We start from the raw sequence: 217,596 nt of genomic DNA on the forward strand, positions 1-217,596 counted from the left end.
TGCGTGATTAGCTCAGCGGTAGAGCACTGCCTTCACACGGCAGGGGTCACATGTTCGATCCATGTATCACGCACCATTTTTGCCAGTAGCGATACTGATCAGGGTGATTAGCTCAGAGGTAGAGCACTGCCTTCACACGGCAGGGGTCACATGTTCGATCCATGTATCACCCACCATTTTTAAGTCTGCAGCAATGCTGATTTGCGTGATTAGCTCAGCGGTAGAGCACTGCCTTCACACGGCAGGGGTCACATGTTCGATCCATGTATCACGCACCATCTCTTTGAAATAAAAAAGGGCTTAGCAAATTGCTAAGCCCTTTTTTGTTTTTGGAACAAAAATCTGACAAAGCGGCATTTTTGCAGCAGAACAATTTATATGTGGCGGTCAATGCTGCCCAGCTATTAGGGATGAATAGCTTGCGTTTGTCAGTGCGTCGTTCAAAGTCGCACCAATGGTGCCACTTCCCGCTAGAACGGGGGTGAGAGCGGGGCAAGTTTCATGCCTCAACTGAGCATGCAGGTACTTGCCCAGTAGGTGAACCATTAAAATGGGGCGCTGGCATGAGTTCTATGCCTCTTTTTTGCGGAATAACCGTTAAGGATTTGTTGTGCAGGTTGCGGCTTCTATTTTCAAGGCTTATGACATTCGTGGCGTGGTCCCTTCCACTTTGACGGATGAGGTGGCGCGCAGTATTGGCCGTGCTTTTGGAGTTGCAGTGCTGTCGGAGGGCGAGCGAACCGTGGCGGTTGGTCGTGATGGCCGTATCTCCGGACCCGCGCTGAGCCAAGCCTTGATGGCGGGGCTGTTGGATGTGGGTGTTGAGGTGATTGACATCGGCATGTGTACAACACCCATGCTGTATTTTGCAGCCAGTACGCTGTGTACCAGCGGCATCATGGTGACGGGTAGTCACAATCCCAAAGATTACAACGGCTTCAAGATGGTGCTCGCTGGCCGCGCCATTTATGGCGCAGAAATTCAAGCACTGAGACAGACCATCGAAGCCGAGAGCTGGGCGTTGCAAGAGGGTGGCAGCAGCCGTAGTGCGGATGTGCTGGGTGACTACACCGCACGCATTGTGGGTGATGTGAAGCTTTCGCGCCCTGTCAAAGTGGTGATTGATTGCGGCAATGGCGTGGCAGGGGCAACCGCACCTGGTATTTTTCGCGCACTGGGCTGTGAGGTGCTGGAGCTCTTTTCTGATGTTGATGGTAATTTTCCCAATCACCATCCGGACCCCAGCAAACCAGAAAACTTGCTCGATGTGGTCAAGGCCCTGCAAGAGACTGATGCTGAATTAGGCTTGGCATTTGATGGAGACGGCGACCGGCTGGGTATTGTGACCAAAGATGGGCAAACCATTTATCCCGATCGCCAGATGATGCTGTTTGCCAAGGATGTCCTGTCACGCGTTCCTGGCGGCACGATCTTGTTTGATGTGAAGTGCACCCAGCGTCTGGCGCCAGTCATTCGCCAAGCAGGGGGTGTCGCTGAGATGTATAAAACTGGGCACTCCTTGGTCAAAGCGCGGATGAAAGAGTTGAACTCTCCTCTCGGTGGCGAAATGAGTGGCCACATTTTCTTCAAAGAACGCTGGTATGGATTTGACGATGGAACTTATGCTGGCAGCCGCTTGCTGGAGATTTTGAGTCGTGAATCCAACCCCAGCGCAGTTCTTAATGCATTGCCTACCAGTTTTTCAACACCAGAGCTGAACGTTGCGTGTGCCGAAGGCGAGCCGCATGTCCTGACTGCGCAGTTGCAGGCGCTGGCACCAGATGTATTCGCCACGCCAGCACACATCAGCACAATTGATGGTTTGCGTGTGGATTGGCCCGACGGATTTGGTTTGATTCGCGCCAGCAACACGACGCCTGTGCTGGTGCTGCGCTTTGAAGGTCACACCGAAGAAGCGTTGGCGCGTATTCAGGCGCAAATGCTGGCACTGCTTGAACGGGTGAAGCCTGGTGCACAAGTCGGCAGTGCCGCGCATTGACTGATGGTGGGCTAGCAGCAATGGCGCAATACGTATGAACTGGAGTTTGGCCGCTTACTCGGTTTTGGCTTGGGCGGCGCAGCCGTTGCTTAAGCGCAAGCTGCGCAAACGTGCACAGGCCGAGCCTGGCTATGCTGAGGCTGTGCCTGAGCGATTTGGTCATTACACCCCGCCTCATTTTGGCGCGGATGGCAAGGGGCAATGGGTGTGGGTTCATGCCGTCTCGCTGGGCGAGACGCGTGCTGCGGCACTCTTGATCACAGAACTGCGTGCAGCACTGCCTGGCATGCGTTTGTTGCTGACGAATGGCACGGCCACAGGTCGTGCTCAAGGGCGCAAACTGCTGCAACCAGGCGATGTTCAAGTTTGGCAACCCTGGGACAGTCGCAAGGCCGTGCGCCGGTTTTTGAAACAATTTCAGCCCGCTATTGGTGTGCTGATGGAAACCGAGGTATGGCCCAATTTGGTGGCTGGCTGCCACCAAGCTGGAGTGCCCTTGGTGCTGGCCAATGCACGTCTCAATGCCAAGTCGCAGGCGGGTGCTCAGCGCTGGCCGTCCTTGTTCTTGCCTTGCTATGCGGCGTTGAAAGCGGTGTGGGCGCAGTCTGAGCAAGATGCACAGCGCTTGCGCAGTTTAGGGGCGCCTGTGCGCGCGGTACTGGGCAATCTCAAGTTTGATGTCCAACCTGATGCGGGTTTGCTGGCGCAAGGCACTGCATGGCGTGCTGCAAGCCCCAGGCCGGTTGTGATCATGGCCAGCTCGCGAGAGGGGGAAGAAGAGCAGTGGATTGCCCAGTGGGTCGGGCGAAAATTTCATGGTGTTGCCGGTCAATGCCAATGGCTGATCGTGCCACGCCACCCTCAGCGCTTTGAGGAGGTGCATGCGCTGCTGGAGAGCGCAGGCTTGAGTGTGGCGCGGCGCAGCCAGTGGGGCAGTAGCCTGCCTCCCATGGATGTCGACGTGTGGCTGGGCGACAGCCTGGGTGAAATGCCGCTGTACTACGCCGCCTCGCATGTGGGTTTGCTGGGTGGAAGTTTTGAGCCACTGGGCGGGCAAAACCTGATCGAGGCTGCAGCCTGTGCTTGCCCCATGGTACTGGGACCCCATACGTTTAATTTTGCGCAGGCTTCTCAAAATGCCTGTGAAGCGGGGGCGGCGTTTCGTGTGCTGGACATGGAGCAGGGCGTACAACTGGCCGCTGCGCTGGCACGCGATGCGCAAGGACTGGATCGTGCCCGGCATGCAGCCTTGGAGTTCGCACAATCACATCGAGGCGCTGCCAAGGCAACGGCACAGGCCATTGCCGCCATCGTGTGTTTGAAGCCTGCTCGCACTCCATAAATAATGTGAGCAGCTAGCGATTGCTGTATATATGTTTTCGGCCGATTTGGCTTAAAGCGCACACTTGCTTTTAATTGTTCATGCACAACACCCACGATCCCCGAGTTCTGCCTTTGCGCGAGGGCGTCAAGCCCAGTTGCATCGTCTTGCCGGGTACGGGAGCTGGCAGTTGCCTTGATTTTTTGGCGCAGCGGTTATCCGGTGTATCGCGCCAAGGCTGGCTGGACCGTATCGAGCGGGGGGAGGTTGTGGATGAGCTGGGGCGCTGCATTGAAGTGGCCACGCCTTTGCTGCACGGTCTGCGCGTGTATTACTACCGTGAGGTGGTGACTGAGCCAGAAGTGCCTTTTGAGGCTAGGGTGCTGTTTCAAGATGCACACATCCTGGTGGCGGACAAGCCCCATTTTTTACCGGTCACGCCCGGCGGCAGTTATTTGCAAAACACCTTGCTGATTCGCTTGAAAAATCAGCTGGGGCTGCCAGATTTATCGCCTGTGCATCGGATCGATCGCGATACTGCAGGCTTGGTGCTGTTTGCCATCAGGCGGCAGGACCGCGGCGCATATCAAGCCTTGTTCAGGCAGCGCACTGTGCATAAAGCCTATGAGGCGATTGCGCCCTGGAACCCGGCTGTTGCTTTTCCGCGCGAACATGCCAGCCGCATGCAAGAGAGTGAAAATTTCATTCGCATGCAGGAGGTCGACGGTGTTCCCAATAGCTTCACGCACATGGAGTTGCTGGAGCACAACGAGCGATGGGGGCGCTACGCGCTCAGTCCTGTCAGTGGCAAGCGGCATCAGTTGCGCGTGCATATGGCATCGCTGGGCTTGGGTCTCAAAGGTGATGGCCTGTACCCGGTTGTAGATGATGCTGCAGAGGGTGATTTTTCTCGGCCTTTGATGTTGCTGGCAAAAACACTAGAGTTTCAAGACCCCATGACCGGGCAGCAACACAAGTTTTCAACGCAGCAAAGCTTGGGTGCATTGCCCCGCGATTGACGTGTAGCAGCCAGCGCCAGTGGCTAGTGCGCATGTGCTGTATTGGTGGGCGGTAAGTCGCATACCGAAATGGCAGGATTTCTCAATCCTTTGCACGTCAAACAGCATGTATTTCTGGTGCTTGGCTTCATAAGCCTGCTGGGTTGTCGGTACGATGAAGACTCTCTCGTACGAAGCAGGGCATGAAACCTATAATCGCAGGTTGTCCCGTGCCGCAGGTTTGCGCACAACGAAAACACATATCCATGAGCACTCCCACTTTTTCCGTAGCTGACATTCGTAAGTCGTTTCTGGACTTCTTTGCATCCAAGGGCCACACCATTGTGGAATCAAGCCCTCTGGTGCCCGGCAATGACCCGACTTTGATGTTTACCAACTCCGGCATGGTCCAGTTCAAGGACGTGTTTTTGGGTACGGACAAACGCCCCTACACCCGCGCAACCTCGGTGCAGGCTTGCCTGCGTGCCGGCGGCAAGCACAACGATCTGGAAAACGTGGGTTACACCGCGCGCCACCACACTTTCTTTGAAATGCTGGGCAACTGGTCTTTTGGCGATTACTTCAAGCGCGAGTCGCTCAAGTGGGCCTGGGAGCTGCTGACCGAGGTGTACAAGCTGCCCAAAGAGCGCCTGCTGGCCACTGTGTACGCAGAAGATGATGAAGCGTATGACATCTGGACCAAGGAGATTGGCCTGCCCCCAGAGCGCGTGATTCGCATTGGTGACAACAAAGGTGGCCGTTACAAGTCCGACAACTTCTGGATGATGGCTGACACTGGCCCCTGTGGCCCCTGCTCGGAAATCTTCTATGACCACGGGGATCACATTGCCGGTGGCCCGCCAGGCAGCCCCGATGAAGACGGTGACCGTTTCATCGAAATCTGGAACAACGTGTTCATGCAGTTCGACATGGACGAAAACGGCAAGGTCACGCCACTGCCAGCGCCGTGCGTGGATACCGGCATGGGGCTGGAACGCCTGGCTGCCATCTTGCAGCATGTACACAGCAACTACGAGATCGATCTGTTTCAGAAATTGATCGCTGCTGCTGCCCGCGAAACGCACATTACGGATCTGGAAACACCGTCGCTGAAGGTCATTGCCGACCACATCCGCGCCACAGCGTTTTTGGTCAGCGATGGCGTGATTCCTTCCAACGAAGGTCGTGGCTATGTGCAGCGTCGCATCGTGCGCCGTGCCATTCGCCATGGCTACAAGCTGGGACAGAAGACACCGTTTTTCCACAAGCTGGTCAAAGACCTGGTGCAAGTGATGGGCGATGCTTACCCCAAGCTGCGCGAGCAGGAGGCTCGCATTACTGAAGTGCTGCGCGTGGAAGAGGAGCGCTTCTTTGAAACGCTGGCTCACGGCATGGAAATTTTGGACAGCGCACTGGCAGGCGATGTCAAGGTGCTGCCTGGCGACGTAGCCTTCAAGCTGCACGATACCTATGGTTTTCCGCTGGATCTTTCCAACGACGTGGCCCGTGAGCGTGGCTTGAGCGTGGATGAGGCCGGCTTCAAGATCGCCATGGAAGAGCAAAAGAACAAGGCCCGCGCGGCCGGCAAGTTCAAGATGGACCGTGCGCTGGAGTACACCGGTGCAGCCAACACTTTCACTGGCTACGACAAACTGGCTGAATCTGTAAATATCGTAGCGCTATACGCTGAAGGTACGCCAGTTTCCGTATTGAATGCTGGTCAAAACGGCGTCGTTGTTACCGATAGCACTCCTTTTTATGCTGAATCCGGTGGACAAGTGGGTGATCAGGGCGTGATCTTTGCACCCGCAGGGCGCTTTGTGGTGGAAGACACGCAAAAGATACGAGCAGATGTGTTTGGTCACCATGGTGTACTGGAGTCGGGTAGCCTGAAGGTGGGCGATGCGGTGCAGGCCCAAGTGGATACACAGTTGCGTGCGGCTACCATGCGCAACCACTCTGTCACGCACATCATGCACAAGGCCTTGCACGAAGTGCTGGGCAGCCATGTGCAGCAAAAAGGATCGCTGGTCAATGCAGACCGTACCCGTTTTGACTTTACCCACAACGCCCCAGTCACCGCCGCTGAAATCCGCGAAATTGAACGCCGCGTGAATGCCGAAATTTTGGCCAATACGGCAACCGATGCCCGAGTGATGGACATCGAAGCGGCCAAGGCCACCGGCGCCATGATGCTGTTCGGTGAAAAGTACGGTGAAACTGTGCGCGTGCTGGACATCGGCACCAGTCGTGAGCTGTGCGGTGGCACGCACGTGCATCGCACGGGTGACATTGGTATGTTCAAGATTGTGGGCGAAAGCGGTGTAGCCGCTGGCGTGCGTCGTATTGAGGCCGTGACAGGAGAGAACGCATTGGCGTACCTGCAGTCTTTGGAGTCCACCGTAGACCAAGCTGCCGCCGTGCTCAAAGCCCCTGTGGCCGAGCTGACCACCCGCATCGGTGGCACGCTGGAGCAGATCAAGGCATTGGAGAAAGAAGTCGCGGCGCTCAAGGGTAAGCTGGCTTCCAGCCAAGGCGATGAAATGCTGAGCCAAGCGGTAGAAATCAACGGCATCAAGGTGCTGGCCGCCAAGCTGGAAGGCGCTGATGCCAAGACGCTGCGCGACACCATGGATAAGCTCAAAGACAAGCTGGGCGCTGCTGTGATCGTGCTGGCGGCTGTGGATGGCGACAAGGTGCAGCTGGCTGCAGGCGTGACCAAGGCCGAGACTGCCAAGGTCAAGGCAGGTGAACTGGTGAACTTTGTGGCCCAGCAAGTGGGGGGCAAGGGCGGTGGCAAGCCCGATATGGCCATGGCTGGTGGCACAGATGCTGCGGCCGTGCCTGCGGCGCTGGCATCGGTGCAAGCCTGGGTGACTGAGCGTATCTAAACCGCAATCACTGTATGCAAAAAGCCAGAGTGCATGAATGTGCTCTGGCTTTTTTTATCGGCAGGTGGTGGTTGGCAATGGGGTGGGAGGCGTTGGCCGGAAGCCGAGTCGCTCAATCAGCAGTACAAGGTCTTGTCACAAAGAGAGTGGTGCTGCTTGCAGATTGATTGAAGCAGCTCTGCCCACACTGCGCTTGAGCCAGAACTTAGAAAAGTTCAACGTCGTCGTGAGAAACCTGAGAGTTTTGCAGCAAGCCCTGGTCTTGCAGACATTCGTAGTGGCATACACGGTTGCGCCCATTTTCTTTGGCGTAATACAGCGCTTGGTCTGCTTGGCCCAAGATTTCGACAGGCGAGGACAGCTTGGCGCCCGCAAAGCCGACGCTGACAGTGACACGGCCCACTTGCGGAAATTCATGTGCTGCCAGCAGGTTTCTGAATGCTTCCAGGGCGGCCCTCGCTGCCTCTTTGAGTGAAGGGGGCATGAGGACGACAAACTCTTCACCACCAAAACGGAAGATGCGGTGCTGTGAGCCAAAGGCTGTGCGCAGTAAATTGGCGACCAAAATTAGCACTTCGTCGCCAAACAGATGGCCAAAGCGGTCGTTCACCTGTTTGAAGTGGTCAATGTCAATGACTGCCAGCCAAGAAAACTCTTCCGATGCCGTGGTCTGCGCTGCAGCAGCAAATCGCAGCAGATGCTCATCGAAGGTCTTGCGGTTAAGCAATCCCGTTAAGGCATCACGCTCGCTGTAATCGAGCAAGCTTTGGTAGTTCTGGTAGACATTGAAAACACCCGTAATGACGTCCAGGCTGTGCGCAGAAATTGGCTCTGACTGCGTAATCTCCACGCAGGCGCGCACTTGATCGTGCATCCATACGGGCAGCCAGATAATGTGCTGGCCAATGCCGGGTGAATGCTGCGCTTGCTGCTGCTTGTTTGCAATGCAGGCGTGCAGGTACGGTAATTCGTGTAGCGCAAAGCGCTGCGGGTCGTTGGCAAAGTCTTGGGGCGCCGAGACCAGTTGCCCGGCTTGCTGCCAGGTGCGTGGGCGAACCCAGTATTCATCGTCCAGTTTGAGTAGTTCCAGCGCCCGAACATTCGTAATGCGAGGTAACTGCAAAAAAGTCGATAAAACGGAGAGTTCCAAGCGCAAGTGATCGCGCTGGCCGGTCATCTGAACCAAGTTTTGCAGGATATGCATGAAGTTCGGGTCTGTTGGGGCGATGGCAGTGACGGGTGCTAGCGCTTGGTAAATACCAAGTCCCAAACCCCATGACCGAGCCGCAAACCACGGTTTTCAAATTTGGTCAGTGGCCGGTAGTCTGGCTTGGCGGCATAGCCCTGTGCAGTGTTGACCAACTGGCTGTCAGCGCTCAGCACTTCCAGCATCTGGACAGCGTAAGGCTCCCAGTCTGTCGCGCAATGGAAATATCCACCCGTTTTCAAGCGCGAGGCCAGTTTGGCAACCAACGGGCTTTGAATCAAGCGGCGCTTATTGTGCTTTTTCTTGTGCCAGGGGTCTGGGAAGAAAATGTGCACGCCATCAATACTGCCTTCAGGCAGCATGTTGTCGATCACTTCCACTGCATCGTGTTGCAGGATGCGGATATTGTGAATGTCTTGTTCGCCAATGCGCTTGAGCAGCGCACCTACGCCGGGCTCGTGCACTTCGCAGCACAGAAAATTGTCTTCTGGTCGCACGCGTGCAATGTGCGCAGTGGCCTCGCCCATGCCAAAACCGATTTCTAGAATCAGTTTTCCTTCACGACCAAATGCAGCCAGCGCATCCAGAGGGGCGTTCGTGTAGGGCTGCAAAAATTGCGGGCCGATATCTTCGAATGCCTTGGCCTGGCCCGTGGTGACACGGCCAGTTCGGCGTACATAGCTGCGGATAGTTTTGGGAAATGCCACGTCCGCTGGAGGCTTGCCTTCAGCGGATTGGGAGGGAGAGGCTGCATTGGTGTCAGCCATGGGGTTGATTTGGTGCTCAGTCACGGGGCACATTGTAAATGCCTTGCCATATGTTGACCCATTGAGCTAGCGCATCAGTCATCGTAGTTTCAGGGCATACCGCAGGTAGCTCCAGGCAGATTGCTGCAGCGTTCAATGCTTGGAGTGGGCAACTGACATCCAGGGGCGGTGCGCCGTGCTGCTTGGAAAGTTTCTCGCCGTCAGGCATGCGTACCAGTGGGGTGTGCATATAGGTAGGGTGCGGCAGACCCAGAGCATGCTGAAGCAGCAGCTGGCGTGGGGTGTTGTCGGTCAAATCTTCGCCGCGTACCACGTGGGTGATGTCTTGCAAGGCATCGTCCACCACGACGGCCAGTTGGTAGGCGTACAAGCCATCAGCACGTTGCAGGACAAAGTCGCCTGCCACATCTGCGGGTCTTTGCTGCTCAGTGCCCAGACGGCGGTCTTGCCAGCACAGGAGGCCATCTTTTATGCAAAAAGGAGCAGTTTGAATTTGTCTATCTTCGGACTGAGGCCAGCTGGATATATATTTTTCTAAAGCAAAACGCCAGCTGCGTGCGGTTTTGCCATGCAAACCGTCCCGGCAGGTTCCAGGGTAAGGGCGTTCGATGTGGCGCGCATGCGTCAGCCCCATGTGTGTCCAGGCTGCTTCGATGTCTTTGCGGGTACAGCCGCAGGGGTAAGCCAGTTGCGCGTCTTGAAGCTGAGCCAAGGCTGTTGCGTAGTGGCTGTGTCGTTGTGACTGCCAGGTGGGTGGCTCGTCCGGGATCAGCCCGCATTGTGTGAGCTGCTGCAAGATCACCGTGTCGGCACCTGCAGGACAGCGCGGAGGATCGATGTCTTCAATGCGCACCAGCCATTTGCCGTGGTGGGCGCGTGCGTCCAGCCAGCTGGCCAGGGCAGCCACCAAAGAGCCTGCATGCAAAGGGCCCGTGGGAGAAGGGGCAAACCGCCCGCGATAAGCGCTAGAACGCATGGCCTGCAGTTTTAGCGCGCTGATGTGGTCAGCGACAGGTGGTGATTTTCAAGCAAGGCTTGCTGGGTCACGGGGCTTTGCAGCTGGGTCAACCACCAGTGCAAAGCTTTACCCAATCCACCATTGCCTGGTTTTTTCCATGCATAGCGCATGCGGATCTGGCGTGTAGGGCGGGTGACAGCCTTGGTGACCAGCAAACCTGCTTGCGCATAGGGCTGCACCATCGTCTCGGGCAGGAACCCGCAGCCCAGGCCACGCACCTGGGCATCAATCTTGGCTTGCACGGTATCGACCGTGAAGATGTCCTGCCCATTAAGCAGTCCCATGGAGACGCGTTCTTTTTGTGCCGAGTCAGCCACTACGACCAAACGGTGCTCGAGCAGCATTTCATCTGTGATCGGCGTTTGTATTTGTGCCAAGGGGTGAAAAGGTGCCACGGCAAAGGCGAAGGTGATATCGCCCAGATCGTCCAGTTGCAGTCCCGTCACGCTGGTGTTGGTGGTGCCAACGCCCAAGGCTAGATCGGCACGCCCTGTGGTCAGGCATTCCACGGGGCCGGTGAGCGTGCCCATGCCCAGCTTGAGCTTGGTGGGTGAGCCCAGTGCATAAAACGCCTCGACCAGATCAAACAAGGTGGCCTGAGAGATTACGCCATCTGCCACGATGGTCAGCTCTGGCTCCCACCCTGTTGCCACACGGCGAACGCGGTGTGCGACTGCATCAATGTCTTGCAGCAGGCGTATGCCTTCGGATAGCAGCGCCTGGCCTGCTTCCGTGGGCTGGGCCTGGCGTGCGCTGCGGTCAAACAAGAGCACGTCCAGTGCTTCTTCCATTTGCCGAACCCGGTAGGTCAAGGCGCTGGGCACCAGCCGCAATTGCCGCGCTGCAGCCGCAAAACTACCAGTGTCGGCAATGACTTGCAGCATGGCGAGGCTGTCTGGGGTTAAAACGTCACGAGGGCTTGGCATGCTGCGATACGTTCATTCAAAGAGTTTGAATGATGCCATCAAACTGGCTTGATCTGTAGCAAGGCTTTCACTTTTACAGTCGAGGTATTGCAGCAAACCGCTGCCGATATTAAGGAGCCACTCATGATTCATATTCGCAAATCTCAAGACCGTGGTTTTGCCAACCATGGCTGGCTCAAGTCATTCCACAGTTTTTCATTCGCAGGTTATTACGACCCCAAACATATGGGCTGGGGTAATTTGCGGGTGATCAACGAAGACCGTATTGCAGCAGGTACGGGCTTTGGCGCACATCCCCACAAAGACATGGAAATTGTCAGCTATGTGATGGATGGTGCGCTGTCTCACGAAGACAGCATGGGCAATGTGCAGACCATTCAGCCCGGGGAAGTGCAGCGCATGACGGCGGGCACTGGCGTGGTTCACAGTGAGCACAACCATGCCGAAGGCAAGGCCACCCATTTCCTGCAAATTTGGCTGCAGCCTAGTGGCACGGGCCTGGAGCCTGGTTATGAGCAAAAGCGTTTTACAGATGCAGAAAAAACCAATGTGCTGCGTTTGGTGGCCGATCCTCAGGGGTTGCAAGGTTCAGTGCATTTGAATGCGGATGCGCGTATCTATGCCAGCTTGCTGCGCCCCGCTGCAGGCCAGGTCGTGCAGTTGACCCATGAGATTGCTGTTGGCCGTAAATGCTATGTTTTTGTCATCGACGGTGAGGTGGTCGTTGCGGGCAAAAAGCTGACAAGCGGAGATGCCTTGCTTGCAGAAAATGAGCATGCGTTGCAGTTTGAAAGTGATCAGACCGCTGAATTACTGGTATTCGATTTGGCTGCATGAAAACTGCTCGGCATGGGGGAAGAGTTTTTATTCACAACACGGGCATTGCCCAAGGAAAGTACCGTATGAATCATTCAATGACTGCCACATTCGCACTGGTTGGTCGCATCTTGATGGCCTGGCTTTTCATTCCCGCTGGATTTGGAAAGCTGATGGGTTTTTCTGGTGCGGTCGGTTATGCCAGTGCCATGGGCCTGCCAATGCCAGAGGTCGGCGTTGCGGTGGGCCTGCTGATTGAACTGGTGTGCGGCATCATGATCTTGATTGGTTTTATGACGCGCCCTGCGGCTTTGCTGCTGGCTTTCTTTACGCTGGTTGCAAGTTTCTTCTTTCATGCTTACTGGTCGCTGCCGGCAGATCAGGCCATGGTGCAGCAACTCATGTTCAATAAGAACATTGCGGTCGTGGGTGGTTTGCTCGTGCTGGCCGCCTTTGGTGCAGGCACTTTCAGCGTGGATGCCAAGCGCAACCGTCTGTAATGCCAATCAAAGCCGCATTGCTGTGGCGTTGATTGCGGTGTAGACAAGCATTTGCACTGCTTTAAATGAAAAAAGAGCTACCTGTAGGTAGCTCTTTTGAGTGGGTGTTCTCTATGCTGGTGGCTTACACGGCCTGTGTGGGGGTCACCATGGTTTTGATGCGGTTGGCCAACTGGGCAATTGCCAAAGAGGCTGCGCAGCCTGGAGAGGCTTGAATCAGTAGCTGGCGACGCATGACGGCCTCACGAACTGCTTTGTCTGCAGGAATGTCACCCATATGAATCAGGCGCATAGGCAAGCCTGATTCAGAGTGAACAAAGCGATTGAGCACCTGCTGCAATTGACCGGTGATGGCGCGGCCATCGCCTGGACGCGCAGCTTGGTTGATCACCAAGCGCATGTTGTGGCGCTTTTGTTGCGTGGTCAGTACTTTGATGGCGGCGTAAGCGTCGGTCAGAGATGTGGGTTCCGGGGTTGCCACAATCAAAACTTCGTGGGCCAGAGAGACTGAAAACAGCACTACGTCCGAGATGCCAGCGCCTGTGTCCAGCAGCATGATGTCGTAGTTGGGAGCCAGGGTGTCAATGACATGAATGAGCTGGTTGCGCACTTCAGGGGTCAGGCGTGAATACTCCACCATGCCTGAGCCGGCAAGCAGCACATGAAAGCCGCCAGGGGCTGTGACAACCGCTTCCTGCAGCGAGGCCTTGCCGGTGAATACGTCATGCAGTGTGACTTTGGGGTACAGGTTGAGTACCACGTCCAAGTTGGCCAGACCCAAATCCGCGTCCAGCACCAGAACGCGCAAGCCATGGCGTGTCAGAGCCGCAGCCAGGTTGGCGGAAACAAAGGTTTTACCCACACCGCCTTTACCGCTGGTGACAGCAATGATGTGGGCGCTGGATGCGTTGCGCGGGCGCGGGCCGTAGGAGGTGGTAGCCACTTTGGTCGGAGAGAGGGGGGACAGCACGTCGCTCATTTCAATGCATGCCTTCAGTTGACGCCATCAGCCGAATCCGTAGACGCGGCCAACACTTCGATCCAATCACCAGACCACGTGGACGTGTCGGCGCTTAACTCAGGGATGAAGAGCAAGTTTTTTTCCTCTGCAGTCACGGTGCTGTCAGGTTGTTGTTCGATTTCAATGCGGTTGCGGCCAGCGCCTTTGGCCACGTAGAGCTGCTGGTCTGCACGCTCTACCCAAAGTTTGCGTGTGCTGCGAATCCATTGCAGGGCATAAGCGCCGCCGATGCTGACGGTCACCTTGATTTCGTGGCCTGAGGCAATGCGAATGTGCAATGCTTCTACAGCACGGCGCACTCGATCTGCCACGTTTTGGCCGTAAGCCGGCTGGCAGGCGGGCAGCACAATGGCGAATTCTTCACCGCCATAGCGGGCCAGTGTGTCCATGGGCCGCACACATCCGGTCAGCGCATGCGCAACTTGCTGGAGTACAGCATCACCCACGTTGTGCCCATATTGATCGTTCACTTGCTTGAAGTGATCGATGTCAATCATGAGCAGCAAGGCCACATCCCCAGAGCGCGCGACGCGATCAAGTTCCCGGTCCAGTACTGAGTCAAAATGGCGTCGGTTGGCGGTGCCTGTTAAGGGGTCTCGCAAGGACAAGTCACACAAACCGTCAATGATGGTTTGCAGCCGGGCGACTGCATCGATTTGCGCGTGGGGCAGTGCGACACTTTCTTCTTCTCCAAGCAATGCCAAAGCTCCGTCCAAGCGGAGTTGCTGAAAAGCGGTCAGTGATAAGAAGTTAGTGCCAGTCACAAAACGATGGTTTAGCGCCATTAATGCGGTCAAGTGTAGCAGTCTGTGCAGTAACGATGCGGGCTTTCAGCCTATTTGGTTGTGCAAGATACACGCATTGTTAGCAACGCTTGCGCGTTGGTGCGTGACAGTTGCAAATCAGGCCCTGACGCCAGAGCGCCAGCCTTGTCCAGTATGGCCTGTACTGGCAACTTTAAACCGCCAATATGCAGGCAAATACCCTGCTTTCTCAAGCTTTGGCGCAGTCGCATGAAACTTTCTACCCCAGTCACATCAATGCGGTTAATGGGTTGCGCATCCAGGTACACGATTTGAATATGTGGCTGCTGCTGGAGTACTTGGGTGACGTAGCGCTCCAGAGCGGCTGATGAAGCGAAGTCCCACTCTGCATCCATGCGCAGTGCCAAGACGTGCGGAGCAATGGCAGGCAGGTCCCAAATGCCACGCGAACGCAAGCTGCCATCGGCGTGTTCCCCAATTTCGAGAATGCGAGGGTGCAGCCGCTGGTAGAGAAAATGGCACAGACTGAGCAGCACACCTGTTAAAACGCCCCAGTACAGGCGCGGAGCAGTGGCCAGAGTGAGTACAAATGTTGTCAGTGCAATGCCGCCTTCAATGGGCGAGATGCGGAACAGGGCGCGCAAGCTGCGTGGCTGAATCAGGTTGATCACGGCAGACACTACCACTGCAGCCAATGCCGCCTGTGGTACGTGGTAGAGCACAGGGGTGAGCCACAGCACAGTCACCAGCACCATGGCAATTGCAAAGACAGTTGCCCAGCCTGTTTTTGCGCCCGAGTGCAAGGTGACTGCGGAGCGCGAAAAAGATGCGCTGATGGCAAAACTGCCACTCAAACCAGCGACAACTTTGGCCATGCCCTGTGCAATCAGGTCCTGGTTTTCATTCCAGCGCGTTCCGGTGTGGCGGTGTTCCACCTGCGCGCTGGATGCAACCTCCAAAAAGCTCACCAGGCTGATCATGAGCACCGGCAAAAGTAGCCGGCTAAACTGATCCATGGTGATGGCGGCAGGAATCGCCAGGCCAGGCAGGCCTGCAGGTAAGTGGCCTACGATGTTGCCATCGTGTTCGGCATAGCCCACTGCAGCGCTGATGATGCCGCACAAGGCAACCACCATGACGGCAGCCGGCAGTTTTGGGGCCAGCTTTTTGAGCAAGAGCAGGGCGGCCAGCCCACCGGCACCAAAGCAAAAGGCCAATCCATCAAAATGGTGAAGACTGGGGTCGTGAAACAAGGCGCTCCAGGAGCTGCGCAAACCCAGCAAGTCAGGCAACTGGGACAGGAAGATCAAAATGCCTGCAGCCTGGGTGAAACCGTTGAGGACAGGCGAAGTCACCAGATTCACCAGCCAGCCACTGCGCAGCGCACCCAGCAGCCACTGCACTGCACCCGCCATGATGGCCATCCATGCCGCCAATGTGACCCACTGGGCACTGCCGGGCTCGGCCATGCCGACCAATGAAGTGCCGATGAGCAAACTGGTCAACGCCGTAGGGCCAACACCCAGACGTGGAGATGCGCCCCACAGAACTGCCACCAGCGAAGGCAGCAAAGCGGCATAAATGCCTGTAACCAGTGGCATGCCTGCCAGTGCTGCATACGCCACGCCCTGTGGCAGCAGCATGAGGCCAATGGTGACCCCGGCCAGCACCTCATCGCGCGCCATGGCGGGACTGAGTCTGGGCCATGACAAAAAGGGGAACCACTGTTTCAATTGCATAGGTTCGCAATTGTGGATGCTTTTTAGGCCTCGTTACATGATCGCGATTGTCCTACGGATGCTTAGGAGCCATCCCACCAGTTGTAACAAGCAGAGAATCTACATTGCATCCACGTGGTCATGATGCGCAGTCTTGACCTTTTTTCATTACGACCAAGGATGAGGAGCTTTCACACTATGTCTATTACTCAAAAGAATTTGCTGCAGGTATTGGCTGTTTCTGCTTTGGCACTGGGTTTGACCGCTTGTGGCCCTAACGATGGTCAAACAACTGGCCAGAAGCTGGATAACGCTGTAGATCGCACGGAGCAGGCGGCTGAAAAAGCCAAGAGTGAAGTCGAAAAGGCAGCAGAGACCACAGGCCAGAAGCTGGAAAATGCGATGGATGCCACCAAGGATGCTGCCAGCAACGCAACCGCAGCCATGGGTGAGGCCGGTGTGACTGCCAAGGTGAAGGCAGCGCTGGTCGGGGATTCTGAACTGAGTGCACTGAAGATCGAAGTAGACACCAACGGCGGTGCGGTCACCCTCAGCGGTGAAGCGCCCAATCAAGCTGCCAAAGACCGTGCCGAACAATTGGCCAAGGGTGTAGAAGGCGTCACGTCGGTCAACAACTTGCTGGCCGTGAAGTCCTGAACCCATTCGCCAGAGCATCTCTAAACAGCAAGGCTGCCTTCGGGCAGCTTTTGTTTTGGAGAGCCAGCGCAACTTGCCGCTTAACATGTCACCATGACTGAACAAGCACGCCACATCTCGACCGACTTGGTGCATCACAGCTACCAAGCCCCGCAAGCATTTTCTGCGCCACAGCCCGCAGTGCACAAAGCATCGACTGTCATTTTTGACAATGTGCAAGACATGCGTACACGCCGGTGGCTGGATAAAAGCGGCTACACCTACGGCCTGCATGGCACACCGACGACGTACCAGCTCGAAGAGCGCCTGTGCAGCCTGGAAGGCGGCAAGCAATGTCTTTTGGTGCCCAGTGGGCTGAGCGCCATCAGCACGGTGTCGCTGGCGCTGCTGTCGGCAGGCGATGAGGTTTTGATGCCTGATAACGCTTACGGGCCGAACAAGGACTTCGCCGCGCATGAGCTGTCACGCTGGGGCATTCGCCATGTGCTGTATGACCCCATGAATGTGGCCGATCTGGAGGGCAAGATCACACCCGCAACCAAGCTGGTCTGGCTGGAGGCACCGGGCAGCGTGAGCATGGAGTTCCCGAACCTGATCGCCATGGTGCAGACATGCCGTGCACGAGGGGTCACCTCGGTGCTGGATAACACCTGGGGCGCTGGGCTGGCCTTCAAACCTTTTGATTTGCTGGCGGATGGCGGAAGTCTGGCAACCGATGTGTCAGTCCACGCACTGACCAAGTACCCCAGCGGTGGTGGTGATGTGCTGATGGGCAGCATCATGACAGTCAGCCCGTCGCTGCACATGCGCATCAAGCTGACGCACATGCGCCTGGGAATCGGTGTGGGCGCCAATGATGCGGAGATGGTATTGCGTTCGCTATCGAGCATCGCGTTGCGCTACCACGCACACGATGTCAGCGCCCGCGTTCTGGCCGCTGGCCTGCAGCGCCAGCCTGCGGTGGTCCAGTTGCTGCACCCGGCATTCGAAGGGGCGCCGGGGCATGCGCACTGGAAAGCACTGTGTGGCAGCGCACACCAGGGGCAAGGGGCTGCTGCAGGTTTGTTCAGCGTGGTCATTGATGCACAGTTTGGTCAGGATGCGATTGACCGTTTCTGCGACAGCTTGCAGTACTTCAAGCTGGGCTACAGCTGGGGTGGGCCCATGAGTCTGGTGGTGCCTTACCAGATTGAAAGCATGCGCGGCTGCGGCGGCGGGGCCCTGAAGGCAGGCACAGTGGTGCGCTTTTGTGTGGGGCTTGAGGACACGCAAGACTTGCTGCGCGATCTGGCGCAAGCCTGGGAAAAGGCGTTTAGCCAAGCCTGGCAAGCATAGATATCATTGAAAATGAGAGCTGCAATCGCTTGTATTAAGGTGCTTTAAATATGAAAACTATCTGAAAGTGCCGGCTGTACAGCGAAAGCAACTTCTTTTTTTGTGCACGTGTTTCTCTGATTGACGCCCGAACGAGGCTGTGGTCTTCTGTCTTCATACAGGAGGCAAGGCTATGGCGACACCTGATTCCCAGACGATGGCTGCATCTTCCACTGTGGGGGCTGCGATTCATCTGCGGCCAGTGAGCTTGGCTGCGCCACTGCACTGGCTGGCGGCAGGCTGGCGCGACATGCAGCGTGCATGGAGTGTGTCGCTGTTTTATGGGCTGTGTTTCTGGGCAATGGCGCTGGTGCTGGGCTGGGTATTTAATGCCAGCCCGCAATACACCATGTCGATTGCCAGTGGTTGCCTGCTGGTAGGGCCTTTTCTGGCGATGGGCCTGTACGACACCAGCCGCAGACTGGAGCAAGGGCTGCAGCCTGACCTTGGTCAGTCCATTACCTGCTGGGACAAGCAACTGGGCAGCATGGGCATGCTGGTGTTTGTTCTGATTGTGCTGGAGCTGCTGTGGGGACGCGCTTCTCTGGTGGTGTTTGCCGTGTTCTTCAATACCGGCATGCCATCGACCACAGGGGTGCTGCAGGCGGTCTTTAACCCTGAAAACTGGCAGTTCTTGCTGGCCTACGCCGTGGTTGGTGGTGTTTTTGCCGCCGTCGTCTTTGGCAGTACCGTAGTGGCTTTGCCGCTGATGCTCGATCGCGGCACCGATGCGCTGACCGCTGCCATCACCAGCTTTCGGGTGGTGTTCAGCCAGACAGGGGTTATGCTGCTGTGGGCAGTGCTGATCGTGACTCTGGTGGCTGGGGCGCTGGTAGTGCCCTGGCAACTGCCGTTGATTGTGGTTGGCCCCTGGCTGGGCTGTGCCACCTGGCATGCATACCGCGCCTGCATAGCGCCTGCAACTGGCTTGTCAGCAACATCTGAAGATGGGTGTTAGAGTGGCCGCATTCACTGCAAGCCCTTCAACGAAAGCAAACATTGGCTACACCCAACTACGGATACGAAAAGCGTCAACGCGAACTGGCTAAGAAAAACAAAAAAGCAGACAAGTTGCGTGAAAAATCGGAGCGCAAGACTAACCCAGAGCAAGCGCCTGAAGGCGAGCCGTACCAACCGCAAAACTCGCTGCCCACACCGCCTGCAGCGGAGTAATGCCTCAACCAGCCTCGGGCTGGTTTTTTTATGGTTTCAGCAGCGGTTGCAGCAGCGGCCAGACGTTGTTGAGCATGAGGGGCTGCGCGGCCGCGGTGGGGTGAATGCGGTCAGTCTGGAAAAGGGCCGTAGGGTTGGGGGCATCAGCCACCCCCTTCAAAAAGAACGGCAGCAATGTGGCCTTTTGCTCTTTGGCCACTTGAGCGAACAGCTGCTCAAAGTCTTGCGCGTATTTTTTTCCATAGTTTGGGGGCATTTGCATGCCAAGCAACAGCACCTTCGCCCCTGCGTTTTGTGCAGCCTGCGTCATGGCGCGCAGATTGTCCAAAGTGCCAGTCAATGGCAAACCGCGCAGCGCATCGTTGCCGCCCAACTCAATCACCACCACACTGGGCTGGTGCTGCTTGAGCAAGGCTGGCAAGCGTGTACGGCCGCCAAAAGTGGTTTCACCGCTGATACTGGCATTGGCCACCTTGGCAGGGCGTTGCTCGTGAGCCAGTTTTTGTTCCAAAAGTGCCACCCAGCCAGTGCCTCGTGCCAGACCATATTCCGCGCTCAGTGAGTCGCCCAGAACCAGAATGTGCGGCGTATTGGCCGCGTAAGCCAGTGGCCAAACTCCGAGTGCGGTCACAGACGCGATAAAGTGACGGCGGTTTCCCCATGTGTATGCGTTGTGCATGCCTGCTACAAGGTCTTTCATGTCTAAGAATGCTCCCCTTTTGCCCGTGATTGAGGTTGATCACCTGTCCAAAGCAGTATCTGACTCCACTGGCACTCTGGAGATTTTGCGCGATATTCACTTTAGCCTGCAGCCGCAGCAAACGGCAGCCATTGTCGGCGCGTCGGGCTCTGGAAAAAGCACTTTGCTGTCGATGCTGGCGGGGCTGGATACGCCCAGCCAAGGCACTGTGCGTCTGCAAGGACAAGATATTTTTGCTTTGAGTGAAGATGCCCGTGCTGCGTTGCGTGGGCAAAAGATCGGTTTTGTTTTCCAGAGTTTTCAACTGCTGCCCAATCTGACTGCGCTGGAGAACGCCATGCTGCCTTTGGAGCTGGCAGGTGTGCGTGGCGCGCGGCAGATGGCCTCTGAGATGCTGCAGCGCGTGGGTCTGGGGCAACGCCTGGGGCATTACCCCAAATTGCTATCCGGTGGCGAGCAGCAGCGCGTAGCGCTGGCGCGGGCTTTTGTGGTGCAGCCTGCAGTGCTACTGGCCGATGAGCCTACGGGCAGCCTGGACCATGCCACCGGAGCGTCCGTGATGGACTTGATGCTTGAGCTGAACCGCGAGCAAGGGACAACCCTGGTGCTGGTCACGCACGATAGAAGCATTGCAGCGCAGTGTGAACGTACGCTGACCATTGAAGCGGGCTGTTTGGTTTAACTGCCAGGATGTTCCAAATGCTGGACAATCGCCGCATTCGTGAATTGGGGGCTTGATCCCCGCTGACTTGGAAAAACTATGACTGAAGCTACTGCGCGCCCAGAACTGCCTGATCACCTGTCGATCGACCCTTCCAGCAAATTTTTCAATGCTGCCGTGTTTGAACACGATATTGGTATTCGCCTCAACGGCAAAGACCGCAATGATGTGGAAGAGTACTGTGTGAGTGAAGGCTGGGTCAAGGTACCTGCCAGCAAGACGCTGGACCGCAAGGGCCGCCCTTTGCTGATCAAAATTAAAGGTGTTGTGGAAGCCTACTACCGTTAAGTCGTGTCGGCTTTGGCCCGCCAGGCAGCCCCTTGAGGCTGCTTTTTATGCCTGCTGCGCATGCGCAGGAAAGAAAAAAGCTCCTTCATGGGAGCCTTTTTCTTTGAGCGCACCAGCCAGTTACATCAGCTGTTGCGCTCTTCCTCAGCCATACATACCGCAGCGGTAAAGATGACATCGGTGGAAGAGTTGAGCGCTGTTTCTGCAGAATCCTGCAGCACCCCAATGATGAACCCAATGGCAACCACCTGCATGGCAATGTCGTTGGAGATGCCAAACAACGAGCACGCCAAAGGGATGAGCAGCAGCGATCCGCCGGCGACGCCGGATGCACCGCAAGCGCACACCGATGCCACTACGCACAGCAAAATGGCGGTGGGAATGTCTACCACGATGCCCAGTGTGTTGGCCGCAGCCAGCGACAGCACGCTGATAGTGATTGCCGCACCCGCCATATTGATGGTGGCCCCCAAAGGAATGGCGACGCTGTAAGTGTCTGCATCCAGATTCAAACGCTTTGCGATCGCAAGATTGATCGGAATGTTGGCTGCAGAACTGCGTGTAAAGAAAGCAGTGACACCACTTTCACGCAGGCACATCAGTACCAGTGGATAAGGGTTGCGACGAATTTTGCACCACACGATCAGCGGATTGATGATCAAGGCAACGACCAGCATTGAACCCAGCAGCACGGCCAGCAAATGGGCATAGCCTGTCAGCGCCTGGGTGCCGGTAGAGGCAACGGTCGAAGCCACCAGGCCAAAAATACCGATGGGTGCCACACGGATTACGGCCTGAATGATCAAGGTAATTCCGTTAGAAAAATCGGCCATGGCCTGGCGGGTGCTTTCAGCGCCCCGACGCAGGGCGATACCGATGGCAATGGCCCACACCAAAATGCCGATGTAATTGGCGTGCATCAAGGCGTTGACGGGATTGTCGACCGCATTTTTAAACAGTTGCATCAGCACTTCAGCAATGCCGCCTGGTGCGGCCATGCCTGTTGCGGCATCCTTGAGCATCAGCGTCGTAGGGAACAGCATGCTGGCAAAAACGCCCACAATGGCAGCACTTAAAGTGCCAATCGCATACAGCCACAAAATAGGCTTGAGGTGGCTGGTCTGGTCAGGCCGCTGGTTGCTGATGGCCGCAATCACCAGCACGAAGACCAAAATGGGGGCCACAGCCTTTAGTGCGGAAATAAACAACGTGCCGAGAAACTCAACGCGCAGGGCCGCCTGTGGCCAGAAGATGGCCAGCGCAATGCCCAAAACGAGTCCAATGACAATTTGCGTGACGATGCTGGTTCGCTTTGACCAGCTCAGCAAAGGTTGAAAGATCATGGAAAAACTTGCACCACTTACATTGAAAGACGGCGAGTTTAGGTGCTCAAGCTTCAATGCTGATGGATATACCCTCATAACTGCATGGCATGAAGTGATGCTTTGGAACAAAAGATTTATCTAAGTCAACACAAGGTATCTTGAAGCGGCTGTTCTGCAATGTGCGCTTCGCTGGATAATCCCTTCCCTATGTCGTCCCCCAAAGTTCTTTTCGGCTTTCATGCCGTCGGCGTGCGCCTCAAGACCGCGCCCCAATCCATTATTGAAATTTATTACGAGTCCACGCGCCGTGATGCCCGCATGCGCCAGTTTTTGGAAAGAGCCAAAGAAGCTGGTGCACGACTGATTGAGGCCGATGCCATGCGCATTGCCAAGCTGGCTGGCAGCCATGGTCACCAGGGTGTGGCAGCGCGTGTGCAAGAGGTTCAAGATACCCGTACGCTGGACGAGTTGCTGGATGATCTGGAGGAAGCCGGAGTCAAAAATCCTCTGCTGCTGGTGCTCGATGGCGTGACCGATCCCCACAATCTGGGTGCTTGCCTGCGTGTGGCCGATGGCGCCGGCGTGCATGCGGTCATTGCGCCCAAGGACCATTCCTCGGGCATCAATGCCACTGTGGCGAAAGTGGCCAGTGGGGCTGCCGAAACCGTGCCGTATTTCATGGTGACCAATCTGGCGCGCACGCTCAAAGAGCTGCAAGCGCGCAATATCTGGATCATTGGCACCAGCGGCGACGCAGACAAGCATCTGTATCAGGTGGACTTGAAGGGGCCTGTGGCTCTGGTGCTGGGTGCCGAGGGCGATGGCATGCGCCAGTTGACCCGCAAGACCTGTGATGAACTGATCAGTATTCCGATGCAAGGCGCAGTAGAAAGTCTGAATGTGTCTGTGGCCAGTGGCGTCTGTCTATACGAAGCGGTGCGCCAGCGTCAGGCCCACTGAGCTTTTAAAACTGTAGTTGCGAGCCAGCGTCATGCCAGACTTAGAGGTCGAAAGCGCGAAGAGCCTTGAGCTGGCGCGCCAATGGGTGCATGCGGCGCAGCACTTGGTGGTTCTGAGCGGGGCTGGCGTCAGTGCGGAATCGGGTGTGCCTACGTTTCGTGATACGCACACGGGCTACTGGGCGCAGTTTGACCCGCAGGAGATGGCTTCTGAGGCTGGCTTTCGTGCGCATCCACAGCGGGTATGGCAGTGGTACAGCTACCGGCGCGAGCTGGTGGCTGCTGTGCAGCCCAATGCGGCGCACCTGGCTTTGGCAGCTTTTACAAAAGCTCATCCCGGTAAGCTAAGTGTGATTACGCAGAATGTGGATGGTTTGCACCAGCGTGCAGGCAGCCACGATGTAATTAGCTTGCATGGCGATGTAATGCGCAACCAGTGGCTCGATGCCTGTGGCCCGTGCTGCGAGATGGCCAAGACAGTGGCGCTGGGTGGACAGCCGCCACGCTGCAGCACCTGCGGCAATATGCTGCGCCCTGGTGTGGTCTGGTTTGGAGAGCATTTGCCAGTTGATGCGCTGGCGCACGCAGAAGCGGTCGTGAATGCCTGTGATGTGATGCTGGTGGTGGGTACATCGGGCGTGGTTTATCCTGCTGCGGGTCTGGTATTTCAAGCCCACCAGCAAGGTGCCAAGGTTGTGATCGTGAATCCGCAGGCCACTGAGCTGGATATGCTAGCAGATGCTCTGCTGCGAGCCCCCGCAGCGAAGGTGTTGCCAATGATGCTGGACGGCGTTGTTTAATGCGGCTCTAAATCCAGCCCAAAGCACCGAGCAGTGCACCGGCAGCGAGCATCCAGAGCAAGTGCAGTCTTGTTTTCCAGACGAAAAGTGTCGCTGTGGCAGTCAGCAGCCATGGTGCCCAGGCATGGGCTGCGCCGGTATCACGAGCCGCCAGAATCCAGCCCGTGGCGAGCACCATGCCAACCACCAGAGGCATCATCCCCCAGCGAAAAGCGCGCACGCTGCGTAAAGCGTGGTTGCGGCGCATCCAGCGGGTACTGCTCCATGTGAGCAAAGAGCTTGGTAGCAGCATGCCACCCATGCAGGCCAAGCAAGCGGCCAAAGCCGCCAGCCAAGCAGACCAGCCGGTGTAGGGTGCCATGGCGTTCAGGCCAATGTTCCAGCCCAGCAGGGCCACGTACATGATGTTGGGGCCCGGGGCGGCTTGGGCAATGGCAATCGAGTCGGAAAATTGCTGCGCAGACAACCAGCCTTGCTGTTCTACGGTATGTCGGTACATCTCGGGTGCAGTGGCCATGGCACCCCCAACAGACAGCAACGAAAGCGACAAAAAATACGCAATCAAATGCAGCCAAGCAGAGGTATCCAGGGCCAGTGGCGTCAGCGTAGAAGTCATGGTGTTGTTCGCAGCCAGGTTAATCCACAGCCAATGCCGCCAATAATGGGCAGCACCCACCATAAGGGCCACTGCAGAAAGACCACCATGGAAAATGCAAGCATGGCCAGGAGCCAGCCCAGCCACAAGGGCAGTGGGTGTTTGTGCAGCGCCACTGAAAGTTTCAGGCCCGTGCCAATGACCAGTCCTGCAGCAACTGCACCCATGCCGCGCAGCGCACCACTGACTGCCGGGTGGCTGGCCCACTGAAGGTACAAGCTGCCTACAGCCAGTACCAGCAGCGTAGGCGCAATCAGCATGCCTGCTGTGGCTGCAAAAGCCCCACGCCAGCCAAAATGCCGCTCGCCAAACATGATGGAAAGGTTGACCACGTTAGGGCCCGGGAGAATCTGTGCCACAGCCCAGTCCTGCGCGAACTGTTCTTGCGTCATCCAGCGTCTGCGGTCCACCAGTTCGCGTTGAACAACAGCCATGACGCCGCCAAAGCCTTGAAGTGCCAAGCTTGCAAAAGCCCAAAAAAGAGCACGGGGTGAAGCTGGGCTGGCAGTGGGCGCAGGGGAGGTCATGGGTATCTAGAAAAGGACTGCGCCGATGCTAGCGCAGGAATCCGCGCTCGGCATGGTTCGTGGGTTGCTGCAGTCAGTCTGTGTCAGGTGAGTGAGATGGCCCTGCTTACACCGCAGTGCGTTCTTGTAGCCATTGCTCGTGCGCCTCATGCAGTTGAGCCGGAATGACAACCAGTTCCTGGCCCAGCACCCGGGCCATCTCTTGCAAGGTGGATAGGCGTGGGTCTAAGCCGTTGCTCTCCAGGCGCTGTACGGTCATGCGCGACAAGCCGGCCTGGCTGGCAAGATCGGCCTGCGTCATCTGGCGTGACTTGCGTACGGCAGTCAGTGCAGCAACCAAAGGGTGGGAAGGCTTGTCAGCTAGTTCTGGCGTTGGCGTGGTGTGGTTCATCCCCGCAATGTAATGCGATTTACCTCTGCCCAAGGCGTGGCTCACGCCTTAAGCGAACAGATTAAGTTTGGTGCCCAGGTTGCCATAGCGCGCCAACTCGGGTTGCAAAATGCCCATCTGTGTAGCGTTGAGTGTGGTTGCTGTCTCTTGCGCAGAATTTTTTTGTTCTGTGTGCGCGCGCCTTTTGAGGTCCTGCATGGTGGTAGTGTCGGTCACACGGTTGTGAGACCAAGCATTGGTCGCGTTGCGCAAGGCATTGGTGTAGCGAAGATCCATGATGTTGAGCCCATGCAGTCAGAAAGTCAGAATGGACTGACTCTAAAACTGCACCGCCACAGCCAAAGGCGCAATAAAAAGTGCAATCGCCGCCTTCATCCGGCATTGGTGTTTTCAATTGGGCCAGAACTTCAGCCAGTCGATGCGCCCCTGACCGCCTTCGTTCAGGCGCTGTATGAGGGGGGCGCTTTGCGATTCAGCGAGGCTCCACTGCATGTGCACCGCAGTTTGGTGGCGCACGTTCAGCAGCGTGGCCTGGGCCAGCTCCAGTTCACGCCGCAGCCATCCTTCCATGGAATAGGGGATGCTGCATTGCAGAGTGATCACGCGTTGCAATGTGATTTTTTCGGCGAGGAGCAATGTTTGTGCAACGCTGTCTGTATAAGCCCGCACCAGCCCTCCAGCACCCAGCTTGATGCCTCCAAAGTAGCGCACCACGGTGGCCAGAACACCTTCTAGCTCTTGATGTCGCAGCACTTCCAGCATGGGGCGGCCCGCAGTGCCGCTGGGCTCGCCATCATCAACCGCTGCTGATTGCCCGCCCGCCAGCAGTGCCCAGCAGACATGGGCTGCACCGGGGTACTCTTTGCGCAGCGCATCGACAACAGCCTGGGCTGTGGGGCGATTTTGCATGGGTTGCACGCAGCAAATGAAACGGCTTTTTTTGATGATGAGTTCGTGGTGTGTAGCACGGGAAATGGTTTGCGGCATAGCCCGGCGAGCTTAAACCAAGGGAGTGGGCCCGCAGCGCAGGGCTTTGGAATCTCCGTGCGCGACAGTGTATTGAGCGACACGCCAAAAGCAAGCTGTCCTACGGGCTGCTGGGCGGTATCTTTTTAAAGTGTGCACAAGGAGATAACTGCCATGACCACGCTACCTTCTACGCCCAGCCTGCTTGCCAGTCATACTTTTGGTCGCGAGCATCTGGAGCCACCGCCGCTGCCATCGTCGACGCAGCTTGGTCAAGGTTTGGGCGCTGGATCAATGGGTGTTGCCAGCTCTCCAGCTGTTGCTGGTGCAAGCCTGCCGCAAGATTTTGATCACATAGTTCGCAGCGTGGGCGAATGGTGATCAGCGAATTACCGCGAACTCAGAAACAAATAATCCGCCAGTTGGCGGATTATTTGTTGAAGCCTCAGTTCACCCTTTTTCGGGCAGTTGCTGCGGGCTAAAAATGTCCCAGCATGCAATAAATAGGGCGGCAATAGCAGGGCCAATGACAAAGCCTGTGAGTCCGAAAATGGACATGCCGCCTAATGTTGAGATCAAGACAATGTAGTCGGGCATCTTGGTGTCCTTTCCGACCAGGATAGGACGAAGTACGTTGTCAACCAAGCCGATGACGAGGACACCATAAGCTGCAAGGACCAGTCCTTGTGTGGGGTTGCCAGTGGCGAGGAAATAAATGGAGACAGGGCCCCATATCAAGCTGGCGCCTACGGCAGGCAGCAGCGACAGGAACGCCATCAAAACACCCCACAGCACTGGGCCTTGAATATCCAGAATCCAGAAAATCAAGCCACCCAGTGCGCCTTGTGCGGTAGCCACTGCAAGATTGCCTTTGATCGTGGCGCGAATCACCGTAGCGAACTTTTCTATCAAACTTTGCTTGTGCTCTTTTTCCATGGGAATGGCATCGCGGATGCGAGTGGCCAGCCTGGTTCCGTCGCGCAGCAGGAAAAACAGCAAATAAAGCATGACACCAAAGCTCACGACAAATCCCAGTGTGTTTTGTCCAACCTCCATGGCTTTGCCGGCAATCAATTTTCCGGCTTCTGCGGCAACGCCAGAGAGTTTTTCTTGAATTTCTCGGGCAGATGCCAGGTCGATACGCTCTAAAAATTGCAAAAGCCAGCCGGGCATGGCGGCATTGATTTGCTGAAAGTAATTGCCAAAGTCCAGTTGGCCAGAAGACATGCGGTTGTAGATAAGCACTGTCTCATTGACGACCGATGTTCCAATAAGGACCAGTGGCAAGATGACCACCAGCAAACACAGGACAAGAGTGACCAGTGCCGTTAAATTGGGCTTGTTGGGAAATCTGTGTAAAAGCTTTTTGTTGAGGGGATGAAACAAAATCGCTAAGACCAGTGCCCAAAATACTGCGCCGATGAATGGCCACAAAATCATGGCAAAACCAGCGCTTACTGCCGCAAGCAGCAGTAGGAAAGTTTTATTGGTAGTGTTTTGAGAAGGCATGAGCCAAAAGTGCAGGGCACCAAGAGCAGGGAATATCCGGAATGTACGCGAGTTGCCTGTGTCTCAACAGATGGGCAGCGTCTGTGTGCAGCAACTTGGGCGATGAGGCCGGGGTTTCTGAACGGGGCAAGCCAGCCAGGCCATAACAGGGATCTGCATGACTAGCATTGGTAAATTGAACATTAATGATCTGACACCGGGTGCGTTTTGGCCTTACGGCTGGATGCTGGGTAAACCCATGCCCGATGGCAATGGCGTGCCGCTGTTTTCGAACCCTGCCACCGATTTCTGGCAGGAACACCTGTTCAATACAGGCGAGGGCGGTGATGCAGAACTGTTGTGGGTCAACTACCGCAACCGCTCTCCAGAGTTCTCCAATCTGGAAAAACACCTGCTGACGCAGCAAGCTATCGTGCCGCTGACGGGGGAAGTCATCCAGGTTGTTGCGCAAAGCGCTGTGGATGGCAGCCCCGATCTGGACACCTTGGCCGCATTCCGTGTGCTGCAAGGGCAGGGTGTATGCATGGCGCCGGGGTGCTGGCACACCACGCGTGTCGCAGGTGCAGAGGTTACATGTTTGATGATGACCCGTTGTTCGACCACGGCGGACCTGATTCAGCACTTGACGACGTCTGTTCGCGCTGCGGAAAGCGCCATCGTGGATATCCCTGTGCAGCGGTTGCAAGGCCTGACAGCACGTGCAGAAATATCGGAATAAGCAGCGCAATAGTGTGGCATCGGCCTGAGTGCGCACTTGTGGATGCGATTTTTGCTGCAGTGCAAGAACAATTTACTTCAGTCTTACATAAGACCTTCGCCGCTAACTATTGCTTTCAATGGCACAATACTGTGCAGCAACATCAGGCCCTTCCTTAGCCACAGTCGCATCCGCAAATCGGTATAGCCGTGTCGCGGGAGGTTTACCAACCAGCTAATGCTTTCTCAAGGAAAGCTGAGGTCAGCGGAATATGAGCGATCAGCCCACTGTCTACCAAGCCTATCAAGGCAACACGTATCTCTTCGGCGGCAATGCCCCTTATGTCGAAGAAATGTATGAGAACTATCTGTCTAACCCAGGTAGCGTCCCAGATTCTTGGCGCGAGTATTTCGACGCCCTGCAGCACGTTCCTGCTGTAGATGGCTCAGATGCCAAAGACGTTCCCCACCTCCCTGTCATCAATGCTTTCGCTGAACGCGCCAAGCAAGGTGGTACCAAGGTGGTGGTGGCTTCGGGCGCAGATTCTGAGCTGGGTCGCAAGCGCACCGCAGTTCAGCAGCTGATTGCGGCATACCGCAACGTGGGTCAGCGTTGGGCGGATCTGGATCCCCTCAAGCGCACCGAGCGCCCCGATATTCCTGAACTCGATCCTGCTTTCTACGGCTTCTCTGATGCCGACCAGGAAACCGTGTTCAACGTTGGCAACACATTCTTTGGCAAGGAAACGATGTCCTTGCGCGAGTTGCTGAACGCACTGCGCGAAACTTACTGCGGCACCATTGGTGTCGAGTACATGTATGCCACAGACCAGGTGCAAAAGCGCTGGTGGCAGCAGCGCCTGGAAACCATTCGTTCCAAACCCGTACTCAATGCAGACCAAAAGAAGCGCATTCTTGACCGTCTGACTGCTGCTGAAGGCCTTGAGCGTTATCTGCACACGAAGTACGTGGGCCAGAAGCGCTTCTCGCTGGAAGGTGGCGAGTCGTTCATCGTTGCGATGGACGAGCTGATCAGCGCCAGTGGCAAGCAAGGCGTGCAAGAAGTTGTGATGGGCATGGCCCACCGCGGCCGTCTGAACGTGCTGGTGAATACCCTGGGCAAGATGCCCAAGGACTTGTTTGCCGAGTTTGACCACACTGCACCTGAAGATCTGCCTGCTGGTGACGTGAAGTACCACCAAGGTTTCAGCTCTGATGTCTCGACCGCAGGCGGTCCAGTTCACCTGTCACTGGCGTTCAACCCTTCTCACCTGGAAATTGTGAACCCGGTGGTTGAAGGCTCTGTGCGCTCGCGCATGGATCGTCGCAATGACCCTCACGGCAAGCAAGTACTGCCTGTGCTGGTGCATGGTGATGCAGCTTTTGCTGGCCAAGGCGTGAACCAAGAGACTTTGGCGCTGATGCAAACCCGTGGTTACTCCACCGGCGGCACAGTGCACATCATCATCAATAACCAGATTGGTTTCACCACCTCTGACCCTCGCGACAAGGGATCGACCACATACTGCACGGACATCGTGAAGATGGTGGAGTCGCCCGTGCTGCACGTCAACGGTGACGACCCAGAAGCCGTGGCGCTGTGTATGCAGCTGGCACTGGACTACCGCATGGAGTTCCAGCAAGACGTGGTGGTGGACATTGTGTGCTTCCGCAAGCTGGGCCACAACGAACAGGACACCCCTGCGCTGACACAGCCGCTGATGTACAAGACCATCGCTGCCCACCCCGGTACGCGCAAGCTGTACGCAGACAAACTGGCGGCCCAAGGTCTGGGTGACACGCTGGGCGAAGACATGGCCAAGGCATACCGCGCGGCCATGGACGAAGGCCGTCACACGCAAGAAGTGGTGCTGACCAACTTCAAGAGCCAATACGCTGTGGACTGGAGCCCCTTCCTGGGCAAGAAGTGGACCGATGCCGGTGATACCGCCATCCCGCTGGCCGAGTGGAAGCGTTTGGCTGAAAAGATCACTACGCTGCCTGAATCTGTCAACCCGCACTCGCTGGTCAAGAAGGTTTATGACGACCGTGCAGCCATGGGCCGTGGTGAAGTGAATGTGGACTGGGGCATGGGCGAGCACATGGCTTTCGCATCGTTGGTGGCTTCTGGCTATCCCGTGCGTCTGTCTGGTGAAGACTGTGGCCGTGGCACCTTTACCCACCGTCACTCGGTGGTTCACGATCAAAAGCGTGAAAAATGGAGCGAAGGCACCTACATTCCGCTGCAGAACGTGGCTGAAAATCAGGCTCCGTTCGTTGTCATTGACTCCATCCTGTCTGAAGAAGCAGTGCTGGGCTTTGAATACGGCTATGCCTCGAACGATCCCAACACACTGGTGATCTGGGAAGCGCAGTTCGGTGACTTCGCCAATGGCGCACAAGTGGTGATTGACCAGTTCATCGCCTCGGGTGAAGTCAAGTGGGGTCGTATCAATGGTCTGACATTGATGCTGCCGCACGGCTATGAAGGCCAGGGTCCTGAGCACAGCTCGGCCCGTCTGGAGCGCTTCCTGCAATTGGCAGCAGACACCAACATGCAGATCGTGCAGCCCACTACGGCCAGCCAGATCTTCCACGTGTTGCGTCGTCAGATGGTGCGCAACCTGCGCAAGCCTCTGGTCATCATGACACCCAAGTCGCTGTTGCGTAACAAGGATGCAACTTCGCCATTGTCTGAATTCACCAAGGGTGCGTTCCAGACCGTGATTGGTGAGCGTGATGAGTCGATTGTTGCCAAGGGCGACAAGGTCAAGCGCGTGATTGCCTGTTCTGGCAAGGTCTACTACGACCTCGTCAAGAAGCGTGCAGAGAAGGAAGTTGACGACGTGGCCATCGTGCGCGTTGAGCAGGTTTACCCCTTCCCGCACAAGGCTTTTGAGACTGAACTCAAGAAGTTCCCCAACGCCAAGGACCTGGTGTGGTGCCAGGACGAACCGCAAAACCAAGGTGCGTGGTTCTTCATTCAGCACAACATCTACGAAAACATGCAAGAAGGCCAAAAGCTGGGTTACGCTGGTCGTGCTGCCTCTGCATCTCCAGCCGTCGGTTATGCACACCTGCACCAAGAGCAGCAAAAGAACCTGGTCGAAGCCGCGTTCTCCAAGCTCAAGGGTTTTGTCCTGACCAAGTAATCAAAGCTGACAGACCCTGCGCATGACGCAGGGTGTCAAACACTTTTTGGAAAGAATTCAAAATGGCAATCGTAGAAGTTAAAGTTCCCCAGCTGTCCGAGTCCATCGCTGAAGCGACCATGCTCACTTGGAAGAAAAAGGTCGGCGAGGCCGTCGCAGTGGACGAAATCCTGATCGAAATTGAAACCGACAAGGTCGTGCTGGAAGTGCCTGCCCCTTCGGCTGGCGTGATCACAGAGATTTTGCAAGGTGACGGCGCTACCGTGACGGCAGAGCAGTTGATCGCCAAGATCGACTCTGAAGCTGTTGCCGGCGCTGCCGCGCCTGCTGCAGCCCCCGCTGCTGCTGCACCTGTGGCTGCTGCGCCTGCCGCTGCTGCCAACAAGGGTGATGTGGCGATGCCCGCTGCAGCCAAAATTTTGGCTGAGAACAACCTGTCGGCTGCCAATGTGGCTGGTTCCGGCAAGGATGGCCGCGTGACCAAGGGTGATGCACTGTCCGCCATCAAGGCAGGTGCAAGCATTCCTACAGGCGCACCCAAGGCTGCGCTGCCCCAAGTGGCCGCTCCTGCAGTCAAGGAAGACCTGTCGGGTCGCCCAGAGCAGCGCGTGCCCATGACACGTCTGCGTGCACGTGTGGCTGAGCGTCTGCTGCAATCGCAATCGACCAACGCCATCTTGACCACGTTCAACGAAGTGAACATGGCGCCCGTGATGGCCCTGCGCAAGAAGTTCCAGGACGACTTCACCAAAGAACACGGTGTGAAGCTGGGCTTCATGTCCTTCTTTGTGAAGGCCGCAGTGCATGCTCTGAAGAAATACCCCGTGCTGAACGCATCGGTGGACGGCAACGACATCGTCTACCACGGCTACTTTGACATCGGTATTGCGGTGGGCTCGCCCCGTGGTCTGGTTGTACCGATCTTGCGCAATGCTGACCAGATGAGCTTTGCCGACATCGAAAAGAAGATTGCTGAATTTGGCAAGAAGGCTGCTGACGGCAAGCTGGGTCTGGAAGAAATGACTGGCGGTACCTTCTCCATCTCCAATGGCGGCACTTTCGGCTCCATGATGTCCACCCCCATCATCAACCCCCCACAGTCCGCTATTTTGGGCGTGCACGCCACCAAGGACCGTGCTGTGGTGGAAAACGGCCAGGTTGTGGTTCGCCCCATGAACTACTTTGCCATGTCGTATGACCACCGCATCATTGACGGCCGCGAAGCTGTGCTGGGCCTGGTTGCCATGAAGGATGCGCTGGAAGACCCATCGCGCCTGCTGTTTGACCTGTAATTGCTACGGGTTCACAGATCGATAAAACCCACCCTCGGCCACGCCCAGCGGTGGGTTTTTTCCAAGCACTTCAGACAAGAGATTTTGAGTTATGAGCAAGCAATTTGACGTTATCGTGATTGGCGCAGGCCCCGGCGGCTACATCGCAGCCATTCGTGCTGCCCAGCTGGGCAAGAGCGTGGCCTGTATTGATGCATGGTCCACCAAGGCCGGCACACCAGCACCCGGTGGCACCTGCACCAACGTGGGCTGCATTCCTTCCAAGGCGCTGCTGCAGTCGTCCGAGCACTTTGAACACGCCAAGCTGCACTTTGCTGACCACGGTATCAGCACAGGCGACGTGGCCATGGATGTGAGCAAGATGATCGCCCGCAAGGACGCCATCGTGAAGCAAAACAACGACGGTATCCTGTACCTGTTCAAGAAGAACAAGGTCACCTTCTTCCACGGCACGGCTTCGTTTTCCAAGGCCGTCGAAGGTGGCTACGAGATCAAGGTGGCAGGCAAGGCTGAAGAGACCTTGTTGGCACCGCAGGTGGTGGTTGCAACTGGCTCCAATGCCCGTGCATTGCCAGGACTGCCTTTTGATGAGCAAAAAGTGCTGTCCAACGACGGCGCGCTGGACATCGGTGCTGCGCCCAAGAAGCTGGTGCTGATTGGCGCTGGCGTGATCGGTCTGGAAATGGGCTCCGTATGGCGCCGTCTGGGTACCGAAGTGATCGTGCTGGAAGGTATGGACAAGTTCCTGCCTGCCGTGGACGAGCAAATCGCCAAGGAAGCCAAGAAGGCCTTTGACAAGCAAGGTCTGAAGATTGAGCTGGGCGTGAAGATTGGCAATGTTGACACTTCAGGCAAGGGCGTGAAGCTGGAATACACCAACGCCAAGGGCGAAGCACAGACGCTGGAAGCCGACAAGCTGATCGTCTCGATTGGCCGTACTGCCAACACCAACGGCCTGAACGCTGAAGCGGTGGGCCTGGCGCTGGACGAGCGTGGTCAGATCGTGGTGGACGACAACTGCAAGACCAACCTGCCTGGCGTGTGGGCGGTGGGTGACGTGGTGCGCGGCCCCATGCTGGCACACAAGGCTGAAGAAGAGGCCGTGGCCGTGGCCGAACGCATCGCTGGTCAGCATGGTCATGTGAATTTTGCGACACTGCCTTCTGTGATTTACACCAGCCCTGAAGTGGCATGGGTGGGCCGCAATGAGCAGCAGCTCAAGGCTGAAGGCGTGAAGTACAAGGCGGGCTCTTTCCCCTTCCTGGCCAATGGCCGTGCCCGTGCGCTGGGTGACACCACCGGTATGGTGAAGTTCATTGCCGATGCTGAGACTGACGAAATTCTGGGCGTGCACATGGTGGGCCCGATGGTGTCGGAGCTGATCTCTGAAGCCGTGGTAGCCATGGAGTTCAAGGCCTCGGCCGAAGACATCGCCCGTATCTGCCACGCACACCCCTCGCTGTCGGAGTCGACCAAGGAAGCCGCTTTGGCGGTGGACAAGCGTACGCTGAACTTCTAATCTTTTTTTAGAAGCCACATAGCCGCCAAGCCCAGGTTTAGCCTGCGCTTGGCGCTATCGTTTTAAAGGTTTGTGTTTCACCGCCTGCGGGTTGGGTGGCACAACGAGAAAGCTGGATGAGCATGAGTCTGTCTGTCCGTGCGGCCTACGAGGCCGAACTCGCCGCTAAAGGTTTTACCGCCGACCCCGCCCAGCTGCGCGCCGTAGATGCGCTGCAGCGCTGTGCCGACGACTGGGCGGCGTACAAATCCAAGCGATCGAACGCGATCAAGAAGATTTTTCAGAAACCAGAGATTCCGCGTGGCGTGTACATGTACGGCGGGGTAGGGCGTGGAAAAAGTTTTCTGATGGACTGTTTTTTCAATGCAGTGCCTATCAAACGCAAAGTGCGCTTGCACTTTCACGAATTCATGCGCGAGGTGCACCGTGAGCTGCACCTGCTGCAAGGTACGCAAAACCCGCTGGATGCCCTGGGGTTGAAGATTTCCAAGCGCTACAAGCTGATCTGTTTTGACGAATTTCACGTGGCGGACATCACCGACGCCATGATCTTGTACCGCCTGCTGGTGTCGCTGTTTGATAACGGCGTGGGTTTTGTGACCACTTCCAATTTCACGCCAGATGGCCTGTACCCGGATGGCCTGCACCGCGACCGTATCCTGCCAGCGATTGACCTGCTCAATACCCGCATGGATGTGGTGAATGTTGACAACGGCACAGACTACCGTCGCCGCACGCTGGAGTTGGTGCAGCTTTACCATTGCCCGCTGGGGCCTGAGGCCGATGCCTCCATGCAGGAGGCTTTTGAGCAACTGGCCGATGTGCCGGACGAAAAGCCCATGTTCAAGATCGAGTCACGTGAAATTGCAGCAGTGCGCCGTGCTGGTGGCGTGATCTGGTTTGACTTCCGTGAGCTGTGCGGGGGCCCGCGCTCGCAAAATGATTACCTTGAAATTGCCTCGCAATTTCACACGGTGCTGCTGTCCAACGTGCCCTTCATGCCTGTGAACATGGCTTCACCTGCACGCCGGTTTACCTGGCTGATTGATGTGATGTATGACCGCCGTGTCAAGCTGGTCATGTCTGCCGCAGTACCGCCCGAGCAGCTGTACACCGAAGGGCCACTGGCCCACGAATTTCCGCGTACAGTGTCACGCTTGAACGAAATGCAATCTCAGGAATTCCTTGCCCTCGAACGTCGGGTGGTAGATACAGGACTGACCTGAACTTAGGCACTATGAAATCTTCTTGCTTGCTCTCCCGTACTCTGAGTGTGCTTGCCTTGGGCACGCTGACCTTGACTGCTTTCGCACAGCCTGCAAATGCCGTGAACGAGCAGTCGCACCAGGCCGAGCTGCAGCACGGTGCGCAACAGCGTGCGAAAGAGCGCCAAGAAATTGCGACCCAGCGTGCCCAGATTCAGCAGCGCAAGCTGGAAGCGGAAAAAGAGTGCTGGCAGCGCTTTGCGGTTGAAAGCTGCTTGCGCCAGGTGCGCAGCAAGGCGCGTGAGCAAGACACGGTGCTGCATGAGCGCGAACTGCAGCTCAACAGCGCAGAGCGGCAGGAAAAAGCGGCAGAGCGCTTGCGCACCATTGAGCAAAAGCGCAACGAAAAGCGCGTTCCTGCCCCTGTCAACGCTACATCTCGCTCGCAGGAGTCGGGGGCGCATCCGGCAAAATCACAGGCGGATGTGGAGCAGGCGCTGTCTGAGCGTGACACGGTAGCCGGGGAGCGTGCGGCGGCGCAAGCTGCGCGGGTGCAAAAGCACCAGGCAGACACGGCCAGCCGTGAATTGACTGAGGCTGAGCGAAGTGCCAAGGCTCAAAAAGACACGCAAGACAAGCAAAAAGCCGCACAAGCGCGCCGTGCCAACAAAGCCAATGACATCGCCAATCGCAAGGGCGTGCCGTTGCCAATTCCATCAGAATTGCCCAAGCCTTAAAGAAATAGGAGCTGCCAGCGCTGTGTTTGCAAGGGTTTCAAATAGAAAACTATTTGAAAACCCCGTCAATAAAGCGCTTTAAGCTACTCTTTTAATACCTTTGCCCAACAGCCCATGAGTTTGCACGACCAAGTGGCCGCCGCTTTTGCACAAGACGGCTGGCTTTCGCGTGCAGAACCCCACTTTCGTCCCCGCGCCGGGCAAACCGAGATGGCAATGGCGGTGGCACAGACGATTGAAGATGGTGGCGTGCTGGTGGTGGAGGCGGGCACCGGGGTGGGCAAAACCTTCTCTTACCTGGTGCCTGCGCTTTTGAGTGGGCAGCGCGTGCTGGTTTCCACGGCCACCAAGGCATTGCAAGACCAGCTGTATCTGCGCGACTTGCCTCGGTTGGTACAGGCGCTGGGCCTGCCACTGCGTGTGGCCCGCTTGAAAGGGCGCTCCAGCTATGTCTGCCTGCACCGTCTGGGGCTGGTGCACCAGAGCAAAGTGCCGCTGGATCCGCAAGTGCTGCGGGCTGTGGCACGGGTACAGGACTGGTCGCGTGGCACGCGCTCAGGAGATCTGGCCGAGCTGCCCGGGCTGGCAGAAAACTCTACGGTGGCGGCCTTGGTCACATCCACCAAAGACAACTGCGTGGGCAGCAGCTGTGCGCACTGGGAACAGTGCCACGTCAACACGGCACGTGCGCAGGCCCTGCAGGCTGATGTCTGCGTGGTCAACCATCACCTGTTTTTTGCCGACATGGAAGTGCGTGACTCTGGCGTGGCGCAGTTGCTGCCAACGGCTGGCGTAGTGGTCATTGACGAGGCGCACCAGCTCAATGAAACAGGCATTCAGTTTGCCGGCTGGGTGCTGGGAACGCGCCAGCTGCAAAGCTATATCAAGGATGTGCTGGCCGATGTAACGTTGCATGCACGCGGTCTGGCAGACTGGATGCAACTGTTGGGGCAGCTTGAGCACGCGCTCAACGAATGGCGTGCTGTAGGGGCCGGCATTGCCCCCGGCAGCCGCCTGCGGTGGCTGGGGGCCGCGCCAGAAGGGGTGTCAGACAAAGCCTGGCGCGGTGGCCTGCATGCAGTGGGGCAATCCTTGCGCGCCTTGCTGCTGGTTTTGGCCAAGGTGGCAGAAACCGCCCATGCCTTGGTGGCTCTGTATGAGCGCGGCGCACGTCTGCTTTCGCAACTGGCCAGTTTTGCGCAGCCGGTGCCCGATGATGCCGTGCGCTGGCTGGAAGTAACGCGCCTCCACCTGCGCTTGATGGAGTCACCGCTGACCATTGCGCATTTAATGCGTGCGCACATGCAGCCGCAAGAAGCGGACGATCCGGCACCGCAGCCCAGCAAAGCGTGGGTGTTTACCTCTGCCACGCTGGGAGATGACGAGGATTTGCGCTGGTTTACTGAAACCTGTGGTCTGCGCCAGGCCCAGGTGCTCAGAGTAGACAGCCCCTTTGATTACGCAAGCCAGGCCGTGCTGTATGTGCCCGAGGACATTCCAGAGCCCGCGCAGCAGGTGGCACACAGCGCTGCTGTGGCTCAGCTGGCGGGCGATGGTGCTGCCGCCTTGGGAGGGCGCACCTTGGTGCTGACCACAACGCTTAAAGCGCTGGGTGCCATTGGACAACAGCTGCAGCAGCGCTTTGGTTTGCTGGAACCCATGGACGTACTGGTGCAGGGCCAGGGGCCAAAACATGTACTGATGGAGCGCTTTCGCGCAGGCACGCTCCATGGCCGTGGCTGCATTCTGGTGGCGTCTTCCACGTTCTGGGAGGGGGTCGACATTCCCGGCGATGCGCTCCAGCTGGTGGTCATCGACAAGCTGCCTTTTCCGCCGCCCGATGATCCACTGGTAGAGGCGCGTTCACGGCAAATGGAAATGCTGGGACGCAGCCCCTTTGCCGATTACATGCTGCCCGAGGCTTGCATGGCCCTCAAGCAGGGAGCAGGGCGCCTGATCCGCCGTGAGACGGACCAGGGTATTTTGGTGGTGGCAGATGCGCGGCTGCGCACCAAGGCCTATGGCAAACGCCTGGTTGCCGCGTTGCCGCCCATGCAGCGCATTGGTACCCAGGAAGCCTGGCAACAAGCCTTGCTGCAACTGGTGCAGGGCAGCGCGCCCGTGCTCAGCATTCCTGCCAGCACACGCAACGAAGATGACACGTCCAAAGACCTGGGCTGAATATGGCGCAACTGCAGGGTTGGCCAGTCTGACGCAACGAGGAGGCGGGCTTGAACGCCCTCAAGTCGCAGTTCGTGCAGCGCAAAGAGCGAATGAGCGGATAGATCCTCCAACCCTCAAGCTGCCCCCGTATGCCTAGTGTTTGCTGAGTTCTCTCGCCGCCTCGTCAATCAGCGCCGAGACCTCGGCCGCCCTCGAAGCCAGGGACGCATGGCTTGCTGCCAAGGTGAGCACCTTGCGCGGATTCATTCGGGCCGACATCATCTTTTGGTTTTCCGGATGAATCATTCGGTCTTCGCTGGAAATCTGGTACCAGCAGGGCTTGTTCTTCCATGCAGGTGCTGTGACGTTGTCGCCAAAGGTGCTAGCCAGTGGCGCTTTCTGCGTCACCGCCATGACCAGTGATTCATCTGCGGTCAAGTCCTGACAGAAACTCTCGTGAAACTTGTCATACCGGGCCCACAGGTAGCCATCACTGTCGGGTGCAAGATTGGCAATCGCGGCAGGTGGGTGGGCTTGGCTGATACTGGCCGGGCTTTCGCCGGCGTCGGGTGCAAAAGCGGCGATGTAGACCAGGCCGACCACATTGTTCATGTCGCCTGCTTCAGTGATGACCGCGCCGCCGTACGAATGTCCAACCAGCAGCACCGGGCCCGGCTGCTGCGCCACCATCTTGCGCGTGCGCTCAGCATCTTCGGCCAGCGAGGTCAGCGGCATCTCAACCGCGCGCAGCTTGGTATAGCCCTTGCTCGAAAGTTCAACGATAACCTTGCTCCAATGTGCCGCCCCTCCCCAGAAGCCATGCACCAGGACGATTGTGGGTTTGTCGCTCATGATTTAACTCCGTAGTATGGAAAAGTTGCCCTTGTGCTTGCACATTCCATCGGATTTCGACGGGAGGGGCCTACGCATCCTACGCGCAGAGCAAGTGCTGGCTCAAGTTCTATCCACCATGAGCAGCGAGAGGTTGCCGCCTTGCCATGCTGGCCAACGCGCGCAGGGCGCAGGGCGCAGGCTCTGATGTGATTGACATTCGCGGGCTGAAGGTGGCCGTTGCATCCACATTCGAGCACAGCCAGCCCTCATGGGTGAAAGCATTTTGAGCCGGCTTAATCACGCGTTCAGCTCAGGAATTTCTACCTTGGCGTAGACCCAGTTTCATAAAACTGTATAAATGCACAGTAGACTTTGGATTTGTTAGCTGCAAAAAAGGCCCAGCATGTCAGTACAACTCGAACAAGAAGACCTCTCCATCTTCGAAGACCGCCTTTGGCATCACAAGGGCTGGGAAGCCCGCGTAATCAAGAATGAAGACGACGATGGCTGGGCTGTATCAATGACCCAAGACGGCCAAGCGGAACCCGCCTTGGTCGGCCCATGGACCATGGGCCGTGACAAGAAAAGTCCCAAGCCACTCGACGTGTCGGCCTTCAATACGCTGGTGAAAACTGCCAACGAAATAATACGTCGGCATGAACAGCACCAGGCAGCGCTGCTGCACAAAACGATTGAGATTGAAGTTCGCGGATTGCGCGTGACGGTGGCCCTTGATATTGAGCCTGATGAGGAGAACCCCACCGCCACTCTTACGGCCACTGCTGCAGACGGCAGCCAGCTGGCCAAGGTACAAGCCCGCCCTGATCACAGCCTCACCCGCACATCTGCGCAGCGCTGGGCAGATGCAGGCTACCCGCGCGCCAGTGAGGACTAAACCTCAGGGCAGGGCCCTTGCCCTGACCATATGAATGATTAGAAAACGATGAGACCCTCATCGCTCAGGTCTGTGGACGATTGCAACGAGTCGTTTGCCGCAGTCGTAAAACGTCACCAAGCAGCCACTCAGGAATCTTTGGCTTTACGAACTGGCGACGCTATCGGCTCTCACGTTGCCTAGAGATGGCTGCACGCATCAAGCGCTGAAATGTTGGGCACTCCAGATGATTTTGTTCAGGGCAATTGGCCGCATGTCTCAAGCCATCTCTGACTGCTTTTAGCCTTTTGATGTCGCTGTCCACCTGCTCGGCCTTGGCGAGAAGCGTGTCGCGCGACACCTGAATTTTCTCGTTCACAGGCAGCATCGAGTGAATTTCTGCGAGCGAAAACCCCGCCGACCGACCTAAGGCTATGACTGACAAACGCTCCAGCACCTTAGCGTCAAACAAGCGCCTTTGCCCTTGTCGGCCCACAGACTTGATCAATCCCTTCTCTTCGTAGAAGCGAAGGGTAGATGGGGGCAGCCCTGTTTGTTTTACTACTTCAGAAATATCCATATTTAGAGTTTGCGCTCAAGTGCACTTGAGCTTTTACAGTAGTTCTCCTTACTGTAACCACTCTGACTAGGGACAAAAAATGATGAACCAAACAAGCCTCTTGGCGATGTCGTTGGGCATTGGCATAGGCGCCACATTGATCATGGATTTATGGTCTGCAATCATGCGCCGCATAGGCATTGCTACCCTGAACTATGGATGGCTTGGGCGCTGGTGCCTGCACTGGAAAAACGGCATCTGGTTTCACTCGTCCATCAAGGATGCTGCTCCAGTAAGAGGCGAAAACATCATTGGCTGGGCGCTGCACTACCTAACAGGAATTGTCTTTGCTTTTGCACTGCTGACTACCGTATCTCCTGCATGGATACACAGCCCAACAGTTGCACCCGCTTTACTATTTGGTGGAGTCACGGTTTTGATTCCTTGGCTGGTGTTGCAACCCGCCTTAGGAGCAGGTTTGGCAGGCACAAAGATGCCTCACCCATGGAAGAGTCGTGCAGCAGGATTTGCAACACATCTGATTTTTGGATTGGGTTTGTATCTCTCTGCTAAAGCCATTTCTCTGACCTGAGACTCATCGGTACAAATGGCTGCTTCTGGCCGCTTCTGATCGATTTGCGATTACCGCTATCGACCCAGAGCACCAATTCAAGCACATTGCTCAACGTGATCTATGGCAGCCATGGCAATCAAATCGAGCCTCTGCTGGCGAAGGCCATTTTCACCTCACACATTCGGCCAAAAGCTGCCATTTGATGTGTCGCGCATGGTGTCAGGCCGAAAGCGAACATTCCATAGGCCTGGAGTAGTCATGAGGCTGCTTGGTCATTCTGGCAATTATTCAACAATAGTTGTATTATTGAATGATGCAAGAAGCCCAAGTTATCCGTTCTCTTTGCGCTTTGGCCCATGAGGCACGGCTGCGCATTTTTCGTGCATTGGTCGTTGCCGGGCCAGAAGGCCTAATACCCAGTGCATTGGCAGAGCAGCTGGGTATTGCACCCAATGCACTGTCGTTTCACCTCAAGGAGCTCACCCATGCGGAGCTCGTGAGTCAGGAAAGGCAGGGGCGCAACGTGCTGTATCGAGCGGCGTTTCCTGTCATGAACAGGCTGCTGGCCTACCTCACCGAGAACTGCTGTCAGGGCGCAGCCTGCCCTCAAGACACTGCGGCTTTGTGCAAGTGCTGATCACCAGCAGTCTTAGTTGCTAGGAACACTTCATCGTGCTGACGGCCATCCTGATTTTCATCTTCACGCTGACGCTGGTCATCTGGCAGCCACGCGGCCTTGGCATTGGCTGGAGCGCCTCGATGGGGGCGACTGCTGCGCTGCTGCTGGGGGTCGTGCATTTGGCTGATATCGCCGTGGTCTGGAATATCGTCTGGAATGCCACGGCGACTTTTGTCGCGGTCATCGTCATCAGTCTTTTGCTGGACGAAGCCGGATTCTTTGAGTGGGCCGCATTGCACTTTGCCCGCTGGGGGGGCGGCAGCGGAGTCAGGCTATTTGCTTTCATCGTGCTGCTGGGTGCCGCCGTATCGGCCGTGTTTGCCAATGACGGGGCTGCCCTGATTCTCACGCCCATCGTGATGGCCATGCTGGTGGCATTGGGTTTTTCTGCGGCAGCAACGCTGGCGTTTGTCATGGCTGCCGGGTTTATTGCAGACACAGCAAGCCTGCCATTGATTGTCTCCAATCTGGTGAATATCGTGTCCGCCGACTTTTTCAAGATCGGCTTCAACGACTACGCGTCGGTAATGGTGCCTGTCAGCATTGTCTCGGTCCTGGCCAGCCTCGGTGTGCTGCTGCTGTTTTTCCGGCGCGATATTCCAGCCACCTACGATGTGGCCCAGCTCAAGCAGCCGTCGGCTGCGATCAAGGATGTGGCCACCTTTCGGGCTGGCTGGGTCGTACTGGTCTTGCTGCTGGCCGGCTTTTTCGCGCTGGAGCCGCTGGGCGTCCCTGTCAGTGCGGTGGCAGCCGTGGGTGCCGCCATCTTGCTGGCTGTCGCGGCGCGAGGCCGTCTCATCAACACCAGGAAAGTGCTTCATGGCGCTCCATGGCAGATCGTGGTGTTCTCGCTGGGGATGTATCTGGTGGTCTACGGGCTGCGCAACGCGGGTCTGACGGATTACATCGCCATGTTGCTCAATCAATTCGCAGCTGGTGGTGTGTGGACCGCATCACTGGGTACAGGCGTGCTGTCTGCGGTGCTGTCTTCCATCATGAACAACATGCCCACAGTGCTGATCGGAGCCTTGTCCATCGATGCATCCACGGCAAGCGGGGCGGTCAAGGAGGCCATGGTCTACGCCAATGTGATTGGCTGTGATCTCGGTCCAAAAATCACCCCGATTGGCAGCCTGGCCACGTTGTTGTGGCTGCATGTGCTCGCCAAGAAAGGTACAAGGATTGGCTGGGGCTACTACTTCAGAGTGGGGGCCGTGCTGACCATGCCTGTGCTTGTCATCACCCTCGCAGCGCTGGCCTTGCGGCTCAGTGTGGGTTCATGAACCTTTGCAACGTAAATCTAGCGCTATGAGTGACATCACGATTTATCACAACCCAGCCTGCGGCACCTCCCGCAATGTTCTGGCCCTGATCCGCAACAGCGGGGAAGAGCCCACGGTCATCGAATACCTCAAGACGCCACCTGATCGCGCCACGCTAGTGGGCCTGATCCAGGCCATGGGCATGCCAGTGCGCGATGTGCTGCGTCAAAAAGGCACGCCGTATGAAGAGCTGGGCCTTGGCGATCCCAAATGGACGGACGAGCAATTGATTGATTTCATGCTCCAGCATCCCATCCTGATCAATCGTCCGATCGTGGTCACCCCTCTGGGAGCCCGCCTGTGCCGTCCCTCGGAGGCCGTGCTGGACATCCTTGCGCAGCCTCAACAGAACGCATTCTCCAAAGAAGACGGGCAAGCCGTCATTGACTCCAAAGGAAATCGAATTGGCAAGCTCTGATCTACCGAACCTCGATGAACAAGTCTTTGAAAAGCCCAGCCTGGAAGGTCTGTTGCCCGCACAGCGTGCTGCACACGCGCCACGCATTTTGCTGCTGTACGGCTCGGTTCGCGACCGCTCCTACAGCCGGCTGCTGACCGAAGAGGCGGCGCGACTGCTGCGCAAGATGGGGGCAGAGACGAGGGTCTTTGACCCACGCGGACTGCCGCAGCCCGATGGCGCACCTGACGATCACCCCAAGGTCAAAGAGCTGCGCGAGCTGGCTGTTTGGGCCGAGGGCATGGTCTGGACGTCTCCGGAGCGCCATGGTGCAATGAGCAGTATTCTCAAAGCGCAGATTGACTGGATTCCTTTGTCCGTTGGCGCGTTGCGTCCAACACAAGGCAAGACGCTGGCGGTGATGCAAGTCTCGGGCGGCTCTCAGTCCTTCAACGCAGTCAACCAGATGCGGGTGTTAGGCCGCTGGATGCGCATGATCACCATCCCCAACCAGTCCTCGGTTGCCAAGGCATTCATGGAGTTTGATGAGGCTGGCCGGATGAAGCCCTCTTCGTATTACGAACGGGTGGTGGACGTGATGGAAGAGCTTGTCAAGTTCACGCTGATGACGCGAGACTGTGCGGGCTATCTGGTGGATCGCTACAGCGAGCGCCGTGAAAGCGCTCAAGAGATGTCCAAGCGGGTCAATCAACGCAGCATCTAAGTGATATGGGCAAATAGCCCCCCGCATTTTGACGAAATTCTGTGGCTGCCTACCTTCTTTTAAAAGTGCAGCAATGGGTCAGTTGCTCTACTTCAACGTATGCGAAAGCGGCTACTTGCTCTGTGTCACTCTCCAATGAGCGCTTTAGGGGGTGGCAGACATGCCAGTGCCGCAGGTAGTGCCCCAGCTAGTGCCCCAAGCAAAAAGCCCAGCAACAGATGTGCTGGGCTTTTTGTTTAGGAGCCAAATTTCTCCAGCGCTGAGCTGGCAGCGCTGGCAGTTATGCATGCATTATTGAATGCTGGCACCAGAAGCTTCAACCACTGCTTTGGAGTTGGTGAAGTCAGCGCGGTACATTTTGTCGAATTCGGCAACGCTCATGGCTTTAGGCTCGGCACCCTGGGCCAAAATGGCTTGCTGCACTTCGGGCTGGGCCAGCAGCTTGTTGATCTCGGCGTTCATCTTGGCAGCAATGTCGGCAGGGGTGCCCGCTGGCATGAACAGGCCGTACCAGGTGCTGACGTCAAAGCCCTTCATGCCTTGCTCTTGCATGGTGGGCACATCGGGCAGCGATGTAGAGCGCTGGGCCGATGTAACGGCCAATGGGCGCAGCTTGCCAGCTTTGATCTGACCAATAGCAGATGGGATGGAGGACACCAGCAGATCGACATTGCCCGCGATGGCATCCATCAGTGCCGGGTTGGAGCCTTTGTAGGGTACGTGCGTGAGCTGCACGCCAGCGGCTTTTTCAAACTGGTGGCCAGCAATGTGAATGCTGGTGCCGTTGCCTGGCGAGCCGTAGGTCACCTTGCTGGGGTGGGCCTTGGCGGCGGCAACCACGTCAGCAATTGTTTTGTACGGGGAGTTCACGCTGGTGGCGATGATGACGGGCGTGTAGGCCACGTGTGCCACGGGCGTCAGATCCTTGAGCGGGTTCCAGGGCAGATTCTTGTAGAGGTAGGGGCCCAGAATCAGGTTGTCTTTCTGGCCCATCACCATGTCGTAGCCTGTGGCCGGTGCTTTGACCGCTTCAGAGATACCAATGGTGCCGCCAGCGCCGGCTTTGTTCTCGGGAACCACGGTCCACTTGGTGGCTTCTGTCAGCTTGTTGGCCATCACGCGCGAGAGGATGTCGGTACCGCCACCTGGAGGAAATGGAATCACCAGGCGAATGGGCTTGCTGGGGTACTGGTCTGCCGACTGGGCAAAAGCGGGTGCTGCGGCACCAGCAGCCAAAGCCAATGTGGTGCAGGTGATCAGTTTGCGGTACATGAAGGTCTCCAAAAACACAGACATCTAAAACAGCGGTTGGTTCTGACATTGCAATGCAGAACAAAAACCATTTTCAAGCGAATTTGTGGGCCCTTAGATGGCACAAGGGTGGGGGCCATCGACATGGAGTACCTGTATGAACCTAGTCTGCGCACAGCCTGCCGGGGTTTGTGGCAGGTTGATCACGGGCTGCTACCACCGATCGGGTGGTGCAGCGCTGTGTGGCCCACTTGGCGCAAACAGGTTCTTGGGAATCGTCGATATTAGCGCTGGAATGCTCAAAGAGAATTCAAAACGCACAAAAAATGCATTCCGTTTGGGCATCAAGACTTGGGCTCAAGCCTGCCGGACATCGGCCACTACAGGCTGGCCAAAGTCAGCACGATCGAGCCATGCCAGAACGCGAGTGCCAGCATCTTCAGCCGAGGTCAGTGCACCGCTTTGCTTGAGGTTGGTAAACCGATCCACATCTGGAAAAGCCTGCGCACTGGCGCTGCGCAATTGCAGCTGCATGTCGGTGTCGATCACGCCGGGTGCGAGTGAGCAGATCCTGGCCCCATTAGGTTTGACGGCTTCATCCAGTGCCACGGAGACAGAAAAATGGTCCATGCCCGCTTTGGCTGCGCAGTAGGTTGCTTGTGAGGCAATCGCACGGCGGCCTAAACCCGAGGAGATGTTGAGCACCTGGCGTGGAATGTCCCATGCCTGCGTGGCTTGCAGGAATGCGGAAGTCAGGATCATGGGCGCTTCCAGACCTACGCGCAGGGCCTGACTGATAGCGGCCCAGTCGGTGTGGGACAGTGGGGCAATGGGCGGAATGACGCCGGCATTGTTGATGAGCACCACGCGGTCAAAGTTTTGTGCATGGTGCTTGCCCAGCCACTGCTGCAATTGCTCGGCGGCAGCGTATGGCTCGGCCAGATCATGCTGCCATTGACTGAGCTGGGCCTGATGCTGCTGGGCGAGCAAATCCAAATCTTCATTGCGCTGGCGTGCAATGGTCAGCAGGTGGTGGCCCTGGCTGAGAATTTGGCGGGCCATGGCCAGACCCATGCCGCGTGAGCCACCAGTGAGGATGTAGAGCTGAGGTTTCATGGCTGCCATCGTACTGCCTGCAGCTTTGCGTTTTGCCTTTACAGCAAACCTTCGCTCGACAGCGCTGACAGCGCGGGTCGGGTGGTGGGTGAAGTGATATTCGTAAAAGAAGAGCTACCAGCAAGCGCTGGTAGCTCTTTTTATTGAATGACCTTTACCCGCCCAGATAGGCTTTGCGCACCGCGTCGTTCTTGAGCAGGTTGGCGCCGGTGTCTTCCAGCACCAGCTTGCCGGTCTCCAGCACGTAGCCGCGGTCTGCAATTTGCAAGGCGCGGTTGGCATTTTGTTCGACCAGGAAAACGGTCACGCCTTCACTGCGAATGGTTTGAATGATGTCAAAAATCTGCGCAATGATCAGCGGCGCCAGGCCCAGTGTGGGCTCATCCATCAGCAGCAAGCGGGGTTTGGACATCAGGGCGCGGCCAATGGCCAGCATCTGCTGCTCGCCACCGGACATGGTGCCTGCCCGCTGGGGCGCGCGCTCTTTGAGGCGCGGGAACAGGTGAAACACATGCTCAATGCCTGCCTCAATGTCTTGCTTGCTCAGGAAGAAAGCACCCATCTGCAAGTTCTCCACGACCGTGAGGTCCGGAAAAATACGGCGACCTTCCGGAGAGACGGCAATGCCGCGCTGCATGATGTGGTGCGTGGCCAGGTTGGTGATGTCTTCGCCTTCAAAGTGAATACTGCCACCGGTGGCGCGCGGGTTGCCGCAGACGGTCATCAGCAGCGAGGTTTTACCCGCACCGTTGGAGCCGATCAGGCTGACAATCTCACCCTGGTTCACATGCAAAGACACCTTGTCTACCGCACAGATAGAGCCGTAGTGGGTGCTGATGTGCTCAAGCTTGAGCATGGGGTTGGATTGCGTCATCAGGCTTCTCCCAGATAGGCCTTGATGACCCGCTCATTGTTTCTCACTTCTTGCGGCGTGCCATGGGCAATGGGCTTGCCATATTCCATGACGGTAATGCGCTCAGACACGCCCATCACCAGACCCATATCGTGTTCGATCAGCAAAATGGCCACGCCATACTGGTCACGCAACTGGCGGATCAGGGCTTGCAGGTCGAGCTTTTCCTGGGGGTTCAGGCCCGCTGCTGGCTCGTCCAGCATCAACACCTTGGGCTCGGTGATCATGCAGCGTGCAATTTCCAGACGGCGCTGGTGGCCATAGGCCAGGTTGCCGGCCTCACGGTTGGCAAATTCACGCAGGCCCATGTAGTCCAGCCAGTGCAGGCTGCGTTCCATGGCTTCTGACTCCTGGCGGCGAAAGCTGGGGGTGTTGAACAGTCCGGCCAAAACCGATGCCCGGTTCTTCTGGTGCTGTGCAACCAGCAGGTTTTCCAGGGCCGTCATTCTTTTGAATAAACGCACGTTCTGGAACGTTCTGACGACACCTTTGCGCGCCACCGTGTGACTGCCTAAACCGGCAATGCTCTGGCCCTGCAAAAGCACGCTGCCGCTGGTGGGCGTGTAGAAGCCGCTGATGCAGTTAAAGACCGTGGTTTTACCGGCCCCATTGGGGCCAATGATGGCGAGAATTTGCTTCTCGCTAAGTTCGAGGTTGACGCTATCGACCGCAAGCAATCCGCCAAAGCGCATGCTCAGATCCTTGACGTCCAACAAATGGCTGCTATGCATGTTGGAGTTTCTTCTTCAATGTGTGCATGGGATGGAAGGTATTAAGAGGCCGTTTTCTGCGGCACTTGCACCTGAGGTCGCGTCACGGGGAACAGCCCCTGTGGACGCCACACCATCATCAAGATCATGACCAGACCAAAAATCAGCATGCGGTATTCCGAGAACTCACGCGCCAGTTCCGGCAGCACGGTAATCAAGATGGCAGCCACGATCACACCCAGTTGAGAGCCCATGCCACCGAGCACCACAATGGCCAAGATCAGTGCTGACTCGATAAAAGTGAAGGATTCGGGGTTCACAATGCCCTGGCGGGCGGCAAAAAACGCGCCCCCAAAGCCGGCAAACATGGCTCCCAGGGTGAAGGCTGACAGCTTGATGCGCATAGGGCTCAGGCCCAGTGAGCGGCAGGCAATCTCATCTTCACGCAAAGCTTCCCAGGCACGGCCAATGGGCATGCGGATCAAGCGGTTGGAGATCCACAGCGTGACCAGGGCCAGCAACAGTGCCATCAGGTACAGGAAAATGACCATGTGCACAGAGCTGAACTCCCAGCCCATCAGCTGGTGGAATGTGGTGCCGCCTTCCACGCTGGCGTTGCGGCTCATCTCAAAGCCCATGACCGTAGGCTTGGGGATGCCGGAGATGCCGTCAGGGCCGCCCGTCCAGTCGTTCAAATTGATCAGCAGCAGGCGAATGATTTCGCCAAAGCCCAAGGTCACAATCGCCAGATAGTCACCGCGCAGGCGCAATACCGGAAAGCCCAGCACAAAACCAAACAGGGCAGCTACGGCGCCCGCCAGCGGCAGCGCTTCCCAGAAGCTCCAGCCCGCCCAGTGAAACAGCAGGGCGTAGGTATAGGCACCGACGGCATAAAAACCGACAAAGCCCAGATCCAGCAAGCCAGCAAAGCCCACCACAATGTTCAGACCCAGCCCCAGCATGACGTAAATCATGGCCAGCGTGGCAATGTCCACTGCGTTGCGGCCTGCAAAGAACGGCCAGGATACGGCCATGAGCAGGGTGGCAAAAATCAAGGCATTGCGCACACCGGGCGACAGGCTGGGCACGCGGGGCAAGACAATACTTTTGGTGGCACCTTTGATTGCCGGCTTGAGCAGTTGCACGACAAAAACGATCAGCGCCGCCCACAGCACGTAGCTCCAGTGGGGCTCCAGGCTCATCTGACCGCCTACGCGTTGCAGCTGCAGGCCAAAAATCGGGGTAACCACCAAAGCCGTAATGACCGCAGCCATCAGCGCTGGGCCCAGGTTCAAGAGAAGACGCTGCATCAAACTTTCTCCACTTCAGGTTTACCCAGCAAGCCTGTGGGGCGGAAAAGCAAAATGAGCACGAGCAGGCTGAACGCCACGATGTCTTTGTATTCCGAGGAAATGTAGGCGGCGGCCAGCGTCTCGGCGACGCCCAAAATGACACCCCCCAGCATGGCGCCAGGAATGCTGCCGATACCGCCCAGAACAGCGGCAGTAAAGGCTTTGATGCCAGCAATAAAGCCAATGAATGGATTGAGCTTGCCCACAGCCAGGGCAATCAGGACGCCACCCACGGCGGCGAGCATGGCACCCAAGATGAAGGTGAACGAGATCACGCGGTTGGTATTGATGCCCAGCAGGCTGGCCATGTGCATGTCTTGCGAGCATGCACGTGAAGCGCGGCCCATGCGTGAGTGCTTGATGTAGATCGTCAGCAAGATCATCAGCACCACTGCCACGGCAATGATCAAGATACGGGTGTAGGGGATAAAGACTTCAAAGCCATTTCCCATCTCAAACTGCAATGCGCCCGGCAGCAAGGAAGGCACGGCCATGTCACGCGCGCCCTGGCCCAGAGCGACCCAGTTTTGCAGAAAAATGGACATACCGATGGCCGAAATCAACGCCACCAGTCTGGGGCTGTTGCGTACAGGCTTATAGGCGACTTGCTCAACAGCAAAACCATAGATGCCGGTGAGGATGACGGCAACGATCAGCATCAGGCCAATCACCATCCAGATGGGTACGGTGCCCTGAATGCCCACGGCAGACAGCGTGACCAGACCCACATAGGCGCCGATCATGTAGATGTCGCCATGCGCAAAATTAATCATGCCGATGATGCCGTAGACCATGGTGTAGCCAATGGCGATCAGGGCGTAAATGGCTCCCAGAGAGAGGCCATTGAAAAGCTGCTGTAGCAGCTGGGGGAGAAATTCGTTCATGTGCGCGGAGGTCTAACAAAAAGGGGGGGGCGCAGCAAAGCAAGCGGTGAACTGAAAAGCCCACAGGCTTAGAGGCAAGCGCTGTGGGCTATTTCTTTGGCTACGGTTTACTTGGCTGCAATGGATTTGCTGCCGTCCTTGTGCCATTGGAAAATTTGGAAATCAAATGCGCTCAGGTCGCCTTGCTTGTTCCAGGAAACGGGGCCAATCACGGTGTCAATCGTTGCCTTGTGCAGGTGGTCAGCTACTTTTTGTGGGTTGTCGCCCACGGCCTTGATGCCTTCAGCAATTGCTTGTGTTGCGGCATAAGCGGTCAGCTGGAAAGCGCCGGAAGGATTGCGCTTCTTGCTTTCGAACGCTTTGACAATGGCTGCGTTCTTGGGGTTGGATGCAAAGTCAGCAGGCAGTGTCACCAGCATGCCTTCGACAGAGTTGCCAGCAATGGCATTGACTTCAGGGTTGCCCACACCTTCAGGGCCCATCATGCGTACTTTCAGGCCTTGCTCAGAAGCTTGGCGCAGCAGCAGACCCATTTCGGGGTGATAGCCACCGTAGTACACAAAGTCAACGCCAGCGCCCTTGAGCTTGGTGATGATGGCGGAGTAATCGCTGTCGCCGGCATTGATGCCTTCAAACAAGGCGACGTTGACCTTGGCCTTTTGCAGTTCATCGCGAACGGAAGAGGCAATGCCTTGCCCGTACGACTGCTTGTCGTGCAAGACAGCAACTTTGCTTGGCTTGGCTTTTTCGATGATGAACTTGGCTGCTGCAGGCCCTTGCTGGTCATCGCGGCCAATGGTGCGGAAGATGAAGTGGAAGTTCTTGCCTTCAGTCAGTGCTGGCGATGTGGCAGAGGGCGTAACAACGACAACGCCTTCGTTGTTATAGATAGGTGCTGCGGCAATCGAAGCGCCCGAGCAGACGGGGCCAATGACGTAGCCGATTTTGCTGTTAACCACGCGGTTGGCCGCTACAGGACCTTGCTTGGGCTCGCATGCATCATCGACAGCCGTCAATTCGATTTTCTTGCCATTGATGCCACCCGCTGCATTGATTTGCTCAACGGCTGTGGAAACACCTTCCTTGACCATGTCCCCGTACTGTGTCAGAGGGCCAGTGGTGGGAATCACCATGGCAAATTTGATATTTTGTGCGTGGACTTGGCCAGTCACGGCTGCGCCAAGCAGACCCAAAGTAGCCACAACAGTTTTCAAACGAAACGAAGCACGCATGGTTCAATGTCCTCTTAGTTAGTTTTACATCAGGCAGTTTCAGAAAAGATGACTGCAAATTGCATGCCTGATGCTAAGGGTGCAAGCTTAAAAATTAGCCCATAGAGGACGCAACCGGGTTTGTATCTATAGCGAGAAGGCGCGCAGGAAAGTTTGCATTTGGCTGCGAAAAATCAAAATAAATGCGTAGTTATGGTTGCAGTAAAACTGCATTTTTGTGGTGTTGCACCATTGCACCAGACCAGCACCGCTGCAGTGCAATGCCTTAAAACGGTGCAGGGCTTTCGATGTGCAGCGGGTTGCCATGCACGGGATGCGTGAACTTCAGCTCCATGGCGTGCAAAAAGAGTCGAGGGCTCAGCGCTGCAACCGGCGCGGGCGCGTACAAAGCATCGCCCAGCATCGGGTGGCCGATGTGCATCATGTGCACCCTGAGCTGGTGTGATCGCCCTGTCACAGGCTCCAGGCACAGCCGGGTGCAGCCACCGGGAACACCTGCTTGATCGGGGGCGGGCCGGTATTGCGTCAAACTGGGTTTGCCTGTTACAGGGTCAACCATTTGCAGCGGCCTGCGCTCCCAGTCGCAGATCAGGGGGGCATCCACAAGACTCCAGGCATTGTCAGCATTTGCAGCAACATGGCCATGCACGATGGCTGTGTAGCGCTTGTACACCTGCCGGGCAGCAAACGCGTCACCCAGAATGCGTTGAACCTCTTTGCTGCGGGCAAAAATAAGCAAGCCAGAGGTTGCCATGTCCAGCCGGTGCACGACCAGAGCATCCGGCCAGTCTTGCAGTGCGCGGTGAATCAGACAATCTTGCTTGTCTGATCCTCGCCCGGGTACGGACAGCAAGCCTGCGGGTTTCTCGAGCACAAGCAGGTGCTCGTCTTCATAAAGACAAGTGGGGCGGGGCGCAGTGAACAAAATACTCAGAGTTTGGGGTGAATGAGGCGATCCACTGTTTCACACAGTTCATCGACATCATTGGGCTTGTAAATCAAGGCCATCGCGCCCGCAGCAATAGCCTGGGCTTCAATTTCTGCGGTGATATAGCCAGAGGCCAGCGCGACAGGCAGATCGGGTCGAATGATTTTGGAGTCGCGCACCAAATCGACACCGCAGTACCCGGGCATGTTGTAGTCAGTGACCACCAGATCGTAGAAAAACGGGTTTTTGCGCAGTGCCTCAGTGGCTTCTCGCGGGTCCAGAAAGCCAGTCACCTGATAGCCGCGGCGGCGCAGCAGTCTTTGCACCAAGGAAACCAGGGCTTGGTCATCATCGACATACATGACATGTTTGGGGGCATCCACCTGGGGGGTGGCGCTGGCAGGCGGGACGGCACTAATGGCAGAGTTGGCCGGCGGCGCAGGCGGGCGATCAGCCAGAATGTCCGGGTCCACGGTCGTGGGGAAATACAGCGTGAAGCTGCTGCCTATGCCCATCTGGCTGTGAACATCCACAGCACCACCGTGGGTGCGCATGACCCCGTGAACCACCGCCAGACCGAGCCCTGTGCCTTGCCCTACGGGTTTGGTTGTAAAGAAGGGCTCAAAAATGCGCTGCAGGGTTTCAGGGGGGATGCCCGGGCCATTGTCCTGTACGGAAATGACGATGTAGTCGCCCAGCGCAAGGCCCAGGCGATCGCAGATGCGCTGCTCGGACATGCTCAGCGTGGCTTCCATGCGAATCAGGCCGCGTGTCTCTCCCAGTGCATGTACGGCATTGGTCGTGAGATTGAAAAGAGCCTGTTCCACCTGGGTGGGGTCTGCCAGCATGCAAGGCAGCTCATGCGGTGCATTCACATGCAATTCAATCGCTGGGGGCAGGGTAACCCGCAGCAAGCGCTCTGTATCGCGCATGACTTCGTGGGCCTGAACGGCATAGCGTTTCGGCGGTTCATTGCGGCTGAACGTCAAAATCTGTCGAACCAGATCGCGTGCGCGGCGACCTGCTTTTTCAATTTCCAGCAGGCTTTCGAGTGCTTGCGGGTTGTGGCCGCAATCAGCCTTGGCCAGCTCCACATTGCCCAGGATGGCGCCGACGATGTTATTGAAGTCGTGTGCAATACCGCCAGCCATGGTGCCCAGGGCTTGCATTTTGTGGGATTCACGCAGTTGCAGCTCCAGCTCGCTGCGCTGTGCTTCTGCACGCTTGCGACTGGTGAGATCACGTGCAAAGACCGTGGTGACTTCGCCATCTGACAGTCGCTCAAACGACATGCCCACTTCAACCGGCAAAGTTTTGCCCATGGCAGTGCGTGCCGTCATTTCGCCCAGCATGGCTTGCGTAGTCAGGGGCGCAAAGTCCAGTGCGTGAACGGCGCCGGGCAAAAAGCGCTCCAGCTTGCTGCCCAGTGCATCGGCGGCCGGGCAGAGAAACAGTGCTGCAGCGGTGGGGTTAAACACCGTAATGCGCTGATCCTTGTCGACGCAAATGATGGCGTCGAGCGAAGAGTTGATGACGGATTCAAGCCGTCGTTCGCTGGCATACAGCTGGTCATTGCGCTCTTGCAATTGATGGCGTTCTGCCAGCAGGGGGCCTTGGTCAACCACGGCGCACATGAACTGTGCGATGGCTGGCCCCTCGCGCTGCGGAATCTGGATGCACGCAATGTGCAGGTCACCTTGAATTTGCTCGCCGCTGCCCAGCGTGAAAACGACCTCGTGGGCTTCACTGCTGCCTTGCACCCGGGCGCTCAGAAAGGCCTGGGCCACCCGATCGGTGTCTGTGGGGCAGACAAAGGGCATAAAAGAAACCAGCAGCCGGTCATGCCCTTCCGCCTGGAATGCGTTGTGTGCCATGGCATTGGCCTGAATGACCATGTCATGCTCATCCAGCACCAGCAAAGGCAGGGGCACGCTGGAGAACAGCGCCTCAAAGCGCTCAGAAGCACTTTCCGCTACGGCCTGGCTGTAATCCAGTACTTTGTTCTGGATTTCCAGCTCATTTTGGTAATTGCGCAGCTCTGCAATGAGCGCGGCCAGCGGATCATCGCCCGGCAGCTCATCCGGGAAATCGAATGACGGCAATGCATCCAGTGGTGCCACATCCAGTTCAGGAGGCAATGGGGGCTGTGATGGGGCGTCTTCGCGGTTGATCAGGAAAGAAAGGTCTGGACGACTCATAAATGGCAGCGCGCGGCTGGAGCAAGAGCCGCAGTGTAAGTGCTTGACTGATCAGAGAACAATGTGGCGGCAGATGGTCCGGGGCTTAACTCAGGTAAGTCTCCAGCGGGGGGCAGGTGCATACCAGATGACGGTCGCCATGCACATTGTCGATGCGTGCAACGGGGGGCCAGTATTTGGTAGCCAGCGTTGCGGTGCCCGCTGCCTCTGCGCGGCTGTATGGGTGCGCCCATGTCTCTTGCAGCAGCGCAGAGGCCGTATGGGGCGCATTTTTGAGCGGGTTGTCATCACGCGGCCACGTGCCGTTTTCAACTTGCTCAATTTCTGCACGGATGGCCAGCATGGCATCAATGAAGCGATCCAGCTCTTGCAGAGGTTCGCTCTCGGTGGGCTCAACCATCAGGGTGCCGGGCACAGGAAAGGACAGTGTCGGGGCGTGAAAGCCGTAGTCCACCAGGCGTTTGGCAACGTCTTCGGCCGTGACCCCGCTGGTTTCCTTGAGAGGGCGCAGATCCAGAATGCATTCGTGGGCAACAAGCCCACCAGGGCCGGCATACAGCGTAGGGAAGTGCTCCTGCAGGCGTGCGCTGATGTAGTTGGCGTTCAAAATGGCCGTTTCAGTGGCGTGGCGCAGGCCCTGGGGGCCCATCATGCGGATATACATCCAGCTGATGGGTAAAACGGCTGCATTGCCATAAGGAGCGGCAGATACGGCGCCTACCAGCGCGGCCTTGCCAGCGGTGGCATGCCCGGGCAGGAACGGCACCAGGTCTTGCGCCACACACACCGGGCCGACGCCGGGGCCCCCACCTCCGTGCGGGATGCAGAAGGTTTTGTGCAGATTGAGGTGGCTGACATCGCCGCCAAAATTGCCGGGTGCGGCCAGGCCTACCAGGGCATTCATGTTGGCGCCGTCTACATACACACGGCCGCCGTGCTGGTGTACGAGTTCGCACAGCGGGCGCACTGAATCTTCAAATACGCCGTGCGTGCTGGGGTAGGTGATCATGATGCAGGCCAGCTTGTCGCTGTGCGCCTCGCACTTGGTGCGCAGATCGTTCATGTCCACATTGCCTTGCGCATCGCAAGCTACCACCACCACCTGCATGCCGCACATTTGCGCGCTGGCAGGGTTGGTGCCGTGCGCGCTGGATGGAATCAGGCAGACCGTGCGCTCGGGCTGGCCGCGCGATGCGTGCCAGGCGCGAATGGCCAGCAGGCCCGCGTATTCGCCTTGCGAGCCAGCGTTGGGTTGCAGGCTCACCCCGGCGTAGCCGGTGATGGTGCACAGCCAGTCGCGCAGCTGCTGGTCAAGCAGGGCGTAGCCTTGCTGCTGATCGGCGGGGGCAAAAGGGTGAATCTGTGCAAACTCTGGCCAGGTAATGGGCAGCATTTCGCTGGTGGCGTTGAGTTTCATGGTGCACGAGCCCAGCGGGATCATGCAGCGGTCCAGCGCCAGGTCTTTGTCCGACAGGCTGCGTATGTAGCGCAGCATGGCCGTTTCGCTGTGGTGGCTGTGAAAGACCGGGTGTGACAGATAGCCTGAGCTGCGTTGCAAGGCGGCTGGAATGCGCGGTGCTGCAGATGTCTCAATGACTGCAGGGCTGCTTGCCCCGAACAAGCGCAGCAGCAAGCCAACATCGGCTGGGGTACTGGTTTCGTCCAGCGATATGCCCAGGGAGGATTCAGAGACTTTTCGCAGATTAACGCCTGCCAGCAAAGCGCGGGTAGCGATGTTTAATGCATTCTTTGGCGCAATGACAGTCAGTGTGTCAAACGCGGTGGCGTGCTCAAGTGTCAGCCCCAGCTCCTCCAGCCCTTGTGCCAGGGCAGCAGTCAGTCCGGCAATGCGCAGCGCAATATCTCGCAGGCCTTGGGGGCCGTGATAGACCGCGTACATGCTGGCTATTACTGCGGGCAGGACTTGCGCTGTACAGATATTAGAGGTGGCTTTTTCCCGGCGGATGTGCTGCTCGCGCGTTTGAAGTGCCAAGCGCAAGGCGGGTGCACCCTGCACATCGACACTGACACCGACCAGACGGCCTGGCAAGGAGCGCTTGTGCGCGTCTTGGCACGCCATGAATGCCGCATGCGGGCCACCCGCTCCCATGGGCATGCCCAGGCGCTGGCTGTTACCAACGACGATGTCTGCCCCCCATTCACCGGGAGGTGTCAGCAAGGTCAGCGCCAGCAAATCCGTGGCGGCAATCAGCAAGGCTTTGTGGCTGTGGCAGTGCGTGGCGGCTTCGCGCCAGTCATCGATGGAGCCGGTGCTGCTGGGGTACTGCACCAGTGCGCCAAAGTGCGGGCTGAGCAATGCGGTGGTAAAGGCGGCATGGTCTTGCGGGCAAGCAATGCTCCAGGCCATGGGTTCTGCACGGGTGCGCAGCACTTCCAGTGTCTGTGGGTGCACGTCGGGATGCACCAGAAAAACGTTGCTGCTGGCGCTGGAGCAGCGGCGTGCCAAAGCCATGGCCTCTGCTGCTGCGGTGGCTTCATCGAGCATGGAGGCGTTGGCAATGGGCATGCCGGTAAGGTCGCACACCATGGTTTGAAAATTCAGCAAGGCCTCCAGCCGGCCTTGTGAAATTTCCGCCTGATAAGGCGTGTAGGCGGTGTACCAGGCCGGGTTTTCCAAGATGTTGCGCTGGATAACGCCAGGGGTGTGCGTGCCGTAATAGCCTTGGCCAATAAAACTTTTGAGGATGCGATTGCGACCGGCAATGGCTTTGAGTTCTTGCAGCGCTTCGTATTCAGTGGCCGATGGCGGCAAGTCCATGGGCGTATGGCGCGCAATATTGGCGGGAACCAGGGCGTCAACCAGTGCCTGGCGTGATGGCAGGTCAATGGTGTGCAGCATGTGCGCTTCGTCCGGCGCACTGGGGCCAATGTGGCGTCGCGCAAAAGCGTCGCCCTCGTGCAGTTGAGACAAGGGTGCTTGCAGTCGCTGATTCATCATCCAACCTCCCTCATTGCCGTGCGCGGGAAGGGGTCGCCAAAGCGGCGTGCCCCATGGACCTGACAATGCGCCATCAGGCCACTTTAGGTGAACGGCAGACCCATCGAAATGTGAGACGGTGGATCTGGCCGTTGGGTCGCTTAGCTGTTGGCTGCGAAGTCGCCGTATGCAGTTTCATCCATCAGGCCATCGAGCTGGCTGGGGTCGCTGAGCTTGACCTTGAAGAACCAGCCGGCGTTCAGCGGCTCGGAATTGGCCAGCGAAGGATCGGCGCGCAGGGCTTCATTCACTTCCACAATTTCGCCCGTCACGGGCATGTAGACGTCGGCGGCGGCTTTGACAGACTCCACCACGCCAGTGATATCGCCTTGCTGGAAGGTGGTGCCCACGGCGGGTAGGTCTACAAACACCACATCACCCAGCGCGTCCTGGGCGTGGACAGTGATGCCCACAACAGCCGCCTGCGGGTTGGCGGCGTTGATCCATTCGTGTTCTTTGGAAAACTTGATGCTCATGAGGTAGAACTCCGGTACTCAATTAACGGTGGCGGGTCATGACATGCATGGGCATGTCTGAATGGCTGACACTTTAGCGGTTTGCAATGACTGTGGCGCGCTAGAGCACCAATACGGCCTAGTTTTTGCGATAGCGTGTGCCTACAAAAGGCAGTGGAACCACTTCCATGGCAACCGGTTTGCCGCGCACCAAAGCGTCAATGCGCGTGCCGATCTGTGCATGTGCCGGCGGTACATAGCCCATGGCGATGGGGCGATCTAAAGTGGGGGCCAATGAGCCGCTGGTGACATAGCCGATGGCCGCGCCATCAGGAATGTGCAAGGGCGTGCCATCGCGCACGGGCACCCGCTCCATGGCGTGCAGGCCGACGCGCACGGTATCTACCGGGGCGCTGCCTTCAATTTGTGGCAGCACCACATCGGCTCCGATAAAACCTGCGGCACGCTGGCCGCCTGTGCGACGTACTTTGGGAATGCTCCAGTTAAGCGCAGCCTGGGTTGGTGTGGTGGTGGCGTCCATGTCGGTGCCGTACAGGCACAGACCTGCTTCCAGCCGCAGGGTGTTGCGTGCGCCCAAACCTGCGGGCTGTACGCCGGGCTGTTTGAGCACCCAGCGCGCAAAGGCTTCAATATGGCTGGCGGGCAGCGAGATTTCAAAGCCGTCTTCGCCGGTGTAGCCGCTGCGTGTGATGTAGCCGCGTGCGTCCTTGAAATCAAAGGGTGTGCCCTGCATGAAGCTGAGCAGACTGGTGGCTGGCACTGGACGCTGAAGCACCGCCCCCGCTTGCGGGCCTTGCAGCGCAAGCAAGGCCATGTCTGGCAGGGCTTGCACCGTACATTCATGGCCGATGTGTGACTGAATCCAGTCCAGATCTTCGTGCTTGCAGTTGGCATTGACGATGAGCAGGTAGTCCTGGCCGCGGTTGACCACCATCAGGTCATCCAGGATGCCGCCGTTTTCGGCCAGCAGCAAAGCGTAGCGCTGGCGGTTAAGACCGAGATCCATGACGTCAATGGGCAGAATTTGCTCCAAAGCCGCAGCGGCAGAAGGGCCGCTGACACTGATCTGCCCCATGTGCGAGACATCAAACAGGCTGGCCTGCTCACGCGTATGACGGTGCTCTGCTACCAGGCCTTGCGGGTATTGCACGGGCATTCGGTAGCCTGCAAAGCGCACCATGCGTGCGCCGAGTTCTTCGTGCAGTGCATGCAGGGGGGTGTCGAGCGTGTCAGGGTCAGCCGGGGGAATACTGGTCATAGCCTCGTCCTCGTTCAATCGTTGGAACGATTCTAGGTGCGAGGCTGGCGCTTGTCGCTGCGCATTGTTGCTTGGATGCAGCGCTGGCCTCAACGCCCATGGACGATGCAGTCAGACAGCCTGCACAACATGTTGAATATAAATAAAAAGGAGCTACCAACGCTTGTGTTTAAAAGGTTTTAGATACAAAAGTATTTGAAACTGTTTATTTGTAAGCGTTGGCAGCTCTCTTTTTAATAAATCAGTCAATCCGTCAATCAGACTGCGGACGCACTTCAAAGTAGCAGCCGTCTTCACCGCCCAGGCCTTGCATACCGGCCTCAGCGGCTGCGCGTGCAGCTTTCATCCAGCGGTAGTAAATGGCTTTGACTTCTTCGGTGATCTCTTCTGGGGGCGCGTCTTCCAGGCTTTCAATAGTGCGCAGCGCGTGGGCCACTTGGGGCTCTCCGCCGAGCTGGCGCGCCAGTGTGCGGGCGTAGCGCGCTTCAGCACGCTGGCGCTCGTTGTCGGGCAGGCTGGGGTAGTCGCACAGGGCAACGGTAAAGCAGGGCAGGTCTTGGGGAGTAGAGGTTGCAAACATAGGTATGTATAAAACAACAGTGACTGTATGAATGTACAGTTTTTTGATGGTGCTGTGTAAATTTTTTCTTGGTGCATTCACTAGGCTTTGGCTTCGCCATGGCGACAGGCCGCAGGCGCGTTGCCCACGCACAATGAAATCGAGACCTGTTCCGTGACTTTTTCCTTCACTTTTCAAGCTATCGCAGGAGATACAAGCTATGACACGCAGCGTGCAACAACTGTTTGACCTCAAAGGCAAAACCGCTTTGGTAACCGGGGGCTCACGCGGTTTGGGGTTGCAGATGGCGCAGGCGCTGGGCGAGGCGGGTGCGCGCGTGGTGCTTACGTCGCGCAAGGCGGGGGATCTGGAGCAGGCGGCAGACATGTTGAAAGCCCAGGGCATCAACGCGCAGTGGATTGCCGCCGATTGCGCCAATGAGGCAGACATTCATCGTCTGGTGCACGAGACCACGCAACTTGTGGGGCAGATAGATATTTTGGTCAACAACGCGGGTGCCAGCTGGGGTGCGCCTGCAGAAGACCACCCCACGGCGGCGTGGGACAAGGTGATGAACCTGAATATTCGCGGCTACTTTTTGCTCAGTCAGGCGGTGGCAAAAGCAGGGATGCTCGAGCACGGCGGGCGCATTATCAATCTGGCATCGATTGCTGGCCTGGGCGGCAACCCGGTGGAGATGAAAACCATTGCCTACAACACCTCCAAGGGTGCGGTGCTGAACTTCACCCGTGCACTGGCTGCCGAGTGGGGGCCGCGCAATATCAATGTGAATGCGATTTGCCCCGGTTTCTTTCGCACCAAGATGGCTGAGGTGCTGATTGACACCATGGGCGAAGATGTGATGACCAGCCGTGCACCGCTGCGCCGCCTGGGTGACGATGAAGGCTTGAAGGGACTGACCGTGCTGCTGGCCAGCGATGCAGGCAAGCACATTACCGGCCAGTGGGTCGCAGTGGATGGTGGCGTGAGTGCGGTGCTGGGGTGAGCCATCGCGCAATGAGAATGTCGCCATCACCGCAATGTGACATCTTTGTGTCTCGCGCACAGGCTGCACGCCGCTATGCTTGCGGCGATTTCTTAAGCGCCCACGGAGACAACCTATGCTGAGTTTTGGCAACCATCCCATTCCCTTTGTGAACCATTTGGGCTTTACGCTGCACAAGATGGAGAACGGTGAATCGGAACTGCGCTACACCGCCCAACCTGAGCACCTGAACACTTTTGATGTGACCCACGGTGGTGCCAGCATGACGCTGCTGGACGTGACCATGGCAGTGGCTGCACGCAGCCTGGAAAGTGACGACTTTGGCTGCGTCACCATTGAAATGAAAACCAGCTTCATGCAAGCTGCACGGGGCCCGCTGGTGGCCAAGGGGCTGGTGCTGCACCGCACCAAGACCATGGCTTACTGCGACGGCAAGGTGTATGACAGTGAAGGCCGTCTGTGCACCCATGCAACGGGCACCTTCAAGTACATGCCGCGCACCGTGAAACCCGGCCAAAAGCCGGGTGACGCACAAACGGTGATTGCAACGGATTGACCCTCAGGCCAGCGGGGCTGGCATGAGTTTTTGAATGAAATTGGCCGCTAACGCCGATCTATCAAGCGCTTTTAGCCATTGAAAAGGAGACGAAACCATGCCACGTAATCAACAAATCCTGCTGGACAACCGCCCGCAAGGCGAAGCCACGGTCAGCAACTTCAAGCTCGTTGCGGTCGATACGCCGGCGCTGCAAGAGGGGCAGGTGCTGGTGCGCCACCATTACCTGAGCCTTGACCCCTACATGCGCGGCCGCATGAATGACTCCAAAAGCTACGCAGCCAGCCAGCCTTTGGGCGAAGTCATGATTGGTGGCACCGTCGGTGAGGTGGTGGAAAGCCGCCACGCCAAGTTCGCCCCGGGCGACAAGGTGGTGGGCATGGGCGGCTGGCAGGAGTACAGCGTGGTTGATGGCGATGCCCCCGGCATGCTGCGCAAGGTAGATACCAAGCACGTCCCGCTGTCTTATTACCTGGGCACTGTGGGCATGCCCGGCGTCACGGCCTGGTATGGCCTGGTAAAAATCATCAACCCCAAGGCGGGTGAGACCGTGGTGGTCAGTGCCGCCACCGGCGCTGTCGGCAGTGCTTTTGCCGCCTTGGCCAAGGCGCGCGGCTGTCGTGTCGTTGGTATTGCCGGTGGCCCAGAAAAATGTGCCTACGCAACCAACGAGCTGGGCTTTGACGAGTGCATTGACTACAAGCTGCACCCAGATGTGAAGTCCATGAGCAAGGCGCTCAAAGACGCCTGCCCCAACGGTATTGATGGCTATTTTGAAAACGTAGGCGGCCACATTCTGGACGCTGTGCTGCTGCGCGCCAATGCGTTTTCGCGCATTGCCATGTGCGGCATGATTGCTGGCTACGACGGCCAGAGCCTGCCTTTGCAAAACCCGGCTCTGATTTTGGTCAACCGCATGAAGATAGAGGGTTTCATCGTCAGCGAGCACATGCAAGTGTGGCCCGAGGCGCTGACCGAGCTGGCCACCCTGGTGGCGCAAGGCAAGTTGCGCCCACGCGAGACCATTGCGCAAGGTATTGAAAGCGCACCACAAGCATTCCTGGGCTTGCTCAAGGGCAAGAACTTCGGCAAGCAACTGGTCAAACTGGTCTAAGCAACCGCGCAAAGGCAGCCATGTGCTGCCTTTTTTACGTGCCACCCCTTCGTCATAAAAAAACCTAGGTCATAAAAGGAGACAAACATGCTCAATGGATTGGCGGGCAAGACCGCCGTGCTGACTGGCGCAGGTTCAGGCTTTGGTCTGGAGTGCATGCGCATAGGTGCCAAAGCAGGCATGCGCCTGGTGCTGGTGGATGTGCAGGCCGATGCATTGGCCAAAGCCGCTGAGCAAGCGCGCAGCCTGGGTGCCAAGCAGGTGATGGCCTGCAAGGTGGATGTCAGTGATGCCCAAGCCATGGAAAAACTGGCCGCAGAGGTGCAAGCCACCTTGGGCGCTCCCCACTTTGTATTCAACAACGCTGGTGTTGGCGGTGGTGGTTTGCTGTGGGAGCAATCCGTGCGCGACTGGGAATGGGTGCTGGGCGTGAACCTGTGGGGCGTCATTCATGGTGTGCGCCTTTTCACACCCATGATGCTGGAGGCAGCACGGCAAGACCCCAACTGGCAGGGCCACATCGTCAACACCGCCAGCATGGCCGGTTTGCTGGCGCCGCCCAATATGGGTGTGTACAACGTCAGCAAGCATGCCGTGGTCAGCCTGACGGAGACGCTTTACCAGGACCTGCGCCTGGTGACGGACCAGGTGCACTGCAGCGTGCTGTGCCCCTACTTTGTGCCCACTGGCATTGCCCACAGCGAGCGCAACCGCCCTGATGTGGTCAACCCGCAGGGCATCACCACCAGCCAGAAGATTGCGCGTGCCATGTCGCAAAAGGCGGTCAGCTCAGGCAAGGTGACGGCGCAAGACATTGCCAGCAAAGTGTTTGCAGCCATGGCTGATAACCAGTTCTACATCTTCAGCCACCCGCATGCGCTGGGGAATGTCAAGGCGCGCATGGATGACATTCTGGAGATGAACAATCCCACCGATGCTTTTGCCGATCGCCCGGAAGTGGGCGAGCAATTGCGCGCAGCGTTGCGGGCCAGTCCTACTGCCTGACCGGGCTTGAAGCATGCAACAGCCCCGCTGAGCGGGGCTGTTTTTGTATGCAGGCTGTGAATTGCTGACGACTTCACCAATAAGTTGGTGTGAACGGTGCCAAGCGGTGTTACAAATCTGTTCGCTCCATCGACTGGGAAACATTCGTGCGTGAATGCTAAACAGAGGTGAGTGCGCATTCAATCTACGCGTGTTGCTATGCATTTCCCCTATTTTTCGCCCAATGCTTTACACAAGCGCAACATTGCGGGCTGAGAATGGCATCGTTTTCCGAATCTTTGATTGCTCTCATGACGTTTGCTTCTGCCTTTTTACGTGCCGCTGACCGTTTGCCGGATCATTTTTTACCTGCGCACCAGCAGTTGCAACGCACAGCAGGCATGGTCGCCGTGATGTTGGCAGTCGCCTTGCTCAGTGCTTGTGGCAACAAGTCCGATGCACCCGAGGCACAGGCAGCATTTGCCAAGGTGGGCGTGGTCGTTTTGCAAAAGCAAAGCCAGGTGCTGGATACCGATCTGCCCGGACGCACCAACGCATTCTTGAGCGCTGAAGTGCGGCCTCAGGTCAGCGGGATCGTGCAAAAGCGGCTGTTTACAGAAGGCGGCATGGTCAAGCAGGGGCAGCCCCTGTACCAGCTGGATGCATCCAGCCTGCGTGCAGCAGAGGCCAGCGCAGTGGCCGCGTTGGCCAAGGCAGAAGCCAGCCAGCAAACCCTGGAAGCAACGGCACGCCGCAATGCCCAGCTGGTCAAGATTACTGCCATCAGTCAGCAGGCATTTGACGAAAGCCAGGCCGCTGCCAAACAGGCGCGCGCTGATGTGGCAGTGGCCAAGGCCAATGTCGAAACGGCCCGCATCAACCTCAAGTACAGCCGCATTGAAGCGCCGATTAGCGGGCGCATCAGTCTGTCTAGCGTCACGCCTGGAGCGCTGGTCACGGCCAACCAGACCACACCGCTGACTTCCATTGTGCAGATGGACCCCATGTACGTGGACTTCACCCAGTCCACCGCAGATTTGCTGCAATTGCGCAATGACTGGGCCGCAGGCCGCTATCAAAAAGTGGAAGGTGACCGGGTTCCCGTGCGCATCCGGCTGGAAGATGGCAGCACTTACGGGCATGAAGGCAAGCTGGAGTTCTCTGGCCTGATCGTCAACACCACCATGGGTACGGTCACGCTGCGTGCAGTGGTGCCTAACCCCGATGGCATCTTGATGCCCGGCATGTTCGTGCAGGCACAGCTGCCCACGGGTCTGGCCCCCGAAGCTATCTTGGTGCCCCAGCGTTCGGTCACGCGGGACTTGACAGGGCGCCCCAGTGTGCTGGTGGTCAAGAGCGATGACATCGTCGAAAAGCGCACGGTGGAGCTGGGGCGTGCAATAGGCGTGAACTGGCTGCTGGACAGCGGCCTGCAGGCCGGAGAGCGCGTGGTGGTTGATGGCTTTCAGCGCATCAAGCCAGGCGATCAGGTCAATGCCGTGGAGATTGATCTGAGCAAGCGGGCGGCTGATAAGCCAGTGGACCCCAAAGCCGCCGCCGCTGCACTGCGTGCTGCCAACTCCTCGAAGTAATAGCTAAGGTCGCAGTTCATGGCGCAGTTTTTTATCAACCGGCCCATTTTTGCGTGGGTCATTGCCATCGTCATCATGCTGGCGGGGGCGTTGTCCATCTTTACGCTGCCGCTGGAGCAGTACCCCGACATTGCTCCGCCGCGCGTGACGATCGGCGCGCAGTACACCGGGGCCTCGGCAGAGACGGTCGAAAACTCGGTCACCCAGATCATTGAGCAGCAGCTCAAAGGTATCGACAACATGCTCTATATGAGCTCCACGTCTGATGCCTCAGGCCGTGCGCGTACCACGCTGACCTTTGCCCCGGGCACCGACATTGACGTGGCCCAGGTGCAGGTGCAAAACAAGCTGCAGGCAGCCATGAACCGCCTGCCAGATGCCGTGAAAAGCCGCGGCGTGTTTGTCAACAAGGGCGGGCAGGATTTTCTGGTTACCTATAGCTTTTACTCCACCGATCCTTCCATGGACCAGGTGGACATTGGTGACTACCTGAACTCCAACCTGGTGGATGTGATTGGCCGCATCGACGGTGTGGGCGATATCAACGTCTTTGGTACCAACTACGCAATGCGCATGTGGATGGACCCGGCCTTGATGCAAAAGTATGCATTGATGCCTTCGGACCTGATCAGTGCGCTGAATGCCCAGAACGCGCAGGTCTCAGCCGGTCAGCTGGGGGCTTTGCCTGCGGTGCCAGGCCAGCAGCTCAACGCAACCATTACGGCGCGCACCAAGCTGCAGACGGTAGAGCAGTTTGAAAACATTGTGCTCAAAGCGGCACCGGATGGCTCCGTGGTCACCATGAAAGATGTGGCGCGCGTAGAGCTGGGGGCCGATGGCCTGACCGTCAAGGCCAAGCTCAACGGTATGGTCGGTGCCGGTTTGGGTATTGTGCTGGCCGATGGTGCCAACGCCATGCAGGTGTCAGACGCGGTGAACGCAAAGCTGGCCGAGCTCAAGCCTTTCTTTCCCAATGAGATCGATTATTTCGTCAGCTCAGACTCCACGCCTTTTGTGCGTGCCTCCATCTATGAAGTGGTGAAGGCGCTGGCAGAGGCCATGCTGCTGGTGGTGATCGTGATGTTCATCTTCCTGCAGAACTTCCGGGCCACGCTGATTCCGGCGATTGCCGTGCCTGTTGTGCTGCTGGGTACCTTGGGCGTGCTGTCGGTAGCGGGTTATTCCATCAACACCTTGACGATGTTTGCCATGGTGCTGGCCATTGGCTTGCTGGTGGACGATGCGATTGTGGTGGTGGAGAACGTTGAGCGCGTCATGCACGAGACGGGTCTGTCTGCCAAAGAAGCGACCAAGCAGTCGATGAAAGAAATCACCTCAGCGCTGATTGGCATTGGTGTCACGCTGTCGGCAGTGTTTGTGCCCATGGCTTTTTTTGGTGGATCCACGGGTGTGATTTATCGCCAGTTCTCCATCACGATCGTGGCGGCCATGGCTTTCTCGGTATTCGTTGCGCTGACTCTGACGCCCGCGCTGTGCGCCACCATCTTGAAGCCCCCATCACAGCATGGCAATGAAAAGCACATTCGCCGTGGCTTGCTGGGCTGGAATGACAGGTTCTTTCGCTGGTTCAACCACCACTTTGACGCTACCGCAGCGCGTTATCAGCGCACGGTGGCATGGAGCCTGCAACGCGCCAAGCGCATGATGCTGATTTTCCTGGTGGTTCTGGCTGCTGTATGGCTGCTGATGAGCCGCCTACCCACATCTTTTCTGCCTGATGAAGACCAGGGCTTTGTCAGCGTGAGCGTCAATTTGCCTGCTGGCGCTGCCGATGCACGCTTGCAAGAGGTACTCGATCAGGTGCGTGAGTACTTTGCACAGCAGCCCGATGTGATCAGCTTTAACCAGGTCTCGGGCCTGAGCGGTGACCAAAGTTCAGCCCGTGGTTTTGTGCGCCTCAAACCTTGGGATGATCGTCCTTTGAGTTCGCAATCCGCTGCAGCGATTGCACACCGCGCGACCGAGGATCTGGCCGCCATTCGTGATGCCCGCATCTTTGTGCTGCTGCCGCCTGCCGTGCGGGGGCTGGGGTCTAACTCTGGCTTTAATTTTGTTTTGAAAGACATCAATGGACTGGGGCACACAGCCTTGCTGGATGCCAAAAACCTGTTCATTGCCGAGTCGCGCAAGCACCCGGAGCTAACGCGCGTGCGCTCCACCAATCTGGATGACGCCACCGAGCTGCGGCTAGATATTGATGACCGCAAAGCGGCGGCCTTGAATCTGTCGTACAGCGACATCAACAGCGTGCTCTCCAGCGCCATGGGCGGCACCTATGTGAATGACTTTTTGAACAATGGCCGCGTCAAGCGTGTGTACATCCAGGGTGACGCGCAATACCGCATGCTGCCGCAAGACATTGCCAAATGGAGCGTACGCAACAAGAACGGAGAGATGGTGCCTTTCAGCGCGTTCTCCAGCACGTATTGGGCCTATGGCTCGCCCCAGCTCATGCGCTACAACGGTGCGCCGGCCTATGAACTTGAGGGAAGTGCCGCACCGGGTGTCAGCTCGGGCGTGTCGATGAAAGTGGTCGAAGACATACTCAAGACCATGCCCAACGGCATTGGCTATGAATGGACCGGGGCTTCCCTGCAAGAGCGCCAGTCTGGCGCGCAGGCACCACTGCTGTATGCCATCTCCATCTTGTTCGTGTTCTTGTGTCTGGCAGCCCTGTATGAAAGCTGGACGGTGCCGCTGTCAGTCATGCTGGCGGTGCCACTGGGGGTGGTGGGCGCGCTGCTGGCCACTTACACCCGCGGCTTGACCAACGACGTGTACTTTCAGGTCGGGCTGCTGACAACAGTGGGCCTGGCCTCCAAAAATGCCATCTTGATTGTGGAGTTTGCGGTGCAGCTGCAAGAGCAGGGCAAGAACCTGTTTGATGCCACCGTAGAGGCTGTGCGCATGCGCTTGCGTCCCATTTTGATGACGTCGCTGGCCTTCGGTTTTGGCGTGGTGCCTCTGGCCATTGGCTCGGGCGCTGGTGCAGGTGGGCGCAACGCCATTGGTACCGCGGTACTGGGGGGGACGGTGGCCTCAACCGTGCTGGGCCTGTTCCTGGTGCCTGTCTTCTTCTTGCTGGTGCGCAGCTGGTTCAAGAGCCGATCGCGCATTGAAGACGCACCCACCAACCCACAGGAACCTGTCGCATGAAGACGTATTTGACCTTGCGGCCTGTGGTGGCCGCAGCGATGGCTGCAGTTGCACTGTCTGGCTGTAACTTGGCACCAAAGTTTGTACAACCTGCACTGAGCGTGCCGGATGCCGTGTCGGCACAGGCGGGCACGCCTGCTGTAGCGAATGCGCCAGCGCTGAGCTATGCCCAGGCGCAGGCCTGGATTCAGAGCAGCCAGTTGCGCGAAGTGGTGGCACTGGCGCTGACGCACAACCGCGACCTGCGCATTGTCGTAGAAAACATCGAAAAAGCACGTGCCCAGTACGGCATCACACGGGCTGATTTATTGCCCAGCATTACGGCGCAAGGGCAGGGCACGCGCAGCCGTACCAGTGCAGATCTCAACAGTAATGGGCAGTCCAGCATCAGCGAGCAATTTACGGCGCAGCTGGGTTTTACCAGCTACGAAATTGATTTCTGGGGGCGAGTGCGCAATTTGAGCGAAGCTGGATTACAGGCTTTTTTGCAGTCTGAAGAAAACCAGCGCAACGTTCAAATTGGCCTGGTAGCTGATGTCAGCAACGCCTGGCTGAGCTTGGCGGGCGACATGGCACGCCTGCAACTGGCCAAAGACACTTTGGCCAGCCGCGAGAAAGCCTATGCACTGACCAAACGCATGTTTGAGATTGGCTCTACCTCTGGGTTGGTGCTGGCGCAAAACCTTTCTACGGTAGAGACTGCGCGCGCCGATGTGGCCGCCTTTACCTCGCAGGTGGCGCGAGATCGCAATGCGCTGCAACTGCTGGTGGGCGGTGTAGTGGCCGCTGATTTACTGCCCACTGCACAGACATTGGCCGTGTCAGATGACAACAACCTGGCCTTGCTGCCGGTGCCAGAGCAATTGCCGTCCAGCGTATTGCTCAAGCGCCCCGATGTGCAGGCGGCAGAGCACAACCTGCGCGCCATGAACGCCAACATTGGCGCTGCGCGCGCGGCCATGTTCCCCACCATCTCGCTCACGGGCAGTGTGGGCTCTGGCAGCCGCGAGCTCGATACCCTGTTTGGCAGCGGCAATGGCACGTGGAGCTTTATGCCGCAAATCAGGCTGCCTATTTTTGATGGCGGGCGCTTGCGTGCAGGCGTCGACGTGGCCAACGCAAACCAGCGTATTGCAGTGGCGCAGTACGAAAAAACCGTGCAGACCGCTTTCAAGGAAGTGGCCGATGCGCTGGCAGACCGTGCGCAGTGGGGAGAGCGGCTGGGTGCCCAGACGGGCATGGTGCAGGCCACGCAAAAGGCGTTTGACTTGTCTGAAGCACGGTTTCAGGCCGGTGTTGACAACTACCTGACCGTGCTGGATGCCCAGCGCAGCCTGTATGCCGCACAGCAAACACTGATCACGCTGCGCCTGGCAGAGCAAACCAACCGCACCACTTTGTGGAAAGTGCTGGGCGGGCAGGAAGTGCCGCTGCAGTAATGCGGTGCTGGCAGACGCTGCATGCTGCAGCGCGCCCTGCAAAATAAAAAGGCCGATTTGCGCGGGTGTGCAAATCGGCCTTTTTACGTCAAGCACTGGGTGCTAAGGTCACATGGCAGCGGGCAAACGGTAAATTGCTGTAGCGATGAAATGGCGTTGAACATCGCCGGTGGGCGCTGCTTCCATACCTTGTAGTGTGCGTACATTGCTACAGAAAATGATGCTGCATTTTCTTGAAAACTGCGCTGCTACAGAAAAAATAAAAGAAATAACTAAAAATGCAGCAAAATTTACTGCATGGACAAAATTGATCGAAAAATTCTTTATGAATTGCAGCGCAATGCGCGCGCCAGCCTGCAAGAGATTGGGCAGGCGGTGGGCTTGAGCCCTTCACCCTGCTGGACGCGCATCAAGCGGATGGAAGACGAGGGGGTGATCGAGGGCTACACCGTGCGTCTGAACCCCCAGGCGCTGGGGCTGAGCGATACGGTGCTGCTCATGGTGACGCTCAACAGCCACAGCGACAACACGCTGGAAAAATTTGGCGAGCAACTGGCCACCATTCCCGAAGTGGTGGAGGCGCACCTGGTCTCAGGCACTTATGATTATTTGCTGCGCGTCATGGTCAAAGACACGCGCGACTATGAGCGGCTGCTGCGCGAGAAGCTCTACAAGATCAAAGGCATTCAACACAGCCAGTCCATGTTTGTGCTGCGCACGCTGAAACGCTCGGAGATGCCGCTGGGGCAGTGAAGCGAGTTTTTGGTAATGTGAATCTTTGCGCTGCGAATCTTTACGTTGCCAAGGGCGGGCGGCGATACAGGCCCTTGATGTTCTAGATGCCCGTTATGCGTTGTGCACAAGCTGCATGATTCAAACGGCTCGATTCAAGCGGCTTGTTCAGGTTGCGAAAAATGGTTTTTTCAAGAACTCGCAATCATGAGCTATTTATAAGATAGCTGCTTGCGCTTATGTAGTAACGTTTTCAGATATAAAAGTATCTGAAAACATCACTCAGTAAGCGCTGATAGCTCTTTTAAACTGAGCAGTCAAGCAAAACAGCCTGTTTTCTGGCGATTCTTAGCGCGCTTGCTGCGTTCATTGTGTGTAGCGATGAACGCCTTGGGGATATATGCCATCGCCTTATCGCTCTGTCGCTCTATCGCTCTGTCGCTCTATCGCTCTATCGCTCTATCGCTCTATCGCGCAGGCACAGGGTTGCTTCAAGGCTGATGCCAGCTCTTTACTGGCAATCCCCAAAGCGCCCCCACCACTTTTGCCTCATGCGCGTTATGCCTTGACGCTGCGTTGCCCCATGGCCAGCAAGGCTGCAATGTTGCGTGCTGCACAGCGCACGTTGTGCTCGGCTTCTGCTACAGCTTCCTGGATAGAGCAAGGGCGGCTCAGTACGCTGAAGATGGCATCAATGCCATGCGCATGCACCACCTGGGCGTTGGTGCCCAGACTGCCCGCAATACCAATCACGGGCACACCGTGCTTGCGTGCCACAGTGGCCACACCAAATGGTGTTTTGCCAAAGATGGTTTGCTGGTCAATGCGGCCCTCGCCGGTGATCACCAGATCAGCGTTGTGCACCGCGGCATCCAGACCAACCGCTTTGGCAATGATCTCGCAGCCGGGGCGCAACTGTCCTTTCAAGAACGCCAGCATGGCAGCGCCCATGCCACCTGCAGCACCAGCACCGGCTACGTCGGCCACATCCACACCCACATCCCGCAAGATGACTTGTGCAAAGTGCTGCAGGTTGGCATCCAGCGTTTGCACCATGGCTGGGGTGGCACCTTTTTGTGGCCCAAAAATGGCTGATGCACCGCGCTCGCCGGTCAAGGGGTTGTCTACGTCGCAAGCCACTTCAATGGTGCATTCCAGCAGGCGTGCATCCATGGCTGAGGCATCAATGCTGGCCAGCAGCGCCAGTGGGGCGCCACCGGGGCCAATGCTCAGGCCCGCCTTGTCCAGCAGCCTGACGCCCAGCGCTTGCAGCATGCCTGCGCCGCCGTCATTGGTGGCGCTGCCACCAATGCCCAAAATGAGGTGGCGTGCGCCGGCATTCATGGCGGCGGTGATCAGCTCGCCGGTGCCGTAGCTGGTGGTTACCTCGGGATTGCGCTGCGCCGGGGGCACCAGTGCCAGACCGCTGGCGGCCGCCATTTCAATCATGGCGATGCCGCCATCACCTGTCAGGGCAAAGAAGCTGCGAATGGTCTGGCCCAGCGGGTCCGTCACATCCACATCCACGCGGCGGCCTTGCGTGGCCTCAATCATGGCCTGCACAGTGCCTTCGCCGCCATCGGCCATGGGTACTTTGACGTAGTCGGCATCTGGAAAAATTTCCTTGAAACCCAGCTCAATCTGCGTAGCCACTTCGAGTGCAGACAGGCTTTCTTTATAGGAGTCCGGGGCGATGACGATTTTCAGTTGGCGTTTGTTTTCGTGAGTCACTGATTTATTTGCTTAAGTCGTTGCAGATATTGAGGTGCTCACGAAGTGAACACAGAACTTACGCCTAAAGCTACGTCACCTCACAGACAAATCGTCGCACCCAATTTGCAGTGCAGTGCACGCTTCGGCGTAGCTTTAAAGCGCAGAGTATGTATGTCTTTTGATGCGCGATCAGTCACAGAGATGATTCGCAGCAAATCGTTCAGGCGCTCGCACAAAAAAACCGCCACCGACTCGCTGGCCAAACTTGCCAGCGTTTTGCATGCAATACCGCCACTTTGAGTGTCATGAAGCCACGCAGAGCTTCTCTACCCGCTCAAACTAGTAGTGGCGCAATGTCGCAAATCGACGCAGAGGAGACCGTCAGCGATGGTGCTATCAGAGAAGACTGCCGTCACATCAGTTTGATGAAAACAGAGCGCCAAAACACAGCCAAGCTAGACGTGAATTCTTGGCATGAGCAATTCAAATTAGATGAGAATGAAAATAAGTATCGTTCTGACTGATTTGCCATGCCACCCATATTGCGCCTCCTCTTCGCCGTCGTTATGACATCTTTGGTCTCAGCTTGTGCTACTTCTGGAGAGCCAGCATCTGCTTCATGCGAGAGTCAATGCCAGATAACTAAAAAGGAACTTTTACTCGCTTTAGGTGCTAAGCCAGACTATCCGGTTGAAGCGCGCTGGCTTGGTCAAGAAGGGCGGGTAATCATCCGAGTTTTGGTGGGCTCAGATGGAGCCTTCTCTAAGGCATCAGTGAAGAAGTCCAGTGGATACGCTCTCTTGGATCAAGCTGCGCTTGAAGCAGTATCTAAGATGAAAACGGTCCGAAAAGGTGAAGCAAAACCTCGGTGGTATCTAGTTCCAATTACCTTCTCATTGAAGAAGTGAATGCAGTGCTGTCCACTAATTGATCAACAGGGCAGCCTTGCTTACCAGTTAACTGGAGGTGTTCTAATCAGAAAATGACATCCATTCGAATTTCCCGCCCTGACGATGGTGAACGTGCTATTGAAATTTGGCGCCATGCGATTGATGCCACGCATCACTTTCTGACCCCAGAGGACCGGCAAGCTATTGATGCGATGGTGTGCGACTTTCTACCCCAAGTCCCGCTTTGGCTAGCTGTGGATGCCAACGATTACCCATTGGCGTTCATGTTCATAGATAACGGGCATATGGATGCCTTGTTCGTGGATTCTGCATACCGGGGAATGGGTATTGGTGCCATGCTGGTACGGCACGGTCTTGCACTTCACCCCAGCATGACAACCGACGTTAATGAACAGAATTTGCAAGCATCAGACTTCTACGAAAAAATGGGTTTTAAGCGCACGGGGTGTTCAGCGCTTGATGGACAAGGTCGTCCTTACCCCCTGATTCATTTGAAATACGGCAGCTTTTAAATCGTTGCTCCTGGCCGAAAGCAGCGGTGGCACATGACACATTGCGTGTTTATCAATTCCTGAAAAATTAGAACGTCACTTCACCACTAGGAATTGCAACAATCTTGTGACCAAAGCTCGATATTGCGGAAAGCGTTGCGTTGTGATGTTGTCTGATAAGGGCTCCAGAAGCGTGTGCCTTATCGTGGGTAGTGTGTGCATCCGAAGCAATAACAACTGTGGATTCAACTGGTCAATGCAACACAATGATCGCCTCTGGCGCAAGGAGTGTTTGCATGAAGCGAAGACCGCGGATTTACTACTCAGCAGCCCAGAAGGCATTGATGTGGGATCGCTGGAAAGCTGGCGATACCTTGCATGAGATCGGCAAGTTGTTTGATCGCCCACACACCTCCATTCACACCATACTGAGTGCAACAGGCGGCATTAGGCCGCCGCAGAGGCATCGTTCTCGCTTGGCTTTGTCGATTGCCGAGCGAGAAGAAATCTCCAGAGCATTGGCTGCGGGTGAATCGATACGCTGCATAGCCAAACGCTTGAAACGATCGGCATCCACCGTCAGTCGTGAACTTCAGCGCAATGGTGGTAGGGCTTGCTACCGCGCAGCGAAGGCGGACGAGGCCGCTTGGCAAAGAGCCTGCCGCCCAAAGATGTGCAAGCTAGACAACAATCTTGCACTGGCTGAGATCGTGTCAGTTAAATTGCAGAGCCTGTGGTCACCCGAGCAAATAGCGGGATGGCTCACACGGACCTATCCGGACGACAAGGATTTACAGGTGTCGCACGAAGCCATTTACCGCACGCTATTCGTCCAAACACGTGGAGCCTTGAAGAAGGAGCTTCTGGCACATCTGCGCCGCACCCGAGGGATGCGCCGCCCACGCCACTACACCCAGAAGACGCCCACTCACGGCCGAATCGTTGATGCAGTAACGATCAGCGAGCGCCCAGCATGCATCGAAGATCGGGCAGTGCCAGGTCATTGGGAAGGCGATCTGTTGTTTGGCGATGCTTACAGCCAGATCGCAACGCTGGTAGAGCGGCACACGCGCTATGTGATGCTGGTTAAAGTGGTAGACAAGGACTCACACACTGTTGTCGCAGCGCTGGCCAGACATGCACAGACATTGCCGAAAGAGCTGTATCGCTCATTAACTTGGGATCGCGGATCGGAAATGGCAGGGCATAAGCGATTCACCGTGGCTACCGATATCCAGGCCTACTTCTGCGATCCGCACAATCCATGGCAGCGAGGGACGAACGAGAACACCAACGGGTTGCTGCGGCAGTACCTGCCCAAGGGCATCGATATCTCTGGTTACTCGCAAGACGAGTTGGATGCAATTGCCAGAAAATTAAATGAACGCCCGAGGAAAACCTTGGGGTACAAGACACCGGCTGAAGTGTTCAACGAGTGTGTTGCATCGATCGGTTGAATCCACACTGCACAGCAGACCCCCTGCTGGTGAATCACGAATGAAAGCAACGGGCCTATTGCGGCATTGCGCCGCTATTAGCTTTGACATGCCAGATAAGTTCTGCGCAGCTTCATTACACTAAACGAGGCGGTATTGAATGCAAATCGCTGGCGGGTTTAGCAGCAAATCGGTGGTGGTCTTGCGGACTTGAGGCAAATACTCACCGCATGGCCCCGACAGAAAAATTCACTCGTAGAACAGGGTGAAGAATGCTGTGGTCGACACAAGGCCCGAGCCCATTGCAGAAGGGCTTGCCGCAGTACGGAAATAACGTGCCGTCAACGGAATCTTGACCCGTGTGGAGCCGGGAGATGTCTTCTTGCCATGGACCACTTTCGAGCCCAGCTGCAGTTGGGTGGTGCTGCTCAGATCGCCCTCGAAAAGCATGACACCCACCCCGCTTGCCATGCCCTCGCCACTGCTATTGGCTAGAACGTTACTGCCATCGGAGGTCTGCGTGCCGTCAACCTGGTAGCTGACCTTCACACCACTGTCGCAGAGCAGGTTGATATTGAAGGTTTTCGCCTTGTCGTTGGACCGTGGGATGGGGGCATCAAAATCAGTCTTGGCAATCGTCGGCAGGCGCACGTCGATAGAGCGGCTGTCGGCATTCATCTCACAACCGAGGCCGGTGATTTGCGAGCTACTGGTGATGGAGAGCTTCGTTACAACCAAATTGTTGTAGCGCACTTCGGAAGAGCCTCCAATAGTGACCACTCCCGCAGAAACATCGATGTCATCGGTCTTGATCAGGAGCACTCGCCAGTTGGTACTCAACGGGTATATCGTTGGCGCGTCCACCGGCCAGTTCAGACTAGGCAGCGGGGTAATTCGGGTTGGGTTGGGGTTGCAACTCATCTGGTTGCACCAGAACACCGAAACACCGATGCCCGGCACATTGGTGCCGAACACATAGGGCAAGCCGTTGTTGTTTGCAAGCCCAGGAACTTCCGCTCCAATACCGCCAGCATGGGTGCCTGTCACCCAACCACGAACGTCACAGTCGATGGTGGTGTCAGAAAATCTCTTCCAGCCACTGTCCCACAGCGCGGTGCCGTTGAGGGCGTTACGCGGGATGCTCAAGGTTGACGGCAGGGCCACCGTTGCCCGCACGTTTTGACTGCCCGGTCGGAAAGTACACCCCTCCGCCGCCAGCGCTGAAGACCCCCACAATAGGGCAATGAGTAGAAGAAAAATTCTCATGATGACTCCTCGTGAACTGAGCGCGGCTGGGACGCACCGGATGGTTTGCTGCACAGCGCCTGCGCCTTGATGAAGGGCGACTCGCGCTTGTGCTCCAGCGACGGCAAGCTGTAATGCACCAGGCACTGGCGATCACTGCCTTGCCCCCAACGCACGGTCAGTTGGCCCTGTGGCTCGGTGGCGCGGAAGAACACTCGACTGCCTTGCCCCACTAGCGTCAAGCTGTTGCCCTGTGCATCGAGCACCTCAGCGCCCATCGGCAGCGCTTGGCGCTGCTCGTTGTGCAGAGTCAGCAACACGGGCTCGCCCGTCACGGTGGGGTAGTTCAGCATCACCACTGCGCCATAACGCGGGGCGATGCTCTGCGAAGTAAGTTGCAGCTCGACGTCGTCGGCGATGCCCTTGGGGTCGAGCGCCACTTCGTTTTGCCGGTACGGCATCAGGCTGGCCACTACACCGTAGCCACTACCGCTCAATTGGTCTCCGTTGTTGTTGAGCAGCCGCGCGCCCTTGGCGTTCTTTGCTTCGACGATGGCACGCGTTTCGCCCTGGCTCTGACTGAAGGTGATGCCCTCAGGATGCGCCACCACACTTCCCGACAGCCCCAGGCCAACCTGGCGATAGCCGTCGCCCTGGCTGTAGCTGCCAGACAGATTGCTGCTGGCCGCGCGGTATTGCACATTAACGCCGCCCGAGTTGCTGGTATCGCCTTCTGCGCGTGAGCGCGAACCATAGACGCCGTAGTTGAACTGGTTGAATTCGCCGAGCACGCCGGAAACGTTCAGTTGGTTATTCAAGTCGCCCTTGTCCGAATAGGTGCTCGAGCTGCTCAGGTAAGGGGCGCGGCTGGATCGGCCCAGCGGAAATGACAGCATGAGCATGTACTGCGTGATTTTTTTGCCGCGATTGGACTCAACGCGACTGGCTGACAAGCTCATGCTGCCCCAGCGATAACTGTTGGAGTAGCCAGCCTGGTAATTCGTGTCTCTGGACTGGCCTGCCTGCCAGTAGCTTTGCGAGGAACCACTAATAAAGAGGCTGCCGTAGCCTTTGGCCAAGGGCTGATTGATGTTCATCTGGAAGCGGTTACGCTGACGACGTGCAGGCGCAGCGCTGGGATCGCGGGCTCGGGCAAAGTCGCCAAAACTCAGGTAGCCCTCGCTGGAGAACCGATACGCCGACACCACAAAGTTAGTTCGCGTGCTCTCCAGCAACTTGCTGTAACTGAGGCGAGAACTCAGGCCTTTTGCCGAACTGTTTAAGCCACCACGCTCTTGCAGCCCCGAGGCTCTGGAGTGGGTGGTATCAAAGGCGAAGGCTCCCAGCGATGTACTCAGCGCAACACCGCCCTGCACCGCCAGGTATTGGTCTGCGAAGATGCCGCCGATGTAGCCGGTCCACCTGTTGGAGATGCCGCGTTGGTAAGTGCCCTGGGCGAAGCGTGGCTTGCTCTTGAGCCAGTCATCGCGGTACTTGCCGGCGGTGATGCTGTAGCGTGAAGTGCCCGGTCGCAGCAACTGGGCCACCGAAGCGAAGGGAACGGTGAAGCTGCGTACGCGTCCATCGGCCTCGGTCACTGTCACTTTCAGGTCGCCTGAGTAGCCGGTGTTGTACAAATCGTCGATGACGAAGGGGCCGGGCGCCACGCTGGTTTCGTAGAGCACAGTGCCGCCCTGGCGTACAGTCACCCGCGCGTTACTCTCGGCGGTTCCGTGAATGGTTGGAGCGAAGCCGCGCTGCGAATCGGGCAGCATGCGATCATCCGAGGACAGTTGGACGCCCGTGTACGGCACACTGTCGAAGAGGCCCGATGGCGTGTAGTACTCACCCAGCGTCAGCTGAGACTTAAGGCCGGTCAGGTCCCGCTGCGCATAGCTGCTTACCGCGTCATAGTGGCTGGTCGTTGGGCCGCTGCCACTGCTTTGGCTGTAGCTGCCGTTATGGCGCAGTCGCCAGTTGCCGATGTTCAGTCCGACATTGAGGCCGGTGTAGAGCTGGGTACTTTCCTGGCCGCGCCCATCGTTGCGATAGGCGTTGGCGTTGTAGTCGACAAACCCGGCTGTGACACCGCGATCCCACTCGCGTGGATCGACATAACCGCGGCGGGGGAGCTTGAGGAACGCCTGCGGAATGCTTAGATCCAGACGCAGGGTGGCCAAATCCAGCTCGGCTTGGGCACCCGGCAGTTGCTGGGTGATATCTACACAGTCGACTTCCAGCGCCGCAGCATCCGACACCCGCGCCACATCCAGCCCCAGGCTTGCCAGTTGATTGTGCTTGAAGCAGTAGCGTGATGCCCGACCATCCTGCGCATCCTGCACGATGACGTCCTGCTGCCCGATCCCGTTCTGATTCACGTAAACATCCAGCTGATAGCTACCTGGCGTCACCGGGTTGCCACGTTCGAAACGCGAGATATCCACCCTGTCGCTCGCTGGCCCCTGGAGAAAAGCTGGATTGAAGGACGCCTGCTGGGCTCCCGTTTGCGCGAGCACCTGATTGATACCCCCAGTCAAAGCAACACTAACGATAGCGGCCCGAAATGCGTCACGAAGCGACAAGCGAGCATCGATGAACATGCACCAACGGGGAAATATACAAATGAGCAGACGCACCCCAGCTCCTTGAGGCTCAGTGCAGACTGGCGGACTGCTCGGGGGCAGCACCGAAGTCGCTCATCCAGCGGAAACGCACCTTGCCTCCATCGACCCCACCGCTGTAGCCCGGCAATGGGAAGTCTTGGCTGCTAAACGGCACGATCATGCCGCCGCCGGTATCCGTGGTACGACCACCCTGATCCAGTGACAACGCACTGAACGACAGGTGATAAGGGCTGGAATTTTCGCCACGCAGTACATAGCCATCGCCATCGCCTTGACGCTGTACCCGCCAGACCACCTGCGCGATAGCCTTGTGCAGATCACCCGACAGGCCACTGGGGCGGTAGAACAGTTTCAGGCGTGACCGCACAGCGATCTGCATCATGTTGCCTGCGGAGTCCTGCGGCAGCGGCGGGATCTCCAGCGCATTGAACCAGAACAGGCTCTCGCGATCCTGCGGCAGGTTCTCGCCGGTAAATGCCAGGCGCACGCTCTGACCTTTCAGCGGGTCGAGCCTGAAGATGGGTGGCGTTGCCAGGAAGGGCGCGTCTGCATCCTGCGGCTTGCTTTGGGTATCACCACGATCAACCCAGATCTGCATCAAAGCGGGGTCTGATCCCTTGTTGGTGAGTTTGATGGTGACTTCGCGTTCCTTGGCGGGGTAGACGATTCGCGTTCCATCGATCGATACGCCGGCGTGGGCGACGGATAGGGTGGACAGGCAAAGCAGTACGCTGCAGAACACGTCCCGTAACCAATAAGCGGACATTGCTGGTTTCTCTTGACTACCCGGGACTTGCGCCCCGGGCTATGCGGATTACTCGTAGGTCAGTTGGAAGTTCGCCGTGGCTGCGACAGCACCGGCGCCAGCGCCACCCGTTTGCGAGTAATACTGCACGTAGTACTGCAGATTGGCCGGCGTCGTGCCGCTCACAGTTTCCGCACGAGCCAACTGCGTGGTGGCGTCGTCGGTATTGATGTTGATCACATCGTGGTTTTTATCGAGCACTTGCACCTGTACGCTGCTAGCCGGATCGGTAGCAGCTTGGTTTTTCAGGTTGCCATGGGCATCGACGTTGGTGTCTGGAACGAAACCAGCAGAGACTTTCACCCCATCGCCGCAGCCGGTCACCTTCAAGGAAAAGCCACCACGACCGGCACTGCTCTGCGCGGCAGAGAGCAAATCCTTGTCGACAGGAGGCAGATTCACACTGACAGTTGTGGCAGAGGTACCAAGTACACAACTGGTTTCAGTGACCTTGCCAGTAATGTTGACCACACCGGTCTGAGGGGTGGCCGCATAAGCTTGGGCACCAAGACCGACGCCCGCTATACAGATCAATATAGTGCGCAATTTAGATGACATATCGCTCTTTCGAATAATTGAAGACACCAAAGTTAATCTGTCGATCAAAGCCATTCTTAGAGCGTAATCCGCAGAACTAGCTTGTTTGCGGGATTAGTAACTTCGAAATAAATCTATGCTCCGACAGGAGTTGCGGATGATGAAATATATTCACAAAAAACTCAATAAGAACATTCTTGTAAGCACGCAAGAATATTCTTGGATACAAAATATTTAATTGAATCTCGAAGAGATTTTTAATTGAAAGTTTCTAGTGATTGTCAAAGATTTTGAAACAAACTGCGCCGTGCAGAAATCCATATTCGGTACGAGCTGAATTGCTGCGGATTATCTGGATGCCCTGAATTTTTATTGCATAAGGTTTTTTGAAATTTATCAGTGACTGCTGATTGTTGAAACCATCGCATCTTTCCATGAGCTGTTTATTTCTTTAGAGAAAATCACATGATTGACACAGTCGTGGACCTGAAGTGTTAATTCATTCAGGAAAGCTGGTAGTTTTGCCGATGGAGTAACTCATATAATTGACTATTGAATTAAGGCCTGCTAACACCACACCCTGGATAAGTCATTGCTTGACCATACCGTACGCATGTACTGCCTGTGGCTTGGCGCCTCGTCTCCAGCGCAAATCAAAGATTTGCTGAATGGTGTTAGCCACTAGCAGGTGATACCTATTGTCAGAATTAAAGAATTTTGACGAGAACTACATAATGCCAGCAGGCGCCATGTGACTAGCTTGCAATCGCACTGGCGTTACTGTTGCGACAGCCGGGTATCGGGCCTATGACCACCGGTTTAAACATTTCTCGTTGCCCGAAAAAAACCTGTTGAGATCACGCGCTTATATGTTGATCCTGAATATCGAAAACTGGGGCTTGCCACCCAGCTTGTCAAGCAGCTAAAGCTGCACGCAATAGAAAATCACGCAGATACCCTGTATCTGCACACGCATTCATTTCTTTCGGGGGGTTTGATTTTTTGGAATATCAAGGGTTTCGAGTTATTGAGAAAGTTAATGATTTAACGTGGAAAACCATACATATGGTGCTTCAGTGAGAGAATTGAATATTCATAATTAATATTATTAAAGTGATAATTCAATCCCCGAAGAATATATGTCACCCGTGGAGTTTTAGATATTAGGCCAATCGTGACTATGGCAAGGCCAGCATTAAGCGTCGAGCGTGTGTGCGAGGCCCTTTGGGTGGCCAATGCTGGTGCAACCCAAACGCTGCAGACATGGCGCTTGTAGCGATCTATCTGGTTGCAGCGCAGCTGTTGATGTGGCCGGGCCGTTAAAGCGTTGTTCAGGCGGTTGTTTTTGATTTGATAGCTGCAAGCGCTTGCCCAGCAATAACCTTAGATATAAAACACTTTGAAAACAAGAAAGGGAGCGCGCTAGCAGCTCCCTTTTTATATATTTGAAAATTCAGATGCGCTGATTACAGCTTGCGCAGTCGCTCCAGTGCGGCCTGCAGGGTTTCATCTTTCTTGGCAAAGCAAAAACGAATCACTTTCTGATCAAAGCCATTGCCATAGAACGCTGACAGCGGAATCGCCGCCACGCCCACTTCTTTGACCAGCCACTGGCAAAAGTCGGATTCATTGAGCTCGGTGACCGCAGAGATGCCCACGCATTGGAAATAGGTGCCGGTGGTGGGCAAAAGCTTAAAGCGAGTGTCGCGCAGGCCCAGTGCAAACAAATCGCGCTTGCGCTGGTAGAAGGCTGAAAGCTCCAGATAGGGCGCGGGGTCAGCCATGTAGGTGGCCAGTCCCACCTGCATGGGTGTATTGACCGTGAACACATTGAACTGGTGCACTTTGCGAAATTCAGCCATCAATGCGGCAGGCGCTGCCACGGTACCCACTTTCCAGCCGGTCACGTGGTAGGTCTTGCCAAAACTGGAAACGATGAATGCGCGTGCGGCCAAGCCGGCAAAGCGGGCGGCGCTTTCGTGCTGTGCGCCATCAAACACCATGTGCTCGTACACCTCATCGCTGATCAGCAGCACATTGGTAGGCGCCAGCAAGGCCTCTAGCTGGCGCATCTCATCGGCGCTCCAGATGGTGGCGCTGGGGTTGTGCGGGGTGTTGACGATGAGCAGGCGCGTTTGAGGCGTGATGGCCGCAGCAATCTTGGCAAAGTCAGGGCGGAACGTGCCCGGCGTCAGGGGCACGCGTACGCAGGTGCCACCTGCCAGCTCAATATTGGGCGCGTAGCTGTCGTAGCAGGGGTCCAGCACGATGACTTCATCACCGGCATGTACGGTGGCCAAAATGACAGTCAAGATGGCCTGCGTGGCACCTGCCGTGATGGTGATTTCGCTGTTGGCGTCATAGCGGCATCCGTGCAAGGCTTGCATCTTGCTTGCCACGGCTTCGCGCAGCTGTGGCATGCCGGGCATGGGTGGGTACTGGTTGTGGCCCGCCTGCATGGCTGCCGTGACGGCATCCACCAGCTTTGGGTCGCAGCCAAAATCTGGAAAGCCTTGACCCAGATTGACGGCCTGGTGCTGGTTGGCCAGCGCAGACATGACAGAAAAAATAGTGGTGCCCACATTGGGCAGCTTGCTGGGAAATGCTGGAGTCACAACAGTCATGGCAGGAAACACGCCCTGGCGGGGCAAAAAAAGGGTGCCCTTTCGGCACCCGGATCAAAAAGTGCTTACAGCTCGTAATCGTTCACATGGCCGCTCATGGCCCGCAAGATGAGATCGCGCGAGAGGCGGTCACTCAGCGTCTCGGCAAACTTGTAAACAAAATTGCGCAGATAAGCACCGCGTTTGAAGGCAACGCGCGCCACGCTCTGACCAAACAGATGGCCCACAGGGCGAGACACCAGGTCTTGCCCGTGGTCATCGCGCATGGCCATCTCGGCCACAATGCCGATGCCCAGGCCCAGTCGCACATAGGTTTTGATCACGTCGGAGTCAATGGCCTCCAGCACGATGCGCGGCTCGATTTTGCGCGTTGCAAAAGCGGCATCCAGTTTTCCGCGGCCCGTGAATGAGGGGTGGTAGGTGATCAGTGGCTCGCCAGCCAGATCGTCCAGCCCAATGCGCTCCTTGGTGGACAGGGGGTGCCCGCTGGGTACAACCAGCACGTGCTGCCATTCATAGCAGGGCAGGGTGACCAGCTCAGGGTAGTCGGCCAGCGACTCAGTGGCCATGCCGACCTCAGCGACTTCATCGAGCACCATGCGTGCCACTTCGTGCGGGGTGGCCTGGTGCAGACTGATGTTGACTTTGGGGTAGCTGTTGCGCAGCTTTGCCACTGCCTGTGGCAGCACGTAGCGAGCCTGCGTGTGGGTGGTGGCAATGCTCAAGGTGCCGCTGTCCTGTGCGCTGAACTGCTCGCCAATGCGCTTGAGATTGCCCACCTCACGCATGATCACTTCAATGCTCTTGAGTACGTGCTGCCCGGGCTCTGTAATGCGTTTGAGGCGCTTGCCGTGCCGGGCAAAGATATCCACCCCCAATTCCTCCTCCAGCTCAATGATGGCTTTGGAGACACCGGGCTGCGAGGTGTGCAGGGCTTTGGCCGCTTCTGTCAGGTTCAGATTGCGGCGGGAAGCTTCTTGGACGAAACGGAATTGATGGAGATTCATAAGAGGATGACAGCAAGGATGCTTTCATCATTATGAATCAAATATCTAAAGAAGTGTTGTTTTATGCAAGATGCTCGGCCGCAATGCTGGCCAGCAGTGCCGTCACGCGGGGGTCTTCACCCACTGGGGTGGCGATGTGAAAAAGAACCTGCGGGTAGGTTTGTGCCAGTTGTGTCACCAGTTTGGGCAGGTCGTTGCGTGCGTGGCGACCAGTCCCCAGGAACATGGGCACAACAGTGATCTGGGTGCAGGCTTGCGCCACAAGGCTTTGACACGCTGCAGGCAAATCTGGCTCAGTCAGCTCCAGGTATGCGCAAGCGCACAGTGCTTGAGGGTGCTGGGCTTTCAAGGCTTGTGCAGCAGCCTCAATGGGCGCGCTCCACAGCGGATCGCGTGAGCCGTGGGCAAAGAAAATGACGCCGCGCAACGGTGGCGTCATGTTTAGCGGCGAATCACCAGCCATGCAAAAGCACCCAGTGAAAGTATGGAATAGATCAACCCCGGTGCTGCTGCCGTGAGCATAGGGGACCAGTTTTGCAGGTTGCCTGCATAGCCAAAGACGTTGTTCAGCAAGAAAAAGCTGATACCGGCCATTACGCCGCCAAACACGTAGCCGGCAATACCACCGGAGCGAAAGTGCAGGTAGGCGAATGGCAGTGCCAGCACCACCATGACCAGGCAGCTCAGGGGGTAGAAGACCTTGCGCCAAAACTCGATTTCGTACTTTTGGGCCGACTGATCGTTGGCCTTCAAATGCTGAATGAACTGAAACAGCTCCAGCGTGGGCATCCGGTCTGGTTTGTGCACAGCGGCCACCAGCATTTCGCTGCTGATGGTGCTGGGCCATTGCAGCGTGCTGCTGTTTTCGCGCGTGAGCTGTGCCGCCTCTGTGCCGCCAGTGTCGGTGTACTGAAAGCGCGTCAGCTGGGCATTGTTGAGCATCCAGATGTCCGCATCTTCCAGCACCTGACCGCTGTCAGCGTGAATTTGCAGCACCATGCGCCCTTGTGTATCAAATTCGAAGATTCGCACCTTCGTCAATGCACCGTCGGCACGCACAGCGCGGACATTCACGGCCAAGGTATTGCCCTTGTTTCTTTCCTTCAGCCAAGCGCCAGTGGAGCCTACGGTAGAAGTCTTTCCTAGGTACTTGGCTTTGGCAGTCAGCGCAATGCGCTCGGCTGCTGGTGCAATGTAGTCCCCCACAGCCACGGTGAGGATGACAAAACAGGCACCCAAGGTGAGCATGGTGCGCAATGCAAGCCATGGACCCAGGCCGCTGGTGCGCATGATGGTGAACTCAGAGCTCTGGGCAAACCGCGCCATGACAAAAATGCTGCCAATCAGTACGGCAATAGGCAGCAACTCATAGAGGTGGTTGGGCAGCCCCAGGCTGACAGACAGCAAAGCGTGCCAAATGTTGTAGGTGACATCGCCAAACTGGCGGCCTACATCACTCATTTCATCGAGCAGATCGAAGAAAAAGAACATGGCAAGAAAGGCCAGAACGACAAACCCAATCGCACTGATGGTGTCGCGGTAGATAAGCTTGCGCAGTGTTTTCATGCGGTCACCTCACGACGCTGCCAGAGGTCTTTGAGGTGCCAGCGGTTGTGCCGGATGGTCAGCCCTATGGCGGCAATGGCAAAAATACCGCCGTGCATACCCAGCAGATAGGTTGGCAAGGAAATGCGCCCGGAGGCAACCCAGCTTTGTCCCATGCTCATTAAATTGTAGTAAACCACAAAGGCCAGAAGCGCGACCACCAAGCTGGTGCTTTGGCCTGCCCGGGGATTGACGATAGTGATTGCCAAGGCAAGCACCAGTAGATTGAGCGCTGCCAACGGCAGGCCAGCACGCCAGCCAGCTTCAGCCAGATTGACTGCGGTGGGTGCTTGGAGCAACGCAGTTGTTGACAGCGCCCGCGCTGTCAGGTTGGTTTGCGCCGCAGAGGCAGGCTCTAAAAGCAGGGTGTATTTGTCGAAATGAGTCAGCTTGATCTGGCCTGTGGCCTGATCTGTTTCCACGCGCTGGCCTTCAGTCAGCACAACGTTGCGCTGGTCTTCAATGGTCTGCAGCTGGGCCGTTTTGGACGATGTCACATATTCGCGGCCCTGGCGCTGCTCGACCAAGAAAATATTGCTGGCCGATTCATCAGAAACACTGTCTTTATCGATGAAGATCACGCGTGTGCCATCGGAAGATTCCTGAAACTCGCCCGGAGCAATCCGGTCAATGTCGCTGCGTTGTTCAAATTGACTGCGCAATTCCTGAATCTGCTGGTTGCTCCACGGCCAGACCAGCAAACCCAGCACTGCAATCGTGACCACGATGGGCCATGCAAATCGCAAAATGGGCTTGAGCTGGCTGGCAAGACCCTGGCCGCTGGCGAACCAGATAGCCATCTCGCTGTCGCGGTACATGCGAGACAGTGTGCCAACGACAGCGACAAAGAGGCTGAGCGTCAAAATGGTAGACATCTGCCCCAGGACCGTAAAACCCATAACGAGCATCACATCGGAGGGGCTGACAGTGCCTTTGGTGGCTTGACCCAAAGTGCGGATCAGCATCATGGTCATAACCACGGTGATAAGTACCACCAGCGTGGCACCGAAGCTGCGGCCCAGCTCCTTGCGTATGGATGAATCGAATAACATTGGCAGAAAAGGAAAACGCCGATTATGAACTTTGAACTGAAGACTTTGAACCTGTCCAGCGCCGCTGCAGCAAAGTGCGATCTTCTTTTATTGTTGGTGCCTGAGTCATTCAAGCCTCAACAAGACCCCTTGTCTGCCTTGGTGCAAAACGCTGTCAGTCATGGTGACTGGTCTGCAGCGACCTCCAAGCAACTGCACTTGTACCAAACTCAGGGCGTGCAAGCACGCCGTGTTTTGTTGCTGGGTGTGGGCAAAGGAACTGTACGCGATCTGCGCAGCGCATTATCGAGTGCAGCCTCTGTTTTCAAGGCTGAAGGTGTCAAACACGCCATTGTGTGCCTGAGCGCGCTCGATGATGTGAACGAAGCCGTGCGCACTGTGGTGCAATCTGCTGCCGATACCACCTACGCTTATACGCTGACCAAATCGCAGAGCAAAGTTGCAGAACTTACCAATATCAGCATTGGTGTTCTGGACAAACGCTCGGCCACCAGCAGTTTTGATCAGGCTGTAGCTGTTGCGCTGGGTCAGGCGCTGGCCAAGGAATGGGGAAACCGGCCCGCTAACCATGCAACGCCCACACTGCTGTCCAAGGCAGCCAAGGAGCTGGCCAAGCACCCATCTATCCAGTGCAAGGTGCATGGCCCCAAGGAAGTGGCCAAGCTGGGGATGGGCGCATTCTTAGCCGTTGCGCAAGGTTCTATAGAGCCACTGCAGTTTATTGAGCTGACATACAGCGGGGCCGCCAAATCTCAGGCCCCAGTGGTGCTGGTAGGCAAGGGCATTACGTTTGATACCGGTGGCATTTCGCTCAAGCCAGCAGCCGCAATGGATGAGATGAAATTTGACATGTGCGGAGCCGCCAGCGTTTTGGGCGTGTTTCGTGCATTGGCACAGCTCAAGCCTGCGATCAATGTGGTGGGCTTGATCCCTGCCTGCGAAAACATGCCCGATGGCGCTGCGATCAAGCCTGGCGATGTGGTGACCAGCATGAATGGGCTCACCATCGAAATTCTGAACACGGATGCCGAGGGGCGTTTGGTACTGTGCGACGCTTTGACCTATGCCGAGCGCTTTAAGCCTTCGGCAGTCGTTGACATTGCCACATTGACGGGTGCATGCGTCATCGCTTTGGGTGGCGTGCGCTCTGGCTTGTACGCCAACCAGGACTCTTTGGGCGAGGCACTGCAGCAAGCTGGCGAAAAGAGCCAGGATCTTTGCTGGCGCATGCCTTTGGATGATGACTATGCCGAAGGCTTAAAGAGTAATTTTGCAGACATGGGCAACGTTGCCGGCCGTGCGGGTGGATCCATTACAGCAGCAAAATTCCTGCAGCGTTTTGTGGGTAGCATGCCCTGGGCACACCTGGATATTGCGGGCACTGCCTGGAAAGAAGGCGCGGCCAAGGGTGCAACCGGCCGCCCGGTGCCTTTGCTGATGCAATACCTGCTTGATGCGGCGCAACAACCGGCACCCAAAGCCAAGAAGGCGGTAGCAGCTGTCAAGCGCGCTAGCAAGCCAGCCACGGTGCTGGCAGGTGCGCAAGCCAAGTCTTCAGGCAAGGCTGCCAAAGTTTGATGACAGAAACACCCATGCCCCAAGTGTCTTTTCACTTTAATGCGCCAGACAAACTGGAATATGCGTGCCGCTTCATTCGCAAAGCCATGCGCCATGATGCACGCGTCACTGTGGTGGCTCCCATGGAGCGGCTGCGCCAGTTGTCTGCGCGTTTATGGAAGTTCGCGGGGCATGAGTTTCTGGCACATGCTGTGCAAGGCGAGGATGCTGAAATTTTCACCTTGGCACCCGTGGTGCTTGTTGAATCTGCAGCCGCCAGCACGCACCAGGAGGTGCTGCTTAATCTGGGGGGCGAAATGCCTCAGGGCTTTGAGGCGTTCGCTAAAGTTGTCGAGGTTGTCTCGAGCTTTGACGAACAGGACCGCGCTCAGGCCCGTGTTCGCTGGCGTGCCTATCAAGAGGCGGGCCATGCCATCGAGCGCTTTGACTTGGTACTGAAGGAGGGTTGAGCGATGTTCAATTCAGATGCTCGCCAGCCTCCGCGCTTTGTACCGACGCTGACCGACGTCGTGCAGGAGCAGGCAGCACCGGCGCCACAGGAGCCAACGCCAGACAGGCTCAGTACCGTTACACCAGAGCCACCTTTAGAGGAGAACTGCGCAGAACCCGTAGCAGAGCTGGTTGAGGTGGCAGAGGTGGCAGCAGTATCACTGCCAATGTCACCGCCGATCCAAGCGCCTGTTGCCGCGCAAGACTGGTCATTGATGGCACAGGCCATGCAGGTCAGCGTGATGGCTCGACTGGATGGTGCGCTGCAAGAGCGCCTGCGCTATGCGTTGTCTGACTTGGTGCAGATGCACACGCAAAGCCTCTACCAAGCCATTCGGCAAGATGTGGAGCAACTGGTCAGCGTGTCGGTGCACGAAGCCATTGCTCAAGAACTAGCGCACCTGCAAAAAACTCAGGAAGACTGAGCAGGTGGCAGGGCGCTTTATGTGCGCAAGGCTTCAGGGTTCAGAATATTGCTGGGCTGGCCTTGTGCAAAGTGCAAAATATTTTCAAACGCTGCACCAAAGTAAAGCTCATAACTGTCTTGCTCCACATAGCCAATGTGGGGTGTGCATATGCAGTTTTCCATTCGCAGCAATGCATGCCCTTGCAAAATAGGTTCGCTTTCAAATACATCGACAGCAGCCAGGCCGGGTCTTCCTTGCTGCAGCCCTGCAGCCAGTGCATCAGGCTCGATCAGTTCTGCGCGTGAGGTGTTGACCAGCAAGGCGGTGGGCTTCATCCACGCCAGATCAGTGCGTTGCACGATGTGCGTCGTCTGTGCAGTCAGACGCAGGTGCAGGGAAAGAACGTCACTGTTAGCGAAAAATTCCTCTTTGCTGCTGCAAGCGTGATAGCCATCTTGCTGCGCTAATGCACAGGACGAGGCGCTACCCCAGACCATGACATTCATCCCAAAAGCTCTGCCGTAGCCAGCCACAATGCGGCCGATGCGCCCATAACCCCAGATGCCCAAAGTGCGTCCACGTAACGCGCTGCCAATTGCAAAATTGGGCGGCATGGAGGCTGCTCTGAAACCGGATTGCTGCCAGGCACCGTGCTTGAGGTTGGAGATGTACTGCGGCAATCTGCGCATTGCGGCCATGATGAGCGCCCATGTGAGCTCGGCAGGAGCTACCGGTGAGCCAACGCCTTCAGCAATAGCAACGCCGTGCTCGGTGCAGGCTTGCACATCAATGTGCGGGCCAGCTTTGCCCACTTGCGCAATGAGTTTGAGTTTCGGGAGTTTTTCAATCAACTGGCGAGTAATGGGGGTGCGCTCGCGAATGAGCACAATGACATCTGCATCACGCAATCGAACAGCCAGCTGACCAACACCTTTGACCGTATTAGTAAAAACTTTGGCGTTAAAGCCGTCCAGGCGTGTGGCGCATTGCAGTTTGCGCACCGCGTCCTGGTAGTCGTCCAAAATGACAATGTTTAGTGACATGCTTTAACTGTAAGTTGTTGGTTTGTTTAGTTAAGTGGCTGTTGTGGATGACGTTTTTTTTCGAATGTCGGGACAAAAGCTTACGCCAAGACTACGCCAGTACATACCCGGTAGTCTGACTTTACACTCCCCGCTTTGGCGCAAGTTTTGGCACAGGCTTTCAGTATTCAAACCATGCCGCCGCACCCACTCGGTGAATGTATTTTGATGCAAGAGCCGCTAAAGTCTTCGCAGCCAAAGGCTACATTGTCACCGAAGGTTGCCTGACACTTGTGCTGGTGGCGATGACACCCCGCGCTTGAGCCGCACCTGGATTGCCCCGGATCTGCACCAGCCAAGCGCCAGACGCACACACTACCGTGCTCAGGTGCTTGGTGAATTTGGCGGCATGCTGAGCTGCAGAACGCTTCAATGCAGTCCAGTACATCGGGATGGGCAATGCCCCAGCTGACACGTTGCACGATGAAGCAGCAGACACCAGCAAAGGTATTCAAGCCGCTTGAATGCAGCCGACAAGCGCTATTGTGTGAAACACAATGCGCCCACTGCCGGCGTCATCCACCGGACGAAGGCTCCGCGTGGTCAGCGCTGATGACAGATCTTTGCTGGCGCATGCACAGTGCCTGCGCTCATGGTCAGGTGGGTTGCTGGGGCTTGTCTTTGCCCTCGCTCTGCAGTGGTGTGATTGCCAAGTCTGCACCTACGGCTCGGCGTTCATCAAACACAAAGCAACCACCGTCGTAGAAAGCACCATCAGTTTCCTCAAAGTATTTGAGAATGCCGCCTTCGAGCTGGTAGACGTGCTCAAGCCCCTCGTTGCGCATGAGGATGGCGGCTTTTTCACAGCGAATGCCGCCGGTGCAGTAGCTCACCACAGTTTTGTCGGCCAGACTGGCCTTGTGAGTACGCAAAGCCGGAGGGAATTCGGTGAACTTGGTCAGGCGCCAGTCCACTGTATTGCGAAAGGCGCCTTCATCCACTTCGTAGTCGTTGCGAGTGTCCAGCGTGATGACCTCGCGCCCCTCGTCGTCATGGCCTTGTTCCAGCCAGCGGCGCAGTGTGGCGGGAGCCACAGAGGGCGCGCGACTTGCTGCGGGGCGAATAGTGGGATGGTCCATGCGGATGATTTCACGCTTGACCTTGACCAGCATCTTTCGAAACGGCACGGTATCTGACCAGCTTTCCTTGGGGTCCAGGTCTGCAAAGCGGGGATCTTCACGCAGGGCGTTGACAAAGGTGTAAATGGCTGCGGGCGGGGCGGCCAGAAAGAAGTTGATACCTTCTTCGGCCAGAAGCACTGTGCCCTTGAGGTTCAGTGCACTGGCACGCTCTGCCAGGGTGGTGCACAGGATGTCGGCATCCGGCAAGGGGGTGAACTTGTAGCAGGAAATATTCAGAATATCGGGCACGTTGTATATCTGGTTGTGCGCTGAGGCCACACATGCCCCCTGCAGGGTTTACAGGGTCGTGGCGTGTGCAATTGGACTTGGGGATTTGATACCCAGTTTAAAACAAGCATCGCCATCCAAGCGGCAGCCGTGCGGCAGCGGCTGCGGGGGCATTGCTTTGCAAGCCGGCGCGCGTGAAGAAGGTGCAAGCCAGAAGCGAACTCGAAGCTTGCACTGGCTGCTGACCATAATTTTATTGGACCGTGGCGAAGTCAGTGGTTCAGCGGGTTGTAACGGGACTGCCGCAGAACTGTCCTTACTTGGGCTTGAACGGGTTGCCTGCCTGTAATTCCTGTACATAGCCTTCAACAGCCATGGTTTCCTGCTCCAGAAAGTCGCCGATGGCTTGCGCAAACTGAGGGTGGGCCACGTAATGCGCGGAATAGGTGCTCACGGGCAGCAGGCCTCGCGCCATTTTGTGTTCACCTTGGGCGCCGCCTTCAAAGATCTGTAGCTGATGGGCAATGCAGTAGGCAATCGACTGCATATAGCAAGTTTCAAAATGCAGGCCACGAACAAACTCCTGGCTTCCCCAATACCGGCCATACAAGGTGTCTGCGGCACGTACATTCAGTGCACAGGCCACCGGCTGCTTGTCGCGCTCAGCCAGTACAAGCACAAAATGCAGCACGCCCTGTGCATGGGCCTGCTGGAAAAAATCTTCGCTCAGATAAGGCTGTGAATGGTGCTCCACATAGGTTTGCACATAGCAGCGGTAGAAAAAGGACAGGTGCTCAGCCGTGAGCTGCTCGCCTTCCAGCCAGCGATAGCTGATGCCAGCGGCGGCCACATACTTGCTGTCCTGGCGCATCTTTTTGCGTTTGTCCTGGGATAGCTGAGCTAAAAAGCTTTCTGTGCTGTCATAAGCCTCGTTGCGCCAGTGAAACTGCACACCTTCACGCACCATAAATCCGGCGCGCTGCAGGGCGTGGCGATCTTCGGGGTTCACAAACAAGCTGTGTACGGATGAAGCCTGTGACTGCTCACAGAACTGACGAAGCCCTTGGGCCAGCGCCAATCGCGCCTGGGCATCCACGGCCAGCAGGCGCGGGCCTTGCACTGGTGTGAAGGGTGATGCGATGACCAGCTTGGGGTAGTAAGGCAAGCCATGCGCTGCAAAAGCCTGTGCCCAGCCTTGATCAAATACAAACTCGCCGCGTGAATGTGTTTTCAAAAAGCACGGGGCTGCGCCGACCAGAACACCCCCTTGGTGCAGCAGCGCGTACTGTGGATACCAGCCTTGGCGAGCATGTACGCAGCCGGTCGCTTGCAGCAGACGCAAGAAGTGGTAGCCCACGAAGGGACTGCCCTGGGCCATGGCTTGCCAGACGGCAGGGTCTACCTCATCCAAGGTATCGGTGACAGTGAGCGTATAGGCAGTGTTCATTCAAATGACAGGGCAGAAGCCTGTGCGTGCTGATGCAATGGGCGTGGGGCGGATTGTCAGCAATATGCTCGCTTGCTGCTGACAAGCTTGCACAGCAAGTGCGATAGCCATCAAAAAACGAATGGCTCCATGCCAGTGGCATGCTCAGTAGCCTGCCGCTCTCAGGTCGATGTCGCAGCAAGAGTTGTTGCCAGAGTGTGTAGGGGCGATTGTCTGAGATTTGGCCGATGCAATCCGTATCTCTTTGAGCACCGTTTTCCGTGAACGGTTTTCATGGGGCACAAACAAGAATGCCCGCTTGCTAGCGGGCATTTGTGCTGCAAGCCTTGGTTGAGCTTGCTAAATTTGGTAGGCGCGATTGGATTCGAACCAACGACCCCCACCATGTCAAGGTGGTGCTCTAACCAACTGAGCTACGCGCCTGTGTCTGTCCGAAGCTGTAACTATAGCAGTGTTTGTATGCCTCAAAAGAGAAAAGCGACAATTGCATTAAACAATTGCCGCTTCTAAGCCTGGCAGTACAGAAATCGGGATGCGAGTTCTGACTTAAACGAACGCAATTACCAAATTTTCCACCATGGGCCTTTGGCTGCTGGTGTTTTTGTCGCATCAGCTGCATTGGCAAAATTTCCATCGCGAACGCGTTTGGCGTCATCTCGCAGGTCGTTCATGCCCAGCTTGTCGTAGGAATTGATCAAAATATCCAAAGCTTCCAGGCTTGCAGGGACGCCCTGGTAATCAGACAGTGCGGTTTGCGCGCGTGCAATCGCCGCAACGTAGGCGCCGCGCGAGTAGTAGTAGCGTGCTACGTGTACTTCGTACTGAGCCAGCGAATTGACAATGTAAGTCATGCGCTGGCGTGCATCAGGGGCGTAGCGAGAAGCGGGAAAGCGCGTCACCAGTTCGCTGAATGCCTGGTAAGAGTCTTTGGCGGCTTTTTGATCGCGTTCAGACAAATCCTGGCGCGACAGCCATGCAAACATGCCCAGATTGTCATTGAAGTTCACCAGACCCTTGAGGTAAAGCGCGTAATCAATGGCTGGGCTGGCAGGGTGCAGACGGATAAATCGATCCAGCGTTGCGTGTGCTTGCTCTTTTTCACCGGCCTTGTACTGGGCGTAGGCTTTTTCGATCTGAGCTTGTTGTGCCAAGGGCGTGCCTGCTGCACGGCCTTCCAGCTTTTCAAACAAAGGCACAGCTTTGTCAAAGCCGCCAGCCTGGACTTCATCGCGTGCCTCGGTGTAGATCCGGTCAGTCGACCAGTTTGCTGTGGGATCTTCTTTGGTTGAGGAGCATCCGGACAACAGGCCTGCTGTGAAAATAATAGCAAGAGCAGGTCGTGAAATACGCGGCATAGCGAACAGCTTTCGGACAGAGGTTGTCATAAATTCTAGTAAGGCGGCTGCTCTAAATGAGCTGGGTGCAGTCTGCAATATGTGCTGCATTGTATAGGGCTAAATCTTTCACTTCGCAAGCCTTGTGCTGCCACTTATTGCTACGGACATGCAACGAAGTTCAGGCATGGGCGGCTGGGTGTTTCTACAATGGCGGCTATGTTTGTTCACTTGCGCCTGCACACCGAGTTTTCCGTCATCGATGGAACTTGCCGAATCAATGATGCCATCAGTGCTGCTGCGGCAGATGGCCAACCCGCACTGGCTATTACAGACCTGAACAATTTGTTTGGGGCACTCAAATTTTACAAGGCAGGCAGAGGCAAAGGGGTAAAACCCATTTTGGGCGCAGAGCTCAATATGGAAGGTTTTGCCACGGGCACGACTTGCCGTGTACTGGTCTTGGTGCAGAGCCAGCAGGGTTATCACAACCTTTCGGAGATACTGGCCCGAGGCTGGACAGGCAATGTCTCCAAAGTCCAGGCACAACCGTTTTTCAAATGGGAGTGGCTGCAGGAGCTCAATGAAGGGCTGCTGCTGCTTTCTGGCGCAAATGCGGGGCCAGTGGGGCAACTCTTGCTGCGCGGCGACTCTCAGGGGGCAGCAGATGTTGCATTGCAGCTGGCCAGTACGTTTACACACAGATTTTATTTAGAGCTGCAACGCGCCGGGCGCAGTGAAGATGAAAAGCTGGTGGTGCAGACTGCACAACTGGCTTCGCGGCTTAACTTGCCTGTGGTTGCCACGCACCCCATTCAATTTTCCAAGCCAGACGACTTTGAGTCGCATGAGACGCGGGTCTGCATTGCCGAGGGCGAAATTCTTGGCAATGCCAAGCGTGTGCGCCGTTTTACGCGCGAGCAATACTTCAAAAGCAGCGCGGACATGGAGCAGCTGTTTGCGGACATTCCTTCCGCCATCGAGAACACGCTGGAAATTGCGCGCAGATGCAGTGTGTCGTTGAAGCTGGGGACCTATTTCCTGCCAGATTTTCCGGCCCCGGGCGGTATGACCATGGCGGATTACTTTCGCAAGGCTTCGTTCGAGGGGCTGGAGGACCGGCTTCAGCTGCTGTTCCCAGACGCCAAACTGCGCAGTAGCAAGCGTCCAGAGTACGTAGAGCGACTGGAGTTTGAGCTGGGCATCATCTTGAAGATGGGCTTTCCGGGCTACTTCCTGATCGTGGCTGACTTTATTAACTGGGCCAAGAACAATGGATGTCCAGTAGGGCCGGGGCGTGGTTCTGGCGCTGGTTCGCTGGTGGCTTATGTGCTCAAGATTACCGACCTTGACCCTATTCACTACAACCTGCTGTTCGAACGTTTCTTGAATCCAGAGCGTGTTTCCATGCCTGACTTTGACGTGGACTTTTGTCAGGCTAACCGTGATCGGGTGATTGACTACGTCAAGGACCGTTACGGGCGCAACGCGGTGAGCCAGATCGCCACCTTCGGCACCATGGCCGCTCGTGCGGTGATCCGCGATGTGGGCCGGGCCATGGACATGAGCTATGGCTTTTGTGACGGTATCTCCAAGCTCATTCCAAACAAGCCGGGCTTGCATGTCACGCTGAAGTACCCGCCCAACCCCAAGAAAGACGGTGACAAGTACACCTATGCGATTGAAGCCGAGCCTGTCCTGGCGCAGCGCATTGAGCAGGAAGAAGACGTCAAAAACCTCATCGAGCTGGCGCAAAAACTGGAAGGGATGACCCGCAATATCGGCATGCACGCGGGCGGCGTGGTGATTGCGCCCGGCAAGTTGACCGATTTTTGTCCCTTGTACCAGCAACCCGGCAGTGACTCTGCGGTCGCGATGTTCGACAAAGATGACGTGGAACAGATCGGCTTGGTGAAGTTCGACTTCTTGGGCCTGGCCACGCTGACTATTTTGGAGATCGCGCGCGAATTCATCATGAAGCGCCACAAGGGGCAGGAAGACTTCAGGTTTGAGGAAATCCCGCTGGATGATCACCCAACTTACAAGTTGTTCCAGGAAGGCAAGACCGAAGCCGTCTTCCAGTTTGAATCACGCGGTATGCAAGGCATGCTGCGCGATGCCAAGCCTTCCCGTCTGGAAGACTTGATTGCCTTGAATGCGCTGTACCGGCCAGGTCCAATGGATCTGATTCCTTCTTTCGTGGCGCGCAAGCATGGCCGTGAAGAGATTGAGTATCCCCACCCTCTGGTAGAGAAGGTGCTCTCGGAAACTTACGGGATCATGGTCTACCAAGAGCAGGTGATGCAGACTGCGCAGATTCTGGGCGGGTATTCACTGGGTGGCGCTGACTTGCTGCGGCGGGCCATGGGTAAGAAGAAAGTGGAAGAGATGGTCATGCATCGCGCCACTTTCTGTGAAGGTGCTAGCAAGCAAGGCATTAGTGAAGACAAGGCGGGCGAAGTTTTCGACCTGATGGAAAAATTCGCCGGCTATGGCTTCAATAAGTCGCACGCAGCCGCGTATTCTTTGCTTGCCTACCACACGGCCTGGCTCAAGGTGCACTACACGGCGGAGTTCTTTTGCGGGAATATGACCGTGGAAATGGACAACACCGACAAGCTGAAGGTGCTGTACGAAGATGCCTTGAAGATGGGCATGACGTTTGAGATGCCTGACGTGAACCGTGGGGGCTATCGCTTTGAGCCTGTGACAGACAAGGTGATTCGCTACGGTCTGGGTGCCATTAAGGGCACCGGCCAGCAGGCCATTGAAGCCATCATCGCCGCCCGTGAGGGCAATGGTGTCGGGCCAGATGCGCATGTCAAAGGCCCATTCAAGAGTCTCTTTGACTTTTGTACCCGCGTGGATCGCAGTAAGTTGAATAAACGCACCTTGGAGGCGCTGATCAAAGCCGGTGGGTTCGACAGCATCCACCTCGATCGTGCATCGTTGGTAGCCTCGGTGGATACCGCGTTTGAGTATTCCAGCGCACAGCTGGCCAATGCGAACCAGGGCGGGCTGTTTGACATGATGGGCGCCGACGCCCAGGGCTCAAGTGCGCAGGAGCCGCCCCTGGCAGATACCTTGCCCTGGGGTATCAAAACACGGCTGACGCAGGAAAAGCTGGCGGTGGGCTTTTATATCTCCGGCCACCTGTTTGACGAAGTAGAGCAGGAGGTGCGCAACTTCATACGCACCCCCTTGAGCGAGTTGAGCGACAGCCGTGAGCCTCAGTTGCTGGCAGGCATTGTCAGCGACCTTCGGGTAATCAACGGCCAGCGCGGCAAGCTGTGTCTGTTCAAGCTCGACGATAAGAGCGCGGTGCTGGAAGCCTCTATTGACGAGGCAACGCTGAACGCCAATAGCGACCTCTTGAAGGACGATGAGTTTGTCGTCATCAGTGGCCGTGTGCAAAACGACCATTTCAGCGGTGGTTTACGCCTGAAGGCCCAGAAGGTTTTCAGCTTGGGCGATGCCCGCTGCCGTTTCGCACGCTATCTGCAGATCGATGCTGCGCACAAGATGCCCGACGTCACGCGTATTTTGCGAGAGTTCCCTGCCTTGGTGGACTCAAGCGAAGAGGGCGAGGTGGTGCGTGGCTTGAAGATTCGACTGGGGGTGCGCTGCCAAGATGGTGATACTGCAGCCTTGGCGGAACTGGACATGGGGGAGCGAAACAAGTTTTACCCCAGTGATGCAGCCCTGGCAGCATGGCGTGCTGAAACCGGCAATGTCGGCTGCCAGATTGTGTGGCGTAACGCTTGACCGCAGCATGTAGTCCATCAACTTACGGTGTCCTACATGATGTTTCTTGAAATGACCCTTTTCGAGCCCAAATAAAAGCATGAAAAATGAATGCGGGCTGATCGCTAGAATGAAATTCATGGCTACCCAACAACCTCCGCATCGCCCTACATTGCCAGACCAGATCCATAGGGAGGATGATGGCAACTCAGTGGTGCTGGAAAGGCGCAAGCAAAAGGTTGCGCCGCCCCCGATGTACCAAGTGGTCATGCTCAATGATGACTTCACTCCTATGGAGTTTGTGATTGAAGTGCTGCAAGAATTCTTTAGCAAAGATAAGGAGCAGGCTACGCAAATCATGCTCAAAATTCATCTGGACGGACGCGGCGTATGTGGTGTCTATTCCCGCGATATTGCTGCCACCAAAGTGGAGCAAGTGCTTCAAGCTGCCCAGCAAGCTGGTCATCCGCTGCAAGCTGTAAGCGAGCCTATTGAATAAATGGTGTTCGCCCTGACCTATACACACAGTCTCATAAACCGCAAGCACAAAGGAGTTCGTACATGATTGCCCAAGAACTGGAAGTCAGCTTGCACATGGCATTCGTGGAAGCCCGTCAACAGCGCCACGAATTCATTACCGTAGAACATTTATTGCAAGCGCTGCTGGATAACCCCAGCGCTTCCGACGTGCTGCGCGCCTGCTCCGCCAACGTGGATGATCTGCGCGCCTCGCTGAGCAACTTCATCAAAGACAACACGCCTCAGGTGTCTGGCTCTGAAGAGGTCGATACACAGCCTACGCTGGGTTTTCAGCGCGTGATTCAGCGCGCCATCATGCATGTGCAGTCCACAGGCAATGGCAAAAAAGAAGTCACTGGCGCCAATGTGCTGGTAGCTATCTTTGGCGAGAAAGACTCGCACGCCGTGTATTACCTGCACCAGCAGGGGGTGACGCGTCTGGACGTGGTCAACTACATTGCCCACGGCATTCGCAAGAGCGATCCACCAGAGCCCGCCAAGTCTGATACAGGCATGGAAGGCGAAGATACCGGCGGCATGGGCAGTGAGCGTGCAGAAAAAGCTTCTCCTCTGGAGCAATTCACGCAGAACCTGAACCAGGCGGCCAAAGACGGCAAGATTGATCCGTTGATTGGTCGTGACTACGAGGTAGAGCGCACCATCCAGATCCTGTGCCGCCGTCGCAAAAACAACCCGTTGCTCGTGGGTGAGGCAGGTGTGGGTAAAACCGCCATTGCCGAAGGCCTGGCCTGGCGCATTACGGAAGGCACGGTGCCAGAGGTGCTGTCCGAAGCGGTGGTCTATTCTCTGGACATGGGCGCCTTGCTGGCCGGAACCAAGTACCGGGGCGATTTTGAGCAGCGCTTGAAGGGCGTGCTCAAAACGCTCAAAGAAAAGCCCAACGCGATTTTGTTTATCGACGAAATCCACACCCTGATCGGTGCCGGTGCGGCCTCTGGCGGCACTTTGGATGCCTCCAATTTGCTCAAGCCTGCGCTGTCCAGCGGTCAGCTCAAGTGCATTGGTGCGACCACCTTTACGGAATACCGCGGTATTTTCGAAAAAGACTCGGCCCTGTCACGCCGCTTCCAGAAAGTGGATGTGGTGGAGCCTACCGTGGTTGAGACCATTGAAATTCTCAAGGGGCTCAAGTCACGGTTTGAAGAGCACCATGGTGTGCAGTACACCACCGAGGCACTGCAAGCTGCGGCGGAGCTGTCTGCCAAGTACATCAATGACCGTCACTTGCCTGACAAGGCCATTGATGTCATTGACGAAGCTGGCGCTGCCCAGCGTGTCAAGCAGCCCGCTGCGCGCAAAGACACCGTCACCCGCACCGAGATTGAAGAAATCGTTGCCAAGATTGCCCGCATTCCGCCTGCCAACGTCTCCAACGACGACCGCAGCAAGCTGCAAACCCTGGAGCGTGACCTCAAGAGTGTGGTGTTTGGCCAGGACAAGGCTCTGGAAGTTCTGGCCAGTGCCGTCAAGATGGCGCGCTCTGGTCTGGGCAAGCCAGAAAAGCCGATTGGCTCGTTCCTGTTCAGTGGCCCCACCGGTGTGGGCAAGACAGAAGCGGCCAAGCAGCTGGCCTACATTCTGGGCGTGGACCTGATTCGCTTTGACATGTCTGAATACATGGAGCGCCATGCAGTCAGTCGCCTCATCGGTGCGCCTCCCGGGTATGTCGGCTACGACCAAGGTGGCCTGCTGACAGAGGCAGTGACCAAGAAGCCGCACTCCGTGCTGCTGCTCGATGAAATTGAGAAGGCACACCCTGACATCTTCAACGTGCTGCTGCAGGTGATGGACCACGGCACGCTGACGGACAACAACGGGCGCAAGGCAGATTTTCGCAACGTGATCGTCATCATGACGACCAATGCGGGCGCTGAAGCCATGCAAAAGTCGGTGATGGGCTTTACCACCCAGCGCCAGGTGGGCGATGAAATGGTGGACATCAAACGCCTGTTCACCCCTGAGTTCCGCAACCGTCTGGATGCCATCGTCAGCTTCAAGCCGCTGGATGAACAGATCATCTTGCGTGTGGTTGACAAGTTCTTGCTGCAACTGGAGCAGCAGCTGGCCGAGAAGAAGGTGGAAGTTTCTTTCAGCGACAAGCTGCGCAAGCATCTGGCCGCCAAGGGCTTCGATCCTTCCATGGGTGCACGCCCCATGCAGCGCCTGATTCAGGACACCATCCGCCGCTCGCTGGCTGATGAGCTGCTGTTTGGCCAGCTGGTCAACGGTGGACGCCTGGAAGTGGAATGGGATGCGCAGGCCAACGAAGGCAAGGGCGATGTGGTGCTGGACATCACGCCGTTGCCGGACAAGGAAAGCAAGTCCGAACCTGCAGAACCTCAGCAGGCCACTGCGGCAGATTAAAAGCGCCGCATGCTGCAAAAAGCCGACAGCTTTCAAGCTGCCGGCTTTTTTTATGGCTGCACGCTTTTAGCCGCACTTCACAGGCTACAGTCAGCCCCAAACAATTAAGCAAATCAGGAGCAGATGTGGGCACTATGTTGCAGTGGTTCACCCGTGAACATGTCATGTTGACGCTGTCCATCTTGTGGTCGGTGTACGTGGTCATTGTTGGCGTCTGGATTTTGTTGCAGCGTCGCGCTCCGGTGGCAACGCTCAGCTGGCTGCTGTCGATGGCGGTGATCCCCATCATCGGCCTTGGGGTGTACTACTTTCTGGGCCCCAGGCGATTAAAGCGCCAGCGTTTTCGCCGTTTGCGCAGCCGCCGCCGCTCACGCGTGCGCGGCAGCATTGCCCGTTTGAAAGAGAAGGTGCCCCAGGCCCCAGAGCGGCTGCACCAGGTGGCCAAGCTGGTGACGGCATCCACCAATTTCCCGGTCAGCACTGCAGACAATGTGGAGCTGCTGGTAGGTGGTGCGGCCACGTTTGACAGCATCATGGCTGCCGTGCGCAACGCCCAGCACTCCATCCACATGGAGTACTACATTTTTGAGCCCGACCAAACGGGCCTGGGCTTGCTGGAGGCCCTGTGCGAGAAAGCACGGCAAGGCGTGGCCGTGCGTTTGCTGGTTGACGCCCTGGGCTCCAAAAAACTCATGAGCAAGCACTACCAGCGTCTGGAAGAGGCCGGTGGTGAATTTGCACTGTTTCACCCCACCAAGTTTGGCCGCCGCGTGCGGCCGGTCATCAACTTTCGCAGCCACCGCAAGATTGTGGTGATTGATGGGCGCATTGGTTACACCGGCGGCGTCAACATCACTGATGAAGAAGACAAGCGCATCTTGCACAATGCCTACCACGACGTACACGTGCGGCTGGAAGGCCCGGTCGTGAACTGGCTGCAGACGGTGTTTTTGGAAGACTGGAGCTATGCGCTCGATTACAACCGCAAAAACGAGCCCAGCGATATTGAGGCCTTGCTGCCTGACCTGCCGGATGGCGATCAGGTGGTGCAGATCATGGCCTCTGGGCCAGACAGCAGCATGGAAGCCATTCACCGCGTGCACATCTCAGCGATTCATGCCGCACACAAGCGCCTGTGGCTGACCACGCCATACTTTGTGCCCACTGAGGCCGCCATGCTGGCGCTGACCAATGCGGCTTTGCGCGGTGTGGATGTGTGCTTGCTGGTGCCGGAAAAGTCAGACTCCAAAATCGTGACCGCTGCGGCACGCTCATACTTTGATGAGCTGATCAGCTGTGGCGTCAAAGTGTTTGAATACCACGCCCGCATGCTGCATTCCAAAACCATGGTGGTGGACGACATGGTGGGCATTATTGGAACGGCCAATTTTGACAACCGCAGCTTTCGCCTGAACTACGAAGTGTGTGCCGTAGTTTATGGCGAGAGTTTTGCCGCCAAGCTCGATCAGCAGTTCCAGGAAGACCTGACCCACGCCCGGCGCGTAGGCTATGCGCGCCCTCAAAGCTTTCTGCAGCGCTTGGGTGATTCGCTGGCGCGGCTGTTTTCGCCTTTGCTTTAGTTGCAGTTGGTGCGCGAAAGGTGCAACAGGGTAAAGCAGTGTTTATATTGTTTTAATAGCTGCTAAGGCTTATCAGTAAAGGTTTTCAGATATAAAACTATCTAAAAACCTTTGTTGATAAGCGCTGGTAGCTCTTCTTTTAATATATTTGAATCATGGCGCCCAGGCAGCTTGAGCGCTGTGCACGCTGCGCCAGCCAGCCAAAGTATGGCGGTAGAGGCCAGGTGCAAAACCGCCATGCAGTGTTCGATGGCGCGGTGTTGGGCCCAAAAAAAAGCGCCTTGCGGCGCTTGGGGGTTCAGTCGGCGGTGATGCCGGCCGATTTGATGAGGGCTGTCCAGCGGTCGGTTTCAGTCTTCAGGTGCTGGCCCAGCGCCTGCGGGGTGCTGCCAATGGGCTCTGCGCCAATAAAGTCCAGACGCTTTTTGACCTCCGGGTCGGTCATGGCTTCGTTGAGCGTTTTGCCCAGCTTTTCCACAATGGCCGGTGGCGTGCCTGCAGGCATGAAGGCGGCAAACCATGGCGAGACTTCGTAGCCGGTGATGCCCGCTTCTGCCAGCGTGGGCACGTCAGGAAGGCTGGTGGAGCGCGTTTTGGTGGTCACGCCCAGTGCTTTGAGTTTGCCAGCCTGAATGTGCGGGCGCGCCGAGGTGATGCTGTCAAACATCACATCGACCTGGCCACCCAGCAAATCGGTGATTGCAGGGCCGCTACCACGGTAGGGAATGTGCAGCATTTTGACGCCGGTCAGCGCGGTGAAATTGGCGCCCGCCAGGTGAATGGATGTGCCATTGCCTGCCGACGCGTAGGTCAGCTTGTCGGGGTTTTGCTGCGCCTTGGCGACCAGATCCCTGGCGCTCTTGATGTCTTTTTGATGGGGGCTGACCACCAGCACATTGGGCACCACTGCCAGCAGGCTGACAGGGGCAAAGTCTTTGATGGGGTTGTAGCTCAGCTTGTTGTAGAGCGCGCCATTGGTGGCCATGCCGATGGAGGTGATCATCAGCGTGTAGCCGTCAGCAGGCTGCTTGGCCACGTAGTCAGCGCCAATATTGCCGCCAGCACCGGCTTTGTTTTCTACGATGAAGGGCTGGCCCAGCTTGCGGCTGGCCACCTCGCCCAGCGTGCGGGCAATGGCATCCATGGCACCGCCGGGTGGAAAGGGCACCACCCATTTCACGGGCTTTGAAGGCCAGTTGCTGGCGTCGTCCTGCGCCCATGCGGGGCTGCCCACGGCTGCCAGTACGGCCAGTGCAAGTGTTTGCTGAATAAAAGTGCGCTTCATGGTTTGTCTCCCCGTTCGGGTTTTGTTTGTGGTGGTGAATGTGGCGTCTGAGGCTGGCGCTTAGCTGGCGATAGCCGATGGGTGGCACGCCAAAGGTGTGACATGGATATCCATGTAATCAAACAGTGGCAGGCCTTGCAGCAACTGGTGCAGCTCGTCGTTGGAGCTGACGTTGAAGATGCTGTAGTTGGCGTACTCGCCCACTACGCGCCAGATGGACTGCCAGCGGCCATCGTGCTGCAGCGCTTGCGAGTAGGCCTTTTCACGGGCTTTGATGTCTTGGACTTGTACGGCGGGCAGGTCATGGGGAATGCGGACATCCATTCTGACGAGAAATAGCATGGTGAATCTTTTAAAGGAGGGATGAAAGAAGGGGCGAAAACTCAGGCAGTGGCACTGCGCCCCAAGTCGATATGCACAGGCGTTTGTCCGCTGCGCTGGCGGTCAAACCTGTCTAGCTGCTGCAAAGACACCTGCACCCCATAACCGGGCCCGTCGGGCAGTTGCAGGCAGAAATCGCGAATCGGCATGGGGTTTTCAACAATGTCGTCTACCAGCAGCTGCGGGCCGAACAGCTCGCAGCCGTGGTGCTCGCCGCTCAGGGTGGAGAACACATGCGCAGAGGCGGCGCTGCCAATCGATGTCTCCAGCATGGTGCCGCCATACCAGCCGATGTCAGCGGCCTGCGCCACGGCGGCGACCTGGCGCGTGCGCAGCAGGCCACCGTGCTTGGCCACCTTCAGTGAAAACACATGAGAAGCGCTGGCGCGCGCCAGCATCATGGCGTCCTGGGGGGTGCAGACGGTCTCATCGGCCATCACCAAGGCACCGCGCAGCTCCTGGCACAGCTGTGCCATTGCGGGCACATTCCATTTGGCAACGGGCTGCTCAATCAGGCTCACGCCTGCGTCGATAAGCTCGGGCAGGTAGCGGCGGGCGGTATTGCCGTCCCAGGCCTGGTTGACGTCAACGGTCAGCGTGGCGCTGTCAGGCAAGCCGCGCGCAATCTGCGTGACATGAGCGACGTCGGCCTGCGGCGTGCGCGCACCAATTTTCATCTTGAAAATGCGGTGGCGGCCTTGCTCCAGCCGCAGTTGCGCCTCTTGCAGATCGCGCTGCACATCACCGCTTGCCAGCGTCCATGCCAGGGGCAGGCTGTCATGGACTTTGCCCCCCAGCAATTGCCAGGCTGGAATGTCCAAGGTGCGTGCCAGCGCATCAATCAAGGCCATCTCCACAGCCGATTTGGCAAAGGCGTTGCCTTTGCAGGCCTGATCCATGCGGGTGAGCACGTGTTCAATACAGCCAGCCTTTTGCTGCACCACGGCAGGAGCCAGATAGTGCGCAATCGCATGGGCAATGCTCTCGGGGGACTCTTCGTTCCACGAAGGCCCGCCAATGGTGGCAGCCTCGCCAAACCCGCATGCCCCGTTGTTCAGCCATAGCTGAACAATCACCGGGCTTTGGCGCTGAATCGCGCCAAACGACAGCTTGTGCGGGCGAATGGTGGGAATGTCGAGGATGCGCGCTTCAATGCGCTCAATGGTGAAGGCGTTGGTCATCAACTGGCTCAAGCAAAACGGGGCAAAGGTGCCGCAATGAAAGCAAGCTTAGTGAAGCCAGAGTCAAGAATCTAATGATTTATTTAGCTCGTATTCATCGATAATTTCGAACGATTGAAGGGGCGAGCATGGAAATACGGCAACTGAAGTACTTTTTGGAAATCACGAAAACAGGGCACTTGACCACCGCTGCCAAGCAGCTGTTCGTGACCCAGTCCACGCTCTCGCATGGGTTGCGCCAGATTGAAGAGGAACTGGGCGTGCCGCTGTTTGACCGTGTTGGTCGGGGCTTGAAGCTGTCTGAGGCCGGGGAGATATTCCGGGTGTATGCAGCCCGCGCACTGCAGGAGCTGGAGGCGGGGCGCATGGCGCTGGAGGGGCTTGCCAACATGCAGTCGGGCACGCTGACGGTGGGCATCATTCCCACTTTTTTGCATACCCTGGTGCCTGCTGTGGTGGCGGAATTTAACCGCCTCTATCCCAAGATTCAGCTGGTGTTCCGTGAATTACTGGCACCAGAGATCGAGGCCTTGCTGCTCAGTGGTGACTTGAATCTGGGGCTGGCCTTTGACCGGCGAGGCGTTGAGGGCATGGATTCAGAGCCCGTGTTTGAGGAGGAAATGCTGTTTGTGGCCCACCAGGGCCACAGCCTGGCGCAGGCTAAGTCACTGCATCTGAAGCAATTGCAGGATGTGCCACTGGTGCTGCTGTCGCAGCGCTTTGCCACGCGGCGCATTGTGGAGCAGCACTTTCAGGCACAGGGGGTAAAGCTGCGCGTCAGCGTCGAGATGGAGTCTGTGTACGCCTTGATTGAAGCCTGCCGCTACAGCCAGGAGCTGGCCTGCATCGTGCCAGACCGGGCCGCGCACCAGCATGCGCAGGGCATGTGCCAGATACCCGTGCACCCCCGCATACGGCGCACGGCCAGCTTGCTGTGGAACTCCAATACCTCCAGAAGCCCTGCGGCGCAAGCTTTTGCCAGCCTGCTGCAGCAGCGCTGTGGCGTCTTGCAGGCGCAACACTGAGTTTGCGGGTGCAGATGGTGGCGTATCGGGCTGAACGGGTGGTAAGCAATGCATACTTCAGGCCATGGCTGAACACACTTTTCTCTGGCACGACTACGAAACCTTTGGTGTCAATCCCCGCTATGACCGGCCCGCACAGTTTGCGGCCATTCGCACTGATATGGAGCTCAACGAGATCGGCGAGCCCCTCATGCTGTACTGCCAGCCAGCGCCGGACTACTTGCCCAGCCCCCAAGCCTGCTTGCTCACGGGCATTACCCCCCAGCAGTGTCTGGAGCAGGGCATACCTGAAGACCAGTTTGCACGCACGCTCGAGGCTGCTTTCAGCCAGCCGGGCACAGTCGGTGTGGGTTACAACACCATCCGTTTTGATGACGAAGTCACGCGCTTTCTGTTTTGGCGCAACCTGATCGATCCCTACGCCCGCGAGTGGCAAAACGAATGTGGCCGCTGGGATTTGCTGGACGTAGTGCGCATGGTCTATGCGCTGCGCCCTGACGGCATTCAATGGCCGCGCAAGGAAGACGGCAGCGTCTCCTTCAAGCTCGAAGATCTGGCCCGCGCCAACGGCTTGCTGCACGAAAGCGCCCACGATGCGCTGAGCGACGTGCGCGCCACCATTGCCCTGGCGCGGCTGATCCGCCAGCACCAGCCCAAGCTGTTTGAATTTGCACTGGGCCTGCGTAAGAAAGACAGGGTGCTGCACGAAATGGGCTTGCCAGCCGAGCAGGCGGATGCACGGCCGTTCTTGCACGTCTCCGGCATGATCAGCCCAGAACGCGGCTGCATTGCCATGATGTGGCCGCTGGCGCAGCACCCCACCAACAAAAATGAAATGATTTGCTGGGATTTGAATGCGGACCCCAGCGAACTGGCCAGCATGGATGCCGACACCTTGCGTCTGCGCATGTTTACCAAGGCAGCAGATTTGCCCGAAGGCATGACGCGCTTGCCCATCAAGGGCATTCACATCAACAAATCGCCCATGGTGGTGCGCAACCTCAAAACGCTCAGCCCAGAGATGGCTGCGCGCTGGGGCATGGACATGCAGGCGTGCATTGACAACGCAGTCAAAGCCCGCGCCCTGCCTGATATGAGTGCATTGTGGAAGCAAGTGTACGCCAGGCTGGACGCCCACGGCGCACACGATGTTGACCAAGACCTGTACAACGGTTTTGTGGGCCCGGCAGACCGCCGCCGCCTGACGCAATTGCGTGAGCTTTCACCGCAGGAGCTGGCAGTCGATAAAACCGGTTTTGACGATGCACGCCTGAAAGAGCTGGTGTTTCGCTGGCGGGCACGCAACTGGGCAGACAGCTTGACAGAGCAAGAGCAAGCACGCTGGCAGCAGCGCTGTGCGGCGGCGTTGATTGACGGCGAGGGCGGGGCGCGCACGGCAGCGCAGATGTTTGCCGAGATTGATGCACTGTCTGAAACCGTCGAAGACGAGCGCGCCGAAGAAATTCTGGGTGCGCTGTATGACTATGCGGAGGCGATTGTTCCCGAGCAGTAATGGCCAGCCCGGTGTAGCACGCAACAAAAAAGGAGGCATGGGCCTCCTTTTTTACTGACTGAGCAACCTGTCTGGGTGACCAGTCAGGGTGCCTTGAATCAGGCCGCCAAAGGCTCTGCCATGCCTTGGTGGCGCAGCAGGGCATCCAGCTGTGGCTCGCGCCCACGGAAGGCCTTGAAGTTGTCCATGGCGCTGCGGCTGCCACCCATCTCCAAAATGCTGTGCAGGTATTGCTTGCCGGTCTGGGCGCTGTGGCTGCCATCTGCAGCTTGCGTTTCTTCAAACGCAGCGTAGGCATCAGCGCTCAGCACTTCGGCCCACTTGTAGCTGTAGTAGCCCGCAGCGTAGCCACCCGCAAAGATGTGGCTGAAGGTGTTGGTCGAGCGGTTGTAATCGGTCGTGGGCAGCACAGACACTTCATCGCGCACTTGCTTGAGCAGCGCCATGTAGTCGCCATCCTTGGCAGCGCCGGTGTGCAGCAGCATGTCAAACAGCGAAAACTCAATCTGGCGCAGCGTGCCCATGCCTGCCTGGAAGTTCTTGGCCGCAATCATTTTGTCGTACAGCGCGCGGGGCAGCGGCTCGCCGGTCTCGACATGCGATGTCATGTGGCGCAGTACCTCCCACTCCCAGCAGAAGTTTTCCATGAACTGGCTGGGCAGCTCTACCGCATCCCATTCCACGCCGTTGATGCCCGAGACATCTTTCTCGCTCACTTGCGTGAGCATGTGGTGCAGCGCGTGGCCGGACTCGTGGAACAGGGTGATCACGTCGTCGTGCGTCAGCAGCGCGGGCTTGCCATCCACGCCTTCGGCAAAGTTGCAGACCATGTGCGCCACGGGCGTTTGCAGCAAGCCGGTGTCGGGGCGCTGCCAGCGGCTGCGCACATCGTCCATCCATGCGCCACCACGCTTGCCCTTGCGGGCGGGCTGATCCAGGTAGAACTGTCCGATGACCTGGCCGTTGCGCTCCAGGCGGTAAAACAGCACATCCTTGTTCCAGACGGCGGCTAGATCTTTGGTGATCTTGACGTCAAACAGGTTCTCAATGATCTTGAACAGCCCCGCCAGCACCTTGGGGGCCGTGAAGTATTGCTTGACCTCTTGTTCGCTGAAGGAATAGCGCGCTTCCTTCAGTTTTTCGGAGATGTACGTCCAGTCCCAAGGCTGCGGGTCTGTAATGCCCAGCTCCTTGGCGGCAAACTCGCGCAGATCGGCCACGTCTTTTTCTGCATAGGGGCGGGCACGCCGGGCCAGATCACGCAGAAAGTCGATGACTTGCTGGGGCGAGTTGGCCATCTTGGGCACCAGCGAAACCTCGGCAAAGTTGGCGTAGCCCAGCAACTGGGCTTCTTCCTGGCGCAGAGCCAGCATTTCTTTGATGATGGGGGCGTTGTCGTACTTGGTCAGATCGCCTTCGGCCTGATCGGATGCGCGGGTGACGTAGGCGCGGTACACCTTTTCGCGCAGCACACAGCTGTGCGCAAACTGCATCACCGGCAGATACGACGGAATCTTCAGGGTCAGCTTGTAGCCTTCCTTGCCATCGGCTTGCGCAGCGGCCCTGGCGGCCTGCTGCACGTCGGCGGGCACACCATCGAGCTCTTGCTGCGTGGCGTAGTAGGCCCAGCCGTCGGTAGCGTCCAGCGTGTTCTCGCTGAATTTCTGGCCCAGCTCGGCAGAGCGTTCCTGAATTTTGGCAAAGCGCTCGCGGTCAGCGCCTTGCAGCTCCGCACCCGAGAGCACAAAGCTGCGCAGCGCATTGGCGTGGGCCTTCTTTTGCTCGGCTGTGAGGGTGTTCACATCAATGGCCTTGTACTTGGCGTACAGGCGCTCATCGGCACCCAGATTGGTCCAGAACTCAGTGATGGTGGGCAATGCTTCGTTGTAGGCAGCGCGCAGCTCGGGGCTGTCGGCCACGCTGGACAGGTGGCTGACCGCGCTCCACGCGGTGCCCAGCTTTTCGGTAGCCACATCCAGCACCTTGGCAATGGCATTCCACTCAGCCGGGAAGTCCGGTGCGGTGACCGTCTCCAATGCCGCTTGTGCGCGTTCAATCAAGGTGTTGATGGCAGGGCCGACATCTGCAGGCGTAATGCGGTCAAACTGCGGCAGGCTGGAGGATTCAAGCAAAGCATTGGTCATAGGTGGCATTTTGCGCCAAAAGCCATTGTTTCAAGGCGTGCGGGTAACTATTAAGTTGATAGCTTCTTACGCTTTCCCTATAAGAGTTTTGAAGTGACAAGAGTCTTAAACGTAGAGTTGACACGCGCAGGCAGCTATAAAAAAACCCTGCGGCACCAGAGCGCTCGCAGGGTTGGGGCAGGGCCTTGTGCAGAGATTACTGGCCTGCTGCGCGTTCTGCCGCTTCCATGGTGTTGACCAGCAGCATGGTGATGGTCATGGGGCCAACGCCACCGGGCACGGGGGTGATGTAACCGGCAACTTCCTTGCAGCCGTCAAAGTCCACATCGCCGCACAGCTTGCCTTCGTCGTCGCGGTTCATGCCCACGTCAATCACCACGGCACCGGGCTTGAGCATGTCAGCGGTCAGCACGTTGCGCTTGCCCACGGCAGCCACCACCACATCGGCCTGGCGTGTCATGGCGGCCAGATCAGCCGTGCCGCTGTGCGTGATGGTGACCGTGGCGTTGGCTGCCAGCAGCATCATCGCCATGGGCTTGCCCACAATGTTGGAGCGGCCAATCACCACGGCGTGCTTGCCGCGCAAATCCTTCATGCCAATCGATTCCAGCATCTTCATGCAGCCGTAAGGGGTGCAGGCCTTGAAGCCGACTTCACCAACCATCAGCGCGCCTGCGCTGGCCACGTGAAAGCCGTCCACATCTTTCAAAGGCGAGATGGCTTCAATGACCTTGTGGTCATCAATGTGCTTGGGCAAAGGCAGTTGCACCAAAATGCCGTGAATGCTGGGGTCATTGTTCAGCGCATCCACGCGGGCCAGCAGCTCGGCTTCGGTCATGGATGCATCGTACTTTTCCAGCACCGAATGAAAGCCTGCGTCTTCACACGCCTTGACCTTGTTGCGCACATAGACTTGCGATGCCTGATTGTCACCAACCAGCACAACGGCCAGACCGGGCTTGGTGCCCTTGGCCGTCAAAGCTGCAGCACGCTGGGCAACTTCGGTACGCAATTGGGCGGAGAGGGCTTTGCCGTCGATGATTTGGGCTGTCATGGTGCTCGGTGGTGGTGGAGTACGTCAGAAATAAAAAAGCTGCCAGACCTGTAAGGGCGCTGGCAGCCTTTGGGGTTAGCCCCTGATTTTATGCCGGGACTTTGCCGCTTGCAGCGTTGGAGCCCAATGCAATCTTGAGCAGGTCGGCCACTGTGTTGGCGCCCAGCTTTTCCATGATGTTGGCGCGGTGCGCTTCCACCGTCTTGATGCTGATGCCTAGATCGTCAGCAATTTGCTTGTTCAAGCGGCCTGCGACGATGCGCTCCAGCACTTGCGATTCGCGGCCCGTCAGCTTGGACAGCAGCGCTTCACGGCTGGCAGCTTGCTGGTGGCCAGCAAAAGCTTCGCGTGCGTGGTCCAGCATGCGCTCTACCACGTTGAGCAAGTCTTCTTCTACAAAAGGCTTCTGGATGAAATCCAGTGCGCCTTTTTTCATGGTGCCCACTGCCATGGGGACATCGCCGTGACCGGTAATGAACACAATGGGCAGAGGCGACTTGCGCTCCAGCAATTTGTCTTGCAATTCAAGGCCAGTCATGCCGCCCATGCGAATGTCGGCAATCAGGCAGGCGACTTCGCGCTGATCGTAGCGGGCGAGAAAAGACTCGGCAGAGTCAAAACAGCGCACGCGGTAATCTTTGCCTTCCAGCAGCCACTGCAGGGAGTCACGCACGCCCTCGTCGTCATCGACTACGTAGACTGTCCCTTTTTTAGGTGTCAAGCTCATGCAGGATTCCTTGTATTTGGATTAATAACCGTAGAAAGGTTGTCTCCCTTTTCCTGAGTGGCGGCCAACGGTATCCAGAAGGAGAACCGGCAGCCCACCACCTCTGAACCATTGTAGAGGTTCTCAGCGGACATCCGCCCCTGGTGAGACTCAACAATGGAACGGCACAGGTTCAAACCAATGCCCATGCCTTCGTTTTTCGTAGAAAAGAAAGCTTCAAACAAACGCTCTTGTACCTCTGGAGGCAAGCCTTTTCCAGAGTCTTGCACAGAAAATTCTACGCCAGCCTGTCCTTCTGTCTCTTTTGGGACCACACGCAATTCAACATAACGCTGCGTGGCCGGACGTTGTGCCTGATCAATGGATTCGCCTGCATTTTTGATCAGGTTGATGAGCACCTGTTCAATCAAGATGGCATCGGCCATCACGGGCGGCAGGCGCTTGGCCACAAAATGATTCAGGCGCACGTTGCGCCGGCGCATTTCAATGTTGGCCAGCTCCAGCGCCTCGTCCACCATGGTCTGTACCTGCGACAGCGTGCGGTTGGGTTCGCTGCGCTTAACAAAGGAGCGGATGCGCTGAATGATTTGCCCGGCGCGCTGGGCCTGGTGTGCGGTTTTCTCCAACGCAAACCGCATTTGCTCCTCGGTCAGCGAGCCTTTTTCCAGGCGCGAGAGCATGCCGCTGCTGTAGTTGCTGATGGCCGTTAAAGGCTGGTTCAGCTCATGGGCCACGCTGGAGGCCATCTCTCCCATGGTGATCAGGCGGCTGGCTGTCTGCGCTTGCTCAGTCTGGCGCGCGGACAGCTCCTCGGCCATGCGGCGCTGGGTGATGTCGGTGGCAATCACCATTTGCGCCAAGCGCCCATCTACCCAGCTCAGATAGCGCGAGCGCACTTCCAGCCACTTGCCCAGTTCGGCCACGTAAATTTCTGCATTGTTGCTCGATGCGCTGGTCAGTGAATCGGTGGGCAGGCCCATCAAGCCATCTTCATCATCCACAGACTCGCTGCGCTCAGCCGGCAAGCCACCTTGCTGAACCAGCTGCAGGTGGCCCGTCGTCTGAGAGCCAAACCACTGTCGGTAAAGCTTGTTGGCAAACAGCAGCTCTGCACTGCCCAGCGGTGCCACAGAGACCGAAGCATCCAGCGCCTCCAGCACAATCGTGAAACGATCATGCGAGGCAGCCAGCTGGTCACGAATGCGCTTGGACTCGGTGATATCGGTCATGGACGACATCCAGCCTGTCTGCTGCCCACGGGCATCAATCAGCGGGGAGATATACAGGCGCGCATCAAACATGGAACCGTTCTTGCGGCGCACACGTACCTGAAAACCACCTTGTGCAGTTTTGCCGCTTAGCTCGTCTTTCAGTTTGCTGTGCAGGTACTCGTAGTCGTGCTCGGCCCAGTAGGAATAGGGGGGCATCTGGCCCACCAGGTCTTTTTCGTCCCAGCCTGTCATCTGGCAAAACGCAGCATTGACATAGGTGATGCGGCCCTGCAGATCCAGCGCACGCATGCCGGTCAGCACCGAGTTTTCCATCGCGCGGCGGAAATTGGTTTCCGCAATCAACGCGTCTTGCGCCCGCAATCGCTTGCGGGTGTGTCGCCATGTACCCATGAGCAGCCATGCGGTCAGTAAGCTCATGGCCGCCACCAGCCAGAACATGCCGTTGCCCACCATGCTCAACGATGTGCGGTAAGCCTGCGCCTTGAGCGTCAGGTCAGAGCCCACGGGCGAGACTGCAATCTGGTACTCCGTCGCTTCTGGCTGGGCCAGTGTGTGCCAGTTGGTTTTGATGCGCGCAGGCGTCAGCGGTGTGCCTGCAAGCAGCTTGCCCTGTCCATCTGAAAGCGTGATGGCGTAACGCGCCAGCAAGTCGCTGGGGATGGCGTAGCGCATCAAATTGTCCAGAGAAAACTCAGCCATGACGGTGCCGCCAAAGCTGCTGGTACCCATGACGGGCGAGTGAAACTGCAGCAATGGCGGGTTGTAGCCAGCGCGCACCGGCGGCTGTGTGTACACCAGGTGGTTGCTCTCTTTCACGGACTGAAAGCTTTGCGCAGCCTCGTCGTGTTGCAGCTTTTCACCCGGCATGCGCAATTGCTCACTGGGCACGGTAGGCGCTGCATAGCTGGTGATGATGCGGCCATCGCGGTCCACCCAGGTCAAAACCTGCATTTCTGGGTACTGCGTGACCAGCACCTCGGCGCGGTTCACAAATTCAGCTGTACCGATGTCGCCGTATGCCAGGTCGCGCGCAATGCGCATGACTTGTTCCTGGCGCTCCAAAAGGCGCAAACGTACGCGCTGTTGCGCATATTCCACATCGCGCTTGAGGGCTTGCTGATCGCGATCGACTTCCTCCGCGCGCAAGTACCAGAAAGCCGCAATGATTGCTGCCATGAAAAATGCGACGGAAACCAGCGGTGCCAATGCGGCCAGACGGTCTTGTCGAGTGGGCGACAGACTGCGCCACCACATGCGCCACCAGCGGGTGGGGTCAGCGCTGGTGAAGGAGGCAGGGGCAGTTGTCTCGGAGTTGTTTTTTTGTGGTGAAACCATACGGGAAGTGTAGGGGGATTCCCTTGCTTTGCGCGTGCTCAAAGTGACGTCAGAAACATCTTCTCCTGTATGTGCAGTTGCAGCAATATTTCACATTATGGGAGTTGGGTGCATCATTTGAAATATGAAGAAAATATGCGAAACTGCGCGCTGAAATGGTCGCCAAATTGGGCGTATTTGTCTCTCAAGTAAGGTGTGAGCCTGCAGCTAAGCTCGGGTTCAATCACTGCTTATCGTTGAGTAGGGAACTACGTTCGATACAAATTCGACTTCCTACCTGCAGCCTCTTGAACAGGAGACAACCATGACAGCTCAGACCGACCCTCAGGCCGGCGCTAACGCAAAGCCTAGCCTCGACCCCCAAGAATCCCGCGAGTGGATGGACGCGCTGAGCGCCGTCATCGACCGCGAAGGTGCGCAGTACGCGCACCAGTTGATTGAAGAGGTGCTGGAGCACGCACGCCAAAACAGCGTGGATTTGCCCTTCTCAGCCACCACTGGCTATGTCAACACCATTGAAGCCAGCCAGGAAGCCCGCTGCCCCGGCAACCTGGAGCTGGAAGGCCGTCTGCGCGCCTACATGCGCTGGAACGCCATGGCCATGGTCGTCAAGGCCAACCGCCATCACCCACCAGAAGGTGGCGATCTGGGCGGTCACATTGGTTCGTTCGCCTCGCTGGCCAACATGTTTGCAGCGGGCTTTAACCATTTCTGGCACGCCGAAAATGAAAACCACGGTGGTGACTGCCTGTACATCCAGGGTCACGTCTCGCCCGGCATCTACGCCCGTGCGTTCCTGGAAGGCCGCATCACTGAAGAGCAGTTGCTCAACTTCCGCCAGGAAGTAGACGGCAAGGGCCTGTCCAGCTACCCGCATCCCAAGCTGATGCCCGAGTTCTGGCAGTTCCCCACCGTCTCGATGGGTCTGGGCCCATTGATGGCGATCTATCAGGCACGTTTCCTCAAGTACCTGCACGCCCGTGGCATTGCCAACACCGAAAACCGCAAGGTCTGGGTGTTCTGCGGCGACGGTGAAATGGACGAAGTTGAATCGCTGGGCGCAATCGGCCTGGCTGCCCGTGAAAACCTCGACAACCTGGTCTTCGTCATCAACTGCAACTTGCAGCGTCTGGACGGCCCCGTGCGCGGTAACGGCAAGATCATTCAGGAGCTGGAAGGCGAATTCCGTGGCTCTGGCTGGAACGTCATCAAGCTGATCTGGGGCAAGGGCTGGGACGAGCTGCTGGCCAAGGACAAGGACGGCGTTCTCAAGAAAATCATGATGGAGTGCAACGACGGCGACTATCAGGCCATGAAGGCCAACGATGGTGCTTTCGTGCGCAAGAACTTCTTCGGTCGCGACCCCCGCGCGCTGAAGATGGTCGAGCACATGTCCGACGACGAAATCTGGAACCTGCGCCGCGGTGGCCACGACTCGCAAAAAGTCTATGCCGCCTTCCACGCAGCCAACACCACCAAGGGGCAGCCGACCGTGCTGCTGGTCAAGACCGTCAAGGGCTTTGGCATGGGCAAGGTCGGTGAAGGCAAGAACAACGTTCACCAGACCAAGAAACTGAGCGACGAAGACATCAAGTCCTTCCGCGACCGTTTCAACATTCCAATCCCAGACAGCCAGATTGCGGACATCCCTTTCTTCAAGCCTGCGGACGACACCCCAGAGATGAAGTACCTGCACGAGCGCCGCAAGGCCTTGGGCGGCTACCTGCCACACCGCCGTGTGAAGGCCGAAGAGTCTTTCACCGCCCCGGCGCTCGATACCTTCAAGGCCATTTTGGAGCCCACGCCAGAAGGCCGTGAAATCTCGACCACTCAGGCCTATGTGCGCTTCCTGACGCAACTGCTGCGTGACAAGAACATTGGCCCCCGTGTGGTGCCTATCCTGGTGGACGAAGCCCGTACCTTTGGTATGGAAGGCCTGTTCCGCCAGATCGGTATCTACAACCCCCACGGTCAGCAGTACACCCCGGTCGACAAAGACCAGGTCATGTACTACCGCGAAGACAAGGCCGGCCAGATTCTGCAGGAAGGCATCAACGAAGCCGGCGGTATGGCTTCGTGGATTGCTGCGGCTACCAGCTACAGCACGTCCAACCGGATCATGATTCCGTTCTACGTCTACTACTCCATGTTCGGCTTCCAGCGCATTGGCGATCTGGCATGGGCAGCAGGCGACATGCAGGCACGCGGCTTCTTGCTGGGCGGCACTTCGGGCCGCACCACGCTCAACGGCGAAGGCCTGCAGCACGAAGACGGCCACAGCCACATCCTGGCCAACACCGTGCCTAACTGCATCAGCTACGACCCCACCTTCGCGCACGAAGTGGCCGTGATCATGCAAGACGGCTTGCGCCGCATGGTGCAAAACCAGGAAAACGTCTTCTACTACATCACCTTGCTCAATGAAAACTACCCCATGCCCGGTCTGACCGAAGGCACGGAGCAGCAAATCATCAAGGGCATGTACCTGTGCAAGCCCGGCCAGAAAGTGCCGCAATCGGGCCAGCGCGTTCAGCTGCTGGGCTCGGGCACCATCCTGCGCGAATCGTTCTTTGCGCAAGAGCTGCTGGAAAAAGACTGGGGCATTGCCGCCGACGTGTGGAGCTGCCCATCGTTCAACGAACTGACCCGCGACGGTCAGGACTGCGAACGCCACAACATGCTGCACCCGCTGGAAACCGCCAAGCAAGCCTTTGTAACGCAGCAGTTGCAAGCCACCCAGGGCCCTGTGGTCGCGTCTACCGACTACATGAAGGCCTACGCCGAGCAAATTCGCCCCTACATGCCCAAGGGCCGTACTTACAAGGTACTGGGCACTGATGGCTTTGGCCGCTCGGACTTCCGCCGCAAGCTGCGCGAGCACTTCGAGATCGACCGCCACTACATCGTGGTGGCCGCGCTCAAGTCGCTGGCCGACGAAGGCAAGCTGCCAATCACCAAGGTGGCAGAAGCAATTGCCAAGTACGGCATCCAAGCCGACAAGATCAACCCCCTGTACGCTTGATAAAGCCCGGAGACACAGATATGGCATTGACAGAAATCAAGGTCCCGGACATCGGGGATTTCGACAGCGTTGGCGTGATCGAAGTGCTGGTCAACGTGGGCGACACCATCAAGGTTGAGCAGTCGCTGATTACCGTGGAGTCCGACAAGGCCTCCATGGAAATTCCTTCCAGCCACGCCGGTGTGCTCAAGGAGCTGCGCGTCAAGCTGGGTGACCAGGTGGCGCAGGGCGGCGTGATTGCAGTGATTGAAACTGCAGACGCGGCTTCCGCCCCTGCACAGGCACCTGCAGCAGAAGCTGTAGCGCCTAGCGTAGCAGCTGCGCCTGTTTCAGATACAAAACAAGCTGAAACTGCCGCAGCGCCTGCGCCAGCTGCTCCTGCAGCTGCAGCAAGCTCTATGAATATCGTCATTCCTGACATTGGTGATTTCAAGGACGTGGCCGTCATTGAAATGCTGGTCAAGGTGGGTGATGTGGTTACCGCTGAGCAATCACTGTTCACCGTGGAGTCTGACAAGGCCTCGATGGAAATTCCATCGCCTGCCGCAGGCACCATCACCGCGCTGGGCATCAAGCTGGGCGATGTGGTCAACGTGGGTGACGCAGTGGGCACTATGAGCGTGCAGGGCGCAGCCCCCGCAGCGTCGGCGTCGGCACCTGCCGCAGCGCCAGCTGCTGCAACACCAGCTCCTGCAGCACAAGCAGCACCTGTTGCACAAGTCAGTACAGCGCCAGCAGCTACTGCCGCTGTAGCTGCACCTGCTGCGGCCCCAGCCCACAACCCCACGGTGGCCCCTTCGGGCAAGCTGCCGCATGCATCGCCTTCCGTGCGCAAATTTGCGCGTGAACTGGGCGTGCCGCTGGAAGAAGTGCAAGGCTCGGGCCAGAAGGGCCGCATCACCTCCGAAGACGTGATGGGCTTTACCAAGTCCGTCATGGCGGGCGCGGTGCAAACCCTGGCGCAAGCTGCCAAGGCCCCCGCCAAATCGGCAGGCGCTGGCAACGTGGGCGGTCTGGAAGTGCTGGCATGGCCCAAGGTGGACTTTGCCAAGTTCGGCCCGGTCGAGCGCAAAGATCTGTCGCGCATCAAGAAGATCTCGGGCGCCAACCTGCACCGCAACTGGGTGATGATTCCCCACGTCACCAACAATGACCTGGCAGACATTACCGATCTGGAAGCCTTCCGCGTCTCTACCAACGCTGAAAACGCCAAGGCCAAGAGCGATGTGAAGGTCACCATGCTGGCTTTCGTCATCAAGGCCGTGGTGGCTGCGCTCAAGAAGTTCCCTGAGTTCAACGCCTCGCTGGACGGCGATACGCTGGTCTACAAGCAGTACTTCAACATCGGCTTTGCGGCAGACACGCCCAACGGCCTGGTGGTGCCTGTGCTCAAAGATGCCGACAAGAAGGGCATCATGCAGATCAGCCAGGAAATGGGCGAGCTGGCCAAAAAGGCCCGCGACGGCAAGCTGGGCGCAGCAGACATGCAAGGCGGCTGCTTCTCCATCTCGTCGCTGGGTGGCATTGGTGGCACCAACTTCACGCCCATCGTGAATGCGCCTGAAGTGGCCATCCTTGGCCTGTCGCGTGGTGCCATGCAGCCGGTGTGGAACGAAGAGAAAGAAAAGTTCGTGCCCCGCCTGATGCTGCCCCTGAGCCTGTCGTACGACCACCGCGTCATCGACGGTGCCTCTGCTGCGCGCTTTAACGCCTATCTGGGCGCTGTGCTGGCGGACTACCGCCGCATCTTGCTGTAAGGAGCGCTGCACATGGCAATCATCGATATCAAAGTGCCCGACATTGGCGACTTCGCCGAAGTCGGCGTGATCGAGCTGCTGGTGCAGCCCGGTGACACCGTCACCGTGGACCAGTCGCTCATCACCGTGGAGTCTGACAAGGCCTCCATGGAAATCCCCTCCAGCCACGCTGGCGTGGTCAAGTCCATTGCGGTCAAGATCGGCGACAAAATCGCTGAAGGCTCCGTGGTGCTGTCGCTGGAAGCCGCAGAGGGCGCAGCGCAAGCCGCGGCCCCTGCAGCCGCACCAGCGCCAGCCGCTGCGGCCAGCGCACCCGTTGCAGCGCCTGCTGCACAAGCGCCAGCAGCGCCTGTTGTTGCACCTGCCGGCTCCAGCTACAGCGGCTCTGTGGATCTGGACGCTGATGTGGTCGTGCTCGGCGGTGGCCCCGGTGGCTACTCCGCAGCCTTCCGCGCAGCTGATCTGGGCCTGAAGGTGGTACTGGTTGAGCGTTACAAAACGCTGGGCGGCGTGTGCCTGAATGTGGGCTGCATCCCCTCCAAGGCGCTGCTGCACGTGGCTGCCGTGATCGACGAGGTCAAGCACCTTGAAGTTGCGGGCGTCAAGTTTGGCGCGCCTGAGGTGTCGATTGACACCCTGCGTGGCCACAAAGACAAGGTCATTAGCAAGCTGACTGGCGGCTTGGCCCAGATGGCCAAGATGCGCAAGGTCACCGTCGTGCGCGGTGTCGGCACTTTTGTGGGCTCGCACCACATTGAAGTGGCCGAAACCGAAGGCGACAAGCAAGCGCAAACCGGCAGCAAGAAGGTCATTCAATTCAAGAACGCCATCATTGCTGCAGGCTCGCAAGCCGTGCATCTGCCTTTCATGCCCAAGGACGAACGCGTGGTTGATTCCACCGGCGCACTGGCCCTGAAAGAAGTGCCCAAGCGCATGCTGATCTTGGGTGGCGGCATCATCGGTCTGGAGATGGGCACCGTCTACAGCACGCTGGGCGCACGCCTGGACGTGGTGGAAATGATGGACGGCCTCATGCAAGGCGCTGACCGCGATCTGGTCAAGGTCTGGCAAAAGATGAACGCGCCACGCTTTGACAACATCATGGTCAACACCAAGACCGTGGGTGCCGAAGCCACGCCCGAAGGCATCAAGGTGTCGTTCGCGCCCGCCAAAGACGGCATCACCGTGCCTGAGCCACAAACCTACGACCTCGTCTTGCAAGCCGTGGGCCGCACACCCAATGGCAAGAAGATTGGCGCAGACGCTGCCGGCGTAGCCGTCACCGACCGTGGCTTTATCGACGTTGACATCCAGATGCGCACCAACGTGCCGCACATCTTTGCCATTGGCGACATCGTGGGCCAGCCCATGCTGGCGCACAAGGCCGTGCACGAAGCGCACGTGGCCGCTGAAGTCATCGCCGGTGAATTGCAGGGCAACAAAGAGCTGGCAGCCGCCGCTTTCAATGCCCGCGTGATTCCTTCCGTTGCGTACACCGACCCCGAAGTGGCATGGGTGGGTCTGACCGAAGACCAGGCCAAGGCGCAAGGCATCAAGGTTAAAAAGGGCCTGTTCCCTTGGGCCGCATCTGGCCGCGCCATTGCCAATGGCCGCGACGAAGGCTTCACCAAGCTGCTGTTTGACGATTCACCCGAAGCCCACGGCCATGGCCGCATTTTGGGCGGCGGCATGGTCGGCACGCACGCAGGCGACATGATTGGCGAGATTGCTCTGGCCATTGAAATGGGCGCTGACACCGTCGATATTGGCAAGACCATTCACCCACACCCCACGCTGGGCGAAAGCATTGGCATGGCGGCAGAAGTGGCGCATGGCTCTTGTACCGATGTACCACCCGCACGCAAGTAATTAGCGCTTTCTAAAAAGTGCTTGCAAAGCAAAAAGGCAACCTTCGGGTTGCCTTTTTTATTGTTTAAGAGCTGCTAACACCACCCAGTAAAACGAAGGTTAACGGTTGAGACGCACGCGTGAAGCCGAAAGCAGTACTTAAGTACTGCAAGCAAAACAACGACGTATCAAAGCTTGTGTTTGCTGCTCTAAACCGATGGGGTGATTACAGATGCTTGGAGCTAAGTGCAGGCTGCGATTACTGCCAATGTGAGTTGAAAATCTGACCCACAGCTACGGCGGTGTAGTCGATTAATTTTTCTGAGTTTGAAAGCATTAATCGCAGATTATGTGCAAGAGCGTTGGGTTGTGCTGCCCAGACCAGCTACTGCTGCGGGGCGGGCATAGGTCACTTTTCAGTCAGTCTCTATGGCTTAAAAAAGCAGATACTTGTCCGTTAATATGTAAATATTTTCATATTACGTAACTAATAATAATAGTAAATAATTTTACTTTTAGAAGCCATAGTAAAGAATATGCAATGCGCAGCAATGTCTGGAAACATGTATTACATATAATTTATGTGCGTTTTGACTTAAATCATACGTAAATAATATTAAAGGCATATCGCTTTGATAAATGTTGTCTGGAATTTCAGATGAAAGCGATAAATGAGGAGGTGAGTTTATGGCTATTTTAAATTGGGTTCCTGCCCTCAATATTGGTATTGAAGAAATTGATAGACAGCACAGGCGTATTGCTGATTACATCAATCGACTCTACGCATTGCGCGAAACACCTGACCGAAAATTGCTGGGAGTCGTGATTGCAGAGACCGTGGACTACACCCTTTCACATTTTGCTTTTGAAGAGGCCATGATTGAAGAAGCGGGGTACATGTTTTCAGGGCCTCACAAGCGCGTGCATGAGCTGTTTATACGCCGGGTTACTGAAATACAGCAGCGCTTCGAAGCGGGCGAAGATGTCGCCAACGAACTGCACGGCATGCTGTCGCGCTGGTTGTTCAACCACATTCGCAACGAAGACCGTGGCTATGTGGATACCGTCAAGGCGTACCAGCGCATGCGAAACAAGAACACTAAAACGACCGAGCAGAAAATGAAAGAGGAGATAGTGAAAGAGTTGGAAGAGAAGCACAAACGCAAAGGTTTCTTTGCAAGACTATTTTCTTGAGCCAAGTTATTAAATAATTAAGGCTTGTTAAGTACCATTGCAACTTCATAGCAATATTATTGAAATGATATCTAAATCTTTTTGATATAAAAATGCAGTGGTGATTTATTTGACCTCAATGGTTTGAATCTATTGTTAATTATTCTTCTGGATAATATTGATTATTCAAAAATACATTTTTTGATGTTTGGCAGCTTGGATGCTTGTGGGAAAACGGTGTAGCCGTAGGCTGGCTATTTGCAGTCAATCGATCAGCACATCCTACGCACGCACATTGCAGGCGCAACCGACCCCGAAGTGGCATGGGTGAGCCTGGCCGATGACCAGGCCAAGGTGCAAGGTATCAAGGTCAAGAAGGGGGGGGGCCGCCTCGGGCCTGGGGGCTGACTTTTTCATTGCGTTTTTGATAGCTGAGTGCGCTGCTCGGTTTAGGTCTAAAGAGTGATTCGGCTCTTAATTATTTTTGTGATTGGCTACAGGGTGAAGGAGATGATTTCGCTCACCGCAGGTGAATTATTTTCTGGTTGCGTCAAGAAAGTAACCAAAGATATAACTCTGGCGACGGCTTTCCGGCGGAACTCGCGGCGTTCCTTCGTCACTCTGCTCAAACAGCCACCGAAAATATGATGGACTTCCTAAAACAATCCGCGTCGCTTGCGCGCGCATTGTTCTTGTCCCGGTGTGCCTTTTAGGTGAGTGAATTAATACTTGGTTTTAAGTGTTTTAAAATTAAACAATATTTAGGCTGATTACTTTTAATTGTTTTTATCAATTTTAATAAATCCAGAGAACCAAGCAATAATTATCAAACTAGAAAGCCATCCAAATAGGATTTGTATCCATTGAAACCATCTAATTATGTTTCCAATTTCCATTGTGGAAATTGATTCATAAAAATCTTTCTTATTCGAATTTGTTTTAATACTCCAACTTTTTTCTTGGCCCAAATCAACGAATGGTAGCATTGTATCAATCGAGTAAATTAAAGGGTTGAAGCTTGGATATTCATTTGGTAATTCTTTGCAATAAATCCAATTTTCCTTTGAGCAAATCTTTATATCATTATCTGTGTATACTATTGCTTGATTTGGTGTAATTATTGATCTCTCAGCGGCAAAATAATAGATTAAAGATCCGAAAAATATAAAGAATAAAATGTAGTTAATTAGAAGATTGGGTTTGTATCCATACCCAATAAGATTTTTGTATGCACTAAGAATTAATCTGTTATATCCTGTTGAAATTTCCCTCTTATGATCGCTTATATTAAAAGATAATTCTTTGAATTGATGCTGCAAATTCATTTCTTTATATGACTTTAAAAGTATTGCATAGCAGTCGTCGTGGTTTTTTCTAGTATGACTTATATTTTTGATCCACTTTACTCTTTCTTTTAAATCAATGATTGAGTTTTCAGAAATTAAGCAGTAATTAAAATTTATAAAAATATTATTGCATTTCCAGCTCGTTATTTCATCTTCAAGTATTTTGCAATATGAATTTTTAAAAATGCAATTACTAATTTCATTTACTGTACTCAAGATTAATCTATTGCTAATATCGCAATCTATAATGGCAATAGATTTTTTCGATGAAAAATAATTTATTTTCTCTAAGATAAGATCTTTATGAAAATTAGAGTTTGTAAAAGATATTGATGGATTTTTAGATGAAATTAATTCGATGGTTAAGTTTTTTTGAAATTCACTGTGCGATATTTCTATTAAGTATTCTTCATTTTTTTTGTTAAGGGCAGATGAGTGTGAAATATCCTTTATTTTTAAAATGTCTTGAAATTTACTCGATGCAATTAGCAATCCGCCAGTTAAATGCAGTGAGTTTAATACGGATGGTGAGTTTACTTGACAGTCAAATATTTCAAGTCTTCCGTCGTTTAATATGTAAGAATTTTGTAGATCTAGTATTCTGGAGAAGCTGTTCGAACTTAAATTTATAGATCCATAAATGTTGTTTTTGTGAAATATAAAATTGCATATTTTAGACCTTTGTATCGTTAAAGCTGATTCGCTCTTTCGTAATGAGTGAATTTTACATTTTTCAATAAAAAAGCTATCCTCAATATTTGAGTTAATAAGTTGTATTTGACTTGATATTGTGGATTTTTTTACGTTTATAAATGATTTACACTGTGTTCCATTTAAGTTTATTGAAAACTTATCCTCTGAATTAATTGTAACGGATTCAAAAACTAATGCTTTGAAGCTAGAGTGCTGGAAACTTATTCCACTTTGAAAGCTACTGTCTTTAATGTTTATCGTATCATTGCTTTTAATATCTGTGAAATATAAAATTTTGTTTTTCTTTGTGAATGTATTGTCAATTATGTTTATTTGATTTTTTGTTTCTATTCTTTTTAATTCGAAGTTACCTATTAGATTGTTTTTTAAGAAAATCGCACCATGAAATTTTGAATTTCTAATTACTAAATCTAGTATTCTGCAAGATTTAAATTGCAGTGAGTTTTTAAAGGATGATTGATTAATTTCAAACCTTTTGGGGAAGAAGCAATTTTCAAAAATAAGGTGACTATTAATTTCTTGAGATTCTATACTTATGAGTTCATCTATAAAAAAATTTTTAAAAATAAATGTATGTGATTTTATTTTTTCTTCTATCTCTTTTTTGGTAATTTTTTTTAAATTTTGAAATTCAACGGGCCAAGCATTGTATTCTTTAAATGATTCCGAGTTCATGTTATTTGTTTTTAATTAAAGATAGATGGTGTTATTTAATTTGCTGATGAATGTAGGTATGAAATTTTACTTTTTCAAAAAATTCAGTATTTTATAATTTTTATATCGCTAATTGGTAAATGAAGTGAAAATCGATTTTTAACTGAGTAGAAGTGAAATCTATCACAAGCTTACAAGCACGAGAGTTTTTTATGAATGCGGTTGAGACAAGCTGATATGCCCGGTGCTCATTATTATCGCGTACAAAAGGGTTAATCTTTAAAATTTGATAGCTGCTAGCGCAGGCTGCATAAGAGATATCGGATATTTAGCTATGAACCCCTATAGCTTGTTTGCGGTACGCAGCGTAAGTTGTTACGGGCAGCTGCTTCCAGTATTTCGCGGAAGTGGGCGGTGCTGTAGATGCGCGCACGATCTAAAAAGCCCTGCAGCACAGCACGCCGCTTTTCCACAAAAACTTCCTCCGGCACCCACGCATATTCCTGCCGAATCTGCCGCTCATACTCGGCAAAGCGTGCGACGGCAGCTCCCAGAATGGCCAGGTCAATATCGACCAGCAAAGCTGCATCGCCCGCCAAGGGCACGGCAGTGTGTTCGGTGGCCATGATCAGCGCATGCACACGGGTTTGCACTTCGACGCTCACGCCTGCGGCTTGCAAGGTGGCAACCGCCCAGTCAGCGCTGCGCGCTTCGTTGTCATGTGCTTTGACGTCATACACCGCATCGTGGAACCACAGGGCAATGGCAATTTCCGCAGGGTGCTGCGCCAGATGGGCACTGTCGCTTTGCAGTTGCAGGCATTCAGCCAGATGCTGCAGCGTGTGGTAGTGGCGTTGTGGCTCGCTGTAAGCCTGCAATAACTGCTCGTACAGGCCCAGCGGCGGGGTGTGTTGCAGCTCATTCCAAGCGCGGAGCCAGTGGTGGTGCAGGTGCTGCAAGTCGGGCATGGTACAGAGCAGGGTGAGGTGTGATGGCGAAGCCTAGCGCAGTGGTGGTGAAACGAAAAGTGCGCAAGCCAGAGCGTCTGAGTAAGCGCCACTAACAATTACACTCGATGTGTTGGTGCTCTGCCTTACTGAGGCGAGGCATATGACCGCATACAGTCTGCGGCTTCATGCCTGTCTAGAGTGCTAATTTCAATTACCGCAGCCGTATGTGCGGCTCCAAGACCCGCTTTAAAGCAAATATCTACCTCCCATGAACCAGCCATCGTCGTCCCCCTCTCTTTTTGGTCTGAGCTTTGGCTGGGCGTATGCATTGGCGGCGTTTACCTTGACCATTACCAGTTGCCTGCCGCTGGCCTTGCTGGCCACCATGGCGGGCGGTGGCACGGGGGCAGAGCGGGCCAATGCCTTGATGGCGTGGTTGCCCATCATGGCGGCTCTGGTGGCTATTGCTTGCGCGGTGTTCTTTTTCACCACCTTGCGCCAGCGCGTGGGCTGGCAGCGGCATGTGCTGATGGCGATGTGGGCCTTGTCGGCGCTGGGCATGGTGGGGTGGTGGAAGCTGTAAAGTTCGCGACTCTTTAGGCGCGCATTCGCAAACAAGGCAGCCGTTGGCTGCTTTTTGTTTTAATAGTTTTCATAGCTGCTTGCGCTTATTGTGTAAGGGTTAAGGGTTGATTTGGCTTCAATTCCGCAGCGACCAATGAAGGGTGCTGTGCAAGCTGCAGCGATTGCGTGAACGGCGCTCTTGAACTCTTTGGCTCCAGCACCATTTGTGACTGACAGCGCGGCGGGTGCCGCGTTCTCAATTTTTTCTGGCGCTTGGCGGCGCTGGATTTTTCACTGTCTGATTGCTCCCATGTCCCAACTCCAAACGCCTTTCCAGATTGGTTCTGTCACTTTGCCTAACCGCGTGGTTCTGGCTCCGCTGACGCGTATGCGCGCCTTTGAAGGCCGTGCGCCGGGGGATTTGCAGGTGACGTATTACCGTCAGCGTGCGGGTGCCGGGCTGATCTTGACCGAGGCCACTTCCGTATCACCCATGGGTGTTGGCTACCCCAACACGCCCGGTATCTGGTCGGCTGAGCAAGTAGCAGGCTGGAAGCGCGTGAACGACGCAGTGCACGCTGAAGGCGGCCATATTGCCCTGCAACTGTGGCACGTAGGCCGTATTTCTGACCCCGAGCTGCTCGATGGCCAGCTGCCCGTAGCCCCCAGTGCGATTGCTGCCGAGGGTGATGTGAATGTGCTGCGCCCCAAGCGCCCCTACGCCGTGCCGCGCGCGCTGGAGACCGAAGAGGTGGCAGCGGTGGTGCAGGACTTTGTGCAGGCCGCACGCAACGCCAAAGAAGCGGGCTTTGACTTTATTGAAGTGCATGCCGCCAACGGCTATCTGTTTGACCAGTTCTTGCACGACGGCAGCAACCAGCGCACCGACCAGTACGGCGGCAGCATTGAAAACCGTGCCCGCTTCTTGATGGAAACGCTGGATGGTCTGCTGCAAGTGTGGCCCGCCGAGCGCATTGGCGTGCACCTGAACCCCATGAGCAACACGCACAGCATGAGCGACAGCAACCCTGTGGCCTTGTTCACCTACGTGGCAGAGCAGATTGCGGCGCGCAAGCTGGGCTTTATCTTCTCGCGTGAAGAGCTCAAAGACGGCGTGCTGCCTATTGGCCAGCACATGCGCAAGGTGTACCAGGGCACGTTCATTGCCAATGACGGTTTTACCGCCGAGCAGGCCGAAGCCGTGATTGCCAACGGCGCTGCCGATGCCGTGGCCTTTGGCCGCGTCTTTATTGCCAACCCCGATCTGCCCGAGCGCTTTGCGCGTGGGGCGGAGCTCAATGCACTGAACCCCAGCACGATCTACAGCGCTGATGCCACGGGCTACACCGACTACCCCGTACTGGAAAGCAGCGCGGCGTAAACCCAAGGCGCTAACCCTCTGCGCGGTTGTGAAGTGCAGAAGGTTCAGACATTAAGGCCAGCGTGTTCGCTGGCCTTTTTTGTTGCTGTGATGATTTGGGTAGCAGCCTGTGCATGCGAGCACCGTGCACAGCCTGCCGAAATGATGGTGGTCATGCGCGCTGCGGTTGCCGGGTTAGCGCTCGTTCAAGCATGTTCGTTTGAGTTTTAGAACATCAACGTGTTTTGTATTTGAGAGTTTTTATATATAAACAAAGTCTGTTTGTGAAGGCAATTTGTATAGAAAAATACTTAAATAGATGACGATTAAGGTGCTGCAAGGCACTGATGGTAATTAACCACAAACAGGCATTTCAGTATTTTTCTATACATACTGTGCACGTTGATGCATCTAACTTGTATAGAAAACCTCCAATGAATACTTGTACATTGCAAATTCATGCGCAAGGCCAGTGGCACGATGTGGCGTCGGTGTCGCTGTGGGGTGATGCCGCGCAGGGCTGGCGTGCCAAGACCTATGCGGGCTATGCGGTGGATTGGTCGGTCGATCAGTTTGGTCAACGTGATGCGCATGCGCTGAGCGTGAACTACCCCGTGGGGTTGGAGCCGCTGGAGTGCGCGCACTGGCCGGTGTGGCTGATGGACATGCTGCCACAGGGCTTTGGCCGGGCCGAGCTGCTGCGCCGCCTGGGCCTGCCCACTACGCTGGAGCAGGCGGGCGACTGGCCCTTGCTATTGGCTGGCGCTGGCAACCCGATTGGCCATATGCGGGTGAAAGAGGCTGCCCAGTGGCTGCATGCACAGTCTGCGCAGTGGGCGACGCAGCCCGGAGCCATGGTGCGGGGCTTTGCGGTGGATGAGGTGTCTGCCCGCGTGGAAGAGTTCAGCGAGCATCTGGCGCAGCACGGGCTGTTTGTGGCGGGCTCTTCGGGGGTGCAGGGCGAGTGGCCCAAGCTGCTGCTGACGCTGGACGACGCAGGCTTGCTGCATCTGGACCACACCTTGCCCGATGCGCAGGCGGCCAGACACTACGTCGTCAAGTTCAGCCGGGGCAGTGATGCGGCACTGGCGCAAATTTTGCGGCACGAGCCGGTGTACATGGAGCTGGCGCGCCTGCTGGGCCTGCGTGTGCACGGACCGCTGCGGCTGGAGGGCGGGCGTGTGCTGTTCATTCCGCGCTTTGACCGCCGCGTGCAACTGACGGCACAAGGCCGCCGCGTCAAGCGCCTGGCGCAAGAGAGCATTGCCTCGCTGACAGGGCACAACGGTTTTGACAGCGTGCCCAGCCATGATGCGGTGTGCCGCGCACTGGTGGCGCACTGTACAGACCCACAGGCCGAGGTGCTGGAGTACCTGCGCCGCGATGTGGCCAACCTGGCACTGGGTAACAAGGACAACCACGCGCGCAACACCGCCATTCAGCGCGATTTTGAGGGCCATGTGGCGCTGACACCGCTGTTTGACTTTGCCCCCATGTACCTGCACCCCGACGGTATTGCCCGACGCATTCGCTGGGAGGGCAACGACAACGGCCAGCCAGACTGGCCGCTGGTACTGGATGCCGTGTGCAGTCCAGACAACGACCCGCAAGGCAAACTCAACCGCACGGCGCTGGCGCAGGGCCTGGCCGCCATGGCTGCCCCGCTGGCGCAGCTGGCCGAGCAGGGCGTGGCGCTGGGGCTACAAGCCGATGTTCACGCCCATCTGCAGCGCGGATTGGGTGCAATGGCCGAGCGCATGCACGCGCTTGCAGCGGTGCAAGGAGATGAATGATGGACAAGCGCTACAACACCCTCAGCCTGCCCGAGCAGCTCATGCTGCGCAAACAGGCCATTGACGATGTGCTGGCCCACCCGGAATGGACGCTGCAGCAGTCCGTGCGCCACCTCAAGCGCACCATGCGCCTGACCAGTGCAGAGCTGGCCAAGATGGCGGGCATCAATGCCAAAACCCTGCTGGACATTGAACAGGGCCGCAGTCTGGGCACGGTGCAGACGCTCAACAAGGTGCTGGGCGTGCTGGGGCTGAAACTGGGGGTGGTGTCCAGGAGCACTTCCCCGCTCAAAGATGCTGCTGGCGGGTGATTGATGCGTTTGCGTGCGCACCAAACCCCCTGCAGCACATTCACCGCCGTTGTTGCAATCAGCGGCTGCCCATCCCCAGAGCGCAGGTGCCATTGCGCTTTGAATATGTACAGAGGCTTTCGTGCAGATGAATACTGAACTGGATGTTTTGAGACGCCCCCTGAAGGCTGTGCTGGCGGAGGCGTTTGCATGAACCGTTTGCTGGTGTCGGTCAAGTGGCTGTCTTTGGCGGCGTGGTGCGTTGCCTTAGTGGCGCATGTCTGGGTACTGCTGCACTGGCCTGTGCCTTCTGCCGTGGTGCAGCACCTGCACAGGGTGCAAGTGGGCATGACCGCAGGCATCTTTGTGGTGTGGTGGCCCACGGCCTGGGTGGCGCAACGCATGACAGAGCGCCATGGCGGCAGAGCTGGTCAGGGTGTTGTTCAGTTTTCGTGGTCGGAGGCGCTGCAGGGGTGCCCGCCATGGATGCGCAATACGGCTTACGGCCTGTTCATCTACACGTTCATCAATTTCTTTGTGAGCTTTGGCATGGGTCTGACGGGGGCTGGTACGGGAGACGCACTGGGCCGTATGCGCATGTTTTCGGGGCTGTGGCTGCTGTTTTATGGTCTGGCCTTTGCCATGATGTATTCCACGCTTCGCACACCCAGCTTGATAGGCCAGCGCAGTTGCAGTGCAGGCCATGCTGTCAGGCGGGGCGACAACTTTTGCGGCCAGTGTGGGCAGCCCATGCCGCCGCAGTAGCCTGCCCAAATGGTGCAACCCACCAATCAAGGTGGTGCGGTTTTTGGTGAGTGGTGAGTGGTAAGTGGTGAGTGGTGAGTGGTGAGTCAAAAAAGTATAAAAAAATAGCTGTCAGCGCTTGTTGCATAAGCGCTGACAGCCAATTGGGTTGAGATGCGTGGAGCCGCTGTGTCTTTTGCGCAGCCTGTACAAGCTTTACAGAGGCAAGTCACCCGCAGGCTGGCCCAGCCATTTTTTGGACAGGCGATCCAGTTCACCGTTTTGCTTGGCCTCCAGCACGATGGCGTTGATGCGCTCCAGCAAGGCAGCTTCGCCCTTGGCGACGCCAATAAAGTTGGGGCTGACCTTCAGGATCAGCTTGAGTTCGCTGTCCAGCTTGGCGGCCTGTTTTTTGATGGCGTCGCCTTCACCTGCGCTGGTGGCAATGGCTTGCACCTGCCCGGTGACAAAGGCCGAGACAGTGGCAATGTGGTCTTCAAAGCGGCGGATTTGCGCGCCTGCAGGGGCCACCTTGGTCAGTTCTGCATCGGCCATGGCCCCGCGCGTGACCGAGATGGTTTTGCCGCTCAGGTCATTCCAGTCCTTGATAGCCAGAGCTTTTGGAGCGAACAAGGCCTGAAAGAATGGTGAGTAGCTGTGCGAAAAGTCCACCACCTTGGCGCGTTCTTCGGTCTTGCCCAGCGTAGAGATAACGATATCGACCTTGCCGGTCTGCAGGTAGGGCACGCGGTTGGCGCTGACCACGGGGATCAGCTCTGCCTTGGCGCCCAGCTTGCCTGCCACGTAGCGGGCCATGTCGATATCCAGCCCTTGCGGTTTCATGTCAATGCCCACCATGCCGTAGGGCGGGTAGTCGGTCGGGATGGCAATACGCACTTTCTTGGTGCGTTCAATCTGTTCAAGCACACCGCTGGCATGGGTGGCACCGCTGACCAGGGCGGTCAGGCTCAAGAGGCTCAAGGCAAGTTTGCGCAATGTAAGAGTCATGGCTGTGAAGGCGAGGGTGGATAAACAGGGTGTATCAAAAGGGCGGAGGAATAAGCCGGTGCTGGCTCCAAGGGTGGCCAAGGCGTGCCAAAGTGGGCCGTCAGTGCATCTGCGCCGACAGTGCGTTGTGCAGCCATTGCGCGGCGGCGTCGAGCGGGGCAATCAGGGGCACATCCATGCTGTGGGCCAGCGCATGCGCAGTCTGACCCAAGGGGCCTCCGCCAATGACGACACTGCGCGCACCGTCAACGTCTACGCATTGGTGCACGGCGTGGCGCAGTTGCTGCTGCAGTGCGCTGGCGTGTGCGACCAGTTGCAGCGGGTTGCCCTGGGTGTAACGCGCGCCGGTGTAAAGCTGGCCCAGCCCCAATTGCTGGGCCTGGGCATGCATGACGGCCTCCAGATCGGGGGTGGTGGTGGCTATGCCAAAGGGTTGCCTGCTATGGCTGGCCGCGCGCATGGCAGCTTCGCCAATGCCGACGGTGGGCACGCCGGTGGCGCTGCGCAGCCAGTGCAGTGCCGGATCGGCAAAGCAGGCCAGCACTACGCCGTGCCACGGGCCTTTTTGCTGGGCACGCAGCCAGCAGTCGGCCACCTGCTGGGCGGCTACTGCCAGTTGCGCTTCGTTGGTAATCATGGGCACACCCTGCGTGGCGGTCATGCCGTGGACCGTAAAGCCTGCGGGCAATTGCGCCTGCACCAGTTGCACCATCATCTGGGTGGTCTGCGTACTGGTGTTGGGGTTGAGCAAGAGCACAGAGGGCATAAATCAGCGCATGGGGTTGGTGTACCAAAGCTGTATGCAATTTCTAAGCCAGTGTGAGTGCGGCCACGCAAAAAGGCGAGGGGAGCACCAGTTGCGCAGCGCTTATTTCGCTTCGCGAAAAGCCTGCATGCCTTGCAGGCAAAACTCCAGAAACCGGTTGGCTGCCGGAGAGAGCTGGCGGCCTGTGCGCGTGATGAGCTGCATCTCTGCGTGTGTGAATGCAGGGTTGTTAACGGGAATGGCGCGCACCGTGCCCTGGGCCAGTTCGGTGGTGACGGCGCACTGGGGCAGCAAAGTTACGCCCTGGCTGCTGGTGATAAAGCGCAGCAGCACGCTGATGAGGTTGCTGGTGAGCGCTGGGCTGAGTCGGATTTTCTCTGTCTGCTCGGCATATTCCACCAGTTGCCGAATGCCGTAAACGCCTTGCAGCAGGGCAACCGGCCAGTCGGTGAGCGCCTGCAGTGTGGTGCTGGTGGCGCTGCTCAATGGGTGATTGGCCGCCACAATCGCGTGCATGGGCTGGCGCACAGTGCTGCGCGCGGTGATGTGGCTGTCGGCAGGCGCGTAGTAGACCAAGCCAATTTCTGCATCGTCTTCGCGCACGCGGCGCATGATGTCGTTGGTGCCATAAATCTCCAGTGCAATCGACACTTGAGGGTACTGCGTGCGAAAAGCGCGAATCGGCCCTTCAATCAACTCCTGCGCAAAGCCTTCGCCGCTGACTACGCTGACCGTGCCACTGTGCAGGCCACGCAGGGCGTCAACCTTGGCCAGCATGTCGTGCTGGTGGGCAATGTGCTGGCGGTAGTAATCCAAAATGAGCTGTCCCGCCTGTGTGGGCACCACACCGCTGCGATGGCGCTCCAGCAAAATCAAACTGAGCTCTTCTTCCAGCAGGCTGATCTGCCGGCTGACGGCAGAAGGCACGATGCCCAGCTTCTCGGCGGCATGGCGCACGCTGCCGCAGGTGACGGCTTCATACAGGTAACGCGCTCGGGAGTCTTGAAATGCAGGCATGGGTATGCACTCAACGTGAATGGCAGATGGGCAAGATTGTGTTCTTTTTTTTAGAACAGAAAACAAAATTTAACGCAATCGAGGCACGGATATAGTCTTTGCCAGTTGCGCGGGAGGGGTGTTTGCGCTCTGACTAAGCTGTCCCACTATTCATATCAACCGCGGCACGCAGGCGTTTGCGTGTCCGCAAAAAAGGTCTTCCGATGTCTAAAACCTTTCAGCCCGACAAGTCGGCCGTGAAAATGGGTAGCGTTGTGCAGGTGTTTGCACTGGCGCTGGTAATTGCTGCTTTGTCTGAGTGGATGGGACCGCTGCCCATTGAACTGGGTATTGGCAAGGTGGTGTTGCTGCCCATGATCTGGGCACTGCTGATTGGTTTGGTGCTGGGCTTGCTGCACCAGCGCTTGCCACGGCCTGTGAAGCTGGACCTGCATGGCCAGCACTTTGCTGCAGCCGTGCTGTCGTGCGCGCTGTTCCTGTTCATTGCCAAGCTGGGTCTGCTGGTGGGTGGCTCTTTGCCACAGTTGAGCAAGGTGGGCTGGGCGCTGGCGCTGCAAGAGCTGGGCAATCTGATTGGCTGTATTTTGCTGGGCATGCCGGTGGCATTGCTGCTGGGTATCAAGCGCGAGGCCATTGGTGCCACGTTCTCGATTGGCCGTGAACCCGGTCTGGCCATTGTGGGTGAGCGTTTTGGCATGGATTCACCCGAAGGCCGTGGCGTGCTGGCCGAGTACATCACCGGGACGCTGATTGGCGCCATTTTTATCTCGCTGCTGGCGGGGCTGGTGACCAGCCTGAATATCTTTCACCCGTTCGCACTGGCCATGGGCGCTGGTGTGGGTTCGGGTTCGATGACTGCCGCTGCAGTAGGCGCGGTGGCCGCGCAGCACCCTGAAATGGCAGACCAGATCGCTACTTACGCAGCGGCGGCCAACCTGATCGCTACGACGCTGGGCACATATCTGACGCTGTTTATCTCGCTGCCTTTGGCTGTGCGCGCCTATCGCTGGCTGGAGCCGATCCTGGGCCGCAACCGCAAAGCAGTGGCCATTGACAATGGTGCAGCGCAGCAACCTGTGGATGAAGTGCACACCCCGTACCTGAAGCTGGGCATGCGCTTGCTGTCTTGGGTGATGGGTGGCCTGACGGTGCTGATCGCCAACCGTGTAGGCCATGGCATTCCCATGCTGGATGCGCTGCCCGGCGTGGCCATCATGATTGGTGTGGTGCTGGTGGGTGACCTGATTTATCTGGGCACCCGCCGCAAGCTGCCTGCTGTGTGCTGGATCTCTTTTGTGGCCATGGCCATGACCTTTCCCAGCACGCCTTATGCCGCAGAAGTGGCTGCGTTGACTGGCAAGGTCAACTTCTTTGCCATGATTACCACCATGCTGACCTTTGCCGGCCTGTCGCTGGCCAAGGACATTCCGGCTTTCCGTCGTCTGGGCTGGCGCATTGTGGTGGTCTCGCTGCTGGCCAATGCGGGCGTGTTCCTGGCTGCTGCTGCCATCGCCCAGTTCTTTGTGGGCAGTCTGTAAAGCGCGATACAAGAAGGTCGAAGCCATGAACCATGCTGACAACGATTTGAACTGGCCCTTGCAGGAGACCCTGCAGGCCTGGCGCCATGATTTTCACCGCCACCCTGAAACTGCGTTTCAGGAGCACCGTACCAGCGCACGTGTGGCAGAGCTGCTCAAGGGCTGGGGGCTGGAAGTGCATACCGGACTGGCTGGCACTGGCGTGGTGGCCGTGCTGCGTGGTGCACGCGGACAAGGCCCATCGATTGGGCTGCGCGCCGACATGGATGCGCTGCATGTGCACGAGCTCAACAGTTGCGAGCACAAGTCAGTCAACGAAGGCCGCATGCATGCCTGTGGCCACGATGGTCACACCACCATGCTGCTCGGTGCTGCCCAGACACTGGCGGCGCACCCGGACTTTGCTGGCGTGGTGCACTTTATCTTTCAGCCTGCTGAAGAAAACGAAGGTGGCGCTCGCGCCATGATTGAAGCGGGGCTGTTCGATCGCTTTCCCATGCAGGCCGTCTACAGCATGCACAACTGGCCGGGCCTGCCTGCGGGGACTGCCGCGGTGCATGACGAAGCGGTGATGGCAGCGTTTGATATTTTTGACCTGAGCCTGACGGGCAAGGGCTGCCATGCGGCCATGCCGCATCTGGGTAAAGACGCTTTGCTGGCTGCATGCCAGCTGGTGACACATTTGCCAGCGCTGATTGCACGTGAGCAAGAGGTGCACAAGCCTGCCGTGCTGAGTGTGACCAGCTTTAACGCGGGGGACACTTACAACGTGATGCCCGAAGTGATCAAGCTGCGCGGCACGGTGCGCTGTTTTGACATGCAGCAGCGCGCACGCATTGAGCAGCGCTTTCGCGATGCCATCAACGCCACCTGCACTTTGCATGGACTGCATGCCGAGCTGGACTACCGCGTGAGCTACCCCGCCACCATCAACAACCCGGTGCATGCGCAGGTGTGCGCCGATGTGCTTGAGCAGGTACTGGGTCAAGGCCATGTGCGCCGCGACTTGAAGCCCAGCATGGCGTCAGAGGATTTTTCGTTCATGGCGCAGGCATGCCCGGGCGTGTACATCTGGCTGGGCAACGGGGAAGACAGCGCCTCGCTGCACAACCCCAAGTACGACTTCAATGACAGTGTTCTGCCATTGGGAGTGCAGTACTTGGTGAAACTGGTGCACGTCATGCTGCGTGACGGCAAGTTGCCTGCGTCAAGCTGAAAGGCGTGGCCGCAGCGCCAGGGCCTGCCCGCAAAAAAGCCAGTTCTGTGACTGGCTTTTTTTGTGGTCAGCGGATTGAATTTAATAGCTTTTAGCGCCCATTTGCTAAATGGAGTGCAAGGGTTTTGAGTGCTTAAACCTTGTGGTTCAAGCGCTGCACCTGATGCACCAGCTGCTACGCAAGGGTTTTAGAAGCTTTCCCATTCGTCGTTGGAATGGCTGGCAGCCGCAGTTGCTGGTGCTGGGGCTGGGGCTTTAGACGTGGCGGGTGTTGGCAAGCCGGGTGCCGCTGATTTTCTGGCCGCTGCGGCGGCAGGGGCAGGGCGTGCCACGCTTGCGGTGGCAGGTGCCATGACAGGGCGCGCATTTGCGCTGGTGCTGCGCTGGGGTTGTGGCTGTGGCTGAACGCTCAGGCTGCCAGTGTGTGCCAGCTTGAATACAGCGACAGCCTGCACCAAATCCTGAGCTTGGCCGTTCAAGCTGGTGGCGGCGGCAGACATCTCTTCGACCAAGGCCGCGTTTTGCTGGGTGGCCTGATCCATTTGGGTCACTGCTTCGCCCACCTGGGCCACACCCGCGCTTTGTTCTGAGCTGGCTGCGCTGATTTCGCCCATGATGTCAGTCACGCGGCGAATGCTGTTGACCACCTCGTTCATGGTGGTGCCAGCCTGATCGACCAAGGCGGTGCCTTGCTCTACGCGCTGGACGCTGGCCGTGATGAGGTTTTTGATTTCCTTGGCGGCTTCTGCAGAGCGGCCTGCCAGGCTGCGCACTTCACCGGCCACCACCGCAAAGCCACGGCCTTGCTCACCAGCGCGTGCGGCTTCCACGGCCGCATTCAGCGCCAGAATGTTGGTCTGAAAGGCAATGCCGTCAATCACGCTGATGATGTCGGCAATCTTGGTGCTGGATTCGCTGATGCCCTTCATGGTGTCCACTACCTGGGCCACGACCTGACCGCCTTGCACCGCCACATTGGAGGCATTTTGTGCAAGCTGGTTGGCTTGCCTGGCGTTGTCGGCGTTTTGCTTGACGGTGGAGCCGAGCTGCTCCATTGAGGCAGAAGTTTCTTCCAGTGCGGAGGCCTGGCTTTCGGTGCGGGCGGACAGATCTTGGTTGCCCTGTGCGATTTCCGAGCTGGCGGTGGCCACATTGTCCGAGCCCTGGCGTACGGTGCGCACCACCTGAGAAAGGTTGTTTTGCATGTCACGCAAGGCGCTGCGCAGCTGGCCAATCTCATCACCACTGTGGATTTGTACTTCCTGGCTCAAATCGCCTGCACCAATGCGCTGGGCAATGGCACGGGCACCTTCCACGCCCTTGGCAATGCCGCGTGACAAGCGCCAGCTGATGAGGGCAGCCAGCGCCACGGCCAGCAAGCACAGTACGAAAGCCATCTGGTAGAGCTGACTGAACATGGATTTGACCTCATGCTCGGCGGTAGCCACGGCATTGGCTTCACCATCTACCATCTCTTGTGTGGCCTCGATATAGGCTTGCGTGGCAGGGATAAATTTAGTCTGCACAAAGTTCTGCACGGTCTGGTTATCCGAAGCGATGCGCATCTGGTTGACCTCTTCGCGGGTGCTCAGCCAGACCTTGCGCAGATCACCCACTTTCTGGGCGCGCTGCAGCGATGCGGGGCTGTCCTGCGCGGCGCTCAAGAAGGCTTTTTGCTTTTCGTCGGTCGAGCGCGAGGTGGATGCCATGGCTTCTTTGAAGAAATCCAGCATGGCATTGCCATCAGAAAAACCCACGGCCAAAGAGCGGGCCGAGTTTTGACGCACATCACCTTGCCAGGCGCTGGCAATTTTGAGCAGTTCCGAAGATCGCTCCATCACGCTCGTGGCTTGGGATACTTTTTCTACCTGCCAAGCTGCTGTTGCGGCAGTAATCAAGAAAACCAGAATTACCAGGGCAAAGCCCAAATTTAATTTGTGCGATATTTTTAAATTATTCATGACTGTCTCAGTATTTTTTGCAAAATCTAATTTTTGATTTGTTATTCAGAAATAGCGGTAGAAGATTGGGCGATGACACCGATTTCAGCGCTGGTCATAAATTGCTCAATATCCATCAAAATCAGCATGCGGGTGATGTCAGCCTGGGCGATGGTGGCGATCCCGACAATATGCTGTGAGGCAACCGCATTGCCAAAATCGGGTGCAGCCTTGATTTCTTCGGCTTTCAGGGCCACCACGTCTTGCACGGCGTCCACCACCATGCCCACCACGTTATTTGCCACATTGAGCACAATCGTGACAGTCTGGTTGTCATACGCGGGAGTGCAAATGCCCATCTTGATGCGCAAGTCCACAATCGGGACAATCGTTCCGCGTAAATTCAAAACGCCCAGTATATAGGCCGGGGCATTGGCGATACGGGTGCAAGTTTCATACCCTCGAATTTCCTGAACTTTCAGAATATCGATGCCATATTGCTCACCACCGAGTTGAAAGCTTAGATACTCGCCTGCGTGCTGTTTCATAGTGTTTGATTTTCTTTGTGGTTTGAGAGCAAGCATTGGGAATGCATACAACCATGTGCTTGCGTTTATCAGCAAAAATCAAGGCCACGAATTCGCAGGATCACCACTGTCGCTCCAGTATTGCCCGGAGTGTCTCAGCACCGTGTAGTGCGCATTCCTGAAAATTGCAACCCCGCTATCTTTTTCTGCTGAATGCAGAAGGAGGACCGGAGGCTTTGCGACCTTAGCTTTCGCTCAAGTGTGCCAAACCTGCCATCTTAAGAAGAATTAAAGTGAGGCTGTGTGAGCACTTTTTTTCAGGCTTATGTAATTTATTTCAAGTGACTTTTATAGATCTGCTGCACTGAAACAGTTTTCGCAGAACATTGCAGAGAAAGAAAAAGCGGCACTGGTCAAGCTTTCTTTCTGCTAAAGAAAGACGGCTGTGCATCCAGCATCGCTTGATACCTTCTTTGAAAACACCGACAGGCTCAACTGCTTGCCGGTGTTTTTTATGGCAGGGCGAGCGCTAGGATGCTCGCTTGCGCTGCTGAAGCCAGTGGCCAAGGCCCAGTACAAAGGCCGCACCACAGGCTGCGGCGATATAGCGCAGGGCAGGGTATTGCTGGCTGACGGAGGTGAGCAGGTGGTCGTTGACGATGGTCTCGCCTGCAACCCAGCCAATCAGGCCGGCCCCCAGCATGACGATCCAGGGGAAGCGTTCCATCAGCTTGATCATCAGGGTCGAGCCAAACAGCACCAGCGGAATGCTCAGGGCCAGACCAAAGATCAGCAAGCGCATATCGCCTTGCGCTGTGGCCGCGACAGCGATCACGTTGTCCAGACACATGACCAGATCGGCCAGCAAGATGGTGCGAATGGCCACAAAGATGCTGCCCCTGGGCTTGCCGTTGCCGGATGTGGCGTCGGCGGCTTCTTCGCCCTTGAGCAGGCCCACACCAATCCACAGCAGCAGGGCGCCTCCCAGAATTTCCAGCAAGGGCAGCTGCATCAGCTTGGCGGCGACCACCGTCAGCGAAATGCGCATCACGATGGCAAAGCCACACCCCCACAAGATGGCCTTGCGCTGCTGCTCCGGCGGCAGCGCCCGGGCTGCCAGGGCGATGACGACGGCATTGTCGCCAGACAGGATGACGTCGATCCAGATGATCTTGAAGATGCCGAACCAGAAATCGGCCGTCAGCAAAGTTTCCATGGCCACCAGTTTAGACAGAGGGTGTCAGCAAGTGTTGCAGGCCAGCGCCATGTATTCGTGCCCGTTATGGGCATGCTTGCGGCGCTTTACAAGCGCTGTGCGAAAGCGCATAGGCGCGTAGGCTTGTAACTGCGTGCACAGTTCGCTTGTGATGCGTCTGACCGGTGCGAAAACTGCGGGAATGCGGGCTAAACAGCCTGGTGTGCGTAAAAATTGTGCACCGCAGGTGCGGGCTTGCTGAAAAGTGAGCAAGCGAGTGCGGTTTCTGTGCAAATTTTGCTGTTTTTCATTTTTTCTCCCAAAAAGTAACGGCATAATCGCTGCTTCTCAAGGGGAGTCGCCAAGTTGGTTAAGGCACCGGATTTTGATTCCGGCATGCGAGGGTTCGAGTCCTTCCTCCCCTGCCAGATTCGTGCAGGTATGTTCATTCAGGCCCGCACACCGTAGGGGAGTCGCCAAGTTGGTTAAGGCACCGGATTTTGATTCCGGCATGCGAGGGTTCGAGTCCTTCCTCCCCTGCCAAAATTTCAAGCCCAGTTCGTGAAAACGTACTGGGCTTTTTCTTTGGCCGTGCACGCAGCAGTACAGTGCCAAATGCATTGCAGTGCCGGTGACGGTTTACGCGGTGGCTTCAAACGCTGCGTGGTACTGCACCGTGCCCTGGGGTAATGCAGGCCCAAAAGACAGGGCCTGAAAATATTCAGGGGGAACGCCGGGCAGCTCAAGCCCCGGGTGAACGGCAAAGCCGAAGCGGCTGTAGTAGCCGGGTTCGCCCAGCACTACGCAACCCATTGCACACAGCTGCTGTAACTCTGTCAGCGCAGCCTGCATCAAGGCCGAGCCAATGCCTTGACCTTGGTGCTTGGGCGACACCGAGATGGGGCCGATCCCGAACCAGCCCTGAGCGCCAGAAGAAATTGTGACCGGTGAGGCAGCCACATGGCCAACGATGTCTTCATTGAGCACGGCGACCAGCGAAACGCTCAGCTGCTGGCTGCGGCGCAATGCGTTGACGATGCAATGCTCGGTGTGGCTGGAGTGTGCTGCGCTTGCAAAAGCTGCCACTGTCAGCGCTGTGATGGTGGCAATGTCCTGGGGCTGTTCGTTGCGAATGTGCAGGTGCATGGTGTTTGTCTTGAACGCAGCACTCAACGCTGTGGCGTTGAACGGAGCGCCTTCAGGCGCAAGTTACGTAATCCGCCTGACTCGCCCCTGCACCGGATGCGGTGACTGGTGATGCAGTGCCAAGGCATGCGGCTTCACCAGCCACTGTATGGGCAGGGGGGGCTTGTTCAGCGGGCAATCAGTTTGACGTCGTAGGTCTGGCCAGAGGCAATGACTTGCAGCAGGCGGTCAATATTGGGGTGGCTGCCCGGGTGCTGGCGTGCGGACTCGGTGTGTTCCGCAAAAAGCTCCAGCCCTTCCTGGGCTGCCGCTACGTTGATACGGCCATGCTTGGCAGCCAATGCTGCATACAGGCGCACGGAGCCAGCTTTGCCCGGCACATTGGCAATGGTGGCGGCAACGTTGCCTTGTGCATCTATCAGTTGCAGCTCAGCCAGATGGTCGATGGGTGGCAGTTGTTGCAGGTTGTCGGCGAAGGCCATGGGGAACACTTTCTGTCAAAAAAAAAATCTGGGGAAAAACTCAGTTTACGCAGCCTGGCAGTGACTGTGCAGGGCTGGTGCACGGCTTGAGCACGGCGTCAATGGTCAAACGCTTGAATGCGGCGAGTGGCATGCTCCAAAAGCCACAGCCGGTGTTTGGCACGTGTCATGGCGACATAGAGGCGGTTGCGCTCCAGAAAAGCAATTTCTCTGGGCGCGGGTGCCGGAAAGCGGCCGGGCTCCAAAAATGGCAGGGCCACGCATTCAAACTCTTGTCCCTTGGCTTGCTCAATGCTGAGCAGCTGGAAATCAAAGCCTGGGCCATAGCGTAGCGTTTTTTGATAGCGCTGCGCCATACCAGCTACTTGCTCAAGCACTTGCGATACAGACATGCCTGTGATGGCCTGCATAAAGCTCTGGATGCCTGCTTGCAGGCGCTCTTTTTCATCATGAGGCATGGGGGTGGCGGCGAACAGGCCCCAGATATCTGCCTGCTCCAGCAGGGCCTTGGCATTGTTTTGCAGGGCCAGCGGCAAGGCGAGAAAGCTGCCAAACGCAGCAAAGTTGCGCTGGCCGCCCTGCAAACTGGTTTGCCCAATCAAGAAACGCCAGATGCCTTGCGGGTGGGCGTGCATTTGCTCTGCCATGGTGGTCAGTTCACTGTCTTGCTGGCGTGCATCGACGCTGCCTTTGCCAAAGTACAGGGCTCCATCGATAAATGCCGAAAGAATGTCTGTGCCCAGGATGCAGGTACTGCTTTTCCAGTCGCTCGCCTGCATGCCATGGGCATACAGCAAGCCCAGCAGCAGTGCCACCTCGCGTTGCAGATAAAACGGTTGAAAACCATGGACGCTGACTGTTTTGCCTGCGGCATGCACCGCCCATTCCAGCGCTGTGGCTTCATGGGGGTGGCGCAAGATGACAGTCAGTGGCAGGCGCTGCGCACCAGCGGGCTGCACGATGGAGGCTTGCGCCTGCAGCAGCTGGCTGATGCATTGCGCATCGCTCTCGTAGGTCCAGCTGGTGACTGTGCTGCGACGGCTGCTGGTGGCTTTCATGTCCACATCAAACCAGCGGTTCACGGCTTGCGCGATTTGCGGGCCAAAGCGGCGTGAATGGGTCAGGGGCAGGCTTTCGGTGGCCTGGGGTAGAAAGTCAGCCAGCTGGTGCAGCTTGTCCTGAAAGACAGACCATGCCTGGGCTTCAATGTGCTGGTTAAAGTCACCCGCGCCCAAGAATCTGGCGTTGCTGGCACTCAAAATCTGGCGCAGCACTGTCAGCGAGGTCAGATCCAGGTCGTGCATTTCATCAAACAGCACGAGGTCGTAGGGGGCGGGCAAAGTGTCGCCATCTTCCTGCGCCAGCGCGTAGGTGCAGTCGCCCTCGGCGTAGTAGCTGATATCGCCGCAGTGGTCGATACGCAAACGCTCATAGGCCATGAACAGCCGCGCCTGGGTGTAGTCGAGCAGGTGCGTTTCACAAAACTCCACCAGTTCACAGCCTTCCTGGCGCAGTTGCTGCAGCAGCATTGATTTTTTGGCCGCGCGATTGAACGCCAAAAATGCCTGCATGTCGACTTCGCTGGGCATGCTGATGAGCTCATCAGGCTGGCGCTGCAGTTGTTCTTCGAGCAGTTGCAGCGCCTTTTTGGCTTGCTGGCGCAGCTCGACAGGCTCGGTCACAAAGCGTACGGCGGGATCGCGCTGGCGCAGAAGGCGGGCGCACCAGCGCTCCAGCGTGGTGACATGGATCTGGGGGGGCATGTCGCGCACCAGCATGTGCAGCCGGTGCTTGAATGCCTGCACCCCAGACTTGGAACAGGCCAGCACCAGAATGCGGGTATCTGGGCGCGTACGCAGTGCTTGCACAGCGCTGCATGCCAGCGTGGTGGTCTTACCGGTGCCAGCCAGTGCCGCCATGATGGCCGAGGGCGCTTTACTGGACACAATGGCCTGCTGTTCTGTGGTGAGCAGAAGCGTCTGGCCATGGTCGGTTGGAAAAGCGTTAGGGCGTTGCATAGGCTAAAAATAAAGAAACTGTATAAATGTACAGTTTCTGTGGAATTGACACTCCAAGCCTACTGCATAGCGGCTGTCTGGCTATGTGTTTGCTTGGGGCAAGGTGATTTTTACAGTCAGCACAGTGGCGGTTTGCGGCACGGATGCCCGCTCAGCCATAGGTTGAGTGCAGCTATGGCTACTACCGCCTATTGAGCCCCAGTTTGGAGTGGAGGCGACGCACGAAACACGACGTAAAAACACGGCGCAAAAAACACGACGCACAGAACACGAAATCGCAGTCAAGTACCAAAGACCGGGAAAAGGCGCAGTCAGGGCGTACAAAGGAGGGCTCAAAGGGGGCGCTCAGAGGGTGTCTTCGTTGCGGCGTGTACCCATGCCCATTCCAAACCCCATACCTCCGCCACCACCGCCACCGCCACCCGAACCTGCGCGCTGGCCACCGCCTGCGCTGCCTTCGGCATTGCCACCGCGCCGGCCACCAGCGCTGCCGGAGGTGCTGGGGCGCACAGGGCCTTGATTGGGAATGCTGACGTCTGGCGGAATGGGCTCCAGATACAGCGCGGCGCGGATGAACTGGCGCAGCGATGCCACCAGGGCTGCCGTTTGCACGGGGCGACCGGTCACCATGTCTTGCGCCGCTTGCGCGGCCATGCGCACCTGGTCTTCGGTGCCGAGCAAGATGATGTCGGACAGCGCAGCTTCTACCGCATCGCGTGTGCGCCGCTGGCGTTCAGAGCTGCCGCTGATGGTGGCGCTGTCATCGTCCTCATCAGGTTCGAGCGCATCTGTCAGGCTGTCTTCTGCTCGGTCACTGGCTTGCGCCGTGGCACGTGCTTCGCGCAAATGCAAGGGGCTGACGGTGAGGTTGCCGGTGAACGAGCCTCCCAGCGTCTTGTAGGCGGCCATCAGCGAGCGCAGGCGTTCGTTGATCTGGCGATTTTCACGTTCACGGCGTTTCTGGATGGTTTGCATGAACAGCAGGCGCACGCCCATCATCATCAACGTCATCAGCAGCAGCCCCAGTACCGTGGTGGCAAGCGATGACCAGGAGCTGAAATCAAACATGCCGCGCATAGCTGGAGCCTGCTTTCTTTTATTTAAGGAGCGTGTCCATGATGTAGTGCCATTCTTCGGGTGTCACCGGGGTGATGGACAGGCGATTGCCGCGCTGCAGCACGCGCATGTTCTCCAGCGCCTTGTGTTCACGCAGCTCGGCGATGGAGACATAGCGCGTTTTTTTGACTGCCTGCACGTCCACCAGAAGCCAGCGTGGTTTGTCGGGAGGCGATTTGGGGTCGTAGTAGGGATCGGCCGGGTCAAACTGCGTAGGGTCCACACGCAGGTTGCCTGCAATGCGTGCAATGCCGTGGATGCCAGGCTCTGCACAGCTGGAGTGCCAGTACAGCACACCGTCGCCCACCTGCATCTGGTCGCGCATGAAATTGCGGGCCTGGTAGTTGCGCACGCCCGTCCATGCAATGCATTGATCAGGGGCGTTGAGTGCGTGGTCTATGGAGTATTCATCGGGCTCATTTTTCATGAGCCAGTATTGGGTGCTGGGCATTGCGTTATTTAAGCATTGAGCGGCGCAGTGTGCATGCAAAGTTCTGCCAAAAATACCTCAGGCAGGACTTTGGCTCAGTCATGCAGGCGCTGCTTGCCGTGCACCGTCAAGCGTTGACAGGCGTGACGATGCCCGCTTGCAGGCTTTGGGCATGCTCGACCACGCGCACGCAGTCGTTGATGTGGCGTTGGCCCAGATAGCGCAAGGTGCCATAACCGACGGTGGCGGCAATGGCCTGGCCTGCGAAGGGGATGAACTTGGCAAACTGCTTGGTGCCCATGCGTGCCCCCACCGTGCGCGCCAGGCGCAAGACCATTTGTCGCGTGAGCAGTTTGCCGATAAAGACCGAGCCGACCATGGCGACCGCTTTTTGCACCTGATCGCGCATGTGGGGGTCAAGGGCGTCGATCTGTTGCGGGGTCAGGCCAAATTCTTTGCTGATATCGGGCAGCAGCTTGGACAAAATGGCTGCATCCACCGCCCAGTCCAGACCGGGGATGGGTACGGCACTGGCTGCGCCCGCCAGCAAGGCGCGTTGATGCAGCTTGGCGCGGCTGCGCTCAACGGCCTGACTGAGTGCCTGTGCAGTGCTGGGCATGTGCCCCAGCGAAGGGGCGCTGTGCATGTCGCGAATTTTCATTGGCGATACGGGTTAATTGCGGGGGGACTTAGCGGCTGGTTTTGCTGCGCACGAGGTTGTAGAGAAACAGGACGACGATGGCGCCAATGATGGAAGCAATCCAGCCGGCGGTGCTTCCTTCGGGGTAAAAGCCCATGGCAACGCCTGCGTAGCTGGCCAGGAAAGAACCGACGATACCCAGCACGATGGTCATGAGCCAGCCCATGTTGTCATCGCCTGGTTTCAGGGCGCGTGCAATCAGGCCGACGATCAAACCGACAAACAAAGTACCCAGTATGGACATCATGTGCGTAGCTCCATTGCATTGAATGCACTGACTCTAGAAGCAAGGCCTTGCCGTGCGCGTCAGACAGATGCTTGCATTGGTGCCACGCAGAAAAAATAACGGTCAAACCACTGGCTGAAAAGCGACTGGCTGGCGTGCGAAATTTTGCGCATGCCGCGCAAAGTGGTTGAGCAGCTGTGCGGCATCGGGTGTCTCGGAGCAGCGCAGGTTTTGCGCAGGCAAGCGGGAGCCGTTTTTGGCCAGATCCTGCTGCACATGGTCGATGTAGCCTTGCATGGCGCCGGTGCTGAACTCGGGGTGAAACTGCACGCCCCATACGTTGCTACGCCAGCGGAACGCGTGATGGGGCTCATGACAATTGCCTGCCAGCACGCATGCGCCTTCAGGCAAGCGGCGCACACTTTGGTAGTGCACCGCATGGGCTTCAAAACAAATGGGCATGTGCTGCCAGATGGGGTCCAGTGAGACATCGGCCTGAATCGACACAGGTACGGTGCCCAGCTCCAGCCCTGCCGGGTGCATGCCCACCTGACCGCCCAGCGTTTTGGCCAGCAACTGGTGGCCAAAGCAAATGCCCAGTACCGGCACGCCTGCATGGCAGATCTGCAGGAGCCAGTGCGCGAGCCGCTGCATCCATGGGGCATCGTCGGTCACCATGTTGTGAGAGCCACTGATGACGATGCCTGCGCATGCATGCGGTTCGGGGTAGCAAAGCGGGCCATGACCACTGGCTGCGGCATCAATGACTGCCATGGCAGGGCGCTCGGTTGGCAGCACGTGTTTGGGGTGCAGGCCTGCCTGCATCCACTGTTCAAAGTCACCGTGCTGCTGGCGAATGGCAGGGAACGTACTGCCCGTTTTGATGATGTACAGCGTGCGCATTCCTGCCCTCCGATTGCAAGTTTATGCACGAAAAGCTAGCAAGTTATGCGCCAGAGCAAAGTGTCACAGAGGGGAAAAGGTAGTCACTCACTGCACAAGTTGCATCACAGGCGGAGAATGTCGCCCTTGTCTTTTGCGACGGCGTCATTTCAGCATGCTCTCGCAGATGCATCAAATTGAAGAATAACGGTATGCAACAACTCACACAATGGCTCCACACGCTCAATGGCATGGTTTGGGGCGTTCCCATGATCGTGCTGATTTTGGGCACAGGTTTTTATCTGCAGCTGCGTCTGGGCTTTATGCCATTGCGCAATATTGGCTACGGCTTTCGCATGATCTGGAAGAGCCGCACGGTCGAAGACAAATCCAGCGGTGATATCTCTCCCTATGCTGCGCTGATGACTGCGCTGTCTGCCACGGTAGGTACGGGCAATATTGCAGGCGTGGCTACGGCAATTGCCGTGGGTGGGCCGGGTGCCTTGTTCTGGATGTGGATGACCGCCATTGTGGGCATGGCCACCAAGTACGCGGAAGTGGTGGTGGCGGTGAAGTTTCGCGAAAAAAATGCCAACGGCCAGTGGGTGGGCGGCCCTATGTACGCCATCAAAAACGGTCTGGGCCCCAAGTGGCGCTGGCTGGCAACGGCGTTTGCGGTGTTTGGCGGTCTGGCTGGATTTGGCATTGGAGCCATGGTGCAGGCCAACGGTATCTCCTCGGCCATGCAAGGTGCGTTTGGTCTGCAGACGTGGATCACCGGTCTGGCCGTTGCAGCCCTGACTGCTGCTGTGGTGCTGGGCGGCATCAAGCGCATCGGTGCTGTAGCTGAAAAGCTGGTGCCTTCCATGTGCATCGTCTACATCATCTGCGTGCTGTGGGTGCTGGGTACTTATTACGCGCAGATTCCTGCTGCGTTTGCGCTGATCATTGAGCAGGCCTTCAATCCTACGGCAGCGGTGGGTGGTTTTGCGGGATCGACCGTGCTGATGGCCATCCGCATGGGTGTGGCGCGCGGTATCTTCTCGAATGAGGCGGGTCTGGGTACGGCGGGTATTGCGCAGGCGGCAGGCCAGAGCAAGGACCCGGTGTTCTCCGGCATTGTGGGCATGATGGGCACCTTCATTGACACCATCATCGTGTGCACCATGACGGGTCTGGCCATTGTGGTGAGCGGTGTCTGGAACAGCGGTGCCAGCGGCGCGCTGCTGAGCACGCAGAGCTTTGAAGCGGCCATGCCCGGTATTGGTAAATATTTGCTGGCAATTTCGCTGGCGCTGTTTGCCTTCACCACCATTTTGGGCTGGGCGTACTACGGCGAAAAATGCTGGACATATCTGGTTGGCCCCGTGTGCGAAAAGCCATTTCGCATTCTGTGGGTGGTGGGCGTATTTGTGGGTGCCGTGGTGACGCTGGATGTGGCGTGGCTGGTGGCCGATACCTTGAACGCGCTGATGGCGATTCCCAATCTGATCTCGCTGCTCATGCTGTCGCCCGTGATTGCCAAGCTGACCAGGGATTACTTTGACGGCAGACAGGCTGGTGTGAAGTAAGGCTTGCAGTTGCTAAAAAGAGAGCTGTCAGCGCTTGTGTGTGCTTGTTTTCAGATATAAAAGTATCTGAAACGTAATGTGCATATGCGCTGGCAGCTCTCTTTTTTATTTGGTCTGGAAATTACAACTGCGCCGTGTCATCTCCAAAGTAGGCACGCAGGTGCAGCAAGGCGTTGGGGCTTTTCATGCCTGAGCGTGCCAGCACCTCATCGACACTGCAGCCGCTATCGAGCCACTGCACCAGCACGGTATTGCGCACGACCTGTGGCCCCATGCGCGCGGGCTCGGGCAGCTGGCTGGCATGGGCTGCTTGTTTGAGCGTTTTGGTGACCAGATGCAGCAAGGTGTGGTTGGACAGCTGGGGGGCTTTGCGTGTGCAAAACAGCGCCGCCTGCCCCTGCATGGCGTGGTAGCCCGCGCGGACCTGCAGCCAGTGCCGCAGGGCGGCGTACAGCTTGTCGGACACGGGCAGGGCGCGCGTTTGCTTGTCGCGCTCGCCAATGATCTGGATGGCTTCAACCTTGTGGGGCTCTTGCTGTGACCAGCGCAGGCTGCCCATCTCCAGAAATCGCACTTCCTCGGGCGTCAGGCCCAGCTCCATCAGCAAGATCAGGATGGCGCGGTCGCGGCTGCTGATCAGATCATCGGGCTGCGGAATCTGCCGCTCCAAAGCACGCCACATGCGCGGCGAAAGTATGGCGCCCTTGGGGTCCTCGCTGGGCGGCATGTCCTGCTCTGTCAGGCCCTGGGCCGGATTGTCCGGTGCCCAGCGGTGCAGCACGGCGTGGTCATACACCCGGTCCAGCACACGCCAGTAACGCCGGCGCGTGATGTCGCTGGGCTTGGAGCGCTTGGGGCTTTGCGGCCCGTGGTTGATGAACTCGAGCACCTGTACCGGCGTGGCGCTGGCCCAGATGTGCGGATCGCCCGCTTCACCACCACCGGCCAAAAAGCGCAGCCAGGAGTGCCAGATAAAGCCATAAGGTCTGGCAGCATCAGGGCTCAAAGGCTCCCAGGGGTCTTGCCCGCAAGTGAGCAGCCAATGGTCAAACGCATTGTCGCCGCGCATGGCTGTCAGGGGCAGGCTATCGAGGGTGTTCAGGCAGGCAGACATTCAGGCAATCAGGGGCAAGAGAAATCGAGCAAATATTTTGCTTGATACCCAGTGCTCACCAGTGCACTTGCGCATTGGGATTGCTCCACAGCGGGGCCATATTCTCAAGTGTGGTCTCCATAAGCTCAGTGGCAGTCAAAGAAGACTGCAGCGTCGAGCCAGAGCCCAGCAATATTTCCTGCACCCCGTATTTGCTATAACTGGCACTGGCCTCGTGCAGGGTGTGGCCCAGGCGCTGAATCAGGGCTTTGAATGCCTGCTGCTCCTTGAAGCCAGGCAGCAGCAAGGCCAGATGGTCCTCTCCAAAGCGAGCCAGTGTGTCGGTACTGCGCAGCTGCTGCTGCAACAGCTGCGCCAGCACGCGCAATGCACCCGTGAAGTCTGTGTTGCCGGGCTGCATGGCTGGGCCTTGGGCCGGCAATATCTTGACGACCATGATTCCCACGTGGGTGGCCTTGCGCCGCGCTGTCAGCACCGCGCTGCTCAATCGATCCATGAACAGCTTCTGGCCAGGCAGGCCTGTGACGCTGTCGTGCAAGTCGGCGTAGGGCAGCGTGCCTTCAAGGCCCGGGCGCTCACTCACGTCGCTGACCACGGCAATGAAGTGCTGCGGGCGCTGCAGCTCGCTGAGCACAGGAGAGATTGACAGGCGCTGCATCCACACTGAGCCATTACTGCGCGTGAACATGATTTCACTTTGCCAGTACTGCTGGGTGGCCACCACTTGCCACAGCTTGCTCATATCGGGTGGGATGTCTGTGTCCTCATACAGTGATTCCAGCGACCGGCCCACGCAGCTTTCACGCGTTTTTTCCATCAGGCGCAAAAAGGCGGGGTTGACATCGGAGATGTTGTGATTGGCATCCACAATCGCCACACCTTCGCGCACGTGGTGGAACACGCTGGCTGCAATACGCAGCTGTGCATCGGTGCGCTTGCGTTCTGAAATATCTTGCAGGTAGCCCACAAAAATAGTGCCATCAGGCGTTAGCGCTTTGCCGATGGCCAGCTGCAAAGGAACGTGGCGTCCATCCTTGCGTTTGCCCAGGACTTCTCGGCCATTGATGGAAATGGCCCGGTTGGGCTGGCCCACGTGCCGCTCGAGGTGTCCATCGTGCTGCTCGGACAAAGGCGAGGGCATGAGGGTGGACACATTGCGGCCCGCAATTTCGTCCTTGCTATAGCCAAAAATACGTTCCGCTGCGGGATTGAAATCTTGGATATGCCCTTTGGCATCGATGGTGATAAAGCCGTCTTCTGCCGTGTCAATCATGGCGTTCAAGCGCGCATCGCGCACCGCAACGGCCTGCCACAGATCGCGGTAACGCAGCAGTGCATTGGCCAGCCCCAAAATCAGGAACACAACAAAGGACATGGCTGCAATCAGCAACGGCAGCGATTCGCTGTGCTCCATCTGTGCCTGCGCCCCAGGCTGCTGTGGTGCTTGCACTGCAACGCGCAGCGCCAGCATGGAGATGTAGTGCATGCTGGCAATTGCAAGGCTCATCAGCAATGGGGGCAGCAAGCGCCATGACCAGTGAAGGCGGTCAACCCCGTAGCTGTAAATAATGCGCTGGCACACAAATGCCACAACAGAACACATCAAGCCCGCCAGAAGAGACAGCACTGACAGCGGTAAATCAAAAAGCATGCGGCCATCAAGGCGCATGGCGGCAATGCCGCTGTAATGCATGGCCCCAATGCCCAGGGCGGCCATGGTGGCGCTGACCAAGATACGTGTATTTGAGGGATTGACTGACTGCAAGGACCACAGGGCCAGCCATGCAGCGACCATGCCTGGAATGATGGACAGCCCCGTGCCTAAAGGGTCGTAATGCACGGCAGTGGGCAAGCGCATGGCCAGCATGCCAATAAAGTGCATGGCCCAGATGCCCAGACCCAGCACCATGCTGGCGCACAGCAACGACACTCGGCGGTGACTGAGCGCTGCAGCCTGGCGGTTGGCATGTGCCATGTAGAAGGCGGCACAGCTGCTGATGAATACAACCAGCAGCGAAAGTACCACCAGCCCTAGATTGTGGCTTGCATGCACCAGCGCCATGGTGTGGTGGCTACTCGCAGAATCTGTAACGAATGGGCCAAGCACGTTCTTCCTTTGAAAACGAGAGTCGATAAATTGAAGATGAAATTCAATTTGTATCTACATTACATGAGCTGGCTAACAACGTACAACGATTGAAACAGATGGTGCAATTTCAATACATAGTCACAGACTAATGTTACTTAATGTGTCGCTATGTAGGATAAATGCTATAGGGACTTCTTCTCGATAGTTACTGCCGCCATCAATCCGTTTTGAAAGTGCGTCAGCATGGCCGCTCTGGTTGCGTCAGCGTTGCGCTCAACCAGTGAGCGCATCACATCACTGTGCTCTTTGAGGCTGTCTTCAATACGGCCTTGCTTGAACAGTGACTGGTGGCGATTGAGCTTCATTACCTTGCGCAGATCCGCCACAGACTGGCTCAGAAAGCGGTTGCCGCACAGGGTCAGCAATGCCATGTGAAATTGCTCGTTGATCTGAAAAAACCTGTTGGCGTCGTGTACTGCGCGCTCCAGTTGACGGTGCAGGTCGTGCAATTGCTGCAGCTCAGCAGCAGTGGCGGTTTGCGCCACGGCTGCGGCGGCATCGCTTTCCAGCAGCGCAAGCAGGTGGTAGACATCGCGCAGGTCTTTTTCTGAGACTTCTGTCACATAGGCACCACGGCGTACCTTCATGGTGACCAGGCCTTCGGCGGCCAGTACCTTCAAAGCTTCGCGCAAAGGCGTGCGACTGATGCCGAATTCTTCAACCATCTTCATCTCATCAATCCAGCTGCCGGGCTCGAGCTCGCGGCTGTAGATGCGTTGGCGCACCAGTTCAGCCACTTCGATATACAGCGGTTTGGGTGTGAGCAGGGCGGTGGTTTCCGTCATCGATTTCCTAGGGCTAACCCCATGGGGTGTGCAGTAGTTATGAATCAATAATTATGAATCACAAAAAGTTTGGAAGACTTCTCGTTTTCCAGCACACGACCAAACGGAGACGGTTGTAACCATGGGTATTGACGCAAAGCTGGGCCAGACGGCGGCCAAAGTAGCACCGGAATTTCAAGCACCAAGCTTGGCCGATTGGGAAAAGGCTTCAGCCAAAGCATCACCGGGGGGAGATGTTCACAACCTCAACTGGGTCACCCCAGACGGCATCACAGTCAAGCCGCTGTACACCGCACAAGATATCGAAGGCTTGCCGCACGCCAATACCTTGCCTGGTTTTGCACCCTATATCCGTGGCCCGCAAACCACCATGTACGCGGGTCGCCCCTGGACCATTCGCCAGTACGCAGGCTTTTCTACCGCAGAAGAATCCAACGCTTTCTATCGCAAGGCGCTGGCAGCGGGAGGGCAAGGTGTGTCGGTGGCATTTGACCTGGCCACGCACCGGGGCTATGACTCAGACCACCCCCGGGTAACGGGTGATGTGGGCAAGGCCGGGGTCGCCATTGACTCGGTGGAAGACATGAAAATCCTCTTTGACCAGATCCCGCTGGACAAAGTCTCAGTTTCCATGACCATGAACGGGGCGGTGCTGCCGGTGCTGGCTGGCTATGTGGTTGCCGCCGAAGAGCAGGGCGTATCGCAGGATCAGTTGTCCGGAACCATTCAGAACGACATTCTGAAAGAGTTCATGGTGCGCAACACCTATATCTACCCGCCCCAGCCTTCAATGAAGATCATTGGCGACATCATCGAGTACACGAGCAAGAACATGCCCAAGTTCAACTCGATCTCGATCTCGGGCTATCACATGCAGGAAGCAGGTGCCAATCAGGCGCTGGAGCTGGCTTTCACGCTGGCCGATGGCAAGGAATACGTCAAAACAGCCACCGCAAAGGGCATGGATGTGGACGATTTTGCAGGCCGCCTGTCGTTCTTCTGGGCGATTGGCATGAATTTCTATCTCGAAATCGCCAAGATGCGAGCTGCGCGCCTGCTGTGGTGCCGGATCATGCAGGACTTTGGTGCCAAGAAACCCAAAAGCCTGATGCTGCGCACGCACTGCCAGACCTCTGGCTGGAGCCTGACCGAGCAAGACCCGTACAACAACGTGGTGCGCACCACGATTGAGGCCATGGCCGCCGTGTTTGGTGGCACGCAAAGCCTGCACACCAACAGTTTTGATGAGGCCATTGCACTGCCCACCGAGTTCTCGGCGCGCATTGCCCGCAATACCCAGCTCATCATTCAGGAAGAGACGCACATCACCAATGTGATTGATCCGTGGGCGGGCTCCTACATGATGGAGACGCTTACGCAGGAAATGGCAGACAAGGCGTGGGCTATTTTTGAAGAAGTCGAAGCCATGGGCGGCATGACCGCCGCTGTAGACAGTGGCTGGGCCAAGCTCAAGATTGAAGCCGCAGCCGCTGAAAAACAGGCGCGCATTGACTCGGGTAAAGACGTGATTGTGGGGGTCAACAAATACAAGCTGGCCAAAGAAGACCCCATCGATATTCTGGAGGTGGACAACGTCAAGGTGCGCGACAGCCAGATTGAGCGCTTGAACGCTATCAAGCAGCAACGCGATGCGGCCCTTGTGGCGCAAGCGCTGGACGCGTTGACTTCAGCAGCGCAATCAGGCCAGGGCAACTTGCTGGATCTGTCCATTCAAGCCATGCGTTTGCGCGCTACGGTGGGTGAGGTTTCTGACGCTCTGGAAAAAGTCTTTGGCCGCCACCGTGCGGATACACAAAAGGTGACCGGTGTGTACGCTGCCGCTTATGACTCTGCTGAAGGCTGGGACAAACTTAAGACCGAGATCGATCAGGCGGCTGAAAGCCTGGGTCGCCGCCCACGCGTGATGATTGCCAAACTGGGCCAGGACGGCCATGACCGAGGCGCCAAGGTAGTGGCCACGGCCTTTGCCGATCTGGGTTTTGACGTTGACATGGGGCCGCTCTTTCAGACCCCGGAAGAATGCGCGCGGCAAGCGATCGAAAACGACGTGCACGCGGTGGGTGTCTCGACACTGGCTGCGGGCCACAAAACCTTGGTGCCCGCCATCATTGAAGAGCTCAAAAAGCAGGGTGCAGACGACATCATTGTCTTTGTCGGTGGCGTGGTGCCTGCGCAGGACTACGACTTCCTGTTCAAGGCGGGCGTCAAGGGTGTGTACGGCCCAGGCACTGCCATTCCTGCCAGCGCCAAGGACGTGCTGGAGAACATCAAGAAAGCGGCTGCGCGCTGAGCGCCCCTCTATATAGAAATAGAGAGCTTGTTGTGACACCTGAGCAATTGCAAGAAGGCATCTTGCATGGCAATGCAGCTGTGCAACGCCGTGCCATGGCCAAGGCCATCACGTTGCTGGAATCTACGCGCAGCGACCACCGGACTTTGGCCGATGGCTTGCTTACCGCTTTGCTGCCTTACACAGGCAAAGCGCTGCGGCTGGGTATCAGCGGCGTGCCGGGCGTGGGTAAATCCACCTTTATTGAAACACTGGGCATGCAGCTGACAGCACAGGGCCACAGGGTTGCCGTGCTGGCAATTGACCCTTCTTCGACGGTTTCTGGCGGCTCGATCTTGGGCGACAAGACGCGCATGGAGCACCTGTCAGTGAACCCCAATGCCTATATTCGGCCCAGCCCGTCCAGCGGCACGCTGGGCGGAGTGGCCGAGAAAACCCGAGAGGCCATGCTGGTCTGTGAAGCCGCTGGCTACGACGTGGTCATTGTTGAAACCGTTGGCGTAGGGCAGAGCGAAATTGCCGTGCATGGCATGACAGACATGTACTGCGTACTGCAGTTGCCTAACGCCGGCGATGACCTGCAGGCCATTAAAAAGGGCGTGATGGAGCGGGCGGATCTGGTGGTGATCAATAAAGCCGACATTGACCCGCACGCGGCCACCAGGGCAGAGGCACAAATCACCTCCAGCCTGCGCTTGCTGGGAATGCATGGCAACCCAGACAACGCCAGCCACAACGAGCAGTTGTGGCAGCCCAAGGTGCTGCAGATGAGCGCTTTAAAGGGCGAGGGGGTCGAGCGGTTCTGGCAGATGGTGCAGCGCTTTCAGATGCTGCAAACCCGCAATGGCCGCCTCAAGCAACGCAGAGAGCAGCAGTCTTTGGCCTGGATGTGGGAGCGCATTGATGCCGGTCTGAAGCAGGCATTCAAGCAGCACCCCAAGGTGCAGGCATTGCTTCCCGACATTCAAGCTGACGTGGTTGCAGGGCGTTTGCCAGCCAGTACGGCCGCACGGCAATTGCTCAATGCCCAAATGGATGGGTAGATTGTTGAATCTACATTACATGAATTAAAAGTGACTACTTAAAGAAGGCACAGAGGAAGACAAACATGGAACAAGCAAACAACATCCTTGAGCAGCTCGAAAGCAAAAGAGAGCTGGCCAGATTAGGTGGCGGCCAAAAACGTATTGATGCGCAGCACAAGAAAGGCAAGCTCACTGCCCGTGAACGCATTGAACTGCTGCTGGACGATGGCACCTTTGAAGAGTGGGACATGTTTGTTGAGCACCGCTGCACCGACTTTGGCATGGAAAACACCAAAATTCCCGGTGATGGCGTTGTCACTGGCTACGGCATGATCAATGGCCGTCTGGTGTTTGTCTTCAGCCAGGACTTCACGGTGTTTGGCGGGGCGTTGTCTGAAACCCATGCAGAAAAAATCTGCAAGGTGATGGACCAGGCCATGAAGGTTGGCGCTCCGGTGATCGGCCTCAATGATTCAGGTGGTGCCCGTATTCAGGAAGGTGTCGCCAGCCTGGGGGGCTATGCCGATGTGTTCCAAAAGAACGTGCTGGCATCGGGCGTAGTGCCGCAGATTTCCATGATCATGGGCCCATGCGCTGGTGGTGCGGTGTATTCACCGGCCATGACAGACTTCATTTTCATGGTCAAGGACAGCAGCTACATGTTTGTGACCGGCCCCGAAGTGGTCAAAACCGTCACACATGAAGAAGTCACCGCTGAAGAGCTCGGCGGCGCTATCACCCACACCAGCAAAAGCGGTGTGGCCGATATGGCGTTTGACAACGATGTCGAAGCACTGATGATGCTGCGCCGTCTGTACAACTACCTGCCGCTGAACAACCGAGAAAAAGCGCCTGTGCGCGACACAACCGACCCTGCAGACCGTTCTGATGTGTCGCTGAACTCTTTGGTGCCCGAGAACGCCAACAAGCCCTACGACATGAAGGAGCTGATTCTCAAAACGGTGGACGATGGTGATTTCTTTGAGCTGCAGCCAGACTACGCCAAGAACATCATCATTGGCTTTGCGCGCATGGCTGGGCAGACCGTCGGCATTGTGGCCAACCAGCCGCTGGTACTGGCCGGTTGCCTGGACATCAAGTCCAGCATCAAGGCAGCGCGGTTTGTGCGGTTTTGCGATGCATTCAACATTCCAGTCATTACCTTTGTGGATGTGCCAGGCTTCATGCCCGGCACATCGCAAGAGTACGGCGGCATCATCAAGCATGGCGCTAAATTGCTGTACGCGTACGCAGAGTGCACGGTGCCAAAAATTACGGTGATTACGCGTAAGGCCTACGGCGGAGCGTATGACGTGATGGCTTCCAAGCACTTGCGCGGCGACGTCAATCTGGCCTGGCCACACGCTGAAATTGCCGTAATGGGTGCCAAGGGCGCTGTGGAAATTATTTTCCGTGAAGACAAGAACGACCTCGTCAAGCTTGCAGCCCGCGAGGCAGAGTACAAAGAACGTTTCGCGAACCCCTTTGTCGCCGGCGCTCGTGGCTTCATTGATGACGTCATCCAGCCCCATGAGACGCGCAAGCGTATCTGCCGCAGTCTTGAGATGCTGAAAAACAAGCAGCTTGAGAATCCGTGGCGCAAACACGGCAACATTCCTTTGTGAAAGTGCTGTAGCCATGCGGCCTAAGCTGCTATTTCTGTTCGACCTGCGCAAGGATCAGCAGGATACGAAGGTCATCGACGAAACGGTGCGCATGGGCGCTCAGTTTGGTGGAACCAACCTCTGGGTGCTGTTCTTTGCCATCTTGATTGCCTCCGTGGGGCTCAATACCAACTCCACGGCAGTCATCATCGGCGCGATGCTGATTTCGCCGCTGATGGGGCCGATCGTTGGCATGGGCTACGGCGCAGCGGTGCAAGACCTGGGCCTGATTCGTACGGCAGGCAAAAACCTGGCGATCTTCGTGGTTCTGAGCCTGGTCACTTCGGTGCTGTACTTCACGCTCAGCCCGCTGGAGCAACCTCAGTCAGAGCTGATGGCGCGCACTTTTCCCACCCTGTGGGATGTGCTCATCGCAGCGTTTGGCGGTGCGGCTGGCATGGTGGCGGTCACACGCCGCAGCTATTCCAACATCGTGCCCGGCGTGGCAATCGCAACCGCGCTCATGCCCCCGCTGTGCACTGCAGGCTTTGGTATTGCGCATGGCCGCTGGGACATGTTTGGTGGGGCGTTTTACCTGTTCATCATCAACAGCATGTTCATCGGTGCGTCCACCTTGGCCGTCGCCAAGCTGCTGCGCTTGCCACGGCAGGGGCAGCTGGATGAAGCCACACGCAAGCGCCACCGGCTCATCATCGTGCTGGGCCTGACCGCTGTTCTGGTGCCCAGCGTGTGGATGGCGTACCGCCTGGTGCAGCAAGAAGTGTTTGCCAGCGTGGCAGCGCGTGTGGCCCGTGACCTGGAGGCAGAGCCTAGCAGCCACGTGCTCATGCATGAAGTGGATGCTGGAGCACGCACGCTGCGCCTGATTGTGGTGGGCCGCACTGACGAAGCCCAGCTGCGTGAGCAGGTACAGCGGCGCTTGCTGCGTGACGGACAGGCTAATGTGACTGTGCTGGTGCGCGATGCCGGGGACGATTCGCTCAATGTTGAAAAGCTGCGCAGCGAGCTGCAAGAGGGCGTGAACAAAACGCTGGTCGAGCAAGTCAAGTCCATGGATGCGCAGCTCAAAGCCTTGCAGCAGGATGTGAGCAAAACCCGGGAAAAGACCCTGGCCCTGGCAGAAAAGCCGGCCCCGAAACTGGTGGACGCTCAGGCTCTGCTCCAGGAAGTGCAAGCCCAGCACCCGCTGGTCTGCGCATTGACACTGGCGCAAGGTGAACGTACTGCCAGTGTGACCGAACCGCCCAGGCCCACCAGCGTGGTGATCCTGGACGTGGCCCAACCCTTATCCACGCATGACAAAGACGGGTTACTCCGTTGGCTGGGTGTGCGATTAGATAAATCAGAAGTGCTGTTGATGGAGCGTCCCGAGGCGCGCGCTGTCACTGCCAGAGACAAAAACCGAAGAAAGCAGACAACATGTTCACCAAAATCCTGATTGCCAACCGCGGCGAGATTGCCTGCCGTGTCATTGCTACTGCCCGCAAGATGGGCATCGCCACCGTTGCGGTGTATTCAGACGCCGACAAGGACGCCCGCCACGTCAAGCTGGCTGATGAAGCCGTGCGGATTGGTGCTGCGCCCAGCCGTGAGTCCTATCTGCTGGCAGACAAGATCATTGAGGCTGCCAAGCAAACGGGTGCGCAGGCCATTCATCCGGGTTACGGTTTCCTGAGCGAAAACGAAGCGTTTGCCAAGCGCTGCGAAGAAGAGGGCATTGCCTTTATTGGGCCCAAAGCACATTCCATTGCCGCCATGGGCGACAAAATCGCCTCGAAAAAGCTGGCCAATGCAGCCAATGTCAACACCATTCCCGGCTACAACGACCCCATATCAGGCCCAGAAGCGGCGGTGGAGATTGCCAAGGGCATTGGCTACCCCGTCATGATCAAGGCTTCGGCAGGCGGTGGTGGCAAAGGCCTGCGTGTGGCCTTCAATGACAAGGAAGCCTTTGAAGGCTTTGCCAGCTGCCAGAACGAAGCGCGCAACAGCTTTGGCGACGACCGCATCTTCATCGAAAAATTTGTGCAGGAGCCGCGCCACATTGAAATTCAGGTGCTCGGTGACAGCCATGGCAACGTCATTTACCTGAACGAGCGCGAATGCTCCATCCAGCGCCGCCACCAGAAGGTCATTGAAGAGGCTCCCAGCCCTTTCATCTCGGATGCCACCCGCAAGGCCATGGGCGAGCAGGCTGTAGCCTTGGCCAAAGCGGTGCAGTACCAGTCCGCCGGTACGGTGGAGTTTGTGGTGGGCAAGGACCAGGATTTCTACTTTCTGGAAATGAATACCCGCCTGCAGGTGGAGCACCCCGTCACTGAGTGCATCACAGGACTGGATCTGGTGGAGCAAATGATCCGCGTAGCGGCAGGAGAAAAACTGGCCATCGCGCAAAACCAGGTCAAACGTGACGGCTGGGCCATGGAGTGCCGCATCAATGCCGAAGATCCGTTTCGCAACTTCTTGCCATCAACGGGCCGTCTGGTGCGCTTTAATCCACCAGAGCAAACCATGTGGCAGGCCGACACCGAGCATCTGTACGGTGTCCGCGTAGATACAGGGGTGTACGAGGGCGGCGAAATTCCGATGTTCTACGACTCGATGATTGCCAAGCTGATCGTGCACGGCAAAGACCGCAGCGACGCCATTGCCAAGATGCGTGAAGCTCTCAACGGCTTTGTGATTCGCGGCATCAGCTCCAACATTCCCTTTCAGGCCGCATTGCTGGCGCATCCCAAGTTCCAGTCCGGCGACTTCAACACCGGCTTTATTGCCGAGCACTACGCCCACGGCTTTAACGCCAGCGATGTGCCGCACAGCGATCCAGACTTTCTGGTGGCCCTGGCTGCGCACATGAACCGCCGCTACCGCGCGCGCGCCTCCACCATCAGTGGACAAATGCGTGGCCATGAACTGGTGGTAGACGCCAACTACACCGTGGTGGTGCTTGGCGCACAAGGCCATAACCAGCACTTTGATGCCCAGGTGTCAGACTTTGAATTTGACAGCCGCAAAAGCGTTGTGACGCTCAACGGCAAGCGCTACGAATTTCAAAGCCACAGCGCCATGCGCGAGCTGCGCCTGCAAGGTACATGCAACGGCCAAGCCTTTACCGTGCAGGTCGAGCGCGGTACGCCCAAAAACCCGCTGGCTTTGCGCATTACCCACAACGGCACCCAGATTGATGCTCTGGTGCTGTCGCCCAAGGGGGCACAGCTGCACCAGTTGATGCCTTACAAAGCACCGGCAGACATGTCCAAGTTCTTGCTCTCGCCCATGCCTGGACTGCTGGTCGATGTGACGGTGCAGCCTGGGCAGAAAGTGCAGGCCGGTGAAAAACTGGCCGTCATTGAAGCCATGAAGATGGAGAACATTCTTTTTGCCACGCAAGATGGCGTTGTCAGCAAGGTCAGCGCAGGCAAGGGTGACTCGCTGGCGGTTGACGATGTGATTGTGGAATTTCAATGACCTGAGCAGGCTTGCAGGTGCAGCCACTGCGCTGCGCTTGCACGCGCTGTTGTGCATAACAAACTTGCGCAATGACCATTGCGCAGCATTTCATCGGGCACACTTGCGTGGTTACAAGTGATGACAAAAGCATCGATGCGATGCTTTTCTGTAATCACCATCAAAACCACTTAAAGCGCTCATGGTTGTAGCGCAAGCAGCTATGTATTTGAAAGCCCCCTTGGCCACATTGCCAACCTCTAGCATCGCCAGCCCTGCACAACGGGTGCAGCGCATCCTGCTGTCCCTGGTCAGTGCGGTGCTGCTGCTTGATGCGGGGGTATTGATGGCGCTGCGCCACTTCAATGTGGGCGTGACCGTGCCTGCTGTCTTGGGTACTGCCGGGGCCCTGCTGGCTTGGCAATGGCCGCTTGTGCAGCGCTGGCGCCTCAGCAGGCGCAGCCATGCCAGGCTGTGGAACTGGGGCTGGGCGCTGCTGGCTTTGTGGGTGCTGAGCGTGCTGCTTTTTTGGAGCCGCCTGCTAGGTACTGGCGTGCAGCCTGAGCAAGTGCCACCGGTGGCGGCCATTGTAGTTCTGGGCAGCGGCACCCAAAACGGCCAGCCCCGGCCAGTGCTGGCGGAGCGCCTGGATACTGCTGCACAGCTGGCCCACTTGCAGCCATCGGCCTTGATTGCCGTTTGTGGCGGGGTGGACTGGGGCGAAACCGAAAGTGAAGCGACCGTGATGGCCCGCTATCTGATGGAGCACCACGGGATTGCTGCCGAACGTTTGTTGCTGGAAGGCCAGAGCACCAGCACGGAGCTCAACCTGCAGCTCAGCCGCCCCTTGCTGCAGGCACGCGGCATTGATGCCACAGCCCCCACGGCCATGGTCAGCAGCGACTTTCACCTGATGCGCGCCATGGCCATGGCCCAGCAGCAAGGCTTGACCGGCATGGTGCCGGTGGCCGCTGCCACGCCGCTGGCCACACGCTACAACGCATGGCTGCGCGAGTACTTCGCCATGCTCAGCAGCTGGGTGCTGGGTGAGCTGTAAAGCACAGAAAGCTGCAGTGCGAAATGGCCTTCGATTGATATCAGAAAAATTTGCCTCTAGCCCAATACTTGCAGGCACCAAAGCTATTAACTCAGGAGTACTTCATGACTGCAGCCCTTCGTCCTTTCAAAGTTCTTGGCATTCAGCAGGTCGCTATTGGCGGCACTGACAAGAGCCGAATGAAGAAACTGTGGGTAGATATGCTGGGGCTGGAGCAGACCGGCACCTTTCAGAGTGAACGTGAGAACGTGGACGAAGACATCCTCGCCATGGGCAAAGGTGCGATGAAGGTGGAGGTGGACATCATGCAACCCATGGATATCGACAAAAAACCTGCCGTGCACACCACGCCACTCAACCACATCGGCCTGTGGATCGATGATTTGCCCAAGGCCGTGCAATGGCTTACCGCCCAAGGCGTGCGCTTTGCCCCCGGTGGCATCCGCAAGGGCGCTGCGGGCTACGACATCACTTTTCTTCATCCCAAGAGCAATGACGAATTTCCGATTGCCGGGGAGGGCGTGCTGATTGAGCTGGTGCAAGCGCCTGCCGATGTGATTGCCGCTTTGGGTTAAGCCCGAGGGGTTGCAATGCGCTGGATTGCTATTTTTACGGACACCCCTGCCATGCTGGCAGTACGACAGCAGCAGGGGCAGGCACACCTGGATTTTCTGGCCCGACACAAAACCGAAATTCAGCTGGCTGGAGGCTGCCGCAGCGAGGCCGGAGGTGACTATATCGGCGGTCTGTGGGTGATGGAGGTGCCCAACCGCGCCCGAGCTGTGGCACTGATTGAGCAGGACCCGTATTTTTCAAGCGGTGCACGCCAGTATGAATTGCGCACCTGGGGAAAAGCATTTGAGGGCGAGATGGTTGTGCTGTAAAGACTGCCATGGCATGAGGGGGGGCAAATTTCGTTGCCACCGCGAGCCGTGAGAAGTCTTTTGTGCAATGGCTTGAGGCTTTAGTGCCCATGCATGCACCAGCCATCACAAGGCTTGTGTCAACGGCGCTAAAAGTAGTAGCCCAGCTTGAGTCCTGCCGCTTTGGCAGTGCCAGGCTCAAAATGCGCCATGGGTATGCCGCTGCTAGAGATATCGGTGGCACCCAGACGCTGGTAGCTGACCCATGGCGTGACCTTGATGTGCGCGTTCTGGTAGCTCACGCCTACGGTGTAGCCGGTGCGCCCATTGCTTGGGCGCAATGGGGATAAGGGGTTCTTGCTGCTTTTTTTGTCATACACCAACGCTACAAAACCTGACCACTGTGGCCCGAACTTCTGACCCAGTCCAAGTGTGTAGGTGGTCGAGCTTTGCAGATCTGTGAGACTGCTTCCGTGCGTGGCAGCAGCAAAAGCCTGAGGGCGCAGCTGCAACTGTGCCCAGTCGCTCCAGCGAATCTGCCCAAACAGCAGCGTACTGGGTGTCATGCCGGTTTGCACATCCAGATTAAAACTTTGCGGCGAGGTAGAGTGGGTCGTCGTGGTACCTGCTCCTGCCTGCAGGTTTTCTTGCGTTCTGACCTGGTGCTTGATGGCGGAGTAATAAGTGCCCGCAATGCGAAGCGCCATTTCAGGGCGCTCGTAGCTCATGCCCAGCAAGTAACCGGGTTCGATGCTCGGATGAAAACTCACGCGGTAGCCGTTCAAGGCACCAAAGGCCAGGCCTCCCAAAGCCATATACCCCTCAGAGCGCTGCAGGCGCAGGCCGCCGTGCATCGCCCAGCGTTCATTCCATTGGTAGCGCAGCGCACCCATCAATTCATAGGTGCTGATGCGCGCCTGCGTATCGCCGAACAGGCGTGAATGCTGCCGGCCGTAAGCAATGTCTACCCCAAATGGGCGTGTCACCATCAGCAGCATCGAGGTTTGCGGGGCGATGTTCTGTTTGTAGGCAAAGCCCCATTGCGTGTGGTCTGAGGCGACTTGTCCCGTGGATTGCCCCCACGCATCCGTTCCACGCACCTGGGGGCGAGCGGCATAGGTCTCTACCGAGAGATAGCGGCCCTTTTCAAACAAGGGCGCAATGCTCTGGCCAGTTCTATCGGCTCCAGCGGCTTGCGCGCAGGCGCTCAGCGTCATGGCTGTGCAGGCCAAGCTGGTTTTTGTCATTTGCCAGCCATTCAGCGGCATGCGCATTGCGTGCAAGCTCACAGTATGTAAATAAATGTTTTAAAGAGCGCGCATTGTGCATGCAACAAGCTTTTGCGCAAAGGAGCGTGCGGTTGCAGTGGTCGGGTGAGCATGCTGGGGCTTAACAGATAGGCCGGGCACCAAAAAGCGCAGGCCTCATGTTTTTGTCAGCAAGCGGCACGGGCAGGCCGTATGCTGCGCTCAGTTTTTTGAACGTTTGATGAGTGACACGCCAATCCATGTCCATTGATGCTGCCCAAGCCCATTTCGACCGCCAATACAACGCCCGCGCCAGTGTTCAAGATCCATTGGCGTACATGGCCCGCTACGCCCAAGAAAGCCAGGTGGCGTTTGCGCTGCCGGGGGCCGTGCGCAATCAGCGCTACAGCCCCAGAGAGACGGATGTTTTAGACATTTATCTGCCACAAACGCTTGCTGCATCAGCGCAGGCAGCACCTGTCTTTATATTCATTCACGGAGGCTACTGGCGCGCACTCAGCAAGAACGATTCGGCCTTCATGGCTCCGGCGTTGACGCAAGCAGGGGCCTTGGTGGTGGTGCCAGATTACGATCTGGCCCCCTCAGTCACACTTGACCACATCGTTGATCAGATGCGTCAGGCCTTTGCGTGGGTGGTGCGCAATATCGCCATCTACGGCGGTGATGCGCGCAACATCTGCGTGTGCGGCAGCTCGGCGGGCGGTCAACTGGCAGGCATGCTGCTGGCCAAGGGCTGGCAGGAAGACTATGACTTGCCGCCCAGCGCCACGCCTGCATCGGCCTTCCCTTTGAGCGGGCTGTTTGATCTGCAGCCACTGCTGACCACGCACATCAACGCATGGATGGGCATGGATGACGCCGCCGCCATGCGCAACAGCCCCCGGTTTTTGCTGCCAGACAGCAGCACCCACGGCCAGTGCCAGCTGTGCGTGGCCTGCGGCGAGTTTGAAAGCAGTGAGTTTCAGCGCCAATCCCGTGAGTATCTGGCCGCATGGCAGGCGCGCTGCTTGCAAGGCCAGTGGGTACAAGCCCCGGCCACCAACCATTTTGATTTGCCGCTGCAACTGGCAGACCCTGCCTCCAGCGTGCATCGGGCTGCACTGGAACTCATGGGCCTGGCGCAAGCCTAGGTGTTGCATCTGCACCAACAGCCATGGCATTGCTCCTCAAAAATGCTGCGCCTGTGTAGGCTTGCGCCCGCACGCATGCAGCTTCCCTGCACCACCACACACCAACTATTCGTTCAGACATGACCACCTTTGCCGCCTTGCGCCCCCATTCAAGCATTTGTGCTCTCCGTGCCATCGCTGTTGCAGCAAGCTGTGTGGCTGCCCCCTGGGCCCTGGCCGCAGAACCGATCAAAGTGGGTGTGGCACTGGATATTTCAGGCCCCTTTGCAGGCCCCGGTGCAGAAATTCGCGATGGCTTGAATCTGGCTGCCAAGCAACTGGGCAACAAACTGGGGGGCGTGCCGGCTCAATTCATTCAGGCCGACACCGCTGGCAACCCCGAAACCGCGCGCCAGGTGGCCGACCGCTTTATCAAGCGCGACAAGGTCGATTTTTTCACCGGCCCCGTAGGCTCCAATGTGGTCTTGGCCGTGGGCCCCGGCTTGTTTGCGGCCAAAGTGCCATTTCTTTCTGCCAACCCCGGCCCCAGTCAGCTGGCTGGCGCGCAGTGCAACCCGTACTTTTTTGGCACCAGCTACCAAAACGATGCCATGCACGAGGCCGCTGGCCAGCACGCTGCCAGCAAGGGCTACAAAAAAGTGGTGGTACTGGCCCCCAATTACCCGGCAGGCAAAGATGCAGTCAATGGCTTTAAGCGCGCCTACAAGCAGCCTGTGGCTGATGAAATCTACACCCGTGTTGGCCAGCTGGACTTTGCCGCAGAGCTGGCCCAGCTGCGCGCAGCCAAGCCCGATGCCATCTACATCTTTCAGCCAGGTGGCATGGGCATCAACTTCATCAAGCAGTTCATGGGTGCGGGCCTGAACAAAGACATCGTCTTGATCTCTTCGCCGTTTACTGCCGACCAGGACATCATTGCTGCAGTGGGCGAACCGATGGTGGGCATCTACAACGCCTCGTCGTATGCGCACGATCTGGACAACGCTGCCAACAAAAAGTTTGTGGCCGAGTTTCAGAAATCCTACAACCGCCTGCCCACGCTGTACGCGGCCTTTGCCTATGACGTGGTGATGAACCTGGATGCCGCCGTGAAAGCCGTGGGTGGCAATCTGCAAGACAAGGCTGCCGTGGCCAAGGCCATCAAGACTGCCAAGTTCGACTCGGTGCGCGGCAACGTCAGCTACGGCAACAACCAGTTTCTGGTGCAGGACTATTACCTGCGTCAGGTCGTAAAAACCAAGGACGGCCAGATCACCAACGCCTTGCAGCCCGGCAAACTGTTCACTGCCCACCAAGACAGCTACGCCGCCCAGTGCGCCATGAAGTAAAGAGCACTCGATGCAGCAGATTGAATGGAATGACTTCACCCGCGTAGAACTGCGTGTGGGACGCATTGTGGCGGCCGAAGTTTTTGCCCAGGCGCGCAAGCCGGCGTATGTGCTGCAGGTGGACTTTGGCCCTGCGCTGGGCATCAAAAAGTCCAGCGCGCAAATCACCCACCACTACAGCCCTGAAAGCCTGATTGGCAAACAGGTCGTGGCGGTGGTGAATTTTCCTAAAAAGCAGATTGGCCCCGTCATGTCGGAATGTCTGGTCACCGGCTTTCACGACGAAAACGGTGGTGTGGTCCTGTGCGTGCCAGACCAGGCGGTGCCGCTGGGCACCAAGCTGCTGTAAAGACCCTCGTTCATGGATGCAGTTTTTCTTTTCGAACAGGCCCTGAACGGTCTGGGCTACGGCTTGATGCTGTTTTTGCTGGCCGCCGGGCTGACGCTGGTGTTCGGCATCATGGACACGCTCAATCTGGCCCACGGCTCAATGTTCATGGCCGGGGGGTACATCTCGGCCTCGGTGCATACGCAAACAGGCTCATTCACGCTGGCGGTTGCTGTGGGCATTGTGGCCACGGTTGCTTTGGCTGCGGTGCTAGAGGCAGTGCTGGTGCGCAAGCTCTATGTGCGTGACCACCTCTCGCAGGTGCTGGCCACCTTTGGCGTGGTCTTGGTGGCCGACGATGTGGCCAAGTACCTCTGGGGGCCATCGCCCATCATGGCACCCACGCCGTCGGCACTGTCGGGGGCGGTGCAGCTGTTCGGCTTTTTGCCATACCCCTCGTACCGGCTGCTGATACTGGCTGCAGGTCTGGGTGCTGCGCTGGCGCTTTATGCACTGGTCAATCACACGCGCCTGGGCATGTGGGTACGCGCCGGGGCATCTAACCGCGCCATGGCCCAGTGGATGGGTATTCGTGTCAACCGCGTATTTGCCGTGGTGTTTGCGGTGGGTGCGGCCCTGGCAGCGCTCGCTGGCGCGCTCTTGGCGCCCATTAGCGCGGTACAGGTGGGCATGGGCGAGAGCATTTTGATTCCCGCGCTGGTGGTCATTGTGATTGGCGGCATTGGCTCTATCCGTGGTGCCCTGGTGGCCAGTTTGCTGGTGGGTCTGGTCGACACCGCTGGCCGCGCCTTGCTGCCACCGTTGCTGCGCGAGGTGCTCAGCCCATCTTTGGCCGCTGACATTGGCCCCGCCGTGGCCAGCATCTCCATGTATGTGCTGATGGCTGGCGTGCTGGTGTTCAAACCCTCTGGCCTGTTCCCCGCCCGTGCTTAATACCGCCCCAAACAAGCCAAACCTAGCTGCCACCGCAGTGTGCAGCCTGCAGCGTTGCACCGCAAAGCCATTGCGCATGTGTGGTGGGCGCAGCAGTTTTCGCCGTCTTGGTCACCGTATGAATCACTGTATGGATTGCCGTTTTTTCTCCCGTGCCTGCCGTGTCTGATTCTTCCCCATCCATTTCTTCTGCACCGCCGCCACTGGCCGCCGCTGCCGTTTCCAGTCGCACCAGCTACGCGGTGCTGGCTGTTGTTGTGCTGGCACTGGCAGCCTTTCCGTGGCTTGCCCCCATGCTGGATCTGGATTACTACGTGGACTTTGTGCGCCGCATCCTCATCGTCAGCATGGCTGCGCTCAGCCTTAACTTCTTGATTGGGCGTGCCGGGCTGGTGGCCCTGGGCCATGCAGGCTTTGTGGGGGTTGGGGCCTACGCCGTGGTTGCCATGGTGGAGGGCGGCTTTCACAACGCCTGGCTCATCTGGCTGGTGGCCGCCGTGGCGGGCACTGCAGTGTCTGCACTCATGGGCCTGATTGCACTGCGCACACGGGGCGTTTACTTCCTGATGATTACGCTGGCCTTTGCCCAGATGCTGTATTACCTGGCCGTGTCGCTGCGCGCCTTTGGGGGTGACGATGGCTACAACCTCTACAGCCCGCTGCTTTTGTTCAAAGCCGAAGAGGGCGATGTGATTGCACAGGGCAACTGGCTGTTTTACCTTGTGCTGCTGGCAGTCACCGCAGTGTTTTTGCTGTTTTCGCGCATCGAGCGTTCGTACTTTGGCCGTGCGCTGCAAGGCATTCGTGACAATGAAACACGCATGCAGGCCATGGGCTACCCCACCTTCCGCCTCAAGTTGCTGGCCTTTGCGCTGGCAGGTGGCGTTGCCAGTCTGGCCGGTGCGCTGCTGGCTACGCAAAACGGGTTTGTCAGCCCTTCACTCATGCACTGGACGCAGTCTGCGCTGCTGATCGTGATGGTGGTGGTTGGCGGCATTGGCCTGAAATGGGGCGCACCGCTGGGTGTGGTGGTGTGGGGCACGCTGGAAGAAGTACTCAAGCAAAGCACCGACTACTGGCACGCCCCCATGGGGTTGCTGCTGATTGCCGTGGTCTTTCTGGCCCCGCGTGGGCTGTCTGCCTTGCTGGCCCCCAAGAAGGCGGGGCACTGATGCTGCGCATACAAGGCCTGCTCAAACGCTTTGGCGCACTGACCGCCACCGACCATGTCGATCTGGACGTGCGCCCCGGAGAAATTCACGCCCTCATTGGCCCCAATGGCGCTGGCAAATCCACGCTGGTGCATCTGATCTCGGGCCTGCTGCCCGCAGACGGCGGCTCAATCGAGCTCGATGGGCAAGAGTTGATTAACCAGCCCCCGCACCAGCGCGTGGCCGCAGGCCTGTCGCGCTGCTTTCAGATAACCAGCATCTTTGCGCAGCTGACCGTGGCAGAAAACCTGCTGCTGGCTGTGCAAGCGCACCACAGCAACAGCTTTCGCTGGTTCAAGCAGCGTGACAAAGATGCCCAGCTCAAAACGCTGGCCTGGGATTTGGCCCAGCGCGTGCAACTGCAAGAGCGCTGGAACACGGTGGCAGGCACCTTGCCCCACGGCGCGCAGCGCAAGCTGGATGTGGCCCTGGCCATTGCCGCCAGCCCCAAACTCTTGCTGCTGGACGAACCCATGGCTGGCATGGGCCCCGCAGAATCGGCCGAAATGCTTGAACTTATTGAGCAATTGCGCCGCAGCGATGCCGGGCGCATGGCCATCTTGCTCATAGAGCACGATATGGACGCCGTGTTCCAGCTGGCAGACCGCATCACCGTGCTGGTCTACGGCAAAGTGCTTGCCCAGGGCAGCGCGGCAGAGATTCAGGCCGACCCCCGTGTGCAGGCCGTGTACCTGGGGCAAGAAGAAGATGCACACCACCCAGAACCAGCAGCACAACAAGCAGAGGGCACGGTATGAGCACCCACAGCGAAACCGGCACACCTTTGCTGGAAGTGCGCGGCATTGAAGCGGGCTACGGCGCCAGTCAGGTGCTGTTTGGTGTGAGCCTGACCATTGAGCCGCACCAGGTCGTCAGCCTGATGGGGCGCAACGGCATGGGCAAATCCACCACCATCAAATGCATCACCGGTGCGCTGCCCGTGCGCAAAGGGCAGATCTTGTTTGAGGGGCGCGATATCACCAATCTGCCCGCCGACGCCATTGCGCGGCTGGGCATTGCCATCGTCCCCGAAGGGCGGCAGTGCTTTCCCAACCTCACGGTGCGTGAGCATCTGGTGGCCTTTGCTCGCCATCCATCACGTCCACCTGCCAAGTCACCAGCAGCAGCGCTGCCTGCACAGGCTGCACAGGCTGCACCTTGGGATTTGGCCAGAATTTATGAGCTGTTCCCCCGCCTCAAAGAGCGTGAGCACCATATGGGCAATCAATTGTCTGGTGGCGAGCAGCAAATGCTGGCGATTGGGCGGGCCTTATCGACGAATCCCAAGCTGTTGATTTTGGATGAGGCAACCGAAGGGCTGGCTCCGGTGATTCGGGAAGAGATCTGGAAGTGTTTGCAGCAGTTGAAGGCTGAGGGCCAGACGGTTCTGGTTGTAGACAAGTATTTATTTCAAATATCAAAAATAGCTGAAAAACACGCTATTTTTGAAAAAGGAAAAATCATCTGGAATGGGTGTTCAATTCAATTGGAAGACAATTTATGGCATCTCCAATAGAGCAGAAATCACATCCCATTTATCTTGATAAAGGCATTGATGCCTGTCTTGCACATCAGCAAAACTATCGTCAGCGATGATTCCTATTCTGTTGGATACAGCTCATAGCAAAAAAGATGAAAACAATTAAAACCGCCATCATCATCGCCGGTGGCTCCGGCATGGGCGCAGCCGCTGCCCGCAAACTTGCTGCTGACGGTTACCACGTCGGCATTCTTTCCTCGTCTGGCAAAGGCGAAGCGCTGGCCCTGGAGCTGGGTGGCGTGGGCGTTACCGGCAGCAACCAGAATCAGGCAGATATTCAAAAGCTGGCCGATCTGGTGATGCAGTGCTGGGGCCGGGTGGATGTGCTGGTGAACTCAGCTGGCAAAGGGCCGCGAGCGCCCATTCTGGAATTGACCGATGCCGACTGGCATGCAGGACTGGATGCTTACCTGCTCAACATCGTGCGCGCAGCGCGGGTGGTAACGCCCATCATGGTCAAGCAGGGTGGCGGGGCGATTGTCAATATCTCAACCGCATGGGCGTTTGAGCCGGCGGATTTGTTCCCCACCTCTGCCGTGTCGCGCGCGGGGCTGGCCAGCTTTACCAAACTGTTTGTGGATGAGTACGGCCGCCACAACGTGCGCATGAACAATGTGCTGCCGGGCTGGATCAACAGCCTGCCCGAAAAAGAAGAGCGCCGCGCCGCCGTGCCCATGCAGCGTTACGGCACGGTGCAAGAAATTGCCGCAACCATTGCCTTTTTGGCCAGTGAAGGCGGCGCATATATCAACGGCCAGAACATTCGGGTGGATGGCGGCTTGATGCGCTCGGTTTAAGCGCTGCAGATTGCTTGGTTCGCCGCAGCCAGAGCGAGGCTGCGGTGCTTGCAGTGGCAACTAAAACGGCAGCGGCAGACATTGGTCATTGCCAGTACTGATTAATTAATGAGCACTTAGTGCTTGCCCCTGCTTGTTTTCAGCATGTTTTATATCTAAGAACAAGCACTGGTAAGCGCTGATAGCTCACTTTATAAGAAGTCTGCTCTTTAATGCACCAAAGGCTTGTTGCAGGTTACGTGTTTGCAAAAGTGCATGGGTGCATGGGTGCATGGGTGCATGGGTGCATGGGTGCATGGGTGCATGCATGCGTGAATGCGTACGTGACTGTGCAACTGTAAAAAAGCGCGGTAGCGCAACCGCGCTGCGCAGCCGCCAGCTTCTCGCCACCTATCTGTTCTGCACGCCGGGCCGATCACAGGCACTAGAAACAAGAACATGGCTGGTGCTCGGCAAACCAGCAATGTGTGCGCAGTGGCTGGCGTTGCTGGCGCTTAACTGGGTTGCTGCGGGCTGTTGCGCTGGTCCACGATGCTGGTGAGCAGGTGCAACTGCTCGCGCTGCAGTGCAATCAGCTCGTTCCACTGGTTGTTTTGCAGCTGGTCGATTTTGTCGTGCAGCATCATGATTTCAAGCTCTGCTTTGAGGTTGACTTCGTAGTCATGTGCACTGTGTGCGCGGTCTTTGTCGGCCTGGCGGTTTTGCGCCATCAAGATGACGGGGGCCTGTATGGCGGCCAGCATGGACAGCACCAGATTGAGCAAAATAAAGGGGTAGGGGTCAAAAGTGTGACCCTGCCACGCCAGTAGCAGCACGTTGGCGCTGACCCAGAGCAGCATGGTGACGACAAACAGGATCACAAACTTCCACGAGCCGCCAAAGCCCGCAACGGCATCAGCGGCGCGCTCGCCAAAGGTGCTTTGCGCGCGGTCCAGATCCTGGATGATGTTGCGCGAAATATGTCGGCGGTGGGTGATGTGCTCTACCACCTTGCGGGCGCGGACATCAAGTTGATTCAGTGAATCGGTAGGCTGGGCAGAAGGCGCAGTGTCTTTGCTGTGCATGAAGATTCGTCCTAGGTGCGCGGTGGCTGAAAAGGTGCCCGGCTTGTGCGTGCAGTGCAGCGAGGGCGGGCGGGCACAGCGCACATGCTAGAGCCGGGCTGGTGATAGATCAATCGTCATCCATCAAATGGGCGGCCTGGTTGTGAATGACAGATTCCGCCCGAAAGTAGCCCAGCACCGTGGCCACGCTCTGGTGGCCAGTGAGTGCCATGGTTTCAGCCAGCGGCACATTGCGTTTGCCCGCTTCGGTCACAAAACCAGAGCGCAGCGAGTGCGCAGAAAAATCACCTTCTACCCCGGCCAGCGCGCAGCGCTCTTTGACGATGGTGCGCACAGCAGGCGCTTGCAGCGGCTCTCCCAGATGGCCGCCCTTGCGAATGCGCCTGAAGATGGCTCCTTCAGTAATACCGCTGGCAGCCAGCCATGCACTCAAAGCCTTGCCCGCTGCGCCCAGCACGGGTTTGGTGTTTTCAGGCAAATCTGCGCCAGTCTGGTTGGTTTTGGAGACGGCCAGCTCGTACAGAAACTGCTCGGGGCCAATGCGCCGGAGAAACTGCATGTCGGCGTTGCTCACTTCTGAGCGGCGGCGGCCACCGCTGCTCCATGCAAACAAGAGCAATGCGCGGTCGCGCTGACCGCGCAGGCTGTCGTCACAGGTGGCCAGCAGTTGCTGCAGTACATCTTTGGTAATGGCCGCTTTCTTTTGCGTGCGCTCGCCACGCTTGGCGTAGGCCTTGCGCGTGCGCGAGAGCAGCTCGCGCACTTTTTCATCGTGGCAAGGGTTGGCCAAGCCACGGTTTTGGTGTGCTTTGCTCATCACCGCAATGCGGTGCACCAGCGTGTTGTGGCTGGGAGCACCCAGCCTGGCTTTGCAGCCAGATTGCACCAGCGCAGCATCAATCGACGGTGGCAACTCGCAGCGCAGCCCATAGGGCGTGCTGCGCTGGGCGTGGTCGGCAATGAACAGCAGCACGGTATCTACCGGCAAGGGCAGGGCAATGGCTTTTGCCATGCGGAACTGGTGCCAGCCAGCCCAGTAGCGCATGGCACTTTGGTAGCTGCGCACCGTGTTTTCGGCTTCACCTTCTCTGAGAAGCTCGCGCAGGGCATTGAGCGTGCTGTGGCTCAGCTGCGTGAGTGTTTTTTCAGCAGATTGCGTAGCCAGTGCATTTTCATCCAGCATATGTTGTATTTTTTCTATGTTACGTATTAAATACTACATGCTATGTATGTTGTTATATAATAATATTTAACAACTCGCGATAACAATCTCTTATCGATGGTAATCTAATTCCTATGCAATCCATAGCAACCAAAACGCCGCGTGGCATTCAAGAAGCCGATGTCTGGGCCGCCGCCGACGCGCTGCTGGCCGAAGGGCAGAAACCCACCATCGAAAAAGTGCGCATGCACATGGGCAGAGGCTCGCCCAACACCGTGGCTCCCATGCTGGACGCCTGGTTCAGCACTTTGGGCTCGCGCCTGGGCTTGAACCAGCAAACGCAGACACTGCGCAACTCGGTGCCCGATGAGGTGCTGGAGGCTGCGCAGTCTTTATGGGGCAGCGCGCTGCAGCATGCGCAAGAAGCGGCAGAGCAATCGCTTCAAGAGCGCGAGCAGGCGGCTGCCGCTGCCCAAGCCAGACTGGAGTTGCTGCAGGCCAAACTGCAGCAAAGAGAAGAGGGCTTGCTACAGCAAAAAAGTGCGATGGATGCCGCGCTGGCGCTGGCGCACGCGCAGCGAGAAGATTTGTCGCGCCGCCTCGATGAGATGCAGCAGCAGCTGACTGAGCGCGACCAAGGGCTGGAGAAACTGCGCCAGGAGAGCCAGGAGCAGCGCAAAGCCCAAGAAGCTTTGCGCGATCAGCACTCCCGCGAGCTGGATGCCGCCATGCAGGAGCGCCAGCGTCTGGCAGAACAATTTGCAGGCAATGAACGTCGCATGCTGGCCGACCTGGACCGCAGCCGCCAAGAAACGGAAAAAGCCAAAAAGCTGCAAATTGATGCAGAACGCAGTGCCGCAGCCCGCTACGAAGACCTGCACGCACGTTATCTGCACAGCGAAGAAGAACTGCTGGGCGCTCGCGCAGGCCAGCTGAATCTGCAGCAAGCGCTGGACGTGGCCAACGAGCGTGTGGCCGAGATGAAAAAGTTACTGGAGCTGAAGACGCAAGCTGCAAGCGGGCAGACGGTCACCGTTCAGGAGCTGCCTGCAGACAAGCTGCGCACCAGCCGGTCATTGCAGCGCCGTGCTTTGTCTCAGCGCTCCCTGCGCATGCCCCGGAAATAAAACACCCCTTCAATGCCTTGACTGATCGGTGTTGCCAGAGCATTACGGCCAGCACAGCTGGGTTTGCCTGTTTAAATAAAGTAGGCAAACCTGCTGCAGAAGGCTTTGCGTTGCCGTGCAATGAAAACTTCAAGCCTAGCCATGGCGCAAACAGAAGTGCGAAGGGCGGGGCACCACCCGTGTATCGGCTTCGCGCTGCAGCGATCTTGCAAAACTGGCCAGACTGGCAGTGCGCAGGGGCATGAAGGGAACCATGTGTCGTTCACACAAACGCTTGAGATTGGTGACGGAGTCATGGTCCACACAATCGACCGGAAAAACCACCAGGTGCGCACGCGGCAGCAGTGCGGTCAAAAGAGCTTTGCGCGTTTCTAAGCCTCCGTCATGGTGAAGAAACTCACCGCCACGCTGCTGCACAAAGTCTCGAATTGAAGGCGTAGAGCTTGGTCGGCCTCCCACGTAAAGAATGGTGCGGTCCTGTAGTGTCTTTTGCTGCGACCTGAGAGCTCCATCTTGTGCGGCATTGGCGCTTAAGCGTTGCAGCTCGTGTTCTGCGGCATGCAGCTCTTCGGCCAGATCGTTCATGTGCAGCTCAACCTTTGCGGCATGCTCTTGCAGTCGCTGCACCTCTTGCCAGGCTTTTTCAGCAGCCCGTTCAGCTTTTTCCCGGCGGGTGGTATGCAAGGCAACCAGCTCGGAGGCAGAAGCTTCAGATCCACGGCTTGCTGTAGTTTCTTGCATCTGGCTCACACGCGCCTCCAGATGAAGGATACGCGCTTGCTCCTGTGTGAGCACCTGGTCTCTTTCGCGCAGCACTTCTTCATGCCTGGCCTGCCTGCGCTCAAGGCGCTCGCGCAGCGAGGAGTTTTCTTTCTCCAAGGCCACAAAGCGCTTGAGATCATCTCTATTGGCTGATGCCATCAGGTGAGAGAGCATATGTACCTCACCATACGCCAGTTGCAGCAGCGTTGAAGTCACCGCTTTGTGCGTCAGAAGCGCCCAATAGCCCCCAGCGATGTCGCCATGACTCCACGCTGCACGCCAGGCTGTTTCAAGTGCGCGCTCATCTTTCGCGGCCGAGAACTGCTTGAGTGCACCGGCGTGTTTTTGATCCAGCGCTTTTTGAATGGCTTTGCTTGCATCTCCACGCTCCATGGCCATATGGACTGCCAGATGGTGAACATCAAGATCGCTCATCTGCTCGGTTGCACCGTGGCGAAGCATTAATTTACGCAGATCGTTGGGGTGCAGGCACGTTCCAATCACAGAGCAATGCAAGTGCGGGTCTAGCTGATGCAGCTTGGTGCGCGTCTGAGGCGTGTGCTCCGTCAGAGTATGGCCGCTGCTGTCACAGCAAAGTTCCAAGTCAAAGCCCAGCGCTCCTGCAGATGTCGCAGCTTGCAGCGTTGCCAAACCACTTGCATTAAGTCTGAAAGGAGGGGCGGACATGTGGATCCTTGCACTGATAAATGGACAAGCGAAATATACACAGGAATATAACGAAAGTCACCGCGCAATCTGAAATGCACCAAAGAACGCTTAAAGTGAAGCTTTGAACGCATCCAAATGACACAACAGATATGCCCGAACCCACAGCGGTGAACGCAAGCGCCCCTGCGCAAAGCTCCCCTACAGATGCCTTACCGGACAGCCACGACAGTGCACCGGTAAAGCTGCGTTTCAGAACGCGCGTACTCAAGGGTGATTCCATCCCCGTGGGCCCGGGGAAAATCGCACTGCTGCTGGCAGTGGACGAATGCCGCTCAATCAGCGCAGCAGCCAAGTTGCAGGGAATGTCTTACCGCCGGGCATGGCTGCTGATTGATGAAATGAACAGAACGCTGAAAGCGCCTGTCATTTCCACGGCCAAGGGCGGTGCCAACGGAGGCGGCTCCATCCTCACAGACTTCGGGCAGGAGCTGGTTGATCTCTATACCAACATCGACAAGCGCGCATATGAAGCATGCAAGACGGATATTCAGCGCCTGCTGTCAATGGTGATGCCGTAAGTCTTTTGCCCCAGCCGACAAGGTTAAGGCGCAAGCTACCATCTTCTGAAAGCAATCGACCCAGCATGCGCTGAAGGTGTGTTGAAGCATGCCCAGGCCAGACTTGTGGCATATAAGTGCCAATGCCAGATCATGGCAGCCAGCTCCTGGCATGTGCATTGCGTGAAACTGCTGCTGTTTGGCGATCTCCTATGATGACTAAAAAAGGAGAGGGCATGTACAGGCGTAAAGAAGTTCAAAGTGAATGGGGCTTTATTGGCGATGTGCTGAAAATTGCGCTGGGCGTGTTTATTGGAAGCATGGCCGCAGTTTTTACATACGAGGGCGTACTGGTTTGGCGCGCTGAGCAAGCTTCGCGGCAAGTGATGAAAGAGTTCAAAGCACTGGAAGAAAAGCAAAAACTGGCGCAGCAACAGCGTTTGCAGCAAGAAAAAGAACAAAAACAAAGACAGCACAGGCAACAAGAGGAAAGAGAACATCAGCGCCAGCAGCAGATGTTAGCAGCAAGAAAAAAAGAGCAGGCTTGGTCAAATTTCTTTCAACCCAGCTACACCTGCAGAGTTGATCCATCGCGGGGCGACTGTGCAGACATGCACATCAGGGCTAGAACAGCCTTTGAGGCCCAGTACCGTGAATGACTCTCGCATGGATCGTCGTTGAGCTCGATGTTTCCCTGCATGGGTAAAGGTGCAGGATATGCACGGGTCCAAGCGCTTGCAAAATGCTCAGGCTTGGCTACCGCGGTCAAAGCCGTTTCGACCATGCGAAGCACAATGCTGGGCTAGCTAGATAGGCTGCGAATTTGCTCATAAATGCACTACGCTAACCACTTAACATAATATACATTGTATCTCTTGGCCATTAGCTGATTTCAGGGGGGTCGAACCACTTGCGTTTAAGCATTGCAGGCCCTGAATCTCTTTTCCCAATGCTTCATTCAACACAGAACCTTTCTGTGTTCCTTCATGCTCTTTCAGCGTTGCTGCTGCTAGCACATTCAGAGCACTATATCCCGCCAGATAAGCGATTGCGGCTAAATCTGCTGGCTGGCATTTATCGTTTCCATTTTTCCAGTTCGTAATCTGAGCTCGGTGAACACCAAGCTCACGAGCTAGAGCTGCTTGTGAACCCTGCTTCTCCGCAGCTTTTGCAATAAGTAGTTCTACTAACGTCATTTGGTAAGCCTTATTCTTTACATTTGCAGGCGTTGTAAGCCATTTCCAAACACCTGCAATGACGCAATTCTCCACCACACCAGAAACTAAAGCACAAGACAAGGCCGCTTGTCTGAGCTGCGGTGCTTCTACGCCGAATTACCCGCGTTTGTGTGATTTTTGCGTTTCTGATGCATTAGGTGAAGTCTCTTCTTCTGCTATCAATTTTGGTGACGACGTAAAAACAGCACCCACCTCGTTAGCTGTCCCCGTTGGTAACACGGGGACAACTTCTACAGGGCACTTTCTCACTCTCGCCCCTGTCATGTCTTTTCAGGCCATGCATTTGCAAAAGCTGCGTGTCATGCAGCAAGTATGTGTACGCAGATATGGCAAAAAACACGCTCATTCACTTTCTCTAGAAGCCTCCTTACGACTTGAAGCTTCGTATCTTCTGACTACAGAGCCTTTCTATTTCTGGGACAAACCATGACCAAGCAATCAACCTTGGTCTTAGAAGGCCGCGAAATCAAAGTGCGACTGATGGCTGAGCGCGCAGTGCGAGGCTCATTCGTCCACGTTGATTGGCTCCGCGTAACTTTCCAGCTCCGCAAATGCCCAGCTCCCTCGGTCGATGTGCTTTTCCCCAAGCATATCCAAGACCCAACTGATCTCTACTTCGGCTCTGGCCAGCGCTCAGACCTTGAAAAGGTCGTGCACCCCCACCTCAACGAACTCACACAGGATGAACTGTTTGCTGCAGATCGTGCCTACGAGCTGGGAAAACAGGTCGCCCAAACCCTTGGCCAAGATTTCGCCATTGATTCGCAATTGCTTCCCGGTAAAGACTTCTACAAATATCGCTATTCCCTCTCCCGTAAAGGCTATCCCATCGGCTGGGTTGGTTTCCTCTCTGCCGCCAATGGCAAATATAGAAAAAGCCAAGACAAAACAGTTCATCTGAACCTTGAGGGCATGGGTTGCACCTTCGCCCAGCACGGCTGGCGCGAACTAATGGCCGACTTTATTGACGAACACGGGGGACTCATTACCCGTGCTGACTTGGCCTTGGACTTTTTCGATGGTCTGAAGGGTGGATTTGACCGCGTTAAATCTGACTTTCTGAGCGGCGCAATGGACTGCCATGGCCGTCGCCCTGCTGGTCGCGCAAACGAAGATTTGAACGCCAAAAGCAAGGGCTCGTCTTTCTACATCGGCACACGCGAAAGCGGCAAGCTCACCAACGCTTACGAAAAAGGCAAGCAGCTTTTTGGCTGCGAAGACGATTCGAACTGGTGGCGTGTGGAACTCCGCTACGGCAACCAAAAACGGGTCTTGCCCTCTGACCTCCTCCGCCGTCCGCAGGACTTCTTCGCTGGTGCTTCTGACTGGCATGCCTGCATCTTGGCTGAGCATGGTGCGCAGTACCAAGCCCAGCCCATCAAATGCACGGAACGCCTACAGCAGCAATCCATTGATGCTGAGGTTTCCCGCTCTGTGCGCTGGTTCATGGAAACAGCCGCTCCCATTGCCCTTCTGGTTTTGAAACACCTTCCCATGAGGGTGTTGGATGAGCTTTTTGACGAAGGCAAAAAACTCCCTACTCGCTTGCGCAAATTTGACCACGACGAAGTTGGGGCCACGTTTGCCAATTGCTTCCATTCTGTCACCGGCAAAGGGCAAGCCGGAATGCTGACTGCCTAAGCCCATCAAGGAAATCACATGCGTTTTACAGCTCCTGCCGTTCTGATCGGTATCCAGTCTTCCAAAGGTGAATTCGAAACCGCGAGCGGTGCAGCTCGTGCGTTTGACTCCACCACTTTCCATCTGGCAGTTGACCTGGGCGAGAAATCGACCGGGGAAACCATCGGCCAAGTGACCCGCCCTTTCAAGCTCGGAACCTCGACCGAGTTCGCAAAGTGGAAAAACATGAAGGACAAATGGCCTGTAGGTGGCATTCAGGTGGAAGCCACTTTCGACATGGTCGCAGGTGCCGAGAACAGCTCCAAGCTGACCCTCGTAGACATTCGTCCGCAGGCGAAGGGCTAACCCATGGCCTACGTGATCCAGTCGGTATTTACAGGTGCCTTTTTGGCTCCTGACCCTGACGACGGCCAGCCGCGCTGGGTCATGTTGCTTAAAGACGCATGCGCTATTCCTGACGCTGAAACCGCCGCAGAAATGATCGCCGACCACGTGGATCCATTTCACAAAGCCCAGGTCGTAGACCTCTCGGAGATTTAGCCATGCCTTTACCTCTCGGAATTCTCATGGCGGTCATTGCTGCTTATGCAATTTTTACCGGCGACTTTGTCCCTGTCCCTGCTATTGGGAGGTACCCATGATCATCGAATCCCTGACCCCTGATCAGCTCGTGCACTTCACTGAGCTACTGCTTTTGGCATCGTTCATGGGTGCCTTTGCGGGTGCGAACCTTGGTGGTTTTTTTGACCTTCTCTACCGCCTCTTTGGCTGGGGTTCGTCCAAGCTTTTCGGCCCCGAAAAGTCTGAGCTGGAAACCATCGCGGATCTGCAGTTTCAGCGGCGTGTGTTGCTCATACGTGCGCGTACTGCGGGTCGTGAACTGCGCAAGCATCGTCTGCGCCAAACACTCGGCCGTCATGCCCACTAACAAGGTAATTCCGTGTTCTCAAGCGGGCGCTAACCCCATCCCATGCGCTGATGCCTCTAGGCGTGTGGGTTCAAACCTGAGGCGTGAAAGAAGTTCTATGTTGAATACAACTATCGGCGCTGTACGCAAGTACGGCAACAAGGTGGGCGCTGCTGCTGGTGCTCTGGTTCTGTCCACTGCTGCTATGGCGCAGGCTACTGACCATGGTGCTGCCATCGTCAAAAAAGTTGAGGACGGCTTTTCTCAAGGCGAATTGATCGCCGCTGCGGTAGTGCTCGGCTTGTTTGCAATCTTCTGCATCAAGCTGCTCTGGCGTTCTAAGTAAGGCGCTGCCATGTACCAGGTCGGCGGAACGTGTTTCAACACGAAAGCGCAAGCTCTGAGTGCGAAAGCTTCCGCCGAATCTGGGAAGGTTTTGGAGCACGCGGGCCAAGCACATCTTGTGCATGTCACGGGTGTCTCTGAAGTCTCGGTGACCTACTCCCTGCAACCCCTTGCAGGGGGCATCGCTACGGTGCTTGAGGTTCCTCAGGAGCCGCAGCCATGCCAGCTACTCACCATGGCAGATGTCGCACCGATTCTTGCAGCTATCACTCTTGGTCTTTTAAGCATCTACGGAATCATGATTCTGTGGAGTGCTGGTTCGCAAGGCGTTACCAATGACTGAAGGCGCAATTTACCTCTCTATCGCATGGCTGGGTGCTCTATGGATCATCATTTCAAAGGGCTGATTGCTGCATTAGCCCTTTCTGCTGGCTCTGCATTCGCTGGTTACGCTCAGGCAGTGCCCCCGGCTGGCTGGTCATCTGGAGGCGGTATTGGTGGATCGTTTACGGGCACCAAGGCTGCTAACGGCGCTACGTTTCTTAGTAGTTCTGTCTCTACCAATGCATCCTTGAATGTTGGCGGTCGTACGGTTTCTATGCCTGCAACTATGCGATTCGCGGCAAACGCCCCCCGTGTGGCTGCTGCTGCAATCATGATGAACCCCTACCTTAGGGGTGCTGCAGCTATCGCTGGCTGGCTCGGTCTCGCGGGTCTCGTCTACGACGCCACCTCTGGCCTTTGGACGACCCCTGATCCGGACTCTTCCCCGTCTAGCGGTTACCTATATTCCACCGCTTATACAAATGCTCCTTTTAGTACCGCTTCTGAGGCCTGTGCTGACTTTGTAGCGAATAACAATGTTATTTCTCAAGTAACTGTTCTCTCTGCTGTTCTTTCCAATGGTGATACTTGCGTAGTAACTGGCGTCTTCAACACTAGGTACGGTTTTAGGGAAAAAGGCGATCCTTGGAATTTTGATTTTCGAGTTGCCAGAACAGTTGATTCTTGCCCTTCCGGTTGGTACCGTTCTCCTGCTGGTTGCACTCAAACTCCCCAGCCAAAGACCGTCACCCCTGAGCAAGCTGTTGAAGAGATCATCAAGCACCCCATGCCTGCTGATGCGCCAAAGCACATCCCTGTGCCTTTGCCTGTAGAGCAACCCAACATACAGCCAGTATTCATTCCAACGGGCGACCCTGTAACGAATCCCAACTACGACCCCAGTTCTCCTGCATCTCCATCAAACCCGCCCCAAGTGCAACCTGGTGTTGAGGTCAAACCTGCGCCTGCCCCCGGCAGCCCTTGGCAAGTCGGGACTACTCCAGTAAATCGTCCTGTCACTGACCCCAACGCGCCTCCAGTGCGTGACCCCCAGCCACTGCCTGACTCAGGCGGTGGGCCATCTGGCAATGAACCCAAAGACCCTGACAAAACCGACTTCTGCGAGAAGTACCCCACGGTAATTGCCTGCCAAGAGTTAAAGCACGAAGACGACGACACCAAGTTGCCTGAAAAAGCAATTGATCTCGACTTCAATCCCATCCCCGGTTTCCAAGGTGCCAAGTCCTGCCCTGCATTTCCAAACATTGGCAACGCCTTAGGCGGTCGCCAGATTTCTTGGCAACCCTTCTGCGACCAGCTCTCTGCAATCAGTAACCTACTACTTGCACTCGCATGGCTCTACGCAGCATGGATTCTCTATTCGTCAAGGAGTGACTGATGGGTGCAATTCTCAAGTACATCATGATGTACGCCATCATCCGTGCGGTGGTGGCACTTGGCTTCGGTATCGTGACTTATGGAGCCATCCTCTACGCGTTGAATAACGCAATCAATGAAATTCGCATGGCTTACAACTCAATGCCTGCTGAGGTATTGCAGTTTCTGGCGATCGCAGAAGTTCCTAAGTCCATTGGGATCGTTCTCGGTGCCATGGTCGCTGCTGCATCCATCCGTTTCGCAAAACGCATTGCTTTCATTGGGGGCTAAATGATCACGGTAATCACTGGAACCCCCGGTGCGGGCAAAACCGCTTTAGCGGTTGACTTGCTCCTGCGTGAATACGCTGACCGCCCTCTCTACGTTGACAACCTCAACGGCCTGCTCCTAGAGCATTACGAGCTCGACGTTATGGAATGGCACACCGAGGTGCCTGACGGTGCGCTCATCATCTGTGATGAGATACAGCGGAAATGGCGCCCTCGTGGCCCCGGTGCCAAGGTTCCCGATTGCATCTCTGCCTTGGAAACCCACCGCCACCGCGGCATTGACTTCATCCTGATTACCCAAAACGTCAAGCTCATTGACTCCAACGTCCGAGCACTGGTCGGGCGTCATCTGCACATTCGAGACACAGGCTGGATGGGCAGATGGCTTTACGAATTCCCAGAATGCGATACCAACAACAGTTGGAAGCGCTGCGAAAACAAACGCCGCTACACCCTGCCAAAGCACGTTTTTGACAAATACAAAAGTGCATCCATGCACATCAAGCCTGTTCGCAACAGGCCTTTACTGCTCTACTTCGTCGGCGCTGCAATCCTTGCCCTGCTTTACGTACTCTGGAGCCTGTACGGCAGCTTTAAATCACCTGAAGCCACGCAGTCCGATAAACCTGCTATCACACAGCAAGCCCCTGCAATTGCTTCTAGCCTTGCTGCCTCTGTCGGCCTAGCCCCTCCTCTTTCATCTTCACCAGGTCAAAAAATCGACGACCGCGTCGATTGGATACCCCGCGTATCCAACATGCCTGAGACTGCCCCCGCATTCGATGACGTCCGCAAGGTGCAAGCGTTCCCGGTTGTAGCTGGCGGCGTCTGCTTCAAGGGTGAGTGCAAGTGCTTCACGCAGCAAGGAACCAATGCAGGGCTGAACCATGATGAATGCCTTACTGCGATTAATAACCCGCGCTTTGATGCGTACAGTGCGCCAGTACCTGTACAGCAAGCACAAAGTAAGACCTCTGCCCCGGTCGATCAGGGCACCCAAAACAGTTCAGAAATCAAACGTGCGGTCGCGGTACAAAATCACGACGCGCAACAAGCCGTGACGCGTGCAGCGCGAACGGCACAACTTTCTCTAGCTGGCAGTTTGTAAGTTAACTGAGGGGGTATCGGGGGGCTTGCCCCCTGATGTCAACCTTTGTATATCAAGTACCCGGTTTAACTGGCGCGTTTTAACCGGCACCTCACGCCACTGAATGTCGATTGACGGAGGGCGTTTTACTTGTTCATGCAGTGCCTTTGCTCACCCGCTTGCTAAACAATGTTTTGCGCTTTAGCGCCTGGGCCGTCTGAACTGCTTCGGGTTGTAAGTGGCGTCCAGGTGGTTCCGCTCTGACTTATTGTTTTTGCCTTTGGGCTTTTTGAATGGCACTACATTCGCGCTCTTTGTTGGCCATGTGATCCACCCAATCAGCACGGCTCCAGCAGCAACAATCATCCAAAAAACTATTTCAGCGTTCATGGCCGCTGGTTATACCCTGTAGCTGGGTGAGGCCGCAAGGCCGAGGGGCGACGCCCTGCGGCAGGGATCGTTAGTCAGCTTGACTGATTGAGACGGTGGCGAGCTGGGCGACATGAAAGCGTAATGACTCGCCCCCCACGCGCAATGAGCAGCCCTGAGCATGTGTGCGTTGCCCCCCGCGCACAATGCACAGCCCCGAGCCGCCCCGAGACAATGCCCCGGCCGAGCGCAAGCGAAGCGCGCACGGCCGGGGTAGTGGCGACTGCGGCGAATGATGAGCCCCGAGCACGGGTGCAACGCCCCGCACGCACAATGATGCTCCCTGAGCATGGGTGCATGTCCCTGAAGCGTTACAAGGGACTAGATGGGCATTGGCTCAACCGAAGGCCAGAGCCCGGTTTTCGCTTGCGAAAAGCCGCCCTGCAGCTTGTACTTACGCTCAAACCATCCTGCAATGTTGCTGAATGTATACGTAATACCCCATTGTATCTTTTTCAAAAGCTCAAAAAATTGGCCGCTAAGGCCTTGTTTTTGATACTTTTTTTACGCTGTGCAACAAATAAATTCTTCTGTGACCTCGTTGACGCACGGTTTGCACTCTATGTGCAATGCCTAGAACTGTCAACTGTCAATCACCTCCAAACATGACTTCTATGGCGTCTGGACACACCAACAACATGCCCGATTCACCGACTACCGGCAAAGCGACGATGGCATGCGGATACCGCAAACCACTAGCCAGTGACTTTGTGCTGATCCATCCTTGCACCCACGCGGCAAGCACGTTCATACGGTGATTCAGTTTGAATCGCCACGGACGTTTGCTCCATCTTTTACGCTGGCGCGCCTCTTGTTTACTTGGACTCATTGATTTGTGATCCAGCATTCTTACTGGCTCTGTATGCAGCCAGCTAACGGCACCCACAACCTCCATGTGCGTCCATTCTTTAGGCGGCTCAGGTTTGATTCCAGCCAGGTACAACCTGAAATTTGGGTCTGTCTGTCCCAGCTTTTGCAGTGCGAGCTGGCCGAAGTCCATTTTGTGATAAATCGCATTACGCATGTCTGCTGTCATTGAGTCCTCGCTGGGTGGTGGTTTGGGTCTTCCTGATATGGAGACAAATTCATTTCTCTACGTCTCCGCATCCAACTGGGCAGTTGTATGGTTCAAGCCCATGCGAACAACAGCCGTCAGCGGTGAGCGACTCAGCGCTCTTGGCAAGCTCATCGGGACTCGCGTACCCAAATCGCCGCGCAATTTCTAATGCTTGGGAATGGTGAGTGGACAAGACAGAATTCAAAGCAGCATTCACCTTCGCGCTGAAGTTGCTCTCAAAGAGTTCATAAACTAGGCCGCATCCACGATTAGCTTCTGCTGCCATTTCTTCACAACGTGCGTCCCACGCTGCTGCATCAAATGTTTTGTTCATTGGAGCGTTCTTAAATTTTCGAAAAGACAAACAATCTCAATTACTTACTTTTTAACCAAAGCTGGATTGCTGGGTGGCACGGGCTGCACCCAGCGTCCAGGTTCGACCAGGACCACACAGGAGAGATTGCCGACCTCCACGTTGCCACGGCCATGGATCGCGTACCTGACGATGTTGGTACGATTCGGCCCCGGCAAGTGCCAGCCGCACTTGATCAGCTCACGCTGTACCTTGGTGCTCAGATCACGCAGATCCGCGTCATCACTGGCCTCAGTTGCATAGTCCTTAAAGATCCGCGGTGACACCAAGGCCATACCCTCTGGCACGAAGTGAACAGCGGCCCCGGTCTCGTTGTATTTAAGTTCGCGGCTGACCAGCCCTTGCTGGAGCCAGCGCATGAAGTCCACTGCCAACTCGCTGGGCTCAGCTGGAGGCTTGTCATCCTCATGGCCCGGCAGTTTGGGCAATTGCTGCAGGAGCAAGACTGGTTCCTGAGCTATCGCAGCAGGTGGTGCAACTGGTGCAGCTCTCGCAGCAGTGCGCGGCAAAACCTCTGGCACCTCGTCCATGAAGTTGCGAAACTCCCTACTCACCTTTGGTAGCGGCTTCGCCGTAGTTGCTGCAGGTTTAGCTGCTTGCGGTGGCTTCGCGGGCGATGGCACGGGCTGCGCTGGAGCTGACGGCCCAGTTGCGCCATATTGATGTGGTTGCACTGCAGGCGCTGCGTGCGCTTTGACGGCTGTGGGTGGTTTGGCACCTTGATGCGGCTTGCTGGGCGCTCGGGCGCTTTCTGCCATGGCCAGAAATGGTGAGTCCTCATCCAGCAGGTAAGCATCCTCGCCTGCATCATGTTGATTCGGCTTCGCTGGCTTGACGACTGCAGGGCTCACATTGAGAACTGGCCCAGTTGGCTTGTCATTGGCTGGCTTTGCCGCAGCTTTAGGTGGTGTTGCCGCAACTGGAGCTGGCGAACTTGCCGCAGGCTGTTAGAAATCGGCATGGGCGTAGCCCTCATTGCGCTCTTGTCGTTGCTGGGAGTCATGCTCATTCCTGGCATTGTGGCCGGGATGAATGCAAGCAAGATCACGAATGAAATGGACAGCGCTGTTCCAAAAATACAATTGGCATATACCCATCGGACTTCATTCGCAACGCTGACTACCGAGGAAGTCGCCAAAAAAAGATGGATGACTGATAGCTTCTTGGAACGAAACGGCAATGTGCCCACAGGACGAATTATTTCAAAATGGGGTGACATCACATTTGCACCTGCTGCAGGTAATAACCAAGGTGTGGCAACACTCACTGGCATTCCATCACGCGAGTGCAACATCATCACAGAAAGTTTCGCTAGTGATCAATACATTAGCGCGACAGTTAATGGCACTTCCATCAAAGCAGTCACCACCGCTTTGAATCAGACAACCGCTGGCGATCAGTGCAATTCGTCGGAAACAAACACTATTACCTTCAATTTCCGCCGATAAATAAAATGAGTGAGCCAACAATTACCGATTTTCGCTTGTCGATTGAAGCAGACAAGCCAACGATCATTTTTCCCGGCCCATTAGTTGTCACGAGTGAGCACTCAGAAACTATTGAGCAACTGAAAGAGGAAATTAAAAAAAATCCTCACAGCAAAATGATTGAGCTTGGCGATGGTAGTCGTTGGCGCAATCAACGCATGCGCGATGACCGCTACGCGTTGCGAAGGATGCCAAAGGAGTGCCCCAATATTGAAAATTTGGGGCTACCACGTTGGATCAAGGCCTTGCTGCTCCAAAGCAGTATGAAGGAGCAAGGCGGTCTGATCGTGGTTTTTGGACAGACAGGAGCCGGTAAAACCACCACCTTCTCAGCAACGATTGCAGGGCGACTGACATTGCATGGCGGTTACGGCCTGACGCTGGAAGATCCGCCAGAGCATCCTCTTGAAGGCAGTCACGGCAAAGCTGGCTATTGTGAGCAATTGGATGTGGATGAGCTGGGCGGCTATGAGAAAGCCATTCACACAGCCTTGCGGTGCTTTCCAGCCAAGGACTCCAGCATGCTGGGCTACGGCGAGATCCGCGAGAACCTCACTGCAGCTGAGCTGGTGCGCATCGCCGTCGATGGTCACTTGGTGCTGGCCACCATGCATGCAAAGAGCATCCCCGAAGGCTTGCAGCGTTTGGCGGCCATGGCCAACGCCGCCGGTGAGCCCAACGCCAACGATCTGCTCTCCACGGGGCTGCAACTGGCCATCCACCAAAAGTTCGTTGCGAACGGCAGGCTTGACGTCCAAGCCCTGCCCCGTGACAACAAAGCCTCAGCTCACATCCAAAAGGGCGAATTCTCTGCTTTGAAAGAAGAAGTGAAGAAGCATTTCATGAACAACTCGGACGACTCTTGAGGCATGGCCATGGTGCGTACAAAACTCAACGGTAAAACAAATAGCCGTAGCCAAGGCGGCTTTTTTCTTCCTGGACTTGCCATCGGCGTAGTCCTGGTTAGCTTGATTGTTGGTGGCATTCTCGTGCGCTACGCACAGCAAGAAGCCACGGCCCGAGGAGATGAGCGGGCAAAGTTGGTTGGTTCCCGACTTGCTGCTATCGACGATGCCGTTAAAACCTACTCAACGTCCTACTTCACTCAGATTCAGCGTCAGCAGCAAGTTGAGCGTAACGGCCATACAGTACCTGCTTCTCGTGTACGGACACCGACAACTGATGATCTGTTCAGAATGGATCTACTCAGTGAACAGCACGCGGCCGCATTTATCTACAACGGTCGTGCAATTGGATTTGATGTGCACCTGGCTGTCCCCAGTTCAGGATGCATCATTCCCAACTGCAACGTGACTGCGCTCGTTGCATCCACAGAGCCCATGGTGGATCTGCAAAGCCCAAGCGAGGTTGATTTGCGCCGTGCAACGATTGCAGCAGGCGTGGCCGGTACAGGCCGTGCTGGCATTTCGCTGCCTGAGAGCCCTGGGATGTTTGTCTCGGTCGATAACATCAACATTGGTGCGAATGTCACGGGCATTGCGGGCCTGATTGCGATCACCAACGGCTACGACAGCAGAGGCTTTATGGAGTTCGCTCGTCGTGATGGCAGCTTGCCAATGACTGGCGACATCAACATGCAGGATGACTCAGGAGCGCGTCACAACCTTCGCAACGCTAAAGATGTGGCCTCAGAAACGGTCACAGCTTCTGGCCGCATCAAGACAGGTGAATACCTTCAATTCACTGGAGCCAAGGTACTTGAGGACACAGCGTGCCCAGAAGAAGGACTCGGCGCTCCAGGCTTTGGTGGCTTCATTCTTTCTTGCCAATCAGGCAAATGGAAGAAGAGTGGAGGTTCTGGTGGTGCAATTACCGATATGTGCCAATGGGGGACATACGGCTCCATATCGGATGGCCAATGTGATGCCATGTGCGGGGGGACTGCTCCAGGAAGATGGCGCGTTTTATCCCATTGGGACATGGATAGTGGCGGTGGTGGTGGACTTCGCTCTTTGACGACGCCAGGGTACGGTATCCAAGGAAACGGCTCAGGGCAAGCCGTTCTTTGTGTAAAGATTAATCAATAATCTAGAATCATTTTGCGTCACAGGTTCTTGGTTGAATGCCATGACTGAACAAGTCTAGGCAGAACCCCGCACTCAATGATTAACGAGCATCGTTTTATAGCTATGCAATTAGCCAGAATTCGATATATATCAAAACCTCTTACTTGTCAACGATTTTAGAAACATAAGGGAAATGTTTGTGAATAATAAGCCGACACAGATCAAGCAGCCTTACGAAAACATTTATATAGGTACATTTTTGTTTACCTTGGGATATATGTTCCGAGATAAAAGTAAGAAAATTAATAATGGGGTTGGAATTGAACTCTACCAACAGACTCGTGATGGTGAGCGTACTATTGGTGATTTGCTAACGTCAGTCGGAGGAAAAAATATTATCATCGAATTCAAAAGACAGGAAAAGGAAATCAAAGAGGAGTTAACCAAAAAAAGCAAGAAAAAACTCAGAGAGAAATTATCAGAAAATCTAGACAAACGGTTTAATGCAATTTCTTCTAATTGCCACTTCTTAAGCATACCTGCTCCATATAAAAATACTAATAAATTTGCACTTGGGTTCACACCATACATCAAAATAGTCGAGAAAGATAAAGATGGTTTACATTTGATGGGAATCAATGACTTTTGCAGTAATTATCTAGACGTCCAGCCTTCATCCGTTGGTGTCGATCACGCAGACTTTGCATATTACTTAAAAGAACTTACGAAGATTTCAAATGGTACTTGCGGCGGTCTGGCTATTTCAATTGATGACAGCGGCATCAAGGCTGCCGTGGTTTTTGAAGATGTGCGTGACCTTCAGAAGTCGATAATGCTTGCCGAGAAAGAGGCGACATTAGGGAGGGAGGAACACGAAAAAACCCTAGATAAACCGGTTCCTCAGCGTGGTTTTGAAAGATGACAGTTTGAAGTATTAAAAAAATCAGTAAAAAAGCCCCACCAATATTTGGCAGGGCTTTTTGTTATGAAGTGAGCAATTCTCTGGCCAAGGCCATTTCAATGCTTTCCCCTTCACTATCGTTGAGGACATCCAATCCACTCTCTGGCATATCGCCCGAGGTAGATTGCGATACCGCGATCTTCTTGCCCATCAACCGCAGGCAGTCCATTTGACTGGTGCCTTTGTAGCCAAGGAAGATCACACGCACATCGTGCTTTTGGCCGATGCGCCAGGAGCGGCGCGCAGCTTGCTGCACGGTGTAGACGTTGAACCCAGATTGCATAAACACGATGGTCGGGAAATCCAGCAGATCCAGACCTGTTTTGACCAGCTCAGGATTGGTGATGAGCACGTCAATGCCCCGCTCCACCTGATCGGCCACCCAGTCTTCTCGTTTTGAAGCATCGACGGTTGCCCGCAGCACGCCTATCTTGAAACCACGTTCCTCCAGCAAGGCTTTAAGCCGTGCCGTGGTGTCCCTGGTCCCCGAATAGATGGAGTAGGCAAGTACCTTGCGCCCCAGCGCCTTCTCCTGCATGCACAGCTCAATGAGCTTTACTTCCTTGGGCGACAGCTCTCCTTCCTCGAACATGGCCGGTTGCATGAGCAACACGGCCTTGGTGCGTGGATGGCGAACAGTTTCCGCTCTGAAGCAGCAGTCTGGCCAGGCCAGCAGCACGTTCATCACGACACCCAATAAAGTGCTGTCCTTCATGGCCAGCGCCTGCTTGAGGATCGTCACCAACTTCATAGACATCGCTCGATAGGCCTGCTCCTGGTCGTCCTGCATGGCGACCTCCATAAAGGTCTCCTCATAGGACGGCAGGACCTTCTGGCCAATGTCGCGCAGTTTCAAAAACACAGTGATCGGCAGCACGTACCGCAAGATGCCCACGGGGCCAAAGCCTGGAGCCTTGCTGGTACGGACCGTCAAGCCCTTGCCCTTGGCCGTGCGGTGTGAGGTTGTTGCAGATTCCTTGTACACGTCCTTGAGCACCCCATGCTCACGCATGAAGGCCATGGTCGCGCCCGCCATCGATCCTGTCTTGGAAGGCCTGAAACCGTCCTCAATCATGACTGTGGGGTTCATCCGCCACAAAAGGTGGAACAAGTCATCGGCATAGCCGCCCATGAGCGTGCCCGTCAGCAGCAATACCTTGCGGCATTGGCTGGCAAGCACACCCATGGCCTGGCCCTGTGCAGATCCTTCGTTCTTGTACTCGTGCCCTTCATCGACCACCAGCAGCCCAAAGTAGTCCTTGGGCAGATAGCGTTTGATGAATTCGGTCGGCTGGTAGCCGCCCTGGCCAATAGAGAATTCAAACGATGCCAGAGATCGCTCCATACGTTTGGCCTGGCGGTCACTGAAGACAAGATCCCCGTTTTCATCCATGAGGTTGACGAACTCGTAGACGTTGTCTTCCAGCATGGCGGCCAGCGTCTTTTCTCCGAAGGTCTTGAGCAAGCGCTTGGCCGTTGTCGGGCCAATGGTCGGCAATTGCTGCAGCGCGTTGAGCACAAGGTCGTACATCGAATTGATGGGCCGGCCACTGCGAATCAACGTCCACATGCTGGATTCACAGTGCTGGCATTTACGCCGGCGATCCGAGAGCATGACCTGGGCCAGCTCAGCGGACACAGGCAATGTTTCACCATCGTCTGCAGCTGACTCCATAGGACGCAAACAGTCAGGGCAGCACGCTGCCTTAAACCGTTGGCCACCTACAACCAGATTGCGCGACACGAACGAGGGCTTCCAGTGAAAGCCCATACGCATGCGCACGCGGCCCAGCACAAAGAACTCTGGCACATCCGATTTAAGACCAATGCGCTCACGCAAGCTCAAGAGCTTGCGCAAGGTGTCTGGCCCATTGAGCACCCACACCCGCGCATTCGGGACCGTCTCCAGAATCTCGCGCCGCCACTTGTAGACAAGGTGCGGTGGGGAGATGATCAATGTGCGCGGATGGGTTTGCTGCATCAATGCTGCTGCACAGATGGCCATCATGGTTTTACCCGTGCCCATCTCCGCATTCAACACAGCAGCTGGCTCATCGCGATTCACCAAGAGCTTGACACAGGCCTGTACTGCCTCTGCCTGCTGCTCAAACGGTTTGCGCTTTAAAGACACCAAGGTCTGCTGGCGTGTCTGCCAGACAGTGGTTTGCTGATCCAATGAGGGTTGGTACACCGGAGGATGCTGCATCCGCACCTGGTTAAGAAGGCCTTGGCCAAACTCACGAATGAAATCGCCCAATGCGATGGTTTCACTGGTCACATCCGCCAGATAGTCCTGGCCATCCAATGCCGGAGCCAGCACTTCGGGGGAAGCTTGCGCGGAAAAGATCGCAGGCATGGTGTTTACGGGCGCTGTAGTTTCAGTAGTTTGCATAGTTGATCCATAAAAAAAGCGCACTGACTCGAAAGCCAGTGCGCTCGTTTGAAAGTGCCAAGCTGACTCTTGGCGTGATGAAGTTGAGAAGAAGTCAGCCAACCAGCACGCGTTCGCGCACCAGCTGGCTTACAAAGCGCAGAAAGTGATCCGTGATGCTCACGCGCAAAGCACGGACAGAGCCAATGCGTGGATATCGACCTTGGCCAAGCTCACTGATGGCACCCTGTGCGTAGCCCCAGGACATCAACGGTTGGCGCCAGTCATCCAGCAATGCCACAGGGCAAAGGCTTTTAACCATCGCCCAGGCACATTGTTCCAAGACTTGAGCGTCCAGCTGCTGATCGATGACCCACGCGATGCGATTGACCTTGTCGATCTCCTGCAGGCGTTTGTCGTAGATCCACAGATGACTCAGGGGGCCAAACAGGTTTTGTTTGGGCAACCGTCCCGAGTGCTTGCCCAGTCTTTCGACCGCGCCTGCATAGACGAGCTGGCGTTTGCCCAACGCATCCACCAAGTTGAAATCCGTAATGCCACCGTCTTGCTTGCCCAGCTCCAAAGAGGAGATGAACTGCATGGCAGAGGCATCGCGGCCGTAGAACGACAGAAACACCAGATCGCCCTCTTCGTTTCGCAGGCAAGCATCGACCCAGAGGTCAGCAAAGCCTTCGATGCGATGCAGACGCTCTGTTTGTGCAGCTTCAAGCATGGGCCAAGCCTTGACGCTTAGCCTGTGCTGCATAGTGCGCATCGACCGCAGTGAGAACCTCCTGCAGCTTGTGCAAGCACTGTTCGTGCTGGTCACTCACAGTCTTAGCGGTTACACGGGCAGGGAAGGTGCATGCAAGGCGCTGGCTAAAGTCACCGACCACACCACCGCACCCCAATCTGTGCCGTTTCAAGTTGCCCTCGATGTGGTGGACAGTGGCCGTGGTCACTAGCGGCCCGTTGGAGGACTTGTAGGTCGTGATGTGCAGCTCTCGCTGCTTTTGAATGTCCTGGACGGTCGTGCCTTTGTGGCCATTGCTATCACGTGTGAAGATTGTTGTCATGGAGTGCTCTCTTTCATGCAGGTTCAATTGCACGGAGCACTCCCCTTGCGGAAGGTGCCCCGCATGGGTGGTGGTTAGATAAATGCCAACGTCCTGATGGACGTGACGCACTTGCATGGCTCAGTGCGTCTTGAAGCCGTTTTTGTTTAGCTCAAACGGTTTCCCATAGCCTGGCCAAGCAGGTGGCTATGGGAAACCGACTGACGTCGGTTCCTAGGTTTAAGAAAATTGCTCCAAGTTGATGGGGTAGATCCGCGTCGCAGTGCAATCCCATTCAGTTTCCACTGCAATGAGTCGGCCTGCCACCCTAAATACCGACAAGAGCCTGTTGCGTGTGGCTGCAAGAAGCCAGGCCGATTGCGGCTGCAGCACTCCCCAGTCGCACGCAGCATGCCGCGCAAGTAGCGCCTCAATGTCGATGTTCAAGCGCTCAATCACCTCTTTCAAGGTGTTTTGCACTACGGTTGGCCCCAGCTTAAAAACTGGACTCAGATCCACCCTTGTGGTTACTGTTTCAGCGTCTCGTTCAAGTGTTTGCATGTCCATGTGTCATCTCAGTGTTGTTTGGGGTGACACGGCCCCAGGGCGTGGTCGCCCCAGGGGGATTTAAGTTTTGATAGTTCGATAAACACCGTATTTCGCTAAAAGCTTGGCATCGATCTCTTCGCCAAGCGCAAACCACGTATCACGGGGTATGCCTGGAATGTCCAGTGTTCTGGCTCTCGAAATCACGATTTGCAGTGCATAGCGACGCAAGGCCTCAATCACAAAAACCTGAGACAGTGCGCCAAAGCGGCTGAACTCCATGATTTCAGTGACGAACTCGATGTTGGTCGAGGTATCGACCGTGTTTTCTTGTCGCATGGCCATCTCCTAAAAAAGTGGAGACAACCTGCCCAGGGGCATGAAGTCCCCGTGGGTTGATAAATTGCTACAGCTCAGGCGATCTTGACGATCTGGCCCAGGCGTTGATCTGGCGTTAGCTCAATAGCGTTGATGACTGGCACAAAGCGATCCAACATCACAGTGGTTTGGCTGGCATTGCCCTTGTCATCCACATCGACCGACACTTACCGCTCTTTGCGTTTGAAGGTGTCACCCTTGATGAGAAAGGTACGGCCAGCATCAGACTGGATCTTTCCGACCACTTGGCCAGCAGCAAGCGCCAGGGCAAGGTGCCAAGGTGTCAGATCGCGCAGCGGTGGACGGCATGCCCCCCGTGTTTGCGCAAAGTGACCTTGCAGTCCATCCCAAAGCGTCATGTGCCGATACTTGGCCAGCTCATCCTTGAGCTGGGCCTCATCAATGCGAACAGCATGAAAATCCACCTCCTGCTCTCCCTGCACTGCAGGAATGACATAAGGCTCATGCACCCAGACATCAGGTAAGACCGGCGCACCCTCTTGCGAGGCCTGCGCATCGATCAGCAACTGCTGCGCTCCTTTGGGTGCATACACTGGCTTGATCCGTGTCCCAATAATCACGCACTGTTTAAATTGCTGCTCTAGTGCCATGAAGACGCGCAGATTCTCAAAATTGCGCACCAGGTAGGCGCGAATTTCTTCATCCAAGGCGTAATGCGGCACGATGTAGACCAGCACACCGCCATAGGCAAGGTACGGCACGGTTTTACGCAAGAAAGTGCGCTCTAGCCGCTCAGCTTTCTCTGCATCGGCATGCAGCTCACGCTGCCCTGCCTTGTCGGAGACGCCGTAGCCATACGGTGGGTTGAGGAACAACAAGCCCATGCTGCGTGCTTTAACGACCGCATCATGAACGTCGGTATGCAATACACGGTCGAACAGCTGCTTGGCATGCCAGGCCCGCTCCGCATCCAGCTCGATGCCGAAGGCCTCGACCGTGGACGTTGAATCGGATTGGCGTTCATCGTTGAGCAACTGGCGAACATCCGCCAGCGCTGTGCCCTCGCCACAACAAGGATCTAGCATGCGGACATGGCCAACACTTGGAAGTGCCAGCATGTGCCCTATACGCTCCAGCGTGACTTCGTCCGTGGGAAAGTAGCCTGCTTTGACAAAATTGCGAGCCAGGCGAGAAAAGATCAGGGCCATGGCCTGCTCCTCAAAAATAAAAGCCAACCTTCGTGTGAACACGAAAGCTGGCTTGGTTGGGATGAAACGATGCAAGCATCGTTGGGTTTCAGAGGTACTCTTTTTGCGTCCACTGACCATTGGCCAGTGCATGTCGGGCTTGTTCTTCCTTGCGGAAATACTCCTCCGACTCACGCGTAAAGGGGCCGTTTTCAGTCATGGTTCCCAAGTAGTAGCCTGCATTGCTGCGAAGCACTTCAAGTGGCAGTTTCTTGCCGTTGGACAAGGCCAAACGACCGTACACCACACCATGGTTGGGAAGATCAACGGTTGGGATTGCAGCGTGCGACATATCATTTCTCCTAGAAAACAAAAAGAAAGACAGGCGCACCCCTGATGGGACGAGCCCATCAGGGTGGTGGTGTGGAAAAACATGCGACACTTTTCGAATGACCGAAACGACGCGTGATTTCAAGGTGATTGAAGGAACTCCCGAGGAAGTGGACTGGGTCCACCTCCTGGAAGAACTTGATGCAAGGGATGCGTTGCCTATCCTGCGGCAGATGACGCGCCAGCGGAAACCGGCTGCAAATTCCGCGCTTGCATTAGTTGAATCAAGCTCGCAGGCAACGACAGACTCGGACGTTCAAAGTAAGAACGAACCAGTGTGACGATGGAGCAAACTTGACCTGGTGCGACCTGCTCGCGCAGGGACATCAGGTGCAGGTATTCCTCTTCCGAACAAGATGAGATCCACGCGTTGAATACCGCGTGCAATTGCAAGCGCTTGTCCGCACTCCAGTTGGAGGGCGCAGTCAGCGTGATGGGGTTTGACATGGTTGTCTCCAAGAAATAGGGACAACCGGCCCAAGGGGACGTTTGTCCCCTGGTGGGTGAAAAGCAAGTTTGTCCAGAGCGTTAAAAACGCTCAGTCAGTTGCTTTGAGAGTTAGAAGAGCTTGACGGCCGCGATAACGAGGCCGGTCATTGCAACCTGCGTGGTGATGATCCAGCGAAGCTGGTCATTGAAGCGCACGTTCAAGCGCGTTTCCATTGCAGCAGCATCCGTCTTGGTCATGAGCTGTTCGCGCCATTCAGCACGAATTTCGCTCTGACCTGCCTGGATTGCAATTTCCAATTGACGCTCGACATCACGGGCTTTATCTGGAGGAACTCCAGCTGCAGTCAGTGCTTCAAAGACGTTGAGTTGTATGGACATGCCCATAGTCTACTCCTCCCAAAAAGAAGCGGGCACATCGTCCCAGCGGGCAGATGACGCCCACAGTGGATGGATTTAAGGTGCTGCCCAAAGCGGCGTACACCGCTTTTGCACATTTGCAGGGCTCAAAGTGCTTGAAACCATTCATAAATGGTCAGATGGTTTCCCACAAAAGCCGCTTGAGCAGCTGCTGTGGGAAGCCATCGGCTTCCGTCTCAATTTAATCGTGCCCCAGGCTGCAGTGAACTGCAGGCCGACCACCACAAGGGGCTCAGGTGGTCAAGGAAAGGCGCGTGGATCATGTTCAGCTTGGCTTTCACTGAAGATGTCCGAATCGCAAAGCCGCTGCGCATAGGGTCGCAGCCACCCTGGTTCTAGACTGCCCAAGCATTTGCACAATGCGGACAGTAGGCTGTTGCAGACGCCCTCTCCTTTTCGCCTGCAACAGCCCACTATTGGGCTGTCAATGGTCAAACTGGATACCAAGTTTGATCAGTTGGTTTGAATTCGTAGCCTAGCTCTCGCATGGCTGCACTTTGCTGACGCAGTTTCAACCGATCTACCGTTGGGTCAAATTTGACGGGTTGCTTATCGCATATGAGCTGCCACATCTCACCAAACAACTGCGCAAGCTGCGCATCGTTTGATTGAGCTGTTTCAGCCACTCGTGCCGGTTGGCTCGTCTTCTTGCCAATCCCCTTGAGCCGCTCTTTGACCGCCTCAATACCATGCGCAAAAGCGTTGGATGGGGGTGGTGCTTGAACAGGCTTGCTGGCCATTGGTGCCGGTGGTGGCACTTCTTCAGCTGGGTCTGGTTCAGAAGGCCCATCGTCGGGTTGTAGTTCACTGACACCATCAAGATTTAAGTCATGCAAGACAGCACGGATCTCCGTGACTGCTTTACCCCAAGCCATGTACTGGGCCAGACGAATTTCGTTGATCCAGACAGTGCCGGTGTACACGCCATCCCGAAACTGGTCGAGCAGCGGGTCTTTGACTTTGAATTCACCAATATCCGTACTCAGATCCGCTACGCAGAAGTTTCCGTAACGTCCTTGCTGGATGGTCTTCACTCGCAGAGTGATACCGGTGAGTTTGATCATTTGCGCTCCGTGGATTGCGCCAGGAGCTGTGCCCTACCGGGATTTGCATCCTGGCAGGGTAAAAGAAAACACCCCAAGCGCAAGCACATGGGGTGTACGGTTTAACTGACTGAAGGGCTTCCAACCACAACAGAAAATAGGATCGGCACACTGTCAAAGGTGTGCGTCAACGAGGGAGTGTGTCCCGATCAAAAGTGCCTCAGCCCGAAGGCGTGCTCGTTTCAGAGGCTCACGTGCCGCGCCAGCAAGCTGGCGTCTCCGGTTTGAGTGATACCGGCAAACACTGGAAAGTTGTAAGCATATCGCATTCCAAGTCATGTTTGTGAGTATCGACACTAAAACGCTGTGCGAGACTATCTCGCTCACTGAAGGGCATCTCACGGCCAGAAGCGGTCGTTCGAGTCGATCAAAATGCCTCTTGTTTGTTTGGCGACTGCGTTACTCTCAGCGCCATGAATAGTTGTAACGACTTCACGCCTAAATTCATCGAAGTTCCACCTCTAAAGCCGCTACAAGTAGAGTTTGTGCCACTGGTCGATGACGCGCGGTTCAGCCTGCGCACCGAGCTAGGAACACTCCTGGACAGTCTGTATCTATACGGAAGTGTTTCCCGCGCAAGCGCTCAACTGGGTCAGTCAGACTTGGACTTGACCCTGATTCTGACTAGACCGCTAAGTGCTCAAGAAAGTCACTCTCTTGAGTGTTCCCGCATTGATTTAGAAGCGCGGCATCCTGAAGTCAGTAAGGTCGATTTCGATATTGGTATACGTCAGGACGTACTCAATCCTGCCAACATAAACAGTTGGGGTTACTGGCTCAAGTACGAGTGTCGATGCATTTACGGTGCAGACGCGGGGTTGCAATTCCCAGATTTTTTACCTTCGAAAGCCATTGCTGAAGCAGTCAATGGTGACTACTTACAAGCTCTCAGCGACTATGGAAAGCGCATAGCTAATGCAAACACTCATGCTGAAATGCAGAGATTGCAGAAAGAGGCCGCTAGAAAGCTGGTTAGAGCAACGAATGTTCTACGCGCAGCTACAGACAATTTTTGGCCTAGAACCTTGGAAGATTATGTAAGGAACTTCTCCGTGCACCATCCCGAAATGGCCGAACAAATCAGTTTCTTCCTGAGGCACGCACAAACGCCAAGCGGGTCAAGTACGGTTTTTATTGAAAATTTGTATGCATTCACCAATTGGATGCAACACCACCAGTCTCAATGTAATTCCGCTTAGGGTCGAAAGCAGAACTAGAGATCTGGAATTCTTCATCATGACCAGCCCATGAACTGGGATCATCAATTCTTAGAAAGTAAAAAAGCCACCGGACTGCAATGCAGAACGGTGGCTTTTTTGATCAGTGGTGCGCCATTTGCGGGCGAGCTGACTGATGGTTGCTACGTGGGCCGTAGCCTGCAGGAGTCTGTGGTCGGCGCTGCGCTGGTGGGCGCGGTGAATAACCTTGATCCTGCTGAGCTGCTAGAGCATTGTTGACTTGTGGGTCTTCAAAGCTACCGACCTCATGTTCATGCTGAGGTTCAGCATCGGTTTCGGATGTGTCTTCGGGGCGCGTGTAAACAAGCTCTCCATCAACTTTCACAGAGTTAATCAGAATCAAACGGCCTTTGATCAAGGCTGCCTGCTCCATCTGCCCTGTGGGGCGTCGCTGACTATCTTGAACTTGACGTTCGTAGGTGTGAGGGTAAATATCTGCAATCCGAAACGAAACCAAAACCTTGCGGCGTTCGTTCACTTCGTTTTGCAGGCTTTCAACCAGTTCAATGGCATCTTTGCCACTGACGCGCAAATCAAAGAGCGTGTACTGGACATCGTCAGATGACCCGCGCAAGGCACTAATGCTGCACGCGAGGAACGGATCTGAGCGACGGCCACGTCCTTTGGTTTCTACCCAGCGAATGCGGTTGAGATAACCGATACCGTTGGTGTGCAGGTTGAAAAACTCACTGTGTGCTGCTTGTGCTGTCATGTTGATCTCCAAAGTTTCCAAAAGTGGAAAGGAGTACACGCATACCCAAGCCTAACCGTGAGGTCTGGATGGGGAGTGCTGTATCCCCATCCGGGTTTCAAAGTGCTCTGCATAGAACCTTGGGGGTTCAAATGCGCGCCTTTCAAGAGCTCAGGCGCATTGTTTTGCCATCAGGCAGTTAACGGTTTAAAGACTATCACAGCTTTTTTAAGGCTGCAAACCAAGTTGACAGGCAAGTTAATCACTTAACCTGCATCTAATAGCTTCTGCATCCGCTCTACTAAATGCGTGGTTTTCAAATTAAGCTCAGGCAGATTTTCTTGGAATTTAGCCCAAGTCTTACCCAATGCTTCATGCATGTCACCTGGCTGGTGTGCTAGAGAGTAAGAAATGCTATTCAAACAGTCTTTGAAAGTATTTCTCAAAACGTAATGCACGTCCCAAGCTTTTTCAATATTACTGAGCATGTATGGTTCCTCATAAAATATTAGTGGCACCTTATCTTCAATAGAATCAAGCTTCGCAAAGTCACTTTTCATCACAAGATCAAGTGCAGCAGCATACCGCTCAGCCTTACGTTTTTCAATGTCCTTCTTAAGCTTTGCAGCTTTGGTATGCACCTCTACAGCTTTGTCCAAAAGAGATAACGCATCGCTGATGCACTTTTGCTCTTTTAAATCAAGCTCTAGCGAATCGAACGACTTAATCTTCAGTTTGGCAATCGTTGTTCTCACACGCTTTAATGCCGAAGCTTTATCGTTGTGATCCTTGGACTTAAAGTAAGAGTTCTTAATAAGTTGTTTGGAATCGATCAAGATCATCTCCTTTTTAAATGGCAATAAAAAACCCCATCAAATCGCATAGCGTTCTGATGGGGTTTAAGGGTTGTTGATGAATTAGTTATTCGTACCTGTTGCCTTGGAGGCATGAGGAAGACAAATTACATTTTCATCATTGGCAGCTTGTGTCACTCTTGATTTCTTCAATTGAGCACTTCTATTCCATTCGCGCAATTGCACGAACAGCTTGAGGCTCAACCGAGATAACCAATAGGCACATTGCGCAGACTTGAAACAGAGCTTCGCACAGATCAGGCCCAGAGCACGCGCTTTGGCGTACTGGATATGAGAACGCTTGACTGTCTCTAGCGCTTGGAGATATGACCCAAGAAAGCGCATTTCTAGCTCGGGGTAGTCATAGACCACCCCGAGGAAGATTCGCGCTGTCACCGGATCGTTGAGCTTTCTGAGCATGTCAGCCAGATGTTTTTCATCCAGTTGACCAGGCCGTGTGAAATTGCCTGATGCAGATTGCTTGCGAGTTTGGAAGTTTGTCATGTCGTTGCTTACGTGAAAACGGGCAACGACACCCAATTGGGACGCAGTTGGTCCCGTTGGGGTTAGAAAAGTACCCTAGCCTTGCGGCGTGTGACTTACAAGGGTTCAGTCACCACAATTAGCTCATGCGAGCATAAGTATAAATATTTTAGCAAAAATGACAATTGCAGCAAGACTTCGTTGGCTGATTGAAATTAATTTTTTATATATGTATGATGTGAATTCCACTTTCAATTTAAGCAAAGTTCATATGACATCATCGGTATCTTATAAAGACCTCTTGGCACAACGCACGCAGCTGGAGCAAAAAATTGCGGAAGCACGTGCATCTGAAATTGCAGATGCATTGAGCAAGATTCAGACTCTGGTTTCAGAGTACGGTCTTTCGCCTGATGATGTTTTCCCAGCGAAGAAGCAAAAAACAACATCGCGCTCAGTCGTTGAGCCTAAGTACCGTGACCCAGTCACTGGTCAAACATGGACTGGGCGTGGAAAGCCTCCGCTGTGGATCAAAGACAAAGATCGTGCTCAATTTGAGATTAAGTGATATCTGCCTTTCGTAAAAAAGCCACTCATCAGTGGCTTTTTTCTTTTCAAGAATGTAATTTTTTCGCCATTTATTTATGACTCGAATTAGTTATATTTATTACACAGCTGTATAGCAAATTCTTTAGAATTAAATTCTTACTAGATTTTCTTGGAAAAACAGTCATGTGCGATATATGCATGTAACATTATTTGGCGAACTCTTCGACTAATTAAATTTACCGCCTTAAGGAGAAGACCATGGATCCGCAAAAGCAAAGAGCCTTTGGTGTTTTTAAGCCTATTGGTCATATAGTAGCCTCCTTTCCTAACAGCAACTTAGCGCAGCAAGGGAAGAATGAACTGGAGGTGCTAGGCATAGCGTCGGCAGATATTCACAGTTACACAGATACGGAAATGCTAGCGCAAATTGATGCTGATTTAGATCGAGCTAGCCCTTTGGCCGGCGTAGGCCAAGAACTCAATTTGATCAAGGCTCACCGTGTATTAGCTGAGCACGGTTATCACTGGCTGGTTATACGCGTTATCGACGATAGTCAGGCTCGGCTTATTGCTGGAAAACTCTGCACTTCTGGCGCTGAACGTGCTCAACTCTATGGCAGATTTATGATAGAAGAGTTAATTTCCCACCCAACCGATTTACCTCAAGTTAAAGATTCTCCTGACAGTGGCTTAGATGCACTAACACCATCAGGGACTGAAGAAGAGAGAGCTTTAATCCGTCCTAAAGGTGGGCAATAGAAGACTGTGCAAACTCCCCATAGTTTGCAACTGGAGTTCATGATCGAATGCGCTTCAAATCTGCTTCACTCAGCCGCGCTGCCCGCGATGGCAGCTGAAATAGAGGTGGTTTTAGTGGATCTCTTCCTTGGTCAATCACCAGTTGATCCCATTTTTCTTTGATGGTTTCAAACGTGGAGTCCAAGTAGTCATTGGCGCTAGCGTAGTCAACACCTAACTGTTTGGCTGCAACGAGCAAATTCTCTACTGTGGCTCCTGCATCACCATTTCTACGCAAACCCATGGACAAAGCTGACACGCTCATCACTACGCCTCCAGCTGGCGCGTAGGGTGCGATGTCATACGCAGGAGCAAGCCTCCAACCCTGCGGGGTACGCAAAAACCCGTGATTTCTTGGATGGTCGTCCCCGTTGCCGATAAGGACGTTAAAAACCATACGCCGCCATAATTCCGTTAGGTGCCCCTCAACTCTCCACCTGCTTGCATTCATTGCAAGGCCGATATAGGTCCGGTTTGGATTGTCTCGTTGAGCCGCTGCGGCCCCCAGCACCGTTGCAGCACTCGCAAAGTGTAGACGCTGAGATTGACCGTCCTCCTGCATGAAGCGGTCGAAGCGCTTCACCAAGACCGCACCGCGCTGATTTCGATGGATGTACTCAACCTCCGCTGCATTAATGCCGCACAGGCGCGCCAGCCGCATACTGACAAATTCTCGCAGCGTGGCCGACGGGTCATCTTGTCTGCCGGAAAACTTGGCAATCCACTGCTGTCCTTTGTGCAGCACAGTCATTTTGGGACGCTCCCCACCAAGGCTGGTGGAGATACCTCCTTCTACCCTGGCTACGACGTGTGCACTTGATTGAGCTGGGTCGAGCTCATCCATGGCATCAAACATAGCTTGCGACGAATGCGGCACAAAGCTGACTTTATAAGCAATGTTGTCGCAGACCTCCAAAGCCCCAACTGCATCCCCAGGAGAGAACTCCAGTGCATCCAAATTGCTTAGGCTCGTGACACTGCGACGACGTAAAAGCATGTCGAGACCAAAACCCTCGGGCTTTATGTCTCTAAAAATGTCATGCAACCCTTCGTAATCAGTCGTCTTGCAAATACTGTTGAAGCGCCCTAACTGATGCTGATCCAGCGTCATGGCTTTAGGTAGATCTTTATAGCCATGTCCATAGCGAAACACACCCAGCGGCCGCCCTCCTGAGTCACTAAGCTGATACTCGCCCACCGCTATAGGCTCAGTCTCTCCCGGGAGCCATAGCCAAACAGGTTTAATAGTCTTCATGTACTTCTGACCTTCTCTCTCACTCTCATTGGCTGTGTAGCCTCCAAAAGCGCAAATTCGTGGTCATTCAGTCCCACCTTCTTGATGCTCTGGATGTAGTCATCAATCAGGTCTACCGCCCATAGCACCTTAAGCACAAATCCCAGTTGCACACTCACCGAGCCGGCCTCCAAGCTGGAGATGGTTCGCTTAGAAATATTGCAGCGTTGAGCAAGTTCATCCTGAGTCCAGCCACGAACGATTCTCGCCGTCCGCACTTTAGTGGCCAGTATTTTTGCGGCGTCTTCAGCTTCAAATGGCAGCATGGCTGTATCAGATGACTTTTTCATGAGTGCATCATAGCAAAGTGCGTTTAAGTGCTTCATAAGGCAACTAAAGACGTTTTAAACGCAATTTGCTTTCTTGCGCATAGCGGAAGTGTTTATCGTCTGAACTCTAAAACGATTCAATACCCGCTGATTGATTAGGCTTCAAACCTTGGTTTCCTAGCGCTCAGCACAGTCACAGTGTGGCCGATGTTTTCCTCGCCGTTCGGTTGTGTGCACAGACTGTCTCTACAAGTGAGCTCACACGATGCAAATTTCCTGCTGCACAACGCTAAGAGCAAGCAAACCAAAGCGAAGAGGTGCGCCGCTGAATGGGTTGGGCCTCAAGCGGGTCAGCCAGGTACAAAACATCCCAAAAAACAGGCTTGAATTAAGCCTGTCATCTACACAAGGACGTTGAGGAATGACCTGTGTGACACATATAAGCACATGATCAACATCATGCGGTTCACGTGCCTGGTGCACTTGCTGGTCACAGTAGTTACTGCAACTGCAACTGCAACTGCAAGGTCAAGGAGCTGTCGATAACCAGCGCCTGCTGTACGTGACTCTGCTGTAGCAGAGGCTTCCTCTGAAGGCTTAAACGGCGATGCGCATCCGCAGGCCCTCTACTCCACTAGACAAGAAGTACGCACCGATGCATTTCGCTTCATTCAGATGCTTTACAACTCTTTCCACAGACATTCGTCGCGGATGGCTTGTCTGACACAGGCTTGAGAGCCACAGCTGTGTGAGTCCGGCAGCAGTCTGGCCGGTTCAAGCAGACTTCCTTCATCTAAATCCGCATGAGTGCAGAGGGCTGCCGCCTGGCACAGCTCTCAAAGCCACCATTACCACACAAGACCTGAGTAAGCAAGCCGATAGAAAAGTAATTCTTGAAAACTTTTTAGCATTCGTCTGCAAAGTGAGTCCAGAGGGTACAGCAAAAAAACTGTGGCAGTAAATGCTGCTGGTGCCTAACGTGGGCTTTTTTACTCCCTCGTATTCAAAAGCAAGTCTTTGTAATTATTCTTTCATTTTCTATATTTTGCTGCCAACCTTGTTTTTAATTAATGTTTTTTAACAATCCTAACAATAGGCGTACCTATAAGGCTACTATGAAACAACCATTTGAATGCCGCTTAAGAGCTTTTCTAGCTGAAATTGAAGTCGCAGATCGTGTATCTAGCAGACAAGAGGCGCTAGATCTAGTCTTAAAAATCTGGATTGCAACAAATCTAAACTATGGAACTCCAGAAAGCGATTTGCTAGCACTACGTAGGATGCGTCTTTGCGCTGAGGATGGTTGGCGGGATCTTGAGAAAGACCCCTGCTATCTAGATAGTCCTGAGCGAAGTGGTCTTCGACTTCATCTTCACCATGATGGAACAATAGTACTTCAAAATAATTCAGACCACACGGCGCGCATAGTATTTACAAAGCTAGGTGCTAGTGCATTACATTTAAACGCGTAGTTGTTTGTTTAAGAAAATACTACTTAGGGTTTGTGTTTTGCACGCTCAACCTTAATTTTCTAGTCAATTATTATTGTTATTCACTAAAGTTTTTAGCTGAAAATAGGGCCAAAGGCCCCTAGGTTTTTCACTCAGTAATGGTTACTGGCCGAATTTGCGCTTTGCATCGTTTACGCAAGCGTCTTTGGCATCACCGGACATAGCATCGCAACGCTCTTTAGCGGCCTTGTAATCTGCTTCACGTATTTTTTGATCTGCATCTTTGCGGGCTTCTGAAACATCGGATTTTTTGTCGGTTGCATTTTTATTTGACTCCATGCGAGTCTCTGCAACCTTTGCGGATTCGAGAGCCTTCACATGCGCGGCCTTCGCGTCCTTACTGCACACGTCCTTAGCGTTGCCGGTCAGATCGTCGCACTTTTCTTTTGCAACGTCATATTCTGCATCAGCCTTAGCTTTTGCCAACTTGTTTCGATTTCCTTGCGTGTCGTCTGAACGGTGATTTAGTTCAGCTTTCGATACTTTCTCACGTCCGCTCGCTTCTTTTTCACAGACATCTTTTGCATTTCCCTTCAACGACTTACATTGCTCTTTTGCCGCTTTATATTCAGAGGCGATTCGCGTGCTTTCTGCGCCATGCTCCTCTGGGGTCAAAGCAAATGCAGACGATGCCATTAGTGCAGCTGCACTTACCGCGATGAGTTTTTGAGTGAATTGCATTGGAACTCCTTAGACAGTTTTCATTAGCAAAATTTACAGAATGCTTCATTTATGGCATCTGCAATAATAGTAACCACTAACAAGTGATACATGACGAACTGTACACATACACCTATTGCCAGCTTGTCGGGCATGCAGGCTTATGTCCGTGGGCTTGAACCTACATAAATCTATATAGCTCTATATATGGTTCACCAATAACTACCACGCTATTAACTCAACACCGCTCTCTTCATTAGACAGAAAAATGGAAAACGCTCGATTAACGACGTAGAAATAGCTGCGAGATTTGGACATCGGGAAATGTGTAAAAGTGCGTTATAGCCTGTCATGAAATGAAAATATCTATCACTAAGCCATCCTCATTATCTTGACTCCAATCTAAGAAGCGTAAGTCCTACAGCCTCAGATAAAGGTTAGATTCACCCTAAATACACACCCAACCTAAGGAGCACATAAATGAAAGATGACAAAAACCCTGACCTAAAGCCGTTTCACCCCGATGACGCAAAGCCAGGGGCAAATCCCAACAACCCTGCGGACCCTAACGACCCACGCAATCCTCAAAGTCCCAACCCATCACTGCCTGAGAATGAAGAAATGGACCCTGTGGGAAAGCCATATCCTGAACAAGGACCCGACAATCCGGACAACGAGCCAAACATCCCTGAAGATTCTGAGTCAGAGCGGATAGTTCAGCCGGATGCCCCTAATCCATAGATTTACCAAACCAACCCGCACATTGCGGGTTCTTTGAGTGCTCTAAAAATATCGACACCCGACTTCTGCTCGAGAATACAGTTTTAAAGAGAGTCAGAAACAATCAGAATATTATTAAATGATATTCTTTTTTATTTTTCGAGAAACAAAATCAGGCCTAAAGCTACGAAATCTATGCTTCTTAAGCATAAACTGAAAATCAAAATTCATGAAAATAAATCTCAGATAGATAAAATAAATTGCAACACCTTAGCAAGAGGTTTATTCAATATCATTAATAAATTTTGTAATTTATATGGTTATTTTGTGACAAAACCCCCTCTTGAACTTCAAATGTAGTAGATAAGACCACCTATCTGAAGGAGATGAGACTACTTACAGAAGACAGATAATTAATCAATATAGAGAAATTATTAAACTTTTTGGAGATAAATAATGCCCAAGTCAAAAATCACTGGAAAAAGTTCAAAAGCTAATACTTTCCTAGGCAACGCTGGTGAGCTGCAGCAGCAGTCACAAGGCAATCACCCTGCCCTAACCACGCAGCAGGGCATTGTGGTCCCTGATAACCAAAATTCGCTGACCAGTTTTAACCACGGCCCGGCTCTCTTGGAAGACTTTATTCTTCGGGAAAAAATCACGCACTTTGACCATGAACGCATTCCTGAACGAATAGTTCATGCCCGAGGATCAGGTGCTCACGGCTACTTTGAGTTATCAGACTCATTAGCGGAATTCACTACAGCGAAGGTGCTCACAGAGACGGGCAAACGGACTCCTATCTTTGCGCGGCTGTCGACGGTAGCTGGCGGTGCTGGATCGGTTGACACACCAAGAGATGTCCGTGGGTTTGCAATCAAGTTCTACACAGAACAAGGTAACTGGGACTTGGTGGGCAACAACATTCCAGTGTTCTTCATTCAGGATGCAATGAAGTTTCCCGACTTAGTACATGCCGTAAAGATGGAGCCAGATCGAGGGTTCCCCCAAGCAGCTACAGCCCATGACACCTTTTGGGATTTCATCTCATTAATGCCGGAATCCTTACACATGATCATGTGGGCGATGAGCGACCGAACAATCCCACGCAGCCTGCGTATGGTTGAAGGTTTTGGAGTACACAGCTTTCGGTTGATCAATGCTGCAGGCGAGAGCACCTTCGTGAAGTTCCACTGGCGGCCCGAGCTGGGCATTCAGTCCACCTTGTGGGATGAGGCAGTCAAGCTGCAAGCTGCAGATAACGATTTCCATCGTCGAGACCTTTTTGAATCCATTGAAGCGGGGCATCCGCCAGCCTGGGAATTAAGTGTTCAACTGTTCACACAAGAAGATGCTGATGCCCTGCCCTACGACCACCTTGACCCTACAAAAATCATTCCTGAGGAAGTCATACCGCTACGCAAGATCGGTCGCTTTGTTTTAGATCGATGGCCAGACAACTTTTTTGCTGAAACTGAGCAAGTGGCATTTTGTCCTGCCAACGTTCCACCTGGCATTGACTTCTCCAACGATCCCCTTTTGCAAGGGCGCTTGTTTTCCTACTTGGATACACAGCTATCAAGGCTTGGAGGTCCCAACTTCACGCAGATTCCAATTAATGCCCCTCAATGCCCATTCGCTCACCACCAGAGAGATGGACATATGCAAACGGAGGTTCCGAAAGGCCGCGTAGCTTATGAGCCTTCTAGCTTACAGCCCGACAGCCCGCTGGCTTCCGCTGAAAGAGGTTTCAAGCATTTCAAGGGGCCCACTGCGCAAGCAAGCAAAGGCCGCATTCGGCCGGAAAGCTTTGCAGATCATTACAGCCAAGCGCGAATGTTCTATCGAAGCCAAAGCGAAGTTGAGCAGTCTCACATGGTGAGTGCACTGGTGTTTGAACTCTCAAAAGTTCAAACACCACATGTACGCTCAGCTGTTGTGAGTCATTTACTCGTTATCGACAAAGGCTTGGCTCAACGTGTTGCCAAGGGTTTGGGTTTGACTTCTTTGCCAGCAGTCGCAAAGCCGTCAGTGAATCCAATTGATTTAGCACCCAGCCCCGCAACAAGCATCATCGGTCGAATGAAACCCACCTTGGAAGGGAGGAGCATCGCGATTCTTGTCGATGACGACTCAAACGCAGAAACGATTGCTGCGCTGCAGTCAGCACTCATAGCTGAGAAGGCAATTGTCAAAATCATCGCCCCCAAAATTGAGGGCGCAACTCTAAGTGATGGGAAGCACCTCCCAGCTGATGGTCATTTGGCCGGTTCCCCCTCGGCGCTCTTCGACGCCGTGGCTTCTGTTTTGCCCCTTGCTTCCGGAGAAAAGCTCTCAAAAGAATCCGCCGCTCAAGATTGGTTTCGCGACGCATTTGGTCATCTAAAGGCAATTGCGGCTTGTAAAGGGACCCACATCATCTTGAGAGCGGCCGCAGTCAAACCGGACCAAGGTTTTTTTGCACCAGAAGACGTAGCGGATTTCATTAATGGCGCGAAAGGCCGTTACTGGGAGCGAGAATCCAAAGTTCGTCCGGATATTTAATATGACTCATTGAGAAATAATTTCAAAAAAAGCCCGAGTGATTCGGGCTTTTTAGTTTTCCAATTAAGGCTTACCTGGCTGTCCATCAGGATTCGGAATTGGAGTAGACGCATTTGGTGAGTTTTCTGCGGGCGCCAATGGAGACGATGGCTGGTTCGAAATTGGTGGATTGGGCTCCGAGGGTGTGGGTTTGCAGGCCGCCAAAGTCAATGCTCCAAAGAAAACTACTGGAAGAAATATAAATCGCATAAATTGCCCCTAAGTTGATCTGAAAATTAATTCTATTTATTATAGAAACTTAAAAATTATTTTTCTTGTTAAAACAACTTGAGCACATGTAAGACAAAATCTAAAAATTCTCTGCAATTTCCGCCAAGTTCACACAGACCTAATAAATCAATAATTCTGCCGAGGCAAGCTTTGCATCATAGAATTTGAAAGAAATAGTAAGAGTGCTCCACTTTCTACTAACAATTTTTTAAGAACAAAACGACTTTTACTGACGCCGACACTTTCAGACACGGCCTACATTAAAAGACAAATGTATGAAAAACCTATCTTAAGTACTCAATCTGCTCTGTTTCTAGATTTTGATGGGACGCTGGTAGATTTAGCCGAAGAGCCGTGCAGTATTCAAGTTCCAGCATTTCTCTGCCAGCTGCTAAATGACATTAACGAACAATTGAGCGGCTCCCTGGCCATCATATCCGGAAGGCAAATTGAAGTGCTAGACCATTTTCTTAAACCATTAAAAATTGCGACCGCAGGCGTACACGGCATAGAACGAAGATGCTCCAAAGGATTGATTCATGGAGTCAAATATCCAAAATATGATTTTTTGTTTAAAGCGTGCATTAAGCTAATTGAAGCTTTTCCATCTCTCGTCTTAGAACAAAAAATAATGTCTTTAGCATTGCATTTCCGAAAAGCACCAGAATTAGAAAAATTATGTAGAGATGTTTTTGAAAATGCAATTAAAAACAAACCAGAATTTACATTAATTTCAGGGAAATACGTTATCGAAATTATGCCGAATGGTTTTTCTAAAGGTGCGGCAATACTAGATTACATGAAAGAGAAACCTTTTATGGGAAGAACACCAGTTTTTATTGGTGATGATCTTACTGACGAGACTGGTTTTGAAGCTGTGCACTGCTGCAACGGCATCTCTATCAAGGTCGGAAGTGGTCAAACTAATGCGCAGCATAGATTCAATAATGTGGCTGAAGTTCATAAGTGGTTATTATTGAATAGTGATTTTTTAAAAAAGAAAGATAATAACTAAATGAACCGTCTCGTAGTAATTTCAAATCGTGTGGCTAGTTCTAACAAGCCTGCTTCAGGAGGTCTCGCAATTGCGATGGAAGAGCTCCTGCAAAGAAGGGGCGGTATTTGGTTTGGTTGGAGTGGTGACATTGTAGATAGTGAAACTCCAACTTCAGACCGAATTCACATAAATCAAGATAACTTAATAATTCGAATAACAATCGATTTAACTCAGCAACAACATGACAGCTATTACCGTGGATTTAGCAATGATGTCCTCTGGCCTGTATTTCACAACCGTGTAGATTTAGCTAAATTTGATAACTTTAGTTTTGAAGGCTACCAGTTTGTGAACAAAATGTTTGCTTTGGCCATTCAAAAGTTTTTAAGAAAAGACGATATTGTATGGATACACGACTATCATCTTATTCCATTAGCGAGTGAGCTTCGTGAACTTAATTGCCATCAAAGAATTGGCTTTTTCTTACATACTCCGCTGCCTCCCCCAATTATTTTGGAAACTATTCCACAGCATCGAGCATTAATGGATGCTCTAGCTGCATATAACCTTATTGGCTTTCAAACAATCCAAGACGTAGATCATTTCAGAAGCTATCTTGAAAAACGGAAAACCACTTATTTTTCTAATAAAGCATCCAATGAATGCTATTCAATAGAACTGAACTATAAAGATTTTCCAATAGGAATCGATACTGAAAATTTTATTGAATTTTCCTCGCAAAATGCAGCTACTGATGCATGCCAAGAAATAAAGCAAGAATATTCACAACGACGCCTAATTATCGGAGTCGACCGTCTGGATTATTCCAAAGGTTTGATCCATCGTGTACAAGCTCTAAAAGAATTATTTCGTATTTACCCAGAGAATCGCAAATCTGCAACGTTAATACAGGTGGGGTCACCAACACGTGAGACAAATCTTGCCTATATTAATGTGCGAGAGGAATTCGAGTCGTTATGTGGAGCAATCAATGGCGATTTTGGTGAGCTGGACTGGGTGCCAATTAGATATCTTCACCAAACTCTTTCTCGAGAGAAACTAGCTGGATTTTATCGAGCCGCGTCTGTTGGGATGGTTACCCCCTTAAGGGATGGGATGAATCTTGTTGCTAAAGAATATGTTGCCGCGCAAAATAAGGAAGACCCTGGGGTGCTTATTTTGTCGCAATTTGCAGGTGCCGCAGAGCAAATGAAGGAAGCATTGCTTATCAACCCTTATGATATTAAATCAACGGCAAATGCGATTCAGCTAGCCCTAAAAATGTCTAAACGAGAACGTATTGAACGACATCAGTCTTTACTACAAGTAATTGTGGAGAAGAATGTACATTGGTGGTCATCTGAATTTCTAAATGCGTTGATATCGGGAAAGCAATTAGTATCAAATCGAGAAAATTTAATAAAATCCTTGTCAGCTGAAGCTGACATTACTTGAGCTATTTTTCTTGCAAAAAATTCTTATTAAATAAATTAGTATTGTCTTGTATAGTTTAAAACTATACTATCTATTTATTCAAAATAACCATGCAGCAATATATCCTCAGTGAAAATATTAATATCTTTATAGATAAAGATAAATTGCAAACGATTTTGAATAATCCGGAAAAAGCGTCGCAATTTAATAGATTCCGAACACTTATAGAGCACGGTCTAGATCAACTTCCTTTTCCTGGTTCTGGCCGAACGTTAGAGCGGTGGAAAACTCTTGCAAAGATCGGCTCCACTAACCTCAGCCTCGCAAAACTTTACGAAGGGCACACAGACGCGCTGGCCATCACAGCTGAGTTGGAAGCACCATTGCTCTGGGAAGGTCAAGCTTGGGCGGTATGGTGTGCAGAGCCACCGAATATGCGCGTGTGTGCACATGGTGACTTTCGCAATCTATCGATAGGTAATGGCACTGAAGTAAAACTGACGGGCACTAAACCTTGGTGCTCAGGGGCCAGTGTTGTCGACAATGCATTGGTAAGTTGCTGGCTACCAGATGGACGTCGATGCCTTGTCGCGTTGGCAATGAATCAGTCAACTATCGCAATCAATAGCAGTAAATGGAATGCAGTTGGAATGGCTGACAGCTCAAGTGCCGAAGTATCTTTTGAGGAGACTGCAGGCATCTTGGTTGGATCGCCTGAGAGCTACTTAACCCGTCCTGGATTTATTCACGGCGGAGGCGGCGTCGCTGCCTGCTGGTACGGTGCTGCTAAAAGAATTGCTTCGTACTTACATCAAACAACTATTGCAACCAAAGAAGATTCATATAGGCTGGTCCATCTCGGCGCGATAGATGTTGCTTTAAGTAGCGCAGCTGCCTTGCTGACGGAGGCTGCTCACCAAATTGATCTGAGGCCCACGGAGCCATGTGCGTTGGAGGTTACTAGGGCCCGGCTTGCGGTTGAGGACGCCGTGAATGAAGTACTGAGGCGTGTTCCACGAGCGCTTGGTCCGGGTCCTCTTTGCACGGACAAAGATCTTGCGCAGTTGATCGCAGATCTGCCAATATTTGTTCGGCAGAGCCATGCAGAACAGGATCAAGCAGCTTTAGGGCGCCTTATCGTAAAAGCACGGCCTGACCCATGGACTCTTTGAAGCCTCGGATCATTGAGGGTGTAGGAACTCCAGAAGCAAGCTGGCAACACTGGCTGGCCGGCAAAGGCTTTCCACAGTTTGCAGCATCACAAATGCTCAGCGAGTGCCAGCGAATGGTGATAGTTGCTCCGCACCCGGACGATGAAGTGCTAGGTGCGGCAGGATTCATTCAACTCAGTGCACGGAACAGTTTGCCTTGCACCATAGTTTCCGTGACTGATGGCGAGGCAAGCCACCCAAATTCTTTACTTTGGACACAAGAAGAGCTACGCCTTAAACGCATACAGGAGAGTACCCGAGCCCAACGTTTCTTAGCGCCTAAGTCGCAGTTTTTGCGGCTCAAAATTCCTGACGGCAAACTGGTAGAGCATAGGTCTGAGCTACTGGCTGCTCTAGAGACAATACTGAAACCATTCGACGCAGTCTTTTGCACATGGCGATATGACGGACATCCCGACCATGACGTAACGGGACAAATTTGTGTAGAACTTTGCCAAAAAATTGGCAGCAAATGCTTTGAAATTCCAATCTGGGCATGGCATTGGGCCTCCCCGTCTGACCCTCGCATTCCTTGGAACCGTGCAGTTGTTTTGCCTCTTACATCCGAGCAGCTCGCTTTAAAGCAGCAAGCACTGGCATGTTTTCAAAGTCAGTTGATACCAGATCCAACGACAGGAAAGGATGCCATTCTCCCTAGTTGGGCAGTACGTCGGCTTATGCGCCCATTTGAACTGGTGTTCACATGATCAATCCCGCGCACTTTAACAACCTGTATCAAGCCGATGCAGATCCGTGGAACGTGACCTCTGACTGGTACGAGCGGCGCAAGCGTGAACTTGTATTGGCCAGCCTTCCGCGAGAGCGTTACCGCCACGGTTTCGAACCTGGATGCGGGAATGGAGAAATGACAATGAGACTGCTAGATCGCTGTGACCAACTTTGCGCAGTGGATTTCTCCGAAAAAGCAGTCCAACTGTGCATTAAGCGTACGGACCACGTACCTGAAGAACGCCTAGATTTAAGGACCATGCCGCTGCCTTTTAGTTGGCCTGACGTACCGCACGAAGGTTTTGATCTCATTATCGTCTCGGAAATTGCTTACTACTTTGATGATGAGGCGCTCGCCCGTTTCTATGAACGGAGCATCAGTTCTCTTTCCCCTGGTGGACATCTCCTCATGTGCCATTGGCGTCACCCTGCGCATGATCGTCAGCAGAATTCTGAAACGCTTCATCAGCGTCTAAAAGAACATCCGCATTTGTTCTCTATCCTCCTCCTTCAAGATTTAGATTTTGAAATAGGTGTCTGGATAAAGCATGTGAAGGAAGAATCATGATCGGAGTCTGCATACCTGCCCATAACGAGGAAAAACTCATAGCCGATTGTTTACATTGCATATTCACGGCTGCATCCCATCCCGACCTCAATGGAGAGTCGGTAAAAGTCGTTTTGGTACTGGATAGTTGCCAAGATATGACCCCAGTAATCGCCATGAAATGGCCTGTCATTTCTTTAGAAACGCCCGTGCGCAATGTCGGTAAAGCCCGGGCCTTAGGCGCCGAGTACCTATTGAAACATGGCGCCAGATGGCTTGCTTTTACAGACGCAGATACTTGCGTCTCCTCTCGATGGTTAGCTGACCAGCTTTCGCTACAAAGCGACGTGGTATGTGGAACGGTAGAAGTTGATGACTGGTCCGACCATGGGAAGCACGCAAAGAATAGTCAGAAGCATTTTGAATCCACTTATATTGATAATGACGGCCACAGACACGTACATGGTGCGAATCTTGGTATTTCTGCCTTTCATTATCTGAGAGCAGGAGGCTTTGAACCTCTAGTGTGCGGCGAGGACCAAGCACTAGTTGATAGGCTAAGTATTCTAGGAGCGCATATTGCATGGAGTGCGCTGCCACGCGTGAGAACAAGCGGACGGGCATTTTCGCGTGTCGAGAACGGTTTTGCTGGAGCGCTAAGACAAGCATGGTGCGAATCTAACGACGCAGAAAATATGTGAAATCATGTGCTTTTTGTAAAATTAATTAAAAATAAAAATATATTATCTATACGACCCTTTTACCCACAACACCAGTTCAAATAATTACACATCCTATCGGTATTTGTCTTACAGAGGCAAAGTTCTTTATCGAATAAGATTGCCTTATGGAAAAACACCCTGAAATTTCTCCAGGACAGGTTCCAACTTCCTCGTCCAAAAATCGTTTTGCAACCAAGCGAACATTAGTCGTTGCTGCTATTGTGCTTGCAATCGTTTTGTTGGTAATGCTCGCTCCTTGGTAGATATATTTCTGCTACAAGAACGCTAGTTACACGATTTTTTCTTAGCTATTAGGATTATAAAATGAATGATATCGTTGCACATCAAAGTAATATGAGCCTTGATCATAACAAGTTAAATGCCGCCAAGAAAAGTTTAGATCAAGGGGCTGTTACGCCAGATTCAATCGAATCTCGCAAAGAGATTATTAAGCTTCTCAACGATTCATTGGCGACAGAGATAGTATGTGCGTTACGTTATAAAAGACATTATTTCACCGCAACAGGCCTTGAATCAGTTCCAATTGCCGAAGAATTTCTTCTTCACGCAAATGAGGAGCAAGCTCATGCTGACAAGATAGCGAAGCGTATTGTCCAGTTAGGAGGCGAACCAGACTTTAATCCGCAAACTTTGTTGGCGCGAAGCCATGCAGAATACAACGATCCGCTCGATTTACATTCGATGATTCGTTCGAATCTAGTTGCGGAACGCGTCGCAATTGAGGCTTATACGCAAATGATAGATTTGATCGGTAACAAAGATCACACAACTCGACGCATCCTTGAGCAAATCCTAGAAGAGGAACAAGAGCATGCAGATGAATTAGCAGACTGGATGCGTAGAGCAAGTTAGTCGAAGAATTCAGCGAGCGAGGCTGCCCCTAGGAAGCGCCATCTTGGCCGCTTCAATCACCTCCTCCTCAGTCGTGCGTTTATTGTCCTGAAGCGCAAGAACCCCCTCATCGATCGTTCCTGGAATGATTGGCACCAAGACAAGCACATCACGTTTTTGGCCCAGTCTGTAGGCACGATCTTCTGCCTGGCGCATCAGCGCCGGTGTCCAGGGCATGGATGCAAACGCCACGATATTTGCTGCAGTCAATGTGATGCCCACTCCAGCAGCCATGGTTGAGCCGATAAAGACTTTGACCTCTGGATCATCTTGGAACGCATCTACGGCGGCCTGACGGCGTTTAGCGGAGTCCGCCCCCACTAGACTGACACAGCGTATCTGCAAGGCGCTTAGGGTTGTTAATTTCCACGCAAATCTGACCCGCTGGGGATGCGGATAAAAACTTGGACTGGTTTTTATGCGGCTAGACCAAGTTCTTGTCGGTATTCCACAGGACTTAAA

At 55.7% G+C, this 217,596-nt stretch carries 204 protein-coding genes, 6 tRNA genes and 1 riboswitch; of the genes, 114 read left to right on the forward strand and 96 right to left on the reverse strand.

Annotated elements, in window-relative coordinates:
* The first annotated feature begins 1 nt into the window (after position 1).
* The 7 genes from H9646_RS01635 to alaS all read left to right on the forward strand — a co-directional run bounded on the left by H9646_RS01635 (position 2) and on the right by alaS (position 7,209).
* A tRNA-Val gene (locus tag H9646_RS01635) sits at positions 2-76 on the forward strand.
* 25 nt (positions 77-101) lie between these two features.
* Positions 102-176: transfer RNA gene (locus tag H9646_RS01640), tRNA-Val, on the forward strand.
* Between the two features lie 27 nt (positions 177-203).
* Positions 204-278, forward strand: a tRNA-Val gene (locus tag H9646_RS01645).
* A 332-nt stretch (positions 279-610) separates the two neighbouring features.
* Entirely contained in the window at positions 611-1,999 is a 1,389-nt protein-coding gene (locus H9646_RS01650) for a phosphomannomutase/phosphoglucomutase (RefSeq protein WP_191721582.1), read from the forward strand.
* Positions 2,000-2,033: 34 nt separating this feature from the next.
* A complete protein-coding gene (locus tag H9646_RS01655; protein ID WP_191721583.1) occupies positions 2,034-3,341 on the forward strand; it encodes a 3-deoxy-D-manno-octulosonic acid transferase in 1,308 nt (435 codons plus the stop codon).
* Positions 3,342-3,421: 80 nt separating this feature from the next.
* Entirely contained in the window at positions 3,422-4,339 is a 918-nt protein-coding gene (locus H9646_RS01660; RefSeq protein ID WP_191721584.1) for a pseudouridine synthase, read from the forward strand.
* A gap of 245 nt (positions 4,340-4,584) precedes the next feature.
* Positions 4,585-7,209, forward strand: a complete 2,625-nt coding sequence (gene alaS, locus H9646_RS01665; RefSeq protein ID WP_191721585.1) for an alanine--tRNA ligase — start codon at positions 4,585-4,587, stop codon at positions 7,207-7,209.
* A 205-nt stretch (positions 7,210-7,414) separates the two neighbouring features.
* On the opposite strand, the gene H9646_RS01670 is transcribed toward alaS, so the two are convergent.
* Genes H9646_RS01670 through H9646_RS01685 form a run of 4 tightly spaced genes read right to left on the reverse strand, consistent with a single transcriptional unit; the run spans position 7,415 to position 11,127 of the window.
* Complete coding sequence (locus H9646_RS01670; RefSeq protein WP_191721586.1) at positions 7,415-8,413, reverse strand: GGDEF domain-containing protein; 999 nt, start codon at positions 8,411-8,413, stop codon at positions 7,415-7,417.
* Between the two features lie 38 nt (positions 8,414-8,451).
* The gene (gene trmB / locus H9646_RS01675; RefSeq protein WP_191721783.1) at positions 8,452-9,183 is read right to left on the reverse strand and encodes a tRNA (guanosine(46)-N7)-methyltransferase TrmB; all 732 of its coding nucleotides are present in this window, start codon (positions 9,181-9,183) and stop codon (positions 8,452-8,454) included.
* 16 nt (positions 9,184-9,199) lie between these two features.
* Positions 9,200-10,159: a tRNA glutamyl-Q(34) synthetase GluQRS gene (gene gluQRS, locus H9646_RS01680; RefSeq protein WP_191721587.1), complete on the reverse strand. Its 960-nt coding sequence runs from the start codon at positions 10,157-10,159 to the stop codon at positions 9,200-9,202.
* An 11-nt stretch (positions 10,160-10,170) separates the two neighbouring features.
* The gene (locus H9646_RS01685) at positions 10,171-11,127 is read right to left on the reverse strand and encodes a LysR family transcriptional regulator (RefSeq protein WP_191721588.1); all 957 of its coding nucleotides are present in this window, start codon (positions 11,125-11,127) and stop codon (positions 10,171-10,173) included.
* A 123-nt stretch (positions 11,128-11,250) separates the two neighbouring features.
* Here H9646_RS01685 and H9646_RS01690 point away from each other — a divergent pair, with 123 nt between their 5' ends.
* Positions 11,251-11,964 (forward strand): pirin family protein, encoded by a 714-nt coding sequence (locus H9646_RS01690; RefSeq protein WP_191721589.1) that lies wholly within the window; start codon positions 11,251-11,253, stop codon positions 11,962-11,964.
* A 65-nt stretch (positions 11,965-12,029) separates the two neighbouring features.
* Positions 12,030-12,443 carry a DoxX family protein gene (locus H9646_RS01695; RefSeq protein ID WP_191721590.1) on the forward strand — a complete coding sequence of 138 codons (414 nt, stop codon included), beginning with the start codon at positions 12,030-12,032 and terminating at the stop codon, positions 12,441-12,443.
* A gap of 124 nt (positions 12,444-12,567) precedes the next feature.
* On the opposite strand, the gene H9646_RS01700 is transcribed toward H9646_RS01695, so the two are convergent.
* Genes H9646_RS01700 through H9646_RS01710 form a run of 3 tightly spaced genes read right to left on the reverse strand, consistent with a single transcriptional unit; the run spans position 12,568 to position 15,967 of the window.
* Positions 12,568-13,422 (reverse strand): MinD/ParA family protein, encoded by an 855-nt coding sequence (locus tag H9646_RS01700; protein ID WP_191721591.1) that lies wholly within the window; start codon positions 13,420-13,422, stop codon positions 12,568-12,570.
* Between the two features lie 14 nt (positions 13,423-13,436).
* Complete coding sequence (locus H9646_RS01705) at positions 13,437-14,249, reverse strand: GGDEF domain-containing protein (protein WP_191721592.1); 813 nt, start codon at positions 14,247-14,249, stop codon at positions 13,437-13,439.
* 50 nt (positions 14,250-14,299) lie between these two features.
* Positions 14,300-15,967 (reverse strand): SulP family inorganic anion transporter, encoded by a 1,668-nt coding sequence (locus H9646_RS01710; RefSeq protein ID WP_191721593.1) that lies wholly within the window; start codon positions 15,965-15,967, stop codon positions 14,300-14,302.
* 177 nt (positions 15,968-16,144) lie between these two features.
* Between H9646_RS01710 and H9646_RS01715 the strand changes: the two genes are divergently transcribed.
* The 3 genes from H9646_RS01715 (at position 16,145) to H9646_RS01725 (ending at position 18,935) form a co-directional block, all read left to right on the forward strand.
* On the forward strand, positions 16,145-16,603 hold the full coding sequence (locus H9646_RS01715; RefSeq protein ID WP_191721594.1) for a BON domain-containing protein: 459 nt from the start codon (positions 16,145-16,147) through the stop codon (positions 16,601-16,603).
* 93 nt (positions 16,604-16,696) lie between these two features.
* The gene (locus tag H9646_RS01720) at positions 16,697-17,938 is read left to right on the forward strand and encodes a PLP-dependent transferase (protein ID WP_191721595.1); all 1,242 of its coding nucleotides are present in this window, start codon (positions 16,697-16,699) and stop codon (positions 17,936-17,938) included.
* Between the two features lie 172 nt (positions 17,939-18,110).
* A complete protein-coding gene (locus tag H9646_RS01725) occupies positions 18,111-18,935 on the forward strand; it encodes a DUF2189 domain-containing protein (RefSeq protein WP_225213916.1) in 825 nt (274 codons plus the stop codon).
* A 243-nt stretch (positions 18,936-19,178) separates the two neighbouring features.
* Here the strand turns inward: H9646_RS01725 and H9646_RS01730 are convergent, their stop codons facing one another.
* On the reverse strand, positions 19,179-19,850 hold the full coding sequence (locus H9646_RS01730; RefSeq protein WP_225213917.1) for an arylesterase: 672 nt from the start codon (positions 19,848-19,850) through the stop codon (positions 19,179-19,181).
* On the opposite strand from H9646_RS01730, the gene H9646_RS01735 reads away from it, so the two are divergent.
* Complete coding sequence (locus H9646_RS01735; protein WP_191721596.1) at positions 19,849-20,532, forward strand: ABC transporter ATP-binding protein; 684 nt, start codon at positions 19,849-19,851, stop codon at positions 20,530-20,532. The two genes, H9646_RS01730 and H9646_RS01735, sit on opposite strands and share 2 nt — an antisense overlap.
* Before the next feature lie 78 nt (positions 20,533-20,610).
* Positions 20,611-20,859, forward strand: coding sequence for a DUF3297 family protein (locus H9646_RS01740; RefSeq protein WP_191721597.1), 249 nt, complete (start codon positions 20,611-20,613; stop codon positions 20,857-20,859).
* Positions 20,860-20,984: 125 nt separating this feature from the next.
* On the opposite strand, the gene sstT is transcribed toward H9646_RS01740, so the two are convergent.
* Positions 20,985-22,202 carry a serine/threonine transporter SstT gene (sstT, locus tag H9646_RS01745; protein WP_191721598.1) on the reverse strand — a complete coding sequence of 406 codons (1,218 nt, stop codon included), beginning with the start codon at positions 22,200-22,202 and terminating at the stop codon, positions 20,985-20,987.
* Positions 22,203-22,391: 189 nt separating this feature from the next.
* Between sstT and rlmB the strand changes: the two genes are divergently transcribed.
* Positions 22,392-23,144, forward strand: a complete 753-nt coding sequence (rlmB, locus tag H9646_RS01750) for a 23S rRNA (guanosine(2251)-2'-O)-methyltransferase RlmB (RefSeq protein WP_191721599.1) — start codon at positions 22,392-22,394, stop codon at positions 23,142-23,144.
* Between the two features lie 31 nt (positions 23,145-23,175).
* Entirely contained in the window at positions 23,176-23,943 is a 768-nt protein-coding gene (locus H9646_RS01755) for an SIR2 family NAD-dependent protein deacylase (RefSeq protein WP_191721600.1), read from the forward strand.
* A gap of 7 nt (positions 23,944-23,950) precedes the next feature.
* On the opposite strand, the gene H9646_RS01760 is transcribed toward H9646_RS01755, so the two are convergent.
* The 5 genes from H9646_RS01760 to H9646_RS01780 form a co-directional block, all read right to left on the reverse strand.
* The gene (locus H9646_RS01760; protein ID WP_191721601.1) at positions 23,951-24,559 is read right to left on the reverse strand and encodes a chromate transporter; all 609 of its coding nucleotides are present in this window, start codon (positions 24,557-24,559) and stop codon (positions 23,951-23,953) included.
* Positions 24,556-25,125 carry a chromate transporter gene (locus tag H9646_RS01765; protein WP_191721602.1) on the reverse strand — a complete coding sequence of 190 codons (570 nt, stop codon included), beginning with the start codon at positions 25,123-25,125 and terminating at the stop codon, positions 24,556-24,558. Before H9646_RS01765 ends, H9646_RS01760 begins: the two co-directional genes overlap by 4 nt.
* Positions 25,126-25,231: 106 nt before the next feature.
* Complete coding sequence (locus tag H9646_RS01770) at positions 25,232-25,516, reverse strand: helix-turn-helix domain-containing protein (protein ID WP_191721603.1); 285 nt, start codon at positions 25,514-25,516, stop codon at positions 25,232-25,234.
* 48 nt (positions 25,517-25,564) lie between these two features.
* Positions 25,565-25,792 carry a hypothetical protein gene (locus H9646_RS01775; protein ID WP_191721604.1) on the reverse strand — a complete coding sequence of 76 codons (228 nt, stop codon included), beginning with the start codon at positions 25,790-25,792 and terminating at the stop codon, positions 25,565-25,567.
* Between the two features lie 114 nt (positions 25,793-25,906).
* Positions 25,907-26,503: an IMPACT family protein gene (locus tag H9646_RS01780; RefSeq protein ID WP_191721605.1), complete on the reverse strand. Its 597-nt coding sequence runs from the start codon at positions 26,501-26,503 to the stop codon at positions 25,907-25,909.
* A 153-nt stretch (positions 26,504-26,656) separates the two neighbouring features.
* Between H9646_RS01780 and H9646_RS01785 the strand changes: the two genes are divergently transcribed.
* Entirely contained in the window at positions 26,657-26,863 is a 207-nt protein-coding gene (locus H9646_RS01785; RefSeq protein WP_191721606.1) for a hypothetical protein, read from the forward strand.
* A 69-nt stretch (positions 26,864-26,932) separates the two neighbouring features.
* Here the strand turns inward: H9646_RS01785 and H9646_RS01790 are convergent, their stop codons facing one another.
* Positions 26,933-27,991: an AI-2E family transporter gene (locus H9646_RS01790; protein ID WP_191721607.1), complete on the reverse strand. Its 1,059-nt coding sequence runs from the start codon at positions 27,989-27,991 to the stop codon at positions 26,933-26,935.
* A 157-nt stretch (positions 27,992-28,148) separates the two neighbouring features.
* Between H9646_RS01790 and H9646_RS01795 the strand changes: the two genes are divergently transcribed.
* From H9646_RS01795 to H9646_RS01825, 7 genes are all read left to right on the forward strand, one after another.
* Entirely contained in the window at positions 28,149-28,709 is a 561-nt protein-coding gene (locus H9646_RS01795) for an ureidoglycolate lyase (protein WP_191721608.1), read from the forward strand.
* A 250-nt stretch (positions 28,710-28,959) separates the two neighbouring features.
* On the forward strand, positions 28,960-31,839 hold the full coding sequence (locus tag H9646_RS01800) for a 2-oxoglutarate dehydrogenase E1 component (protein WP_191721609.1): 2,880 nt from the start codon (positions 28,960-28,962) through the stop codon (positions 31,837-31,839).
* A 62-nt stretch (positions 31,840-31,901) separates the two neighbouring features.
* Entirely contained in the window at positions 31,902-33,131 is a 1,230-nt protein-coding gene (odhB, locus tag H9646_RS01805) for a 2-oxoglutarate dehydrogenase complex dihydrolipoyllysine-residue succinyltransferase (protein WP_191721610.1), read from the forward strand.
* A gap of 91 nt (positions 33,132-33,222) precedes the next feature.
* Positions 33,223-34,650 carry a dihydrolipoyl dehydrogenase gene (gene lpdA, locus H9646_RS01810; RefSeq protein WP_191721611.1) on the forward strand — a complete coding sequence of 476 codons (1,428 nt, stop codon included), beginning with the start codon at positions 33,223-33,225 and terminating at the stop codon, positions 34,648-34,650.
* Positions 34,651-34,778: 128 nt separating this feature from the next.
* The gene (zapE, locus tag H9646_RS01815) at positions 34,779-35,876 is read left to right on the forward strand and encodes a cell division protein ZapE (RefSeq protein ID WP_191721786.1); all 1,098 of its coding nucleotides are present in this window, start codon (positions 34,779-34,781) and stop codon (positions 35,874-35,876) included.
* An 11-nt stretch (positions 35,877-35,887) separates the two neighbouring features.
* Positions 35,888-36,592 (forward strand): hypothetical protein, encoded by a 705-nt coding sequence (locus H9646_RS01820; RefSeq protein WP_191721612.1) that lies wholly within the window; start codon positions 35,888-35,890, stop codon positions 36,590-36,592.
* A 114-nt stretch (positions 36,593-36,706) separates the two neighbouring features.
* Positions 36,707-38,773 (forward strand): ATP-dependent DNA helicase, encoded by a 2,067-nt coding sequence (locus H9646_RS01825; RefSeq protein ID WP_191721613.1) that lies wholly within the window; start codon positions 36,707-36,709, stop codon positions 38,771-38,773.
* 135 nt (positions 38,774-38,908) lie between these two features.
* On the opposite strand, the gene H9646_RS01830 is transcribed toward H9646_RS01825, so the two are convergent.
* Complete coding sequence (locus tag H9646_RS01830; RefSeq protein WP_191721614.1) at positions 38,909-39,607, reverse strand: alpha/beta hydrolase; 699 nt, start codon at positions 39,605-39,607, stop codon at positions 38,909-38,911.
* Between the two features lie 146 nt (positions 39,608-39,753).
* On the opposite strand from H9646_RS01830, the gene H9646_RS18540 reads away from it, so the two are divergent.
* Positions 39,754-39,876 carry a hypothetical protein gene (locus H9646_RS18540; RefSeq protein WP_263598935.1) on the forward strand — a complete coding sequence of 41 codons (123 nt, stop codon included), beginning with the start codon at positions 39,754-39,756 and terminating at the stop codon, positions 39,874-39,876.
* Between the two features lie 116 nt (positions 39,877-39,992).
* Positions 39,993-40,484: a hypothetical protein gene (locus H9646_RS01835; RefSeq protein WP_191721615.1), complete on the forward strand. Its 492-nt coding sequence runs from the start codon at positions 39,993-39,995 to the stop codon at positions 40,482-40,484.
* A 160-nt stretch (positions 40,485-40,644) separates the two neighbouring features.
* Here the strand turns inward: H9646_RS01835 and H9646_RS01840 are convergent, their stop codons facing one another.
* Positions 40,645-41,043 carry a helix-turn-helix domain-containing protein gene (locus tag H9646_RS01840; protein ID WP_191721616.1) on the reverse strand — a complete coding sequence of 133 codons (399 nt, stop codon included), beginning with the start codon at positions 41,041-41,043 and terminating at the stop codon, positions 40,645-40,647.
* A gap of 79 nt (positions 41,044-41,122) precedes the next feature.
* Here H9646_RS01840 and H9646_RS01845 point away from each other — a divergent pair, with 79 nt between their 5' ends.
* The 5 genes from H9646_RS01845 (at position 41,123) to arsH (ending at position 44,718) form a co-directional block, all read left to right on the forward strand.
* The gene (locus H9646_RS01845) at positions 41,123-41,614 is read left to right on the forward strand and encodes a DUF2938 domain-containing protein (protein ID WP_191721617.1); all 492 of its coding nucleotides are present in this window, start codon (positions 41,123-41,125) and stop codon (positions 41,612-41,614) included.
* A 295-nt stretch (positions 41,615-41,909) separates the two neighbouring features.
* Entirely contained in the window at positions 41,910-42,233 is a 324-nt protein-coding gene (locus H9646_RS01850; protein WP_191721618.1) for an ArsR/SmtB family transcription factor, read from the forward strand.
* Between the two features lie 35 nt (positions 42,234-42,268).
* On the forward strand, positions 42,269-43,558 hold the full coding sequence (locus tag H9646_RS01855) for an arsenic transporter (RefSeq protein WP_191721619.1): 1,290 nt from the start codon (positions 42,269-42,271) through the stop codon (positions 43,556-43,558).
* A 25-nt stretch (positions 43,559-43,583) separates the two neighbouring features.
* Entirely contained in the window at positions 43,584-44,015 is a 432-nt protein-coding gene (gene arsC / locus H9646_RS01860; protein WP_191721620.1) for an arsenate reductase (glutaredoxin), read from the forward strand.
* Positions 44,002-44,718, forward strand: coding sequence for an arsenical resistance protein ArsH (arsH, locus tag H9646_RS01865; RefSeq protein WP_191721621.1), 717 nt, complete (start codon positions 44,002-44,004; stop codon positions 44,716-44,718). Before arsC ends, arsH begins: the two co-directional genes overlap by 14 nt.
* 291 nt (positions 44,719-45,009) lie before the next feature.
* On the opposite strand, the gene H9646_RS01870 is transcribed toward arsH, so the two are convergent.
* From H9646_RS01870 to H9646_RS01930, 13 genes are all read right to left on the reverse strand, one after another.
* The gene (locus H9646_RS01870; RefSeq protein ID WP_191721622.1) at positions 45,010-45,990 is read right to left on the reverse strand and encodes a Bug family tripartite tricarboxylate transporter substrate binding protein; all 981 of its coding nucleotides are present in this window, start codon (positions 45,988-45,990) and stop codon (positions 45,010-45,012) included.
* Between the two features lie 336 nt (positions 45,991-46,326).
* Positions 46,327-47,094, reverse strand: a complete 768-nt coding sequence (locus tag H9646_RS01875) for an SDR family NAD(P)-dependent oxidoreductase (protein WP_404813072.1) — start codon at positions 47,092-47,094, stop codon at positions 46,327-46,329.
* Between the two features lie 145 nt (positions 47,095-47,239).
* Complete coding sequence (locus H9646_RS01880) at positions 47,240-47,941, reverse strand: ABC transporter ATP-binding protein (protein ID WP_191721787.1); 702 nt, start codon at positions 47,939-47,941, stop codon at positions 47,240-47,242.
* A 17-nt stretch (positions 47,942-47,958) separates the two neighbouring features.
* Positions 47,959-48,729, reverse strand: a complete 771-nt coding sequence (livG, locus tag H9646_RS01885; RefSeq protein ID WP_191721624.1) for a high-affinity branched-chain amino acid ABC transporter ATP-binding protein LivG — start codon at positions 48,727-48,729, stop codon at positions 47,959-47,961.
* A gap of 41 nt (positions 48,730-48,770) precedes the next feature.
* Positions 48,771-50,018 carry a high-affinity branched-chain amino acid ABC transporter permease LivM gene (locus H9646_RS01890; protein ID WP_191721625.1) on the reverse strand — a complete coding sequence of 416 codons (1,248 nt, stop codon included), beginning with the start codon at positions 50,016-50,018 and terminating at the stop codon, positions 48,771-48,773.
* Entirely contained in the window at positions 50,018-50,944 is a 927-nt protein-coding gene (livH, locus tag H9646_RS01895; protein ID WP_191721626.1) for a high-affinity branched-chain amino acid ABC transporter permease LivH, read from the reverse strand. Before livH ends, H9646_RS01890 begins: the two co-directional genes overlap by 1 nt.
* Before the next feature lie 107 nt (positions 50,945-51,051).
* On the reverse strand, positions 51,052-52,176 hold the full coding sequence (locus H9646_RS01900; protein ID WP_191721627.1) for a branched-chain amino acid ABC transporter substrate-binding protein: 1,125 nt from the start codon (positions 52,174-52,176) through the stop codon (positions 51,052-51,054).
* Between the two features lie 265 nt (positions 52,177-52,441).
* Positions 52,442-53,050 carry an RluA family pseudouridine synthase gene (locus H9646_RS01905; RefSeq protein WP_318244897.1) on the reverse strand — a complete coding sequence of 203 codons (609 nt, stop codon included), beginning with the start codon at positions 53,048-53,050 and terminating at the stop codon, positions 52,442-52,444.
* Between the two features lie 56 nt (positions 53,051-53,106).
* Positions 53,107-55,302: a PAS domain-containing hybrid sensor histidine kinase/response regulator gene (locus tag H9646_RS01910; protein ID WP_191721628.1), complete on the reverse strand. Its 2,196-nt coding sequence runs from the start codon at positions 55,300-55,302 to the stop codon at positions 53,107-53,109.
* A gap of 85 nt (positions 55,303-55,387) precedes the next feature.
* Positions 55,388-58,258, reverse strand: a complete 2,871-nt coding sequence (gcvP, locus tag H9646_RS01915) for an aminomethyl-transferring glycine dehydrogenase (RefSeq protein WP_191721629.1) — start codon at positions 58,256-58,258, stop codon at positions 55,388-55,390.
* Positions 58,259-58,401: 143 nt separating this feature from the next.
* On the reverse strand, positions 58,402-58,776 hold the full coding sequence (gene gcvH, locus H9646_RS01920) for a glycine cleavage system protein GcvH (protein WP_191721630.1): 375 nt from the start codon (positions 58,774-58,776) through the stop codon (positions 58,402-58,404).
* Between the two features lie 118 nt (positions 58,777-58,894).
* Entirely contained in the window at positions 58,895-60,034 is a 1,140-nt protein-coding gene (gene gcvT / locus H9646_RS01925; protein ID WP_191721631.1) for a glycine cleavage system aminomethyltransferase GcvT, read from the reverse strand.
* Between the two features lie 253 nt (positions 60,035-60,287).
* Positions 60,288-60,614, reverse strand: coding sequence for a hypothetical protein (locus H9646_RS01930; RefSeq protein WP_191721632.1), 327 nt, complete (start codon positions 60,612-60,614; stop codon positions 60,288-60,290).
* A 199-nt stretch (positions 60,615-60,813) separates the two neighbouring features.
* On the opposite strand from H9646_RS01930, the gene H9646_RS01935 reads away from it, so the two are divergent.
* The 8 genes from H9646_RS01935 (at position 60,814) to H9646_RS01970 (ending at position 71,214) form a co-directional block, all read left to right on the forward strand.
* Entirely contained in the window at positions 60,814-61,599 is a 786-nt protein-coding gene (locus tag H9646_RS01935; protein WP_191721633.1) for an SDR family oxidoreductase, read from the forward strand.
* Positions 61,600-61,714: 115 nt separating this feature from the next.
* Positions 61,715-62,155, forward strand: coding sequence for a PaaI family thioesterase (locus tag H9646_RS01940; RefSeq protein WP_191721634.1), 441 nt, complete (start codon positions 61,715-61,717; stop codon positions 62,153-62,155).
* A 97-nt stretch (positions 62,156-62,252) separates the two neighbouring features.
* A complete protein-coding gene (locus H9646_RS01945) occupies positions 62,253-63,269 on the forward strand; it encodes an NADP-dependent oxidoreductase (protein WP_191721635.1) in 1,017 nt (338 codons plus the stop codon).
* Between the two features lie 87 nt (positions 63,270-63,356).
* Complete coding sequence (locus H9646_RS01950; RefSeq protein ID WP_191721636.1) at positions 63,357-64,274, forward strand: SDR family oxidoreductase; 918 nt, start codon at positions 63,357-63,359, stop codon at positions 64,272-64,274.
* A gap of 380 nt (positions 64,275-64,654) precedes the next feature.
* On the forward strand, positions 64,655-65,845 hold the full coding sequence (locus H9646_RS01955) for an efflux RND transporter periplasmic adaptor subunit (RefSeq protein ID WP_225213954.1): 1,191 nt from the start codon (positions 64,655-64,657) through the stop codon (positions 65,843-65,845).
* Between the two features lie 18 nt (positions 65,846-65,863).
* Complete coding sequence (locus H9646_RS01960; protein ID WP_191721638.1) at positions 65,864-69,022, forward strand: efflux RND transporter permease subunit; 3,159 nt, start codon at positions 65,864-65,866, stop codon at positions 69,020-69,022.
* Positions 69,019-70,461, forward strand: a complete 1,443-nt coding sequence (locus H9646_RS01965) for an efflux transporter outer membrane subunit (RefSeq protein WP_191721639.1) — start codon at positions 69,019-69,021, stop codon at positions 70,459-70,461. The genes H9646_RS01960 and H9646_RS01965 overlap by 4 nt, the downstream gene beginning before the upstream one ends.
* A gap of 297 nt (positions 70,462-70,758) precedes the next feature.
* Positions 70,759-71,214 carry an Lrp/AsnC family transcriptional regulator gene (locus H9646_RS01970; RefSeq protein ID WP_191721640.1) on the forward strand — a complete coding sequence of 152 codons (456 nt, stop codon included), beginning with the start codon at positions 70,759-70,761 and terminating at the stop codon, positions 71,212-71,214.
* A gap of 537 nt (positions 71,215-71,751) precedes the next feature.
* Here the strand turns inward: H9646_RS01970 and H9646_RS01975 are convergent.
* On the reverse strand, positions 71,752-72,900 hold the full coding sequence (locus tag H9646_RS01975; protein WP_191721789.1) for a glycerate kinase: 1,149 nt from the start codon (positions 72,898-72,900) through the stop codon (positions 71,752-71,754).
* Between the two features lie 359 nt (positions 72,901-73,259).
* On the opposite strand from H9646_RS01975, the gene H9646_RS01980 reads away from it, so the two are divergent.
* From H9646_RS01980 to H9646_RS01995, 4 genes are all read left to right on the forward strand, one after another.
* Positions 73,260-73,430, forward strand: coding sequence for a hypothetical protein (locus tag H9646_RS01980; protein WP_191721641.1), 171 nt, complete (start codon positions 73,260-73,262; stop codon positions 73,428-73,430).
* 42 nt (positions 73,431-73,472) lie between these two features.
* The gene (locus tag H9646_RS01985; RefSeq protein WP_191721642.1) at positions 73,473-73,814 is read left to right on the forward strand and encodes an energy transducer TonB; all 342 of its coding nucleotides are present in this window, start codon (positions 73,473-73,475) and stop codon (positions 73,812-73,814) included.
* Positions 73,815-73,888: 74 nt separating this feature from the next.
* On the forward strand, positions 73,889-74,329 hold the full coding sequence (locus H9646_RS01990; protein ID WP_191721643.1) for an acetyltransferase: 441 nt from the start codon (positions 73,889-73,891) through the stop codon (positions 74,327-74,329).
* Positions 74,330-74,604: 275 nt separating this feature from the next.
* On the forward strand, positions 74,605-75,765 hold the full coding sequence (locus H9646_RS01995) for an IS30 family transposase (RefSeq protein ID WP_191721644.1): 1,161 nt from the start codon (positions 74,605-74,607) through the stop codon (positions 75,763-75,765).
* A 228-nt stretch (positions 75,766-75,993) separates the two neighbouring features.
* Here H9646_RS01995 and H9646_RS02000 read toward each other — a convergent pair whose 3' ends face one another.
* The 4 genes from H9646_RS02000 to H9646_RS02015 are packed head-to-tail and all read right to left on the reverse strand — an operon-like array spanning position 75,994 to position 80,976.
* Positions 75,994-77,010: a fimbrial protein gene (locus H9646_RS02000; RefSeq protein WP_191721645.1), complete on the reverse strand. Its 1,017-nt coding sequence runs from the start codon at positions 77,008-77,010 to the stop codon at positions 75,994-75,996.
* On the reverse strand, positions 77,007-79,589 hold the full coding sequence (locus H9646_RS02005; RefSeq protein WP_225213918.1) for a fimbria/pilus outer membrane usher protein: 2,583 nt from the start codon (positions 79,587-79,589) through the stop codon (positions 77,007-77,009). The genes H9646_RS02000 and H9646_RS02005 overlap by 4 nt, the downstream gene beginning before the upstream one ends.
* Positions 79,590-79,641: 52 nt before the next feature.
* Positions 79,642-80,379, reverse strand: coding sequence for a fimbrial biogenesis chaperone (locus H9646_RS02010; RefSeq protein WP_191721646.1), 738 nt, complete (start codon positions 80,377-80,379; stop codon positions 79,642-79,644).
* A gap of 48 nt (positions 80,380-80,427) precedes the next feature.
* Positions 80,428-80,976: a fimbrial protein gene (locus tag H9646_RS02015; RefSeq protein ID WP_191721647.1), complete on the reverse strand. Its 549-nt coding sequence runs from the start codon at positions 80,974-80,976 to the stop codon at positions 80,428-80,430.
* An 835-nt stretch (positions 80,977-81,811) separates the two neighbouring features.
* Between H9646_RS02015 and H9646_RS18705 the strand changes: the two genes are divergently transcribed.
* Entirely contained in the window at positions 81,812-82,003 is a 192-nt protein-coding gene (locus H9646_RS18705; RefSeq protein ID WP_191721791.1) for a GNAT family N-acetyltransferase, read from the forward strand.
* Positions 82,004-82,421: 418 nt separating this feature from the next.
* Here the strand turns inward: H9646_RS18705 and H9646_RS02025 are convergent, their stop codons facing one another.
* The 5 genes from H9646_RS02025 to lptF form a co-directional block, all read right to left on the reverse strand.
* The gene (locus H9646_RS02025) at positions 82,422-83,579 is read right to left on the reverse strand and encodes a pyridoxal phosphate-dependent aminotransferase (RefSeq protein ID WP_191721648.1); all 1,158 of its coding nucleotides are present in this window, start codon (positions 83,577-83,579) and stop codon (positions 82,422-82,424) included.
* 65 nt (positions 83,580-83,644) lie between these two features.
* Positions 83,645-84,586, reverse strand: coding sequence for a CysB family HTH-type transcriptional regulator (locus H9646_RS02030; RefSeq protein ID WP_191721649.1), 942 nt, complete (start codon positions 84,584-84,586; stop codon positions 83,645-83,647).
* 61 nt (positions 84,587-84,647) lie between these two features.
* Positions 84,648-85,025, reverse strand: a complete 378-nt coding sequence (locus H9646_RS02035) for a sirohydrochlorin chelatase (RefSeq protein ID WP_191721650.1) — start codon at positions 85,023-85,025, stop codon at positions 84,648-84,650.
* 2 nt (positions 85,026-85,027) lie between these two features.
* Positions 85,028-86,152, reverse strand: a complete 1,125-nt coding sequence (gene lptG, locus H9646_RS02040) for an LPS export ABC transporter permease LptG (protein ID WP_191721651.1) — start codon at positions 86,150-86,152, stop codon at positions 85,028-85,030.
* Positions 86,149-87,243, reverse strand: a complete 1,095-nt coding sequence (lptF, locus tag H9646_RS02045; protein WP_191721652.1) for an LPS export ABC transporter permease LptF — start codon at positions 87,241-87,243, stop codon at positions 86,149-86,151. Before lptF ends, lptG begins: the two co-directional genes overlap by 4 nt.
* Positions 87,244-87,267: 24 nt before the next feature.
* On the opposite strand from lptF, the gene H9646_RS02050 reads away from it, so the two are divergent.
* From H9646_RS02050 to H9646_RS02060, 3 genes are read left to right on the forward strand one after another with little or no spacing between them, the layout of a single operon-like run.
* Positions 87,268-88,821, forward strand: coding sequence for a leucyl aminopeptidase (locus H9646_RS02050; RefSeq protein WP_191721653.1), 1,554 nt, complete (start codon positions 87,268-87,270; stop codon positions 88,819-88,821).
* Positions 88,822-88,835: 14 nt separating this feature from the next.
* Positions 88,836-89,270 carry a DNA polymerase III subunit chi gene (locus tag H9646_RS02055; protein ID WP_191721654.1) on the forward strand — a complete coding sequence of 145 codons (435 nt, stop codon included), beginning with the start codon at positions 88,836-88,838 and terminating at the stop codon, positions 89,268-89,270.
* A gap of 3 nt (positions 89,271-89,273) precedes the next feature.
* Positions 89,274-89,735, forward strand: coding sequence for a hypothetical protein (locus H9646_RS02060; RefSeq protein WP_191721655.1), 462 nt, complete (start codon positions 89,274-89,276; stop codon positions 89,733-89,735).
* A 17-nt stretch (positions 89,736-89,752) separates the two neighbouring features.
* Here the strand turns inward: H9646_RS02060 and H9646_RS02065 are convergent, their stop codons facing one another.
* From H9646_RS02065 to H9646_RS02085, 5 genes are all read right to left on the reverse strand, one after another.
* Complete coding sequence (locus tag H9646_RS02065) at positions 89,753-90,760, reverse strand: D-2-hydroxyacid dehydrogenase family protein (protein ID WP_191721656.1); 1,008 nt, start codon at positions 90,758-90,760, stop codon at positions 89,753-89,755.
* 635 nt (positions 90,761-91,395) lie between these two features.
* Positions 91,396-92,169: a sulfurtransferase gene (locus H9646_RS02070; RefSeq protein ID WP_191721657.1), complete on the reverse strand. Its 774-nt coding sequence runs from the start codon at positions 92,167-92,169 to the stop codon at positions 91,396-91,398.
* A gap of 295 nt (positions 92,170-92,464) precedes the next feature.
* Positions 92,465-93,595, reverse strand: coding sequence for a GNAT family N-acetyltransferase (locus H9646_RS02075; RefSeq protein WP_191721658.1), 1,131 nt, complete (start codon positions 93,593-93,595; stop codon positions 92,465-92,467).
* 346 nt (positions 93,596-93,941) lie between these two features.
* A tRNA-Val gene (locus tag H9646_RS02080) sits at positions 93,942-94,018 on the reverse strand.
* Positions 94,019-94,155: 137 nt separating this feature from the next.
* Complete coding sequence (locus tag H9646_RS02085) at positions 94,156-94,950, reverse strand: outer membrane protein assembly factor BamD (protein ID WP_191721659.1); 795 nt, start codon at positions 94,948-94,950, stop codon at positions 94,156-94,158.
* Between the two features lie 198 nt (positions 94,951-95,148).
* Between H9646_RS02085 and dnaE the strand changes: the two genes are divergently transcribed.
* The 4 genes from dnaE to cls all read left to right on the forward strand — a co-directional run bounded on the left by dnaE (position 95,149) and on the right by cls (position 103,157).
* On the forward strand, positions 95,149-98,694 hold the full coding sequence (gene dnaE / locus H9646_RS02090) for a DNA polymerase III subunit alpha (RefSeq protein WP_191721660.1): 3,546 nt from the start codon (positions 95,149-95,151) through the stop codon (positions 98,692-98,694).
* A gap of 118 nt (positions 98,695-98,812) precedes the next feature.
* The gene (clpS, locus tag H9646_RS02095; protein WP_191721792.1) at positions 98,813-99,172 is read left to right on the forward strand and encodes an ATP-dependent Clp protease adapter ClpS; all 360 of its coding nucleotides are present in this window, start codon (positions 98,813-98,815) and stop codon (positions 99,170-99,172) included.
* 62 nt (positions 99,173-99,234) lie between these two features.
* On the forward strand, positions 99,235-101,577 hold the full coding sequence (gene clpA, locus H9646_RS02100; protein WP_191721661.1) for an ATP-dependent Clp protease ATP-binding subunit ClpA: 2,343 nt from the start codon (positions 99,235-99,237) through the stop codon (positions 101,575-101,577).
* Positions 101,578-101,711: 134 nt separating this feature from the next.
* Positions 101,712-103,157 carry a cardiolipin synthase gene (cls, locus tag H9646_RS02105; protein ID WP_191721793.1) on the forward strand — a complete coding sequence of 482 codons (1,446 nt, stop codon included), beginning with the start codon at positions 101,712-101,714 and terminating at the stop codon, positions 103,155-103,157.
* A 298-nt stretch (positions 103,158-103,455) separates the two neighbouring features.
* Here the strand turns inward: cls and H9646_RS02110 are convergent, their stop codons facing one another.
* From H9646_RS02110 to H9646_RS02120, 3 genes are read right to left on the reverse strand one after another with little or no spacing between them, the layout of a single operon-like run.
* Positions 103,456-104,442, reverse strand: coding sequence for a Bug family tripartite tricarboxylate transporter substrate binding protein (locus H9646_RS02110; RefSeq protein ID WP_191721662.1), 987 nt, complete (start codon positions 104,440-104,442; stop codon positions 103,456-103,458).
* A 60-nt stretch (positions 104,443-104,502) separates the two neighbouring features.
* Complete coding sequence (gene catC, locus H9646_RS02115) at positions 104,503-104,784, reverse strand: muconolactone Delta-isomerase (RefSeq protein ID WP_191721663.1); 282 nt, start codon at positions 104,782-104,784, stop codon at positions 104,503-104,505.
* Positions 104,785-104,825: 41 nt separating this feature from the next.
* Positions 104,826-106,004, reverse strand: coding sequence for a muconate/chloromuconate family cycloisomerase (locus tag H9646_RS02120; protein WP_191721664.1), 1,179 nt, complete (start codon positions 106,002-106,004; stop codon positions 104,826-104,828).
* Positions 106,005-106,132: 128 nt separating this feature from the next.
* On the opposite strand from H9646_RS02120, the gene H9646_RS02125 reads away from it, so the two are divergent.
* The gene (locus H9646_RS02125) at positions 106,133-107,029 is read left to right on the forward strand and encodes a LysR substrate-binding domain-containing protein (RefSeq protein WP_191721665.1); all 897 of its coding nucleotides are present in this window, start codon (positions 106,133-106,135) and stop codon (positions 107,027-107,029) included.
* Between the two features lie 64 nt (positions 107,030-107,093).
* Complete coding sequence (gene sbcB / locus H9646_RS02130) at positions 107,094-108,542, forward strand: exodeoxyribonuclease I (protein ID WP_191721666.1); 1,449 nt, start codon at positions 107,094-107,096, stop codon at positions 108,540-108,542.
* A gap of 98 nt (positions 108,543-108,640) precedes the next feature.
* Here the strand turns inward: sbcB and H9646_RS02135 are convergent, their stop codons facing one another.
* The 4 genes from H9646_RS02135 to H9646_RS02150 form a co-directional block, all read right to left on the reverse strand.
* Positions 108,641-110,686, reverse strand: coding sequence for a M3 family metallopeptidase (locus tag H9646_RS02135; protein ID WP_191721667.1), 2,046 nt, complete (start codon positions 110,684-110,686; stop codon positions 108,641-108,643).
* Positions 110,687-110,882: 196 nt separating this feature from the next.
* Positions 110,883-111,740, reverse strand: coding sequence for a bifunctional methylenetetrahydrofolate dehydrogenase/methenyltetrahydrofolate cyclohydrolase FolD (gene folD, locus H9646_RS02140; RefSeq protein ID WP_191721668.1), 858 nt, complete (start codon positions 111,738-111,740; stop codon positions 110,883-110,885).
* A gap of 88 nt (positions 111,741-111,828) precedes the next feature.
* Positions 111,829-112,467, reverse strand: a complete 639-nt coding sequence (locus H9646_RS02145) for a response regulator transcription factor (protein ID WP_191721669.1) — start codon at positions 112,465-112,467, stop codon at positions 111,829-111,831.
* The gene (locus H9646_RS02150) at positions 112,464-115,034 is read right to left on the reverse strand and encodes a PAS domain S-box protein (RefSeq protein WP_191721670.1); all 2,571 of its coding nucleotides are present in this window, start codon (positions 115,032-115,034) and stop codon (positions 112,464-112,466) included. The genes H9646_RS02145 and H9646_RS02150 overlap by 4 nt, the downstream gene beginning before the upstream one ends.
* Before the next feature lie 304 nt (positions 115,035-115,338).
* On the opposite strand from H9646_RS02150, the gene aceE reads away from it, so the two are divergent.
* The 5 genes from aceE (at position 115,339) to H9646_RS02175 (ending at position 123,242) form a co-directional block, all read left to right on the forward strand.
* Entirely contained in the window at positions 115,339-118,056 is a 2,718-nt protein-coding gene (gene aceE / locus H9646_RS02155; RefSeq protein WP_191721671.1) for a pyruvate dehydrogenase (acetyl-transferring), homodimeric type, read from the forward strand.
* A gap of 20 nt (positions 118,057-118,076) precedes the next feature.
* Positions 118,077-119,813: a dihydrolipoyllysine-residue acetyltransferase gene (gene aceF / locus H9646_RS02160; protein WP_191721672.1), complete on the forward strand. Its 1,737-nt coding sequence runs from the start codon at positions 118,077-118,079 to the stop codon at positions 119,811-119,813.
* 12 nt (positions 119,814-119,825) lie between these two features.
* The gene (gene lpdA / locus H9646_RS02165) at positions 119,826-121,682 is read left to right on the forward strand and encodes a dihydrolipoyl dehydrogenase (RefSeq protein WP_191721673.1); all 1,857 of its coding nucleotides are present in this window, start codon (positions 119,826-119,828) and stop codon (positions 121,680-121,682) included.
* A 666-nt stretch (positions 121,683-122,348) separates the two neighbouring features.
* The gene (locus H9646_RS02170; protein ID WP_191721674.1) at positions 122,349-122,855 is read left to right on the forward strand and encodes a bacteriohemerythrin; all 507 of its coding nucleotides are present in this window, start codon (positions 122,349-122,351) and stop codon (positions 122,853-122,855) included.
* A 237-nt stretch (positions 122,856-123,092) separates the two neighbouring features.
* Positions 123,093-123,242 (forward strand): hypothetical protein, encoded by a 150-nt coding sequence (locus H9646_RS02175; RefSeq protein ID WP_191721675.1) that lies wholly within the window; start codon positions 123,093-123,095, stop codon positions 123,240-123,242.
* Between the two features lie 368 nt (positions 123,243-123,610).
* Here H9646_RS02175 and H9646_RS02180 read toward each other — a convergent pair whose 3' ends face one another.
* Complete coding sequence (locus H9646_RS02180; RefSeq protein WP_191721676.1) at positions 123,611-125,569, reverse strand: hypothetical protein; 1,959 nt, start codon at positions 125,567-125,569, stop codon at positions 123,611-123,613.
* A 311-nt stretch (positions 125,570-125,880) separates the two neighbouring features.
* Positions 125,881-126,516 (reverse strand): HD domain-containing protein, encoded by a 636-nt coding sequence (locus H9646_RS02185; RefSeq protein ID WP_191721677.1) that lies wholly within the window; start codon positions 126,514-126,516, stop codon positions 125,881-125,883.
* A 250-nt stretch (positions 126,517-126,766) separates the two neighbouring features.
* Between H9646_RS02185 and H9646_RS02190 the strand changes: the two genes are divergently transcribed.
* The 5 genes from H9646_RS02190 (at position 126,767) to H9646_RS02210 (ending at position 131,270) form a co-directional block, all read left to right on the forward strand.
* A complete protein-coding gene (locus H9646_RS02190; RefSeq protein WP_191721678.1) occupies positions 126,767-127,081 on the forward strand; it encodes a hypothetical protein in 315 nt (104 codons plus the stop codon).
* 291 nt (positions 127,082-127,372) lie between these two features.
* A complete protein-coding gene (locus tag H9646_RS02195; RefSeq protein ID WP_191721679.1) occupies positions 127,373-128,443 on the forward strand; it encodes an alkene reductase in 1,071 nt (356 codons plus the stop codon).
* Positions 128,444-128,856: 413 nt separating this feature from the next.
* Positions 128,857-130,215 (forward strand): type II toxin-antitoxin system HipA family toxin, encoded by a 1,359-nt coding sequence (locus H9646_RS02200; RefSeq protein WP_191721680.1) that lies wholly within the window; start codon positions 128,857-128,859, stop codon positions 130,213-130,215.
* Positions 130,215-130,526 carry a helix-turn-helix domain-containing protein gene (locus tag H9646_RS02205; protein WP_191721681.1) on the forward strand — a complete coding sequence of 104 codons (312 nt, stop codon included), beginning with the start codon at positions 130,215-130,217 and terminating at the stop codon, positions 130,524-130,526. The genes H9646_RS02200 and H9646_RS02205 overlap by 1 nt, the downstream gene beginning before the upstream one ends.
* Positions 130,527-130,715: 189 nt before the next feature.
* Complete coding sequence (locus H9646_RS02210; protein WP_225213919.1) at positions 130,716-131,270, forward strand: hypothetical protein; 555 nt, start codon at positions 130,716-130,718, stop codon at positions 131,268-131,270.
* Between the two features lie 195 nt (positions 131,271-131,465).
* Here H9646_RS02210 and H9646_RS02215 read toward each other — a convergent pair whose 3' ends face one another.
* The 3 genes from H9646_RS02215 to H9646_RS02225 form a co-directional block, all read right to left on the reverse strand.
* Positions 131,466-132,257 carry a transporter substrate-binding domain-containing protein gene (locus tag H9646_RS02215; protein ID WP_191721682.1) on the reverse strand — a complete coding sequence of 264 codons (792 nt, stop codon included), beginning with the start codon at positions 132,255-132,257 and terminating at the stop codon, positions 131,466-131,468.
* 100 nt (positions 132,258-132,357) lie between these two features.
* Positions 132,358-133,023: an aspartate/glutamate racemase family protein gene (locus H9646_RS02220; protein ID WP_191721683.1), complete on the reverse strand. Its 666-nt coding sequence runs from the start codon at positions 133,021-133,023 to the stop codon at positions 132,358-132,360.
* Positions 133,024-133,125: 102 nt separating this feature from the next.
* The gene (locus H9646_RS02225; RefSeq protein ID WP_191721684.1) at positions 133,126-134,040 is read right to left on the reverse strand and encodes a LysR family transcriptional regulator; all 915 of its coding nucleotides are present in this window, start codon (positions 134,038-134,040) and stop codon (positions 133,126-133,128) included.
* A gap of 203 nt (positions 134,041-134,243) precedes the next feature.
* Between H9646_RS02225 and H9646_RS02230 the strand changes: the two genes are divergently transcribed.
* Together H9646_RS02230 and H9646_RS02235 are read left to right on the forward strand one after the other, a co-directional pair.
* Complete coding sequence (locus H9646_RS02230; protein ID WP_191721685.1) at positions 134,244-135,578, forward strand: DUF3100 domain-containing protein; 1,335 nt, start codon at positions 134,244-134,246, stop codon at positions 135,576-135,578.
* Positions 135,579-135,603: 25 nt separating this feature from the next.
* Positions 135,604-136,794 (forward strand): M20 aminoacylase family protein, encoded by a 1,191-nt coding sequence (locus H9646_RS02235; protein WP_191721686.1) that lies wholly within the window; start codon positions 135,604-135,606, stop codon positions 136,792-136,794.
* Between the two features lie 188 nt (positions 136,795-136,982).
* On the opposite strand, the gene H9646_RS18340 is transcribed toward H9646_RS02235, so the two are convergent.
* The 3 genes from H9646_RS18340 to H9646_RS02250 all read right to left on the reverse strand — a co-directional run bounded on the left by H9646_RS18340 (position 136,983) and on the right by H9646_RS02250 (position 140,477).
* Entirely contained in the window at positions 136,983-138,632 is a 1,650-nt protein-coding gene (locus tag H9646_RS18340; RefSeq protein ID WP_318244898.1) for a methyl-accepting chemotaxis protein, read from the reverse strand.
* 164 nt (positions 138,633-138,796) lie between these two features.
* Complete coding sequence (locus tag H9646_RS02245) at positions 138,797-139,282, reverse strand: chemotaxis protein CheW (RefSeq protein WP_191721688.1); 486 nt, start codon at positions 139,280-139,282, stop codon at positions 138,797-138,799.
* 162 nt (positions 139,283-139,444) lie between these two features.
* Positions 139,445-139,537, reverse strand: a riboswitch (cyclic di-GMP riboswitch).
* A 253-nt stretch (positions 139,538-139,790) separates the two neighbouring features.
* A complete protein-coding gene (locus H9646_RS02250; RefSeq protein WP_191721689.1) occupies positions 139,791-140,477 on the reverse strand; it encodes a TerC family protein in 687 nt (228 codons plus the stop codon).
* A gap of 330 nt (positions 140,478-140,807) precedes the next feature.
* On the opposite strand from H9646_RS02250, the gene H9646_RS02255 reads away from it, so the two are divergent.
* Both H9646_RS02255 and H9646_RS02260 read left to right on the forward strand, forming a co-directional pair.
* A tRNA-Gln gene (locus tag H9646_RS02255) sits at positions 140,808-140,884 on the forward strand.
* Between the two features lie 38 nt (positions 140,885-140,922).
* Positions 140,923-140,999: transfer RNA gene (locus H9646_RS02260), tRNA-Gln, on the forward strand.
* 96 nt (positions 141,000-141,095) lie between these two features.
* On the opposite strand, the gene H9646_RS02265 is transcribed toward H9646_RS02260, so the two are convergent.
* The 8 genes from H9646_RS02265 to H9646_RS02300 form a co-directional block, all read right to left on the reverse strand.
* Positions 141,096-141,602 (reverse strand): GNAT family N-acetyltransferase, encoded by a 507-nt coding sequence (locus H9646_RS02265; protein WP_191721690.1) that lies wholly within the window; start codon positions 141,600-141,602, stop codon positions 141,096-141,098.
* Between the two features lie 167 nt (positions 141,603-141,769).
* On the reverse strand, positions 141,770-142,084 hold the full coding sequence (locus H9646_RS02270; protein WP_191721691.1) for a DUF2322 family protein: 315 nt from the start codon (positions 142,082-142,084) through the stop codon (positions 141,770-141,772).
* A 98-nt stretch (positions 142,085-142,182) separates the two neighbouring features.
* A complete protein-coding gene (locus H9646_RS02275) occupies positions 142,183-144,102 on the reverse strand; it encodes a UvrD-helicase domain-containing protein (protein WP_191721692.1) in 1,920 nt (639 codons plus the stop codon).
* A gap of 345 nt (positions 144,103-144,447) precedes the next feature.
* Complete coding sequence (locus H9646_RS02280; RefSeq protein ID WP_191721693.1) at positions 144,448-145,179, reverse strand: hypothetical protein; 732 nt, start codon at positions 145,177-145,179, stop codon at positions 144,448-144,450.
* 19 nt (positions 145,180-145,198) lie between these two features.
* Positions 145,199-145,669, reverse strand: coding sequence for an EVE domain-containing protein (locus H9646_RS02285; RefSeq protein WP_191721694.1), 471 nt, complete (start codon positions 145,667-145,669; stop codon positions 145,199-145,201).
* A 106-nt stretch (positions 145,670-145,775) separates the two neighbouring features.
* On the reverse strand, positions 145,776-146,309 hold the full coding sequence (locus H9646_RS02290) for a hypothetical protein (protein ID WP_225213920.1): 534 nt from the start codon (positions 146,307-146,309) through the stop codon (positions 145,776-145,778).
* Positions 146,310-146,337: 28 nt separating this feature from the next.
* On the reverse strand, positions 146,338-146,595 hold the full coding sequence (locus H9646_RS02295; RefSeq protein ID WP_191721695.1) for a GlsB/YeaQ/YmgE family stress response membrane protein: 258 nt from the start codon (positions 146,593-146,595) through the stop codon (positions 146,338-146,340).
* Between the two features lie 102 nt (positions 146,596-146,697).
* Positions 146,698-147,477 carry a glutamine amidotransferase gene (locus tag H9646_RS02300; RefSeq protein ID WP_191721696.1) on the reverse strand — a complete coding sequence of 260 codons (780 nt, stop codon included), beginning with the start codon at positions 147,475-147,477 and terminating at the stop codon, positions 146,698-146,700.
* A gap of 191 nt (positions 147,478-147,668) precedes the next feature.
* Between H9646_RS02300 and H9646_RS02305 the strand changes: the two genes are divergently transcribed.
* Positions 147,669-149,027: an alanine/glycine:cation symporter family protein gene (locus H9646_RS02305; protein ID WP_191721697.1), complete on the forward strand. Its 1,359-nt coding sequence runs from the start codon at positions 147,669-147,671 to the stop codon at positions 149,025-149,027.
* Positions 149,028-149,148: 121 nt separating this feature from the next.
* Here H9646_RS02305 and H9646_RS02310 read toward each other — a convergent pair whose 3' ends face one another.
* The 3 genes from H9646_RS02310 to H9646_RS02320 form a co-directional block, all read right to left on the reverse strand.
* Positions 149,149-150,141: a tyrosine-type recombinase/integrase gene (locus tag H9646_RS02310; protein ID WP_191721698.1), complete on the reverse strand. Its 993-nt coding sequence runs from the start codon at positions 150,139-150,141 to the stop codon at positions 149,149-149,151.
* A 55-nt stretch (positions 150,142-150,196) separates the two neighbouring features.
* Entirely contained in the window at positions 150,197-152,203 is a 2,007-nt protein-coding gene (locus H9646_RS02315; RefSeq protein ID WP_225213921.1) for a PAS domain S-box protein, read from the reverse strand.
* A 209-nt stretch (positions 152,204-152,412) separates the two neighbouring features.
* The gene (locus tag H9646_RS02320) at positions 152,413-153,075 is read right to left on the reverse strand and encodes a GntR family transcriptional regulator (RefSeq protein ID WP_191721700.1); all 663 of its coding nucleotides are present in this window, start codon (positions 153,073-153,075) and stop codon (positions 152,413-152,415) included.
* 121 nt (positions 153,076-153,196) lie between these two features.
* Here H9646_RS02320 and scpA point away from each other — a divergent pair, with 121 nt between their 5' ends.
* The 8 genes from scpA (at position 153,197) to H9646_RS02360 (ending at position 163,424) form a co-directional block, all read left to right on the forward strand.
* Positions 153,197-155,386, forward strand: coding sequence for a methylmalonyl-CoA mutase (gene scpA / locus H9646_RS02325; RefSeq protein ID WP_225213922.1), 2,190 nt, complete (start codon positions 153,197-153,199; stop codon positions 155,384-155,386).
* A gap of 32 nt (positions 155,387-155,418) precedes the next feature.
* The gene (gene meaB / locus H9646_RS02330; protein WP_191721701.1) at positions 155,419-156,429 is read left to right on the forward strand and encodes a methylmalonyl Co-A mutase-associated GTPase MeaB; all 1,011 of its coding nucleotides are present in this window, start codon (positions 155,419-155,421) and stop codon (positions 156,427-156,429) included.
* A 65-nt stretch (positions 156,430-156,494) separates the two neighbouring features.
* Positions 156,495-158,036: an acyl-CoA carboxylase subunit beta gene (locus tag H9646_RS02335; protein ID WP_191721702.1), complete on the forward strand. Its 1,542-nt coding sequence runs from the start codon at positions 156,495-156,497 to the stop codon at positions 158,034-158,036.
* A gap of 13 nt (positions 158,037-158,049) precedes the next feature.
* Positions 158,050-159,474, forward strand: a complete 1,425-nt coding sequence (locus H9646_RS02340) for a DUF389 domain-containing protein (protein ID WP_191721703.1) — start codon at positions 158,050-158,052, stop codon at positions 159,472-159,474.
* Positions 159,456-161,504 carry an acetyl-CoA carboxylase biotin carboxylase subunit gene (locus H9646_RS02345; RefSeq protein ID WP_191721704.1) on the forward strand — a complete coding sequence of 683 codons (2,049 nt, stop codon included), beginning with the start codon at positions 159,456-159,458 and terminating at the stop codon, positions 161,502-161,504. Before H9646_RS02340 ends, H9646_RS02345 begins: the two co-directional genes overlap by 19 nt.
* Positions 161,505-161,706: 202 nt before the next feature.
* Positions 161,707-162,540 carry a YdcF family protein gene (locus tag H9646_RS02350; RefSeq protein ID WP_191721705.1) on the forward strand — a complete coding sequence of 278 codons (834 nt, stop codon included), beginning with the start codon at positions 161,707-161,709 and terminating at the stop codon, positions 162,538-162,540.
* Between the two features lie 104 nt (positions 162,541-162,644).
* Positions 162,645-163,115, forward strand: a complete 471-nt coding sequence (locus H9646_RS02355; protein WP_191721706.1) for a VOC family protein — start codon at positions 162,645-162,647, stop codon at positions 163,113-163,115.
* Between the two features lie 15 nt (positions 163,116-163,130).
* A complete protein-coding gene (locus H9646_RS02360; protein WP_191721707.1) occupies positions 163,131-163,424 on the forward strand; it encodes a YciI family protein in 294 nt (97 codons plus the stop codon).
* A 128-nt stretch (positions 163,425-163,552) separates the two neighbouring features.
* Here H9646_RS02360 and H9646_RS02365 read toward each other — a convergent pair whose 3' ends face one another.
* On the reverse strand, positions 163,553-164,650 hold the full coding sequence (locus H9646_RS02365) for a porin (RefSeq protein ID WP_225213923.1): 1,098 nt from the start codon (positions 164,648-164,650) through the stop codon (positions 163,553-163,555).
* Positions 164,651-164,910: 260 nt separating this feature from the next.
* Between H9646_RS02365 and H9646_RS02370 the strand changes: the two genes are divergently transcribed.
* The 8 genes from H9646_RS02370 (at position 164,911) to H9646_RS02405 (ending at position 171,959) form a co-directional block, all read left to right on the forward strand.
* Positions 164,911-165,801, forward strand: coding sequence for an alpha/beta hydrolase (locus tag H9646_RS02370; RefSeq protein ID WP_191721708.1), 891 nt, complete (start codon positions 164,911-164,913; stop codon positions 165,799-165,801).
* 119 nt (positions 165,802-165,920) lie between these two features.
* Positions 165,921-167,129: an ABC transporter substrate-binding protein gene (locus H9646_RS02375; RefSeq protein ID WP_191721709.1), complete on the forward strand. Its 1,209-nt coding sequence runs from the start codon at positions 165,921-165,923 to the stop codon at positions 167,127-167,129.
* Between the two features lie 10 nt (positions 167,130-167,139).
* Positions 167,140-167,478 carry a tRNA-binding protein gene (locus H9646_RS02380; RefSeq protein ID WP_191721710.1) on the forward strand — a complete coding sequence of 113 codons (339 nt, stop codon included), beginning with the start codon at positions 167,140-167,142 and terminating at the stop codon, positions 167,476-167,478.
* 12 nt (positions 167,479-167,490) lie between these two features.
* Entirely contained in the window at positions 167,491-168,411 is a 921-nt protein-coding gene (locus H9646_RS02385; protein ID WP_191721711.1) for a branched-chain amino acid ABC transporter permease, read from the forward strand.
* Positions 168,412-168,572: 161 nt separating this feature from the next.
* A complete protein-coding gene (locus tag H9646_RS02390) occupies positions 168,573-169,583 on the forward strand; it encodes a branched-chain amino acid ABC transporter permease (RefSeq protein ID WP_318244899.1) in 1,011 nt (336 codons plus the stop codon).
* Positions 169,583-170,380 carry an ABC transporter ATP-binding protein gene (locus H9646_RS02395; protein WP_191721712.1) on the forward strand — a complete coding sequence of 266 codons (798 nt, stop codon included), beginning with the start codon at positions 169,583-169,585 and terminating at the stop codon, positions 170,378-170,380. Before H9646_RS02390 ends, H9646_RS02395 begins: the two co-directional genes overlap by 1 nt.
* 26 nt (positions 170,381-170,406) lie before the next feature.
* Positions 170,407-171,138 carry an ABC transporter ATP-binding protein gene (locus H9646_RS02400; protein WP_225213959.1) on the forward strand — a complete coding sequence of 244 codons (732 nt, stop codon included), beginning with the start codon at positions 170,407-170,409 and terminating at the stop codon, positions 171,136-171,138.
* Positions 171,139-171,254: 116 nt separating this feature from the next.
* Positions 171,255-171,959, forward strand: coding sequence for an SDR family oxidoreductase (locus H9646_RS02405; RefSeq protein ID WP_191721714.1), 705 nt, complete (start codon positions 171,255-171,257; stop codon positions 171,957-171,959).
* A 494-nt stretch (positions 171,960-172,453) separates the two neighbouring features.
* Here H9646_RS02405 and H9646_RS02410 read toward each other — a convergent pair whose 3' ends face one another.
* Both H9646_RS02410 and H9646_RS02415 read right to left on the reverse strand, forming a co-directional pair.
* Complete coding sequence (locus tag H9646_RS02410; protein ID WP_191721715.1) at positions 172,454-173,023, reverse strand: DUF1003 domain-containing protein; 570 nt, start codon at positions 173,021-173,023, stop codon at positions 172,454-172,456.
* A 109-nt stretch (positions 173,024-173,132) separates the two neighbouring features.
* Entirely contained in the window at positions 173,133-174,206 is a 1,074-nt protein-coding gene (locus tag H9646_RS02415) for a site-specific integrase (protein WP_191721716.1), read from the reverse strand.
* A 113-nt stretch (positions 174,207-174,319) separates the two neighbouring features.
* On the opposite strand from H9646_RS02415, the gene H9646_RS02420 reads away from it, so the two are divergent.
* Positions 174,320-175,312, forward strand: a complete 993-nt coding sequence (locus H9646_RS02420; protein WP_191721717.1) for a DNA-binding protein — start codon at positions 174,320-174,322, stop codon at positions 175,310-175,312.
* 135 nt (positions 175,313-175,447) lie between these two features.
* On the opposite strand, the gene H9646_RS02425 is transcribed toward H9646_RS02420, so the two are convergent.
* On the reverse strand, positions 175,448-176,761 hold the full coding sequence (locus H9646_RS02425) for a DUF2325 domain-containing protein (RefSeq protein WP_191721718.1): 1,314 nt from the start codon (positions 176,759-176,761) through the stop codon (positions 175,448-175,450).
* A 131-nt stretch (positions 176,762-176,892) separates the two neighbouring features.
* Between H9646_RS02425 and H9646_RS02430 the strand changes: the two genes are divergently transcribed.
* A complete protein-coding gene (locus H9646_RS02430) occupies positions 176,893-177,321 on the forward strand; it encodes a winged helix-turn-helix domain-containing protein (protein ID WP_191721719.1) in 429 nt (142 codons plus the stop codon).
* Between the two features lie 191 nt (positions 177,322-177,512).
* A complete protein-coding gene (locus H9646_RS02435) occupies positions 177,513-177,959 on the forward strand; it encodes a hypothetical protein (protein ID WP_191721720.1) in 447 nt (148 codons plus the stop codon).
* Positions 177,960-178,151: 192 nt separating this feature from the next.
* Here the strand turns inward: H9646_RS02435 and H9646_RS02440 are convergent, their stop codons facing one another.
* Complete coding sequence (locus H9646_RS02440; protein ID WP_191721721.1) at positions 178,152-178,496, reverse strand: YdaS family helix-turn-helix protein; 345 nt, start codon at positions 178,494-178,496, stop codon at positions 178,152-178,154.
* Between the two features lie 58 nt (positions 178,497-178,554).
* On the opposite strand from H9646_RS02440, the gene H9646_RS02445 reads away from it, so the two are divergent.
* The 10 genes from H9646_RS02445 to H9646_RS02490 all read left to right on the forward strand — a co-directional run bounded on the left by H9646_RS02445 (position 178,555) and on the right by H9646_RS02490 (position 184,530).
* Complete coding sequence (locus H9646_RS02445) at positions 178,555-178,968, forward strand: hypothetical protein (RefSeq protein ID WP_191721722.1); 414 nt, start codon at positions 178,555-178,557, stop codon at positions 178,966-178,968.
* Positions 178,965-180,179, forward strand: coding sequence for a replication initiation factor domain-containing protein (locus H9646_RS02450; RefSeq protein ID WP_191721723.1), 1,215 nt, complete (start codon positions 178,965-178,967; stop codon positions 180,177-180,179). The genes H9646_RS02445 and H9646_RS02450 overlap by 4 nt, the downstream gene beginning before the upstream one ends.
* An 18-nt stretch (positions 180,180-180,197) precedes the next feature.
* Complete coding sequence (locus tag H9646_RS02455) at positions 180,198-180,524, forward strand: hypothetical protein (protein WP_191721724.1); 327 nt, start codon at positions 180,198-180,200, stop codon at positions 180,522-180,524.
* Positions 180,525-180,527: 3 nt separating this feature from the next.
* On the forward strand, positions 180,528-180,719 hold the full coding sequence (locus H9646_RS02460; protein WP_191721725.1) for a hypothetical protein: 192 nt from the start codon (positions 180,528-180,530) through the stop codon (positions 180,717-180,719).
* Positions 180,720-180,816: 97 nt separating this feature from the next.
* Positions 180,817-181,107: a hypothetical protein gene (locus H9646_RS02465; protein ID WP_191721726.1), complete on the forward strand. Its 291-nt coding sequence runs from the start codon at positions 180,817-180,819 to the stop codon at positions 181,105-181,107.
* Positions 181,108-181,204: 97 nt separating this feature from the next.
* On the forward strand, positions 181,205-181,432 hold the full coding sequence (locus tag H9646_RS02470; protein WP_191721727.1) for a hypothetical protein: 228 nt from the start codon (positions 181,205-181,207) through the stop codon (positions 181,430-181,432).
* A gap of 9 nt (positions 181,433-181,441) precedes the next feature.
* On the forward strand, positions 181,442-181,774 hold the full coding sequence (locus tag H9646_RS02475; RefSeq protein ID WP_191721728.1) for a hypothetical protein: 333 nt from the start codon (positions 181,442-181,444) through the stop codon (positions 181,772-181,774).
* Between the two features lie 39 nt (positions 181,775-181,813).
* A complete protein-coding gene (locus H9646_RS02480; RefSeq protein WP_191721729.1) occupies positions 181,814-183,154 on the forward strand; it encodes a virulence factor TspB C-terminal domain-related protein in 1,341 nt (446 codons plus the stop codon).
* On the forward strand, positions 183,154-183,423 hold the full coding sequence (locus H9646_RS02485) for a DUF2523 domain-containing protein (RefSeq protein ID WP_191721730.1): 270 nt from the start codon (positions 183,154-183,156) through the stop codon (positions 183,421-183,423). Before H9646_RS02480 ends, H9646_RS02485 begins: the two co-directional genes overlap by 1 nt.
* Complete coding sequence (locus H9646_RS02490) at positions 183,424-184,530, forward strand: zonular occludens toxin family protein (protein WP_191721731.1); 1,107 nt, start codon at positions 183,424-183,426, stop codon at positions 184,528-184,530.
* Between the two features lie 997 nt (positions 184,531-185,527).
* Here H9646_RS02490 and H9646_RS02495 read toward each other — a convergent pair.
* On the reverse strand, positions 185,528-185,962 hold the full coding sequence (locus H9646_RS02495) for a hypothetical protein (RefSeq protein ID WP_191721732.1): 435 nt from the start codon (positions 185,960-185,962) through the stop codon (positions 185,528-185,530).
* Here H9646_RS02495 and H9646_RS02500 point away from each other — a divergent pair.
* The gene (locus H9646_RS02500) at positions 185,961-186,164 is read left to right on the forward strand and encodes a hypothetical protein (RefSeq protein ID WP_191721733.1); all 204 of its coding nucleotides are present in this window, start codon (positions 185,961-185,963) and stop codon (positions 186,162-186,164) included. The genes H9646_RS02495 and H9646_RS02500 overlap by 2 nt on opposite strands.
* A 209-nt stretch (positions 186,165-186,373) precedes the next feature.
* Here the strand turns inward: H9646_RS02500 and H9646_RS02505 are convergent, their stop codons facing one another.
* Positions 186,374-186,811, reverse strand: a complete 438-nt coding sequence (locus H9646_RS02505) for a conjugal transfer nickase/helicase domain-containing protein (protein WP_191721734.1) — start codon at positions 186,809-186,811, stop codon at positions 186,374-186,376.
* Between the two features lie 516 nt (positions 186,812-187,327).
* Between H9646_RS02505 and H9646_RS02510 the strand changes: the two genes are divergently transcribed.
* The 4 genes from H9646_RS02510 to H9646_RS02525 all read left to right on the forward strand — a co-directional run bounded on the left by H9646_RS02510 (position 187,328) and on the right by H9646_RS02525 (position 190,804).
* On the forward strand, positions 187,328-187,816 hold the full coding sequence (locus H9646_RS02510) for a type 4 pilus major pilin (protein ID WP_191721735.1): 489 nt from the start codon (positions 187,328-187,330) through the stop codon (positions 187,814-187,816).
* The gene (locus H9646_RS02515; protein ID WP_191721736.1) at positions 187,768-188,721 is read left to right on the forward strand and encodes an ATPase, T2SS/T4P/T4SS family; all 954 of its coding nucleotides are present in this window, start codon (positions 187,768-187,770) and stop codon (positions 188,719-188,721) included. Before H9646_RS02510 ends, H9646_RS02515 begins: the two co-directional genes overlap by 49 nt.
* Positions 188,722-188,730: 9 nt before the next feature.
* Positions 188,731-189,903, forward strand: coding sequence for a hypothetical protein (locus tag H9646_RS02520; protein ID WP_191721737.1), 1,173 nt, complete (start codon positions 188,731-188,733; stop codon positions 189,901-189,903).
* Between the two features lie 178 nt (positions 189,904-190,081).
* Positions 190,082-190,804 carry a hypothetical protein gene (locus H9646_RS02525; protein ID WP_191721738.1) on the forward strand — a complete coding sequence of 241 codons (723 nt, stop codon included), beginning with the start codon at positions 190,082-190,084 and terminating at the stop codon, positions 190,802-190,804.
* Positions 190,805-190,865: 61 nt separating this feature from the next.
* On the opposite strand, the gene H9646_RS02530 is transcribed toward H9646_RS02525, so the two are convergent.
* From H9646_RS02530 to H9646_RS02575, 11 genes are all read right to left on the reverse strand, one after another.
* Entirely contained in the window at positions 190,866-193,199 is a 2,334-nt protein-coding gene (locus H9646_RS02530; RefSeq protein WP_191721799.1) for an SNF2-related protein, read from the reverse strand.
* 130 nt (positions 193,200-193,329) lie between these two features.
* Entirely contained in the window at positions 193,330-193,947 is a 618-nt protein-coding gene (locus H9646_RS02535; RefSeq protein WP_191721739.1) for a hypothetical protein, read from the reverse strand.
* The gene (locus tag H9646_RS02540; RefSeq protein ID WP_191721740.1) at positions 193,940-194,290 is read right to left on the reverse strand and encodes a hypothetical protein; all 351 of its coding nucleotides are present in this window, start codon (positions 194,288-194,290) and stop codon (positions 193,940-193,942) included. The genes H9646_RS02535 and H9646_RS02540 overlap by 8 nt, the downstream gene beginning before the upstream one ends.
* A 219-nt stretch (positions 194,291-194,509) precedes the next feature.
* Positions 194,510-194,836, reverse strand: a complete 327-nt coding sequence (locus H9646_RS02545; protein ID WP_225213924.1) for a hypothetical protein — start codon at positions 194,834-194,836, stop codon at positions 194,510-194,512.
* A 60-nt stretch (positions 194,837-194,896) separates the two neighbouring features.
* On the reverse strand, positions 194,897-195,154 hold the full coding sequence (locus H9646_RS02550; protein WP_191721742.1) for a hypothetical protein: 258 nt from the start codon (positions 195,152-195,154) through the stop codon (positions 194,897-194,899).
* A gap of 74 nt (positions 195,155-195,228) precedes the next feature.
* A complete protein-coding gene (locus H9646_RS18545; RefSeq protein ID WP_263598936.1) occupies positions 195,229-195,360 on the reverse strand; it encodes a hypothetical protein in 132 nt (43 codons plus the stop codon).
* Positions 195,361-196,362, reverse strand: coding sequence for a DUF6094 domain-containing protein (locus H9646_RS02555; protein ID WP_263598937.1), 1,002 nt, complete (start codon positions 196,360-196,362; stop codon positions 195,361-195,363). It abuts the gene before it with no gap.
* Between the two features lie 88 nt (positions 196,363-196,450).
* Positions 196,451-196,693, reverse strand: coding sequence for a hypothetical protein (locus H9646_RS02560; RefSeq protein WP_225213925.1), 243 nt, complete (start codon positions 196,691-196,693; stop codon positions 196,451-196,453).
* Between the two features lie 197 nt (positions 196,694-196,890).
* On the reverse strand, positions 196,891-197,178 hold the full coding sequence (locus H9646_RS02565; RefSeq protein WP_191721743.1) for a hypothetical protein: 288 nt from the start codon (positions 197,176-197,178) through the stop codon (positions 196,891-196,893).
* A gap of 111 nt (positions 197,179-197,289) precedes the next feature.
* A complete protein-coding gene (locus H9646_RS02570) occupies positions 197,290-197,565 on the reverse strand; it encodes a hypothetical protein (RefSeq protein ID WP_191721744.1) in 276 nt (91 codons plus the stop codon).
* A 464-nt stretch (positions 197,566-198,029) separates the two neighbouring features.
* Positions 198,030-198,662: a DUF3275 family protein gene (locus H9646_RS02575; RefSeq protein WP_191721745.1), complete on the reverse strand. Its 633-nt coding sequence runs from the start codon at positions 198,660-198,662 to the stop codon at positions 198,030-198,032.
* Between the two features lie 452 nt (positions 198,663-199,114).
* Between H9646_RS02575 and H9646_RS02580 the strand changes: the two genes are divergently transcribed.
* The gene (locus H9646_RS02580) at positions 199,115-199,900 is read left to right on the forward strand and encodes a nucleotidyltransferase domain-containing protein (RefSeq protein WP_191721746.1); all 786 of its coding nucleotides are present in this window, start codon (positions 199,115-199,117) and stop codon (positions 199,898-199,900) included.
* Between the two features lie 121 nt (positions 199,901-200,021).
* On the opposite strand, the gene H9646_RS02585 is transcribed toward H9646_RS02580, so the two are convergent.
* From H9646_RS02585 to H9646_RS02595, 3 genes are all read right to left on the reverse strand, one after another.
* Positions 200,022-200,663, reverse strand: coding sequence for a DUF3577 domain-containing protein (locus tag H9646_RS02585; RefSeq protein WP_225213926.1), 642 nt, complete (start codon positions 200,661-200,663; stop codon positions 200,022-200,024).
* A 233-nt stretch (positions 200,664-200,896) separates the two neighbouring features.
* Positions 200,897-201,466 (reverse strand): hypothetical protein, encoded by a 570-nt coding sequence (locus H9646_RS02590; protein ID WP_191721747.1) that lies wholly within the window; start codon positions 201,464-201,466, stop codon positions 200,897-200,899.
* An 81-nt stretch (positions 201,467-201,547) separates the two neighbouring features.
* Positions 201,548-201,988 (reverse strand): hypothetical protein, encoded by a 441-nt coding sequence (locus H9646_RS02595; protein WP_191721748.1) that lies wholly within the window; start codon positions 201,986-201,988, stop codon positions 201,548-201,550.
* A 250-nt stretch (positions 201,989-202,238) separates the two neighbouring features.
* On the opposite strand from H9646_RS02595, the gene H9646_RS02600 reads away from it, so the two are divergent.
* Complete coding sequence (locus tag H9646_RS02600; protein WP_191721802.1) at positions 202,239-202,535, forward strand: H-NS histone family protein; 297 nt, start codon at positions 202,239-202,241, stop codon at positions 202,533-202,535.
* Positions 202,536-202,774: 239 nt separating this feature from the next.
* A complete protein-coding gene (locus H9646_RS02605) occupies positions 202,775-203,275 on the forward strand; it encodes a hypothetical protein (RefSeq protein WP_191721749.1) in 501 nt (166 codons plus the stop codon).
* Between the two features lie 37 nt (positions 203,276-203,312).
* On the opposite strand, the gene H9646_RS02610 is transcribed toward H9646_RS02605, so the two are convergent.
* The 3 genes from H9646_RS02610 to H9646_RS02620 all read right to left on the reverse strand — a co-directional run bounded on the left by H9646_RS02610 (position 203,313) and on the right by H9646_RS02620 (position 207,069).
* Complete coding sequence (locus H9646_RS02610) at positions 203,313-204,569, reverse strand: type II toxin-antitoxin system HipA family toxin (RefSeq protein WP_191721750.1); 1,257 nt, start codon at positions 204,567-204,569, stop codon at positions 203,313-203,315.
* Positions 204,566-204,898, reverse strand: coding sequence for a helix-turn-helix domain-containing protein (locus H9646_RS02615; protein ID WP_191721751.1), 333 nt, complete (start codon positions 204,896-204,898; stop codon positions 204,566-204,568). Before H9646_RS02615 ends, H9646_RS02610 begins: the two co-directional genes overlap by 4 nt.
* A 1,592-nt stretch (positions 204,899-206,490) precedes the next feature.
* Positions 206,491-207,069: a hypothetical protein gene (locus H9646_RS02620; protein ID WP_191721752.1), complete on the reverse strand. Its 579-nt coding sequence runs from the start codon at positions 207,067-207,069 to the stop codon at positions 206,491-206,493.
* Between the two features lie 459 nt (positions 207,070-207,528).
* On the opposite strand from H9646_RS02620, the gene H9646_RS02625 reads away from it, so the two are divergent.
* The 9 genes from H9646_RS02625 (at position 207,529) to H9646_RS02665 (ending at position 217,095) form a co-directional block, all read left to right on the forward strand.
* The gene (locus tag H9646_RS02625; RefSeq protein WP_191721753.1) at positions 207,529-207,789 is read left to right on the forward strand and encodes a hypothetical protein; all 261 of its coding nucleotides are present in this window, start codon (positions 207,529-207,531) and stop codon (positions 207,787-207,789) included.
* 435 nt (positions 207,790-208,224) lie between these two features.
* Positions 208,225-210,312, forward strand: a complete 2,088-nt coding sequence (locus H9646_RS02630) for a catalase (RefSeq protein WP_191721754.1) — start codon at positions 208,225-208,227, stop codon at positions 210,310-210,312.
* A 541-nt stretch (positions 210,313-210,853) separates the two neighbouring features.
* Positions 210,854-211,597: a trehalose-phosphatase gene (gene otsB / locus H9646_RS02635; RefSeq protein WP_191721755.1), complete on the forward strand. Its 744-nt coding sequence runs from the start codon at positions 210,854-210,856 to the stop codon at positions 211,595-211,597.
* Complete coding sequence (locus tag H9646_RS02640; protein ID WP_191721756.1) at positions 211,598-213,034, forward strand: alpha,alpha-trehalose-phosphate synthase (UDP-forming); 1,437 nt, start codon at positions 211,598-211,600, stop codon at positions 213,032-213,034.
* An 89-nt stretch (positions 213,035-213,123) separates the two neighbouring features.
* Positions 213,124-214,185, forward strand: a complete 1,062-nt coding sequence (locus tag H9646_RS02645; RefSeq protein ID WP_191721757.1) for an acyl-CoA dehydrogenase — start codon at positions 213,124-213,126, stop codon at positions 214,183-214,185.
* On the forward strand, positions 214,173-214,931 hold the full coding sequence (locus tag H9646_RS02650) for a PIG-L deacetylase family protein (RefSeq protein ID WP_191721758.1): 759 nt from the start codon (positions 214,173-214,175) through the stop codon (positions 214,929-214,931). The genes H9646_RS02645 and H9646_RS02650 overlap by 13 nt, the downstream gene beginning before the upstream one ends.
* The gene (locus H9646_RS02655) at positions 214,928-215,521 is read left to right on the forward strand and encodes a class I SAM-dependent DNA methyltransferase (RefSeq protein WP_225213927.1); all 594 of its coding nucleotides are present in this window, start codon (positions 214,928-214,930) and stop codon (positions 215,519-215,521) included. The genes H9646_RS02650 and H9646_RS02655 overlap by 4 nt, the downstream gene beginning before the upstream one ends.
* Positions 215,518-216,201 (forward strand): glycosyltransferase, encoded by a 684-nt coding sequence (locus tag H9646_RS02660; RefSeq protein WP_191721759.1) that lies wholly within the window; start codon positions 215,518-215,520, stop codon positions 216,199-216,201. Before H9646_RS02655 ends, H9646_RS02660 begins: the two co-directional genes overlap by 4 nt.
* 345 nt (positions 216,202-216,546) lie before the next feature.
* On the forward strand, positions 216,547-217,095 hold the full coding sequence (locus H9646_RS02665; RefSeq protein ID WP_191721760.1) for a ferritin-like domain-containing protein: 549 nt from the start codon (positions 216,547-216,549) through the stop codon (positions 217,093-217,095).
* Positions 217,096-217,104: 9 nt separating this feature from the next.
* Here the strand turns inward: H9646_RS02665 and H9646_RS02670 are convergent.
* On the reverse strand, positions 217,105-217,596 hold a 492-nt coding region (locus H9646_RS02670), incomplete at its 5' end, for a helicase-related protein (RefSeq protein ID WP_225213928.1).

The organism is Comamonas avium (assembly GCF_014836675.1).
Lineage (GTDB): Bacteria > Pseudomonadota > Gammaproteobacteria > Burkholderiales > Burkholderiaceae_C > Comamonas > Comamonas avium.

Bases quoted from the DNA above. Each gene is read 5' to 3' on its own strand.
- H9646_RS01950 (WP_191721636.1), top strand. From the start codon at position 63,357: ATGCTCAATGGATTGGCGGGCAAGACCGCCGTGCTGACTGGCGCAGGT.
- H9646_RS01795 (WP_191721608.1), top strand. From the start codon at position 28,149: ATGACTAGCATTGGTAAATTGAACATTAATGATCTGACACCGGGTGCG.
- H9646_RS01775 (WP_191721604.1), bottom strand. From the start codon at position 25,792: ATGGATCTTCGCTACACCAATGCCTTGCGCAACGCGACCAATGCTTGG.
- H9646_RS02440 (WP_191721721.1), bottom strand. From the start codon at position 178,496: ATGACGTTAGTAGAACTACTTATTGCAAAAGCTGCGGAGAAGCAGGGT.
- odhB (WP_191721610.1), top strand. From the start codon at position 31,902: ATGGCAATCGTAGAAGTTAAAGTTCCCCAGCTGTCCGAGTCCATCGCT.
- clpA (WP_191721661.1), top strand. From the start codon at position 99,235: ATGATTGCCCAAGAACTGGAAGTCAGCTTGCACATGGCATTCGTGGAA.
- H9646_RS02120 (WP_191721664.1), bottom strand. From the start codon at position 106,004: ATGACCAACGCCTTCACCATTGAGCGCATTGAAGCGCGCATCCTCGAC.
- H9646_RS02195 (WP_191721679.1), top strand. From the start codon at position 127,373: ATGTCCCAACTCCAAACGCCTTTCCAGATTGGTTCTGTCACTTTGCCT.
- alaS (WP_191721585.1), top strand. From the start codon at position 4,585: ATGAGCACTCCCACTTTTTCCGTAGCTGACATTCGTAAGTCGTTTCTG.
- H9646_RS02480 (WP_191721729.1), top strand. From the start codon at position 181,814: ATGGATCATCATTTCAAAGGGCTGATTGCTGCATTAGCCCTTTCTGCT.
- H9646_RS02410 (WP_191721715.1), bottom strand. From the start codon at position 173,023: ATGCACAGCAAAGACACTGCGCCTTCTGCCCAGCCTACCGATTCACTG.
- H9646_RS02465 (WP_191721726.1), top strand. From the start codon at position 180,817: ATGATCATCGAATCCCTGACCCCTGATCAGCTCGTGCACTTCACTGAG.
- H9646_RS02415 (WP_191721716.1), bottom strand. From the start codon at position 174,206: ATGCTGGATGAAAATGCACTGGCTACGCAATCTGCTGAAAAAACACTC.
- H9646_RS02610 (WP_191721750.1), bottom strand. From the start codon at position 204,569: ATGAAGACTATTAAACCTGTTTGGCTATGGCTCCCGGGAGAGACTGAG.
- dnaE (WP_191721660.1), top strand. From the start codon at position 95,149: ATGTTTGTTCACTTGCGCCTGCACACCGAGTTTTCCGTCATCGATGGA.
- H9646_RS01935 (WP_191721633.1), top strand. From the start codon at position 60,814: ATGACACGCAGCGTGCAACAACTGTTTGACCTCAAAGGCAAAACCGCT.
- H9646_RS02380 (WP_191721710.1), top strand. From the start codon at position 167,140: ATGCAGCAGATTGAATGGAATGACTTCACCCGCGTAGAACTGCGTGTG.
- H9646_RS02575 (WP_191721745.1), bottom strand. From the start codon at position 198,662: ATGATCAAACTCACCGGTATCACTCTGCGAGTGAAGACCATCCAGCAA.
- H9646_RS02265 (WP_191721690.1), bottom strand. From the start codon at position 141,602: ATGCACCTGCACATTCGCAACGAACAGCCCCAGGACATTGCCACCATC.
- sbcB (WP_191721666.1), top strand. From the start codon at position 107,094: ATGGCTGAACACACTTTTCTCTGGCACGACTACGAAACCTTTGGTGTC.
- H9646_RS01910 (WP_191721628.1), bottom strand. From the start codon at position 55,302: ATGAGTCGTCCAGACCTTTCTTTCCTGATCAACCGCGAAGACGCCCCA.
- H9646_RS02305 (WP_191721697.1), top strand. From the start codon at position 147,669: ATGCAACAACTCACACAATGGCTCCACACGCTCAATGGCATGGTTTGG.
- H9646_RS02250 (WP_191721689.1), bottom strand. From the start codon at position 140,477: ATGGAAACTTTGCTGACGGCCGATTTCTGGTTCGGCATCTTCAAGATC.
- H9646_RS01945 (WP_191721635.1), top strand. From the start codon at position 62,253: ATGCCACGTAATCAACAAATCCTGCTGGACAACCGCCCGCAAGGCGAA.
- H9646_RS02030 (WP_191721649.1), bottom strand. From the start codon at position 84,586: ATGAATCTCCATCAATTCCGTTTCGTCCAAGAAGCTTCCCGCCGCAAT.
- H9646_RS02460 (WP_191721725.1), top strand. From the start codon at position 180,528: ATGGCCTACGTGATCCAGTCGGTATTTACAGGTGCCTTTTTGGCTCCT.
- arsC (WP_191721620.1), top strand. From the start codon at position 43,584: ATGAGTGACATCACGATTTATCACAACCCAGCCTGCGGCACCTCCCGC.
- H9646_RS02535 (WP_191721739.1), bottom strand. From the start codon at position 193,947: ATGCTTGAAGCTGCACAAACAGAGCGTCTGCATCGCATCGAAGGCTTT.
- H9646_RS02375 (WP_191721709.1), top strand. From the start codon at position 165,921: ATGACCACCTTTGCCGCCTTGCGCCCCCATTCAAGCATTTGTGCTCTC.
- H9646_RS01940 (WP_191721634.1), top strand. From the start codon at position 61,715: ATGCTGAGTTTTGGCAACCATCCCATTCCCTTTGTGAACCATTTGGGC.
- H9646_RS02205 (WP_191721681.1), top strand. From the start codon at position 130,215: ATGGACAAGCGCTACAACACCCTCAGCCTGCCCGAGCAGCTCATGCTG.
- clpS (WP_191721792.1), top strand. From the start codon at position 98,813: ATGGCTACCCAACAACCTCCGCATCGCCCTACATTGCCAGACCAGATC.
- H9646_RS01765 (WP_191721602.1), bottom strand. From the start codon at position 25,125: ATGACCTCCCCTGCGCCCACTGCCAGCCCAGCTTCACCCCGTGCTCTT.
- H9646_RS01670 (WP_191721586.1), bottom strand. From the start codon at position 8,413: ATGCATATCCTGCAAAACTTGGTTCAGATGACCGGCCAGCGCGATCAC.
- H9646_RS02385 (WP_191721711.1), top strand. From the start codon at position 167,491: ATGGATGCAGTTTTTCTTTTCGAACAGGCCCTGAACGGTCTGGGCTAC.
- H9646_RS01990 (WP_191721643.1), top strand. From the start codon at position 73,889: ATGACATCCATTCGAATTTCCCGCCCTGACGATGGTGAACGTGCTATT.
- H9646_RS02475 (WP_191721728.1), top strand. From the start codon at position 181,442: ATGTACCAGGTCGGCGGAACGTGTTTCAACACGAAAGCGCAAGCTCTG.
- H9646_RS02085 (WP_191721659.1), bottom strand. From the start codon at position 94,950: ATGCCGCGTATTTCACGACCTGCTCTTGCTATTATTTTCACAGCAGGC.
- H9646_RS02235 (WP_191721686.1), top strand. From the start codon at position 135,604: ATGAACCATGCTGACAACGATTTGAACTGGCCCTTGCAGGAGACCCTG.
- lptF (WP_191721652.1), bottom strand. From the start codon at position 87,243: ATGTTATTCGATTCATCCATACGCAAGGAGCTGGGCCGCAGCTTCGGT.
- lptG (WP_191721651.1), bottom strand. From the start codon at position 86,152: ATGAAAACACTGCGCAAGCTTATCTACCGCGACACCATCAGTGCGATT.
- H9646_RS02600 (WP_191721802.1), top strand. From the start codon at position 202,239: ATGACATCATCGGTATCTTATAAAGACCTCTTGGCACAACGCACGCAG.
- lpdA (WP_191721611.1), top strand. From the start codon at position 33,223: ATGAGCAAGCAATTTGACGTTATCGTGATTGGCGCAGGCCCCGGCGGC.
- H9646_RS02315 (WP_225213921.1), bottom strand. From the start codon at position 152,203: ATGGCGCTGGTGCATGCAAGCCACAATCTAGGGCTGGTGGTACTTTCG.
- H9646_RS18540 (WP_263598935.1), top strand. From the start codon at position 39,754: ATGCTGGCCAACGCGCGCAGGGCGCAGGGCGCAGGCTCTGATGTGATT.
- H9646_RS02355 (WP_191721706.1), top strand. From the start codon at position 162,645: ATGACTGCAGCCCTTCGTCCTTTCAAAGTTCTTGGCATTCAGCAGGTC.
- livG (WP_191721624.1), bottom strand. From the start codon at position 48,729: ATGCATAGCAGCCATTTGTTGGACGTCAAGGATCTGAGCATGCGCTTT.
- H9646_RS02075 (WP_191721658.1), bottom strand. From the start codon at position 93,595: ATGAACACTGCCTATACGCTCACTGTCACCGATACCTTGGATGAGGTA.
- H9646_RS02125 (WP_191721665.1), top strand. From the start codon at position 106,133: ATGGAAATACGGCAACTGAAGTACTTTTTGGAAATCACGAAAACAGGG.
- H9646_RS02220 (WP_191721683.1), bottom strand. From the start codon at position 133,023: ATGCCCTCTGTGCTCTTGCTCAACCCCAACACCAGTACGCAGACCACC.
- gluQRS (WP_191721587.1), bottom strand. From the start codon at position 10,159: ATGCGTTCTAGCGCTTATCGCGGGCGGTTTGCCCCTTCTCCCACGGGC.
- H9646_RS02665 (WP_191721760.1), top strand. From the start codon at position 216,547: ATGAATGATATCGTTGCACATCAAAGTAATATGAGCCTTGATCATAAC.
- H9646_RS02190 (WP_191721678.1), top strand. From the start codon at position 126,767: ATGAACCAGCCATCGTCGTCCCCCTCTCTTTTTGGTCTGAGCTTTGGC.
- H9646_RS01780 (WP_191721605.1), bottom strand. From the start codon at position 26,503: ATGCCGCAAACCATTTCCCGTGCTACACACCACGAACTCATCATCAAA.
- H9646_RS02300 (WP_191721696.1), bottom strand. From the start codon at position 147,477: ATGCGCACGCTGTACATCATCAAAACGGGCAGTACGTTCCCTGCCATT.
- H9646_RS02645 (WP_191721757.1), top strand. From the start codon at position 213,124: ATGCAGCAATATATCCTCAGTGAAAATATTAATATCTTTATAGATAAA.
- H9646_RS02280 (WP_191721693.1), bottom strand. From the start codon at position 145,179: ATGCGCGGCATGTTTGATTTCAGCTCCTGGTCATCGCTTGCCACCACG.
- H9646_RS02555 (WP_263598937.1), bottom strand. From the start codon at position 196,362: ATGGCCCTGATCTTTTCTCGCCTGGCTCGCAATTTTGTCAAAGCAGGC.
- H9646_RS02405 (WP_191721714.1), top strand. From the start codon at position 171,255: ATGAAAACAATTAAAACCGCCATCATCATCGCCGGTGGCTCCGGCATG.
- H9646_RS01690 (WP_191721589.1), top strand. From the start codon at position 11,251: ATGATTCATATTCGCAAATCTCAAGACCGTGGTTTTGCCAACCATGGC.
- trmB (WP_191721783.1), bottom strand. From the start codon at position 9,183: ATGGCTGACACCAATGCAGCCTCTCCCTCCCAATCCGCTGAAGGCAAG.
- H9646_RS02580 (WP_191721746.1), top strand. From the start codon at position 199,115: ATGAATAGTTGTAACGACTTCACGCCTAAATTCATCGAAGTTCCACCT.
- H9646_RS02340 (WP_191721703.1), top strand. From the start codon at position 158,050: ATGCGGCCTAAGCTGCTATTTCTGTTCGACCTGCGCAAGGATCAGCAG.
- H9646_RS01850 (WP_191721618.1), top strand. From the start codon at position 41,910: ATGCAAGAAGCCCAAGTTATCCGTTCTCTTTGCGCTTTGGCCCATGAG.
- H9646_RS01760 (WP_191721601.1), bottom strand. From the start codon at position 24,559: ATGACTTCTACGCTGACGCCACTGGCCCTGGATACCTCTGCTTGGCTG.
- H9646_RS02180 (WP_191721676.1), bottom strand. From the start codon at position 125,569: ATGAACTCGGAATCATTTAAAGAATACAATGCTTGGCCCGTTGAATTT.
- H9646_RS02275 (WP_191721692.1), bottom strand. From the start codon at position 144,102: ATGCAACGCCCTAACGCTTTTCCAACCGACCATGGCCAGACGCTTCTG.
- H9646_RS01725 (WP_225213916.1), top strand. From the start codon at position 18,111: ATGGCGACACCTGATTCCCAGACGATGGCTGCATCTTCCACTGTGGGG.
- H9646_RS02650 (WP_191721758.1), top strand. From the start codon at position 214,173: ATGGACTCTTTGAAGCCTCGGATCATTGAGGGTGTAGGAACTCCAGAA.
- H9646_RS02295 (WP_191721695.1), bottom strand. From the start codon at position 146,595: ATGATGTCCATACTGGGTACTTTGTTTGTCGGTTTGATCGTCGGCCTG.
- cls (WP_191721793.1), top strand. From the start codon at position 101,712: ATGTTGCAGTGGTTCACCCGTGAACATGTCATGTTGACGCTGTCCATC.
- H9646_RS01755 (WP_191721600.1), top strand. From the start codon at position 23,176: ATGCCAGACTTAGAGGTCGAAAGCGCGAAGAGCCTTGAGCTGGCGCGC.
- H9646_RS01955 (WP_225213954.1), top strand. From the start codon at position 64,655: ATGGTCGCCGTGATGTTGGCAGTCGCCTTGCTCAGTGCTTGTGGCAAC.
- H9646_RS02150 (WP_191721670.1), bottom strand. From the start codon at position 115,034: ATGGTTTCACCACAAAAAAACAACTCCGAGACAACTGCCCCTGCCTCC.
- H9646_RS02015 (WP_191721647.1), bottom strand. From the start codon at position 80,976: ATGTCATCTAAATTGCGCACTATATTGATCTGTATAGCGGGCGTCGGT.
- H9646_RS01890 (WP_191721625.1), bottom strand. From the start codon at position 50,018: ATGCAGCGTCTTCTCTTGAACCTGGGCCCAGCGCTGATGGCTGCGGTC.
- H9646_RS02135 (WP_191721667.1), bottom strand. From the start codon at position 110,686: ATGACCAATGCTTTGCTTGAATCCTCCAGCCTGCCGCAGTTTGACCGC.
- catC (WP_191721663.1), bottom strand. From the start codon at position 104,784: ATGCTATTTCTCGTCAGAATGGATGTCCGCATTCCCCATGACCTGCCC.
- H9646_RS02545 (WP_225213924.1), bottom strand. From the start codon at position 194,836: ATGGACATGCAAACACTTGAACGAGACGCTGAAACAGTAACCACAAGG.
- H9646_RS01685 (WP_191721588.1), bottom strand. From the start codon at position 11,127: ATGCCAAGCCCTCGTGACGTTTTAACCCCAGACAGCCTCGCCATGCTG.
- H9646_RS02210 (WP_225213919.1), top strand. From the start codon at position 130,716: ATGAACCGTTTGCTGGTGTCGGTCAAGTGGCTGTCTTTGGCGGCGTGG.
- H9646_RS01655 (WP_191721583.1), top strand. From the start codon at position 2,034: ATGAACTGGAGTTTGGCCGCTTACTCGGTTTTGGCTTGGGCGGCGCAG.
- H9646_RS01840 (WP_191721616.1), bottom strand. From the start codon at position 41,043: ATGGATATTTCTGAAGTAGTAAAACAAACAGGGCTGCCCCCATCTACC.
- scpA (WP_225213922.1), top strand. From the start codon at position 153,197: ATGGGTATTGACGCAAAGCTGGGCCAGACGGCGGCCAAAGTAGCACCG.
- H9646_RS02055 (WP_191721654.1), top strand. From the start codon at position 88,836: ATGCCCCAAGTGTCTTTTCACTTTAATGCGCCAGACAAACTGGAATAT.
- H9646_RS02010 (WP_191721646.1), bottom strand. From the start codon at position 80,379: ATGTCCGCTTATTGGTTACGGGACGTGTTCTGCAGCGTACTGCTTTGC.
- aceF (WP_191721672.1), top strand. From the start codon at position 118,077: ATGGCATTGACAGAAATCAAGGTCCCGGACATCGGGGATTTCGACAGC.
- H9646_RS02615 (WP_191721751.1), bottom strand. From the start codon at position 204,898: ATGAAAAAGTCATCTGATACAGCCATGCTGCCATTTGAAGCTGAAGAC.
- H9646_RS02570 (WP_191721744.1), bottom strand. From the start codon at position 197,565: ATGGGCATGTCCATACAACTCAACGTCTTTGAAGCACTGACTGCAGCT.
- H9646_RS02370 (WP_191721708.1), top strand. From the start codon at position 164,911: ATGTCCATTGATGCTGCCCAAGCCCATTTCGACCGCCAATACAACGCC.
- H9646_RS02420 (WP_191721717.1), top strand. From the start codon at position 174,320: ATGCAATCCATAGCAACCAAAACGCCGCGTGGCATTCAAGAAGCCGAT.
- H9646_RS02450 (WP_191721723.1), top strand. From the start codon at position 178,965: ATGACCAAGCAATCAACCTTGGTCTTAGAAGGCCGCGAAATCAAAGTG.
- H9646_RS01845 (WP_191721617.1), top strand. From the start codon at position 41,123: ATGATGAACCAAACAAGCCTCTTGGCGATGTCGTTGGGCATTGGCATA.
- H9646_RS02395 (WP_191721712.1), top strand. From the start codon at position 169,583: ATGCTGCGCATACAAGGCCTGCTCAAACGCTTTGGCGCACTGACCGCC.
- H9646_RS02655 (WP_225213927.1), top strand. From the start codon at position 214,928: ATGATCAATCCCGCGCACTTTAACAACCTGTATCAAGCCGATGCAGAT.
- H9646_RS02625 (WP_191721753.1), top strand. From the start codon at position 207,529: ATGAAAGATGACAAAAACCCTGACCTAAAGCCGTTTCACCCCGATGAC.
- H9646_RS02005 (WP_225213918.1), bottom strand. From the start codon at position 79,589: ATGTTCATCGATGCTCGCTTGTCGCTTCGTGACGCATTTCGGGCCGCT.
- livH (WP_191721626.1), bottom strand. From the start codon at position 50,944: ATGAACGAATTTCTCCCCCAGCTGCTACAGCAGCTTTTCAATGGCCTC.
- H9646_RS02550 (WP_191721742.1), bottom strand. From the start codon at position 195,154: ATGCGACAAGAAAACACGGTCGATACCTCGACCAACATCGAGTTCGTC.
- H9646_RS01875 (WP_404813072.1), bottom strand. From the start codon at position 47,094: ATGGCAGCCATGAAACCTCAGCTCTACATCCTCACTGGTGGCTCACGC.
- H9646_RS01730 (WP_225213917.1), bottom strand. From the start codon at position 19,850: ATGAAAGACCTTGTAGCAGGCATGCACAACGCATACACATGGGGAAAC.
- H9646_RS01830 (WP_191721614.1), bottom strand. From the start codon at position 39,607: ATGAGCGACAAACCCACAATCGTCCTGGTGCATGGCTTCTGGGGAGGG.
- gcvH (WP_191721630.1), bottom strand. From the start codon at position 58,776: ATGAGCATCAAGTTTTCCAAAGAACACGAATGGATCAACGCCGCCAAC.
- H9646_RS02215 (WP_191721682.1), bottom strand. From the start codon at position 132,257: ATGACTCTTACATTGCGCAAACTTGCCTTGAGCCTCTTGAGCCTGACC.
- H9646_RS02335 (WP_191721702.1), top strand. From the start codon at position 156,495: ATGGAACAAGCAAACAACATCCTTGAGCAGCTCGAAAGCAAAAGAGAG.
- H9646_RS01695 (WP_191721590.1), top strand. From the start codon at position 12,030: ATGAATCATTCAATGACTGCCACATTCGCACTGGTTGGTCGCATCTTG.
- lpdA (WP_191721673.1), top strand. From the start codon at position 119,826: ATGGCAATCATCGATATCAAAGTGCCCGACATTGGCGACTTCGCCGAA.
- H9646_RS02425 (WP_191721718.1), bottom strand. From the start codon at position 176,761: ATGTCCGCCCCTCCTTTCAGACTTAATGCAAGTGGTTTGGCAACGCTG.
- H9646_RS01835 (WP_191721615.1), top strand. From the start codon at position 39,993: ATGTCAGTACAACTCGAACAAGAAGACCTCTCCATCTTCGAAGACCGC.
- H9646_RS02540 (WP_191721740.1), bottom strand. From the start codon at position 194,290: ATGACAACAATCTTCACACGTGATAGCAATGGCCACAAAGGCACGACC.
- gcvT (WP_191721631.1), bottom strand. From the start codon at position 60,034: ATGACCAGTATTCCCCCGGCTGACCCTGACACGCTCGACACCCCCCTG.
- H9646_RS01710 (WP_191721593.1), bottom strand. From the start codon at position 15,967: ATGCAATTGAAACAGTGGTTCCCCTTTTTGTCATGGCCCAGACTCAGT.
- H9646_RS02435 (WP_191721720.1), top strand. From the start codon at position 177,513: ATGATGACTAAAAAAGGAGAGGGCATGTACAGGCGTAAAGAAGTTCAA.
- H9646_RS01965 (WP_191721639.1), top strand. From the start codon at position 69,019: ATGAAGACGTATTTGACCTTGCGGCCTGTGGTGGCCGCAGCGATGGCT.
- H9646_RS02230 (WP_191721685.1), top strand. From the start codon at position 134,244: ATGTCTAAAACCTTTCAGCCCGACAAGTCGGCCGTGAAAATGGGTAGC.
- H9646_RS02350 (WP_191721705.1), top strand. From the start codon at position 161,707: ATGTATTTGAAAGCCCCCTTGGCCACATTGCCAACCTCTAGCATCGCC.
- H9646_RS01770 (WP_191721603.1), bottom strand. From the start codon at position 25,516: ATGAACCACACCACGCCAACGCCAGAACTAGCTGACAAGCCTTCCCAC.
- H9646_RS02320 (WP_191721700.1), bottom strand. From the start codon at position 153,075: ATGACGGAAACCACCGCCCTGCTCACACCCAAACCGCTGTATATCGAA.
- H9646_RS02455 (WP_191721724.1), top strand. From the start codon at position 180,198: ATGCGTTTTACAGCTCCTGCCGTTCTGATCGGTATCCAGTCTTCCAAA.
- H9646_RS01700 (WP_191721591.1), bottom strand. From the start codon at position 13,422: ATGAGCGACGTGCTGTCCCCCCTCTCTCCGACCAAAGTGGCTACCACC.
- H9646_RS01900 (WP_191721627.1), bottom strand. From the start codon at position 52,176: ATGCGTGCTTCGTTTCGTTTGAAAACTGTTGTGGCTACTTTGGGTCTG.
- otsB (WP_191721755.1), top strand. From the start codon at position 210,854: ATGTATGAAAAACCTATCTTAAGTACTCAATCTGCTCTGTTTCTAGAT.
- H9646_RS01930 (WP_191721632.1), bottom strand. From the start codon at position 60,614: ATGTTTGCAACCTCTACTCCCCAAGACCTGCCCTGCTTTACCGTTGCC.
- H9646_RS02000 (WP_191721645.1), bottom strand. From the start codon at position 77,010: ATGAGAATTTTTCTTCTACTCATTGCCCTATTGTGGGGGTCTTCAGCG.
- H9646_RS02495 (WP_191721732.1), bottom strand. From the start codon at position 185,962: ATGCGTAATGCGATTTATCACAAAATGGACTTCGGCCAGCTCGCACTG.
- H9646_RS02035 (WP_191721650.1), bottom strand. From the start codon at position 85,025: ATGACGCCACCGTTGCGCGGCGTCATTTTCTTTGCCCACGGCTCACGC.
- H9646_RS02520 (WP_191721737.1), top strand. From the start codon at position 188,731: ATGGTGCGTACAAAACTCAACGGTAAAACAAATAGCCGTAGCCAAGGC.
- H9646_RS02185 (WP_191721677.1), bottom strand. From the start codon at position 126,516: ATGCCCGACTTGCAGCACCTGCACCACCACTGGCTCCGCGCTTGGAAT.
- H9646_RS02620 (WP_191721752.1), bottom strand. From the start codon at position 207,069: ATGCAATTCACTCAAAAACTCATCGCGGTAAGTGCAGCTGCACTAATG.
- gcvP (WP_191721629.1), bottom strand. From the start codon at position 58,258: ATGAATCAGCGACTGCAAGCACCCTTGTCTCAACTGCACGAGGGCGAC.
- H9646_RS02245 (WP_191721688.1), bottom strand. From the start codon at position 139,282: ATGAAACAGCACGCAGGCGAGTATCTAAGCTTTCAACTCGGTGGTGAG.
- H9646_RS01870 (WP_191721622.1), bottom strand. From the start codon at position 45,990: ATGTACCGCAAACTGATCACCTGCACCACATTGGCTTTGGCTGCTGGT.
- H9646_RS02050 (WP_191721653.1), top strand. From the start codon at position 87,268: ATGAACTTTGAACTGAAGACTTTGAACCTGTCCAGCGCCGCTGCAGCA.
- H9646_RS02065 (WP_191721656.1), bottom strand. From the start codon at position 90,760: ATGTCACTAAACATTGTCATTTTGGACGACTACCAGGACGCGGTGCGC.
- H9646_RS01825 (WP_191721613.1), top strand. From the start codon at position 36,707: ATGAGTTTGCACGACCAAGTGGCCGCCGCTTTTGCACAAGACGGCTGG.
- H9646_RS02430 (WP_191721719.1), top strand. From the start codon at position 176,893: ATGCCCGAACCCACAGCGGTGAACGCAAGCGCCCCTGCGCAAAGCTCC.
- H9646_RS02660 (WP_191721759.1), top strand. From the start codon at position 215,518: ATGATCGGAGTCTGCATACCTGCCCATAACGAGGAAAAACTCATAGCC.
- H9646_RS02025 (WP_191721648.1), bottom strand. From the start codon at position 83,579: ATGACTGTTGTGACTCCAGCATTTCCCAGCAAGCTGCCCAATGTGGGC.
- H9646_RS01785 (WP_191721606.1), top strand. From the start codon at position 26,657: ATGACCACGCTACCTTCTACGCCCAGCCTGCTTGCCAGTCATACTTTT.
- aceE (WP_191721671.1), top strand. From the start codon at position 115,339: ATGACAGCTCAGACCGACCCTCAGGCCGGCGCTAACGCAAAGCCTAGC.
- folD (WP_191721668.1), bottom strand. From the start codon at position 111,740: ATGACAGCCCAAATCATCGACGGCAAAGCCCTCTCCGCCCAATTGCGT.
- H9646_RS02595 (WP_191721748.1), bottom strand. From the start codon at position 201,988: ATGACAAACTTCCAAACTCGCAAGCAATCTGCATCAGGCAATTTCACA.
- H9646_RS02605 (WP_191721749.1), top strand. From the start codon at position 202,775: ATGGATCCGCAAAAGCAAAGAGCCTTTGGTGTTTTTAAGCCTATTGGT.
- H9646_RS02345 (WP_191721704.1), top strand. From the start codon at position 159,456: ATGTTCACCAAAATCCTGATTGCCAACCGCGGCGAGATTGCCTGCCGT.
- H9646_RS01800 (WP_191721609.1), top strand. From the start codon at position 28,960: ATGAGCGATCAGCCCACTGTCTACCAAGCCTATCAAGGCAACACGTAT.
- H9646_RS01980 (WP_191721641.1), top strand. From the start codon at position 73,260: ATGTCGCAAATCGACGCAGAGGAGACCGTCAGCGATGGTGCTATCAGA.
- H9646_RS01790 (WP_191721607.1), bottom strand. From the start codon at position 27,991: ATGCCTTCTCAAAACACTACCAATAAAACTTTCCTACTGCTGCTTGCG.
- H9646_RS02640 (WP_191721756.1), top strand. From the start codon at position 211,598: ATGAACCGTCTCGTAGTAATTTCAAATCGTGTGGCTAGTTCTAACAAG.
- H9646_RS18340 (WP_318244898.1), bottom strand. From the start codon at position 138,632: ATGGAGCGATCTTCGGAACTGCTCAAAATTGCCAGCGCCTGGCAAGGT.
- H9646_RS02145 (WP_191721669.1), bottom strand. From the start codon at position 112,467: ATGAGCTTGACACCTAAAAAAGGGACAGTCTACGTAGTCGATGACGAC.
- H9646_RS02500 (WP_191721733.1), top strand. From the start codon at position 185,961: ATGTCTGCTGTCATTGAGTCCTCGCTGGGTGGTGGTTTGGGTCTTCCT.
- H9646_RS01820 (WP_191721612.1), top strand. From the start codon at position 35,888: ATGAAATCTTCTTGCTTGCTCTCCCGTACTCTGAGTGTGCTTGCCTTG.
- H9646_RS02200 (WP_191721680.1), top strand. From the start codon at position 128,857: ATGAATACTTGTACATTGCAAATTCATGCGCAAGGCCAGTGGCACGAT.
- H9646_RS02365 (WP_225213923.1), bottom strand. From the start codon at position 164,650: ATGACAAAAACCAGCTTGGCCTGCACAGCCATGACGCTGAGCGCCTGC.
- H9646_RS02445 (WP_191721722.1), top strand. From the start codon at position 178,555: ATGACGCAATTCTCCACCACACCAGAAACTAAAGCACAAGACAAGGCC.
- H9646_RS01735 (WP_191721596.1), top strand. From the start codon at position 19,849: ATGTCTAAGAATGCTCCCCTTTTGCCCGTGATTGAGGTTGATCACCTG.
- H9646_RS02170 (WP_191721674.1), top strand. From the start codon at position 122,349: ATGGCTATTTTAAATTGGGTTCCTGCCCTCAATATTGGTATTGAAGAA.
- H9646_RS01970 (WP_191721640.1), top strand. From the start codon at position 70,759: ATGGACAAAATTGATCGAAAAATTCTTTATGAATTGCAGCGCAATGCG.
- H9646_RS02490 (WP_191721731.1), top strand. From the start codon at position 183,424: ATGATCACGGTAATCACTGGAACCCCCGGTGCGGGCAAAACCGCTTTA.
- H9646_RS02225 (WP_191721684.1), bottom strand. From the start codon at position 134,040: ATGCCTGCATTTCAAGACTCCCGAGCGCGTTACCTGTATGAAGCCGTC.
- H9646_RS01880 (WP_191721787.1), bottom strand. From the start codon at position 47,941: ATGCTCAAGCTTGAGCACATCAGCACCCACTACGGCTCTATCTGTGCG.
- H9646_RS01720 (WP_191721595.1), top strand. From the start codon at position 16,697: ATGACTGAACAAGCACGCCACATCTCGACCGACTTGGTGCATCACAGC.
- H9646_RS02270 (WP_191721691.1), bottom strand. From the start codon at position 142,084: ATGGCCTTCGCCGACAACCTGCAACAACTGCCACCCATCGACCATCTG.
- H9646_RS01985 (WP_191721642.1), top strand. From the start codon at position 73,473: ATGACATCTTTGGTCTCAGCTTGTGCTACTTCTGGAGAGCCAGCATCT.
- H9646_RS02470 (WP_191721727.1), top strand. From the start codon at position 181,205: ATGTTGAATACAACTATCGGCGCTGTACGCAAGTACGGCAACAAGGTG.
- rlmB (WP_191721599.1), top strand. From the start codon at position 22,392: ATGTCGTCCCCCAAAGTTCTTTTCGGCTTTCATGCCGTCGGCGTGCGC.
- H9646_RS02285 (WP_191721694.1), bottom strand. From the start codon at position 145,669: ATGCCCAGCACCCAATACTGGCTCATGAAAAATGAGCCCGATGAATAC.
- H9646_RS01715 (WP_191721594.1), top strand. From the start codon at position 16,145: ATGTCTATTACTCAAAAGAATTTGCTGCAGGTATTGGCTGTTTCTGCT.
- H9646_RS02510 (WP_191721735.1), top strand. From the start codon at position 187,328: ATGGGCGTAGCCCTCATTGCGCTCTTGTCGTTGCTGGGAGTCATGCTC.
- H9646_RS02530 (WP_191721799.1), bottom strand. From the start codon at position 193,199: ATGCCTGCGATCTTTTCCGCGCAAGCTTCCCCCGAAGTGCTGGCTCCG.
- H9646_RS01995 (WP_191721644.1), top strand. From the start codon at position 74,605: ATGAAGCGAAGACCGCGGATTTACTACTCAGCAGCCCAGAAGGCATTG.
- H9646_RS01740 (WP_191721597.1), top strand. From the start codon at position 20,611: ATGACTGAAGCTACTGCGCGCCCAGAACTGCCTGATCACCTGTCGATC.
- H9646_RS02060 (WP_191721655.1), top strand. From the start codon at position 89,274: ATGTTCAATTCAGATGCTCGCCAGCCTCCGCGCTTTGTACCGACGCTG.
- sstT (WP_191721598.1), bottom strand. From the start codon at position 22,202: ATGATCTTTCAACCTTTGCTGAGCTGGTCAAAGCGAACCAGCATCGTC.
- H9646_RS02485 (WP_191721730.1), top strand. From the start codon at position 183,154: ATGGGTGCAATTCTCAAGTACATCATGATGTACGCCATCATCCGTGCG.
- H9646_RS02630 (WP_191721754.1), top strand. From the start codon at position 208,225: ATGCCCAAGTCAAAAATCACTGGAAAAAGTTCAAAAGCTAATACTTTC.
- H9646_RS02360 (WP_191721707.1), top strand. From the start codon at position 163,131: ATGCGCTGGATTGCTATTTTTACGGACACCCCTGCCATGCTGGCAGTA.
- H9646_RS01705 (WP_191721592.1), bottom strand. From the start codon at position 14,249: ATGGCGCTAAACCATCGTTTTGTGACTGGCACTAACTTCTTATCACTG.
- H9646_RS01660 (WP_191721584.1), top strand. From the start codon at position 3,422: ATGCACAACACCCACGATCCCCGAGTTCTGCCTTTGCGCGAGGGCGTC.
- H9646_RS02290 (WP_225213920.1), bottom strand. From the start codon at position 146,309: ATGAAAATTCGCGACATGCACAGCGCCCCTTCGCTGGGGCACATGCCC.
- H9646_RS02310 (WP_191721698.1), bottom strand. From the start codon at position 150,141: ATGTCTGCCTGCCTGAACACCCTCGATAGCCTGCCCCTGACAGCCATG.
- H9646_RS02110 (WP_191721662.1), bottom strand. From the start codon at position 104,442: ATGAAGCGCACTTTTATTCAGCAAACACTTGCACTGGCCGTACTGGCA.
- H9646_RS02560 (WP_225213925.1), bottom strand. From the start codon at position 196,693: ATGTCGCACGCTGCAATCCCAACCGTTGATCTTCCCAACCATGGTGTG.
- H9646_RS02565 (WP_191721743.1), bottom strand. From the start codon at position 197,178: ATGTCAAACCCCATCACGCTGACTGCGCCCTCCAACTGGAGTGCGGAC.
- H9646_RS01960 (WP_191721638.1), top strand. From the start codon at position 65,864: ATGGCGCAGTTTTTTATCAACCGGCCCATTTTTGCGTGGGTCATTGCC.